Source organism: Nocardioides faecalis, from assembly GCF_018388425.1.
Lineage (GTDB): Bacteria > Actinomycetota > Actinomycetes > Propionibacteriales > Nocardioidaceae > Nocardioides > Nocardioides faecalis.
In genome coordinates this window covers 1,249,987-1,479,113 of record NZ_CP074406.1, presented here as the reverse complement: position 1 = coordinate 1,479,113, position 229,127 = coordinate 1,249,987, and the positions used below count along the sequence as shown (strand labels likewise).

The window sequence follows — 229,127 nt, the reverse complement described above, 5'->3', positions numbered from 1 at the left end:
GGCGGTGTCGTAGGAGGACATCCGCGTGAAGTGCATCCACAGGTGGTCGCGCGCGGACTGCTGGAGCGCGGCGTGCGTCTGCTCGTCGTAGGTCACCGGCTCATGGTCGCGCGCGACCTCCGCCAGAGCAAGTCCAGACGAGTGATTCAGTTGTCTGTTCACGAGATTGCAACGGATTTCGTTGCTCCGGCGCTGTCCGGGGCTCGGAATGCTGGCTAGGCTCCCGGAGCATGACCACGCTGCGCAACCTCATCGACGGCGAGCTCGTCGACGCCGCCGACGGAGCCACGTACGACGTCGTGAACCCCGCGACCGGCAAGGCTTACACCACCGCGCCCGCCAGCGGCGCCGAGGACGTCGACCGCGCCATGCGCGCCGCGGACCGGGCCTTCGCATCCTGGGGCGAGACCACACCCAAGGAGCGGCAGGAGGCGCTGCTGCGGATCGCGCAGGCACTGGAGGACCGCAGCGACGAGCTGGTCCGCGTCGAGTGCGAGAACACCGGAAAGCCGCTCGCGGTGACCGCCGAGGAGGAGCTGCCGCCGTGCGTGGACCAGCTGCGGTTCTTCGCCGGCGCGGCGCGGGTGCTGGAGGGGCGCGGCAGCGCCGAGTACCTCGCGGACCACACCTCCTGGATCCGGCGCGAGCCGATCGGGGTGGTGGCGCAGGTGACGCCGTGGAACTACCCCCTGATGATGGCGATCTGGAAGATCGCGCCCGCGCTGGCCGCCGGGAACACCGTGGTGCTCAAGCCCAGCGACACCACCCCGGCCAGCACCGTGCTGCTGGCCGAGCTCGCCAACGAGCACCTGCCCCCCGGCGTCCTCAATGTCGTGTGCGGCAACCGCGACACCGGACGCGCGCTGGTGCAGCACCCCACGCCCCGGCTGGTGGCGATCACCGGCTCGGTGCGGGCGGGCACCGAGGTCGCCACCGCGGCGGCCGCCGACGTCAAGCGGGTGCACCTCGAGCTCGGCGGCAAGGCGCCCGTGGTCGTCTTCGACGACGCCGACGTCGCCTCCGCCGCCGAGGCGATCGCCACCGGCGGGTACTTCAACGCCGGCCAGGACTGCACCGCCGCGACCCGGGTGCTGGTCGCCGACGGCATCCACGACGACTTCGTGGCCGCGCTGGCCGAGCAGGCCAAGGCCACCCGGACGGGCCTGCCTGAGGACGCCGGTGTGCTCTACGGCGCCCTCAACAACCCCGACCAGCTGGCGCGGGTGGCCGGGATGGTCGACCGGCTCCCCGACCACGCCACCATCCACGCCGGCGGGTCGACCGCCGAGGTCGCCGGCGGCGAGGGCGGCTACTTCTACGCCCCCACCGTGGTCTCCGGGCTGCGTCAGCCGGACGAGGCGTCGCAGGACGAGATCTTCGGGCCGGTGATCACCGTGCAGCGCTTCGCCGAGGAGGCCGAGGCGCTGCGCTGCGCCAACGACGTGCGCTACGGGCTCTCCGCCAGCGTGTGGACCAAGGACCATGCCCGTGCGATGCGGATGTCGAAGCGTCTGGACTTCGGGGTGGTGTGGATCAACACCCACATCCCGTTCGTCTCGGAGATGCCGCACGGCGGTTTCGGGCACTCCGGCTACGGCAAGGACCTGTCGATGTACGGCCTGGAGGACTACACCCGCATCAAGCACGTCATGTCCTACATCGGGGAGTGAGGCGGCCATGACCGCGATGCGGATCCTGCTCGTCGGCGCCGGCGGCGTGGGCGGCGCGTTCGCCGCGATCGCCGCACGCCGGGACTTCTTCGAGACGCTCGTGGTCGCCGACCACGACCTCGCCCGGGCCGAGCGGGCCGCCGGCATCGACGAGCGGTACGTCGCCGCACAGGTCGACGCCTCGAGCACCGACGCCGTGCTCGCCCTGTGCCGCGAGCACCGCATCACCCACGTGATGAACGCCGTCGACCCGGTCTTCGACATGCCCGTCTTCGACGCCGCGCTGGCCGCCGGCGCGGACTACGTCGACATGGCGATGTCGCTGTCCCGGCCGCACCCGGAGGCGCCGTACGAGCGCTGCGGGGTGAAGCTGGGCGACGAGCAGTTCGCCAAGGCCGGGCAGTGGGAGACGGCCGGCCGGCTCGCCCTGGTCGGCATGGGCGTCGAGCCGGGGCTCTCCGACGTGTTCGCCCGCTACGCCGCCGACCACCTGTTCTCCGAGATCGACGAGCTCGGCACCCGCGACGGCGCCGACCTGGTGGTCACCGACGAGCACGGCAACGAGGTCTTCGCACCGTCTTTCTCGATGTGGACCACCATCGAGGAGTGCCTGAACCCGCCGGTGATCTGGACCGGTGACGGATCCGGGGCGGGCACGTGGCACACCACCGCGCCGTTCAGCGAGCCGGAGCTCTTCGACTTCCCCGAGGGCATCGGGCCGGTCGAGTGCGTCAACGTCGAGCACGAGGAGGTGCTCCTGATGCCGCGCTGGATCGACTGCCGCCGAGCCACGTTCAAGTACGGGCTGGGCGAGGAGCTCATCACCATCCTCAAGGTGCTGCACACCCTCGGCCTCGACTCGACCGAGAAGGTCCGGGTCAAGGGCGTCGAGGTCAGCCCCCGCGACGTCGTCGCCGCCGTGCTGCCCGACCCCGCCGGCATCGGCCCCCGGATGCGGGGGAAGACGTGCGCCGGGCTGTGGGTCACCGGCACCGGCAAGGACGGCCGGCCGCGCTCGACGTACCTCTACCACGTCGTCGACAACGAGTGGTCCATGGCCGAGTACGGGCACCAGTGCGTGGTCTGGCAGACCGCGATCAACCCGGTCGTCGCCCTGGAGCTGCTCGCCACCGGCGTGTGGCAGGGCAGCGGCGTGCTCGGCCCGGAGGCCTTCGACGCGGTGCCGTTCCTCGACCTGCTCACCGCCTACGGCTCCCCGTGGGGCATCGAGGACCGGGAGCCGGCGGTCCTGGTGAGCACGCCGGTGCACGGCGCCGGGCGGATCGCCCCGGCCGACGCTCCCCCGCTGTCATGAGCCCGCAGGCCGCGCATGCGCTCGCCGACGCCGCCGCCCCGGCCGTGCTGTGGCTGGACACGCCCGACCGGCCCGCGCCGCGGCCCTCGCTGGCCGATCTGCCCGCCACGCAGCCGCGCACCGAACCGGTGGACCTGGTGGTCGTCGGCGGCGGCTTCACCGGGCTGTGGGCGGCGCTGCGGGCCGTGGAGCGCGAGCCGGGCCGCAGCGTGCTGCTGCTGGAGCGGGACCGGATCGCCGAGCACGCGACCGGGCGCAACGGCGGCTTCTGCGAGGCCAGCCTGACCCACGGCGAGGAGAACGGCCGGACCCGTTGGCCCGAGGAGCACGACGTCCTGCACCGCCTCGGGCTGGAGAACCTGGACGCGATCGAGGCGACGGTGGCCCGCTACGGCATCGAGTGCGGGTTCCGGCGCAGCGGCCAGCTGACGGTCGCCACCCGCCCGCACGAGGTGGCCGCGCTGGACCCCGCCGCGCCCGGCTTCCTCGACGCCGCCGCCGTCCGCGGGCTGGTCTACTCCCCCGGCTACCTGGCCGGCCGGCTCGACGCCGACGGCTGCGCGATGCTCGACCCGGCCCGGCTGGCGTGGGGCCTGGCACAGGCCGCGGAGTCCCTCGGTGTGCGGATCGCCGAGCACACCGGTGTCACCGGGATGCGCCGCAGCGGCGACCTGGTCGAGGTCGCGACGTCGTACGGCGTGCTGGCCGCGCGGCAGGTCGTGCTCGCCACGAACGCGTTCACCGCGCTGCTGCCCGCGGTCGCCCGGCGGGTGGTGCCGGTCTACGACCACGTGCTGGCCACCGAGCCGCTCACCGCCGCGCAGCTCGACTCGATCGGCTGGTCGCAGCGCTTCGGCATCGCCGACGCCGGCAACCTCTTCCACTACTACCGGCTCACCGACGACGACCGGATCCTGTGGGGCGGCTACGACGCCGTCTACCACTTCCGCCGCGGCATCGACCCCGCCCACGAGCAGCGCCCGGCGACGCACCGGCTGCTCGCCGAGCACTTCTACGCGACCTTCCCGCAGCTCGCCGACGTCGGGTTCAGCCACCGCTGGGGCGGGGTGATCGACACCTGCTCGCGGTTCTGCGCCTTCTTCGGCACCACCGGCCGGGTCGGATACGCCGCCGGGTTCACCGGGCTCGGGGTCGGCGCCTCCCGCTTCGCCGCGGACGTGGTGCTGGACCTGCTCGACGGCACCCCGACCGAACGCACCCGGCTGCGGATGGTGACCGAGCGGCCGTGGCCGTTCCCGCCCGAGCCGCTGGCCTGGACCGGCATCCAGCTGACCCGCTGGGCAGCAGCACGCGCCGACGCGACCGGGCGGCGCAACCTGTGGCTGCGCACCCTGGACCGCCTCGGCATGGGGTTCGACTCCTGAGGGCTGTCCCGCGCCGGCGCTACTGCGCGGCGAGGTGCATGGCGTGCTGTGCGTGGAACACCCGGCGGGCGTGCCAGCCCAGCACCCCGATCAGGGCGACCAGGTAGGCACCGACGCCGAGCAGCAGCGCCACCGGCGCCTCGTCGCGGTTCGCCGCCCCGAGCACCGTGACCAGCACGACGACCGCCTCCAACGTGAGCACGACCAGCGCGATCAGGTTGAGCCGGCCTGCGGCCAGGACGAAGCAGGCGACCGCGACGAACAGCACGTGCGGCAGCAGGGTGCCGAACGTGAGGTCCGTGGTGAGCGCGAGCAGCGCCAGCAGCGCCTCGATCGCCAGTCCCACCCCCACCGCGGCGGCGGTGACCCGGGACGACGCCGCGACCGGCGCCAGGTCGACGTACCGCGCTGCGGGATCGTCGGCCTGCCGCGCGCCGGCCGGGGCACCGTGGTCGTCCTGATCGTCGCGGTCGTCCAGGTCGTCGTGGTCGACGAGGTGGCCGCCGGGATGCGTCACCGCGCTCGGCGCGCCCATCAGCGCGTCGATGCCGCTTGCGTGCGCCGGCTCGACGGGGTCCGTCGCGGGGGCGTCCTCGTCACCCGGCAGCGTCCACGCCAGCTCCTGCAGCTCCAGGTGCATCCAGTCGTCGTCCAGCCGGAGGCCGGTCGCGCGCTCCAACACCGCCAGCACGCCGTCCTCGGCGAACGCCTCGCTCCCGAGCGCCTCCTCCTCGACCCAGGCCTCGCCGCCCTCGGAGACCGTCTCCGCGCCGTACAGCACCCGTTCCCGTGCCCGGGCGCCGTCACGGAAGCGCAGCACGTACACGTCGGCGGTGCTGCCCAGCGCCACCCCCGCCAGCGGAGCACCGGTCGTCGCGGCCGCCTCGTCCGCGACGTCCAGCAGTCGCGGGTCGGCGCAGACCAGCACCAGCCGGCCGTCGCGGAGCACCGCACACGGCTGCTCCTCACCCAGCGCCACGTCGCCGGTGACGACACGACCCGTGGGGTGCACGCCCAGCCGGGCCAGGTCCGCCACGTCGACTCCGGTCAGCACGGCCACCGCACAGTTCAGTCCCATGCGGCGACCCTGCCACGCCGACCGCCGGCGTCCCACGGCGGCGCGCGCGGCCGGGCAGATGGGTGGGGGACGCGCCACAATCGAGACATGCCGGAGCCGACCCTCGTACGAGGTGACATCACCACCCAGGTCGTGGACGCGATCGTCAACGCCGCCGACACCCGGATGCGGGGTGGCGGCGGCGTCGACGGCGCCATCCACGCCGCGGGCGGGCCGGCGGTGCTGGCCGACTGCATCGCCCGCTTCCCCGATGGCCTGGCCACCGGCGATGCCGGCTGGACCACCGCCGGCCGGCTGCCGGCGCGGTGGGTGATCCACACCGTGGGCCCGAACTACCGCGCCGGCCAGCGGGACCGTTCGCTGCTCACCTCCTGCTACCGGCGGTGCCTGGAGGTGGCCGGCGAGCTCGGGGCGCGCAGCATCGCCTTCCCGCTGATCAGCGCGGGCATCTTCGGCTGGCCCACCGACGACGCCGTGGCCGCCGCGGTGGAGACGTTGCGAGCCACCCCGAGCGAGGTGAGCGACGTGCGGCTGGTGGCGTTCGGCGCGGACGTGCACGACCTGATCGCCGCGGCGCTGGAGCACTGAGGGACTGAGGGACTGGTGCGGGCCGGGCGCTGGGCCTAGGCGGTGTCCGCTGCGGCGCTCTCGCCGCCGGCCACCCGGCGCAGCTGCGCGCCGAGCGAGCCGTCCGGGTCGGTCAGCTCGCCGGCGACCGTGCGCAACCAGCTCTCCTCGGTCCTGCGGACCAGCCACCCGCCCGCACCGAAGAACGCGCCGAGGAGCACGAGACCGAGAGCGTCCGGCTCGACGAGGAGGCAGAGCAGCCCGAAGCCGAGCAGGAGCGCGGCCACCATGGCCAACGGTGCCACGAGCACCACGTGGTTGAGCCGACCGGAGCGCAGCTCGCCCTCGATCCGCAGCCCGCCCCGGGGTCGCGGCGTCACGTCCAGGTCGCCGACGGCGCGGGCACCGCCGTACGGCGTCGCGTAGCCGGAGGACACCTTCAGCCGCTCCCGCCCCGGGACCTCGCCCGGCACCAGCTCGGCCTGCAGGACCGGCGGCGCCGCGGCCAGCGCCGCCCGCAGGCCTGCCACGTCACCGGGCAGGTCGGCCTGCAGGTGGAGCCGGGCGCGGCGCAGCAACCGCATCGTCTTGTCCTTGTCCTCAGGCCTCGAGGGTGACGTCGGTGATCGGGGTGATCCAGGACTGGTGGGTCCGGCTGTTCTTCGTGATCGCCAGCAGGTCGTCCATGTGCGGCTCCAGACCGGTCACCTTGTCCAGCGGGACGCCGATGATCAGCTGGAAGCCCAGACCCTTCCACGCCTGCACGGCCCGGCCGGCGAACTCGGAGTCGGCCTTGACGAACCCCTCGTCGAGGAAGACCGGCGCGAACCGGGGCCGCGAGCGCATCTCGTCGCCGAGCCGGAAGCGCAGTGCGGAGCCCACGATGAACGCCACCAGCTCCTGGCTCTCCCCACCGCTCTTCTCCCCCAGCGTGCGGTACGTCGCCCGCAGCTCGCCGGTGCCGAAGTCGTAGCGCTCGGCGCTGATCTCCACGTGCCGGCGCACGTCGAGGAGCCGGTCGCGGTCGGTGGTGGTGCCGTCGCCCGCCTGAGCGGGGCGGCGCAGCTGGTTCATGAACCGGCTCAGCTCGATGAACCGCTTCTCCAGGTCGGCCTCGGCCAGCTCCGCGGTGGAGCCGGACGACAACGCACGCAGGTCCTTGAGGAAGACCTGCACGTGCGCGGGCTGCAGCCGGCGCAGCCGGATCCGCAGCCGGTCGCCGGTGGCGCCGAACTCGAGGCGGCGCAGGATCGCGTTGATCGGCTCGAGCCGGTCCTCGATCTCCTCGATGGAGGCGGCCATCGCGCCCACCAGCGGCACCAGGTCCTGTCCGCTCCACTCGGTCAGGCGCCGACGCCACTCCCCGCGCCGCTCGGCCAGGCCCTTGCCGCGGATCTCCTCGAGGATGCGGGCGTAGTCGGGGTAGGAGTCGGCGCTGGCGCCGAGGTTCGGCGAGTCCCACTGGAACTTGTAGTGCTTGAAGATCAGGGACAGGTCGTCGTCACAGCGCTTGATCTCCCCCTCCGCCTCCGCCACGGCGCTGCGCAGCCGCTCGCCGAGGCGGTGCGCGTTGTCGGCGAACCGGTCCAGGTCCTCGGGGTCCGCCGGGGCTGCCGCGGCGGCGAAGTCCGCGGCCAGCGCGGCCTCCTGCTCCTCGGTCAGCTCGACGGTGCCGGCGGCCTCCATCGCCTCCAGCCGGTCCTTGACCAGGTCCTCGGACTCGACCAGCTCGCTGTGCTCGGAGTGCACGCTGCGCTGGCGCTGCTCGAGGGAGAAGCGCTCCTTGCGGGCGGCGTCGAGCCGCTCGGTGAGGTCGTCGATCTGCTCCTGCAGCACCTGCAGCTGGTTGTCGGCGGTGAGGATGTCGGCCCGCCGCTGCTCCAGCTCGGCGATCCGGCGGTCGGCTCCGGTGACGTCGACGTCGTCGAAGCGGACCATCGCGATGGCGTCGTACGCCTTGCGCTGCTGCTCGAGCACCCGCGAGCGTCGGTCCAGCTCGGCCAGCCGGGCGTCGAGCTCGGTGAGCTGCTGCTCGAGGCCGGCGAGCTGGGCGTCGATCTCGGCGATCGCGTCCTCGTTGGAGAAGCCGATGATGCTGCGGGTGTCGTTGCGTCCGTGCGCACCGCGACGCCCGTTGCGGGTCTGGCCGGCGATCGTGACCCGGAAGCCGGGGCCGTCCAGCCCGGCGGCGTCCTCCACACAGAGCGCGTTGCGCGAGGGGTCCTCGACGTGCTGCTGCACCCAGCCGGAGAACGGCGAGTCCTTGAACAGCAGCTTGCCGGCGATCCGCTCGGGGTCGCCCGGACCGCTCTCGGGCAGGTCGAGCTCGACGCCCTGGAAGGTGAGGCGCCCGGGCAGCCGCAGCCCGTCGATGGCCGCGGAGAACGACGAGAGCTTGTCCAGCGGCACCAGCATCAGCCGGGCGGTGCCACCGAGCACGGTCTCGATGGCGGTGCGCCAACGCGCCTCCTCGGGCGCGACGTCGATCAGCTCGGCGACGAACGGCAGCTCCTCGGGCGCCAGGCCGCTGGCCTGCGCCACGGCGGCACGCAGGTCGTTCAGGTAGGCGGGCACCCGGCCGGCGCGGCTCTCCAGCGACGCCCGCTCACGGCGCAGCATCGACTGCTCGTTCTTCAGCGGCACCAGGCCGTCGCGGACCACGTCACGCTCGCCGCGCAGCCGGGCCTGCTCGGCCTCGCCCTCGGCGAGCCGCTTGCGGGCCAGCACCTGCAGCTCGCCGAACGCCGCGACGCTGTCGAGGGCGGACTCCAGGTCCGGGGCGTCGGCGTCGGTGAGCCCCACCAACGGGTAGATCCGCTCCTCGAGCTCGGCGAGCCGGTTGCCGCGCTCCTCGCGCACCACCCGCTCGTGCTCGACCTGACCGGCGAGTGCCTGCAGGTCGGCTCCCCCGGCGGCACGGTGGGCGTCCTTGGCGGCCTCCAGGTCGCGAGCGAGGGCGGCCTCGCTGGCGCGGGCGCTGATCAGACCCTCGGCGGTGGCGTTGCGTGCGTCGCGGTTGGTGGCGGTCGCCTCCTCCAGCAGGCGCAGGTGGGTGCGCAGCAGCCACAGCCGCAGCGGCGTGTCCCCCGACAGCGTGACGCCGTAGGAGTCCAGCTCGCCGAGCCGGCGGGTGGCCTCCACCTTGCGCTCATGCAGCTCGGTGATCGGCTCGAGCAGCTCGAGCTTCTGCTCCTCGGTGCGCATCGCGGCGTAGGAGGCGTCGAGGTCGTCGAAGTGCTCGATGGCCCGGTCCGCGGCGGCGTACGTCGCCGGGCGCTCCAGCACCATCTCCTTGTACAGCTCATCCACGCTGCGCACCTGGTTGCCGGCCTGGATCCGGGCCAGCAGACGCAGCGCCTTGGCGCCGTCGCCGTTGGCGCCGATCCCGAGCCGGGCGTGCAGGACGGCCGAGAACTCGGCGTAGGTGCGGTGCACGCGGATGCCGGGATAGAGCTTCTTGAGCGTGTGGGCGTGGAAGCGGTCCGGTACGGCGACCTCGAGGGTCTCCAACGACAGCGCGCCGTCGTGGGTGACCAGCTGCATCTGCACGTCGGTGGAGCGGACGGCACGACGCGGCACGTAGTACGTGCGCAGCACCGTGAACCGACCGCCCTGGTCGTTGACGAAGGTCATCGCGACCGCGCCCCAGGTGTCGGCGCCCTTGCCGCGCAGCAGCTTCTCCACCGGCCGGCCGGTGGCCGGGTCGTCGACGACGTCGACGGCGCCGCGCAGGTAGGACAGCAGGTTGCGCTGCCCGGCGCTGCGGGCACGGCCGGCGACCGCGTCGTTGGAGGCGCCGTTGAACTTCGTGTCCGAGGGCATCATCAGCGCCGTGTAGGCGTCGAGGATGGTCGACTTCCCCACGCCCGAGGCGCCGGAGATCATGGTCGCGCCGCCGCGCAGCGGCACCGTGGTCAGGCCGCCGAAGCCACCCCAGTTCACCAGCTGCAGCAGCGAGGCGCGCCACTGCATGGTGTCGTCGGTGGGGGTGTCGACGAGCTCACGGTCGAACAGACCGTCGCTCGCCTCCTCCTCGGCCGCGTCGCTTCCCTGCGGGTCGAGCCCGTCCTGGGCGTCGACCTCCTCGGGGCGGTCGAGCTTGTCGAGATCCATGCCGTCGATGCTCACTGCGCGTCCTCCGCCTGGTCCTCGTCGTGGAACAGCTCGTCGTCGGGCGCCGCCGGCGGCGCCTCGTTGCCGTTGGCCCGCTGCAGCGCCTCCAGCAGCTCGCGCAGCAGCTCGAGCGGCAGCAGCGGCTCGACGGCCTCGCTGATCTCGAAGCGCTCGTCGGTCGGCGAGCCGATGAGCAGGCCGGACTTCACGATGGACAGCACCGCGTTGCGGGCGCGCTTCTCGTCACCGGACTCGTCGGTGGCGTGCAGGGGTCGGAAGCTGGCGACGTACTTCACCAGGTCCTCGCGGTCGATGAAGACCCGCGCGTCGCCGCCGGCCAGGCCGGCACGGAGACGGTCGCGCAGGTGCACCAGCACCAGCGTCTCCTCGCGCGACCAGGCGGTGTCGTGCAGCAGGGTCGGGAACCGGCCCCCGGTCTCGGAGGAGGCCTGCCGCTTCCAGGCGACCTCGCGGCCGCGGTCGATGGCGAGCTCGAGGAAGAGGTCGTTGAGCCGCGAGCGCAGCACGCGCTCGTTCTCCACCAGCACCCGCCAGTCGCGCGGATGGGTGCGGGCGCTGATGAACCGCTGCTTGAGCAGGGCCACCAGGGCGTGGCGCTGGGCGTACTCGAGCCCACCCTCGTCGCCCTCGAACAGCGAGACCGAACGCTCGTCGAGGTGGTCGAGGTCCTCGAGGTCCTGCACCGCCTGCTCGGCGTCCGTGGGGTCGGGCCTCTCCGTGTCCGGCAGCTCGCTGGTCGGGCCGTCGACGTCGACGCTCATGCGGGGCTCTCCTGGTGCTCGAGGTCAGGGTCGGGAAGCGGGGTGCGCGGTACGGCGAAGGTCCGGGTGCTGCCGTCGGGGCGCAGGGCCGCGAAGGTCTCCAGCACGTCCTCGGTGGTCCAGTCGCGGTCGGCGGCCAGGTGCAACAGGCCGAAGATCTCGACCGGTCGACGCAGCGCCGGCTCGAGGCCGTCGAACAGCTCGCCGAGGGTGTCCGCGGGCACGATGTCGCGCAGGGCGTCCTCGAGGCGCTGGCGCAGCGGGCCGAGCTGCGGCCCGCCCTGCGCCTTCAGCTCGCCCAGGCTGAGCCGGGGCGCCTCGTCGGGGTCCGCGACGCCGATCGGGTCGGGCAGCACGTCGTCGGCGGGGTCGTAGAACCGCTCGCGCAGGTGGTCCACGGACGCCCGCAGCGGCAGCAGCGGCACGTCGTGGGTGGCGCGGGGGCCGGTCGTGGCCATCCAGGTCATCAGCTCGGACTCGACCTGCCGCAGGGTGCGCTCGAGCTCCCGGTCGCGGGCGGCGTCATGGGAGACGATGTACTCCTTCAGCGTCGCGGTCACCCGCGAGCGCTGGGCGAGCACCCGGTCCAGCCCGTCGCGCACGAGGCGCACCGTGCCGCGCAGCTCGGCGCGGTCGGCGTCGGCGAGGATGGCCGCCGACAGCGGGTGGTCCAGGAGCGCGCCGAGGTCCTCACGCAGCCGGCCGACGAGCTCCTCGTCGCGCAGCAGCGCGAAGGCGCCCTCGAAGGCGCGCCCCTCCGGAGTGGCGGTCATCAGCGCGTCGGCGCGGGCGAGGTAGTCGTCGATCACCTCACCGGCGGGCCGGTCCTCGGCCCGGAACGCGGCCAGGATCTCGCCGCGGATCGTGGCGAAGCGCTCCTCGACGCGGGCGAAGTCGCTGGGCAGCGCGGAGACCAGGGACAGCAGCTCGGTGAACCCCTCGAGCATGTAGTCCTCGCTGGCGCTCGGCAGCTCGGCGCCCTCGACGAGACGGTCGCGCTCGGCGGTGAGCCGGGAGATCTCCTCGTCGAGCAGGGCGACGCGGGCACCGCGGTCGGGGTTGGCCTCGGCGTTGAACCTGCGCACCGTGCCCAAGATGGTGGCGATCCGGTGCTCGCTGAGGGTGGCCCGGTCGCGGGCGAGGTTCTTGACCAGCTCGAGCGCCTGCTGGGCGTGGGAGGTCAGCGAGTAGACCTCGTTGCCGAGCTCGTCGAGGGAGCGCACCAGCCACTGCCCGCGCATCCACCGGTGGCACAGGTCGCGGCCGCTGCCGGTGGGCACGTCCTCCTCGCTCACGGCGCGCATCCCGGCCAGGTGCTCCTCGACCTGCGAGTGCAACCGGGCGGTGGGGATCGGCTTGTTGTTGCGGCCGAACGCGGCGCGGAAGATCGTGATCACCACCGGCGCCTGCCGCTGGTGCAGCAGCGTCAGGGTCGGCTGTGCGAAGGCACCCTTCACCCGCGCCAGCTCGCTGGCGATCTCGCTCATCACTCCCCCAGATCCTCGTGCCCGACCGTCGTGCTCACCCGTCCCGGGCAAGGCGACAGTGTTTCAGAGGGGTACGACGCGCCCGGCGGGCAGGCCGGGGGGTGTGAAGGGTGGGGCGGGCGTGATGCCGTCGGTCTCCTCACAGCGGTGAACTACGACGACGTCGACTGGCTGCGTTAGTCCCAGGAATCCGGTTGGATCGAAGTCGTCCGCGAAGCCGAGGGCCTGCCGGTCCAGCTCGACGTCCGTACGGTGGTTCGCCGACGGACCGTAGGCTCGGGGCTGCCCGTCGGCCCGCCAGCAGGAGGCACCGTGTCCCGAACCACCGACCGGATCCGCACGATCCTGCCCACCTCGGGCCGCACCGCGGTCGGCGCGACCGTCGCCACCGGGCTGCTCACCGGCCTGGCGTCCGCACCGGACCGGGTGGGCCGGCTGTTCCGGCGCCGGTTCCCGACCGTGGCGGTCACCGGGATGACGGGGGTGGGCAAGACGCAGCTCGCGAACCGGCTCGCCCGCCGGACCGGAGGCGAGGACGTCGCGGACGTCGGCTCGGCGGTGATGGAGCGTCGTACCCGGCGCTCGGCGCGGCTCAAGGGGTTCCGCTTCCTGGTGGTGCCCGGCGACAACGCCGCGACCCGGCTCGGCGCGCTCGACGAGGTCTTCCACGACGAGCCGGTGGACGGTGTCATCCACGTGGTCGCGAACGGCTACGCCACCCCGCGTCGTACCGCCGGCACCACCGGCGCGGCCACCGCCACCCGCGAGGAGCTGCTCGCCGCCGAGCTGGAGGACTGGACGATCACCGCGCACCGGATCGCCTCCATGGCGGTACGGCGCGAACGCCCGGTCTGGCTCGTCATCGCCGTCACCAAGGCCGACCTGTACGCCGACGACCTGGACGAGGTCGTGCGGTACTACTCCCCGGGCAGCGGCTCCCCCTTCGCCGCCCGCCTCGACGAGCTGCGCGCCCTGGCCGGCGGCGCGAAGCTCTCCGTCGACGTGCTGCCCGTCTCCAGCCAGGGCGGCGACCGCAGCTCAGCGATCTCCGCGAAGAAGGCCTCCGCCATGGTCGACGCCCTGGCCGCCCGGCTCGCCCAGCTCAGCGGTCACGTCTGAGCTGCACCTCCGGGTGCCGCCCGAGCCGCTCGAGGGCGTCCCGGAAGGCGTGGTTCGGGTACGCGGCGGGCAGCGCGTCGCACACCCGCCGCAGCGCCTCGCCGACCGGCGCGCCCTGCAGCACGGCGTACGCGGCGCCGACCGTGGGCGTGCGGCTCTGGGCGGCGACGCAGTGCACGAGCACGGTGCGGCCCTCGGCGCGCAGCGCCTGCACGGTGCGTGCGGCGTCGAGCAGCACGAAGTCGAGGTTCGGGTTGTCACCGGCGTTGGTGACGTCGATCAACCGGTAGGTGACGTGCTCGACGTGCTCGGGCACCTGCGCGGTGCCGACCAGGCAGAGGCTGACGACGGCGTCGATGTCGGCGGGCAGGTCGGCCAGCACACCGGCGTCGCCGAGCCACACCCCGTCGTCGTACGGGTGCGGCACGAGGGTGCGCGGGATCCCGTAGTGCGCGTAGTCGATGCTCGCCACCGTCGGCCAGTCGTAGAGCCCGGGACCGCGGTTCGCCGCGAGGTGGGCGAGGTGCACGAGCTGCTCGCCTCGCAGGCCCGGGTAGCCGTGCAGCACGCGGCGCCACTGCGCCGGCACCGCGGAGGCGCCCCAGCGGGCACCGAGCAGGCCGCCGGCGATGGCCGCCACGGTGTCGGTGTCGTTGCCGATCGCGATCGCGGTGCGCAACGCCTGCACGAGGTGGTCGCAGCCGTCGGAGCCGGCGGGCACCCGCGTGTGGTGGATCGCCGACCACGCCGCCTGGAACGCCGTGACGACGTAGCCGTTCGGGTTGAACCGGCCAGGCTCGCTCTCCTCGGCCTCGGCGATCCGCTCCGCCCAGTACGACGCCGCCTCCGGCTCCAGGTACGCCAGCCCGACGCGCACGTCGATCTCGGCGTGCAGCACCGCGTGCCGGATGGCCAGCGACCACAACACGCACGCCTGGCCGGCGAGCGGGTCGTGGTGGGTCAGGGCGCTGATCCGCCACGCCGCCTCGGCGACCGCGTCGGGGTCGTCGAGGTGCGCCAGGGCCACGGGCGCGGTCCGCATCAGGGACCCGTTGCCGGCGGTGTGCCCGGTGCGCTCGTGCAGCGCCGCGGACGCTGCCGTCATCCGGGCCGCGGTGGGCAGCGGGCCGACGGCACGCAGCACGCTGGCGGTCTGGTTGCCGATGTCGGCGGGTCCGGTCTCGTACCACTCCCGGAACCGGCGGGCGACCTCGTCGAGCGCGGCCTCGGTGCGCAGGTCCGCACCGGTCGCGGCGACGTCGGCCACGCACCAGGCCATCGTGGTGTCGTCGGTCCACTCGCCGGGGGCGAAGTCGCCGAGGCCGCCGCCGATCATGGCGGGTCCCTCGGGGCCGAGCCGGGCGGAGCCGAACTCGTAGCCGGCGCCCAGGGCGTCGCCGGCGGCGGAGGCGAGCAGGGTGCCGCAGGCGCGGTCCATCTGGGCAGCTGTCAGTCGGGTCATCAGGCGGTCCTCCCGGCGACCCGGAGCACCAGGTCGTCTCGTGTCGTCGTCAGGACGTCGAGGTAGAGGTCGAGCATCCGGGCCAGGTGGTCCGGTGCGTAGGGGAACCCCGGGATCGCCAGGGTCTGCACCACGTCGCGGTCGCGGACGTCCCACTTCACCCACAGGTGGTCGCGGTTGAGGATGCTGGTCTCGACCGCGGCGCCGCGCCGCGAGCGCACGTCGTGCGCGACCCGGGCGAAGATCAGCACGCCGGGCTGGTCCTGCAGGACCCGGACGAAGACCGGCTGGCCCAGGTGGGCCAGCACGAAGTCGCCGTCGTCGTCCGTCTCGACCTTCGCCTGCGCGCGGCGGCTCAGGGTGCGCTCGACGAGGGCGAGCATCCTGGCCCGGGTCTTGGGCCGGTACGCCGTCTTCAGTGGACGTCCGTCCGGGTCACCCGGCGGCGGGAACGGCTCGCCCGCCTCCGGGGCCAGCTCGTCGTGGGCCAGCTCGTCGTGGGCTGCGGCGTCCTCGACGGGCACCTCGTCGGAGGGCCAGAGGCCGAGGGCCTCGGCCTGCTCCGCGCAGGGGCCCCAGGCCTGGTAGGTCAGCAGGTGCGGGTGCGCGATGCCGAAGACCTGGCGCAGCGCGAAGACGCACTGCTGGGCCAGCATCGCGACCCGCTCGGTCGGCTGCTCGCTCACCCAGTTCGTCGGCTCGCCGGCCTCGTCGAAGTCCAGGGTGAAGCCGGCGTCGGCCAGCCCCTGTGCGGCGTGGCCGAGCCGGTGCTGCGGGGCGAGGTAGCGGTCGCCGCTGATCTCGCCGTGCACGGTCACGCCGTCGCCGCATCCGGCGAACTGCGCGTACGGCGCCGTGCCCCCGGCGGACCCACCGGGCGGCTCCGGCAGCTCCACGATGAGGTGGTCGTCGACGTCGGTCATGGTGGCGAGGTGGACCGCGAGGAGCTCCTCGAACTCGGTCCACGCCGCGGCGCAGGTCTCCTCGGCGGGCGTTCCGCCGTGGCTGTCATAGGCCATCGCAGCCTCCTTTAGCATGTCATCGTCGCTAAACATTAGCACGGGAAACGCGCTAATGTGTGCGCTATGTCGATCTCGTCGGACCTGGACACCTATCCCCGCCCCGGCCTCACCGTCGACCTCGCAGTCCTGACCGTAGTGGGGACCTCCGACACAACCCCCGAGCTGCGCGTCCTGGTGCTCGACCGGGCACAACCGGCCGGACGGGCACTGCCGGGAGGGTTCATCCGCGAGCGGCAGACCGTGGCCCGCACGGTCGACGACGTGCTGCGGCGCAAGGTCGGCATCGACCCCGCCGACCTGCCCCGTCCGCACCTGCTGCGCCTGTTCGACGACCCGCAGCGCGACGACCGGACCTGGGCGATCTCCGCGGCGCACTCCGTGTCACTGCGGGAGGCCGACCTGGCCGGCGCGAGGGGCACCCTCGTCCCCGTGACGCCGCACGGACGGCTCGGCGACGGCCCTCCGCTGCTCTTCGACCACGACGAGATCGTCGAGGCCGCGGTCAGCGCCCTGCGCGAGCGCTACGAGATCCGGTTCCGCTACGTCGACGTGCACCCCGACCCGGACGGTTTCCTGTCCGAGCCGTTCACCCTGCACCAGCTGCGCAAGGTGCACGAGGCCGTCGTCGGCGCACCGCTGCACAAGGACAACTTCAACCGGCGGATGAAGCCCCTGCTCGAGCCCCTGCTGCGCGACGGCCGGCCGGTCCTGTCCGCGAACCTGCGCGGGCGACCGGCGACCCTCTACCGGCACCGCCGCGACGCCGACGACAGCCGCACCACCGACTGAGCCGGCGGGACCGTCGGCCCCGGGGCACGACGAGGTCATCCACCCATCGCGGGGGCCCGCTTCGTCAGGCGGGCTCGGCGGCGCCGTCGACGGGCCGGTAGCGCAGCGCGAGCGCCCCGGAGCCGAGCTCCCGACGATCGAGGAGCTCCAGCCGGATCCGCTCACGCAGTCCGGCGAGCAGCGTCGGCCCGCGACCGGCGAGCACGGGGTGCACCAGGAACTCGTACTCGTCGATGAGCCCCAGGTCCGCCAGCGCGGAGGGGAGCGTCACGCCGCCGACCCACAGGCCGGCTCCGGGCTCCTGCTTGAGTCGACGCACCGCGCTTCCCAGGTCGTCGTGCACCAGCTCGGCGTTCCAGTCCGCCTCGGCCAGGGTGCGCGACACGACATGCTTGCGCGCGCCGCCGATGACCTCGGCGAACTCGACCTCGCGCTCCCCCATCCACGCCGGCCATCGGCCGGTGGCCGGCCGGCGCCAGGCCGCCTCCATCATCTGGTAGGTCACCCGCCCCAGGAGCAGCGCGTCGGCGCGGGCCAGCTGGGCGGTCCAGTAGCGCATCGACTCCTCGTCCGGCGCCAGCCCTGCCTCGTGGTGGCAGCAGCCGTCGAGGGTCAGGTTGATCGAGTAGCGAAGCGGTCTCATCACGGATCTCCTCGGGTGCGGACACGGACCAGCCACGTGTTCCGACCATCGTCGCGGCTCCGTCTCATCGCGGCAGCCCTTCCGGCACCCAGCGCCGGGTCGCCGCTCGGCACAATGGCGCCCCTGCTCGACGGAAGGGGACGCGATGCACATCGTCTCGGTGAACGCCTGGGGCGGCGCCCGGTACGACGCCCTGGCCGCCTGGCTCACCGTCTGCGACGCCGACGTGATCTGCCTGCAGGAGGTCACCCGGGCTTCCGGCATGTCCAGTTGGACCTCCTTCACCGACGGCGAGCGTTCGCTTCCCCAGCGTGCGGACCTGTTCGACGACGTGGCCGCGCTGCTGCCGTCGTACGACGGGCGGTTCCTGGCCTACGACGCCGGCCCGGTCACCGACGGGGCCGGCGCCGTGCACCTCGAGCAGTTCGGCATCGCCACCTTCGCCGGCCCTCGCACCCCGGTCGCGCAGAGCGCGGAGCGGTTCGTGCACGGCGACTACACGGTGCACGAGGAGTGGCCGACCGGCGACCGGCCGCGCGCGGCGCTGGCGCTGCGGGTGCGCGACCCGGCGACCGGGCGCACGGTGTGCGTCGTGCAGCTGCACGGCCTGCGTGACCCCGCCGGCAAGGGCGACACCCCGGCGCGGCGCGCCCAGGCCGAGCGGCTGGCCGCGTTCGTCGAGGACACCCGCCGGGACGGGGACCTGGTCGTGGTGGCCGGCGACCTCAACCTGCTGCCGGACAGCAGCACGTTCCCGGTCCTGCGCGAGGTCGGCCTGGTGGACCTGGTCGGCACCGCCGACACCCGCACGGCCGACTACCCCAAGCCGGTGCGGCACGCGAACTACCTGCTGGTCTCCGAGCCGGGCGCGGTCCGTGACTTCCAGGTGCTCGACTCCCCCGTGGTCTCCGACCACCGGATCCTGTCGCTACGGGTGTGAGCCGGCCCGGCCGATCCCACCCGGGCCCACGACCGGCGGGCACCTAGGCTCGACGACGAGACGATCTCGAGGAGGATCCGGTGCCGACGTACACCGAAGCGGGCAAGGCCTTCGACCGCGACATGAACTACATCCCGGACCGGATCACCGCCGAGCCGGGCCGCAGTCGCGACACCTTCGCGGGCGCGGAGCTGGACGTGCCGACGTGGCCGGTCGAGCCGGGCCGCTACCGGTTGGTCGCGGCGGCCGCCTGCCCGTGGGCGAACCGGGCCATCATCGTGCGCAACCTGCTCGGCCTCCAGGACGTCATCTCGATGGGCCTGGCCGGCCCCACCCACGACGTGCGGTCGTGGACCTTCGACCTCGATCCCGGCGGCGTGGACCCGGTGCTGGGCTACGAGCGGCTGCAGCAGGCGTACTTCGCCCGCTACCCCGACTACCCGCGCGGCATCACGGTGCCGGCGATGGTCGACGTCGAGTCCAAGGCGGTCGTCACCAACGACTTCCCGTGGATCACCCACGACTTCTTCTTCGAGTGGCGCGAGCACCACCGCGCGGACGCCCCCGACCTGTGGCCGGCGGAGTGCCGCGAGGAGATGGAGGAGGTGATGCGCCGGATCTTCACCGAGGTCAACAACGGCGTCTACCGCTGCGGCTTCGCGGGCTCACAGAAGGCGTACGACGACGCCTACGACCGGCTCTGGACGGCGATGGACTGGCTGGAGGAGCGGCTGACGCACCGGCGCTACCTGATGGGCGAGTCGATCACCGAGGCCGATGTCCGGCTGTTCACCACCCTGGTCCGCTTCGACGCCGTCTACCACGGCCACTTCAAGTGCAACCGCAACAAGATCACCGAGATGCCGGCGCTGTGGGGCTATGCCCGCGACCTGTACCAGACGCCCGGGTTCGGCGAGACCATCGACTTCGAACAGATCAAGGCGCACTACTACGTGGTCCACGAGGACATCAACCCGACCGGGATCATCCCCAAGGGCCCGGACACGTCGGTGTGGACGACGCCCCACGGGCGCGACTCCCTCTGACGCCGCCACCCAGCGCCCCGGCGCCCGGGCGCTGCGGTACCCGGCTCAGACCGGGACCGGGGGCATGCCCTCGAGCGGCGCGCCGGCGACGGTCACCACCCCGACGAACCGGGCGGAGGTGCCCAGCAGCGACGCGCCGTGGTCGGTGCGCAGGGTGCTGCGCCCGAACTGCACCTCCAGCACCCCGATCTTCAGCCGGCCGCCCTCGCGGACCAGGGCGACCTCGCCGCGGCGCGGACGTCGTCCGGCACTGACGAGCAGCTCGGTCCCGGCCGGCCAGCCCCTCGAGGCGAGCGCGTCGTTGCGCAACCGGATCCGGGTGTCCCCCGACCCCGCCGGGCGTGCGCCGCGACCGGTCGTCCCCGCCGACGGGGTGGACGACCTCGGGGCGGCGGAGGGCGTCGGAGCGGCGCCCTCCTGTCCGACGTGGCGGGCGACGGTCTCCGGCAGCTCGAACGGCAGGCACTCCTGCCCCTCGGCCACCCTCCGCCCCGAACGCATGTTCGAATCATACCGCCGTGGGAGTGCTGGACAGCGCCGGTGACACGTCACGGACACCTCAGGGCAGATTTAGGAAGTGTCACCACGATCACACCGGCGCGGCCTCGTCGCCGACCGCGGTTCGCCCCCGCGGCGTGAGCGTGCGCACAATGAAGACATGGCGTCCCGGATCACCTGCCCCGTCCTGAGCACGAGGGTCACCTCGGCCGAGCACGCGGCGACCCTGATCGCGCACGGCGACAACGTCGGCATCAGCGGCTTCACCGGTGCCGGCTACCCCAAGGCGCTGCCCGCAGCGCTGCACGACCGGATGCAGGCCGCGCACGCTCGCGGGGAGGACTTCCGCATCGGCCTGTGGACGGGCGCCTCGACGGCTCCGGACGCCGACGGCGTGCTGGCGGAGGCGCGCGGGGTGTCCAGCCGGCTGCCGTACAACTCCGACCCGACCATGCGCAAGCTGATCAACTCCGGCGAGGTGGACTACATCGACGCCCACCTGAGCCACTCGGCGCAGCACATGTGGTTCGGCTTCTACGGCAACCTCGACGTCGCGGTCGTCGAGGTCACCGCGGTGCTGCCGGGCGGCCTGCTGGTGCCGAGCAGCTCGGTGGGCAACAACAAGACCTGGCTGGACCAGGCGGACCGGGTGATCCTCGAGGTCAACCACTGGCAGCCGCGTGAGCTCGAGGGCTTCCACGACATCTACTACGGCACCGCCCTGCCGCCGAACCGTCGCCCGATCGAGCTGACCGACCCGATGCAGCGCATCGGCGAGCCCTACCTGCGCGTCGACCCCGCCAAGGTGGTCGCCGTCGTCGAGACGAACCTGCCCGACCGCAACTCGCCGTTCACGCCGCCGGACGAGACCTCGGCGGCCATCGCCGAGCACGTGGTGGACTTCCTGCGTCACGAGGTCGCCGCCGGCCGGGTGCCCCCGGGCCTGCTGCCGCTGCAGTCCGGCGTCGGCAACGTCGCGAACGCCGTGCTCGCCGGGCTCGACGAGAGCGAGTTCAACGACCTGGTCGCCTTCACCGAGGTCATCCAGGACGGCATGCTCGACCTGATCGACTCGGGCACGCTGACCGCCGCCTCCGCGACCTCGTTCGGGCTCTCCGACGCGGGCGTGCGCCGGTTCATGGCGAACATCGACACCTACAAGGGCCGGATCCTGCTGCGCAGCGAGGAGATCTCCAACCATCCCGAGCTGGTGCGCCGCCTCGGCGTGATCGCGATGAACGGGCTGATCGAGGCCGACATCTACGGCAACGTGAACTCCACCCACGTCATGGGCAGCTCGATCATGAACGGCATCGGCGGCAGCGGCGACTTCACCCGCAACGCCTTCCTGAACTTCTTCGTCACGCCCTCGACCGCCAAGAACGGCGCGATCTCCACGATCGTTCCGATGGTCAGCCACGTCGACCACACCGAGCACGACGTTCAGGTGATCGTCACCGAGCACGGCCTGGCCGACCTGCGCGGCTCCTCGCCGCAGGACCGCGCGCCGCGGATCATCGAGCACTGCGCGCACCCGCGGTTCCGTGACGCGCTGCAGGACTACTTCGACCGCGCCTGGAACGCCCGGCCCACCGCACGCCACACGCCGCACCTGCTGAACGAGGCACTGAGCTGGCACCAGCGCTACCTGGACACCGGCAGCATGTGACCCCTCAGCGCCCGGCTAGCCTCGGGCGCGTGGAGGCGACCGTCCAGCACCCGGCACGGCGCGAGCCGGGCTCGGACCGGCCGCGCCGGCTGCTGCTCGCCGTCGACGCGCCCTCGCTGCTGCACCGCAACCACCACGCCCGCGCCCACACCCGGCTCACCGACCGCAGCGGCCGGCCCGCCTGGGCGCTGCACGGCATGCTGCGCCAGATCATCGAGTCGATCGACACCTTCGCCCCCGACGCGGTGATCTTCGGCCTCGACGACCGGCAGGCCTCGGTGCGCCGCGACCTCTACCCGGCCTACAAGGCGCACCGCGCCGACAAGGACCCTGACCTGGTCGACCAGCTCGAGCGTGCCGGCGCCCTGCTCGACGCCCTCGGCCTGGCCACGCTGACCCCGCCCGGCCTGGAGGCCGACGACGTCAATGCCTCCGCCGCAGCCTGGGCCGAGGAGCAGGACTGGGCGTGCGTGCTCATCACCTCCGACCGCGACGCGTTCGCCCACATCAGCGAGCACACCCAGGTGCTGCGCCTGATCGACGGCGGCATCAACGCCTCGCCACTGCTCAACCCCCAGCGCCTGCGGCTGATGTACGGCGTCGCCGCCGAGCACTACCTGGAGTACGCCGCCCTGCGCGGCGACGCCAGTGACAACCTGCCCGGCGTCAGCGGCATCGGCGAGAAGACCGCGGCGGTGCTGCTCTCGGCGATGGGCTCCATGCAGGCGGTGTGGGCCGACCTCGAGCACGACGAGGGCCGCACCCTGGCCGCCGCCCTGGACTCCTGGAGCGCCGAGCACGGCACCCGGCGGATCAGCGCCGGCGTGCTGCGCCGGCTGAGTGCGCCGGGAGCCCGGGAGCGCTTCGAGTTCAACCTGCAGCTGATGTCCGGGCGCCGCGACCTCGACCTGGGGCTGACCCCGGACATCCCGGGCACGCCCGGGCTCCTGCCCCTCGACATCTCCCGGGTGGAGCGGGTCGTGGGGCACCTGAACATGGAGGCCACCACCGCGCTGGCCCTGCGCGTGCTGACCGGCGACCCGGCCTCCGCCAGGCGCTAGCGCGCCTGTTCCACCCTCCCGCCCGCCGTCATCTCCCCCGCCGCGGACGACCACCACGCAGACGTCGGCGCCGAGCGTTCCGCGGGTATGTCATGGTTTCGCAGTGAGGTTGTCGGCATTGCAGGAAGGCTCTCGATGACGGACCACAGCTACGGGTTCCGGACCCGGGCGATCCATGCCGGCAACATCCCGGACGCCGTCAGCGGCGCCCGGGCGCTGCCGATCTACCAGTCGGCGTCGTTCGTCTTCGACGACACCTCCGATGCCGCGGCCCGGTTCATGCTGCAGAAGTACGGCAACATCTACTCCCGCCTCGCCAACCCGACCGTGGCGGCGTTCGAGGAGCGGGTGGCCAGCCTGGAGGGCGGGCTCGGCGCGGTCGCCACCGCGTCGGGACTGAGCGCGGAGTTCATCACCTTCACCGCGCTCGCCGGGGCCGGGGACCACATCGTCGCCTCCGCCCAGCTCTACGGCGGCTCGCTGACCCAGCTCGACCTGACGCTGCGCCGGTTCGGGGTCGAGACCACCTTCGTCACCGACACCGACCCCGCGGCGTACGCCGCCGCGATCACCGACCGCACCAAGCTGATCTTCGCCGAGACGATCGCCAACCCCTCCGGCGACATCGCCGACATCGAGGGCCTGGCCGAGGTGGCGCACGCCGCCGGGATCCCGCTGGTGATCGACTCGACCATCCCCACGCCGTACCTCAACCGGCCCTTCGAGTGGGGCGCCGACATCGTCATCCACTCCGCCACCAAGTTCCTCGGCGGGCACGGCACCACGCTCGGCGGGGTCGTCGTGGAGTCGGGCCGCTTCGACTGGTCGCAGCCGCGGTTCCCGCTGTTCACCGAGCCGATGCCGCACTACAACGGCCTCACCTGGTGGGGGAACTTCGGCGAGTACGCCTTCCTCACCCGACTGCGCTCCGAGCAGCTGCGCAACATCGGCCCGGCGCTGCCGGCGCAGTCGGCCTGGCAGCTGGCCCAGGGCGTGGAGACGCTGCCGCTGCGGATGGACCAGCACGTCGCCAACGCGCGCACGGTCGCGCAGTGGCTGGACGCCGACCCGCGCATCGAGAAGGTGAACTGGGCCGGGCTGCCCGACCACCGTCACCACGACCGGGCCCGCAAGTACCTGCCGGCGGGCGCCGGCAGCGTGTTCAGCTTCGTGATCAAGGGCGGTCGCGCCGTCGGCCAGCGTTTCATCGAGTCCCTCGACCTGGCCAGCCACCTGGCCAACATCGGCGACGCCAAGACGCTGGTGATCCACCCGGCCTCCACCACGCACTCCCAGCTCAGCGAGGAGAAGCTCGCCGCCGCCGGCGTCGAGCCGGGCCTGGTCCGGATCAGCGTGGGCATCGAGGACGTCGACGACATCCTCTTCGACCTCGACCAGGCCCTCACCGCCGCCCTGAAGGAGGAGTGATGGCCGCCCCGAGCAGCGTGACCATGCCCCGGCTGGACCACGAGCCGAGCGCGCGCGAGCGGCTGGCGATCCTGCGTGCGGCGAAGTCGGTCGCGATCGTCGGCTTCTCCCCCAAGCCGTCGCGGGCCAGCTACTTCGTGGCGACGTACCTGCTGCAGGACGCCGACTACCGGCTGCACTTCGTCAACCCGGTGGCCGCCGGCCAGGAGGTGCTGGGCCAGCCCGTGCACGCCTCGCTGGCCGACCTGCCCGAGGTGCCCGACGTCGTCGACGTCTTCCGCAAGGCCGACGACATCCCCGGGGTCGTCGACGAGACGGTCGCGATCGGCGCTCCGGCGCTGTGGATCCAGCTCGGCATCGTCAACGAGGAGGCGGCCGCCGACGCCCGGGCCCGTGGACTGACCGTGGTGATGGACCGCTGCATCAAGATCGAGCACGCCCGCTTCCACGGCGGGCTGCACATCGCCGGCTTCGACACCGGGCAGATCTCGGCGCGCAAGCAGTTCCGCTGAGCCACCCGCAGGGAGCGGCACTGGCGTCCAGCATCCGGGACCGCAAATCTCTACTGGATCACTCGTATTACTCTCCTCACGCACACTCCCTCTGACTCCAGGAGCACCACCATGAGCGAAACCTCCACCGCCAGCAACGGCGTCAACGTCGAGGCGCTGCTCGGCGCCCGCGGCGCCATCACCGAGAACCCCGACCTCGCCCAGTTCACCTGGCGTGCCACCAACACCTGGAAGAACGGCACGCACAGCGTCGCGGAGGTCGAGAACTTCTACGGCCTGGGTGCGGAGCAGTCGCACACCCGCAAGTTCACGTTCGAGGGCGACCACCCGCTGCAGTTCGCGGCCGAGGACAACGGCGCCACCCCGGTGGAGACCGTGCTCGTCGCCCTCGGCGGCTGCCTGACCGCCGGCGTCGCCTCGATCGCGCAGCAGCGCGGCATCCAGCTCCGCTCGGTCAAGGCGACCATCGAGGGCGACCACGACATCCGCGGCATCCTCGGCGCCGACCCGGAGGTCCGCAACGGCTTCAACGAGGTCCGCGTCAACTACGAGATCGACGCCGACGCCTCCCCCGAGGACCTCCAGGCCCTCGTCGCGCAGTCGCAGAAGCGCTCGGCCGTCTTCGACATCCTCACCAACCCGACGGCCGTGACCGTCAACGTCTCCTGAAGGAAACCATGACGCTGTCCTCGCGATCGACCACCGTCGTCGTGGTCGGCGCCGGGCACAGCGGCCTGGCGATGAGTCGCCGCCTGGCCGAACGCTCGATCGACCACGTCGTCCTCGAGCGCGGCCAGGTGGCGCACTCCTGGCGCACCCAGCGCTGGGACTCGCTGCGCCTGCTGACCCCGAACTGGATGACCCGGCTCCCGGGCCACACCCACACCGGGGACCCCGACGGCTACCTATCCGCCGGCGAGGTCGTCACCCTGCTCGATGACTACAGCGCCGGTGCGCCCGTGCAGACCAGCACCACCGTCACCGCGGTCCGCCCTGCCGACGACGGGTTCGTGGTGGAGACCGACCAGGGTCCGTGGCGCGCCCGCGCCGTCGTCCTGGCCGCGGGGATCACCACTGCTCCCCTGCCGAAGGTCGCCGAGGCCGTTCCGGCCGGCATCGCCTCGGTCACCTCCCTGGACTACAAGTCGCCGGCCCAGCTGCCCGAGGGCGGGGTGCTCGTCGTGGGCGCCGCCGCGAGCGGCATCCAGCTGGCCGACGAGATCCACCGCTCCGGCCGCCCGGTCACGCTGTCCACCGGCGAGCACGTGCGGGTGCCGCGACGCTACCGCGGCAAGGACATCCTCTACTGGCTCGACGCCAGCGGGATCCTGGACGACCGCTGGGACGAGGTCGACGACGTCGTCCGCGCCCGCAACCTGTCCTCCTTCCAGCTCGTCGGCGGTGACCGCACGCTCGACCTCAACGCGCTCCAGGCCGCCGGCGTGAACCTGGTCGGCAAGCTCGGCGGCATCCGCGACGGCGTCGCGCAGTTCTCCGGCTCGCTGCCCAACGTGATCTCGCTGGCCGACCTGAAGCTCAACCGGCTGCTCAACAGCATCGACGAGTTCGCGGGCGGCGAGAAGGGCGAGCGCCCCGAGCCGACCGTGGTGCCGAAGGCGCCGCTGATGCTCGACCTGCACAAGGCCGGCATCCGCTCGGTGGTGTGGGCCACCGGCATCAAGCCCGACTTCTCCTGGCTCGAGCTGCCCGTGCTGGACCACAAGGGCGGCATCCGCCACGAGGGCGGGGTCGTCGACTGGCCCGGCCTGTACGTCGTCGGCCTGCCGGTGCTGCGCCGGCGCCGCTCCACCTTCATCGACGGCGCCGCGGCCGACACCGCGGACCTGGCCGACCACCTGGTCGGCCACCTGTCGACGACCGTCGACGCCTGAGCGGACGCCCGGGCCGGTTCCTGCACCGGTCCGGGCATCCGGGCGCCTCACCAGGGTGAGGGCGCGTAGTCCTTCAGGAAGCAGCCGTACAGGTCCTCGCCGGCCTCGCCGCGCACGATCGGGTCGTAGACCCGGGCCGCGCCGTCGACCAGGTCCAGCGGGGCGTGCCAGCCCTCGGCGGCGATCCGCAGCTTCTCGTGGTGCGGCCGCTCGTCGGTGATCCAACCGGTGTCGACCGCGGTCATCAGGATCCGGTCGGTCTCGAACATCTCGCCCGCGCTGGTGCGGGTCATCATGTTCAGCGCCGCCTTGGCCATGTTGGTGTGCGGGTGCCCCGGGCCCTTGTAGCGCCGCGAGAACTGCCCCTCCATCGCGGAGACGTTCACGACGTAGGCGCGCCGGGCGCCGCCCTGCACCGCCGCGCGCATGGCCGGGCGCAGCCGCGAGTTGATCAGGAACGGTGCGATCGAGTTGCAGAACTGCACCTCCAGCAGCTCCAGCGGGTCGACCTCGTCGAGCACCTGGGTCCAGGAGTTGTTCTCCTGCACGTCGGGGATGAGGCCGCCGGCGTCGATCGCGGTGCCCGCCAGGTGCGCCTCGAGCGAGGCGCCGCCCGCCTTGAGCGCCAGCGCGGCCAGCGACGCGGCGTCGTGCGCCGCGAGCGCCACGTCCGTCGACTCGCCGTCGTGGTGCGCCACCGGGGCCGCCGACAGCGCCCCCGCGATCGCCGCAGGGTGCGCCTCGGAGATCCGGTCGAAGGTCACCATCTCCGGCAGCTCGCGACCGTCCGGGAGGCCCAGCAGCGGCGCCGACTCGCCCTCGATGAGGTGGGAGTAGGCGCCGGGCAGGCGTCGTACGGTCTGGCAGGCGTTGTTGATGATGATGTCGAGGGGGCCGGCCGCGGCGACGTCGTCGGTCAGCGCGATCACCTGGGTGGGGTCGCGCAGGTCGATGCCGACCACCTTGAGCCGGTGCAGCCAGTCCGCGGAGTCCTCCTGCGCGGCGAAGCGGCGTACGGCGTCCTTGGGGAACCGGGTCGTGATCGTGGTGTGCGCCCCGTCGCGCAGCAGCCGCAGCGCGATGTACATGCCGATCTTGGCCCGGCCGCCGGTGAGCAGCGCCCGCTTGCCGCGCAGGTCCGTGCGCTGGTCGCGCTTGGCGTGGCTCATCGCCGCGCACGAGGGGCACAGCCAGTGGTAGAAGGCGTCCACCAGGGTGAAGTCGGTCTTGCAGATGTAGCAGCCGCGGGCGGTGATCAGCTCGCCGGCGAACGCGCCCTGCGCGGTGGAGACCAGCGGGATCCCCGCGGTCTCGTCGTCGATGCGCATCGCCGAGCCCGTCGCGGTGCGCTCGATGATGTCCTGGTCGTGGCGCTGGCGCTGCTCGCGGATCTCCGCGCGGCGCGACTTCTTGATCGCCTTGTACATGTACGACGCCGCCCGCTTCACCGTGCGTACGTCGTCGTGGTCCGAGGGCAGGTGCTGCAGCTCGGCGAGGACCTTCAGGGTGGTCGCCAGCTCGGCGGGGTCGATCCCCTCAGGCCGGCCCGGCCGGTCGGTCTGGTCGATCTCACCCGTCACGGGCGTGTCCTCGGCGGTGGTGCTGCTCACCGGCGCATGGTACGTGGCCCCGCGTCGCCGACCTCCATCCCCGGCACGCGTCACCGCCGGTCACCGCGTCACTTGAGGCGTGTCGCGTCGTTGGGGTGACGCGGTAGTTGGGACCGCAGGCACTTCGACGGATGGGGAGCGTGGCGTGGTGGGACGCCCGGGGAAGGCTCTGTGGAGCGCGCTCGCCTACGCGGCGGTGTATGTGGTGTGCGTGCTCTCCGGCCGTGCCACGAAGGTCGACGACGCGACCCAGATCTCGCTGATCTGGCCCGCCGCGGCGGTCTCGGTCCTGTGGGGTCTGCACGCGCAGCGCCTCGGCGGGCGCGCCGGTGCGGCGCACTGGGCCGCGCTGACCCTGGTCACCGCCCTGACCTCCTGGGCGGTCGACGGCGTGTCGGCGATCTGGTTCACGCCGGTCGGCCTGACCTTCACGGGCGTGTCGGTGTGGCTGCTCACCCGCCGAGGGGGTGAGTCACGGGAGGCGTGCCTGCGTGAGCCGGTCGACCTCGCCCGGCTCGTGCTCGCGGTGGGTGTCGCCAGCGTGGTCTCCTCCGCACTGGCCGCCATGTACTTCGCCTGGGCCGGTGACGACCGGTTGCACATGAGCGCGCTGCACTACGCGGTGCGCAACGCGGTCACCGCGCTGGCGGTGGTCGCGGTCGGGCTGCGGCTGCGGGAGACGAGCTGGCCGCCACGGCTGCCCTCCCCTGCTCGACTGGCGGAGGCCGTGGCCAGCGCGGTGCTCGTCACGGCCGTGTTCGCTGCGGTGCTGTGGTTCAACAACGGCCTGCCGCTGGCCTTCCTGGCCCCGCTGCCCGCGATGTGGGTCGCCCTGCGGTACTCCACGACCAGCGGGTCGGTCTTCGTGCTGGTGGCCGGCGTGGCGATCGTGACGGCCGGGCTCGACGACCAGGGCGTCTTCGAGGGGTTCCCGCCGCGCACGCGGGCGCTCCTGGCGCAGGCGATGGTCGGCAGCCTGACCGTGATCGTGCTGACCCTGGCGCTGATGCGCGACTCCCGGACCGTGCTGATCACCCGGTTGCGCCACCTGGCCCAGCACGACCCGTTGACCGGGCTGGCCAACCGGGCCCTGCTCACCGAGCGCCTGCAGACCGCACTGGACCGGTGCCGACGCGAGGGCACCGCGGTCGGGGTGGTGTTCATCGACCTCAACGGCTTCAAGAAGGTCAACGACGGCTGGGGTCACGGGGAGGGGGACCTGTTGCTCGTCGAGATCGCCCGACGGCTGCGTCGGGTCGCGGGCCCGCGGGACACGGTCGCCCGCATCGGGGGCGACGAGTTCGTCCTGGTCCACCTCGACGCGCCCGACGAGGAGGCGCTGCGCGTGTTCGCCGATCGGGTGCGCGACGCGGTCGCCGCGCCGTACGGCGACGCGGCCGACGCGCCGTTCGACCGGATCACCGCGAGCGTCGGTCTTGCCATCTCCGACGGCGAGTGCACCGTCCGCTCGTTGCTGCACAACGCGGACCGGGCGATGTACGAGGTCAAGCACGGCGATCGCGGAATGACCCCCGCGCACTGGCTCAGCGATCTCTGAGCACAGGGCACAGGGCACAGGGGTGCAGGGGTGCACGACCCCGGTGCCCGACCCCGGTGTGCCCGCTCAGAGGCGGGGCAGGACCTGCTGCACGATCGCCAGCAGCGCCTCGCGCAGCAGCAGGTGAGCCTGCTCCCTGCTGAGCGCGCCCTCGCGCGAGAACTCCCGCAGCGCACCGCGGGCGAGCTCGCCGTAGGCCCGCACCGCCGCCCGCTGCGCAGGGTCGTCGACGCCACCGCCGACCATCTCCAGCACACGCCGCGCCGCCAGGTCGTGCGCCTCGTCGAGGATGGCGCGGACCTCCGCGTCCTCGCCGACACCCTCCGCGGCACGCACGGTCAGGTAGCTGGCGCGCTGCGGGGTGATCGACTCCAGGAACCAGTGCACCGCCACGTCGACCCGGGTGTCCAGCGGGCCGCTCGGCAGCGGGGTGTCGGCGATCTCGGGCAGCAGCGCGGCCCGGCGCACCACCTCCAGGTAGAGGCCGCGCTTGTCGCCGAAGTAGTGGTTGAGCAGCCCGCGAGCGACGCCCGCGGCGCGGGCGATCTCGGTGGCGGACACCGCCGAGTAGGGCCGCTCGGCGAAGAGCCTCTCCGCGGCCACCAGCAGCTGCTCACGGCGTACGTCGGGGTCGAGACGTCGACGTACGGGGTGCTCGGCGGCCGCAGGTCCCATGTCCACGACCCTACTATTGGCGCTGTGCCAATAGTAGGGTGGGCGCCGGCGCCGAGCCCGCCCGAGAGGAGATCCCCGTGACCAGTCAGGTGGAGCCGAGCAGCACCGCGGTCCTCCCGGCATCGCCGCCGCCGACCTCGCCGTCGGTGCGTGGGCGGCGCGACGTGCCGGTGCCCGCCGGCTTCGACATCCGTCCTCACCTCTCCGGCCTCGGCGCCAACCTCGCCGGCCCGGCGAACGTCATCATGCAGCTGGCGTGGCCCGGGGTCGGTCACGGAGTGATGAACAGCCGGGTGCACGACGGCTCCGCGATGAAGCGGCCGTTCAAGCGCGCCCGGACCACGTTCACCTACCTCGCGGTGGCGATGCTGGGGACCGAGGCCGAACACACCGCGTTCCGCAAGGCGGTCAACGGCCAGCACGCGCAGGTCTACTCCCGCGAGGGCGAGCCGGTGGAGTACCGCGCGATGGACCCGCGGCTGCAGACCTGGGTGGCTGCCTGCCTGTACTACGGCACCGTCGACATCATCGAGAAGATGCACGGGCCGCTCCCCGAGGCCGAGGCCGACGCCCTCTACGCGCACTGTGCCCGCTTCGGCACGACGCTGCAGATGCCTGCCGAGGCATGGCCCGCCGACCGGGACGCCTTCGCCCGCTACTGGGAGCAGTCGCTGGCCGAGGTCGCCATCGACCCCGACGTCGCCGCCTTCCTGATCACGCTGACCACGCTGCAGAACTTCCCGCGCCCTCTCCGCCTCGCGGCCCCCTTCGTGGTGTTCGTGACCACCGGGTTCCTGCCCCCGCTGTTCCGCGAGGCCCTCGACCTGCCGTGGAGCGCGCGCCAGCAGGCCCGCTTCGAGCGGTTGCTGCGGGCCCTCGGCGCCGTCGAGCGGCGCTGCCCGCGCGCCCTGCGCATCTTCCCGTTCAACCTGTGGCTGACCGACCTGCGGATCCGCCGCCGGCTCGGCCGGCCGCTGCTCTGAGCCGATCCTCGACCAACCTGGAGCCTCCATGGACTTCGACCTTCCCGACTCCGCCCTCGCCGTCGCCGAGGGTGTCGGCGCCGTCGCCGCCAAGTACGACCATGCCTACTGGTCGCGCTGCGAGGAGGAGCACCGCTTCCCGCAGGAGGTCTTCGACGACCTCGGCAGCGGCGGCTGGTTCGGCCTGTGCATCCCCGAGGAGTACGGCGGCGGCGGTCAGGGCCTGCTCGAGCTGGCCGTGGCGAACATGACCCTGTGCGCCTCCGGCGGTGTGGCGGGCACCTTCTTCTACGTCACCACCCCCGGGTTCGGTGCGATGACGCTGACCCGGCACGGCACCGAGGAGCAGAAGCAGCGGATCCTGCCCGGCCTGGCCGAGGGCCGGCTGCAGTTCTGTCTCGCGCTGACCGAGCCCGACGCCGGCAGCAACGCCATCGAGATCAAGACCGCGGCGCGCCCGGACCCGGAGCGACCGGGCGACTTCTTGGTCAAGGGCCAGAAGGTCTGGATCTCCAACGTGGAGAACGCGGACTGGATGGTCGCGGTCACCCGCACCATCGCCGCGGACGAGACCAAGGAGCGCGGCCTTCCCCGGACGGCGGGGTTCACCCTGTTCCTGATCGACGTGAAGGAGGCGCTCGCCGCGGGCACCCTCTCCTACACGCCGATCCCGAAGATGGGCAGCAACATCCTGCACTCCAGCCAGGTGTTCCTCGACGACGTCAGGGTGCCCGCCGGCAACGTCCTCGGCGAGGTCGACGCCGGCTTCGCGGTGCTGTGGGACGTGTTGAACCCGGAGCGCGTCCTGGCCGCCGCCGGCGGTGTCGGCACCGCCGACGCCGCGCTGCGCATCGCCGCGGACTACGCCAAGGAACGGGTGGTCTTCGGCCGTCCGATCGGCGCCAACCAGGCGCTGCAGTTCCCGCTGGCCCAGCTCAAGGCGAAGGCCGAGCTGGGAAGGCTGATGACCTACAAGGCCGCGTGGCTCTTCGACCAGGGCCGGCCGTGCGGCAACGAGGCCAACGTCGCGAAGCTCACCGGCGCGCAGGTCGGCTGGGAGGCGGCGAACCAGGCCTTCCAGACCTTCGGCGGCATGGCGTACTCCAAGGAGTACCCGATCGAACGCATCTTCCGCGACGCCCGTATCGCCAAGAACATCCCGGTCGCCGAGGAGCTGGTGCTCGCCCACATCGGCACCCAGATGCTCGGGCTGCCGAAGAGCTACTGAGGCCCCGCGCTCCTGGCCGGTGGCTCAGGTCCGGTGGCTCAGGTCCGGTGGCTCAGGTCCGGGGCCGCGGCCGGGTCGCTCAGGCCTGGTCGAGCCGCTTGGCCACCTCGACGACCGCGCGCAGCGGGACGCCGGGGCTGTAGCGGTAGCCCTGCACCTCGTCGCACCCCCGCTTGCGCAGGTAGCGCTCCTGGACCTCGGTCTCCACACCCTCCGCGACGACGCTCATCCCCAGGGCGTGGGCCATCACGATGATCGCGTCGACGATCGCGGCTGACTCCTCGACGGCGGTGATCGCCTGGACGAAGGACCGGTCGATCTTGATCTTGTCGATCGGGAACCGGGTCAGGTAGGCGAGGCTGCTGTAGCCGCGGCCGAAGTCGTCGACCACGATCGTGACGCCGAGGCGCCGCAGCGCGGTCAGCATCGCCACCGTGTCGACGTGGTCCTCGATGAGCATGCCCTCCGTGATCTCCACCTCGAGCTGCTCGGGAGCGATGCCGCTGTGCTCCAGCGCCTCCGCAATCTCCTCCAGCCAGGCCGTCCCCCGCATCTGGCGAGGTGAGACGTTGACCGCCAGGCGCAGCTTGCGGTCCAGCCGGTCCTGCATGAGGGCCAGGTCCGCGCACGCCGTGCGCAGCACCCAGCCGCCGAGGCGGGAGATCATGCCGCCGTCCTCTGCGACGGCGACGAAGGTGTCGGGCGGGACCTGGCCCATCGTGGTGCTGCGCCAGCGCGCCAACGCCTCGACGCCGACCATCTCTCCGGTGCGCAGGTCCAGCTGCGGCTGGTAGGCCACCGAGAGCTCGCCGAGGTCGGGGCGGTCCAGCGCCTGGCGCAACGCGGCGGAGAGGGCCAGCCGGTCGCGGTTCTCCTCCATCATGTGCGGCTCGAACCACTGCAGCTCGTTGCGGCCCGAGGCCTTGGCGCGGTACATCGCGATGTCGGCGTGCTTGAGCAGCTCACCGGCGTCCACGCCGTCGCGGGGGCACCGTGCGCCACCGACGCTGCCGGTCACGGCGAGCTCGTAGCCGTCGACCACCACGGGCGCGAGCAGGTCGGCCATGAGCTCGCGCAGCCGCGCGTCGAGCTCCTCGCCGAGCCGCACGCTCCGGAAGACCATGACGAACTCGTCGCCGCCGAGGCGGGCGACGAAGTCGTCGCGGCGGGTCCACGCACGCAACCGGTCGGCCACCGCGACGAGCAGCTCGTCGCCGACGTGATGCCCGAGCGAGTCGTTGATCCGCTTGAAGTGGTCGAGGTCGAAGAGGATGAGCACCAGCTCCCTGCCGTCGTCCGGCAGGTCCGTCAGGAGCGTCTCGAGGTGGCGCAGCAGCAGCGAACGGTTGGGCAGGTTCGTGAGCGCGTCGTGGGAGGCGAGGTGCTCGACGTGCTCGCGGGTCTCGATCCGGTGGGTGATGTCGTAGGAGACCACGAGGAACGCCTCGCCGCCGGTCGCGGCGGGATCCAACCGGACGATCGCCTGCTGCACCGGGACGAGCTCGCCGGAGCGGTGCCGGTAGACCCACTCGTAGTCCTCGACCTCGGCGCCGCTGGCCAGCAGCGACCCGTCGTCGTAGATGTCGCGGCCGACGCCGTCGATGTCGTTGAGCGACATCCCCACCAGCTCGTCGCGCTCGTAGCCGAGCAGGACCTGCGCGGCCGGGTTGGCGTTGAGGATCCGGCCGCGCTCGTCGGTGACCAGCGTGCTGACCGGGATGGTGTCGAGGACCGAGCGGCGGATGCCGTCACCGCGCGCATCCTCGGCCAGGCGTTGGGCCCGCAGCCGCTCGGTGATGTCGATGACCGAGGCGATCACGTGCTGCTCGCCGTCGATGACGATCGGGTTCAGCCCGATCTCCACCGGCAGCTCGCTGCCGTCCTTGCGGCGGGCGTAGAGCTCACGGCCGGTTCCCATCTGCCGGCGCGACGGCGCCAGGGCGAAGGCGGCCCGCAGGTCGGCGTGACCGAGGCGGAACCGCTCGGGGAGCAGGTTCTCCACCGTCAGTGAGAGGAGCTCGTCGTGCGTGTAGCCGAAGGAGCGCTCGGCCTCGGGGTTGGCCAGCACGATCCGGCCCGAGGCGTCCGTGACCAGGATCGCTCCGGGCACGGCGTCGACGACCATGCGCACCTGGTCGTAGCCGCGCACACCGACGTCGTGAGGAGCCGTCCCCTGCACTCGGGTGTCCATCGCTCCTCCGTCGTGTCTGCGGGATCCCCACCCCCGCGCACATTATGGCCACCAGACCATGAGCCTGGCAGGAGAACGTCTCAGCCCGGGACCTCCTCCCGACTTGGCTGCGATGGTCCCGAGAACGCGGGCCGGTCCCGGCTCAGCCGAGCAGGACCCGCACGCCGATACCGATCAGGATCAGCCCGCCCACGACGGTGGCCCCGCGACCCAACCGCTCCCCCACCCGGCTGCCGAGGAACACGGCACCGAGGGAGAGCACGAAGGTCACGACACCGATCAGCAGCACGGCCGGCGCCACGTCGACCTCGAGCACGCCGAACGTCACGCCGACGGCGGCGGCGTCGATGGAGGTGGCGATCGCCAGCGGCAGCACCGAACGCATCGTGACCACGCTCGGCACGTCCTCCTCCTCGTCCGCACCGAAGGACTCCCAGAGCATCTTGGCGCCGATCAGGGTCAGCATCGTGAAGGCGATCCAGGGAGTCACCGCGGAGACGGCGTCGGCGAACCAGAACGCGAGCACCCAGCCGAGCACCGGCATCAGGGCCTGGAAGAGACCGAACATCCCGGCCAGCAACAGCGCGTCGCGCCAACGCGGGCGACGCAGCTGCAGCCCTTCGGCGAGGGAGACCGCCACCGCGTCCATCGCCAACGCGAAGGCCAGCACCACCAGCTCGAACGAGGTCATGGGCAGTCATCCTCAGCCATGAGACCGGACCGCGACCTCTGGGGGGGTCGGTCGCGGCCCGGCGGCAGCATCCTCTCACAGGCGCTGGTGGCTGTTCGGCACGTCCACAGGGTGTCTCAGCCGTCGCCGGTCTCACTCCCAGAAGACGCGGTCCACGACGGCCCGGGCGTGGCGGGTGACCTTGAGGTAGTCGTCGAGGAGGCGGTCGGACTCCTCCGGTGGGTAGCCCATGATCCCGGCGACGGTACGACGCTCCAGGATCGAGCGCGGGAACTGGTCGGAGGCGCGTCCGCGCGCGAGCACCATGCCGTTGCGCACCCGGCTCGCCATCCGCCAGGAGGCGGTCAGCGTCTGCGCGTCGTCGGCGGTGATCAGGTCGGCCTCGGCGGCAGCGTCCAGCGCCGCGAGGGTCTGGGTGGTGCGCAGCCCCGGCACCTGGGCGCCGAAGCGCAGCTGGAGCAGCTGCACCGTCCACTCGATGTCGGCGAGCCCACCGCGGCCCAGCTTCAGGTGCAGGTTGGGGTCGGCACCGCGGGGCAGCCGTTCCTTGTCCACCCGGCCCTTGATCCGGCGGACCTCCACGATGTCGTCCTCGGCCAACCCCTCCGCCGGGTAGCGCAGCGGGTCGATCATGGTCGTGAACCGCTCGCGCAGCCCGGCGTCGCCGACCACCGCGTCGGCACGCAGCAGCGCCTGGGCCTCCCACACGTGCGACCACTTCGCGTAGTAGGCGGCGTAGGAGTCGAGGGTGCGCACGAGCGGACCCTGTCGGCCCTCCGGGCGCAGGTCGGCGTCGACCACCAGGGACGGGTCCGGTCCCGGCGCGGCCAGCGCGCGTCGTACCTCCTCGGCGACGGAGCGGGCGAACGTCGCGGCCTGCTGCGGGTCCGCCTCCGGCTCGGGCTCGTGGACGAACAGCACGTCGGCGTCGCTGCCGTAGGACAGCTCGAAGCCGCCGTAGCGGCCCATCGCCACGATCGCGATCCGGGTGGGGGCGGCGTCCAGGCCGCGTTGGGCGAGGACGGTGCGGGTGACGGCCTCGAGGGTGGCCTCCAAGGTGGCGTCGGTGAGCCGGGACAGCGCGAAGCCGACCTCGTCGACGCTGGTCAGCCCGAGCACGTCGCCGGCAGCGATGCGGAGCAGCTCGCGGCGCCGCACGGCGCGCAGCGCACGGACCGCCCGCTCCCCCTCCTCCTGGCGACGTGCGGTGGCGAGCATCTCCTCGGTCAGCGCCGCCGACCCGACGGGCGCCAGGTCGCCGGCGAGCAGCCGCACGCCGGCGGGCTCGCGCTCCAGCAGGTCGGTGCAGTAGCGCGAGGTGGCCAGCAGCCGGGCCAGCCGCTCGGCGACCTCGCCCTCGTCGCGCAGAGTGGCCAGGTACCACGGCGACGTCCCGAGCGCCTCGCTGAGCCGGCGGAAGCCGAAGAGCCCGGCATCGGGGTCCGGGCACTCCGCGAACCACTGCAGCATCGCCGGCAGCAGGGTGCGCTGGATCGAGGCGGCGCGGCTGACGCCGGCGGTGAGCGCCTCCAGGTTGCGCAGCGCGGCGCTGGGGTCGGCGTACCCGAGCGCGGCGAGCCGGGCGCCGGCCGCCTCGGAGGAGAGCCGGACCTCGTCGGAGCTGATCCGCGCGACGGCGGTCAGCAGCGGCCGGTAGAAGATCTTCTGGTGCAGCCGGCTGACCTCGCGCCGATGCCTCTGCCAGGTCTCCTCGAGCCGCTTCTGGGACTCCTTGAGGAAGCCCAGGCTGCGGCCCAGCCGGCGCAGCGACGCCTCGTCGGAGGGTACGACGTGGGTGCGCTGCAGGCGGTAGAGCTGGATGCGGTGCTCGAGCTGGCGCAGGAACGCGTAGGCGCGGTGCAACGCCTCCCCGTCCTCCTGGCCGACGTACCCGCCCTCGGTGAGGCGGGCCAGGGCGCTGAGCGTGGTCGCGGAGCGGATCGACTCGTCCGCGCGGCCGTGTACCAGCTGCAGCAGCTGCACCGCGAACTCGACGTCGCGCAGCCCGCCGGAGCCGAGCTTGAGCTGCCGCTCGGCCTCCTTGGCCGGCAGGTGGTCCAGCACCCGGCGCCGCATCGCACGGGCGGCCTCGACGAACCCCTCGCGCTCCACCGCCGACCACACCATCGGCGAGACCATCGCCACGAAGTCGCGGCCCAGGGCCAGGTCGCCGGCCACCGCGCGGGCCTTGAGCAGCGCCTGGAACTCCCACGGCTCGGCCCACCGCTCGTAGTAGGCCCGGTGGCTGCTCAGCGTGCGGCTCAGCGGGCCGGCCTTGCCCTCGGGGCGCAGCGCCGCGTCGACCGGCCAGATGGTGCCCGCGCCGGTGTGCGCGGAGCAGACCTGCATCATCGCCGCGGCCAGCTTGGCCGCGACCCGGCCCGCCGCGGCCGCGGCGGTGTCGTCGGCGTCGGCGTCGCGCGGGGCGTGCAGGAAGATCACGTCGACGTCGGAGACGTAGTTGAGCTCGTGCCCACCGCACTTGCCCATCGCGACCACCGCGAGCCGCACGCCGAGCGACTCCTCCCCCAGGCGCTGTCGCGCCACGGCCAGGGCGGCGTCCAGGGTGCCGGCGGCGAGGTCGGCGAGCTCGGCCGCGGCGTCGTCGACGCCGAGGTGGTGGGTGAGGTCCCGGGCGGCCAGCCGCAGCAGCTGGCGGCGGTACTCCACCCGCAGCGCGTCGACGGCCTGGGCGTGCGGCACGGTCGCGACCGGGACCGGGTCGGTGTGCTCCGCGCCGACGGCGGCCATCAGGCCCGCGCGCATCGCCCAGGCGGCGGGCCGGGTCGAGCCAAGGGTGGGGTCGCGCAGCTCCTGCCACTGCTCGGGGTGCGCACACAGGTGCTCGGCGAGCGCGGTGCTGGCGCCGAGCACGCCGAGCAGGCGCATCGCGGTGCCCTCGTCGTCGAGCAGCACCCGGCACAGCTCGGCGCGGTCGGGGACCCGCTCGCCCAGCCGTACCAGGGCGTTGAGCGCGGCGTCGGGGTCCGCGGTGTGCCCGAGGATCGGCAGCAGCGCCGCGGCGTCCGGGCCGAGCGCGTCGAGCTCGGCGAGGGCGCGGTCGATGTCCGCGATGCCGAGGCGCAGCAGGTCGCTGCGCGTGCGCTGCCTGCTGTCGCCGGGCGTCACCGTGCCCCCTCCTCCGAGGGGGCGCGGCGCCCGTGGTGGGACATGCTCGGCCCGCGGGTCACAGCACGGGCAGCATCCGGTCCCGCTCGAAGGCGGAGACCTGGCCTCGGTACTCGTCCCACTCCGCGCGCTTGTTGCGCAGGAAGAAGTCGAAGACCTGCTCGCCCATCGTCTCGGCCAGCAGCTCGGAGTGCTCGGCGACCTGGATCGCCTCGTGCAGGCTCTTGGGCAGCGGCTGGATGCCGAGGCTGTGCCGCTCCCGCTCGGTCAGCGCCCACACGTCGTCCTCGGCCTCGCGCGGCAGCTCGTAGCCGTTCTCGATCCCCTTCAGGCCCGCGGCCAGCACGGCGGCGTAGGCGAGGTAGGGGTTGCAGGCGGAGTCGATGGTGCGCAGCTCGATCCGGGTGGACTGGCCCTTGCTCGGCTTGTACATCGGCACCCGGACCATCGCGGAGCGGTTGTTGTGCCCCCAGCAGATGTACGACGGCGCCTCACCGCCGAACATCATCCGCTTGTAGGAGTTCACCCACTGGTTGGTCACCACGCTGATCTCGCTGGCGTGCTTGAGCACGCCGGCGATGAACTGCCGCCCGGTGGTCGAGAGCTGGTACTCCGCGCCCGCCTCGTAGAAGGCGTTCTGGTCGCCCTCGAACAGCGAGACGTGGGTGTGCATACCGGAGCCGGGGTGCTCGGTGAGCGGCTTGGGCATGAAGGAGGCCCAGATGCCCTGGCTCAGCGCGACCTCCCGGATGACGGCACGGAAGGTCATGATGTTGTCGGCGGTGCTGAGCGCGTCGGCGTAGCGCAGGTCGATCTCCTGCTGGCCGGGGCCGGCCTCGTGGTGGCTGAACTCCACCGAGATGCCCATGGCCTCCAGCATCGTGATCGCCTCGCGGCGGAAGTCCGAGCCGTAGGAGTGGGCGGTGTGGTCGAAGTAGCCGCTGGCGTCGATCGGCACCGGGACCTTGCCCGGCTCAGGTCCGTCCTTGAAGAGGTAGAACTCGATCTCGGGGTGGGTGTAGAAGGTGAACCCCTGCTCGGCGGCCCGGCCCAGGGTCCGCTTGAGCACGTTGCGCGGGTCGGCGAACGACGGCGAGCCGTCGGGCATCACGATGTCGCAGAACATGCGGGCCGTCGACGGCCCGTCCCCGGAGCGCCACGGCAGGATCTGGAAGGTGGTGGGGTCGGGCAGGGCGAGCATGTCGGCCTCGTAGACCCGGGCGAACCCCTCGACCGCGGAGCCGTCGAACCCGATGCCCTCGGAGAAGGCGCCCTCGAGCTCGGCCGGCGCGACCGCCACCGACTTGAGGAAGCCGAGCACGTCGGTGAACCACAGCCGCACGAAGCGGACGTCGCGCTCTTCGAGTGCGCGGAGTACGAAGTCTTCCTGCTTGCCCATGGCTTCAGCCTAGGGGGTGCGCAGTGTGTCGCCGCGCACGGTCCCGCCCTCAGGCACCGGGCGCTCGGTGGCTGCTCACCGGCTGCTCACCGGCTGCTCACCGGCGGGGGCGCGCGCCCCGGGCGGCCGTGCGCCGTGAGCGGCTCGGCACCGCCGGGACCGACGCCGCAGGGCTGCGGTGCCAGGTCCAGTCGGCCGGCATGGTGACCCCGTCGAGCCCCACGCCCTGGAAGATCAGCCGGTAGGCCTCGGGGTCCTGCTGGCGCTGCTGCTCGAAGATCCGGTGCAGGTTCGTCCACAACGGGGTGCTGTTGGCCGAGCCGAGGTACTCCCCCGTCCTGGTGCCGGGCAGCGCCTGCGTCTGCAGGCCGACCGCGGAGAGCAGGCGGCGGGCGCCGGCGTCCATGATCATCACGATGTAGTCGATGTCGTTGGCGAACGCGGCGCGCACGATGCCGTTGTAGAGCGCCGCCGCGCACAACCCGCCGCGCCCCGAGCCACGTCGTACGGCGATCGTGGCGATGTCCCAGGTACGGCCGACGTCGACGCCGGCCGCCCGCGCCGAGCGCAGGCCGTCGACCTCCCACGGCGGTCGGGAGAGGTCGTTCAGCGTCTTCAGCCCGGCGGGACCGGGGGCGATGAACCGGGTCATCGCGGCCGCCTCGCCGTTGTCCTCGAGCACGACCATGAAGCCGGTGTCGGCGGCGTAGGGGCCGTACTCGACCTCGAACTGCTCGGGGGTGTTGCCGTAGGTCTCCCAGAACACGTCGGCCTCGCAGCGCAGCGCGGCCTCGAGCTCCTCGCCCTGCGGGTCGAACACGAGGCGCAATGGAGCAGCGCTCATCACACCCTCCTCTCCTCAGCGCCAGCGCGCTGGGTCATCTTGCCGGTGTCGGCGTTCTCGTCGGAGGCGAGCACGGCGTTGCTGAACTTCCACTCGCGCACCCAGGTCGCGACCTCGCTCGGCGGCATCGGCCGGGCCAGGTGGTAGCCCTGCAGGGTGTCGATGCCCATCGCCACCAGGCAGGCCAGGTCGGCGGCGTTCTCGATGCCCTCGGCGACGATGCGCATGTCGAGGGCGTGGGCGAGCTGGATGGTGGAGGCCACGATCATCCGGCTGCGGTCGTCGGCGGCGACGTTGGCGATCAGGGAGCGGTCGATCTTGAGCTCCTGGATGGGCAGGTTCCGCAGATAGGTCAGCGAGGAGAACCCGGTGCCGTAGTCGTCGATCGACACCTGCACGCCGTGCTCGCGCAGGTCGAGCAGGATGTCGCGGGTGCGCTGCGGGTCCGCGATGAAGGAGTCCTCGGTGACTTCCAGCACGAGCCGGTCCGGCGGCAGCTCCCACTCCTCGATGGCGGAGTAGAGGGTCGGCAGGAAGCTCGGGCTGAGCAGCTCCGCCGGCGCGCAGTTGATCGCCACCCGCACGTCGCTCATCTCGATGAGCGCGTGCAGCTTCTCCACCGCCTGGCGCACGACCGCGTCGGAGAGCGCACCCATCAGTCCGGCACGGCGCGCGGCGGACAGGAAGGAGACCGGGGAGATCAGGCCCTGCGTGGGGTGTCGCCAGCGGACCAGCCCTTCGAGCCCCGAGACCTCCATCGTGGCGGCGTCGAGCTGTGGCTGGTACCAGACCTCGATCTGGCCCTCGTCGATGCCGCGGCGCAGCTCCTCGGCGAGCTGGAGCCGGGAGCGGGAGAACTCGTCGAGCTGGGCGTCGTACAGCGCGACGCCGGTGCCGGAGTTCTTCGCCTGGTACATGGCGACGTCCGCGCGGCGCAGGATCTCCCCACCGTCGGGATCCTCGGGTAGTGCCACGGTGACCCCGATCGAGCCGGAGGGGCGCAGCTCGATGCCGTCCACCGAGATCGGGCGGGCCAGCTCGGCCAGCACCCGCTGCGCGGTCTCCATGAGCTCGATCTCGTCGGTGCGGTGCAGCACGATCGCGAACTCGTCGCCGCCGAGGCGTGCCACCCGCACATCGGCGTCGACCGACTCACGGATCCGCACCGCCACCAGGCTGAGCACGGTGTCGCCGGCGCGGTGGCCCAGGGAGTCGTTGATCTCCTTGAAGCCGTCCAGGTCCAGCATCATCAGGGCCAGCGGCTTGCGCTCGGCGAGCCCGGCCCACAGCCAGGAGCGCACCGCCCGCCGGTTGGGCAGCTTGGTGAGGTCGTCGGTCTGCGACAGCGCAAAGGCCTCGGCGGCCTTGTTGGCCTCGCGCAGCGCCAGCACCATCCGGGCGATCACCGCAGTCATCGTCACCATGGCGGGGGGAACCGTGTAGTAGGCCAGCGTCTCGTCCGGGCGGATCGCCAGCACCGCCAGCGCCACGGTGCCGGAGCTCACCACGATCGCGTTGCCGCCCGGACGCGGCACCGCGCGCAGCACCGCGCGGTCGGGCCGGCTCGCGGCGGCGGTCAGCAGTGCGAACGCGCTGGCCCACAGCGCGATGCTGAGCGTGTTGAAGTCATAGGTGTTCGCGGTCTCCTGCAGCCCCAGGGCGGAGTCCGCGAGCGCCAGCGTCACGAACCCGCCGACGAGCAGCAGGGACTTGCGGGTGTCGCTGCGCACCTGCAGCAGCAGCTGACCGAGCACGGCCAGGGCCAGCGCCACGTCCGCCAGCGGATAGATCAGGGCCAGCAGCAGGGAGACGCCATCCTGGCCGGAGGCGAGCCGGATCGGCGTGACCAACAGCAGCGAGGCCACGCACGAGGTGCCGCCGCAGATCACCACGATGTCGAGCCAGCCGCGGGCGGCGCGGCGCTGCACGCGCTCGACGTCCAACATCAGGTACCCGGCCATGCCCAGGTAGGAGAGGAGGAACAGCCACTCCCCCGTCGCCGGGAAGTGCGCGCTCTCGCTGCGGCTGGCGTTCACGGACGCCGACCCGGCGGCCCAGGTCGCGATGCCGGCGAGCAGCAGGAACAGCGCCCTACGACGTCCCGGGTAGAGCTTGATCACCAGTCCCAGCCGCAGGGCCAGGAGCGCGAAGAACACCGAGAGCATCGTCAGCAGGATCTGCTGGTGCGTCTGCGGCGAAGCGGACTGGGCGAGGTGGTTGATCACCAGGCCGACGGCCAGGACCGCCCATGAGGTGCCTGTGAGCACGCGCTGGGCGAGGCGGAGCCTCTCTGCGCGCGTGGAGCGGGAGGTGTCACTGTGCGGCGGCATCGGATTCCAGGCTGTCGAGGACGAGGTCGACGTCGTCGGTCGAGGTGAGGGGGTTGACGAAGCAGAGGCGGAGCACCGGCTCCCCGGCGAAGGAGGTCGGGGTGACCAGGGCGAGACCACTCCGGCGGGCTCTCTCCGACCACGCAGCGTAGCGGTCCAGCGTCCAGCCCCGGCGCCGGAAGAGCACCACCGACAGGTGTCGCTCGCCGACGAGCTCGAGGTGGGCGCTGTCCTCGATGCGCTTGGCGGCGTGGTCCGCGGTGGCCAGGCACTGCTCGATGGCCCGGACGTAGGCCTCGGTGCCGTTGGCCATCAGCGAGGCCCACACCGGCAGCCCGCGTGCCCGCCGGGTCAGGTGGATGGCGTAGTCCGCGGGGTTGTCCACGCCCTCGTCGTTGACCGGCTCCAGGTAGTCGGCGTGCTGCCGGTGCGCCGCGCGGGCCAGCGTCGGGTCGCGGTAGAGCACCGCGCCGCAGTCGAACGGCGTGAACAACCACTTGTGCGGGTCGATCGTGATGGAGTCGGCACGGTCGAGACCCGTGAACGTGCTGCGCCAGGCCGGCACCAGGACCGCGGCGCCGCCGTACGCGGCGTCCACGTGCAACCAGGTGCCGTGCTCGGCACAGAGCGCGGCGATGTCGTCCAGGTCGTCCACGGCGCCGGTGTTGGTGGCACCGGCGCTCGCCACGACCGCCACCACGGTGGCGGGGTCCAGGTCGGCCAGCACGGTCCGGAGCTCGTCGGCGCGCAGCGGCAGGTCCGGGGAGCCGGCGGTGCGCACCGTGCACCCCATGATCGCGGCGGCGGATCGGATCGAGGAGTGCGCGGCCGCACCGGCCACGATCACGTGCGGCACGGCGGCGCCGGGCTCGGTGCGTGCGTGCCGGGCGGTCACCAGGGCGCTGAGGTTGGCGACCGTGCCGCCGCTCACGAAGGTGCCGTGGGCGGCCGCCGGGTAGCCCACCGCGTCGCACAGCCAGCGCAGCGCGGTCCGCTCGGCGGCGACGACGGCGCCGGCCTCCAGCTCACTGCCGCCGTAGACCGCGGCGGCCGAGAGCGCCGCGTCGGCGATGACGGACGCCGCCGTCGGCGCGCCGCCGACGAACGCGAGGTAGCGCGGGTGGTCGGCGGGGAAGGTGGTCGGGAGCAGCGTGTCGCGCAGCAGCGACCAGGCCGCGTCGATGCCGATGCCCTCACAGGTCAGCCCAGGCAGCTCGACGGGGCTGCCGGGCTCGAGCCGGCCCGGCTCCGTCAGACGCCCGGCGACCCAGGCAGAGACCTCATCGAGGACACGTCGCTCCTCCGTTGCGAACTGGTGCACGTGGGTCGTCCATCGTCGTAGAAAGAATGTGGAGAGCGCTTGCCACAAAGGCTACCCCGCGGTGGCTCGGCCGGGAACCGAACGACACGCAACCGGGACCGTCCCGGATTGCCTGTGGTCACAACCGCTCACCGCGGGCGTCCGGTCGGCGCCGGACCGCTCAGAAGGCGGGCACGTTCTCCAGCTCGGCCAGCCAGGCCGCCGCGCTGGCGTCTGAGGGCATCCGCCAGTCTCCTCGCGGCGACATCGTGCCGCCGGGGGTGACCTTCGGGCCGTTCGGCAACGCCGAGCGCTTGAACTGGTTGGCGAAGAACCGGCGCACGAAGACCTCCAGCCAGCGTCGGATCTCGTCCAGGTCGTAGTCCACGCGCCTCTCCTCGGGGAACCCGGAGGGCCACTCCCCCGCCGCCGCGTCCCGCCAGGCGTGCCAGGCCAGGAACGCGATCTTGCTGGGCCGGTAGCCGCGACGCAGCACGTGGTACAGCGTGAAGTCCTGCAGCGCGTAGGGCCCGACCGAGTCCTCGGTCGCCTGGGGCTTGGTGCCCTCCTCGGTCGGGATCAGCTCGGGGGTGATCTCCTGCTCCAGGATCTGGCGCAGCACCTGGTCGGCCTCGTCGTCGTACCCCTTGCCGTCGTGCAGCTGGTCGGAGTCGATCACCCAGCGGATCAGGTGCTGGATGAGGGTCTTGGGGACGCCGCCGTTGACGTTGTAGTGCGACATCTGGTCGCCGACGCCATAGGTGCACCAGCCGAGCGCGAGCTCGGAGAGGTCGCCGGTGCCCAGCACGATCCCGCCCCGGTGGTTCGCCAACCGGAACAGGTAATCGGTGCGCAGGCCGGCCTGGACGTTCTCGAAGGTGACGTCGTAGACCGACTCGCCCTCCGCGAACGGGTGGTCGAGGCCCTCGAGCATGGTGCGCGCCGCCGGCCTGATGTCGAGCTCGGCGAAGGTGCACCCCAGTGCCTGCGACAGCCGCGTCGCGTACGACTTCGTGGTCTCGCCGGTGGCGAAGCCCGGCATCGTGAAGGCGTGGATGTCGCTGCGGGGGCGGCCGAGCCGGTCCATCGCCTTGGCCGCGACGATCAGCGCATGCGTGGAGTCCAGCCCGCCGCTGACGCCGATCACGATCTTCGGCTCGCCGATCGCCTTGATCCGCTGCTCCAGCCCGGAGACCTGGATGTTGTAGGCCTCGTAACAGTCCTGCGCCAGCCGCGCGGGGTCGTCGGGGACGAACGGGAAGCGGTCCACCTTGCGCATCAGCCCGATGTCCCCGCTCGGCGGCTCCAGCTCGAACTCGACGACCGTGAACTCCTTCGACGAGGCCCACACCCGGTTGTCGTCGAAGGTGCCCTGACGCATCCGCTCCTGGCGCAGCCGCTCGAGGTCGACGTCGACGACCGTACGGCGCGGCCCCTCGGGGAAGCGCTCGGTCTCCCCCAGCAGGGTGCCGACCTCGTAGACCATCGTCTGCCCGTCCCACGACAGGTCGGTGGTGGACTCGCCCTGGCCGGCGGCGGCGTAGACGTAGGCCGCCGAGCACCGCGCGCTCTGGCTGCGGGCCAGCAGGTGGCGGTCCTCGGCACGCGCGATGGTGATCGGGCTGCCGGAGATGTTGGCGAGCACGGTCGCGCCCGCGAGCGCGGCCTCCGCGCTGGGCGGGATCGGCACCCACACGTCCTCGCAGACCTCGACGTGGAGCAGCAGTCCCGGCACGTCGGTGGCCGAGAAGATCAGGTCGGCACCGAACGGCACCTCGGCGCCGCCCAGCTCGATCGTGCCGCTCTGCGTGGCACCGGAGGCGAACCAACGGGCCTCGTAGAACTCGCGGTAGGTCGGCAGGTAGGACTTCGGCGCCACCCCCAGCACGCGACCGCCCTGGATCACGACCGCGCAGTTGTAGACCCGGTTCAGCACCCGCAGCGGGGCGCCGACGACGAGCACGGGCCGGATCTCGGCGGAGGCGACCGTGAGCTCCACGATGGCCTCGCGGACGGCCTCGAGCAGCGGGTCCTGCAGGAACAGGTCGTCGACGGCGTAGCCGGTCAGGCACAGCTCCGGGAAGACCGCCACCGCGACCCCGTCGTCGTGGCACAGCCGCGCCTGCTCCAGCACCCGGCCCGCGTTCGACGCCGGGTCGGCGAGGGCGATGGGCAGCGTGCAGGCCGCGATGCGGGCGAATCCGTGGTCATAGGCCGAGTAGAAGTCCACGTCCGGAGTCTAGGGACGTCCCGGGTGAGGCAACCCACAACGTCGTACGACGTGGGCGGGACTAGCCTCGGCGTTGTCCTTCACGAACGTGGACCCGCAGCTGCGGGCCGCGAGTCAGCGACGATGAGGAGCTCGACGATGAGCAGCACCCCCGAGGAGACCGCCCCCTACGGTGGCGGCCCGAGCGGCACCCCCACTCCCGCCGGCAACCCGTCCGGCACGACCGGGCCCGCGCCGATCAAGCGGATCCGCACCCACCACCTGCGCGAGATGAAGCAGCGCGGCGAGCGGATCTCGATGCTCACCAGCTATGACCAGCTGACGGCGCAGATCTTCGACGAGGCCGGCATCGAGCTGCTGCTCGTCGGCGACAGCGCCTCCAACAACGTGCTGGGCAACAGCACCTCGCTGCCGATCACCGTCGACGAGCTGATCCCGATGACCCGTGCGGTGAGCCGCTCGGTGAGTCGCGCGATGGTCGTGGGCGACCTGCCGTTCGGCTCCTACCAGGCCTCTCCGGAGCAGGGGTACCTCACGGCGGTGCGGTTCATGAAGGAGGGCGGCGCGCACTGCGTGAAGCTCGAGGGCGGCGTCGAGATGGCGCCGCAGATCGAGCGGATGACGCGCGGCGGCATCCCGGTGATGGCGCACATCGGCTTCACCCCGCAGTCCGAGCACGCCCTCGGCGGCTACCGGGTGCAGGGCCGTGGGGAGACCGCCGAGCGGGTGCTGCGCGACGCGCTCGCGGTGCAGGAGGCGGGCGCCTTCGCGGTGGTGATGGAGATGGTCCCCGGCGACGTGGCCGCCGAGGTCACCGCGGAGCTGGACATCCCCACCATCGGCATCGGTGCCGGCAACCGTTGCGACGGCCAGGTGCTGGTCTGGCAGGACGCCTTCGGCCTGCGCACCGGCCGGCTGCCCCGCTTCGTCAAGCAGTACGCCGACCTGCGCTCGGTGCTGCTCGACGCGGCGCGCACCTACGACGCCGAGGTCAAGGACGGCAGCTTCCCCGCTGCCGAGCACACGTTCTGAGCCGCCCGGCCTGACCCGGCCGGCTCGCCGACGCGGGGGCTCGCGCGGGCGGTGACCTGAGCGTCGCCGGGTACCGCCCGGGCATGGCTCGCCGTCTCGCCGTGCTCTGCTCGCTCGCCTGCTCGCTGGTGCTGCTCGCCGCCGCCCTGACCGCGCCACCGGCCTCGGGCGCGGCGCGCGGCGTGGCGCTGGACGTGGCGGTCGTCGCACGTGGCCTGGACCACCCGTGGGAGGTCGCGGAGCTGCCGGGCGGTCGCCTGCTGGTGACCGAGCGGGACCGGGCTGCGCTGGTGCTGGTCTCCCCCTCGGGCGACACGCGGCGTATCGGCTTCCCGAGCTCGCGGGTCTTCACCCGCGGCGAGACCGGGCTGCTCGGCCTGGCGGTGGACCCGTCGTTCGAGCGGAACCGGCGGATCTACACCTGCTCCGGCTGGCGGCGCGCCGGCGGCGGCCACGACATCCGGGTGATGGCGTGGACCCTGGACGCCGGGCTGCGCACCGCGACGCTGCGCAAGACGCTGCTGCGCGGCCTGCCCAGCAACGCCACCGGCCGGCACGGCGGGTGCCGGCTGCTGGTGGCCCGCAGCGGTGCGCTGATGGTCGGCACCGGGGACGCCACGAACCCGCGCAACCCGCAGAACCGCCGGTCCCTGGGCGGCAAGGTGCTGCGGTTGAGCCGGTTCACCGGCAAGCCGTGGCGCGGCAACCCGTGGGCCGGCGGGCAGGGCAAGCGCCGCTACGTGGTCAGCTACGGCCACCGCAACGTCCAGGGACTGGCCCAGCGCGCCGACGGCAGCATCTGGGCCGTCGAGCACGGCACCTACCGCGACGACGAGATCAACCGGATCCGTGCCCGCGGCAACTACGGCTGGCAGCCCGGCCCCGGGTACGACGAGTCGCGACCGATGACCGACAAGCGGCTGCCGGGCGCCCAGGTCTCGGCGCGGTGGCGCTCGGGCCGCCCGACGATCGCTCCCTCGGGTGCGGACTTCGTGCGCGGCACGCGGTGGGGTGGCTACCGGGGCGCGCTGGCCGTCGCCGTGCTCAAGGGCGAGCGACTGATGTTCGTCAAGCTGTCCCGCTCGGGCAAGGTGCGCTGGACCCGCTCGCCGAAGGCGTTGCGCGGCTTCGGGCGGCTGCGCGACGTCACGAGCACCGCGTCGGGCGACCTGCTCGTGACCACCGACAACGGCGGTGGCCGGGACGTGGTGCTGCGGATCCGGCCCCGGTCCTGACCCCGCGGCACCGCCCGGGAACCTGGCAGGAGGACAGCCCGGGCCCCGGTCGCCGACGATCCTGGGCGGGCACCTCGGTTGTGGCAGCATCACCGCATGTCCAGCACGCCCCAGCACGTCCGCTCCCGCAAGAACCTGCGTCACCACCGGGCGTCGCGGGTCGAGGTCGAGGGCCCGGTCTGGTTCATGTCCGCCACCGTCACGAAGATGCCGGTGCGGATCGGTGCGTTCAGCTACTTCGTCGGCGGCCTCCTCGACGGCTGCTCGGAGATCGGCCGGTACTGCTCGATCGCTGCCGGCGTGCGGATCGGCGACCCCGACCACCCCACGGACTGGCTCTCCACCTCCCCCTTCCAGTACGACGCTCGGCGGTTCGGCTGGCACCCCGACGGCGCCGAGGTCGGTGCGCTGCCGGGCTGGGCACCCACCCGCGAGCCGGCCCGGATCGGCAACGACGTGTGGATCGGGGCGGACGCGGTGATCCTGCGGGGCGTGAGCGTCGGCGACGGCGCGGTGATCGCGGCCGGGGCGGTGGTGACCAAGGACGTGGCGCCGTACGCCATCGTGGGTGGGGTGCCGGCGAAGGTGCTGCGGCACCGCTTCGACGACGACCTGGTGGCCGAGCTCCTCGAGCTGCAGTGGTGGCGCTTCTCACCGCGCCAGCTGGCCGGGCTGCGCTTCGACGAGCCCCGCGCGGCCCTCGCCGAGCTGCGCCGCCGGATCGAGGAGGACGGGCTGCGCCCCTGGCAAGGCGAGTGGCGCACCTACACCGCCGACGACGCCCAGCCCGCAGCCCAGCCCGCAACCCAGCCCGCAACCCAGCCCGCAACCCAGCCCGCAACCCAGCCCGCAACCGACCCCGCCGCCCGCCGTACCGCCGGGCCGTCGACGGTGCCCGCTGCGGCGAAGCGGATCGCGCCGCCGAACCTGCCGGAAGCGGAGCGTGCCGGCCGGCGCTCCCGGCTCCCCTGGCTCACCCGGGGACCCCGGCCCTGAGATGATGCGCCGGTGGCCGAGCTGACCTTCCGCACCGGGACGATGGATGCCGGCAAGTCGACGCTGGCACTGCAGACCAACCACAACCACGCGGCCCGCGGGCGCGCCGGCCGGCTGTTCACCTCCCACGACCGGGCCGGCTCCGCCCAGGTGTCCTCCCGGCTGGGGCTGCGCGCCGAGGCGATCGAGGTGGGCCCGGACCTCGACTTCTGGCGCTACACCGTCGACGCCCTCACCCAGGGGGCGCGCATCGACTACTTCATCTGCGACGAGGCGCAGTTCTACACCCCTGAGCAGGTCGACCAGCTTGCGAAGGTCGTCGACGAGCTGCAGATCGACGTGTTCTGCTTCGGCATCCTCACCGACTTCCGTACCCGGCTCTTCCCCGGTTCGGCGCGCCTGGTGGAGGTCGCCGACCGCACCGAGGTGCTGCAGGTCGAGGCGCTGTGCTGGTGCGGCAAGCGGGCCACCCACAACGCCCGCACCGAGAACGGCGTGATGGTCACCGAGGGTGACGTGATCGTGGTCGGCGACGTCGACGACGTCACCACCCCGCCCGACGTCCACGACGTCGAGGTGGCCTACGAGGTGCTCTGCCGCCAGCACCACCGGCGGCGGATGACCGCCGCCCGCGCCCGCGCGGTGAGCCTGTCCCCCGAGCCGCTGCCCTTCAGCTGAGCCCGGCGCGCCCCCGTCAGTCGAGCAGGACGGGGATCAGCATCTCGTCGGCGGTCAGCGAGCCGTGCATGCCGATGAGCCGGGCCTCGTAGGGGAAGCCTTCGGTCGACAACACCGCGAGGTCGCCGTGGCAGGCGACCACGACGTCGCCGATGCGCGGCAGCACGGACGGGTCCACCGGGCCGAACCAGCCGCGCCCGATGGCCTCGGCGCGGCTGAGCACCTCGGCGCGGGTGCCCAGCACCTCGCGCCAGGTGGACAGCACGTCGGGCACGGCGCCGCCGCTGCAGTACAGGTGCCGGAAACGCGCCTCGCCGCCGATCAGCGCCACGCCGGAGCGCAGGTCGTCGTGCTCGGCGAGGTCGATGCGGGAGGTGGCGGGCACGTCGACCATGCCGTGGTCGGCGATCACCAGCAGCCGCCGGTCGGCCGGCAGCGCCTCACGCAGCTGCTCGGCCTCGTGGTCGATCATCGAGAGCTGCTGCAGCCACTCGCTGGAGGCCACGCCCCAGCGGTGCCCGGTCCAGTCGAGGTCGCCGTCGTAGACGTAGGTCAGGGTCGGCTGCCCGGGACGTGGCCGGGAGGCGGCGACGACGGCGGCGATCCGCTCACCGACCCGGTCCGCGCCCACGTAGTCGGCACCGCGGTGGGCGGCGACGGTGAGCCCGCTGCCGAAGAACTCACGCTTGTTGACCACCGAGACCTTCACCCCGTTGGCCTGCAGCGAGGTGAACGTCGTGGGGTGCGGCTGCCACTCCAGCGGGTCGATGTCGTGGTCCCACACCAGCGCGTTGAGCAGCTCGGAGGTGCCGGGGATGCGGGTGGTGAACCCGACCAGGCCGTGCGCGCCCGGGTTCAGCCCGGTGCCCAGCGAGGTCAGCGACGTCGACGTGGTCGACGGCACGCTCGCGGTCGCCGGGGTGGAGGACGCCAGCAGCGAGGAGAGGTACGGCGCCGCGTGGGCGTAGCGCTGCAGGAGCCGGGCGCCGAGGCCGTCGATGAGGAAGAGCACGTAGGCCGAGGCGTCGGGCAGCTCGAGCCCGCTGGGCGGCGGGCCGAGCGGGCTGCCGAGGGCGCGGGCGGCGGCGGGGACGATGTCGCCGAGCGAGCGCACGCCGTACGCAGGCTCGCAGAAGTCGTCCGTCCCGGCCTCGCCGGGCACCGGCTCAGCCACGGGTCAGCGAGGACAGCGCGGCCCCGAAGGACAGCAGGCCGGCGACGGCCCCGGCGCCGTCGGCCGCGGCCGAGACCCGCAGCGAGAAGTCGTCCGAGGAGAGCATCCCGGTGTAGCCGTGGTCGGCGTCGCACTGGGGGTCGTCGCAGCCGGCGGGCTCGAGGTCCACCCGGCTGACCGCGCCCCAGCCGATGGTGAGCACGGCCTCGGCGGGCGGGCGGGAGCGGCCGGTGGGGTCGGTGCTCATCCGGGTGATCACGACCGAGGAGACCGCCGAGAGGCTGACCGCCTCCGTCGACGTCGAGGTGTAGGGCTCCGGCAGCAGGTCGTCCCCGGCGTGCTCGTCGGTGTGGGCCAGGATCAGCCGGGTCGGGGTGAGCACCACGACCGTCTGGTGGCGGCGCACCTCGTCGCGCTCGAACGTGGGCTCGTGGTGCACGTAGTACGACACCACCGGCTCTCCGCCCAGGGCGTCGGTCACCGCGTCGGACACCACGCCCGGGTAGTAGCCGGTGCGGTCGAGGGCGGTGTGCAGGTCGGCGATGCGGTCCTGGTCGTCACCGCCCCGCAGTCGAGGGTTGGGCATGCGCGCATCCTCCCACGCCCACCCGAGCCGCCGGCAGGAACGTCCGGGTTGGCCGCGGCGGCTCCTCAGTCGGCGGCTGTGGCGATCAGGTCGGGCATCCGGCGCACCGAGGAGTCGGGCCGCGGGTCCTTGACCGCGGCGACCCGGGCGGAGGCGGTCAGCACGGTCGCGCCGGCGGTCCCGGCCAGCGCCAGGGTCAGCTCCAGCGAGCTGACCGCGGGCTGGTCGTTCTTCAGCGCCGCGACCCGGGTGATCAGGTCCTCGACGGCTGCCACGTCCACGGCATCGGCGCCTCGGTAGCCGAACAGCAGCGGCGAGCTCTTCACCTCGCGGACCATCGAGGAGACCTCGTGCGCGCTCAGCGGCGGGATCCGGTAGGACCAGTCGCCGAGCAGCTCGATGACCGGACCGGAGATGCCGAACGAGACGACCGGCCCGAACAGCGGGTCCTCGAACGAGCGGACCGTGATCGGCACCCCGGGCGCGGCGTTGCGCTGCACCACGAAGCGCCCGACCACCGGGTCGATGGTCCGGGTCAGCGCGTCCCACGCTTCGCGCATGTCCCGCTCGTCGCCGATGTTGCGCCACACGTGGGTCTGGTCGGGACGCTCGCGCAGCGAGTCCAAGGTCGACTTGAGCACCACGTCCCAGCCGAGCTCGGCACCGGCGGCGACGGCCGCCTCGACATCGGCGACGGACCGGATCGGCCACAGCTCGATGCCGTAGAAGCCCAGCAGCCGGGTGAGCTGCTCCTGGTCGAGGACGACCTCACGGTCGTTGGCCGCGACCTCGGGGTCGCTGAGGATGCGCTCGACCATCCGGCGCGCCGAGCGTGCGTCGGCTCCCGCCGGCTCGGCCGGGGCGCCGTCGGGGCTGTGCAGCCAGACCGCGTACTCGACCACCCGGGCCAGCGCCCGCACCGCGGCCTCCACCGCCGGGTACGACGGCACCGAGCCGCGCCCCGCCGAGGAGCCGGCCACGTCGGGCACCCGCAGCAGCTCGGGCACACCCTCCGCGCCGAGGAAGGAGGAGACCAGCGGCTTGTCGGACTGCTCGCCGACCGCGGCCAGCACGTTGGCGACCTCCTCGCCGGAGACGTCGAGCGGCGGGATGTAGACCGCGATCACCGAGTCCACGTCCGGGTCGTCGATCGCGTCGTCGAGGGCGTCCTCGAAGTCCTCCGCGGTGGCCTCCGCGCCGAGCGCGACCGAGCGGTTCACGACCAGGCCCACCGCAGACGCGGCGTCGGCGGCCAGCAGCCCGATGGCGTCGGAGTTGCCGACGATCGCGACCCGGCGCCCGCGCGGCAGCGGCTGGTGGGCCAGCAGCTGGGCGACGTCGAACATGTCGTCGAGGGTGTCGACCTGGATCACCCCGGCCTGGCGGAACATGGCGTCCACGGCCGCCTGCGGGGCCCCGATACGTCGTACGGCGTGGCCCATCGGGACGCCCTGGGTGGTCCGGCCGGAACGGACCGCCACGATCGGCTTGCGCTTGGAGACCCGTCGGGCGATGCGGGAGAACTTGCGCGGGTTTCCGATCGACTCCAGGTACATCATGACGACCTCGGTGGCCTCGTCCTCCTCCCAGTACTGCAGGAGGTCGTTGCCGGAGACGTCGGCGCGGTTGCCGGCACTGACGAAGGTCGAGATGCCCAGGCCCCGGTTCTTGACCTTCTCCAGGATCGCCGAGCCCAGCGCACCGGACTGGCAGAAGAACCCGGCACGGCCCCGGGCGGGCATCACCGAGGACAGCGAGGCGTTGATCTGCACCCGCGGGTCGGTGTTGATGATGCCCAGGCAGTTCGGCCCGATCAGCCGCAGCCCGTAGGAGCGGCACAGCCCGGCGAGGTGCCGCTGGCGCTTGCGGCCCTCCTCGCCGGTCTCGGCGAAGCCCGAGGAGATCACGATCAGTCCGTGCACGCCCTTGTTGGCGCAGTCGAGCACCACGTCGGTGACCGCGTCCGCGGGCACCGCGACGATCGCCACGTCGACGTCGTCGGGGATCTCGTTGACGTTCTTGTAGGCCGGCATGCCGGAGACCGCCGGGGCGGACGGGTTCACCACGTAGACCCGGCCGCCGTAGTCGGCGGTGACCAGGTTGCGCACCAGCACCTGCCCGATCGTCTCCTGGCGCCGACTGGCGCCGATGATCGCGACCGACTTGGGATGGAAGAACCGGTGGATGGAGGCGGCCTCGGCGGCATGCTCGCGGTCGTGCATCACCCCGATCGCGGTCTCGGTCGGGTCGATCGGGAACTCCAGCGTGATCACGCCGTCGTGGTAGCCGCTGGCCACCCGGTAGCCGGCGTCGCGGAACGTCTGGATCATCCGCGAGTTGTCGGGCAGCACCTCGGCGGTGAACCGCTCGATGCCGCGCTCGCGGCCCGCCTGGGCGAGGTGCTCGAGCAGGAGCTGCGCGATGCCTCGGCCCTGGTGGTTGTCCTCGACGAGGAAGGCGACCTCGGCCTCCTTGTCCCCCACCGAGTCGTAACGGCCCACCGCGATCATCCGCTCGCCGAGCAGCACCACGAACGCCACCCGGGCCTTGTGGTCGACGTGGGTGAAGCGGCGCAGGTCGCGCTCGGAGAGCACCGGCATCGGCGAGAAGAAGCGGTAGTACTTCGACTCGTCGGAGACGCGGGCGTAGAACTCGACCATCAGCTCGGCGTCGTCGGGGCGGATCGGGCGCAGGTGCGCCGTACGGCCGTCGCGGAGCAGGACGTCGCCCTCCCAGTGCGCGGGAGGTGCCTGGACGTCGGGCTGGGCGGTGGGGTCCCCGGTGCTCACGGGAGAAATCTATCGGTCCTCGCGGCATCCGCCGACCCCCGCGGTGCGGCGGCCGTCACCAGTCGCCGCGACGACAGACCGACCACCTCCGCGGATCGCGCGGAGGTACCCGCGACAATGGCACCATGGCCCGTCGTACCAAGTCCGAACCCGTCCCGGAGGACTTCGAGGAGCACATCCTCGACACCGACATCCGGGACGAGATGCAGACCTCGTTCCTGGAGTACGCGTACTCCGTCATCTACTCCCGGGCGCTGCCGGACGCCCGCGACGGGTTGAAGCCGGTGCAGCGCCGGATCCTGTACACGATGAACGAGATGGGGCTGCGCCCCGATCGCGGCCACTCCAAGTGCGCCCGCATCGTCGGTGAGGTCATGGGTCGGCTGCACCCGCACGGCGACGGCGCGATCTACGACGCGCTGGTGCGCACCGCGCAGCCGTGGGCCATGCGGCTGCCGATGGTCGACGGGCACGGCAACTTCGGCTCGCCCGGCGGCGAGGACCCGCCGGCTGCGATGCGTTACACCGAGGCGCGGATGGCGCCGCCCGCGGTGGTGATGACGGACTCGATCGACGAGGACACCGTCGACTTCAAGCCGAACTACGACAGCCGCGAGTTCGAGCCCACCGTGCTGCCCTCGGCGATCCCGAACCTGGTGGTCAACGGCACCACGGGCATCGCGGTGGGCATGGCGACCAACATGGCGCCGCACAACCTGGTCGAGGTGGTCCAGGCGCTGCGCCACCTGATCAAGCACCCGAAGACCGACGTCGAGGGCCTGATGCGGTTCATCCCGGGCCCCGACCTGCCCACCGGCGGCAAGATCGTCGGTCTCGACGGGATCCGCGACGCCTACGAGACCGGCCGGGGCGTGTTCAAGATGCGCGCCACCACCCGGATCGAGACCATCGGGCGCCGCAAGGGCATCGTGGTCACCGAGCTGCCCTACGGGATCGGCACCGAGAAGGTGATGGAGCGGATCAAGACCCTGGTCCAGGCCAAGAAGATCCAGGGCATCGCCGACATGAAGGACCTCACCGACCGCGAGAACGGCCTGCGACTGGTGATCGAGATCAAGAACGGCTTCGTGCCCGAGGCGCTGCTCGAGCAGCTCTACAAGCTCACCCCGATGGAGGACTCCTTCGGGATCAACAACGTCGCGCTCGTCGACGGCCAGCCCCGCACCTTGGGCCTCAAGGAGCTGCTCGAGGTCTTCCTCACCCACCGCTACGAGGTGGTCCGCCGCCGCTCGCAGTTCCGGCGCAACAAGAAGGCCGACCGGCTGCACCTCGTCGACGGCCTGCTGCTCGCGCTGATCGACATCGACGAGGTCATCCAGGTCATCCGGACCAGCGACGACTCCGCCTCGGCGCGCGAGCGACTGATGAGCGTCTTCGAGCTCTCCCAGCTCCAGGCCGAGTACATCCTCGAGATGCAGCTGCGCCGGCTGACCCGGTTCTCCCGGATCGAGCTGGAGAAGGAGCAGGAGCAGCTGCGCCGCGAGATCGAGGAGCTCGACGCGATCCTGGCCGACGAGGGCCTGCTCAAGCAGGTCGTCTCCGACGAGCTGGGCGAGGTCGCCAAGACCTTCGGCACCCCGCGACGCACCGTGCTGCTGGAGTCCGCGGGCACCACCGCCGTGGCCGCCGCGACCGCGTCGCTGGAGGTCCCCGACGACCCGTGCTTCGCGCTGCTCTCCTCCTCGGGGCTGCTGGCGCGCACCACCTCGGACGAGCAGATCGGCACCGGCGGCGGCCGGGCCAACCACGACGTGGTGGTCTCCGCGGTGCGCACCACCGCCCGCGCCGACATCGGGGTGCTCACTTCCGCGGGCCGACTCCTGCGGCTCGCGGTGCTCGACCTGCCCGCCATCCCGCCGTCGGCCAACGAGCCGAACCTGCAGGGCGGCCTGCCGCTGACCGAGGTGCTCGAGCTGGCCGCCGGCGAGCGGGCGCTGGCGCTGACCTCGCTGAGCGACGAGGGGCCGGGCCTGGCCCTCGGCACCCGCCAGGGCGTGGTCAAGCGGGTCAACCCCGAGGTGCTCGGCAAGGACGAGTGGGAGGTGGTCCGGCTCGCCGACGGCGACGAGGTCGTGGGCGCCGTCGAGCTGCGCACCGGCACCGAGGAACTGTGCTTCATCTCCTCCGACGCCCAGCTGCTGCACTTCGGCGCCGCCAACGTGCGGCCTCAGGGTCGCTCCGGTGGCGGCATGGCGGGCATCAAGCTCGCTGCCGGGGCCAAGGCTGTCTGGTTCGGGGCCCTGGAGCCCGAGGGCGCGGTGGTGGTCACCTCCTCCGGCTCGGCCACCGCGCTGCCCGGCACCGAGCCGGGCTCGGTCAAGGTCACCGACTTCGCCGAGTACCCCGGCAAGGGCCGCGCCACCGGCGGCGTGCGCTGCCACCGCTTCCTCAAGGGCGAGGACACCCTCGTCTTCGCCTGGGCGGGCACCGGGCCCGCCCGGGCCGCGGCGGCCAGCGGGGCGCCGGTCGACCTGCCGCCCGCCGAGGGTCGTCGCGACGGCTCCGGCGTCCCGGTCAGCCAGCCGATCGCCGCCGTCGCCGGACCGCTGGCCACGGCGCTCGCCGACGCCGGACCGAGGACTGAACCCGGCGCCGAACCGACCGACGGTATGCCAGGGTGAGCCCCATGTTCTCGCGACGCCACCGAGCCGCCGCCGTGCTCCTGACCGGAACGTTCACCCTCACCGCCCTGTCCGCCTGCTCCGGCGACGACGGCGAGAAGGACACGAGCAGGGACTGGTCCGAGGCCGGCCCCAAGGCCGCCGACCTGCTGGACGAGACCAGCGGCGTGACGCTGCGGCTGAGCACCGACGACGACCCCGGGGTCGACTACCTGTCCTCGGCGACCGGCACCGTCATCGCCGAGCCGCCCGCCTTCGAGGGCACGGTGAACGGCTCGGTCTCCGGCATCCCGGTCACCGACGTTCCGGTGATCTCCGTCGACGACACGATGTGGATCAACTACGCACTGCTGGGCGGCTGGAGCGACCAGTTCAAGCCCGCCGACCTGTGCGCACCGGACCCGGCCCTGCTGCTCGACCCCGACGCCGGCATCTCCACCGTGCTCACCGGCACCGAGGACGTGAAGACCGGGAAGCGTGAGCGTGGCGGCAAGGACAACAAGGAGACCTTCCAGACCTACTCCGGCACCGCCACCGGTGACGCGGTCCGCTCGATCCTGCCCTGCGCCGAGGGTGACGCCTTCGACGCCACCTACACCGTCGACGACGACGGCCGGCTGCGCACCGCGCGGCTGACCGGCGTCTTCTTCCCCGACGCCGAGTCGGTGACCTACACCATCGACGTCACCGAGTACGGCGTCACCAAGGACATCACCGCACCGCGATGACCGGCCCCGACGCCGCGCTGCCCGACGGCCCCATCGCCCCGCAGGGTGGTGGGGCCGGTGTGGTCCCCCCTGCCTCCTCAGGCCCTGGCTCGTCGGGTCCTGGCTCGTCGGGTCCGGGCTCGTCGGGTCCGGGCGCCTCGGGTCCGGGCTCCCCCGCCACGGTCCGCGACCGGGTGCTGCTGACGTTCTGTGCCGTGGCGGTGGCCTTCGCGGCGATCGACACCTATGTGGTGGTGCTGGCCCTGCCCGACATGATGGGCGGCGTCGGCATCCCGATCGACGAGCTGCAGCGTGCGGCACCGATCGTCTCGGGCTTCCTGCTCGGCTACATAGCGATGCTGCCGCTCATCGGCCGCATCGCGGACCTGCGCGGCCAGGTGCCGGTGCTGGCGATGTCGCTGGCGCTCTTCGCGTTCGGCTCCCTGGTCACCGCGATCAGCTATGACTTGCCGAGCATGGTCGCCGGCCGCTTCGCCCAGGGCGTCGGCGGCGGCGGGCTGGTGCCGGCCACGATGTCGCTGGTCGCCGCGATCTATCCCGTCGAACGCCGCGGCCTGCCGCTGGGCCTGGTCTCGGCGGTGCAGGAGTTCGGCAGCGTCCTCGGCCCGCTCTTCGGTGCGCTCGTGCTCGGCTTCACGAGCTGGCGCGGCATCTTCGCGATCAACCTCGCCGGCGGCCTGCTGCTCCTGCTCGCCGTCGGTGTCCTCGCCCGCGGGCGCGGCGCTGGGGGCGCTGGGGGCGCTGCGGATGGGGCGGGCGGGGCCACGGGGGCTCGTCGGGACGGCGGACGGTTCACGCTCGTGGCGGCGCGGGGCGTCGTACTGCTGTTGGTCGGGGTGACGCTGGCCGCCGGGCTGCTCACGTTCCTCCAGCCCGCCTCGGTCCAGCGCGACCTGACCTGGGGGCAGCTGTTCATCCCGGTCACCGACGGCGGCGGCCGGTGGTTGACCCCGGTGGGCCTGGTCACGGTCGGCGCGTTCGTGCTGTTCCTGCTCGGCTGCTGGTGCTGGCCTCGCTCGCTGGTCGACCTGCGCAGCTGGTACCGCCACCTGCTCGACGCCGACCTGCTCGGCGCCCTGCTGCTGGCAGCCGCCCTGGGCGGGGTGGTGCTGGCCTTTGCGACCGCCGATCCCGAGGTGGCGGTGTTCTCCGAGCAGGGCCCGTGGTTCCTGGCCGGCTCGGGGATCGCCCTGGTCCTGCTGGTGGCGCACCTGCGCACCGCGCAGGCGCCGATCGTGCCGCGGGGCGCGCTGCGGCCCACCCCGGCCTGGGGTGCGCTGCTCGTCAGCTTCCTGGTCGGCTGGGCGCTCATCGCCGCCCTGGTCGACATCCCGCTCTTCGCCCGCACCACCACCGAGCCGGACTCCCAGCTGGGCGCTGCGCTGGTGCTGCTGCGGTTCCTGGCCGCGCTGCCGGTGGGCGCGATCCTCGGTGGCTGGCTGCTGCGGCTGCTGCCGCCCGGCGTGCTGACGGCGATCGGGATGACCGCAGCCGGGGTCGCGTTCCTGGGCATGGCGGCCTGGGACGCGACCAGCCTGGACACCTTCGCCGCCAACGGGCCGCTGCTGCTCGGCGGGCTCGGCTTCGGTCTGGCGCTGGCGCCGGTGAACGCAGCCATCCTGGCCGCGACCGACGACCACACCCACGGCGTGGCCAGCGCGCTCGTCGTGGTGGCGCGGATGATCGGCATGCTCGTCGGCATCTCGGCGCTGACCACGGTGGGCCTGCGCCGCCTCTACGCCGCCCAGGCCGAGGATCCCTCCCTCAGCCTGCGTGAGCTCGGCATGGTGCAGGAGCACGCCGTGTTCGTCGGCGCGGCCGTCGTCGCGTTCGCCGCGGCGGCCCTGGCGCTCGCGGTGCTGGGCCGGGACCGGACCCGCGCGGTGGGCACCGCCGAGCTGTTGCGGAGCGCCGGATAATCTGGCCGCCATGACCGATTTCGACGACCTCCTCAAGGCGAACCAGGAGTTCGCCGACCACTTCCAGCTCGGCGGATTCGACGGCAAGGCACACGCCGGTGTGGCGATCGTGACCTGCATGGACTCCCGCATCGACCCGCTGCGGATGGTCGGCCTCAAGCACGGTGACGCGAAGATCTTCCGCAACCCCGGTGGCCGGGTCACCGAGGCCGCGCTGGAGGCGCTCGTCCTCGGCGTGCACCTGCTGAACGTCGACCGGATCCTGGTGATCCCGCACACCCGCTGCGCGATGGCGGCGAGCACCGAGGACGAGATCCACGAGAAGATCGGCGCCTCCACCGGCCAGGACGTCACCTGGCACACCTTCCACGTCATCCCCAACCAGCGCCTCGCGCTCGACGAGGACGTCCGCAAGGTGCGCTCGCACCCGCTGATCCCCGACACCGTGAAGGTCGGCGGCTTCATCTACGACGTCGACAGCGGCCTCCTCACCCAGCACGCCTGACGCCCCTCGCCGAGTCGTGAGTTCCCGCGCGCCGACTCGTGACTTTCCGCTCGCCGACTCGTGAAATACCGGCTCCGAATCGTGAGGTTCGGACCGTCGAGTCGTGTCTTTCCGTCAGATCCGGAAGGTCACGACTCGGGTGACGAAAACTCACAACTCGGGGGACGGGAAGTCACGACTCGGGTGACGAAAACTCACAACTCGGGGGACGGGAAGTCACAACTCGGGGACGGGTCAGGGCTGGGTGGCGAGCAGGTCGCGCAGCTTGCGGTCCACGAGGGCGCCCGGCAGGTCTTCGAGGCGTACGGCGAGGGTGGGCAGGTCGCCGATGCTGCCGACCCGCGCCACGAGGTCGGCCACGGCACCGACCGGGTCGTCACCGACGGGCAGGTCGAGCAGCAGCGGGCAGTCGACGGCACCGCCGTCGGGCTCCGGCGGCAGCTGGGCGCTCCAGCAGCCGACCTCCAGGCGTAGCGCCGCGCGCTGACCGACGCCCTCGACGAGCGGGTCGACGTACCAGTGCAGCTCGCCGACGGTGAGCCGCAGGTGCCCGCGGCGCGCCTTCGCGCCATGCGCCTTGAGCGCCTTCACCACCGCCACTCGCTGCTGGGCCACCGTCATGCCGTCCTCCGTCCGTGCGCGGCCCGCCCCGCCTCGGGCAGGCACCTGCGGATCCTGCCACGCCACCCCTGCGGGCCCACGCGCCACCCGGCACCATCCCCGCGACGCCACGATGGTGGTCTCCTACAGCCGCAACCGCACCGACTTCGGCGAGGTGCTCGCTGACCCGCTGCAGTATCGGCCGCACTTTCTGCGGGTCCGCCTGCCGCGCGTGAACTGAGCAGCGACGACCTGCTCAGGCGTCCAGCGTCTCCAGGTCGACCTCGTAGGCCCCCTGGACGATGAACTCCTTGCGCGGCGCGACCTCGGAGCCCATGAGCAGCTCGAACACCTCGGAGGCGACCTGGGCGTCGTCCACGGTGAGCCGTCGCAGCGTACGACGCCGCGGGTCCATCGTGGTCTCGGCCAGCTGGTCGGCGTCCATCTCGCCGAGACCCTTGTAGCGCTGCACCGGGTCCTTCCAGCGCACGTTCTTCTTCTTCAGCTCCGCCAGCTTCCGCTGCAGCTCGGCGTCGGAGTAGGTGTAGACGTACTTCTCCTGGCCCTTGCGCGGGTTGGAGATCTCGATCCGGTGCAGCGGCGGCACCGCGGTGTAGACGCGGCCCTCGGCGACCAGCTCGGGCATGTACTTGAAGAACAGCGTGGCCAGCAGGCAGCGGATGTGCGCGCCGTCGGAGTCGGCGTCGGCCATGAAGATGATCCGGCCGTAGCGCCGGGCGTCGAGGTCGAAGGTGCGGCCCGAGCCGGCGCCGACGACCTGGATGATCGAGGCGCACTCGGCGTTCTTGAGCATGTCGCCGACGGAGGCCTTCTGCACGTTCAGGATCTTGCCGCGGATCGGCAGCAGCGCCTGGAACTCGGCGTTGCGGGCGAGCTTGGCGGTGCCGAGCGCGGAGTCACCCTCGACGATGAACAGCTCGGTGCGCTCGTTGTCGTTCGCGCGGCAGTCGGCCAGCTTCGCGGGCAGCGAGGAGGACTCCAGCGCGTTCTTGCGGCGCTGGGTCTCCTTGTGCTGACGGGCGGCGAGGCGGGTCTTGGAGGCCGCCACGACCTTCTCCATCAGCAGCTTGGCCTGCGCCTTCTCCGCCCGCTTGGTGGAGGTCAGGAACTCCTTGAGCTGAGCCGCGACGATCTTGCGCACCACGGTCCGCGCGGCCGGGGTGCCGAGGATCTCCTTGGTCTGGCCCTCGAACTGCGGCTCGGCCAGGCGCACGGTCACGACCGCGGTCATGCCCTCGAGGATGTCGTCCTTGACGACGTCGTCGTCGTTGACCTTGAGCGCCTTGGAGGCGCGCATCGCGTCGTTGAACGTCTTGGTGAGGGCTGCCTCGAACCCGGAGACGTGAGTGCCGCCCTTGGGAGTGGCGATCACGTTGACGAAGGAGCGCAGCTCGGAGTCGTAGCCGGTGCCCCAGCGCACGGCGACGTCGACCGTGAGCTCACGCTCGACGTCCTGGGGGGTCATGTGCCCCTTGTCGTCGAGCAGCGGCACGGTCTCGGTGAAGGTGTCGGCGCCCTGGAGCCGCAGCACGTCGGTGACCGGGTCGTCGGAGGCGAGGAAGTCGCAGAACTCCCCGATGCCGCCGTCGTGGCGGAACTTCTCCTCGACCGGCACCTCACCGCGCAGGTCGCGGATGACCAGCTCGAGGCCGGGCACGATGAACGAGGTCTGCCGGGCGCGGCCGATGAGGCCGTCCAGCACGAAGTCGGCGTCCTTGGTGAAGATCTGGCGGTCCGGCCAGAACCGGATCCGGGTGCCGGTGCGGCCCTTGGCGACCCGTCCGCCCTTGCGGGTCAGACCGGACTGCGGGGTGAAGGCCGCGGCGGGCCCCTCGCCGTCGAAGACGCCGGGCACGCCACGCTGGAAGCTCAGGCCCTGGCGCGCCGGGGAGCGGTCGACGTCGATGTCCATCCGGCTCGACAGCGCGTTCACCACGGACAGGCCGACACCGTGCAGACCGCCGGTGGCGTTGTAGGAGCCGCCACCGAACTTGCCGCCGGCGTGCAGCTTGGTGGCCACCACCTCGACGCCGGGGAGCCCGGTCTTGGGCTCCTTGTCGGTCGGGATGCCGCGGCCGTCGTCGTACACCTCGACGGAGTCGTCGGGGTGCAGGGTCACCTCGACGCGATGCGCGAAGCCACCGAGCGCCTCGTCCACGCCGTTGTCGATGATCTCCCACAGGCAGTGCATCAGCCCCCGGGTGTCGGTGGAGCCGATGTACATACCCGGACGCTTCCGCACGGCCTCGAGTCCCTCGAGGACCAGGAGGTGGGCTGCGTTGTAGGTGTTGTCGGCGATGACCGGCTCCTCTGGATGACGGGGGTGTGCGGGTCCGAATCTACCGGCGACACGCCGGAGCCCGATGCAGGCACACGGGCGGCAGCACGCAACGATGTGGCCACCGGCACGGTGACCGGTCGGATCGACCCCCCGAGGTGTACGACGAGGTGAAGCGTGGACGTCCCAGGCCGTGGAAACCGGGTGGCCCCGGTCACCGAGGTGGTTGGATGTGACTCCCACGGCAGCACGATCGACGTGGGATCGAACACACGCAGTCGGGAATCTTTGATCCAGTGGCTACGTTGAAACCGGCAGCACCCTCAATGGGTTGTTGAGATGAAAGAGAGGCCCGAGATGACGACTACCGTTGCTCCCAGTGCCCCGCTTACCGCGGAGGATCGCTGTGACCGTTGTGGTGCCCAGGCCTACCTCCGCGTAGAGCTCACCACCGGTGGCGAGCTTCTCTTCTGCGCTCACCACGCTCGCGAGCACGGTGACAAGCTCAAGGAGATCGCGGCCCATGTCCACGACGAGACCCACCGGCTCACCGAGAAGCCGACCCCCGTCGACTGACGCCACCGACCACGAACCTTCGAAGAGCCCCGGGCAGCCGCCCGGGGCTCTTCGCATCCGCGCACACCCGGTACGACGCCCCGACAACGACATACACCCGCGGCCGAAGCCGCGGGTGTATGTGGGAGCTGGGTCCGTGCGGACTCAGTCCAGGTAGTCGCGCAGGACCTGCGAGCGCGACGGGTGCCGCAGCTTCGACATGGTCTTGGACTCGATCTGCCGGATCCGCTCGCGGGTGACGCCGTACACCTTGCCGATCTCGTCGAGGGTCTTGGGCTGACCGTCGGTGAGGCCGAAGCGCATGGAGACCACACCGGCCTCACGCTCGGAGAGCGTGTCGAGGACCGCGTGCAGCTGCTCCTGCAGCAGGGTGAAGCTGACCGCGTCGGCAGGCACGATGGCCTCGGAGTCCTCGATGAGGTCACCGAACTCGGAGTCGCCGTCCTCGCCGAGCGGCGTGTGCAGCGAGATCGGCTCGCGGCCGTACTTCTGGACCTCGACGACCTTCTCCGGGGTCATGTCGAGCTCCTTGGCGAGCTCCTCCGGGGTGGGCTCGCGCCCCAGGTCCTGCAGCATCTGGCGCTGCACCCGGGCAAGCTTGTTGATGACCTCGACCATGTGCACCGGGATGCGGATGGTGCGGGCCTGGTCCGCCATGGCGCGGGTGATGGCCTGGCGGATCCACCACGTGGCGTAGGTGGAGAACTTGTAGCCCTTGGTGTAGTCGAACTTCTCCACCGCGCGGATCAGACCGAGGTTGCCCTCCTGGATCAGGTCCAGGAACAGCATCCCGCGGCCGGTGTAGCGCTTGGCGAGGGAGACGACCAGACGCAGGTTGGCCTCGAGCAGGTGGTTCTTGGCGCGGCGGCCGTCCTCGGCGATCCACTCCAGCTCCTCGTGGAGCTTCGGCGAGATCTTGCCGCCCTTGGCGAGCTTCTCCTCGGCGAAGAGGCCGGCCTCGATCCGCTTGGCGAGCTCGACCTCCATCTCCGCGTTGAGCAGCGGGACCTTGCCGATCTGCTTGAGGTAGTCCTTGACCGGGTCGGCGGTGGCACCGGCCACCATGACCTGCTGCGCGGGCTCGTCGGTCTCGTCCGCGGCGGACACGACGAACGACGAGGTGGCGGTGGCCTCCTCCTCGGCCTCCTTGATGGTGGGGTCGACGGCGACGGCCTTCTCGAACTCCTCGTCAGGGATGTCCGGCAGCACCTTCTTGCCGTCCGCGCCCACCACGGGCGCCGCGGGAGCGGCGGCACCGAGGTCGACGACCTCGGGCTTCGCCTTCGCGGCAGCCTTCTTCGCCGGGGCGGCAGCCTTCTTGGCGGCAGGCTTCTTCGCCGTCGAGGCGGTGGTCGCCGCCGACTTGCGCGCCGCAGCGGCCACGGCGCGCTGCTCGACGGGCGAGCCGAGCTCGACGGAGATGCCCTGGGCGGAGAGGTGAGCCATCAGGCCCTTGAGGTGGGCTGGGACGACCTCAGCGGCCGCACACGCCTGCCGTACCTCCTCCGCGGTGACTCGACCCGTGGGTGCACCACGCTCGAGGAGCGCGGCGATAGCGGGGTGCGTCAGCACGTCTGGTGGGACCGAACGGTTCGAGGACACGAACACCTCTCGATGCAACTGGATCTTGGGCACGGCCCAGCCCGGAGGCGTCAAGACCGCTTCGACATTCTGACATGCAGCCTGAAACCTGGCCGCATCTGGGGCTACCCCGCCTTCGCCTCCGCCTTCTTGGCCTTCTTGTAGTCACGCACCTTCTGCAGCGACGCCGGGTCGACGACGTCCGCGACGGAGCGGTACCCGTCCAGCGCGTAGTCACCAGCCACTTTCTCCCAGCCCGCAGGCCGGACGTCGCGCTGCTTGGCGAGCAGCGCGACGAAGATCTTCACCTTCTGCGCCCCGAAGCCCGGCAGCGCCTGGAGCCGCTTGGCCAGGTCCTTGGCGTCGGCGGCCTCGGTCCAGATACGGGACGCGTCACCGCCGTACTCCTCGGTGACGATGCGGGCCAGCTCCTGCAGCCGGGCGGCCATCGAGCCGGGGAACCGGTGGATGGCCGGCGTGGTGGAGCACAGCGCCGCGAACTTCTCGGGGTCCACGGCGGCGATCTCGGCGGGGTCGAAACCGCCGAGGCGGGTGGCGACCTTCTGCGGCCCGGCGAAGGCGTGCTCCATGGGGTACTGCTGGTCCAGCATCATCCCGACGAGCAGGGCGAAGGGGTTCGTCGTCAGCAGCTCGTCGGCCGCCGGGTCGTCGGTGATGTGGATCGCCATGCCTCCAAGGATGCCTCAGCGTCCGGTCCGTCCCAACGCCCGCCTCCGGCGCGGACACCGGATCCGGGGGCTACGACGGCCGGGCTCACCAGTCCAGCAGCACGCCGCCGGTGACGACCGCGACGAACCACCAGACGAAGGAGAGGACCCCGAGTGCGACCACCCGTTTGGGGTAAGGCCTCCACCAGACGAAGCACAGCGCGAACATCACCAGCCAGGTGAGCAGCAGCAGCACCACCGCCCAGACCGGCGCAAGCAGGCCCGAGGCGGCATAGAGGAAGAACGACGAGACGACCATGACGAGCCCGACGAAGGGCCACGGCGAGATGACCTCACCGGTGGCAGGGTCGACCGCGACGGCCCGCACCCGGCGGCGACGTGAGAGCAGCACGAGAGCGCGGACCTCAGGCGCCGCTGGGCCCCGACGGGCCACCCGCGTCGCCCGCGTCGCCCGCGTCGCCCGCGTCGCCCGCGTCGCCCGCGTCGCCCGCGTCGCCCGCGTCGTCGTTCCAGTCCGGGTCGTTGTCCCAGGCGGCCGTCCGCTCGGCGGCCCTCTCCAGCGCCCGCGCCGCCTCGGTCTCGGTGTCGTAGGGACCGAGCCGGTCCTTGTTGGGGCACCCCGCGGCGCCCTCGACGGTGCGGTGCGTGAGGCAGAACCAGTAGGCCATGAGGTGAAACTACCCCGCAGCGACGAAGCGTCACCGCCGGCAACACCGGCGTCACGTGGCGTCGGTAGGGTCCGCCCATGAGCACGATGTTCGAGGGCTACGGAACGTCCGGTCCGGCCTACGACGAGATGTTCGACGGCGACGCCCGCCTGCGTCCGCCGTACCTGCGGCTGCGGGACTCCCTGGACAAGATGAGCACCCCCGAGCTGATCAGCCGGGTGGAGGCGCTGCAGGCCAGCTACCTGGACCAGGGCATCACGTTCGACATCGGTGGCGAGGAGCGGGCGATGCCGCTCGACATCCTGCCGCGGGTGATCGAGATGGACACGTGGTCGGTGATCGAGCGGGGCCTGCAGCAGCGGGTGCAGGCGCTCGAGGCCCTCCTGGCCGACGTGTACGACGCCGGGCGCATCTTCGACGACGGCGTGCTGCCGCGCGCGGTGGTCACCACCAGCTCGCACTTCCACCGCGCGGCCGCGACGGTGCGCCCGGCCAACGGGGTGCGGGTGCACGTCTCGGGCATCGACCTGATCCGTGACAACAACGGCGAGTTTCGGGTGCTGGAGGACAACGTGCGGGTGCCCTCGGGCGTCTCGTACGTGATGACCAGCCGCCGGGCCATCTCCGCGGCGCTGCCGGAGACGATCACCCAGCACCGGATCCGGCCGGTGGCCAGCTATTCGCAGCGGCTGCTGGCGGCGCTGCGGGCCGCGGCGCCGGCCGGGGTGGCCGACCCGACGGTGGTCGTGCTGACGCCGGGGGTCTACAACGGCGCCTACTTCGAGCACACCCTGCTGGCCCGCACGATGGGCGTGGAGCTGGTCGAGGGCCGTGACCTGGTGTGTCGCCGCGGCGAGGTGATGATGCGCACCACCAAGGGCCTGGCGCCGGTGCACGTGATCTACCGCCGCGTCGACGACGAGTTCCTGGACCCGGTGCACTTCCGCGCCGACTCGATGCTGGGCTGCCCGGGGCTGATCGACGCAGCCCGTGCGGGCAACGTGACGATCGCCAACGCGGTCGGCAACGGCGTGGCCGACGACAAGCTGGTCTACACCTACATGCCCGACGTCATCCGGTACTACCTGGGTGAGGACCCGGTGATCCGCAACGTCGACACCTGGCGGTGCGGGGAGCCGCAGGCGCGCGAGGAGGTGCTGGACCGCCTCGACGAGCTGGTGGTCAAACCGGTCGACGGCTCCGGCGGCAAGGGCATCGTGATCGGCCCGCGCGCGACCCGGGCCGAGCTGGACGAGCTGCGCACCAAGGTGCTCCAAGACCCGCGCGCCTGGATCGCGCAGCCGGTGGTGCAGCTGTCCACGGTGCCCACGTTCGTCGACGGCGAGCTGGGTCCGCGCCACGTGGACCTGCGGCCGTTCGCGGTCAACGACGGCAACCGGGTCTGGGTGCTGCCCGGTGGGCTGACCCGGGTGGCGCTGGCCAAGGGCGAGCTGATCGTGAACTCCTCGCGCGGCGGCGGCACCAAGGACACCTGGGTGCTGGCCGGGCCCACCCAGGAGCAGCTGCAGAGCCAGGACCAGCCCCAGTCGCAGGTTCAGTCCAACGGCCAGTCCAACGGCCAGTCCAACGGCCAGTCCAACGGCCAGTCGCAGTCGCAGTCGCAGGTCACCGTCGGGGAGGTGGAGTGATGCTGAGCCGGATCGCGGAGTCGCTGTTCTGGATCGGCCGCTACATCGAGCGCGCCGACGACACCGCGCGCATCCTCGACGTGCAGACCCAGCTGCTGCTGGAGGACGGCTCGGTCGACGAGACGCAGACCTGCCGCGACCTGCTGTCCTCGATGGGCGTCGAGCCGGGCGAGGCCGCCGGGTTCGGCATCGACATGTCCGGGCCGGTCACGATCGAGCAGGTGCACCGGGTGCTTCTCTACGACCCGGCCAGCCCGAGCTCGATCGCCGCCGTGCTGGGCTCGGCCCGCGAGGCCGCGCGCGGTGCGCGGGAGACGTTGACCGTGCCGCTGTGGGAGGTCATCAACACCAGCTGGCGCCCGATCCCCTCGGGGCACTTCCTGACGCTGCGGCCGCCGTACGTCTTCCAGTGGGTGCGCGAGCGGGCGGCACTGATCACCGGCACCGCGGACGCCACCATGACCCGCGACGAGAGCTGGCAGTTCATCATGCTGGGCCGCACCATCGAGCGCGCCGACATGACGTCGCGGCTGGTGGCCACCACGGCGCTGTCGGGGGCTGCGGACCACTGGACCTCGGCGCTGCGGGCCTCGGGCTCCTACGACGCGTTCCTGCGCACCTACCGCGGGGTGGAGACCGACCGGGCGGCAGCGGAGTTCCTGCTGCTGGACCGGCTGTTCCCCCGCTCGGTGGTGTTCTCCCTGGACCGGGCCGAGCAGGCGCTGGACAACCTCAACGGCGATCCCCGCCGGGCCGGTTTCCAGGACGAGGCGCACCGGCTGCTGGGGCGGGTGCGTGCGGAGCTGGAGTACCGGGCACTGCCGGACCTGCTCGACGACCTGCCCGCGGAGATGGAGCGGCTGCAGCGCACCTGCGCGGCGGCCACGGACGCGATCAGCCGGCGCTACTTCGCCGGTGCCGAGGCCCTGGCCTGGAAGGGGGTCGGCGCGTGAGCCCGATGCAGCTGCGGATCGTGCACACCTCGGAGTACGCCTATGACGGGCGGGCCGTGGCGTCGTACAACCAGGCGCGGATGACGCCGGTGACCACGCCCGACCAGATCGTGGTGCACCACCGCCTCGACGTCAGCCCGAAGCCGTGGACCTCCACCTACACCGACTACTTCGGCAGCGTGGTGACCGCCTTCGAGGTGGTCGACCCGCACGACGCGATGACGGTGACCGCGACGTCGACGGTCCAGGTCGACCGCTCCCCCTTCCCGTCGCCGACCTCGAAGTGGGAGGCGTACGGCGAGCGCGAGGTCGCCGACCGCTGGACGGAGTACCTCGTGCTCGGCGACCTCGTGCTGCCGCCCGTGGACTTCGCCACCCACGTGGGGCGGCTGCGGGAGGAGACCGCGCTGCCCGGGGAGGCGGCGATCGAGATCTGCCGGCTGGTCGCGGCCGAGATCGAGTTCCTGCCCGGTGCCACGCACGTCGAGTCGCCCGCCGCCGACGCCTGGACCCAGCGCGCCGGCGTGGCCCAGGACCTGGTCCACCTGACGATCGGGGGGCTGCGCTCGCTCGGCATCCCCGCCCGCTACGTCTCCGGCTACGTGCACCCCGTGGCCGACCCGGTCATCGGCGAGACGGTGGCCGGCGACTCCCGGGCGTGGCTGGAGTGGTGGGACGACGGCTGGGTCGGGTTCGACCCCTGCACCGGCGCGGCCCCGGACAACCGCTACGTCGCGATCGGCCACGGCCGCGACTACCGCGACGTGCCGCCGCTGCGCGGGATCTACTCCGGCGCCGCGACCGCGGACCTGGACGTGCGGGTCGAGGTCACCCGGATCAGCTGAGCCTCCGCCGGTCGGGCCCGCCCGGTGCCGCCCGGTGCCGTCCGGTGTCAGGGTTCCGTCAGGGCGGGTGCCCGCACCGTCAAGGAACCGTCAACGACAGCCCCCGCGACCGGCCGCGACCCCTAGACCTGGGGCCGTGTCCGACCTCCTCTATGTCTCCCTGACCCTGGTCCTGTTCGCCCTGCTCGCGCTCGCCGCCGGCCTCCTCGACCGGAGGCTGTCGAAGTGAGCAGCCTCGGCCCCGCCCTCGGCCAGATCGCGCTGCTCGTCGCGGCGCTGGCACTTGCCGTGCCCCTCCTGGGGCGCTACCTGGCCCACACCTACACCTCCCCGAAACACCTGAGGGTGGAGCGCGGGCTCTACCGGGTGCTGCGCCTGGACCCCGACGCCGACCAGCACTGGAGGACCTACACCGGCTCCGTGCTGGGCTTCTCCCTGGTCGGCGTGCTGCTCCTCTTCGCGCTCGGCCGGCTGCAGGAGCACCTGCCCCTGAGCCTGGGCTACCTCGGCCTGCCCGCCGACGGTGCCTGGAACACCGCGGTCAGCTTCGTGACCAACACGAACTGGCAGTGGTACTCGGGTGAGTCCACCGCGGGCCATCTGCTGCAGATGTCCGGGCTGACGGTGCAGAACTTCGTTTCCGCCGCGGTCGGCATGGCCGTGGCTGCCGCCTTCGCCCGCGGCCTGGGCCGCTCCGGCGAGAGCGGCCGGGTGGGCAACTTCTGGGCCGACCTGGTCCGTGGCACCCTGCGGGTGCTGCTGCCGGTGGCGGTGGTCTCCACGGTGCTGCTGATCGCGTGCGGCGCGACGCAGAACCTGCTGTCCACCCGGGCGGTGACCACGCTGTCCGGCGACACCCAGCAGGTCACCGGCGGGCCGGTGGCCAGCCAGGAGGCGATCAAGCAGCTGGGCACCAACGGCGGCGGCTTCTACAACGTGAACGCCGCGCACCCGTTCGAGAACCCGACCCCGTTCACCGACCTGCTGCACATCTTCTTGATGCTGCTCATCCCGTTCGCGATGGCATGGGCCTTCGGCCTGATCGTGCGCGACCGGCGCCAGGGTGCGGCGGTGCTGTCGGTGATGGCGGTCCTGCTCACCACGGCCGTGGCGCTGCTGACCTGGGCCGAGCTCGCCGGGCCCGGCCTGGCGCCGGAAGCGGCCGGTGGAGCGCTCGAAGGCAAGGAGGTCCGGTTCGGCACCGCCGCCTCCGCGCTGTACGCCGCCGCGACCACCGGCACCTCGACCGGCGCCGTCAACGCCATGCACGACTCGCTGACCGCCCCGGGCGGCGGCGTGGCGCTGTTCAACATGATGCTGGGCGAGATCGCTCCGGGCGGGGTCGGCTCGGGCCTGTACGGCATGTTGATGCTGGCCATCGTCACCGTCTTCCTGGCCGGGCTGATGGTCGGGCGCACCCCGGAGTACCTCGGCAAGAAGATCGGCCAGCGCGAGGTCGTGCTCGTCGCGTGCTACGTGCTGGCCACCCCGGTGCTGGTGCTCGCCGGCATCGCGCTGGCGATCAGTGCCGACGCCGGCCTCGCCGGACTGCAGGAGGACGGCACGCACGGTCTCTCCGAGGCGCTGTACGCCGTGACGTCGGCGGCGAGCAACAACGGCTCCGCGTTCGGCGGGCTGACCTCCGGCACACCGTTCTGGAACACCCTGCTGGGCCTGCTGATGCTGCTCGGCCGGTTCGTGCCGATCGTGCTCGTGCTCGCCCTGGCCGGCCGCTTCGCCGCCCAGCGCCGGCTGCCCCCCAGCGCCGGCACCCTGCCCACCCACCGACCGCTGTTCGTCGCGCTGCTCACCGGCGTGGCGCTGGTGGTGGTCGGCCTCACCTACGTCCCCGTCCTTGCTCTCGGCCCGATCGCGGAGTCCCTGTCATGAACGTCTCGTCCACCATCGACCTGCCGGGCGCGCTGCCCGGCGCGCTCGCCAAGCTCGACCCGCGTGCCCTGCTGCAGACCCCGGTGCTGCTGGTCGTCGAGCTCGGCGCACTGACCACCACCGTGCTGGCGGTGCTCGACCCCAGCGTGCTCGGCTGGATCGTCACCGTCTGGCTCTGGCTGACCGTGCTGTTCGGCACCCTGGCCGAGTCGGTCGCCGAGGGCCGCGGCAAGGCGCAGGCAGCCAGCCTGCGTGCCCTGCAGACCGAGACCGTCGCCCACCGGGTGCGCGGTGCCCTCTCCCCCGCCGGCTCCGCGGCCCCGTCCTCCCCTGCGGCCCACGCATCCTCGGCGAGCGACATCAGGCTCGACGAGCTGCCGGTCGAGGACGTGCCCAGCGCGTCGCTGCGCGCCGGCGACCTCGTCGCGGTCGGCGTCGGCGAGCGCATCCCCGCCGACGGCGACGTGGTGGCGGGGATCGCCTCGGTCGACGAGTCCGCGGTGACGGGCGAGTCCGCGCCGGTGATCCGCGAGTCCGGCGGTGACCGCTGCGCCGTCACGGGTGGCACGGTCGTGCTCTCCGACGGGATCGTCGTACGGGTCACCAACGATCCGGGGCAGTCCTTCGTGGACCGGATGATCGCCCTGGTCGAGGGCTCCGAGCGGCAGCGCACGCCCAACGAGATCGCGCTCAACGTGCTGCTCTCCGCGCTCACCGCGATCTTCGTGGTGGTCGTGGGCTCGCTCGCCTTCGTCGCCGACTACAGCGACGCCCGGCAGTCGCCGATCGTGCTCACCGCGCTGCTGGTGTGCCTGATCCCGACCACGATCGGTGCGCTGCTCTCCGCGATCGGCATCGCCGGGATGGACCGGCTGGTGCGGCGCAACGTGCTGGCCATGTCCGGACGGGCGGTGGAGGCCGCCGGCGACATCGACGTGCTGCTGCTCGACAAGACCGGCACGATCACCTACGGCAACCGCCGCGCCGCCGAGCTGATGCCGGTGCCCGGGGTGGAGGCCGACGAGCTCGCGGAGGCGTGCCTGCTGTCCTCGCTGGCCGACGAGACACCGGAGGGCCGCAGCATCGTCGATCTCGTCGGGGGGCGCCGCGCGGTGCCCAGCGGCGCGGAGCTGGTCGCCTTCTCCGCCTCGACCCGGATGAGCGGCGTCGACGTCGACGGGGTCAGCATCCGCAAGGGCGCCGGCACCGCCGTGGCGGCCTGGGTGGCCGAGCACGGCGGCGCGCCGGACACCGAGGACCAGGGGCTGGACGAGCTGGTGGACAAGGTCAGCAGCAGCGGCGGCACGCCGCTGGTGGTGGCCGAGTGCCGCGGCGACGCCCCGGCCCGGGTGCTGGGCGTCATCCACCTCAAGGACGTCGTCAAGGAGGGCATCCGCGAGCGCTTCGCCGAGCTGCGCGCGATGGGCATCCGCACGGTGATGATCACCGGCGACAACCCGGTCACGGCGGCCGCGATCGCCGCCGAGGCCGGCGTCGACGACTTCCTCGCCGAGGCCACCCCGGAGGACAAGATGCGGTTGATCCGCCGTGAGCAGGAGGGCGGACGGATGGTCGCCATGTGCGGCGACGGCACCAACGACGCGCCCGCACTGGCCCAGGCCGACGTCGGTGTCGCGATGAACACGGGCACGAGCGCGGCCAAGGAGGCCGGCAACATGGTCGACCTCGACTCCGACCCGACCAAGCTCATCGAGATCGTCGAGATCGGCAAGCAGCTGCTCATCACCCGCGGAGCGCTGACCACGTTCTCCATCGCCAACGACGTGGCGAAGTACTTCGCGATCCTGCCCGCGATGTTCATGGTGGCGTTCCCAGGGCTCGCCGTGCTCAACGTGATGCGGCTGTCCAGCCCCGAGTCGGCGGTGATCTCGGCGGTGGTGTTCAACGCGCTGATCATCGTCCTGCTCATCCCGCTGGCGCTGCGCGGCGTGAAGTACCGGCCCGCGTCGGCCACCGCGCTGCTGCGCCGCAACCTGGCCGTCTACGGCCTCGGCGGCCTGGTGGCCCCGTTCGTCGGGATCAAGCTGATCGACCTCGTCGTCTCGCTCGTCCCCGGTCTGTGAGGAGAGAAGAACCATGAACGACCTCTACACCCTGTTCCGCCAGAGCCTGGCCGGCCTGCGACTGCTCGCCGTGCTGACACTGCTGCTCGGCGTCGCCTACCCGCTCACCCTCACCGGCATCGCCCAGGTCGCGCTGCCCTGGCAGGCGAACGGCTCCCTGGTCACCGCCAGCGGCGCGCACACCACCGACGCCGACGAGGCGGTCGGCTCGGTGCTCATCGGCCAGCCCAGCGACGACGAGGCGCTGTTCCTCAACCGGCCCTCCGCGGCCGGCGACGGCTACGACATGCTCGCCAGCTACGGCTCCAACCTCGGGCCGAGCAACACCGACCTGGTGGCGGCGATCCTCGAGCGTCGTACGGCGATCGCCGAGCTCGAGGACGTCGCCGCCGGCACCGTGCCGCCGGACGCGGTGACCGCGTCGGGCTCGGGGCTGGACCCCGACATCTCGCCGACCTACGCCGCCCTGCAGGTGCCGCGGGTGGCGCGGGCCAACGACCTCGCCGAGGTCGAGGTGGAGCGGCTGGTCGCCGAGCACACCAGTGGCCGCACGTGGGGGGTGCTGGGCGAACCGCGGGTCAATGTGCTGGAGCTCAACATCGCGGTGCGGAGGCTGGCAGGATCGTGACCGTGGAGGAGCCTCGCCGGGGTCGGCTGACCGTCTACCTCGGCGCCGCACCCGGCGTCGGGAAGACCTTCGCCATGCTCGACGAGGCCCGCCGCCGCTGCGAGCGCGGCACCGACGTGGTCGTCGGGTACGTCGAGACCCATGGCCGCGAGCAGACCGCGGCCAGGCTCGACGGTCTGGAGGTGGTCGCCCGCAGGGAGGTCACCCACCGCGGCTCGGTCTTCACAGAGATGGACACCGAGGCGATCCTGGCCCGCCGCCCCGCGGTGGTCTGCGTGGACGAGCTGGCGCACACCAACGTGCCCGGAAGCGCTCGGGAGAAGCGGGCCGAGGACGTCGAGCTGATCCGCCGCGCCGGGATCAACGTGGTCACCACGGTCAACATCCAGCACCTGGAGTCGCTCAACGACGAGGTGTACCGGATCACCGGGGTGCGCCAGCGCGAGACGGTGCCCGACGAGGTGGTGCGGACCGCCGAGCAGATCCAGCTCGTCGACATGCCCCCCGACGCGCTGCGCCGCCGGATGGCACACGGCAACATCTACAAGGGCGACCAGATCGACGCCTCGCTGGCGTCGTACTTCCGGGTGGGGAACCTGACCGCGCTGCGCGAGCTGGCGCTGCTGTGGCTGGCGGACCGGGTCGACGACGCGCTGGACGTGTACCGCCGCGAGCACCGCATCGACCAGCCGTGGCCGACCAAGGAGCGCATCGTCGTCGCGGTCACCGACGGCGCCGAGAGCGAGACCGTGCTGCGCCGCGGGGCGCGGCTGGCGCAGCGCGCGGCGGGCGCGGAGCTGCTGGCGCTGCACGTGCTCGTCAACGACGGCCTGGTGACCACGCCGCAGCAGGGCGGGGTGGAACGCGCCCAGCAGCTCAGCGCGGCGCTGGGCGGCACCTTCCACACCGTCGTCGGCGAGGACGTGGCCCAGGCGGTGGTCGACTTCGCCTCCGGTGCCAACGCCTCGATGATCGTCGTGGGCATCTCCCGGCACGGACGCCTGCGCCGGCTGCTGCGCGGTACGACGGGTGAGCGCATCGCCTCGCTCGCCGGGCCGGTCGACGTCCACCTCGTCACGCACGAGAAGGGCGCCGACGTCGCCCGGCCGCGCCCGTACGCCTCGCCGCTGAGCCGCAGCCGACAGGTGGCGGGGCTGATGCTGTCGGTGCTGCTGCCGTTGCTGCTGGCCGGGGTGCTGCGGCTGCCCCAGGACCCCGACCAGCTGCCGTTGGACGTGCTGCTGTTCCTCGCCGTCACCGTGCTGGTCGCGCTCGTCGGCGGGCTGTTGCCGGCGCTGGTGGCGGCGCTGGGCGGGTTCGTGCTGCTCAACTGGTTCTTCACTCCCCCGGTGAACGGGCTGAGGATCGGCGACCCGTTGAACCTGGTCGCGCTCGTCGTCTTCGTCGCCGTCGCCGTCGGTGTGGCCAGCGTGGTGGACCGGGCCTCGCGGCGCACCTCGGACGCCGCCCGCGCCCGCGCAGAGGCCGCCACGATGGCTTCCCTGTCCCGCTCGGTGCTCACCGGCCAGGACACCGCGGAGGCGGTGGTCACCCGGCTGCGGGAGACCTTCGGGCAGCGCTGCGCCTCCCTGCTCACCCGCGGCCCGGCGGGCTGGAGCGTGCTGGCCACGTCGGGGGCCGAGCCGGTGCTCACGCCGGAGGAGGCCGACACCCGGGTGCCGATCGACGACGACCACGTGATCGCGTTGTGCGGACCGCCGCTGCGCGCCGTGGACCGGCGGGTGCTGGAGGCGTTCGCGGTCCAGACCGGTCTGGTGCTGGAGTACCGCCGGCTGCGCGAGCGTGACGAGCGGGCGGCGACCCTGGAACGGGCCGAGGCGACGAGCACCGCGATCCTGCGCGCGGTCTCCCACGACCTGCGCACTCCGCTGGCCACGATGCGCACGGCGGTCGACGGCCTGAGCTCCGGCGGGCTGGCGCCCGAGGAGGTCAAGGAGCTCGTCGCGGTGACGGAGTCCGCCACCGACCAGCTGGAGCGGCTCATCGACAACCTGCTCGACCTGTCCCGGGTCGAGTCCGGGCTGCTGCACCCCACGCTGCGCGAGCGCAGCCTGGAGGAGGTGCTGCCGCTGGCGGTGGCCGGCCACCCGCCGGGTGCTGTGGTGCTCGACGTGGACGAGTCGTTGCCACTGGTGCGCACCGACGCCGGGCTGCTGGAGCGGGTGGTGGCCAACGTGGTGGGCAACGCGGTCCGGGTCTCACACGGCGAGCCGGTGCGGGTGCTGGCGCACGTGCTGCCCGAGGTCATCGAGATCCTCGTGGTCGACCGCGGGCCGGGAGTGCCACCGGGCCAGCGCGAGCAGATGTTCGACCCCTTCCAGCGCCTCGGGGACGGTTCCGAGGGCGGGCTGGGCCTCGGGTTGGCGGTGGCACGCGGGCTGAGCACCGCGCTGGGCGGCACGCTGAGCGCCGAGGACACCCCCGGCGGTGGACTGACCATGGTGCTCACCGTGCCGCGGGCGCACCCGGACACCCCGGGCGCTCTCGATGGGGCGGGGCCACCGGAGGGGGCGGGATGAGCAAGGTGCTGGTCGTCGACGACGAGCCGGCGCTGGCCCGGGCACTGGCGATCAACCTGCGCGCGCACGGCTGGGAGGTGGTCACGGCCGCCGACGGCCGCTCCGCGCTGGAGGCGGCGGCCGCGGAGCGACCCGACGTCGTCGTACTGGACCTGGGGCTGCCGGACCTGGACGGCACCGAGGTGATCGCCGGGCTGCGCGGCTGGACGTCGGTGCCGATCGTGGTGCTCTCGGCGCGCCAGCACGGTGAGGACAAGGTCGAGGCGCTCGACCTGGGTGCGGACGACTACGTGACCAAGCCGTTCGCGATGAACGAGCTGCTGGCGCGGCTGCGCGCCGCCGTACGACGGGGGCAGTCGGCCTCTCCCACCGACGCGGTGGTCACCGCGGGATCCCTGGAGGTCGACCTGGCCCGCAAGCGGGTGACGCGCGACGGGGCCGAGGTGCGGCTGACGCCGACGGAGTGGGCCTTCCTGGAGCTGCTGGCCCGCAACATGGGCCGCCTGGTGACCCGCGAGCAGGTGCTGCGGGAGGTGTGGGGCCCGGCGTACGAGCACGAGTCGCACTACCTGCGGGTCTACGCCGCCCAGCTGCGCCGCAAGCTGGAGGACGACCCGGCGCACCCGCGGCACCTGATCACCTCGCCGGGGCTGGGCTACACCCTCGAGCCGTGAGCCGAAGGGGCTCAGCGGCGGGACCGCTCAGCGGTCGATCATCCGCTGCATCGCCTCGGGGTACCGCTCGCCGCGCACCTCGATCGTGGCGGAGGCGTGGTCGAGCTCGGCCAGGTCGTCGGCGCTGAGCTCGACGGCGGCCGCGCCGAGGTTCTCCTCCAGCCGGGTCAGGCTGCGGGTGCCGGGGATGGGCACGAGCCAGGGTCGCTGCGCGAGCAGCCAGCTCAGCGCGACCTGGCCGACGGTGGCGTCGCAGCGTTCGGCGACGCGGCGTACCTCGTCGACCAGGGCGAGGTTGGCGGCCAGCGCCTCCTGCTGGAAGCGCGGCAGGGTGGCGCGGATGTCGCCGTCGCCGAACTCGGTCTGCGTGGTGACCTGCCCGGTCAGCGCGCCGCGGCCGAGCGGGCTGAACGGCACGAAGCCGATGCCGAGCTCGTCGAGCACGGGCAGGATCTGCTCCTCGGGCTCGCGCCAGAACAACGAGTACTCGCTCTGCAACGCGGTCACCGGCTGCACCGCGTGGGCGCGGCGGATCCGGTCGACGCCGGCCTCGGAGAGGCCGAAGTGGCGCACCTTGCCGGCCTCGATCAGCTCCTTGACGGTGCCGGCGACATCCTCGATCGGCACCTGCGGGTCGACCCGGTGCTGGTAGAGCAGGTCGATGACGTCGGTGCTCAGCCGGCGCAGGGAGCCGTCGACGGCCGCGCGGATGTGCTCGGGCCGGCTGGAGACGGTGCTCTGGTCGTCCTCGTCGAAGACGAACCCGAACTTGGTGGCGATGACGACCTGGTCGCGCACGGGAGCCAGCGCCTCGCCGACGAGCTCCTCGTTGTGGAACGGCCCGTAGACCTCGGCGGTGTCGAACAGGGTGACGCCCCGGTCGACCGCCGCGCGCAGGAAGTCGATCATCTCCGCCCGCGGTGGGCGCGGTCCGAAGCTCTGGCTCATGCCCATGCAGCCGAGGCCGAGCGGGGAGACCTCGAGTCCCTGGGTGCCGAGGATGCGTGGCTCCATCGCTTCTCTCCTTCACGTGCGGGCCCGGGCGGGCATTCAGTCGAGTCTAGGACTGTTTCCGCCCCCACCGCCGGGCCGTTCACCGCGCTCCGCCGCGGCCCGTGACGTCGGCTCAGCCGCCGACGTAGCCAGTCTGCGGATCGATCATCGCTAGGAAGTCCCGGATGTGCTCGCCGTGCTGCTCGACCGTCTCGGCGGCGGGACTGGAGCCGAAGCTGTAGCCGTCATTCGGTCCCGTGAGCCAGGTGTACGACGTCCCGCCGCGACCATCCGGCGCCACCAGGAACGTCTCCCCAACCACGTCGCCAGAAGCCTTGAGCCACTAACGGTCGAGGGCAGCGAGCTCGCGGGTCGTGTCTGGGACCTTCGTGCCGTCGATGAGGGAGACAACAGCGTCTTCGTCGGTGCCGGCTACGGCGTGGAGGACGCCGTCGGCGACTTCGTAGCGACCCTGCGCGCCACCGAGGACCCCGTACGTCCCATCCTCGCCGGGGCCCAACAACGCGAGGAAGTACTGGTGGCCCTTCTCGAACGGTGGCTGGCCTTCCAGCTGCAGGCGGTACGGCTCTTTGGTTCCCGCGGTGACGAGCCCACCGGTGAACTTGACCTTCACGGCCTTCTCGCCGGCGAGACCAGACAGCGCCTTGTCGACCGTGAACTCCTGGGTCGTCATCACGATGGTCGGATCCATGGCGAGCGGTTCCTCGACGGATTCCCCCGCCGTGGCGAGGACCGTTGCCTGCGCCGTGGAGACAAGCTCGGTGACCGTGCTGACGCCCGAAGCGAGGCTAGCCTGGGCTATCCGCACCGGGACCTCTGGCGACGACTCGCGATCAGCGGTCGGCGCCTGCGTGTCGACCCCGCAAGCGGAAAACCCCAGCAGTAGGGCGGGTGCAGCGATCCAGCAACGAGTGATTCTGGTGCGCATCGTGAATTCCCCCGACTTTCCGAAGTGACCCAGCCCTGCCAGATGCCTGGCGAAGTCGTGATGTAGATGTCTAGATAGTGGCACTCGTCCACGGCAGTCCGGGAAGGTCGACTTCGACGGATCCTGGCAACGGGGCAGCGCTCGCGGCTCGACCGCTCAGTAGATCTCCGCGACGTCATTCTTGTCGTAGGAAGTCGGGTTAGTGAGCCCCTTGACGTGACATCCTTGCCCGTGGTCTACGTTCATGACCTTGTTGCTCCCTGCGGACGTGTGAGCCAGGCCAATGACATGACCCATCTCGTGGACGACGACGCACTTCTTCTTTGCTGAGGTGTCCGCCGCATACGTGCACGTCGAGTGATCTGGGAGCAGGCAGTTGAAATGCCTCCTGTTCAGCCAGCCGGCGTTTATTTTGATTGACCCGTACGTATATGTGCCCGAAGAGTGGCTCGGGCCGGGCGTCCCAATCCCAAGCCAATCGGTCGGTCCGTAGTTGTTGACGGCCACGGAAACCGTGGCCGACGTAGCTGAAACCGCCGAGATGGTGAACCCGCCGAACTTGGTCCACCCCGCTGCTGCTGAGGTGACAGGGCTGTCGTAGCCGGAGTAGCCGTTGAGCTGGCTGAAGTAGGTGTAACTCGGGTTCCTCCACTTTCCACCTAGGGGATTGGCCTTTGACGGTTCTGGGGCCAGTGTGCCCGCCGCGACGGAGAAGGCGACGGCGGAAACGCACGCCACCATGACCCGGAGCTTGCGCTGCTTGGGGAGGGGCTCCTGCACAGTTTCGTTGATGTTAGGCATTCGGCGTGATCCTCCGGTTGTGCTTGCGCAAGATCGAACTGTGCTACCCGTGGCGAAAAACATACCCCCGTTTTCTGGAGGATTGCTCCTGCGCGGCTCAATCTTTACCGGAACGATCAGGGCTGAGGTACCGGCAGCCGTCGCATCGCGGTAACTCGGCTTCACCCGTGCATGATGCCGAGCCGACTGCTCATACCCGCACGCGGCAGGACCGCGGCATCTAGTGCATTCCGCCCAGAATGACGCGAGATCGCCGCCTCTTGCTCGGACCTAGCTCCCGCGTGTGATGTCGCCGCAACGCGGGCAGCACACTCGGCCGCCGTCCGATGTAGTGCTGATGAACTGCCCGGACAACGGCAGGGACTACCTACCGCCCGCGGGATTGCCTGTACCGGGATCGTTGTCGGCCCGCGTCGACTCCGACGGCGTCGGCGGTGAGGTCGTCGATGGCGACGACCGGGAACGGGCTCTCCGTCACCAGGGGCATGAGCAGCGGCTCGCTGGTCACGACGGCGCCGAGCACCCTAACGTGAGTGCTTGCGGGGAGGCCAAGGTCGGCAGTGACCATGACGATGTTGTCGTGGAGCCAGTCGATCCGTCGCGAGTGGAGTTCGACAGTCGATCTCTTGCCGTTCTTCCCGGTGAACAGCTTCTCGACCTCGTTGGCGATCTCGACCGGCGTACGGGCGATCTCGAAGTCCTTGGCTTCAACGGCGAGGAGGGTGTTGCTGACCTCGTGGAAGGCGAGTACGTCGATGTCGCCGATGTCGTTGCCGTCCGGGTCGGCTACTCGGTTCTTTCCGAACTTCTTCACCGAGAGTCTGATGGTGAAGCCGAGACGGTCGAGCTTACGGGCGACCTGTTGCGCGAATTGGTCGTTGATTCGGCGTCTTGCCTGGGAGATGAACTTGATCATCTCGTCGGTCTCGGCTCGTCCCTGGAGCCGACCGGAGAGGAGGTTTTCGACCCAGTACGGTCCGAGCCGGTAGAGGGTTCGGAAGCCGAAGACGAGGTCAGTTCCTTGCTGGACGACGGGTCTCCGGATGTACGACATGTCTCGGTTGAAGCGCCATGGCACGGCGTCGTATCCGATCGACATGAAAGACGCTCTGGGGACGAGTGTGATCTTGTCGAGAACCCGCTTCACGGTCCCTTGGGTCAGACCCCTGCTCCTCGCAATCTCCGCGATGGCACGCGTTCGGTCGACGCGATTCACTTGGTCTGCGGCCGCGAGATCCAGCAGACCCCCACATACCTCGCGCAGATCGTCGAAGGTGAATCGGAACTCTGCGCGCGTTGCTTCGGCACTCGTTGCAAGGAACTCGGCGAAGTCGAACCGATTCGATTCGTCAGCGGAGCCTTCGACCGAGTCGTCTGCTTGGGCCTCACGGAGCGATCGGGACCCAGAGTTCTCGGCGTACATCTGCATCGCTTGGTGGACCGGGTGACCCCGCTCTACTCCGAGGCGCCCCGACTCGAGGATGGACACCTCGAAGTCTGCTAGCCGGTGATGCAGGAAGTCTGAAGCTGTTCCTCGTTCGGCGATCTCGCTCGCGATGCTGAGCAGTCGATAGTAGTCGCGCGTCTGGACTTGTTCGGTGCCGGTCGGCGGACGCGCTGCCACGTACTCGATTAGGAAACGGTTGGCACGCTGTGCAGAAGCACTCGCTTTGCGCTCCTCAACGAGATCGGTGGCAGCCTCAGAGTTCTCTCCGAAGCACGCGATTCGCGACCGGAGCATGAGGCCGAGGAACTTGGCATCGTGGAGGAGCGATTCGTTCTGCGCGATCAGGTACGCGAGCAGGTCGTGAGGCTCATATTCAGCGATCTCGCTTTCGAGGCGCTTGAAGAGGTACTTGACGGCCGCGTTGAGGGCAGCGACGCGGTCGTTCCCGTCGAGACCGCCCGTCGGGAAGTTGCCGCCTGACGGCGAACGGAGCCAGTCGCCCAGGTCATCGAGCAGCTGCGCGACGACTTGGGAGTGTCCTGTCAGCGGGCGAGGCAGCCCCTTCGCCCACATGTCAGGTGCCTGGCTTTGATCGAAGGCGTTGAGCATGCGCTTGGAACCGCTCGGTGCGACCGGATCCAGGGTTCCTGGCAGATCGGCAACCACTACAGCGAACAGGCCTTCCAGCAAGGCCGACACCAGCTCGCGCTCGGCGACGTTGTCTCCTTCTTGCAGGAGGGCAACGAACGTCTCGGTGATCTCGAAGTCGAAGCCACCTGCGCGTGGGGAGACGCGCACCGCAGGATCGGACTGCGACCAGTCGCTTGACCTGCGCCACGACTCGGGCGAGGACAGTTTGAGCACGATTTCAACGGTCGGATCGGCCGGTAGGACACCGACGCGATTCGCGCATTCCCAGACCCAGTAGGCAGCGCATTCCACGAGGTTGGCCTCGACACCTATCGGTCCGTGTTCGTCTAGGTCAACGGTGATGAAGACGCTGCTGTCGGTCAGCTCGACCACGTAGCCTCGGAAGGGACTGCGTGGATCGACGATGTAGATGCCGTGGCCATCGCTTCGGTATCGGCGTTGAGCAGGGACGATGATTTGAGGTTCACGCGGCGGCACGACTCCGTGCAGGTCGACCTCGAGTTGGTATTTGGCACGAGGCGCAAGCGCCTCTCCGGTTTGAAACAGCGTGAAATTCGGCGGCGGCCCGTCCGAGACGTAGAACGACTTCTCGGACGCCTTGTAGACGCTGAACTCGTCGAGGATGTCGGTGACAAATGCTTCCCCGGGCCGCCTGTCCTGCGCTTCGGCGAAGAGGAGCAGGCCCAGAGCGCCATCAGGCTCGTGATGAAGCATGACCTCGAGATCGTCTGACCTGACGATGAGCATCGGGTCGGCGTCGTTGATGTTGGGGACGCCCCAGAATGCGGCGCCGCCCGGGTTGTCGCTGATGACGAGGTGCAGGAGCGTCGAGGCGCTGGAGTACGTGCGACGCTCCTCAGGCGCTATGAGGTGGGCAAGGCGCGCCAAGACCGCCTGGGTGTCGTGCAGGTGGCCCCAGACGTTGGTATCCCAGTTGGTCAGCGGGTCGGTTGCGAGCACGACGTGAAGGTCGCGTCTGTCGTCGATCGGCAACAGATACCTGGAGACCAGGTCGTCCTCTTCGAGAAGGATCGCGGTCCTGTCGCGGTCGAGCAGGCGCATGACGCGATAGAGAGCGGCGGTTCGCCACCTCCGTCCCAGTTCCTCGAGTTGGCCGGCCTGCTTCGCGAAACGCAAGAAGTGGAAGCGCATTGTCACGAGGAGATCGAGGGGGAGCACCACCCGATAGCCGTCGGCCAGTCGAAGGAATGGATACATATGCAGACGGTCATCTGTGATCTCGTCGCCACAAGGCTCTGTGAGGGTTCCCGGATCGAGCGCGAAGGTGTCGATGACCATACGGAACCACGGGCCATACGAGTCGAGGTCGTCGTTCGATATGAACGCAGCAGAAGCGAGTTCTCTCAGCCGGGCCGCTCCGGGAACGTCAACGGGCGTCCGCGCAGACCCCAGCGGCAGCGTCCCCCGCCGGAGGCCGGCGCGCCTCAGGACAAGGTCGCTGACGATGAGCAGAGTGTGAACCATTCGGAATGCCGGCTGGTAGAGGTCTATGTCCATCCAACGCTCACGGAGCATCGCGTCGATGAGGTTCTTGACGTCAGCCACCGTGTGGTCCCCGGAGCCCGACGAGACAAGGTATGGGCCTCCGGCGAAATCGATGCTCTGCACAAGGACGTCGGAGTAAGGGTCTTCTTCCCGGAGGACATCAGGACCGCCGATGTCGTCCCTCTTTAGCAGCGCGCGGACAGCGCTGGCACTGGCCGCGGAGATTTGCCGGTCCCCAAGCGCCATGCCGAGAGCCGCCATCCTGTGCAGGCGCAGGTGCCGCGACGCGTTCTCCGGGAGCAACATCAACGCGGACGCAGCAGCAACGACGGACGGCCCGTCGACGGTTCGCGGGACGTTATCGATGCTGATGCTGGTCACGGCGGGATCTTCGCAGGCGGTACCGACAAACCCCGGGGCATCTCGATGCCCCGAACGCGGGTCATATCGCCGCCTCTGCCCTTGCACTTGTCACGCGCCGATGGAACTCGACGCCTCCACCGTGAACCCTGACGTGCATGCGGAGCCGCTTCCGGGGAAGTACACACAGCCAGCTGCCATTGGACGCCGCCCGCCTGTCCGATTGACTTCGACCCTCGGTCAGCTGTCTCGGTCTGCCGGAGTCTCCTCGACGGTCGGGGTGCCGTTCCCAGCCGACGCCAGGACGAGCTCGTCGTTGATCTTGATCGTCAAGGCGATCATCAGCCGCAGTGCCCTGTAGTAGGTGTCCTGGTGCTGGGCCTCGCCTTCGCCCTTGGGTTGGACTCCGTGCTGGTACTTATTGCGGAGCTTGGGGCCGTTGCTGAAATCGACCGAGTTCAGGTTGTAGTTGAAGTACGCGGCCTCTGCCTCGGTCAGCAGGGATGAGCGTCGCACCAGCCACCCTGCGTCGACCATCGTGTCTACGTGGGCGCGGGCCGCCTGATCGAGGTGGTGGTAGGCCACTGCCTCGTGGTGACTGAGTGACCTCAGGACCGAGAAGAGCGGGAAGTTCGTCAACACGATGCGCTGCCCTGTGTTCTCTGCGAGCCCGATCTCGATGAGCTTGTCGATCATCGGCCGCTGGAAGGCGTGCAGTGCCTCGTAAGGGACCTGGTTTCGGACCAGGAGGTCGACGGCGTTGTCGCCGCTCAGGTTCTCGTCGACGTAGGTGAGGTGTGACTGGTCGGAGAACAGGACGTGGAGGATTGACTGGATCTCGGGGTGGTCGGTCGCGTAGGCGTACTTGCCCTCGAGCGAGCTAGGGATGGCTCGGTACCGGACCAGGTCTGCGCCGGCGGTGGCCACGTCGTGGTCGATCTCGCCGTCCTCGATGAAGAGGATGTACTGAGTGGCGATCGACTCCATCTCTGCAAAGAGGTTGCGGCACCGCTCCAGGTAGTTCGCGGTGGAGCTGCTGGGGGTGAAGGCGAACCCGGTGATGCCGAGCTCCGAAGGAAGGTGCTCCTCGAAGTACCAGCGGAGCACTTCCTCGAGGTCGATGCCCCTCGCTGCGAGGAAGCGTTGGCACATGACCGTCTGCGAGAGAGTTGCGAGGTCCTTGGCTGTGAAGGCGTGTCCGGTGAGGTAGTCGTGGGTGCCATCGAGACCGAAGACGGACTCGAGACCGCGGCGCTCGCTGTCGACGGCCGGCATCGTCAGCAGTCCGTCCTCGGGCGCGAACTCGAACAGGAACTGGAAGTTATTGAGGACCGAGGCGTAGTCCAGGGTGTCCTCGAGCCGGGCCTCGCTGAAGGTGTACTCGATGACGGCGTCATCCAGAGAGACAGTCATCGGCTCGATCTGCGTGGCAGACACGGAGACCGAGCATCCGGTCCTGATGCCGGTGTTGGTCGCGAAGAACTCCTTCACCTGAGCGTCATAGCAGCGCCTGGCGTTGACGATCAGCCGCTTGTCGACACCGGTCTTGGCGTCGATCGGGGCGTTCGCTACGAGCCTCAGGTAGTTGCCGTTCGGGTTGTCACTGTCGATGTACTTCTGAATCAGAGCACGCTGGTCGGCCGGAGTGAGGCTGGCAGGGAGGAAGGTCTCCTTCCTGACTTGGTCCTCGAGGTGGTGCCGGATGACGAGCTCGGCTCGGTCTGGGTCGGCGAGGAGGAGGTCGCGGACCTGCGTGTCGTAGTTCTCGACGAGGCGCTTGCTGGTGAGCAGGTCACCGAGGTGAATGCGGGCACGGTCGAGGGCGGCCAGCATGGAAGTCGCACTGCACCGCCCGAAGACACCGAGTCCGGCCAGGAGCTCGAGAAGTTGCTCGTGGTACTGCCAGTCAACGTCGCTGAGCTTGTCATCAAGATCCTCGTCCTCGAGCGCGTGGAACCACTGGGCGACGACTCGTCGGATGGGGCGGGCCGCCTCAGTGAGCGTGGCCTGCTCGGCCTCGGACAGGTCCTTCGGCGGGAAGCCTGCCTCCACGAACAGGCGTGCGTTGTGGATCTCCAGAACGCCGTTGACGTCGTCGGGTGGGGCGGACGGGTTGAACCGCTGAATGATGTCTGCCGCCTCCTGGATCTGCCAGTAGGTGGCGTAGTCGCCGGCGCCGTAGAAGCGCAGGCGCATAGTGACGTCGTCGTCGATGTCCGCGGTCATGTCGTTCCTCCCCTGAGCCAAGGCCAACGCCGACCGGTCAGGCAGCCGGATCGAAGTTGGTCGCCTCACCATTGAATCTCGCACCACCGACACCGACCGAATAGGTTTCCACGCGGCTCGAGTGCCGCCGCCAGATGCTGTCGTATAGCCCTTCAGCCCGCGACGGGACGCATGCCCGGACGCCACTGGTCACGCCCAGTGGCGCAGGGATGGCACCTGGGCAGATGCCTCCGCATTGGCCTGGCCAAGCGTGCTCGTCCTCGGCACCTGAGACTCCGGTCAAGCCGGTCTGACACTAGCCCAGCCGGTGCGTCACTCCGCCGCCTATCAGCGTGTGCTGGAAGCGCACTCTCATGCCGAGAGTCGGGTAACGGCATGAGGAACTTTTCGGTGGCGGGCCGTTAGCCTGCCGTCGTGGATCTCCGCTCGGTGCGCGACGCCTACTCGTCGAAATCGCAGCAGTACGTCGACCTGTTCGACGGGGACTGGGACGCGGACAAGGCCGACGCGACGTTCATCCGGCGGCACCTCGCCGGTAGCGAAGGCCCCGTGCTCGACCTCGGCTGCGGACCCGGGCACTGGACTGCCGATCTGCACCAGCGCGGCGTCCAAGTCACCGGCATTGACGTGGTGCCGGAGTTCATCAGCCATGCTCGCGCCAACCATCCCGGCCCGGAATTCCGACTGGACTCAATGACCGACCTGAACCTAGCGGCCAACTCCATAGCAGGCATCCTCAGTTGGTACTCAACGATCCACGTTCCCCCGGCAGACCTGGACGGCGTGCTCGCCGAGTTCCGCCGCCTCCTTGCCCCGTCCGGCACGCTGGTCCTCGGGTTCTTTGACAGTGACGACGAGGTCGCCTCGTTCGACCACGCTGTCCACACCGCGTACCGCTGGCCGTGTGACCTGATGGTGCGACGCGTTACCGAGGCTGGATTCGCCGAGGTGGAGCGCCTACAACGGGAGTTCGCGGAGCGCCCGGGTCGGAAGTACGCCGCCGTCGCCGCGCGGGCAGTTTGAAACCGGACGAACGTCGCCGCGAAGTGCTACTTCGCCAACGGAGTGATGCCCATGCCACCCTGCGGGCCCGCCCGCTCATGCCGCGGTGAGTGCGTCTTACCGCCGCAAGTGTGCGCGCTCCGCACGCATCCCGAGGTCCGATGCTCAGGCGAGGGCGGAGTCGGGGATCCAGTTCCCATGGAATCCCTGCGGCACGCGGGCCGGGAGGTGGACCGTGGCCACCGGATGCCCGAAGTCGTGGGCATCGATGATCACCAGGTCGCTGGCGCCGCGCGCCGCGTCGTACACGTAGCCCATGAGCCAGCCGTCGTCCTCGCCAGCCGTGCCGCCAGCCGGGACGAACACCATCTCGCTGGCGATGCGGCCGGGGCCCAGGTCCACCTCGACGCTGGTGCCGCCGACAAGGTCGTGCTTGCGCACGGCGGTCCGAGGATCATCGCCCAGGGAGCCCAGGTCGAGCACCGAGGATGCGCCGATCGTGTAGCCGTAGCGGTGGCGGCTGCCGGTGAGTCGTTCGTCCCCGCGTGGGAACTCCGTGCCGCGATCGTCGATCGTCTCGGTGAGGACCTTGCGTGTCCGCGGGTCGAGCGTCCAGCGCTCCAGACGGGGGCGATCCGACACCGGCTCGCCGTCCTCGGCGAAGGCGTGGTCGTGCACCACCAGGTCGATGATCACTCGATCACCGTCGTCGAAGGCGTTGAGGGGGTGGTAGACGAAGCACGGCTCGACGTCGATCCACACGACGTCGGACCCGGCGCCGGCCCGGGGCAGGAGCCCGACCCGGGCCCCGTTGTCGGGGCGCCAACGGAAGGGCAGGGCAGCGCCCTGCAGGGCGAGCTCCAGGTCGAAGAGCACAGGCAGGTCGAAGAGCACGACCCGGGAGGCGGTCAGGCCCATGTCGTGCAGCATGACCGGAGCCGGAAGGTCGATGTCGACGGTGCTGGCGAGCTCCCCGGCAGAGTCGATCACGTGGTAGCGCAACGCGGGGTTGTCGAAGCCGTAGCTCATCACGTGCATCTCGCCGCTGTGCGGGTCGAACTTGGGGTGGGCGTTGATCCCGGCAGGGAGAGGGCCGCCGAAGTTGCGCGTGGCGACCGTGTCCAGGTCGCCCGTCAGCTCATAAGGCAGCGACCCCTCCGTCACGGCCAGGATCCGGCCGGCGTGGGCGAACACGTTGGTGTTGCCCGAGCCCGAGTACCACCCGCCGTCCTCGTGGGGCACGGGGGACGCGCCGAGGTGCGCGCTGGCCTCGGGGCTGCGCACCCAGCGGTTGCGGTACCAGCGTGGCCGGCCGCCGTGCAGGTCGACGCCGTGCACCATCCCGTCGCCCGCGAACCAGTGGTACGTGTCGGCCTGCGCTGCGAAGGGGTTGGGGCCGGTGCGGATGTACCTTCCCGCCAGGCCCGACGGAACCGCGCCCGTGACCTCGAGATCCGTGGCGGTCACCTCGGTGGCCACCGGCGCAAAGTTGCCGTCGAGGTACGTCGCTGCAGTCATCGCCTGCTCCCTGGAATAGGCCGCCGAGCCGACCCCACCAATAGACACCCTCTCCGACAACGCGTCAATCCGCGGCGGACGAGGTCTGCCGATGAGCGGTAGATTCCGCGCTGGCGACTGGGAGACTTCCGTGATGGATGAGGTCGAGATCGTTCAGGTGGATGAGCGCGACAACAACTGGGAGAACAGCCACCCTCGCTTCCGGGTACCTCCACGGCAGCGGTGAGACGCCTCCCGGTGTGCCCGACCCCTACAACGACGGCACCCAGAACCGCTGAACCGACCGCTCCCGCCGCGATGAGCGCACGGCCCCCTGCGTGAACGGGTCCGTGCGGCAGACTTCAGACGTGTCCGACCCGCTGCGCCGCCTGCTCGCCGCACCGCCGGACCTCCCGGTCACCGCGGGCCTGCCGGCGCTCGACGAGGCGCTGCGCAGCACCGGGACCGCGGTGGTGCACGCTCCGCCCGGCACCGGCAAGACCACGCTGGTGCCGCCCGCGGTCGCCCAAAGCGTCGACGGGCGGGTGGTGGTCACCCAGCCCAGCCGGATCGCGGCCCGTGCCGCGGCCCGGCGGTTGGCGCAGCTGCTGGGCGAGCCGGTGGGTGAGACGGTCGGGTACGCCGTACGCGGGGACCGGAAGGTCGGCCGCGCCACGCGGGTCGAGGTGGTCACCACCGGGCTGCTGCTGCGACGGATCCAGCACGACCCCGAGCTGGCCGGCGTCGGCGCCGTCGTGCTCGACGAGGTGCACGAGCGGCACCTCGACGCCGACCTGACCCTGGCCCTGCTCGTCGACATCCGCGCCAACCTGCGCGACCTGTCCCTGGTGGCGATGTCGGCCACCATCGAGGCCGAGCGGACGGCGTCCCTGCTCGGCGGAGCTCCCGTGGTCACCGTCCCCGGTGCCCTGCACCCGGTGCAGACCGTCTGGTGCCCGCCGCCGCCGGGCGTGCGCCGTACCGACGACCGCGGCATCACCCCGGGCTTCCACGACCACGTCGCCGCCACCGTCCGCCGTGCGCTCGCCGAGCACACCGGCGACGTCCTGGTCTTCGTGCCGGGTGTCGCCGAGGTCGACGCCACCGTACGACGCCTCGCCGGCCTCGACGTCGACGTGCATCCTCTGCACGGCCGGCTGCCCGGCGCCGCGCAGGACCGGGCGCTGCAGGAGGGACCGCGGCGCCGGGTGGTCGTGTCCACGGCGGTCGCCGAGTCGTCGCTGACCGTGCCCGGGGTCCGCATCGTGGTCGACGCCGGGTTCTCCCGCGAGCCGCGCACCGACCACCGCCGCGGCCTGGCCTCCCTGGTCACCGTCGCGGTCAGCAAGGCCGCGGCCGAGCAGCGGGCCGGACGCGCCGGACGACTGGGGCCCGGCGCCGTGCTGCGCTGCTGGTCCGAGGCCGAGCACGCCCACCTCGCCGCGCACCCCGAGCCCGAGATCGCCACCGCCGACCTGACCGCGTTCGCACTGGAGGTGGCGTGCTGGGGCAGCACCGACGTGCGCGACCTGGCACTGCTCGACCAACCGCCGGCGCACGCCCTCGCCAGCGCCCGCGAAGTGCTCGTCGAGCTGGGTGCACTGACCGAGGACGGTCGGGCCACCGCACGCGGCCGCCTGATCGCGGGCGTGCCGACCGACCCGCGCCTGGCCCGCGCGCTCCTCGACGGCGCACCGCTCGTCGGCACCAAGCGCGCCGCCGAGGTGGTCGCGATGCTCAGCGAGGATGTCCGCGCCCCCGGCGCCGACCTGGTCGCCGCGCTCCGCGGGTTGCGTGCCGGGGAGCGCTCCGGCGCCTGGCGCAGCCAGGTCACCCGGCTTCAGAAGATCGCCGACGCGCAGGCCGCTCAAGAGTCCGACAAGGGCGCCGGTCACTCCCACCGCCTGACCGACGACGTCGCCGTCGGGCTGGTGGTCGCGCTGGCGCACCCGGACCGGATCGCGCGCAAGCGCGCCGGCTCCTCGAGCTACCTGATGGCCTCCGGCACCGGCGCCGCCCTCGACCCCCGCGACCCGGGGCCGCTGGCCGGCCTGGAGTGGCTCGCGGTCGGCGACGCCGAGCGCCGCGCCGGGCAGCGTGAGGCACGGATCCGCGCCGCTGCGCCGCTCACCGAGGACCTGGCGCTGGAGGCCGCGGGGTCGGTGTGGCGCGAGGTCGACGAGGTCACCTGGACCGGCGGGCGGGTGGTGGCGCGGCGTCGTACGTTGCTGGGCGCGATCGAGCTCAGCTCCGTCCCGCTCCCCGATCCGCCCACCGAGGCCGTGGCCGCGGCGATCCGTGAGGCGCTGGCCAGTGAGGGCATCGGCCTGCTGACCTGGACCGAGGCCGCCACCGCGCTGCGCGCCCGCCTCGACTTCCTGCACCGCGCCCTCGGCGACCCGTGGCCCGACGTCAGCGACACCGCGCTGACCGAGAACCTCGAGTCGTGGCTCGGCCCCCAGCTGGCGCGGGTGCGCTCCGCGGCCGACCTGCGCCGCATCGACGTCACCTCCGCGCTGCGGGCGCTGCTGCCCTGGCCGCAGGCCGGCCGGCTCGACGAGCTGGCCCCCGAGCGGGTGCAGGTGCCCAGCGGATCGACCGTGCGGATCGACTACACGGGCGAGCAGCCGGTGCTCGCCGTACGGCTGCAGGAGGTTTTCGGCTGGAGGGACGTGCCGGTGCTCGCCGACGGCCGGGTGCCGCTGCTGCTGCACCTGCTCTCCCCCGCCCGGCGTCCCGCCGCCGTCACCGCAGACCTCGACTCCTTCTGGGACAACGGCTATCCGGGGGTGCGCGCCGACCTGCGCGGGCGCTACCCCAAGCACTCCTGGCCCGAGGACCCGCGCACCGCCCCGGCCACCGCCCGCACGAACAATCCGCGGCCCCGGCGGTAGCGGCCGGCCTAGGATGCGCCAATGCCGGTGACGATCGCCCATCCCGCCGCCGTGCTGCCGCTGCGGCGCCTCGGGCTGCCGATGGTCGCCCTGGTGATCGGGTCCATGGCGCCCGACCTGCCGGTCTTCCTGGGTGCGTGGGGCGTGTACGGCGTCACCCACAGCGCGCTGGGGATCGTGAGCGTCGACCTGGTGGTCGCGCTCGCGGTGCTGCTGCTGTGGTTCACGGGAGTGCGCGACGCACTGGTCGACATGGCACCGCAACGGCTCCGGATCCGGTTGCGGCCGCGGGTCCGGCTGAGCGGGCGGGAGTGGCTGCTCGCGGTCCCGGCGGCGTGCCTCGGCGCGCTCACCCACGTCGGGTGGGACTCGTTCACCCACGCGGACCGCTGGGGCACGAGCCGCATCGCGTGGTTGCGCGAGGAGCACGCCGGCCTCCTCGGGGCGCAGTGGGCGCAGTACGGCTCCGGGGTCGTCGGCTCGGCGGTCCTCGGGTGGTACCTGGTGCACCTCGTGCGCTCCCGGAAGCCGCTGGCCGAACCGCGCGCGCCGCGGGTGCTGCCGGCACCGACGCTGCCCGTCGTGCTCGCCACAGCCGCCGCGACCGGGCTGCTCGCCGTCGTCCGGCACGCACCCGCCCCGCACGCCATGGCGTACTTCGCCGTCGTCGACGGCGTCATCGCCCTCGTGGTGGCGACGTTCGCGGCATGCGTCGCCTGGCACGTCGTACGCGCACGGAGGGTGTCCGTGTCGTCCTCGCCGGGCTGAGACACGGAGCGGGCAAGCGGCGTCGAGGACCGAGACGTGCGAGCCTGTCGACACCCGGGCGAGTGGCTCATAGAGTGCAACGATGGTGGCTGACGGCTTCGCCGAGGCGCGAGCGTTCCTGGACCGGTTCGAGGTCGGGATCGCTGCTCGGGACATGACCGCGCTGAGGACGATGTGCACCGACGACGTCGTCATCTTCGGTGCCTCACGGGCCAACTTCGGCCCCGATGAGGCCAGCGACTACCTGCAACGCGTCGTCGACGCCAACACCATCCGCTGGCACCTCGACCGCCACGCCGTCGTGGACGCGAGCGACACGCACCTGCTCGTCGCGACCGAGGGACAGGTGGAGTCCGACGACGGCACCGGGCCGCATCGCTTCGACTTCCGGCTGACGCTCTGGTTGGTGCGCGAGGATGGGGAGTGGAAGCTCAAGCACTTCCACGGCTCCCTCCCCGGGGCGCTGACCGCGGAGCCCGGTCGGTCGCGCTGAGCGCACCGCGGCCCGCGTGGATGTCGCGGTGGCACAGTGGAGGGATGGCTCGTCCCGAACGCATCACCGGTGACGGCGTGCGCCGCTCCCAGAGCGAGCGGCTGCGCCGCCGGCGGCGGTGGTACGTCGCCCTGATGGGCACGTGCGTCGTGCTGATCGTGCTGGCCTGGAACGTCGTGCGGCTGTGGTCGACGCCGGCGGCGGTGGCGATGTCGGCGGTCGCGGCGGTGCTGCCGCCGATCGCGGTGATCGTCGCCAACTGGGGCGAGGACCACTGAGCAGCGACGGCGCCGCCCGGGCTCACACCCCGTCGATCTCCACCCGGAAGGTGGCCGCGAACCCGGTGCCGGCGACGTCGAAGCGCCAACCGTCGTCGGCGTGCTCGGCGCGCTGCACCTGTGGCGAGGGCGCCTCCGCGTCCCTCACCACTCCCCGATCGTCGGTGCTGCTCAGGTCTGCCGCCTCCTGGCCCATGGCCTGCTCGGTGCGCGTCGCCGCGGGGCCCAGCCACCGCTCGTCGGTGTGCACGAACATCTGCATCGGGCTGCCCGGGAAGACCTGCACGTAGTACTGCTTGCGGAAGATCACGTTGTCGGAGAACCCCACGCCGTAGCTGTCCCGCTCCCCGACATACACGTCGAGGCGGAACACCATCTCCGGGCTGTCCGGGTCGGGCACCGCGTTCGCGTCGATCCAGCCGTCCCAGATCAGCCGGTCGGGACCGGCCCAGCAGGTGGTCTCGTCGCCGGTCTTGGCCAGGGGCCGGGCCAGCTCCTCGGCGAGGTCCTCCCGCCCGTCGCTGAGGTCCGCCTCGCGGAACGGGCCGTAGCAGTTCTGTGCCGCCCGGCTCTGGTGGAACAGCTCGAAGTCCACGCCGCGCGGCTTGATCGTGACACCGAAGTAGAACTCGGACTTGCCGAAGAAGTCGCGTCCGCGGCTGATCCGGGCCTCGTCCAGGTGCAGCCGCACCCGGTGGGTGCCGTGGAAGAACCGCATGGCGATCTCGTAGGCCTCCCGCGAGGTCACCAGCGAGTCGGGGCCGCCGTGGCACTTGTGCACGAACGTCCGCGGCGCACCGGGCAGCTGGGCCGCGGCCTGCTTGACCAGCCCGTCGCTCCGGTTGGTGGCCAGCGTGCCCTCGTCAGGAAGGGAGGTGAGCCGGTTCGCCAGTGAGGCGGCGGCGTTGTGGTAGGTGCGGAAGTCGGTGCCCACCACGGTGAGGATGTTCTCGGGCTCGAACCACTGCTTGACCCGGGCGGCGTCCTTGCGGTGCGGGCTGAACGCCGCGAGCTCGTCGCTGGTGTCGCGCACCCCCGGCAGCACCGCCGTGAGCCACCGCGGCAGCCCTTGGAACGCGATGCCCCGGTGCGGGGTGCCCAGCGTGACCACCTTGTGCACCAGACGCCTCGCCGAGTCCTTCTTCTCGCCGTGCAGCACCTTCAGCCCCTCGCGGACCACGAGCCCGCCCATGCTGTGCGCGACGATGTCGACACCCTCGAAGTCGTGCCCGTGCACCGCGGCGGCCTTCTCGATCAGGCGCACCAACCGGGCCAGCCCGGCGCCGTACGTCGCCAGGGCGCGGGGCCGCAGGTCGTAGTAGCGGTAGACCCAGATCGTGCCGGCGAGCCCGGAGGCCAGCACCAGCTCCGCCGTCGCGGGGTCGATCACCACACTGTTGCCGCCGATGTCGTCCGGCGCGAAACCGCCGAAGTAGCGGCTCGAGTCGGCGGGCTCGAGCGCCTCGGGGTAGTAGCCGACGACGTTGGTCGCGTCGGTGTAGCGGTAGCGGGCCGACTTCAGCGCGCGCAGCACGAAGCCCTCGTAGATGAAGTTCTGGCCGCGCCGCTCGGGATACACCGTGCCGTCGTTGAAGCCCTGGTAGGCGTTGCGCTGCTCCGCCTCCACGTCGAGGCCGCCGAACCCGCGGACCAGCAGCAACGGACGGGGGTGCACCCCCGGCACCGCCCCGTCATCGGCACGGCGTGCAGCGGTGGTCTCGCTCATGGCATCCCCCGAGGGTGGCGTCGTCGGACGGACACCACGTTCCTCGCGTGCTCCCCCGACGAGTGGAGGGGGAACGCGGAGATACCCAGATTTCGCTGCGCGGCCCGCTGGGGCTGCGGGGAGTCAGTGGGCGATGGCGCCGTGGTCCTCGGTCATGGCCTGCTCCACGCCGTACGTCGCCAGCCGCTTGCGCAGCAGCCGCAGCGTGTAGGCGTCGAACGGCGCGTGGAACCGGCCCTGGGTGGCCCGCAGCACCACCGTGAACCGGCCGAGGATGAAGGGGGCGGTCGCCGCGACGAGGGCGCGGTCGAGGCCGTTCAGCTCGACTCCCATCGCCGCCGCCTCTCGGGCCCGGCCGAAGGCGCGGGTGAAGAAGGTCTTGCTCCAGGCCTTCTCGACGCGGTCCGCGACGAGGTCGAAGGGCGTGCGGCCCGGGCGCAGGTAGGCGGCCAGGGTGGAGCGGACGAGCTCTCCGCAGGTGGCGTCGTCGAAGTCGTGGCGCAGCGTCGCGGCGCGGGTGTGGAACACCCGGACGATGCCCTCGGGGTCGCTGGGCAGCAGGTCCTCGGGCAGGCCCATCAGGAAGCAGCGGTACCGGACGAACTCGTGGATCGCGCGCTCCCGCGGCGTCCACTCGGTGCGGCCCTGGCGCAGCGCCGCCGAGGCGAGCAGGTAGACGTTGATCATGCCCGCCGGCATCTGGTCGACCTGCGGCACCGGCACGCCGTACACGTCCCGGTCCCACTTCGCCGACCGGCGCAGCGCGTTGAAGCGCACCACGGAGTGCATCAGCCGCACGTGCGCGGTGGTCTCGAAGCCGACGCCGTAGCGCTCCAGGGCGCCTGGCAGGGTCGTGATCGCGAAGAAGCTCGTGGTCTCGGTGACCCGGCGCGCGGCGCGTTTGTCGGACAGGGCGCCGGTCAGGGCCATCGGCAGCGCGGCGTAGGTGTTGATGAAGGTGGCCAGGAACGCGCCGCGGGTGAGGAACGGCGCGAGGAATGCGGTCGGCACCCGGATGTGGCGGGCGCCCTCCTCGACCAGCTCCATGTCCAGCCAGTCCGGCACCTGCTCCATCGAGGCGAGGAACGCGACCAGCTCCTCGGGGGCGTCCGGCACCGCGTCGATGCCCTCGCGGCAGGCGGTCGTGAGCATCTCGATCAGGCCCTTGACGCCGTAGCGGTCCTGGAGCGCGGCGTAGGGGTCGGCGACCACGTCGCCGAGCATCGTCGCGGTGCGCATCAGGTCGACGGTCTGCTCGTCGGCCAGCAGCGGGTCCCGGTCGGCCACCCATTCGGGCAGCGAGGAGCGCACGTCGGGGTCGACCGTGAACCGGTACGGGATCGCGGTCAGGTCGACGTCGCCGTACATGGCCGGTTGCAGGCGGGACTGGCTACGCACGCGGTCGGCGAGCTCGGGGTGGTGCACCGTCATCGAAGCCAACTTTCAGTCTGTTAGTTCCATCCGACATGCGCGGGACTAGGGTGTCAAGGGCCATGACCGCCACCACGGGCCGCAAGCGGATGACCGGCGAGGACCGGCGCGAGCAGATCCTCGACGTCCTGCTGGAGATCGTCGACGCCGACGGCTTCCCCGCCGCGACACCCCGCCGGGTCGCCGAGGCCGCAGGCGTGTCCCGCGCGGTGCTCTACCAGCAGTTCGGCGACATGGGCGGCCTGTGCGTGGCGCTGGTCGACCGCGAGTTCGCCCGGATGCGCGACCAGTTCGCCCACGGCGTGGCGGCGCTCGAGGTCACCGAGCCGTCCGCGGTCTTCCTCGGCGCCTTCCGTGTCGCGCTCGACGCCCTCGCCGCGGCGCCCGCCACCTGGCGGCTCTTCCTGTTCCCGCCCCAGGGCGCCCCACCGGCACTGCACGCCCGGCTCGAGGAGTCCGAGGCGATCATCCGCGCCTTCCTGCGCCACGGCCTGGAGCTGGCCTTCCCCGACACCCCCGACCCCGAGTACGTCGCCCGGCTCGTCCACGTCTCCGGGCGCGAGCTGCTCCGGATGCGACTGGAGGAGCCGGAGAACGCGACCGAGAAGCGGCTCCTCGCGCTGATCGACCACCTCGTCGCCCAGGCCTCGGCGCCGGAGGTGCGTGAGCGGTGAACGTCCTCCGCGCGTCCGCGCATTCTGCCGCAGCGACCGGCTGTCGCAGGCCATGATTCCCGGGTGCTCTCGGCAGAGGTCTCGTGGCGATGCGAACCAGGCATCAACCGCGCCTACGTCTGGCTCAGCGACGGCACTGTCGTCGGCTACCGGGACCTGGACACGTCGCGCGACCACGTGGCGGACCCGGCGTGCCGTGCGCCACGAACCCGTGCGAACCGGAGCCGCCCGACCTGACCACATCTGGCATGCGCGGTTGGTGGCGGCGTCGCCGAGCGAGACGGACCTATGAGCACGAGTCGCGGTCCTATAACCGTTGGCGGGCCGAGCACCCGTTGTGGCGGATTCCCACCGACCCTCCGCACGGCGGTTGGCGGGATCTTGTGCGCAACGACCCCGGTCAGTCCCTGTGGGAGCACCTCGGCGGGCTTCCGGTCCCACCTCGACACGCGCCCACCGCCATGCGCGAGGAGCGGGCGTGGAGCGTCGGAGCCAGCGGTGAGGAGACGGTGGCCACGGAGCTCGCTCGTATCGCACGAGGCAGCAGCTGGCGTTTCCTGCACTCGGTCCCCGTCGGCACGATGGGCTCAGACATCGATCACGTCCTCATCGGGCCCGGCGGCGTGTTCACGATCAACACGAAGGCACTCCGCAACGCCAAGATCTGGATCGCCTCGAACACGTTCATGGTGAACGGCCACAGGCAGCCGTACCTCCGCAACTCCCGCCACGAGGCCGACCGCGCTACGAAGCTGCTCTCCGCTGCGGTCGGTCGGGCGACGAGGGTGCACGCCGTCATCGCCGTGGTCGACCCCCGCGAGATCACTGTCCGGGAGCCACCCGCCGACGTCACGGTCCTCACCCGACGTGACCTGCCACGCTGGGCCCGCGACCTCCCACCTGTCCTGGACGCCGAGGCGGTCGAAGCCGTCTTCAACGTCGCCCGGCGGTCCACGACCTGGAGGTGAGGCCGGACGACGCCCCAGACGTCGGCCGCCAGGTTCCGTCGGACGCTCCTGCTTCCATGAGTCATGACCACCTCCCAGCTCCATTCCGACCAGGACGCGCTGCGTTCGATGTCGGCCGAGGAGCTTCTCGGGTTCGTGGAGTCCCAGCACGCAGCGCGGCTCGAGGCAGAGCGCATGCTGTTGCGTGCCGCGCGGCAGTGGGCGGTGCTGCACAGTCCCGACGCACTTCCTGTCGGTGATCGTCGTGGCCGTTCCCGGGCCCGGAGCGCGGGCGCCGAGGGCACGCCGAAGATCACCGAGTACGCCGCCGCGGCCTTCGGCGCCCGGATCCAGACCTCCCCGTACGGCGCCAGGAAGCTGATCGCCGACGCCGTCGACATCGAGCACCGCCTGCCGCAGCTGCACGCGGGCCTCGACTCGGGCGTGGTGCGGGTCCGGTGCGCCCGCCACGTCGCCGAGGCCACGCGGGAGCTGTCGGCCGAGGAGGCGGCGTGGGTGGACGGCGAGGTCGTCGATTCCGCGGACGGCCGGCTGCCGTGGGCCAGGTTCGAGGCGTTGGTGGACGGCAAGGTCGCCGCCGCGGCACCCCACCTGGCGAGGGCCCGCGAGGAGCTCGCGCAGACCGAGAAGCACGTCCGGATGTCCCGGGTGAACCGGCACGGCATGGCCACCTTGACGATCCGCGACAACGCCATCGTCATCATGACCGCCGAAGCAGCGATCACCCAGGTGGCGAAGAAGCTCGAAGACACCATTCCCGAGGCGAGCCGGGACGAGCGGCGCGTCGCCGCCTTCGCTGCGCTGGTGAACCCCGCGACCCACGTCGACCCCGAGATCCGGCAGATCAGGCCGAAGGTGAGCGCCCACCTGCACTTCGCCATCGGCACGCCGGTCGCTCGGCTCGAGGGACACGGTCCGGTGACCATGGACTGGGTGCGCCACACGTTCGCCACGGTCGCCGGGAGGATCAAGGTCACCCCGGTGCTCGACCTCGCCGGCCAGGCACCCGTGGACGCGTACGAGATCCCGCAGCAGCTGCGCGACGCGGTCCGGCTCATCCACCCGGCCGATGTGTTCCCGTACGCCGCCAGCCTCGCCCGCACCGGCGACATCGACCACACGATCCCCTACAGCGAAGGCGGACCGACCGCCATCGGGAACCTGGCGCCGATGACCCGCACCCACCACCGGGTCAAGACCCACGCAGGGTGGGAGGCCCGACAACCCTTCCCCGGGATCGTCGTCTGGCGAGATCCGTACGGGGCCTTCTACCTGGTTGATCCCAGCGGCACACGCAGGGTGTGGGGCACGGGGAGCAGGCCGGCGCTGACACGGGACGACGTGACGACGACCGCCATCGTGCTGGACGGGTTCGCGGCGTGACCGGCGGACGGTCCCGATACCGTCCACCGGTGGCCAGCCCCCGACGTTCCCGCACCCGCCGCCGCACGGCTCCACGACCGCTGCCGGTCGCCGGTCCGGGTGAACGGCTGTGGGTGCTCGACGTGCCCTACGGCACGCAGGTCGAGGACGCGTCGTGGCACCCGGCGGTCAAGACCCACCTGTACGTCGGGCGGGTGCTGCCGGCGCACCTGGCGCCGTACACGCCCGGGCCGCACACGCTGGGCCGGTTCCTCGAGAACCAGCTCAACCCGGACTCCCCGACACCGAACCCGACGCCGGCCCCCGAGGACACGCTCGAGCCGCGGCGGCTGCAGTTCGAGGCCGCCGACGCGATCGCGGCGCGGGCCGAGGCCGGCGGGCGGCTGTTCCTGCTCGCCGACGAGCCCGGCGTGGGCAAGACGATCTCCGCGGTCCTCGGCGCCTCGGCCGTGGCCGACCTGCGCGGCGCGCGCCGGGTGCTCGTCGTGGCCGACCGGCCCGCCGCGATCACCATCGGTCACTGGTGCCGCACCATCACCGCGCTCGGCGACGACGGCCTGGAGTGGGTCGTGATCACGTGGGACCGGCTGGAGAAGGTCAAGGACCACACCTGGGACGTGATCATCGCCGACGAGGCGCACGCCTTGCGTCGTACGACGACGAAGCGGTGGAAGCTCTGGGCGCGGATCTCAGGGCACGGCAAGGCGCACGACAAGGCACCGTTCGTCATCGCCACCACCGCGACACCCGGACACACGCCGCTCGAGCTGCCCTACCTCGCACCTGCCTATGCGCAGGTGCTCGAGGAGCCGATGAAGGAGTGGACGAACGCGACGCAGCCGGGCGCCGCGTTCGCGGCCGCGCTGGAGCGGCACGGCGTCGCGGTGGAGCACGGCCGGTACGGCGCCACCTGGACCACCGACGCCGCTCGCCGTGCGGCGGACCTGAAGCTGGTGCGCGGCTGGCTCGACGACGTTCGACCGGCCGCGATGCTGCACCGGGCGGCGCCGTGGGGACCGGTGCCGATCTCCGGCATGCCGGTGACGCTCACGCCGGCGGAGCGGACGGCGTACGAGGCCGAGTGGGGTGCGTTCTGCCGCGAGATGGACGTCGCCCGCCGCGGCCGCAACGTCGCCAAGGGCCGCGCCGCGCTGCTGCGCTTCCGGCAGAAGGCCGGCCTGATCCGCGTCGACGCCACCGTCGCCTGGATCGCCCAGCAGGTCGAGGCCGAGCGGCAGGTGGCGTGCTCGGTCGAGTTCGTCGCGACCGCTGCCGACCCGATCGTCGACCGGCTGCGGGACTCCGGCATCGAGGTGGCCACCATCTACGGCCGCGACCGGTTCGACGCCGAGGCCGAGCGGCTGCGGTTCCAGACGGGTGCGGCGAAGGTGTGCGTGTTCACCACCGTCGCCTCGATCAGCCTGCACGCCGGCGAGACCCTCGCCGACGGCCGCCAGGCCAGCACGGAGCCGCGGGTCGGCGTCTTCCACCAGGCCCGGTTCTCCGGCATCGCCGGCCGCCAGGTCACCGGCCGCACCCACCGCGACCACCAGGTCTCGCCGTGGCACATCGCCTACGCCGAGGGCACCGTCGAGGAGCAGGTCGCGAAGGTGATGGTGGAGCGGATCGCCGCCGCCTCCGACACCGTGGGCAGCGACACCGCGGGGCTGGCCGACGTCGCCGGCCTGCTCGGGGCGGACTGGCTACCCGCCGCGTCCTTGACCCACGACGGCAGCTGAACCTGACCGCCGGGCGCGACTCGACGGACCACAACGGGTGATTCGACGAGCCACACCGGGTGATTCGGCGGACCACAACGGGTGATTCGGCGGACCACGAGGGGTTATTCGGCGGCTACCCGGCGGGGGCGGCGTGCACCGCGTCGGGGCCGTGGCCGCGCCGCTCGATCTCGGCGAGGGCGCGGTCGATGCCGCCATGCTCGAGGGCGGCGCTGGTGGACTCGCCCTCCCACACGACCCGGCCGCGACGGCGGACGGTGACGTTCATGGTGGCGCCGAGGTGCTCGATGGCGCCGGGGATGTTGCGGCGCTCGGCGGGCAGCGGCACCGGCAGCACGTGGGCGCTGCCCAGGCTGCCCTGGCCCTCGACGTCGACCTGCCACTGCCGGCTGCGCCCACGCAGGGACCAGTGCTCGTCGCTGACCTCGGCGTGCACCGGGGTGACGACCGGGTCGCCCAGGCGGATCAGCTCACCGCTCGGCAGGAGCACGACGAGCCCGGTGACCGTCGTACGCAGCGGTCCCGCGGTCACCTCTCCTCCGGCGAACGCGACGCACGCCGACGGCTCGGCGAAGCCCTGCGCCTGGCCCCACCACCACGAGTCGGGGAAGCCGCCCTTGCCCCAGTTCTTCTCGCCGTAGACCGACCAGCCGTCGAGATCCCAGGTCTCGTCGCCGACCACGGCACGGCCGGAGGCGGAGCCGCCGAGCAGCCACGGGTGCCAGTACTGGTTGAGCGCGGGCACGGACTGGAACACGCTGGAGCCGCCGAAGCTGCGCCGCGACCACTCCACCCGGTCGCTGACCTTGACGTCGATCCGCGTCTGGGGGCCGAGGTCCACCAGCAGCCGGTCCGCGGTGCCGGCGAAGGCGTCGCCGGCGAACGCGCCCAGCGCGGTGTCGTCGGCGGAGCCGATCGGATGCGCGACCGTCGTCACGAAGCCGCTCGGGTGGGTGGCCACGCCGAGGGTGGCCCAGGTGCCGTCGGCGGCCCGGTTCACCCCGATCAGCGCGATCAGCACCCGGCCGGTGGCCGGGTCGGTGAACCGCCAGAAGTAGCCCTCCATCGCGACCCCGTGCGCCGGCAGCGGGTCACCGAAGGGGACGTCAGCGCCGCTGGCGCGGTATGCCTTGTGCAGCGAACCGATCGCGCTGCGCACGAGGGAGCTCATGGCAGCACTATGGCAGGCGGGCGGTGACGGCCCCCTCGAGCGATCACCGCGGCCACCCGGACCGTCGGCGAGACGCTCTTGGTCAGCGAGCGCAGGTAGATCACGTGCCCACCTTCGTCGTACGACGCCACTGCGGCAGGCTCGGCGGTGATGCCGAAGTCGTGCGCCTGTCGTCCTCGACCAGGAACGGGCCGTGGGCCCGCACCACCTGCAGCACCCCGGCCTGCTGCGCGGCCGGCGCGGTCCGGGTGCGGCTCAGCTCCCGCCCGCCGGCAGCTCCTCCAGCATGACGTCCGGGTTGTCGCGGGCGGTGACCATCGCGCGCCACTTGTCGACGAACAGCGCCATGTAGGTGCCGTCGCTGCGCTGGAGCACCTCCACGCCGCGGATGCCCGCGAGCGCGGCCGCGCCGGCGGCGTCGGTGCGCCGGGCGACCTGGTAGTCGAGGCGGGAGAACTTGATCGGTGAGTTGAACTCGTGGGTCATCCGGTCCTCGACGACCTCGAACTGCATCGGGCCGACCGCCGCCAGCACGGGGCTCTGGTCGCCGCGCAGGTCCGAGCGCAGCACCTGCACCACCCCCTCCTGGTCCAGCTGCTCGATGCCCTTGCGGAACTGCTTGTAGCGCCCGATGTCGCCGGCGGTGGCGGTGACGAAGTGCTCGGGGGCGAAGCTGGGCACCGGCGGGAACGCGATGGGCTCCCCGACGTACACGGTGTCGCCGACCCGCAGCAGCTGGGCGTTGACGAAGCCGATGATGTCGCCGGGCTGCGCGGTCTCCACCGAGGTGGTGTCGCGGCCGAAGACGGACTGGGCGAACTTGGTGGCGAAGGGCCGGCCGGTGGCGGCGTGGGTGACGACCATGCCGCGCTCGAAGGTGCCGGAGACGACCCGGGCGTAGGCGAGCCGGTCGCGGTGGGCGTTGTTCATGCCGGACTGCACCTTGAACACGAAGGCGCTGAACTCGTCGTCCACCTTGCGCACGCTGCCGTCGACGCCCTCGGTCGGGCTGGGGTCGGGCGCGATGTCGAGCAGCAGCTCGAGCAGCTGGGCGACACCGAAGTTCTGCAGGGCGGAGGCGAACATGACCGGCGTGGTCCGCCCGGCCAGGAACTCGCTCTGGTCGTGGTCGGCGTCGTCCAGGCTGAGCAGCTCGTGCTCCTCGACCGCGGCCGCCCACAGGTCGCGGTCGGCCTCCTCGACCTCCTCGGAGGTCATCCGGCGCTCGGGGGCGCGGGTGGCGCCGCCGGCGGTGCGGGTGTACTTCACGAACTCGCCGGTGCGCCGGTCCAGCACGCCGCGGAAGTCGCCGGCCTCGCCGACCGGCCAGGTCAGCGGGGTGGGCCGCAGCTTGATCTTCTCCTGGATCAGGTCCATCAGCCCGAGCGCGGACAGGCCGGGGCGGTCCCACTTGTTGATCACGGTGATCACCGGGATGCCGCGCAGCGCGCACACCTGGAACAGCTTGAGCGTCTGCGGCTCCAGCCCCTTTCCGGCGTCGACCAGCATCACCGCGGAGTCGACGGCGGAGAGCACCCGGTAGGTGTCCTCGGAGAAGTCGCTGTGCCCGGGGGTGTCGACCAGGTTGATCACGTGGTCGCGGTAGACGAACTGCAGCGCCGCGGAGGTGATCGAGATGCCGCGCGCCTTCTCCATCGCCATCCAGTCCGAGACCGTCGCGCGCCGGTCGCCCTTGCCGTGCACCGCACCGGCCTCGGTGATCACCCGCGCGTGCAGCGCGAGCGCCTCGGTGAGCGTCGACTTCCCCGCGTCCGGGTGGGAGATGACAGCGAACGTACGGCGGGGGCGGGTGTCGGGCACCGCACGACTTTACCGGCGCAGCGCCCCGGTTCCGGATTCGGCGAGCGCCCCGTGGATGCAGGAGCGCGTGCCGAGCGAGTGCGGAGGCGAGTGCAGACGGCCCGGCGGGGTAACGCCGGAGCCAGGACGTCGGCCGCCCCTCGGCCGGAGAGGAAGTGTGATGAAGCCACGCTGGGAGAGCGGACCGAAGAGCCTCGTGCTGGTGCGGCACGGCGAGAGCCGGGGCAACCAGGCCGACGACGCGGCGCGCTCGGCGGGCGCGGAGGTGCTCGACCTCAAGGAGCGCGACGCCGACGTGGAGCTCTCCGACACCGGCCGCGAGCAGGCCCACGCCCTGGGCTCCTGGATCGCCGAGCTCGACGCCGAGTCGCGTCCCACGGTGGTCCTCGCGTCGCCGTACCGCCGGGCCGCTGACACCGCCTCACTGGCCCTGGAAGCCCTCGCCGACGCCGGCCTGCAGGTCGTGTACGACGAGCGGCTGCGCGAGCGCGACTTCGGGGCCCTCGACCGGCTCACCGGCGCCGGGATCCGCGCCCGGCACCCGGAGGAGGCCGAGCGGCGCAAGCACGTCGGGAAGTTCTACTACCAGCCGCCGAGCGGGGAGAGCTGGGCGAACGTCGCCCAGCGCGCCCGCAACCTGCTCTCGGACCTGCGCCACGGCTTCGACGGCGAACGGGTGTGGATGTTCACCCACCAGGCGGTGATCATGACGTTCCGCTACATCCTGGAGGAGATCGAGGAGGCCGACCTGCTCGCCCTCGACCGCGAGGTGCGCATCGGCAACGCCTCGGTCACCACCTACCGGCGCGAGGGCGCATTCCTGGAGCTGGAGAGCTTCGCCGACACCACCGCGTTGGACCGCTCTCCGGCGCAGTCCACCCACGAGGCGCCGCAGGCGGAACGGACCGATCATGGCCACTGAGCCCCACGACACGACGCCCCACGACACGACACCCGGCACCACGGCGTCCGGCGACACTGCTCCCGGTACGACGACGGCCCCGGTCGTCACGCCCACGCTGCTGCGCACGATGCCGCTGCCCGGCCCCGGCGGCGACAAGGACGGCAACGGCCGGGTGCTGGTGCTCGGCGGGTCGCGCCGCTCCCCCGGCGCGGTGCGGCTGGCCGGCGAGGCGGTGCTGCGCGCCGGGGCCGGCCGGGTGACGCTGGCGACGATCGGCGACGTGGTGGCGGGGCTGTCCACGTTCGTGCCCGAGGCCGGGATGATCCCGCTGCGCAGCGACGACGACGGCGCGATCGCCCTCGACGCCGACGACGAGGCCTTCGACGAGCTGCTCGAGGAGGCGGACCGCGCCGACGTCGTGCTGCTCGGGCCAGGGCTCGTCGACGCCGGCCACGCCCGATCGCTGGTGGAGCTGATGCTGCCCCGGATCGGCGGCACCGTGGTGCTGGACGCTGTCGCCACCGCCTACCTCACCGACCGCCCCGACGCGCTGCACCCGCTGGCCGATCGGTGCGTGGTGACCGCGAACGTGAAGGAGCTGGGCCGCATGGCCGGCGTCGAGGAGGTCGGGAGCGACGAGCAGCTCGCCACGACCGCCGAGGTCGCTGCGCGGCTGCGCGCGGTCGTGGTGTGCGGCGGCGTCCTCAAGCACGTCGTTGACCCCGGCGGCGAGGCCTGGGTGATCGAGGGCGGCGGGCCCGGGCTCGGAGCGTCCGGGTCAGGCGACGTGCAGGCCGGCATCCTGGCCGGCTTCCTGGCCCGCGGCGCCAGCCCGGCGCACGCCGCGGTGTGGGGCGGCTACACGCATGCCCGCGCCGGCGAGCGTCTCGCCGCCGAGGTCGGCGGGCTGGGCTACCTGGCGCGCGAGCTACCTGCCCAGGTGCCGGCCGTGCTGAACGAGGTCGGCTGAAGAGCGGCACACCACGCAAGCACCGCTGCGCGGCCCGTCCTACGATCGCGGCATGGCAGCGCGCGCAGGGATCGTGGTCACCGGCACCGAGGTGCTCACCGGACGGGTGATGGACCGCAACGGGCCGTGGCTGGCCGAGCAGCTGCGCACTCTCGGGGTCGACGTCGGCCGCACCGTCGTGGTCGGTGACCGGCGCGAGGACCTGGCCGCGGCGCTGCGGTTCCAGCTCGCCGACCACGACCTCGTGCTCACCACCGGCGGGCTCGGCCCGACCGCCGACGACCTGACCGCCGAGGTCGTCGCGGAGGTGCAGGGCCGGGCGATGGCCCTCGACCCCGAGCTGGAGCAGCGGATCGGCGAGGTCGTGGGCAGGTTGAACCGGCACCGCGGGTGGAGCCCGTCGCCGGAGATCGTCGCCCGCAGCGTGCGCAAGCAGGCGATGGTGCCCGAGGCCGCCACCGTGCTCGGTCCGGTCGGGACGGCGCCGGGCCTCGTCGTGCCCGGGCCGGACGGTGCGCCGCCGGTGCTCGTGCTGCCCGGGCCGCCCTCGGAGCTGCAGGCGATGTGGCCCGAGGCCCTGGCCGCCGACCCGGTGCGGGCGGTCCTGGCCGCCGCGGTGCCGATCCACCAGGCCGAGGTCCGCATCTGGGGCCCGCCGGAGGCCGAGCTGGCCGACCTGCTGCGCGCCCACGAGCAGGTGCACGGCTCGCTGGAGTCCGCCGGGCTGGAGGTGACCACCTGCATCCGTGACGGCGAGCTCGAGGTGGTCACCCGGTTCGCCCCCGCCGCGGCCGGCGCGTACGACGCCCTGCTGGCCGCGTTGCGCGACGGCTTCGGCGACCAGCTCTACGCCGACGACGGCCGCGCCGTCGACGACGTCGTCGCCGAGCTGCTGCTCGCCCGGGGCGCCACCGTGGCGACTGCGGAGTCCTGCACCGCCGGGCTGCTGGCCGGCCGGATCGCCGACCGGCCGGGCGCCTCGGCCTACCTCGTCGGCGGGTTCGTCACCTACGCCGACACGGCGAAGACCACCGAGCTCGGCGTGCCGGCGTCGTTGATCGCCGAGGTCGGCGCCGTGAGCCGGGAGGTCGCCGAGGCCATGGCCACCGGCGCCCGGACCCGGCTCGGCACCACCGCCGGGATCGGCGTCACCGGCGTCGCCGGCCCCGGCGGCGGCACGGCCGACAAGCCGGTCGGCCTGGTGCACATCGCCGTCGACCTCGAGGGCCGGCTGTGGCACCAGCAGGTGCAGCTCGGTGGCGGGCGCGAGGTCGTACGACGCCGGACGGTGGCGACCGCGCTGCAGCTGCTGCGCACCGCACTCGCCGACTGAGCCGCTGCGCGCACCTGGGAGACTGAGGGCGTGTCCGCGCCTGCCAGCAACCCCACGATCGTCGTCGCCGCCGTCGCCCTGGTCCGCGACGGCGCGGTGCTGACCGTCCGCAAGCAGGGCACCGCGAGGTTCATGCTCGTCGGCGGCAAGCTGGAGCCGGGCGAGAGCGCCCGCGATGCCGCGATCCGGGAGACCCTGGAGGAGGTCGGGCTGCGCCTGCGCGAGGTGCAGCTGCTGGGCGAGTACGAGTCGGCGGCGGCCAACGAGCCCGACCACCGCCTGGTCTCGACGGTGTTCCTCGCCGAGGCCGACGGCGAGCCGACCGCGGCCGCCGAGATCGCCGAGGTGCGCTGGACGCCGCTGGACCCCGCCGGGCTCGACGACCTCGCGCCGATGCTGGAGCACAACGTGCTGCCCGAGCTGCGCCGCCTGGCCAGCGCCCCGCCCGCTCAGCAGCCGTAGCCGAGGCCGCGCAGCACGAGGCGCGCGATCGCGTCGTGGCCCGCGACCGACGGGTGCACCCGGTCGCCGGCCACCAGCCCGTGCGGGTCGCCGTCCGCCACCCCGGCCGCGGCGAACCACGGCGCCAGGTCGAGGAACAGCCGGCGCTCCGGGTCGGCCTGCGCGACGTGACGCATCGCGTCGCCGTACTCGCTCCACGGCGCGGTGCGCGGCCCCGCCGCCGGCGCCTGGTAGGCGCCGAGGAAGAGGTGCACGGTGGCCGTCGGGAACAGCCGTACGGCGGCCTCGAGCCCGGCCGCGTACCGGCGCGGCGCGATGCCGTTGGCGTAGTCGTTCGCGCCGACCATGTGGATCACCGCCACCGGCTCCTGCCCCATCAGTCGGGCGAGGGCGAGACCCACGGCGTGCACGACGCCGTAGTTCAGGGTCAGCGGCGCCAAGCCACCCGGGTTGAGCAGCGGCGCGGCGGCCGTCGCGCCCGGCGCCGCAGCGTTCACCAGCGTCAGCCGGGGCTGCGGCGTCAACGCCCGCACATCCAGCGGACCGACCGTCGTCGGCGCCACCGGGAGCCCACGCTCGGCCAGCCCGGCCACGAACCGGTCGGTCCAGCGCTGGGATCGCGACGCAGCACCGACCCCGGCCGTCGTGGACGAGCCGAGCGCCAGCACGTGGCCGCGGCCGGTCGCCACGACGCGACGCAGCGCGTCCAGCGCGGGGGTGGCCGGCAGGGGCGCCAACGTGCACACCGACGGCACGTCCCCCGCGGGCGGGCTGGCGGTGGTCGTCCTGGTCGGGGTGGCGGCGGTGGCTGGGAGCGGAGGCGCCAGGAGCAGCCCGCTGAGCAGGGCCGCGACCAACGGGAGCATGCGCATGGCCGGAGCGTAGTGACCGCTCACGCCGGCGAGGTCAGTCGAGCCCGAACAGCCGCACGGCGTTGTCGTGCAGCACCCCGCGCAGCCAGTCGTCGCCGAGGTCGAGGTCGACCACGGCACGCACGGACTCAAGATAGGGGTAGGGGATGTTGGGGAAGTCGCTGCCGAACAGCACCCGCTGCCCCAGGTCGCGCAGCCGCGGCAGCTCCGCACGCGGGAACGGCGCGGTCTCCTCGGTGAACCGGGTGAAGGCCATGGTGGTGTCCAGGTGCACGCCGTCGTGCTGCTCCACCAGGTCCAGGAATGCGCCGTAGTCGGGCAGCCCCATGTGCGCGACGACCAGCACCAGGCCCGGGTAGCGCTGCAGCAGCCTCACCATGCCCGCCGGGCCGGTGAAGGTGCCCGGCGCGGGGCCGTGGCCGGCGTGGATCACCACCGGCACCCGCCGCTCGGCCAGCACCTCCCACACCGGGTCCAGCAGCGGGTCGTTCGGGTCGTAGTCACCGACCTGCACGTGCGCCTTGAACACCTGCGCACCCGCGTCGATCGCCGCGGCGACGTACGCACCGGCACCGGGCTCGGGGTAGAAGGTCGCCGAGTGCAGGCACGCCTCGTACGACGCCGCGAACTCCGCGCTCCACTCGTTGAGCCACTGCGCCATGCCGGCACGGTGCGGGTAGTTCAGCGAGGTGAACCGGCGCACGCCGAGGTCGCGCAGGATCTCGATGCGGCGCTCCTCGTCGAAGCGGTACGTGATCGGCCAGGTCCGGCCGGTCAGCGGGCCGACCTGGTCGAAGTAGGCCCAGACCTTGCGCAGCACCCGGTCGGGCATGAAGTGCGTGTGCACGTCGACGATGCCGGGGATGCCCAGCGGCTCCCACAGCGCCCGCACGGCCGAAGCCTCCGCGGCCCCATCCGCCGTGCCGGCCGGCACCGTCGCCCCAGTCATGCGCCCGGCCGGCGCTCGACGAGGACGTTCTGGGCGACCCGGGCGACGGGGCCGTGGACGTCGTACAGGACGCCCACGCTCATCCCCACGCCGTCGGGGCCGGTGGTGTTCTCGGCACGGATGCCGAGCCACTCGCCGCGCGGCACGGTGTGCAGGTGCACCGTCATGTCGGTGTTCAGGAAGGTGAACGTCGCCGGGTCCAGCCGGGCGCCGACGCCGTTGACCGTATCGGCGAGGGTGAGCGTGCGCTGCAGCGCGGTGGTCTCCTCGCCGGCGACCAGCGGGCAGTCCAGCCGCAGCCATGCCGTGGTCGGGTGCCCCGGCTCTCCGCCGCGGTCGACCATGTTCCAGGTGACGGCGTCCACGAACCCGTCGAGCGCCCAGCCGTCCGGCAGGCCGAGCCAGGCCAGGCCGGGGACCCCGCCGGGGCCAGGGAACGGTAGGGGTCCGTCCGCCTGCCACACGACGTCGTCGGTGGGGCTGCTCGCGAGCCGCCAGGCCGAGGCCCGGGCGACCGGGCGGTGACCACCGGCACCGTCGGCGGCCTCCATCACCGCCGAGAGCAGCTCGATGCGGCGACCGGGGCGCTCCACCCGGGCGCTCACTCGGACCTCATCGATCGGTACGGCGCCGAGGATGTCCACGCCGACCTTCGAGATCCGGGCTCCCGGCCGGGCGCCGAGGCGCTCCATCGCGCGGGTGAGCAGGCCGGCCACCGGTCCGCCGTGCTGCATCGGCCCCCAGGCGCTGCCGGTGTGCTGGTGGCTGGCGAAGGTCTCGACCACCGTGCCGTCGGCGTCGGTCCGGCTCTCCAGCAGCGCGTAGCAGCTGCCGGTCCCCCTCCCCGCCGGGGCGCTCACCTGCGCGCTCGCCACCGGGGAGCTCGCCACCGGGGAGCTCACGTTCGCGTCCCGCTGGTCAGGGTGGTCGGCCGTGGTCGACGTCAAGGGTCCTCCTCGCTGCTCGGTACGACGACGAGGATCCCACCGCGGCACCCGGGGTGGAGCACCACCCGCCCGCGCCGCGCCGCCCGGGCACCGATGGCTAGCGTTGCGGCCATGTTGATCGCGCTCGATGACCGCTCCCCCGTCGTACCGGACTCGGCCTGGGTCGCTCCCAGCGCCACCCTGATCGGCTCGGTGCAGCTGGCCGAGGGCGCCTCCGTCTTCTACGGCGCGGTGCTGCGCGCCGACAACGAGCCCATCACCGTCGGTGCCGGCTCCAACGTGCAGGACAACTGCGTCTTCCACACCGACAAGGGCAAGCCGATCACCCTCGGCGAGGGCGTCTCGGTCGGGCACGGCGCGATCATTCACGGCGCCACCGTCGGCGACCACGTGCTCGTCGGCATGGGCGCCACGATCATGAACGACGCCGTCATCGGCGACGAGGTCCTCATCGCCGCCGGCGCGCTGATCACCGAGGGCATGCAGGTGCCGCCGCGCTCCCTGGTCGCCGGCGTCCCGGGCAAGGTACGACGCGAGCTGAGCGACGCCGAGGTCGAGCGACTGCACCTCAACGGCCGCCTCTACGAGACCCACCGCGAGATCCACCGAGGCGGCGTCGTCGTCGGCTGAGGTTCAGCGGGTCCGGGAGGCGCAGTCGATGCAGGTGCGCGCCACCGGCCGCGCCTCCAGCCGGCCCGCGGCGATCGGCCGGCCACAGGACTCGCAGACGCCGTACGTGCCGGCGGCGAGGCGCGCCTCGGCGGCGGCGACCTCGCGCAGGTGGGTACGGGCCTGACGGACGAGCGCGCCGACCTGGGAGCGTTCGAACGCGATGGTCGCGCCCTCCGGGTCGTGCTCGTCGTCGGCGTTGGTGTCGCGGGAGGCGGCGACCACGGCGTCGTAGTCGTCGGTCAGGTCGCCGAGGCGGCGCAGCGTCTGCTCGCGCTCGGCGGCCAGCCGGGCACGCACCTGCTCGATCTCGGTGGGGCTCACGCGCTGCGCAGCACCTTCTCGAGGGCCTTGCCCTTGGCCAGCTCGTCGACGAGCTTGTCGAGGTAGCGGATGTTGCGCATCAGCGGGTCCTCGACGTCCTCGACCCGCACCCCGCAGACGAGGCCGGTGATCAGCTCGGCGTCGGGGTTCACGGTGGCCTGGTCGAAGAACTCCGCCAGCGTCGTACCGGCCTCGAGGTGGGCGGCCACGGCGGCCTCGTCGAAGCCGGTCAGCCACTCGATGACCTGGTCCACCTCGGCCTTGGTGCGGCCCTTGCGCTCCGCCTTGGCCACATAGAGCGGGTAGACACTGGCGACGCTCATCGCGAACACGCGGCTCATGGAGCCGAGGGTAGTGCGCTCCCCCGCGCCTTCCGAGGCTTTCGCCCCGGGGTCAGCACACGCCCCAGATGCCCTTGCTGCGCACCTTGGACCACCGCTGCACGCCGCGGTAGTCGCGGGCCCGCTGGAACGGCTTGCCGCCGTAGACGTAGACCTCGGCCCAGCCGCGCTTGACCAGCAGCCGGCCCACGTCCGTGCCGCCCTTCTGCACGTAGCGCAGCAGCCGGCCGTAGCGGTCCTTGAGCTGCTGGGTGGGGTCGGAGGTCAGGGTGACGGTGGTGCCGCGCGGCAGCAGCCGCTTGGTGGCGCTCGAGGCCGACCGGCCGCCGCACTCGACGGTGCCGTGCACCTCGGGGGTGTCGATGCCGAGCAGGCGCACCTTGCGCACCGCGCCACCGCTGAGCCGGACCTCGATGGTGTCGCCGTCGACGACGCGGGTCACGCGCACCCGGTCGCGGTAGGTCTTCTTCGCCTTCGGCTTCGGCTTGGGCGTGGCCTTGGGCTTGTCGCTCTTCGGCTTGCTGCCGCCCGGCGTCGTGCTGGTGCTGCACGGGCACGGGTTGGACTCGCACGCGATGCCGTCACCCTCGCGGTCGAGGCCCTCGGGGTCGTACGACGGCCCGCCGTGGGCGAGGAAGTACGCCTGCGCCGCGGCCTGGGTGCTGAAGTCGGTGCAGTTGATCCCGGCTCGGGCCACCGACGGCGCCCCCGCCTGCGCGGTCGGCGCGACCAGGGCGGCACCGGTCAGGGACAGGGCGAGGGCAAGCAGCAGGAGAGAAGTACGTCGCAACACGCCGCGACGCTAGGCGGCGCCGGTGGTGGCGCGGGCCGGTTCAGCGAGAGTCGAACCGATCGACCCCACCGGGGTGGTCCGACCGGATGGTCACCGGGGGCCGGTCAGCGAGCCTGGTCATCGAGTGTCGGTCGGCGCCAGCCGAGGCGTCGTACTGCTCAGCCGTAGGCGGTGCCGGTGTGCGGGCGCCACGGCACCGGGGTCAGCCGTTCCCGCTCCACCCACTCGGTGACGAACTCGTGCCCGCGGCGGTAGGTCACCAGCGCCGACCACGTCCCGTCGGCGGCCTTGTCCCAGGTGATCACCAGGCCGGGCCAGCGCTCCGGGCCGTGCCGCTGACGCACCCACACATGCGCCACACCTCGCTGACCGACCATGGGTCCAATTTAGAACACATGTTCGAAGGATGGTGAAGGGGACGGGCTGGCCTGTAAGCCGGGTTCTGTAGTTGGCGACCATCCATCTAGGACTGCCGTTGCCGACAGCCTCCAGCGACCTACCCGCGCACTCGGGCGAGCAGCCCTCCCGGCCGGAGCCGATCGTGCGCTGTCTGGTCTTGCTCCGGGTGGGGTTTGCCTAGCTGCGCCGGTCACCCGGCACACTGGTGGGCTCTTGCCCCACCGTTTCACCCTTGCCTCCGCTCCGAGGAGCGGCGGCGGTCTGTTCTCTGTGGCACTTTCCCGCGGGTCACCCCGGGTGGGTGTTACCCACCACCCTGCTCTGTGGAGCCCGGACTTTCCTCGGGACCTGTCGCCTCGCGGCGGAGGTCACGCGGTCGCCCGGCCAGCCCGTCCACGGCACACCCTAGGGAACATCGGTCCCGCAGGGGTAGTTGATGAGGGCATGGACGACAGGCAGTTCCCGGTCACCGTCGGCCTTCCGAGTGCCACGGCGAGCCATGCGACGGCGTACCGCACCGCCGCACGACCTGCTCTCCCGGCGTGACCTGGCACGAACCAACCCGACGTGAACGCCCTGGCGTGAACGAACCAGGGGTGAAAAACAACGATCCCCGATGCCAGAGGCATCGGGGATCGTGCGCCGACCTTCAGGTCAGCAAGCTCTGATGAATCAGAGAGCGGTGACGTTCTCCGCCTGCGGGCCCTTGGGGCCCTGCGTGACGTCGAACTCGACCTGCTGGTTCTCGTCCAGCGACTTGTAGCCGTTGCCCTGGATGGCAGAGAAGTGGACGAAGACGTCCGGGGTGCCGTCGGCCGGGGCGATGAAGCCGAAGCCCTTCTCGCTGTTGAACCACTTAACGGTGCCCTGAGCCATGATTTTCTCCTTGGTGTTCCCGACACCGCATCGTGCAGGTGTCGTGTTGTGTTGCTGAACACATCTAGTTCGTGCCTGATGCCCAGCTGAACCGGAAGACCAAGTAACCAAACGATGAACTGAGCCCGTTTGGGGCCCAGGAGCTTCCCTCACGGGAAGACCCTTCAACAAGATGAACACTACCACCGATCCTGCTCACGTCTACTATTCACGCACGGTCGGATCTCAGACCGCCGGACGAGGGAGCCGTACCCGGCGCGCGACAAGACGGCCGTGAGGGGTGGTCATGGCCTGGTTGGTGCTCGTCGTCTCCGGCGGTCTCGAGGCGGTGTGGGCGGTCGCCTTGTCGAAGACCGAGGGGTTCAGCCGGCTGCTGCCCTCGGTGGTGTTCCTGGTCGCCGTCGTCGCCAGCATGGTCGGCCTCGGCTACGCCCTGCGCACCCTGCCCGTGGGCACCGCGTACGCGGTGTGGGTGGGCATCGGGGCCGCGCTCACCGTCGTCTACTCCATGGCGGTCGGCGACGAGCCGGTCAGCGTCGTACGGCTGCTGCTGATCTGCGGGCTGGTCGGCTGCGTGATCGGCCTCAAGCTGGTGCACTGAGCCGCGCGAGCGGCCAGCCGGCCAGCACCCGGCACTCCCCCTCGCCGTACCAGTGCAGCTCGAGCCGATCCGCACGGACGGCGACCGGGACCAGGTCGGCGAGGTCGCTGCGTACCTGGGCCACCGTGACACCGGTCGTCGCGCTGTCCAGCGTCAGGTGCGGTACGACGTCGCCGAACGCGCCGCCGTAGGGCGGGAACTGCGGGAACTGCGCGTGCAGCCGGGCGGTGAGCGCCATGAACGGCTCCAGCGGGTCGGGGCGCAGGTGGATGAGCCCGTCGGGGAACACGTCGACCTCGGCCAGCGTCGCGGTGAACGCCGGCGTGGCGGCGGCGACCCGGGCGAGGTCGGCGAGCATCGCCGCGTCCGGGTCGGGGTGGAAGGGCCCCAGGGCGGTGATGTGGGCGTGGGTGAACGCGGGGTCGGTGGAGACCCAGTCCGGCTCGTAGTGCTGCCACCGGGACCGGACATACGGTTCGAGCGCCGGGACCGGCACCACGAGGACGGAGTGACCCACCCGGGGAGGATAGGTTCTGGACTCATGAGCGAGCCCGTGGTCCCCCAGCCCGATCCCGCCGTGCAGACCGCCGCCGCGGAACGGTTGGCCGGTCTCGCCACGCCCGCCGGCGCGCTGGGCCGCCTGGGCGAGCTGGGCGTGTGGGTCTCCGCGGTCCAGGGCACCTGCCCGCCGCGGCCGCTGGACGACGTACGGCTGGTGATCTTCGCCGGCGACCACGGGGTCGCGCAGCACGGTGTCTCCGCCTATCCCCCGGCGATCACCGGCGCGATGGTGCGCAGCTTCGTCGCCGGCAAGGCGGGCGTGAGCGCGCTGGCCGCCGCCCACGACGTGGCGGTCCGGGTCCTCGACATCGCGGTCGACGACGACCTCGAGGGTGTGCCCACCGACGTCGGTGCGCACAAGGTCCGCCGCGGCAGCGGGGCGATCCACCTCGAGGACGCCCTCACCCCGGAGCAGACCGCCGCGGCGCTCGAGGTCGGCCGCACCGTGGCCCGCGAGGAGATCGCCGCCGGGGCGCAGCTGCTGATCTCCGGCGACATGGGCATCGGCAACACCACGCCGGCCTCGGCCATGGTCGCCGCGGCGCTGGGCCTGCCGGCCACCGAGGTGACCGGCCGCGGCACCGGCGTCGACGACGCCGCGCTGGCGCACAAGCTCTCCGTGGTGCAGCAGGCGCTGAACCGCGCCGGGGACCGGCTGGCCGACCCGGTGGAGACGCTGACCGCCGTCGCGAGCGCGGACCTCGCCGCCACCGTGGGCTTCCTGCTGGAGGCCGTCGAGTCCGGGGTCCCGGTGCTGCTCGACGGGCTGATGTCGGTGGCGTGCGCGCTGAGCGCCGAGCGGATCGCCCCCGGCGCCCGCGCCTGGTTCGCCGCCGGTCACCGCTCCACCGAGCCGGCGCAGTCCCTGGCGCTGGAGAAGCTCGGTCTGGAGCCGGTCCTCGACCTCGGCCTGCGGCTGGGTGAGGGCTCCGGCGCGGTGGCCGCGGTCCCCGTCCTGCGCTCCGCGGTCGCCCTGCTGCGCGACGTGGCGCTCCTCGCCGACCTGCTGCCGCCCGCCGAGGCGTGAGCCGCCCCGGGGGCGGTGACGCCGATCCGCTGCCGGGCGGCAACCTGCTGAGCCGCAGCCTGCCGGTCCGGGGCCTCTTGCTCGCGGTCGGCATGTTCACCTCGCTGCGGGTGCCGCCCGTGGTGAGGGTGACCCCGCGCACCGCCACGGCGGCGCTGCTGCTGGCACCGGTGGCCGTGCTTCCGCTGGGCGTGCTCGCCGCGGCGGTGGTCTGGGCGGGCGGGCAGCTGCAGCTGCCGCCGTTGGCGGTGGCGTTCGCCGCGCTCGCCGGGTTGGCGGTGGGCAGCCGGGCGCTGCACCTGGACGGCCTCTCCGACGTCGCCGACGGGCTGACGTCGTCCTACGACGCCGAGCGGGCGTTGGCGGTGATGAAGTCCGGCACCGCCGGACCCGCCGGGGTGGCCGCACTCGTGCTGGTGCTGGGCGCGCAGGCGGCGGCGCTGGCGAGCCTGGTGAACCTGGCGAGCCGCGGCAACGGACTGCGCGCGGCGCTCCTGGTCGGGGCGCTGGTGTGCGCCTCGCGCGCCGCGCTGTGGATCGTCGGCTGCGCGCTGGTGCCGCCGGCGCGCCGTGACGGTCTCGGTGTCACCTTCACCCAACGGGTGCCCGTCGTGGTCGCGGTCCTCGGCTGGCTGCTCCTGGCCGCCCTGGCCGCGCTCGTCGACCCGGTCCGAGGTCCGCTCACCGTCCTGGTCGCCGCCCTGGTCGTGGCGGCGTTGACCGCGCACACCGTCCGCCGCTTCGGCGGCGTGACCGGCGACGTGTTCGGCGCCGCGATCGAGGTGGCGCTGCTCGTGCTGCTGGTGGGGCTCGCCGGCGCCTGAGCCACTGCACCGCTTCCCAAGCGAATCTGTCGAGATTTCTCGGCCCGCCGTCGGCGCAGCGCTACAGCCGCAGCACCCGTCCCGCGACGACCAGGTGCACCTCGTCGCACACCGCGCCGACGCGTTGGTTGATGGTGCCGAGCAGGTCGCGGAACACCCGCGCCGAGCGGTGCTCCGGTACGACGCCGAGGCCGACCTCGTTCGTCACCAGCACCACCTGCCCGGCCTCCGCCGGGCGCTCCCGCAGCGCCGTGACCAGGGCGTCGACGTGACCGAGCACGTGGGTCTCGATCTCCCCGACCGGCGCCTCCCACAGCTCGGCGGCGTCAATGAGGCCGGTCAGCCAGGTGCCGAGACAGTCCACGAGCACCGGGCCCGGGGAGCCGGCGAGCACCCCCGCGACGTCCCTGGTCTCCGCGGTGCGCCAGCCGGCCGGGCGGCGCGCTCGGTGCGTGGCGATCCGCGCGGCCCAGTCCGCGTCGTCGTACGACGGCCCGGCGGCGACGTAGGTGACCGGCAGGCCGTGGGGAGAGTCCTCCTCCGCGGCGACGAGCAGCGCCTCGGCGTGCCGGGACTTCCCGGAGCGCACTCCCCCGGTGACCAGGACCGACGGTGCCGCGTGCGAGCTGCTCACGACTCCCCCAGCCGGAACGCGACCCGGCGGGCGGCCAGGTCGACCTCGGCGAGGGTGACGGTGACGTCGTCTCCGAGCGGCAGCGGGCGATCGGCGGTGACCAGCGCCTCGACGCCGAGCTCGCTCAGCACGACGACACCGGCCGTGGGGTCGTTGTCGCGCACGCTGGTGACCACGCCGGCGAAGTGCTCACCGACCCGGCCGGCCAGCACCGCGGCCTCGACGAGGTCCAGGACGGCACGCTCGTAGGCACCGGCCCGGCGGGCCGAGGACTGCAACGTCTTCGGCAGCTCGGGCAGGGCGGCGCGCACCCACGCCGGCAGGGGCTCGCCGGCACACAGCACGAGGCAGACCTCGCCGGCGTACCGGTCGCCGAGGCGGCGCAGCGGGGCGGTGACGTGGGCGTACTCCTCCGCGATCGCGGAGTGCCGGGTCTGGGCTGGCAGCTCGCCGTCGAAGGCGGCGTAGCCGCTGCCGCGCAGCAGCCGGGTGCAGGCGACGACCATCGCCTGGTGGGCGGGCTGGGCGGGGTCGAGGGAGGCCACGAACGCGGCGTAGTCCTGCTCGACGGGCCAGGCGATGCCCAGCCCGCGCGCGACCCGGCGCAGCCGCTGCACGTCGGCGGCCTCGGCCGGCGGCAGGGTGCGCAGCAGTCCGATCCGACCGCGCACCATCAGCGAGGCGGCGGCGATCCCGGTGAGCAGGGAGACCTGCGCGTTCCACTCCTCCACCGGCAGCGACTCGCGGAAGGTCAGGCGCAGCCCATCGCCGGACTCCTCGACCTCCTGCTCGGGCAGCGGCAGGGACACCCCGCCCCGGGCGCGCTCGGCGTCGTGGCGCAGCGTGCCGACCTCACGCAGCAGCCGCAGCACCTCGTCGGCGGTGCCGTCGTCGAGCGCGGCCTGCGCCTCGGCGTAGCTCCATCGCGCCGTGGACCGCACCCGCGCCCGCTCCACCCGGGTGCGCGCCAACGCGCCACCGGCGTCGAGCTCGTGGGTCCACAGCAGCGCCGGACGCACCTGGCCGGGCAGCAGCGAGGCCGCCCCCTCCGACAGCGTGGGCGGGTGCAGCGGGATCCGGTCGCCGACGCCGTACAGCGTCTCGCCGCGGCGGTGCGCCTCGACGTCGATCGGTCCGCCGGGCTCCACGAACGCGGCGACGTCGGCGATCGCGTAGTGCACGACGTAGCCACCACCAGCAACCCCGCCGCCCGGGGCCTCGGTGCGGGCGATGTGCAGCGCCTGGTCGAGGTCCATCGCGCCGGGCGGGTCGATGGTGACCAGCGGCAGGTCGGTGCGGTCGAGCTCCGGCAGCACGACCGAGGCGGCCGCCTGCTCCGCAGCCGCGAGGACCTCCGCGGGGAAATCGCCGGGCAGCTCCAGCTCGGTGGCGATGCGAGCCAGCCCCGCGGTCAGTGCGGGCGAGTCGGCGCGGAGGCGGACCACGACGTTGCTCGGCACGTCGCCGACCCTATCCTTTGCCCAGTGCTGATCCTGCTGCCGCCGAGCGAGGGCAAGGCCACCCCCACCCGGGGCCGGCCCCTCGACCTGGACACCCTCTCGCTGCCTGAGCTGACCGACGCCCGCCGCAAGGTCCTCGACGCCCTGGTCGCGCTGTGCCGCGAGGCACCCGAGGATGCGCGCACCGTGCTCGGCCTCTCCGCCGGGCAGGTCGACCTGGTCGTCCGCAACGCCGATCTGCCCGATGCGCCGACGGCTCGCGCCGACCGGATCTACACCGGCGTGCTGTACGACGCCCTGGACGTCGCCACGCTCTCCGCGGCCGCGAAGCGCCGCGCCACCGGCCGGGTCGCGGTGGCCTCCAGCCTGTTCGGCCTGGTCCGGCTCAGCGACCGCATCCCGTCGTACCGGCTCTCCGGCGACGTGACCCTGCCGCCGGTCGGCCCCGTCGCCGCGGTGTGGCGCGAGGCGCTCGCCGAGGTCGGCCCGGCCGCCGTCGGCAACGGCCTGCTCGTCGACCTGCGCTCGGGCATGTACGCCAACTTCTGGCGCCCCGGCCCGGAGCTGTCCGGCCGCGTGGCCACCGTCCGCGTGCTGCACGAGCACAACGGCGCCCGCAAGGTCGTCAGCCACTTCAACAAGGCCACCAAGGGCCGGATCGTCCGCGCCCTCCTCGAGGACGGCGCCGACCCCCGCACCCCCGCCGCCTTCGCCGCCGACCTGGAGCGCCTCGGCTGGACCGTCGAGATCGGCCCCGAGACCAAGACCGGCACCCAGCTCGACGTGGTGGTGACCGAGGTCTGACGGGGCCGTCTGCCGGGACGTCGCGGCGGCCTGGCTCCTAAGCCGCCGAGGCACACGGGGCGGCGGACCGAGGGCGCTGCACCCAAGACCGACGCCCCCAGCCAGACCCGCCCAGGCGGGCCAGAGTCACCAGCGCCCGGTGTCCCGCAGCGTCCGGCGCCCCGGTGCCAGGCTGTTGAAGAAGCGCAGCGACCCGCGCCGCTTCCCCGAGCTCGGGTCGGCGTAGAAGGAGATGACCGACACCGCGGCGGGTGCCAGCTCGAGGCGGAAGATGGCGTCGAGCGGCGCCTCCATCGCGTGCGCGACGAGCGTCTTGATGGGCGTGACGTGGCTGACCAGCACGACGGTGCGGCCCTCGTGCGCGCTCAGCAGTCGATCCAGCCCGGCGAGCACCCGCTCCTGCACCTGCAGGAACGACTCGCCGCCGGGCGGGGCGGCGGCCATGTCGGCGAACCATGCGTCGAGGCGCTCCTTGTCCCGCTCGGCGACCTCGACGAAGGAGAGCCCGTCCCACTCGCCGAACTCCATCTCGGCGAACCCGGCCTCCTCGGACACGGGCAGCCCCAGCTCGGCGGCGATGATGTCAGCGGTCTCGCGGGTGCGTCGTACGGGCGAGGCGACGACGGCGTCGACGCTCTCCTTCAGCTCGCCCAGCCAGCCCGCGACCTCGGCGGCCTGGGCACGGCCCTCCTCCGACAACGGCGGGTTGTCGCCGCCGAGCCCACCGGAGAACCGGCGGCCGGTGGTGTGCCGGGTGACGCCGTGGCGGACCAGGACGACGGTGGTCGGCTGCGCCATGTCGGGCGGGCCGCTAGCAGCCTTCGCGGCCGGCGAGCCGGCCTCCTCGGCGGCGGAGTCGGGGGCGTCGGGGACGCCGTCACCCGGGGCGTCTGCGGCGGTGACGCCGGAGCGGGTGCCGTCGAGGGCCTGGTTGACCAGGGCGTCGGCGTCGCCGTTGGCCGCCCGCGGCACCCAGGTGTACGACGTCCCGGCCGGTGCCAGCTCGCGGGCCTGCGCGGCGAGCCGCTGCATGTCGGGATGCTTGATCTTCCAGCGGCCCGACATCTGCTCGACGACGAGCTTGGAGTCCATCCGGACCTCGATGGTGGCGCCGGGCGTGAACCGTCGGGCCAGCCGCAGTCCGGCGACGAGCCCGGAGTACTCGGCGACGTTGTTGCTGGCGATGCCGATCGTGGCGCCGTCCTCGGCGATCACCGCACCGGTGGCGGCGTCCTTGAGGACGGCACCGTAGGCAGCCGGTCCGGGGTTGCCGCGCGAGCCACCGTCGGCCTCGACGACGACGCGCGCCGGACCGGCTGACGCCATCAGAGTCCGCTCTCGGCGCCGCGCACCAGGATCCGCATGCACTCCTGGCAGCGCACGACCGTGTCCTCCGGGGTGGAGCGCAGCACGTTGAGCTCGCCGGGGTCGAGGGTGATCCGGCAGCCGGTGCAGGCACGCACCCGCAGCTCGGCGGCGCCGACTCCGTCCTTGGCCGCGCGCAGCTTCTCGTAGAGGGCGAGGAGGTCCGCGGGCAGCTCGGCGACGATCGCGTCGCGGCCGGCGGCGACGGTGGCGATCTCCTGGTCGAGCTCAGCGGCCCGCTCGTCGCGGGCGGAGGTGAGCACGCCGAGGCGGGCGTCGATCTGCTCGAGGGCGGCGGTCAGCTCGGCCAGCGCGGAGCCGGCCTCCTCGACCTGCTCCATGACCTCGATCTCCTCGTCCTCCAGCACGGTGATCCGGCGCTCGAGGGTGGCGAGCTCGTGCTGCATCCGCTCCAGGTCCTTGGGGTTGCTGATCGCCCCGGAGTCCATGCGGTCCCGGTCGCGCTTGCGCCGCGCCTTGACCTGCTCCACGTCGGCGTCGGCCTTGGCCTGGGCGGCGCTGAGGTCGTCCACGACGATGCGCTGGTCGCGCAGCCGGCCGTCGACGTCGGCGCGCTTGCCGAGCAGCTCCTTGATCTCGGCGGCCTCGACGGGGTGGTTGCGCCGGTGCCGGAGGTGGTCGACCTGGGAGTCGAGGGCCTGCAGGTCGAGCAGCCGCAGCTGTGCGGACGGGTCTGCCTTCATCGAGGGCTCCGGCGGGTCGAGGGGATGCTCACGGGTGCGCTCACAGGTGCATTGTCCAAGGGTCGGTGACGATCTCGCTCACCCGGGTCTCCACCGCGTCGCCCAGCGCCTCGCGCAGCCGCTTCTCCACGACCGGCAGCCAGGTCCACTCGGCCGCCCAGTGGGCGACGTCGACCAGGGCGGGGCCGTTCTTCTCGGTGAACTCGGCGGCCGGGTGGTGGCGCAGGTCGCTGGTGACGTAGGCGTCGACGTCGAGCCGGGCGACGTGGTCGAGCAGGAAGTCGCCGGCGCCGCCGCAGACCGCGACGCGCTTGACCAGGCGCTCCGGGTCGCCGGCGACCCGCACCCCGTGGTGGGTGGTCGGCAGCACCGCGGCGACCTCCTCGGCGAACTCCGCGAGGCTCACGGCGCCCACGGTGCCGATGCGGCCGGTGCCGGTGGTGACGATGCCGGGGTCGGCGAGCTCGACGACGTCGTACGCGGGCTCCTCGTAGGGGTGCGCGGCGAGCACGGCGCGGACCACGGCCTCACGCAGGCTGCGGGCGAGGACGACCTCGAGGCGGACCTCCTCGGTGGTGGTGATCTCGCCGACGTTGCCGATCATCGGCGTCGAGCCGGCGAGCGGCCGGAAGCGGCCCTCGCCGGGGGCGCTGGTGAAGGAGGAGAAGTCGTAGTTGCCGATCTGGCCGGCGCCGGCCTCGGCGATCGCGGCGCGCACCGGTGCCGCGGCGTCGGCGGGCACGAAGACGGTGAGCTTGTCGATGGGGTCGCCGGAGGTGGGCAGGATCGGGCTGAGGTCGCTGAGCCCGAGCGCTTGGGCGAGCGCCTCGGAGACCCCGCCGTCGGCTTGGTCGGCGTTGGTGTGGGCAGCGAGCAGCGCGCAGCCGGCCTTGGCCAGGGTGTGCAGGGTGCGGCCCTTGGGCGTGGTGGCGGCGACGCCGTGCACGGGCTTGAGGAAGAGCGGGTGGTGCACGACGAGCAGGTCGGCCTTCCACTCCGCCGCCTCGGCGGCGACCGCCGGGGACGGGTCGACGGCGAAGAGGACCTTGCGCACGGGCTGCTCGGGGTCGCCGGCGACCAGCCCGACCGCGTCCCAGTCCTCCGCCGTCGCGGGCGGGTACCAGGAGTGGATCAGGTCGGTGACGTCGGAGAGCGTGGGCATGGCGCTCAGGCTAGCGGGGCAGACGGTGCCGGGGTCCTCGGCCGCCACCCGTCTGCGGGGTCCCGGTTCAGGGCACCACGCAGCCCATGACGACGATCGATGAGGACCACACCCGGCCCGAGGGTGTCGACGACCTGACGGTCGAGGCGCTGGGCAACATCTCCGAGGCGCTGGAGGCCATCGAGATCGCCCGCGGGCACCTCTACACCTTCCACCGGCTCAGCGGCACCGCCGACTTCACCCTGGGCAAGGGGGTCGACCAGCTGCGCGAGGCCGGGCACACCGAGCTGGCGGACCGCTTCGAGCGTGAGCTGGTCGGCCGCAACGTGCTGGAGGGCCGGTGGACCTTCCAGATCATGGAGGAGTACGACGACGGGTACTACGCCACGTTCAAGGAGCTGGACCGGCTGGCCCGCGAGCAGCTCGTGGCCGGCAAGCGGCACCTCTACGAGGCGGAGCTGAAGGAGGCGCGGCGCACGGCCGGCCGCGGCGGCCACGAGGCTGCGCCCGACGCGGAGGACTGAGCCGGCTACCCCTACGGTGGGGACGTGGTCTCTCCCCAGGCAACCGGCCTCCAGGTCTCCGTGCACGGTCACCCCAACGCGGACACGCTGCTGCTGTGGCACCCCGCTGCACGCACCGGCTCCGACGCCGAGGAGGTCGCCGCGCTGGCGAGCCGGATCGCGAACCGCAGCGGTGCGCGGGTGCTGGTGCCGCGGTGGAGCGACGGCCGCGACCTGCTGCGCTCGGTGCGCTACGCCCGCGAGTCCTCGGTGCACCCGCCGGACCAGCTCTCCGTCGTCGGGTACGGCGACGCCGGCATCGCGGCGCTGAGCCTGGCGCTGCACCAGGGCCGGCTCGGCATCGGCCTGACCCGGGTGACCTGCGTGGACGGCGGCGCCGACCTGCGCGACCCGATCAGCGGCCAGCCGCTGTCCGACCCCGCCCCAGGCGGCGAGCCCGACAGCACGGGGCCCGTGCCGGCCACGGCGGTCGACGTCGTCGAGGGCGACTCGCCGGCCGCCGCGGCGTGGGCGAGCGAGCGGGTCGAGGCGTGGCGCGACGCCGGATGGTCGGCCACGCTCGTCCCGGCGACTCAGTTCACCTGGCGGGTGCGGCCCTCCCAGTAGGGGGCGCGCAGCTTGAACTTCTGCAGCTTGCCGGTCGCGGTGCGGGCCAGCTCGTCGCGGAACTCCACCGAGGTCGGCGCCTTGTAGCCGGCGAGGCGGTCCTTGCACCAGCGGATCAGCTCGGCCTCCTTCTCGGGGCCCGCCTCGGCGCCGGCGCTGAGCACGACGAGCGCCTTGATGGTCTCGCCCCACTTCTCGCTGGGCACGCCGATGACGGCGACCTCGGCGACCTCGGGGTGGGAGAAGAGGGTGTCCTCGACCTCGATCGAGGTGACGTTCTCGCCGCCGGTGATGATGACGTCCTTCTTGCGGTCCGCGATCGTCAGGTAGCCGTCCTCGCCGAGGTAGCCGCCGTCGCCGGTGTGGAACCAGCCGTCGGCCAGGGCCGCCGCGGTCTCCTGCGGCTTCTCCCAGTAGCCCTCCAGCACGACGTTGGAGCGGGCGAGGACCTCGCCGGCCCCCTCCTCGGACTCGTCGATCTTGAGGGTGACGCCGATCGCCGGCGCCCCGGCACGGGTCAGCAGGCTCGCGCGCTCCTGCGCCGACAGGTCGTCCCACTCCGCCCGGGTGCGGTTGAAGGTGAGCAGCGGGGAGGTCTCGGTGAGGCCGTAGATCTGGATGAACTCCCAGCCGAGCTCCTCCTGGACCCGGATCACGGTCTTCGTGGGCGGCGGGGCGCCGGCCATGATGATCCGCACCCGGTCGCGGCCGGGGATCTCGCCGTCCCAGTCCTGGGCGGCCTCGAGCACGGCCGCGGCGACGGCGGGCGCCGCGCACATGACGGTGACGCCGTGGTCACGGACCCGGCGCAGGATCTCGGCGCCGTCGATCTTGCGGATCACGACGTGCTTGGCGCCGACGCCGGTGGCCACGAACGGCCAGCCCCAGCCGTTGGCGTGGAACATCGGCAGGGTGTGCAGGTAGACGTCGCGGTCGCCGGCCTGCGCGTGCAGGCCGAAGGTCATCGCGTTGGTCCAGATGTTGCGGTGGGTGATCTGCACGCCCTTGGGCCGGGCGGTGGTGCCGGAGGTGTAGTTGATGGTGGCGGTGGCGGACTCGTCGTGTTCCCACGGCTTCGGCTCGGTGCCGGGGGCGGCATAGAGGTCGTCGTCCTCGCCGATCACGAACTTGTGCTCACAGGTGACGCCGGCGAGGTGCTCGGCGACCTCCGGGTCGACGTACAGCACCCGGGCACCGGACTGCTCGACGATGTACTGCACCTCGTCGGGGCTGAGCCGGAAGTTGATCGGCACCAGCACGCGGCCCCAGCCGGCGACGCCGTAGAAGGAGGTCAGCAGCCGGCTGGAGTTGTGGCTGACCATGGCCACCCGCTCCCCCACCCCGATGCCGAGCTCGTCGAGCTTCGCGGCCTGGCGGCGCGCGAGGTCGCCCATCTGGGCGTAGGTGAGCTCGCCCTGGCTGGGCGCCGGCTGCGAGGGCTCGTCGACCACGCCCACCCGCTCGCCGTAGACCTGCACCGCGCGGTCGAGGAAGTCGTTGACGCTGAACGGGACGAACATGCTGCCTCCGGGAACTGCTGGTCGAACGTGACGGCAGACACCCTAGGAGACCCCTGGTCGGCCGGGCCGCCGGCGAAACGGCCGGTACGACGAACGGCCGCTCTGCTGCGCCGAGCGGTCAGCGAGCAGGCCGCCGATCCGCTAGCGTGCCGCGGACCGGGACCGGCCCACGGTCCGCGCAACGACTCCGGAGGCGCCTGGTGCGACCACGTCTGCTCGCCCTCGCCGGCGCCGTCCTGCTCTGCATCTTCGTCTGGCTCGCGATGGACAACCCGTCCATCGACCACGGCCGGCACGGCGAGGACACCTACGACTGCCTGGCGCCGTACGACACCGCGTTGAACGGCGCCGACAACATCCCCGGGGGCGAGCCGGACCCGGTGAACGACGACACCGTGGCCGCGTCGTGCCGCGAGGCCGGCCGGGAGCGGTTCCGGCTGGCCGCGGCCGCCGGGATCGCGGGCGTCGTCGTCCTGCTCGGCGCCGCCGGCACCGGGATCGCCGGGCACCGGCGCACCAGGCACGCCGGGCGCGACCGGCGTGCCGGACGCGTCTGATCGGTGGACGCAGAAGGGATTGAAGCCCCGACCACCTCGTTGCGAGGGAGACGGAACTAGCCACTGTGGCAACCTGCGGAAACACCGCGCCGGGCGCGCCGTTGTGGCGACAACTATGTGGTCGCGCTGAGCGGCCCTCGTCCCACCAGGACTCGCCCCCGTCGTCCCACTTGACATCGCCGTAGACCGCATCGGGGAAACAAGACTCCGCGGCATCGAGCCGGCGCTGGATCTCCATCCCCTCAGCCCTCGGTGACGGTCGGCACCCGGGCGTGGACCATCGCTTCGTCGACCCACAACACGGCGGGGAGCTCGGCGATGTCGTACGCCCAGGACCATGCCGTCGGTCAGGCGTCGAGGCTGATAAGTCGCTGCGCGGCGATCTTGTCGGGCACGTCGAGCTGTTCGAGCACGCAGCGGGCGATGTTGTCGGTGGTGCCGGCGGTGCCGGCGGTGCCGGGGGTGCCGGGGGTGCCGGGGGTGCCGGTGGAGCCAGCTACGCGGTTCGTCAAGCGCTGCGGCCCCGGATGGCGCGCATGGTGTCGACAAGGCGGGCGGCTACGACTTCTCGAGCAGCTTGTCGATCTGGCCGAAGTTCTTCGCGATCGTGCGTTTGATGCGCTCGCTGGACGCTGCTATCTCACACCCGATGGCCGGCAAGGTCGCCAGCGCTTGGCGCCGGGCGACGTCACCTAACCCGTACTAGGCGCACGACCGCCCCCGCCACCTTGCGAGGGTGGCGGGGCGGTGCGCGGCGGGACTGTCGTACGAAGTCGTGGAACTTGCCTCGAAAGTACTGTGAGGGGAACCATAAACTGCGAAAGCTCACCTCAACCGCGCGCGCCCTCCTCGGCGGCGCGCGTCAGTTCGTTGAAGGTGTAATCGGGCCATCCGCTCATAATTCCACCATCCTCAGTTTCTAAAGCGAAGGTTTGAGGGTGGCCTCCTCGAGCAACAGGTGCGGCGGGGTGTTTGAGAGACGACGGGGCAACGACCTCTCCCCTTGCGGGGGGCGCCCATTGCTCTCCCATCACAACGACCCGGGTACCCAGGGGCAACGCCTTGTCGAAGACGTTGACCGAGGTGATGGTCGAAGGTGCCCCTTCCGGACGTGCCGCCTCTCCATTTCGGTCGATTACCTCGACGCCTCGGGAGAGCGCAACATAGACGAAATCGGTCTCGGCGCCCTTCACGAGGTTCCGGTAGGTCGCGTCCACCTTAATTGGCTCATCCGAATCCAGGGTGTAGGCGCGGCCTGAAGCCACCGGTCTCCAGCAGGCTCCTGGCGATGTAGTTGGTGAGGTTGCGGAACCCGAGCGCGGATCCGCGGAGGTGCTCGAGCCTGCCGTTGATCGCCTCCGTTGGCCCGTTGCTGGTGCCCGGTCGGTCGAAGTAGGCCAGCACGTCGTCGGCACGCTTCTTCAGCGTCCGACCGAGGGTGACGACCTCGCTGAGGGCCTTGGGGACGCCTGCGCTGACCGCCTCGATGAGCTTGACCATCTGTGCCCGGCCACGGCCGCGGTCCTCGTCGCGGTAGGCGGCGATCATCTGCTGGTAGATGCCCCAGGTTGCCTCGACCTCAACATGCGCATCGACGGCGAAGAGCGCGGCGAGTCGGGCGGTCTGCTTGTCGGTGAGCAGCCCGGCGCCGGTGTGCAGGGTGCGCCGGGCCCCGTAGAGCGGGTCGCCCTTGTGTCCGCGGTGGCCGTGGATGGCCTGCTGGACCCGCGCGTCGGCACCGATCCAGCGCGTCGCCGGCCAGGCGCACCACGTGGAAGGGATCCATGACCGCGACCGCGTCGGGGAGTTCCTCGGTGGTGGCGGTCTTGAACCCGCTGAACCCGTCCATCGCGACGACCTCCACGCCCTGGCGCCAGGCGTCGGGGCGGGCGGCGAGCCAGGTCTTGAAGGCCTGCTTCGAGCGGCCCTCGACCATGTCCAGCAGCCGCGCGGGTCCGGTGCCGTCGCGGACCGGGGTGAGATCGATGATCACGGTGACGTACTTGTCGCCCTTCTTGGTGTGACGCCAGACGTGCTCATCGACGCCGACAACCTTCACGCCGTTGAAGCGGGCCGGGTCGTCGATCAGGGCCCGCTTGCCCTCGGCCAGGACTGCGTCGTTCGCGGTGCCCCAGGCGACCCCGAGTGCCTCGGCGACCCGGGCGACGGTGAGGTGGGCGACCACCACTCCTTCGAGTGCCCACCGCAGCCCACGGCGCGACAGCTTCGCGCGCGGCTCAGCCGCACGGCTGGTGTCTTGGCGCCACACGTGACCGCAGCCGCTGCACCGGTAGCGACGGATCGTGACGATCAGCGTCGTGGGCCGCCACCCGAGCGGTTCGTGGGCCAACTGTCGGGTCACGGTGTCGCGCGGTGCCCCTTCGCAGCCGCAGCGGCGGCACCACTGGTCGGGCTCAAGGACCCGGCATGCGAGGACCGCGCGACCGGGTTCGAGGCGCTGGCCGGTGACGACGAGGCCGAGCTCATCGAGTCGGCAGAAGGTGGACAGATCGGGGTGGGCGAACGCATGCGAGCGGTCGCCGACGGTAGCGTCGGGCACGTCGAGGTCTTTCGAGATGAGCGTGTAGGAGCCTTCATCTTCGGGAGACCTCGACGCCTATCCCGGGACCGCCACGCCAACCCGCGCTACACCCTCAACTGTGATGAGCCCCTTAATTCTGACCACAGCGAACCTCTCTCTCAGATCGGGATATCCCAAGCCCGACTCAGACTCGAGCACGGTCGGCCCATCCTCCACCCCGTCTATCGCGCCACTGACGGCGATTTCGACTTCGGGTCGCGAAAGCAACGCACTGGGCGAAGGGAAGACATAGGAGTCTCCCGCACCGATATCTAGAACGGTAAAATCGATTCGGGCCGACGCGTCAGACCGAGTGTGGGCAGAGCGCGCATCGACGGCATCGTCGCCACCTGAGCACGCAGTCACTAATCCGGCGGCGGCGACGATCGACGCCACCGCACCCAACAGGAACCGCTGGGAGCGTCCCGCATGCTTGCCGATAAGAGTCATCATGTTTGTTCCTCACCACCAGTCTTGAACGTGGTCGATGTGATGCGGACCGTATGTGCGCGTCCAGGCCTGCCCGCCACCAAAGTGGCCCGATCGGAGGCAACTGTTAGCGGGCGCGTCAGGTGAAGTCACATAAGGATCACCATTTCCGTAGTGCGCCATCCCTGCGGTGTGACCGATCTCGTGACATGTGATTTTTCGGACGGCGTAGTCGGTGTCACCGTCGCCGTTCCTCAGTTCCGAGAAGTTGATTCTCACTCGCCAACGGTCACAAGGGCCATTCTCATGTTGAACTGTGCACTGGGCGTAGCCGAGGTGCCCAATGCCGAGCCACTCTTGTCCGATGCGCACGTCGGTCCCAGCCTTGCACGGACCGTGGAACTCGACCGTCACGCCAGTCTGAACTCGGAAGTTGTACATCGAACTGGTGGCCTGGCCCTGCACGTGATTCGAGACTGCTTTCTTTCCGGGCACGGGATTCAGGCACGCCTACATCTGCTGGCTTCCGCCACTTACGCCTGGGGCGTGACCGTGGCGATCGGCCTCGCATCCGGCCTGATCGTTGCGATCACGAGCGCTGTGGCTAGGTCGGGTGTCAGCCGGGAGGTTGGCGATCCCGTAACGTTGTGGAAGCCCTTGTTGCTGCTGCTCGGGGGGAGTGCCTACGCAGTCCTACTTGGCTTTGCATTCGCGCTCATACTGGGTAGTCAGCGCTTCGCCGTTGTGGTGCACACGACGATGCTGGTTTTGTTGCCAACGGTCGCCGCGGCGTCTGACAGCATGATCGGACGGTTCCTGGCATGCGCACTTCCGGCTGCGCCTGTGTGGGGATGGCTGGGTGAGGGGGAGGTGGGCCCGATGGCGCTGGACATGACCGCGTCCGCGACGGTTATAAGCGCGGCGGTTTGGGCTGGAGCCTGCAGTTGCACCATGGGATTCTCTCTGCGACATCTCGGTGGATTGAGTATCGCTGCATGGGTGAGGGGCATGTGACCATTGGTTAGGGCCATTGGGTGTGCATTCGCCCGTAGGCACCTTGGGACTCGTCCAGCCGATGAGCAGGCGCCAGCGCTTTCGAGGGCTTGCTTCCCTCGACCGCGCCGACGCGCGCCCGGATCATCTCCTAGCTGTCGCCGATGTGGATCAATCGCGATGGAGTGGTTCGGTGCGGTCGGCGCCCGCGGCCGTTGCTCGGTTTCCGACATCGACTTGCCGGGACTGTCGCGAAGCCGTCGTTCTGAGAGTGACGTGACGCTGGAACTCCGTCGCGAGTAAGGGGGCAGTTTCAGGCGCCGTCGACGTTTTGGCCACTATGCTGCTGAGATGGATGACTGGGTGGAGCGGCCCGAGGACACATCGTCGGCGCGCGCAAAGTACCGGCTTGGACACCTGATTAACACCGCGTGGCTCGCGGACTCGGCCGCGTCGCGTCACGTCAGTGCTCTTGAGGCGGGGTGGGACGCTTTGGCCGAGGACCCGGAATGGCGTGCTTGGGTTCGCGAGCACCTCATCCCAGCTGATCCCTTTCTTTATCTAGCCATTAGAGACGATCTCGACCGCCGGCGAATGTTGAAAACGAAGAGCGGCGTTTCCGTGCACGTGCCTATCGCCGAGGTTCTCTCGGCGGAGGAGTCAGGAGAACTCGTCAGATTCTTCGCTGCGCTGATCGGCGCGATCTACGCCAAGTGGGCATCAGGCGCGGATTGTCCGGCGCCGCCGATGCTGCCTGAGCACCTCTAGGTGTGATGCCGAGCCAGGTTGTCCAACCTGGTGATGGGGGCGGCTTTCCCGATTGCTGAGTGGGGTCGGTAGTGGTTGTACTCGTGGACCCATGCTGGCAGGGCGGCGAGGCGGGCTGATTCGAAGTTGTAGAACGTCTTGAACGCCCAGCCTTCGGCCAGGGTGCGGTGGAAGCGGTCGATCTTGCCGTTGGTCTGGGGTCGGTAGGGGCGGGTCTTCTTCGCGGTGATCTCGAGGTCGGCGCAGGTGTCGCGCCACAGGTGGGACTTGTAGCAGCTGCCGTTGTCGGACAGCACTCGCTGCACGGTGACCCCGCGTTCGGCGAACCAGGCGACAGCGTTCTTGAGGATCTCGGTTGCGGTCTGGCTCGTCTCGTCGTCACGTGCTTCGATGTAGGCGACGCGGGAGTGGTCGTCGATGACGGTGTGCAGGTAGCAGGTACCGATGAGCGGGCCGCGGCACTTGTTGCGGGGTTTGCCCGGTGTCGCTGCGCGGTTCTTCTCGCCTTGCCGGCGTCCGACTTAGCGCCAGCCGCCGCCGTCGGGGACCTTGCCGAGCTTCTTGACGTTGACGTGGAGCAGGTCGCCGGGCCGCTGGTGCTCATAGCGACGGATCGGCTCACCGGTCGCGCGATTCGGCGAACGGCGCCGCCACCGCGGCCCGTTGCCGGCGGCGCTGCTCCCGCAGGCGCCGGAGCCGGCGTACGCCGAGCGGGTCGTAGGCTGTCGGCGGCGTGCCGGTCGATGAGCAGGTTCACCTTGCGGTGATAGAGCGTCGCGCTCAGTCCTAAGTACTCGCGGATCGCCGACTCCTTCGCGCCCGGGTACTTCCACAAGCCGCGCTCGAAGTCGAGGATGGCCTTCTCGGTGTCGGTCAACTGCATGTCGTGCGCGACGGAACACTCATCCGAGGTTGTCCATCGGCGACCGCCCCTGATAGGCCTCCCGAGCACGCCGCGCACGGTTCCCCGCGCCGTACCGCGCCAGCATCTGCCGCGAGCGCCACCCCGCCAGCTCCATCAGGTCCCCCTCGTTGCCGCCTGAGGCCAGCCAGGCGTCGGCGAAGCCGTGCCGGAACATGTGGGTGTGCAGCTCCGGCACCCCGGCGGCCGCGCCGCGGCGCTTCATCATCTGCTGCACCGCGTTCGTCGTCAGCGCCTTCCCGTCCTTCCCGGAGATCCACAGCCATGGACCCTCGGCGTACTTCGACCGGGCCCGCATCCGCAGGTATCGGTCGAACGCCCGCGCGGTGCGCGCCACGAACACCACGATCCGCTCCCGGTTGCCCTTCCCGACCACGAGCAGTTCGCGGGCCCGCTCATGCTCCTCGGCCGCCCAGGCGAAGAACGATCGGAGTCCGTTCCACCGGGTGCGGTCGGTGGAGGCCGACCTGGTGTCGACAAGCTCGACGATCCAGGTGCGCAGCAGCCGGGCGGTGATCTCGTCGGGGTCGACGGGGTGGTCGTTGTCCTCGAGCCAGCGGGCGAAGAGCTCGAGGGACGCGGTGTCGCCCTCGACGGTGCGGGGGCTCTTGTTGACGGCCTCCATGGCGAGGATCCAGGAGGGGAAGAGTGCGCGGAGTGCGCGGGCTTCGGTCATCGGGGGTGGTCTCCGGGTGGGCGGGATAGGTGGTCTGGCACCGCCGTGGCTTCGAACGCGTGTTCGATGCTACGGGAGGGGCCCGACAGTTTCCGCAGGTCAGCCCGGAGATATGGAGTTGGCGGTGGGCGCAGAGGGGATCGAACCCCCGACCACCTCGTTGTAAGCGAGGGGCTCTACCGCTGAGCTATACGCCCGTGAAGCGAGCGAAAGAGTACCCAAGCCCGCGCCCGCGGAGGAAACACGGACACCGCGGCGAGACCGCGGCATGACCTCGACGGGCCGGGACCGGCGCAGGTGCGGCAAAAAAGCGTCGAACCGCCGGCGTCTCGGGTCGCCAGCGGTTCGACGTGAGGAACTGTAGCCACCCCGCACATCGGATGCCAACGATTCGGGGAGATTTCGTTGAAATTGATCCGAAGTAACCAGGCGCCCAGGGACGAGGGACCTAGGCCTCGTGCAGCGCGGTGAGCAGCGCGGTGAGGTCCCGGGCCTCCGACTTGCGCTGGTGCACCGACCACACCAGCCGCCCGTCGCGGTCCACCACGTAGGAGGAGCGCTCGGGACAGCCGGCGACCTCGTCGAACACGCCGTACGCGCGGGCGACCTCGCCGTGCGGCCAGAAGTCGCTGAGCAGCCCGAAGTTGAGCCCGTCGGTGTCGCTGAACGCCCGCAGCGCGTAGACCGGGTCGCACGACAGCGCCAGCACCTCGGTGCCGAAGGTGAGGAAGTCGTCGAGGTGGTTGCGGATGAAGCTCATCTCGCCGGTGCACACGCCGCTGAACGCGAACGGGTAGAACACCAGCGCCACCGCCTTGTGCCCCCGGTACGACGACAGCGTGACGTCCTGGCCGAACTGGTCGCGCAGCGTGAAGTCGGGGGCGAGGCCACCCAGGGGGATCCCGGCCGCGGTGCCCGGAGCCCCTGGGGTCGTGGCCACCTCAGGCCTCACTCGGCCGGCTCGGTGGCAGGCAACTCCCGCTTGAGCACCTTCCCCGTCGCGTTGCGGGGCAGCTCGTCGAGGAAGACGATCTCGCGGGGCACCTTGTAACGGGCCAGCTTCTCCTTGACGTGACCCTTGAGCTGCTCGGCCAGCTCCTCGGAGCCGTCGGTCCCGGGTACCGGCACCACGAACGCCAGCAGCCGCTGGCCGAAGTCGTCGTCGTCGACGCCGATCGCCGCGACCTCGTCCACGCTCTCGTGGGAGGCGAGACAGTCCTCGACCTCCTTGGGGAAGACGTTCTCGCCGCCGGAGACGATCATCTCGTCGTCGCGGCCCTCGACGAAGAGGCGGCCCTCGGCGTCCATGCGGCCGACGTCTCCGGAGGCCATCAACCCGTCGACGACCTCCTTGCCGCCGCCGCCGGTGTAGCTCTCGATCTGCAGGTCGTTGCCGACGAAGATCCGCCCCGACTCCCCCGTCGGCACGTCGTTGCCGTCGGGGTCGAGGATCCGGATCACGGTCTTGTGCGGCAGCCGCCCGGCGGTGCCCGGTGCCTCCCGCAGGTCGGCGGGCGAGGCGATCGAGGCCCACGCGATCTCGGTGGAGCCGTAGACGGAGTACAGGTTGTCGCCGTACCGGTCCATCCACCGCGTCGGCAGGTCGCCGGGAAGGGCGGAACCGGACGAGGCGACCGCCTTCAGCTCGGGGAGCGGGTAGGCGTCGAGGACCTTCTCGTCCAGCGCCAGGATCCGCTGCAGCATCACCGGGATCACCGCGAAGGAGTCGCAGCGCTCCTCGTTCAGCAGCCGCAGCGCCCCCTCGGGGTCGAACTTGCGGCGCAGCACGACGGTGGTGCCGAGCATCATCATCAGCTGGTAGTGCGCGAAACCCCAGGTGTGGAACAGCGGCGCCGCGATGTAGCACTTCCAGCCGCTGCGCAGCGGCATCCGGGACAGGATGGAGATCGCCGCCGGGATCCCGCCCTGCGGGCGGGGGGCGCCCTTGGGGGTGCCGGTGGTGCCGGAGGTCAGGATGACCGTGCGGCCGCGGTGGCCCGGCGGGCGGAGGTCCTCGGTGCGGCCGGCCGCGACCTGCGCGGCGACGATGCCCTCGAGGCTGTCCTCGCTCGGCTCACCGTCGGTCCACGCCAGCACCCGGTGCTCGATGGGGGCGTCCGAGAGCAGCTTGGTGAACTCCTCGTCGTGCACCACCACCCGCGGCTGCTCGCGCTCCAGCACGTCGGCCAGCTGCGGGCCGGCGAAGGCGGTGTTGAGGTAGAGGACGTCGGCGCCGAGCTTGCTGATCGCGATCGAGGCCTCGATGAAGCCGCGGTGGTTGCGGCACATCAGCGCCACCCCGTCGCCGGGGCGCACCCCCCTCTCGCGCAGCCCGTGCGCCAGCGCGTTGCTGCGCTCGTGGAGCTCGCCGTAGGTGATCGAGCCGTGCTCGTCGATGATCGCGGTGCGGTCGGGAGCACGCAGCGCGATCGTCTTGAAGCCGCCGGCGGGCGTGGTGCTCCACTGCTTCAGCGCCTTGACCAGGCCCGCGAGCACCACCGGCGAGTACGGGCGCACGATGCCCGACTCGGCCAGGATCCGCAGACTGGTCCCAGCGTCCTTCACCCCAGTGACGATGGTCCCCATGCTCGTATTGTCAGCCGACGGTCTTGGGAGCGACGAGTCGGGTGGCGGCCCAGTCCTTGCTCACGGTCGCCGCCGTGGTCTGGGACAGGCCGGCGATGGGGGCCGCCTCCGCGATGTCGGCGGGGTCCACGGCGCCGGGCCGGCCCACCTTCGGGGTGAGCAGCCAGATGACGCCGCCACCGACCAGGTCGGTCAGGGAGTCGACCAGGCCGTCGACGAGGTCGCCGTCGTCGTCGCGCCACCACAGCACCACGGCGTCCACCACGTTGCCGTACTCGCCGTCGACCAGGTCCGCGTCGATGACGTTCTCCATGGCGACCCGGAGCTCGTCGTCGGTGTCGTTGTCCCAGCCGAGCTCCTGGACCACCATGCCGGGCTTGAGCCCCATCCGCTCGGCGGGTCCGGTCGGGTCAGATGAGCTGGAGCCGCCGGTGGCGGTCGATGTCACGGTGCTTCCTCCAAGTGGATCTTCGGGTTCGCTTCGGGCCGTACGACGTCTCCGCTGACGCGGGTCGAGGGACAGTCCAGCGGAGTCGGGTGGTGTGGCGCAACCCTGCGGGCCGCTTCGGGCCCGACCGTCCGATACTCGCGGGTAGATTTTCTGCTTGCTCCCAGGGTGGGACGATGGGTACGTGACCACCGACACCCCTACCTCAGGCCCCACCCCGGCCGCCTCCGTGGGTTCGTCCGCCACCGTGATCCACGAGGGCCTCCCGACCCAGCTTCCCGACATCGACCCGGACGAGACCCAGGACTGGATCGACTCGTTCAACGCCCTGATCGACGAGCGCGGGCGCGAGCGCGCCCGCTACGTCATGCTGCGGCTGTTGGAGCGGGCGCGCCAGAAGCAGGTCGGAGTGCCGGCCCTGCGCAGCACCGACTACATCAACACCATCCCCCCGGAGCGGGAGCCGTGGTTCCCCGGCGACGAGGAGACCGAGCGCCGCATCCGCTCCTACATCCGCTGGAACGCGGCCGTCACGGTCTCCAGCGCGAACCGCAAGGGCCTGGAGGTCGGCGGCCACATCGCCACCTACCAGTCCAGCGCGAGCCTCTACGAGGTCGGCTTCAACCACTTCTTCCGCGGCAAGGACCACCCCGGCGGCGGTGACCAGCTCTTCCTCCAGGGCCACGCCTCCCCCGGCATCTACGCCCGCGCCTTCCTCGAGGGCCGGCTGAGCGAGCAGCAGCTGCTCCGGTTCCGCCAGGAGGTGCAGCACGGTCCGGGCGCCGGCCTGTCGTCGTACCCGCACCCGCGGCTGATGCCGGAGTTCTGGGAGTTCCCGACGGTCTCGATGGGCCTGGCCGGGATCAACTCGATCTACCAGGCGCGGTTCAACCGCTACCTGGCCGGCCGCGGCATCAAGGACACCTCCGACCAGCGGGTCTGGGCGTTCCTCGGCGACGGCGAGATGGCCGAGCCCGAGTCGCTCGGTGCGATCCGGGTCGCCGCCCGCGAGGAGCTGGACAACCTCACCTGGGTGATCAACTGCAACCTGCAGCAGCTGGACGGCCCGGTGACCGGCAACGGCAAGATCATCCAGGAGCTGGAGGCCAACTTCCGTGGCGCCGGCTGGAACGTGATCAAGGTCGTGTGGGGCCGCGAGTGGGACGCGCTGCTGGCCCGCGACGTCGACGGCGTGCTGGTCAACAAGATGAACTCCACCCCCGACGGTGCGTTCCAGACCTTCTCGGTCGAGTCCGGTGCCTACAACCGTGAGCACTTCTTCGGCCCCGACCCGCGGCTGCGCGCGATGGTCGAGCACATGTCCGACCGGCAGATCGAGAAGCTGCCGCGCGGGGGCCACGACTACCGCAAGGTGTACGCGGCGTTCGACGCGGCGACCAAGACGGTCGGGCAGCCGACGGTGATCCTGGCGCACACCATCAAGGGCTGGACGATCGACGCCCTGGAGGGCAAGAACGCCACCCACCAGATGAAGAAGCTGACCAAGGACGACCTGAAGAAGTTCCGCGACCGGCTCTACCTGCCGATCAGCGACCGGGACCTGGAGAGCGCCTACGAGGCGAACGGCACCGCGCCGTTCTTCCACCCCGGGGCCGACTCCCCGGAGATCGAGTACATGCTCGAGCGGCGTCGCCAGCTCGGCGGCTCCCTGCCGAAGCGGGTCAACCGCTCGAAGATGCTGACCCTGCCGGGCGACTCCGTCTACGCGGAGCTGCGCAAGGGTGCGGGCAACCACAAGGTGGCCACCACGATGGCCGCGGTCCGCCTGCTCCGGGACTGGATGAAGGACCCGGAGATCGGCAAGCGGATCGTCCCGATCGCGCCCGACGAGTACCGCACGTTCGGCATGGACTCGATGTTCCCCTCGGCCAAGGTCTACGACCCGCTCGGACAGACCTTCGAGTCCGTCGACCGCAACATGCTGCTGCAGTACAAGATGTCGCCGCAGGGCCAGCTGCTCCACGAGGGCATCTCCGAGGCGGGCGCGATGGCCTCGGCGATCGCTGCCGGGTCGTCGTACACGACCCACGGCGAGCAGATGATCCCGTTCTACATCTTCTACTCGATGTTCGGTTTCCAGCGCACCGGCGACCAGATCTGGGCGATGGCCGACCAGCTCGCGCGCGGCTTCCTGGTCGGCGCGACCGCGGGCCGCACCACGCTGACCGGCGAGGGCCTGCAGCACGCGGACGGGCACTCCCCGCTGCTGGCGTCCACGAACCCCGCGGTCGTGCACTACGACCCGGCGTTCAGCTACGAGGTCGCGCACATCATGCGCTCGGGCCTGGAGCGGATGTACGGCTCCACCGAGGAGCACCCCCAGGGTGAGGACGTCATCTTCTACATGACCGTCTACAACGAGCCCGTCCCGCAGCCGGCCGAGCCGGCGGACCTCGACGTGGCGGGGCTGCTCAAGGGCATGTACCGGGTCACCGAGGTCGAGCAGGGCGAGGGCCCCCGCGTGCGGCTGCTCGCCTCGGGCGTCGGCTTCCCGTGGATCGACGAGGCGCGCCGCCTGCTCGCCGAGGACTGGGGCGTGCGCGCGGAGACCTGGTCGGTCACCTCGTGGAACGAGCTCGCCCGCGACGGCGTCGAGACCGGGAAGTGGAACCTGCTGCACCCCGACGAGGCGCCCCGTACGGCGTACGTCACCGAGGCGCTCGGCGACGACACCGCGCCCGTGGTGGCGGTCTCGGACTACATGGCCGCCGTGCCGCTGCAGATCTCGCCGTGGGTGCCGGCCGACTACCGGGTGCTCGGAGCGGACGGCTTCGGCTTCGCCGACACCCGCCCGGCCGCGCGCCGGTTCTTCCAGATCGACGCGGAGTCGGTGGTCGTGCAGGCGCTGTCCGCGCTCGCGGAGTCCGGGGAGATCGACCCCGCCCGCGTCGGTGAGGCGCTCGCGAAGTACCGGATCGACGACCCGACCGCGGTCGCCGACCGCAGCCAGGAGGGCGGCGCGGCCTGACCCGCCTCCCGCCACGACGACGGCGCCCGGTCACCCCGCGAGGGGTGGCCGGGCGCCGTCGCGTTCAGGCGGGAGCGCCGTCGGCCGCCTCGACGCTGACCAGCGGCGCGGGCCGGGCGGCCCCGCCCGCCTTGAGCATCCTGCGGAACCGCGCGCGGTTGTACGTCGCGGGCTCGGTGGTGGCGATGAACTCGTTGAGGATCGCCACGAACTGCTCGGGGTGGTCCTTGTGCGGGAAGTGCCCGGAGTCCGGGATGACCTCGACGTGGGCCTGCGGGGCCAGGAACGCCGCGATGCTGGCGTGCCGCACCGGGATCACCTGGTCGTCGCGGCCCCACACCACGGCGATCGGCATCACCTCGGTCAGGTAGGCGCGGTCGGCGATGGTCACGACCTGCCCTCGCCAGTCGATCACCGCCCGCACCAGGTGCCGGATCGCGTACCGGGTGCGCCGGTCCTTCCAGGAGTCGACGATCGCGGCCACCTCGCCGAGGTCGCGCACGTATTTGCGCGCCGGACCGGGCAGCTGGGCCGCGGTGCGCATCGCGGCGAGCTCCAGGTGCCGGATCCCGGGCAGGGTGAGGACGCCCATCGCAGCCGACCAGCCCGGCGCCTGGATCAGCTTGATGAACGGGGTGACCTCGGGGCCGAAGCCGCCGGTGGCCACCACGACGATCCGCTGCGTGCGCTCGGGGAACTGGTAGCCGAACTGCAGCGCGACACCGCCGCCGAAGCTGTGGCCCACCACCGTGGCCTTGTCGATGCCCAGCACGGTGAGCAGGTCCCGCATCCCGTTGGCGTAGCCCGCGACGGAGTAGTCGGCGCGCGGCTTGTCGGAGGCCCCGTGGCCGAGGAAGTCCGGCGCGATCACCGTGTAGCGCTTGGCGAGCTCGTCGATGACCGGCAGCCAGGTGGTGTGGTCACACCCCAGCCCGTGCAGCAGCAGGAGCGCCGGCCCCCGGCCCGCCTTGAGGTACGCACGGCGCTTGCCGTGCAGCACGACGTACTGCAGCTCGTGCTTGCCTGCCTGGTCCTGCGGCGCACTGTACGTGCTGGCGGCCATGGGCGTGCCTCTCACATGCGTGGGAGATGTGACGTTCGATTCAAGCACGCTGCGACCTGCCCCACACCCGGAGTGGGCCGAGTGTGACGCGTCCTACGCTGTCCCCATGTCCCCCACCGGGCCCGCGGAGCGGGCTGACGCCACCCGCCAGCTCCGTGCGGCATCCGGCTCGCTCGGCGCCGCGGCGATCGCCCGGATGGAGACCGACCTGGCGTGGTTCGGCGCGCTGAGCGCCGAGGACCGCTCCTGGGTCGGGATGATCGTTCACGCGGGCGTGAAGGGGTTCGTCGACTGGTTCGCCGACGGTGGCGGAAGCGACCCCGAGCAGGACGCGATGATCCACGTCTTCGGTGTCGCGCCGCGCGCGATGGCCCGCGTGATCGACCTGCGCCAGACGGTCGAGCTGATCCGGCTCACGATCGACGAGGTGGAGCGCAACATCGAGCGGCTCCTCGACGCCGAGGTGTTCGCCGACGTGCACGCCGGGGTGCTGCGCTACGGCCGGGAGATCGCCTTCGCGACCGCGGAGGTCTACGCCCGGGCGGCGGAGGTCCGCGGCCGCTGGGACGCCCGGCTGGAGGCGCTGGCCGTGGACGCCGTGCTGCGCGCGGAGACCGACGAGTCGGTGCTGTCGAGGGCCAGCGCAGTGGGCTGGTCCTCGCGCGGGCGGGTCGTGGTCGTCGCCGGCCCGGCTCCCGAGGAGGCCGCGGAGACCCAGACCGGCGTCTTCGACGAGGTACGACGCGCCGCCCGCGAGCGCGAGCTCGACGCGCTCAGCGCGGTGCAGGGCCACCTGCTGGTGGTGATCCTGGGCGGCGTGACCGACCCGGAGAAGGACGCCGCGGCCGTGGAGGGCTCGTTCGGCAAGGGCGCGGTCGTCGTCGGCCCGGTGGCCGGCGACCTCTCCCAGGCCCACGTCTCGGCGACGGTGGCGCTCGGTGCCCTGCGGGCCGCGGTCGGTTGGCCGGACGCGCCACGCCCGGTCTCCGCGCACGACCTGCTGCCGGAGCGGATCCTGGCCGGCGACGAGTCGGCCCGCATCGACGCCGTCGAGCAGGTCTACCGCCCGCTGGCCGAGGCCCGCGGCGAGCTGGTCGAGACGCTGGTGGCCTACTTCGCCAACGGCGCCGGCATCGAGGCGACCGCCCGCGGCCTGTTCGTGCACGCCAACACGGTGCGCTACCGGCTGGGCCAGATCGGCGACCTGACCGGCCTCACGCCGTCGGTGCCCCGCGACGCACTGGCGCTGCAGCTCGCCCTGATCCTGGGCCGGCAAGCGGCGTTGTAGGGATCTCACAACGCCGCGGCGTCAGATTCGTTCGTGGCGTAGCCACCGTTCGGGGCCAGATGACGGCAGGCTTGCACCGTGCTCGTCATCGTGGCCCCTGGGCAAGGGGCACAGACCCCCGGATTCCTGTCCCCCTGGCTGGAGGACCCCACCTTCGCCACCCGTCTGGAGTGGCTCTCCACGGTCGCCGGCATGGACCTCGCGCACTACGGCACCGAGGCGGACGCGGAGACGATCCGTGACACCGCGATCGCCCAGCCGCTGCTGGTCGGAGCCGGCCTGGTCACCTCGCTCGCCCTCTACCCGCACCCCGCCGACGCCTTCACCCGCCTGGGTGCGGTCGCCGGCCACAGCGTCGGTGAGATCACCGCCGCGGTGGGCGCGCGGGTGATCACCGCCGAGCAGGCGATGGTGCTGGTCCGCGAGCGCGGCAAGGCCATGGCGGACGCCTCCGCGGTCATGCCGACCGGGATGACCGCCGTGCTGGGCGGGGACCGCGACGAGGTGCTGGCCGCCATCGCCGCGCACGGCCTGACCGCCGCCAACGACAACGGGCCCGGCCAGATCGTCGCCGCCGGCACGATGGCGCAGCTCGAGGAGCTCGCCGCCAACGCCCCGGCGAAGGCGCGGGTGCGCCCGCTGCAGGTCGCCGGCGCCTTCCACTCCCCGCACATGGCGCCCGCGGCGGACCACGTCGCGCGGCTAGCCCGCTCGGTCTCGGTGCACGACCCGCGCACCCGCTTCATCTCCAACACCGACGGCACCGTCGTCCACGACGGCGCGGACGTGCTGCGCCGCATCGTCGGCCAGATCGCCCGTCCGGTCCGCTGGGACCTGTGCCTGGAGACGATGGCCGACATCGGGGTCACCGGGCTGCTGGAGATGCCGCCGGCCGGCACGCTGACCGGGATCGCCAAACGGTACTTCCGCGACCGCGGGATGAGCGTGGAGACGTTCTCCCTCAACACCCCCGACCAGATCGACGACGCACGCGCGTTCTGCCGCAGCCACGGCGAGGAGTCGATGATCGACGCCAGCCCCTCGTGGCGGATGGTTGTCTCCCCGGCCAAGGGCGTGTTCCACCGCTCCCCCGACGCCGCCGCCACCGAGATGCTCGAGCCGGGCGTCACCATCGGCGACGTGGCGAGCCTGCGCGACCGGTTCTCCGTGACGGCCGTCCACGGCGGCCAGGTGGTGGAGTGGCTCGTGGAGGACGGCGACCCCGTCGCCCCCGGCCAGCCGCTGCTGCGCCTGCACCCGACGGCCGTGCCCGCATGAGCGCAACGAAGACCATCCGCCAGGCCACCGGCCCCGCGGCGACCCGGCTGCTCGGCGTCGGGGCCTACCGGCCCGCCCGGGTGGTGCCGAACGCGGAGCTGGTCGAGGCGATCGACTCCAGCGACGAGTGGATCCAGCAGCGCTCCGGCATCCGCTCGCGCCGGATCGCCGACGAGTCCGAGACCCTGGTGTCGATGAGCGTCGCCGCCGCGACCGAGGCGCTCGCCTCCGCCGGCATCGCCGCCGGCCAGGTCGACTGCGTCATCGTGGCCACGGTCTCGCACATGCTCCAGACCCCCTCCGCGGCGACCGCGATCGCCCACGAGCTGGGCACCGAGCAGGCGGCCGCGTTCGACGTCTCCGCCGCCTGCGCCGGGTTCTGCCACGGCGTGGCGCTGGCCAGCGACATGGTCCGCGCCGGCAGCGCCGGCTACGCGCTGGTGATCGGCGTCGAGCGGCTCTCCGACGTCACCGACGTCACCGACCGCGGCACCGCGTTCCTGTTCGCCGACGGCGCCGGTGCGGTCGTGGTCGGGCCCTCCGAGACCCCCGGCATCGGTCCCGTCGTCTGGGGCTCCGACGGCGAGCACTACGACCACATCCGCTCGCGTGAGGACTGGCGCGACGTGGTGGCCTCGGACTCCCCCCGGATGCCGCACCTGGTCATGAAGGGCAACTCGGTCTTCCGCTGGGCGTCGTACTCGATGGCGAAGGTGGCCCAGCAGGCGCTCGACCGGGCCGGGATCACCGTGGACGAGCTCGACTGCTTCGTGCCGCACCAGGCCAACAACCGGATCACCGACACGATGGTGCGCACGATGGGCCTGCCGCCGTCGGTGCAGGTCGCCCGCGACATCGTCGACACCGGCAACACCTCGGCGGCCTCGATCCCGCTGGCGCTGCACCGCATGATCACCGAAGGGCAGGCACGCTCCGGCGACACCGCGCTGCTGGTCGCCTTCGGCGCCGGGCTGTCGTACGCCGCGCAGGTCGTCGTCGTCCCCTGATCGCTCCGCGATCCCCCCAGATTCTCGGCACCATCACGCAACCCTCAACAACACCATGGAGATGAAAATGAGCACCGAAGAGATCCGCGCCGCCCTCGCCGACATCGTCAACGAGGTCGCCGGTATCCCCGCCGACAGCGTGCAGCTCGACAAGTCCTTCAGCGACGACCTGGACGTCGACTCGCTGTCGATGGTCGAGGTCGTCGTCGAGGCCGAGGAGAAGTTCGGCGTCACCATCCCCGACGACCAGGTCAAGAACCTCAAGACGGTCGGCGACGCGGTCGCGTTCATCGAGCGCAACATCGCGGCCTGACGCGGACGTGACCGAAGCCATGTCGCGCACTCGCGTCGTCGTCACCGGGCTGGGCACCACGAGCCCGCTCGGTGGCGACACCGCCAGCACCTGGGAAGCGATGCTGGCTGGACGCTCCGGCGTCCGCCAGCTGGGCGAGATCGCCGACGGGCTGCCCGTGACCATCGGCGCCCCCGCGGCCGTCGACCCGACCGACGTCCTGGACCGGGTCGTGGCCCGGCGCCTGGACCGCACCTCGCAGCTGGCGCTCGTCGCCTCGCTCGAGGCCTGGGCGGACTCCGGGCTGGATGCGGCCAAGGAGGCCGGTGAGCTGGACGGCGACCGCTTCGGCGTCGCGTTCGCCTCCGGCATCGGCGGCGTGCACACGCTGCTGAGCAACCACTCGACGCTGCTCGAGAAGGGACCGCGGCGGGTCTCCCCGATCTCGATCCCGATGCTCATGCCCAACGCCCCCGCGGCGACCATCAGCCTGCGCCTCGGCGCCCGCGGACCGGTGAACACCCCGGTCTCGGCGTGCGCCTCGGGCAACGAGGCGATCGCCCTGGCGGCCGACCAGATCCGGCTCGGCCGGGTCGACGTCGCGCTCGCCGGCGGCACCGAGGCGGCCATCCACCCGCTGCCGATCTCGGCCTTCGCCAACATGATGGCGCTGTCGAAGAACGCCGGGGACCCGACGACGGTCTCCCGGCCCTTCGACACCGCGCGGGACGGCTTCGTCCTGGGCGAGGGGGCCGGCGCGCTGGTGCTGGAGTCGCTCGAGCACGCCCAGGCGCGCGGCGCCCGGATCTACGCCGAGCTGCTCGGCACCGGCATCACCGCGGACGCCCACGACATCGCCCAGCCTGACCCCGAGGGCCGCGGTGGGACGCGTGCCATCCGGGCCGCGCTGCGCGACTCGGGCATCGACCCCGCCGACCTCGTGCACGTCAACGCACACGCGACGTCCACGCCCCAGGGCGACGTCGCGGAGTCGCTGATGCTGCACGCCGTGCTCGGCTCCCGCGCCAACGACCTGGTCGTCACCAGCACCAAGTCGATGACCGGGCACCTGCTCGGCGGCGCCGGCGCCCTGGAGGGCGTCGCGACCGTGCTCGCCCTGCACCACCGGGTGGCGCCCCCGACGATCAACCTCGACGACCAGGACCCGCGGGTCGAGCTCGACGTGGCCACCAAGCCGCGGGACCTTCCGCAGGGCGACATCGCCGCCCTCAACAACTCGTTCGGCTTCGGCGGTGCCAACGTCGCCGTGCTCTTCGGGACGATGGGATGACCGTGACCACCAGCACCACTCCCCCCAGCACCACCTCCGGTGCCGTCAAGCCCGCGCGGGAGGACGACCCTCGTCACCCCGTCAAGCGGTTGACCGCACTCCTCGACTCGGGGTCACTGGAACTCCTCCCGTCCAGTGACCCCGACTGCGGCATGGTCGCCGCGACCGGCACGGTCGACGGCGCCCGCGTGGTGGCGTTCTGCTCGGACGCCACCGTCATGGGTGGCGCGATGGGCAACGACGGCTGCACCGTGGTCGTCGACGCCTACCATCGCGCGCTGACCGACCGCATCCCGATCATCGGGCTGTGGCACTCCGGCGGCGCGCGCCTCGCCGAGGGCGTGCTCTCCCTGCATGCCGTCGGCCGGATCTTCGAGGTGATGACCCGGGCCTCGGGCGTCGTGCCGCAGATCTCCGTGGTGCTCGGGCCCGCGGCGGGCGGTGCGGCCTACGGCCCGGCGCTGACCGATGTCGTCATCCTCGGCCCCGAGGGCCGGATCTTCGTCACCGGCCCCGACGTGGTCCGCTCGGTGACCGGCGAGGCGGTGGACATGCTCCGCCTCGGCGGACCCGAGCCGCACGGCCGGCGCTCCGGCGTCGTGCACGTGGTCTCCCCCACCGAGCAGGACGCGCTCGAGAAGGCCCGCAGCATCGCGGTCCTGATGGGCGCACAGGGCCGGGTGGACATCGCCAGCGTCGCGGACCGCGACCTCGCCGCGATCCTGCCGGAGAACCGCAAGCGGGCCTACGACGTGCACCCGCTGGTCGAGGGCATCCTCGACGAGGGCACCTCGGTGGAGCTGCACGCCGGCTGGGCGCCCAACATCGTCACCGCGCTGGGCCGCATGGGCGGGCGCACCGTGGGCGTGGTGGCCAACAACCCGCTGCGCCTCGGCGGCTGCCTGGACTCGCCCTCGGCGGAGAAGGCCTCCCGGTTCGTGCGTACCTGCGACGCGTTCGGCATCCCGCTGCTGGTCGTGGTCGACGTCCCCGGCTACCTGCCCGGCGTCGGGCAGGAGTGGGACGGCGTCGTACGACGCGGCGCGAAGCTGCTGCACGCGTTCGCCGAGTGCTCGGTGCCCCGGGTCACCCTGGTCACCCGCAAGTCCTACGGCGGCGCGTACATCGCGATGAACTCCCGCTCCCTGGGCGCCACCCGCGTGTTCGCGTGGCCCGGCGCGGAGATCGCGGTGATGGGTCCGCTGGCCGCGGTCCGGATCCTGCACCGCCGCCGCCTGGCGGAGGTCGCCCCCGAGCTGCGTGAGCAGGTCGAGGCGGAGCTGGCCGAGGAGCACGAGCGGATCGCCGGCGGCGTGGAGCGTGCCGTGGAGATCGGCGTGATCGACGAGATCGTGGAGCCCGCCCGGACCCGCACCGCGCTCGCGGCGGCCCTGGTCGCCGAGGTGCACCAGCACGGCGTACGACGCGGGGCGCACGGCAACATCCCGCTCTGAGCGGAGCGCCTCCTGGCCCCAGAACGCAGATCGGCCCGGCTCGTGGACACGAGCCGGGCCGATCTGTTTCTCGCCTACGGGGTCAGACCACCTGGTGGAGCCAGCGGACCGGTGCGCCCTCGCCGGCGTGCCGGAAGGTCTCCAGCTCGTCGTCCCAGGGCTTGCCGAGCAGCTTGTCGATCTCGTTCTCCAACGTCACCTCGCCGAGCGCTGCGCGTACGACGGCCGCCTTGAGCCGGTCCTCGGGGATCATGATGTCCCCGTGGAGGCCCGTGACGGCGTGGAAGACGCCGAGGTCCGGGGTGTACGAGTAGCGCGCGCCCTCCGTGGAGGACGTCGGTTCCTCGGTGATCTCGAACCGCAGGTGGTTCCAGCCCCGCAGGGCAGAGGCCATCTCCGCCGCCGCACCCGCCTTGCCGGTCCAGGAGAACTCGCACCGGTAGCTGCCGGGCTGTGCCGGCTGCGGTGTCCAGTGCGGGTTCACGGCGACGCCAAGTACACCGCCCACTGCCCACTCGATGTGAGGGCACAGCGCGGACGGCGCAGAGTGGACGTAGAAGACGCCCCTTGTTGCACTCATGCTTCCGGTCACCACGAACTCCTCGACTGCTTCCTACCTCCGGCGCGAGATACGCCTTCCCCAGCGGTCTCGGTCTCCTCGGTCGGATCGTCGTGAAACAGGTGGGTCACCATCGGATGAGTGACATCTGTGTAGTTATGACGCCCATTGTGGCCCATGAGACGGCCTGAGGCCAGGCTTTCGGGCCGTGTCCTGCGTACTCAGAGGCTCAGGTCGGCTGCCATCATCTCCTGCATCACCATCTGTCCGATCCCCAGACCGCCCAGGTGGCTCTCGCCGTCGATCGGGGTCAGCGTCGCCGACGGCAGACGAGACACGCAGTGCACGCCGTGCGCGAAGGGCACGATGTGGTCGTCATCGCCGTGCCACCAGCGCACCGGGACCGCGACATCGGCCAGGCGGAAGCCCCAGTCACGGGTGAAGAGCACCAGGTCGGCGACCGGCGCCGACGTCTGGAAACGGGAGCCGTTCAGCAGGTCGTCGAGGAACATCGCGCGGAACTCAGGGCGCGCGAGCAGCTTCCGGTCCCCGTCGGGCTGGAACGCGGCGTAGAGGTCGATCGCGGGCCCGGCGAGCGGTTTGACCACCCGGATCGCGTTGGTCAGCGCGAGCCCGACCGGAACCCGCGCCGCGGCCAGCAGCGGCGCCGCGTGCACCGCGATGCTGATCAGACCGCCCTCGGCGGCGTCGGGGCCGCGGGTGGGCGCGACGCCACCCAGCACGCCGACCCCGTCGATCCGGTGCGGCAACATCGCACCGGCGGCCAGGGCATAGGGCCCGCCACCGGAGAGGCCGATGACGCGGGCGCGCTCGATGCCCAGGGCATCCAGCAGGAGTGCCAGGTCCTCGGTCCAGTCGGCCACGTCCGGGTACAGGTGCGGGGTCGAGGAGCCGATGCCGGGGCGGTCGACGCCGATGATGCGCACCCCGGTCTCCTCGGCGTAGGAGCGCGCGTCGACGGGGATCTGCCGCCGGCCGCCGGGCGTGCCGTGCAGCCACACCAGCGCCGGTCCGCGCGGTGCGCCGTACTCGGCGAAGCTCAGGCGGCGCTTGCCGCGCACGGCCACGCTGCCCTCCAGCGTCGGGCGCCGGGGCTGCTGGGGAATGCGTAGGCCAAGCCTCATGGAGCGAGATTGTGACAGGTTCGTCACGTCCGCGGGGACGTTGTCCTATGGTTCGACCATGACCGTGGGGGATGACGCGCCGGCCAAGCCCGCGCCCGGACGCTGGCGGGTCCGGCGCCAGGAGCCGCACGAGCAGCCCCGAGAGCCCCGAGAGCCCCGGCAGCCCGGCGATCTCGCTCCGCACGTCCCCCGGCCGTCGTTCGCCTCCCGGCGGTGGCGCGTGGCGGTGTCCGTGCTGGCCCTGGCCGTGCTCGCCGGCTGGACCGTCTGGTACGCGACGACGCCGGCGGAGCTGGCCACCAGCGACCGCACCATCACCGCGGACGGCGTCGCAGGCACCCCGCTCTACATCGGCGTGTACGGCGCCCCGGACGGCCGCACCCTGCGACTGTCAGGGGTGAAGGTGCACGCCACCAGCAGCGCCGAGATGCGCATCTCGCCGCTGCTGTGCCGGCGCGGCACCGTCGGCGTGACCACCCGGCCGGAGCAGTTCTGTGCCGATCTCGTGGACACCGAGGGCGCCCGGATGGTGGGTGGCGACTCGATCGTGCTGCGGGTGGAGGCCGACCAGGCGACCATCGCGGTGATCGACCGGGTCAGCCTCGGCTACCGCGAGGACATCCGGTTCGGCACGCAGCCGGCCGGCTACCAGCAGGTCATCGTCACGATGAACGCGCGCCCCGACGCCGGCTGAGCCGGCACCGGGGCACGTCGACGACCGGCAAGCGCCGGACGCCCATTTCGTCAGTCGGTCACATCAGTCGCGCTCGACGCGCTTCTCGAGGTCCTCGGCACGCTCCGCGGCGTCGGTGAGCTCCTCGGCGTCGATCGCGTTGGTCTTGTGGAACCACGTCAGCGCGTCGTTGAGCCGGCCGGCCTGCTCGAGGGTGTCGGCGTAGGCGTAGCGCAGCCGGACGACCCAGGACTCCCGGCTCTTGTTGTTCAGCGGCGCGACCTCGAGCGTCCGCAAGGCGGCGTCGAGCTGCCCCATGTCACGACGGGCGCCGGCCTCGACGATGGTCATCTCGGCCTTGGCCTCGGGCGCGAACCGGGCGACCGACGGGCTCTTGGCCAGCTCCAGCGCACGGGTGGGGTTCCCCAGCGCGCGGTGGCAGTCCGCCATGATCGGCAGGTACGACGTCGCGCCGTTCATCCGCTTGGCGGCACGCAGCTCCGAGAGCGCCTCGGCGTAGTGGCCGGCGGCGTAGGCGGACTCGCCCACGGCCTCGCGCACCACCGCGATCCGCGGCGCGCGGGCCTTCGCGGCCAGCGTGTGCTTGTACGCCGTCTCCGGGTCCTCGTCGACGATGCGACCCGCGGCCGCGAGGTGGCGTGCCACGCGGGCGGCCAGCTTCTCGGGCAGGCCCTTGAGGTGTGCGCGCACCGACGGGCTCAGCTCGGCACCGGTGACGTCATCGGGGATCACGGGACCGTCGTAGGTCTCCTGGTCCACCGCACGCTCACGCTTCGGAGCTGCGTCGCGGGAGTCCATACGACGCGCACCGGCGCCCCGCTCCGGTCCACGGCCGGCCGAGGGGCCGCGCCGCTCGCCCTGCCGGCGGTCGTCCTGCCGGCGCTCACCGGGCTTCCGGTCGCGCTCGGTGCGGTCGGCCGGGCTCCGGTCGCCGGGCTTGCGATCCGACGTCCGGCGGTCCTGCCCGGCCTTGCCGCGGCCCTGTGCGCCGCGCTCGCTGCCGGCGCCGCGCGAGGGCGCGCCGGCCTTGCGGGGGCCGCCCCCTCGGGGGTCCGCCTTCTTGGGCGCGCCATCGCGCCGTCCACGCTGGTCTGCCACGGGAGTCTCCCTGAACGTCGTGTCGCTATTGAGTAAATGATGTCTGCAAAACAGAGTAGAGGCCACCCGAAGGTGGCCTCTACCTGAATGTTTGTCCGGCGGCGTCCTACTCTCCCACAGCCTCTCGGCTGCAGTACCATCGGCGCTGGCAGGCTTAACTTCCGGGTTCGGGATGGGACCGGGTGTTTCCCTGCCGCTATGGCCGCCGTAACTCTATGAACCCTCACTCCACCAGCCCACAGGGGTGTGGTGGTGTGGGGTTGAATCGTGGACGCGATGCGTGGTGCGCGGAATGTCATGTGTGTTCGTGTGTTGCCATGACCCGTGTGCACATCGGATTTGTTGGATGTGTTGGGGGTTTGTTGTGGCAAGTCTTCGGCCTATTAGTACCGGTCGGCTGGGCATTGCTGCTGTACACCTCCGGCCTATCAACCCAATAATCTGTTGGGGGCCTTAACCCACAAAGGGGTGGGAAACCTCATCTTGAAACGTGCTTCCCGCTTAGATGCGTTCAGCGGTTATCACTTCCGAACGTAGCCAACCAGCCATGCACCTGGCGGTACAACTGGCACACCAGAGGTTCGTCCATCCCGGTCCTCTCGTACTAGGGACAGCCTTTCTCAAGTTTCCTACGCGCGCGGCGGATAGGGACCGAACTGTCTCACGACGTTCTAAACCCAGCTCGCGTGCCGCTTTAATGGGCGAACAGCCCAACCCTTGGGACCTACTCCAGCCCCAGGATGCGACGAGCCGACATCGAGGTGCCAAACCATCCCGTCGATATGGACTCTTGGGGAAGATCAGCCTGTTATCCCCGGGGTACCTTTTATCCGTTGAGCGACAACGCTTCCACTCGCAGTTGCCGGATCACTAGTTCCGACTTTCGTCCCTGCTCGACATGTCTGTCTCACAGTCAAGCTCCCTTGTGCACTTACACTCAACACCTGATTGCCAACCAGGCTGAGGGAACCTTTGAGCGCCTCCGTTACTCTTTAGGAGGCAACCGCCCCAGTTAAACTACCCATCAGGCACTGTCCCTGAACCAGATCATGGCCCTAGGTTAGACATCTAGTACGACCAGAGTGGTATTTCAACGTTGACTCCACCCCCACTGGCGTGAAGGTTTCACAGTCTCCCACCTATCCTACACAAGCCGAACCAAACACCAATGCCAAACTATAGTAAAGGTCCCGGGGTCTTTCCGTCCTGCCGCGCGTAACGAGCATCTTTACTCGTAGTGCAATTTCGCCGAGTCCATGGTTGAGACAGCGCCCAAGTCGTTACTCCATTCGTGCAGGTCGGAACTTACCCGACAAGGAATTTCGCTACCTTAGGATGGTTATAGTTACCACCGCCGTTTACTGGGGCTTAAATTCTGAGCTTCGACTTGCGTCTAACCCGTCCTCTTAACCTTCCAGCACCGGGCAGGAGTCAGTCCGTATACATCGTCTTACAACTTCGCACGGACCTGTGTTTTTAGTAAACAGTCGCTTGGGCCTGGTCTCTGCGGCCCTTCACGCTCACCCAGCAAGTGGGGTCACGATCCGGGCCCCCCTTCTCCCGAAGTTACGGGGGCATTTTGCCGAGTTCCTTAACCATGGTTGTCTCGATCGCCTTGGTATTCTCTACCTGATCACCTGAGTCGGTTTGGGGTACGGGCGGCTCATGGCTCGCTAGAGGTTTTTCTAGGCAGCATAGGATCACCCACTTCCCCCCTACGGGGTCGGCATCACATCTCAGACTCACCCACCAAAGGGCTGCAACCCGGATTTGCCTAGGTCACGTCCTACATGCTTACCCGCCGTCTACCATCGCGGCGGTTGGGCTACCTTCCTGCGTCACCCCATCGCTTGACTACTACCGGATCGGGTCCCACGCTCCGCCCAGCCCTCTCACCCCGAAGGGATCAATAAGCTGGGTTTCGGGTGGTTAGCATCACCGGGCTCGTCATGGGCGCCATTTTGCCGGTACGGGAATATCAACCCGTTGTCCATCGACTACGCCTGTCGGCCTCGCCTTAGGTCCCGACTTACCCAGGGCAGATTAGCTTGACCCTGGAACCCTTGATCAATCGGCGCACGGGTTTCTCGCCCGTGATTCGCTACTCATGCCTGCATTCTCACTCGTGTCACGTCCACCCCTGGATCACTCCGGAGCTTCACCCGTGACACGACGCTCCCCTACCCAGCCACACCCCTGAACCACCATCAAGTGGGGCTTGGGTTACATGTGGCTGCCATGGCTTCGGCGGGCGGCTTGAGCCCCGCTACATTGTCGGCGCGGAATCACTTGACCAGTGAGCTATTACGCACTCTTTCAAGGGTGGCTGCTTCCAAGCCAACCTCCTGGTTGTCACTGCGACTCCACATCCTTTTCCACTTAGCCGCCTCTTAGGGGCCTTAGCCGATGGTCTGGGCTGTTTCCCTCTCGACTACGAACCTTATCGCCCGCAGTCTCACTGCCACGCTCACACTTACCGGCATTCGGAGTTTGGCTAACGTCAGTAACCTGGTCGGGCCCATCGGCTATCCAGTGCTCTACCTCCGGCAAGAAACACGCAACGCTGCACCTAAATGCATTTCGGGGAGAACCAGCTATCACGGAGTTTGATTGGCCTTTCACCCCTACCCACAGGTCATCCCCTCCATTTTCAACTGAAGTGGGTTCGGTCCTCCACGCCGTCTTACCGGCGCTTCAACCTGCCCATGGGTAGATCACTCCGCTTCGGGTCTAGAACACGCGACTCAAACGCCCTATTCAGACTCGCTTTCGCTACGGCTACCCCACACGGGTTAACCTTGCCACGTGCCGCTAACTCGCAGGCTCATTCTTCAAAAGGCACGCCATCACCCCAACACCACAAGTGGCAGCCGGGCTCTGACGGATTGTAGGCACATGGTTTCAGGTACTATTTCACTCCCCGCCAGGGGTACTTTTCACCTTTCCCTCACGGTACTTGTCCGCTATCGGTCATCGAGGAGTATTTAGGCTTAACGGGTGGTCCCGCCAGATTCACACACCATTCCAGGAGTGGCGTGTTACTTGGGAGATACCGAACACAGCCAGCCTCTATCGTCTACGGGGCTATCACCCGCTCCGGCACCGCTTTCCAACGGACTTCGACCTCAAGACTGGTTTCTGACTGTGCGCACCACCGGCAGATGGCACAACGACATTCCCACGACCCCCCACCTGCAACCCCTGCCGGGTATCACACAAGTGAGGTTTAGCCTCATCCGATTTCGCTCGCCACTACTCTCGGAATCACGGTTGTTTTCTCTTCCTGTGGGTACTGAGATGTTTCACTTCCCCACGTTCCCTCCACACACCCTATTTTATTCAGATGCGGGTAACTGGACATGACTCCAGCTGGGTTTCCCCATTCGGACATCCCCGGATCAACGCTCGGTTGCCAACTCCCCAGGGCATTTCGCAGGCTCCCAGTCCTTCATCGGCTCTCGATGCCAAGGCATCCACCATGTGCCCTTAACAACTTGCCCACAACAAACCCCAACACACACAACAACAAACAAACACGTCATGCACGAGATGGCCATATGGTTTCTCAAATCAGTTAAGAAACACCTTAACAATCACGAAACAACACAAACATTCACCACCCACAACCACACCCCACCACCAAGTTCCGAAGAACAAACTCCGAAGACTCAGGTGAGCTGCATGTGCGGGCGGATGCTCGCGTCCACTATCCAATAATCAAACAACCAGAAGCCCTACCAGCACCCACCACCCCAAACAGGTGATCGGCGTCTGATGCCTCAGACACCCAACAGCGTGCCATACACCCACAACCACACCAGCCCCCAGAAAGGAACCACCATGGCTGCAGAAGATCATTGTGTTCCACTAGTGAACACCCCAAAGAACAACCAGCACATTCGGCCGGCTGCGTGAGTGTGCTCCTTAGAAAGGAGGTGATCCAGCCGCACCTTCCGGTACGGCTACCTTGTTACGACTTCGTCCCAATCGCCAGCCCCACCTTCGACGGCTCCCCCCACAAGGGTTGGGCCACCGGCTTCGGGTGTTGCCGACTTTCGTGACGTGACGGGCGGTGTGTACAAGGCCCGGGAACGTATTCACCGCAGCGTTGCTGATCTGCGATTACTAGCGACTCCGACTTCATGGGGTCGAGTTGCAGACCCAATCCGAACTGAGACCGGCTTTTTGGGATTCGCTCCCCTCACGGGATCGCAGCCCTTTGTACCGGCCATTGTAGCATGCGTGAAGCCCTGGACATAAGGGGCATGATGACTTGACGTCATCCCCACCTTCCTCCGAGTTGACCCCGGCAGTCTCCCATGAGTCCCCGGCATTATCCGCTGGCAACATGGAACGAGGGTTGCGCTCGTTGCGGGACTTAACCCAACATCTCACGACACGAGCTGACGACAGCCATGCACCACCTGTACACCAGTATCAAAGAGACCTCTATCTCTAGAGGCTTCCGGTGTATGTCAAACCCAGGTAAGGTTCTTCGCGTTGCATCGAATTAATCCGCATGCTCCGCCGCTTGTGCGGGCCCCGTCAATTCCTTTGAGTTTTAGCCTTGCGGCCGTACTCCCCAGGCGGGGCGCTTAATGCGTTAGCTACGGCACGGAACCCATGGAATAGGTCCCACACCTAGCGCCCAACGTTTACGGTGTGGACTACCAGGGTATCTAATCCTGTTCGCTCCCCACACTTTCGCTCCTCAGCGTCAGGTAATGCCCAGAGAACCGCCTTCGCCACCGGTGTTCCTCCTGATATCTGCGCATTTCACCGCTACACCAGGAATTCCATTCTCCCCTGCATACCTCTAGTCTGCCCGTATCGAAAGCAAGCCATGAGTTAAGCCCATGGTTTTCACTCCCGACGTGACAAACCGCCTACGAGCCCTTTACGCCCAATAATTCCGGACAACGCTCGGACCCTACGTATTACCGCGGCTGCTGGCACGTAGTTGGCCGGTCCTTCTTCTGTACCTACCGTCACTTTCGCTTCGTCGGTACTGAAAGAGGTTTACAACCCGAAGGCCGTCATCCCTCACGCGGCGTTGCTGGATCAGGCTTCCGCCCATTGTCCAATATTCCCCACTGCTGCCTCCCGTAGGAGTCTGGGCCGTGTCTCAGTCCCAGTGTGACCGGTCACCCTCTCAGGCCGGTTACCCGTCAAAGCCTTGGTGAGCCATTACCTCACCAACAAGCTGATAGGCCGCGAGCACATCCTGGACCGAAAAAACTTTCCACCACCAACCCATGCGGGTAGTAGTCATATCCGGTATTAATCACCGTTTCCGGTGGCTATCCCAGAGTCCAGGGCAGATTACTCACGTGTTACTCACCCGTTCGCCGCTCGAGTACCCCGAAGGGCCTTTCCGCTCGACTTGCATGTGTTAAGCACGCCGCCAGCGTTCGTCCTGAGCCAGGATCAAACTCTCCATAAGAAAATTCAATACCTGACAACCAAACAAACCTGACAATGTTAATCGCCAGAATCATTTCATTGCCGAAAAACCCACACCAGCCATAAGCTGATGCATTAATTCACAACAATCATATGCATGACACACTGTTGAGTTCTCAAACATCACACGCACCGAGGTTCCCCGTTGCCGGATCTTCCTCGCGCTGATGGTTCCGTGCGCTCGGTATCGGTTCCGGTCTGTCCCAGGCCCACAAGGCCTGCTTTTCTGACCAGCGCCTGACTTCGCGCTCGGGATGTTCGCTGGGGCCGGAAGCCCTCCGCGGTGATCCGCGTCTTGCTTCCCGCCGCACCCGGCGACAGAGAGAACATTACGCACACGCCTCAGAACGCACAAATCGGGGTGGCGTGTCCCGGGCCACACCACCCCGACGCGTGCGTCGTACGTCTGAGATCAGCGCACCCGCACGCCCGCGAAGCGCTTCTTGCCGCGGCGCAGCACCAGCCACGACGAGGCGATGAGGTCGCCGGCAGCAGGCACGTGCTCGGGGTCCTCGACGCGGACGTTGTTGATGTAGGCGCCGCCCTCAGCGACCGTGCGCCGCGCCTCGCCCTTCGACTTGGCCAGCCCGGTGAGGGTCAGCAGCTCCACGACGTCAGGGATGCCCGCGCCCGCGTCGAGCTCCACGGTGCCCGCCTCTGCCAGCGCCGCCTCCAGCGTCGCCGCCGACAGGCCCGTGATGTCGCCGGTGCCGAACAGCGCCTGCGCGGCGGCCTTGGCGTTCTCCGTCTCGGCCTGCCCGTGCACGATCGTGGTGACCTCGTCGGCCAGCACCTTCTGCGCCTCGCGCAGGAAAGGCTTCTCCGCATGGCGCGCCTCGAGCGCCTCGATCTCCTCGCGGTCCAGGAAGGTGAAGACGCGCAGCAGCTCGCCGATCTTCTCGTCCTCGACGTTGAGCCAGAACTGGTGGAACGCGTACGGCGCCAGCAGCTCGGGGTCCAGCCAGAGGGCGCCCCCCTCGGTCTTGCCGTACTTGGTGCCGTCGCTCTTGGTGAGCAGGGGCGTGGCGAACGCGTGCGCCGTACCGCCGGCGGACCGGCGGATCAGCTCGACGCCGGCTGTCAGGTTCCCCCACTGGTCCGATCCGCCGAACTGCAGCGTGACACCGTGCTCGCGGAACAGGGTCAGGAAGTCATGGGACTGCAGCAGCACGTAGGAGAACTCGGTGAAGCTGATACCGGACTCCAGGCGCCGGCGCACCGTGTCCCGGGCGAGCATCCGGTTGACCGGGAAGTGCTTGCCGACCTCCCGCAGGAAGTCGATCGTGCTCAACGAGCCGGTCCAGTCGTAGTTGTTGACCATCCGCGCGGCGTTGTCGCCGTCGAAGGACAGGAACGGCTCGATCTGACCGCGCACCCGATCGGTCCACTCCTGGACGGTGTCCAGCGAGTTGAGCGTCCGCTCACCGGAGTCGCGCGGGTCACCGATCATCCCGGTGGCACCGCCGACCAGGGCATAGGGCTGATGCCCGGCGAGCTGCAGCCGCCGCGCGGTGAGGATCTGCACCAGGTGGCCCATGTGCAGGCTCGGAGCGGTCGGGTCGAAGCCGACGTAGTACCGCACGCTGCCCTCGGAGAGTGCGGCGCGCAGCGCATCGCGGTCGGTGGACTCGGCCAGCAGGCCGCGCCACTCGAGGTCGTCGAGGAGGGTGGGGTCGACGGACACGTCGGTCCTTTCCGTTTCGGGGGTTGCCAACGGATGTCGGCGAAAGGTTTGCTCAAGCGTGCCCCATTCTCCGCCTCCCGGCCCCCACCGGGTTCACCGCACCGGATTCACCACACCCTCTCTGGGTACCTGAGCAAGCCATGAGCATCACGACACACGTCGGGCAGCGCTACGCGCTCGAGCGGGAGCTCGGGAGCGGTGCCGGCGGCGCCGTCTGGCTGGCCCACGACGAGCTGCTCGACCGGGCCGTCGCCGTCAAGCGCCTCCCCCGCAGTCCCGGTGACACCGAGGTCTCGCTGCGGGCCGCACGGGAGGCCCGGCTCGCCGCCCGCGTCAGCCACCCCCACGTGGTGTCCGTCTTCGACCTCGTCGAGGACGACGACGAGCTCTGGTTGGTGATGGAGCACGTCGAGGGCCGCTCACTCTCCGAGCTCCTCCGGGCCGACGGTCCGCTGTCGCCCGACGAGGCGGCCGAGCTGCTCGCGCCGATCGCCGACGCCCTGGCCTCCGCCCACGACAACGGCGTGGTGCACCGCGACATCAAGCCCTCGAACATCCTGGTCACCTCCGAGGGGGTCGCCAAGCTCACCGACTTCGGCATCGCGCGCGGCGACGACGACGCCACCCTGACCCAGACCGGCATCGTGACCGGGTCACCGGCGTACCTGGCGCCCGAGGTCGCCTGCGGCGGCACCGCCGACAAGGCCAGCGACGTGTGGTCCTTCGGCGCCACCCTGGTGCACGCCCTCACCGGGCGACCGCCGTACCACCAGGAGGACGGGACGAACGGCGCCCTCGCCGTGGTCTACCGGGTGGTCCACGAGCCGCCGCCGCGGCCGAGCGAGGCCGGCTGGCTGGCTCCCCTGGTCGCGGCCACCCTGACTCCGGAGCCCGACGAGCGGCCCGACATGGCCACCGTGCGGGACCTGCTCGAACGACCGGACACGGAGACCGAGGCGACCGCCGCGCTCGACCTCACCGCGCTGGACCTCGCCCCTGTGCTGCCCGCCCCGCGGCCGTCCCAGCCGCCACAGTCCCAGGCGCCGCAGCTCCAGCTGCCGTCTCACCTGCCGCCGCCTCCCCTGGTCCCGCCGCCCCCGCCCGGCGCCGGGCCGGCCCGCCCGGGTGGACAGCGGCGCAGGCGTCGGTCGCGCCATGTGGGGGTGATCGCCGCCGTCGGCGCCACCGCCGTGCTCGCGGCGCTGGCGGTCGGAGTGGCCCTCACCCGTGACCACAGCGGGTCCCCGACGGCCGCCGTCACGGCCTCCGGGTCCCCCGACGCCGGCGCGAGCGACGCTGGGAAGGACGTCGGCGAGGACGCCGGCGCATCCGCCCCGAGCGCCGAGACCCTGGAGGCGTTCGCGGAGGACTACGTCCGCACCGCGCACCGCGACCCGGCGGCCGGGTTCGCGCTGCTCACCCCCGGCTACCAGGACGAGAGCCCGGCGTACACGGAGTTCTGGCGCTCGGTGCGCTCACCGAAGGTGCTGTCGGTCTCCGGCGACCCCGCCACGATGACGGTGACCTACACCTACTCCTACGCACTGCCCGGCGAGGGACGCCGGACCGAGCAGGTCACCCTCGACCTGGTCGAGTCCGGCGACCGGCTGCTGATCGCCGGGGCGTCGTCGGTGCCCGTGGAGCAATGAGCGATGACCGAGGCGCGGCGTCGGGCGGGAGCGGAGCCGCAGGGGCGTCCCCGGGTCTCCGGCCTGGTGCTCACCGCTGTCGGAGTCCTCTGCTTCGGCCTGCTCGGTGCCTACCTGATGTTCTTCGGCGGCCCGGGCTCCGACGACTCGACCGGGGACCGTTCCGTCGCCGAGGGTGGCGCTCCGGCTGCCGACGGCAAGGGCGCCGCTGAGGAGAAGCCGACCGCCACGGCGTCGGCGGAGCCGGTCGACGACAAGGCGCTGGAGAGGTTCGCGCGCGCCTACGTGCGCATCGCGAGCCGGAACCCGAAGCGGGGCCTGGCCCTGCTGACCGCCGACTACCGCGGGGCCAGCCCGCGGTACCTCGAGGTGTGGTCGAGGATCTCCGACCCGCGCATCCTCGAGGTCGAGGGCGACCCGGACACCCTCTCGGTGACCTACACCTACACCTACTCCTACTCCGGGCGGCCCCGCACCGAGGAGGTCACGCTGCGGCTGGTGAAGCGCGGCGACAGCTTCCTCATCGCTGGAGGGAAGGCGCGCCCGCATTGAGCGCCGCGGCGACCTTCTCCGCCGGTCCCGCGACGAACAGGTACTCGACGTTGCGCAGCCGCCCCACCTGGCCGACCCGCACGCCGTCGCGGTTGTGGATGCCGATCTTCGCGCCGACGTACCGCTTGGAGTCGAAGCCGAGGATCGCCACCTCCTCGTGGCCGGCCTGCCGCAGCGCCGCCGTCATCTCGTCCGCGCTCATCCAGGACTCGTCGTTGTAGGAGACGATCACGACCTCCGCCGAGATCCGGCCGAGGACGTCGGCGAGCGCCGCCGGCATGGTGCGGCGGCTGTTGAAGGCGCTGCGCTGCTCACGGGTGTCGACCCGCTTGCAGGCGACGCCGTAGTGCTCGGGAGCGTCCCAGCGGACCAGGGTCTCCCAGATGTGGTAGTTCGCGAAGTAGCGGTGCTGGTTGTACGGCGGGTCGACGTAGGCGAGGTCGACCGGCCCCACGCTGTCGACGGTGTCGAGCACGTCGCCGGCCACGGTGCGTCCGGCGCCGCTGAGCAGCACGGGACGGCGCAGCTCGAGATCGGCGTGGGACCGCGGCGACCACTGCTTGAGGTAGGCCATCTGGATGCCGGTGGTCGAGTCGACCCGGTCGGCGGCAAGCATCAGGCTGGTCAGCAGGATCGGTCGCAGCGGGCTGCCGGGCGGGTGGTCGCGCTCGATGGCGGCCCGCACGGCGTCGATCCGCAGCCCGTTCTTGGGCTGGAAGAAGCGCGCCTGCTCGCAGAAGGTCTCGGTGACGTAGCCGCGCTCGCCCGGCAGCGCGGCCAGCCGCTCCAGCTCGGCGTCCAGCGCAGCGAGGTCCACGCGGTCGGCATCGGTGGCGACGTAGCAGTCGCTGAGCACCTCCGAGTACGACGCCACGTCCGCCGCGGTGACGTGCAGGCCGCGCCGCTTGAGCTCCTGGGCCACCCGGGTGGTGCCGGTGAACAGGTCCACGGCGGTGCGGGCCCCGACGGCGACCGCCATCTCCCCCAGCATCGGCACCAGCGTGCGCTTGGAGCCGAGGTACTTGATCACGCGTGCAGCGTAGGGCGCCCCGGCCGTGCGCGGGCGCAGGTCCGTGCGGCGTGCCATGCTCGAACGATGAGCCCTGACCCGAGCCCGCTCGCCCCGCTCGACGAGGACTGGGAACGCGCGCTGTGCCTCGTGGCGCACCCCGACGACATGGAGTTCGGCGCGGCCGCCGCGGTGGCACGGTGGACCGGCCAGGGCAAGTCGGTCGTCTACTGCATGGTGACCAGCGGCGAGGCCGGCATCGACGGCCTCGACCCCGAGACCTGCCGGGAGGTCCGTGAGGCCGAGCAGGTGGAGTCCGCGCGGATCGTCGGGGTCGACGTCGTGGACTTCCTGCGCGAGCCGGACGGCATCCTCGAGTACGGCGTCGCGCTGCGTCGCCGGCTCGCGGCCGTCGTCCGCGCCCACCGGCCCGAGATCGTGATCACCGGCAACTTCCGCGACACCTGGGGCGGTCGCAACCTCAACCAGGCCGACCACATCGCCGTCGGGCGCGCCGTGCTGGACGCGGTCCGCGACGCCGGCAACCGGTGGGTGTTCCCCGAGCAGGTCGCCGAGGGCGCCGAGCCCTGGGGCGGGGTGCGGGCGGTGTGGGCGTTCGGCTCGCCGCAGGCCACCCACGCCGTCGACACCACCGACTCCTTCGACGCCGGCGTGGCCTCGCTGGAGGCCCACGCGGCCTACATCGAGGGTCTCGGCTGGGAGAACTGGGACCCGCGCGAGTTCCTGGAGGGGATGGCCCACAGCGCCGGGTCTCGCCTCGGCACCCGGTTCGCGGCGCCGTTCGAGGTGTTGCCCATGGGCTGGGGCGACTGAGCGCTGCTCTAGGGTGAGCCCGCACCTAGGGGCGGTAGCTCAGTCGGTCAGAGCAGAGGACTCATAATCCTTGGGTCGTGGGTTCGAGCCCCACCCGCCCTACGCACTCCCCCTCGCGGTCAGTCCGCCAGGCCCAGGGAGACCAGCAGGACGCACGCGCCGGCCATCAGGAAGATCACGCCGTGCAGGTAGATCGCCGGGCGCGGGATCTGGCTCTCGGCGACCCGGGCGTCCGCCGGGTCCTCGGACACGACGCCTTCGAGGATCGGCGGCTCCGCCAGCGTCTTCACCGCCATCGTCATGCCGCCGGCGGCGGTCAGCGCCAGCACCCCCAGCGTCGCCCAGGCGAAGGCGATGTCATGACCGGCCTGGTAGATCATCCACAGCGCCAGGGCGGCGAGCGCCGCCAGCAGGTGCAGCGCGGAGACCGGGTCCGAGATCCGGGTGGCCCGCGCGGTGGCGCGCGGCTGGCCCGCGCTCAGCAGGTAGGAGAAGAGGTAGCCCCCCAGCAGCACCTGCACGGCCAGCAGCCCGATGGCGAGTTTGGAGACCATGAGGAAGCGGTACCCGCACGACGCGGGCGCACCCGGCACGGCGGCGCGACTGCGATGATGCGGCCCATGGACACCGCGCGCTCCATCGCCCTCTTCCTCGCCGCCGCGCTCGCCGAGATCGGCGGCGCGTGGCTGGTGTGGCAGGGCGTGCGCGAGCACCGGGGTTGGTTGTGGATCGGGGCCGGTGTGATCGCGCTCGGGATCTACGGCTTCGTCGCGACGCTGCAGCCCGATGCGAACTTCGGTCGGATCCTGGCGGCGTACGGCGGGGTCTTCGTCGCCGGCTCGCTGCTGTGGGGCATGGCGCTGGACGGCTTCCGCCCCGACCGGTACGACGTCGCGGGCACCCTGTGCTGCCTGGTGGGCGTGGCGGTGATCATGTACGCGCCGCGGACCGGCTGAACCACGACACCCGCCCGGTCGCAGGCCGGTTACGGCCGCTCACGGGGAGGGCGGAGGTCCTCCCGGCTCCCCCGGTCCTCCGGTCCCACCGGTGCCTCCGGTGCCTCCGGTTCCGGTGGTGCCTCCGGGTGTCCGAGGCGGACCTGGATCCGGGTGTCGCCCGGGACGCTGGACAGCTCCACCGTGCCGCCATGGGCCGCGACGATGGCTTGCACCAGGGCGAGGCCGAGGCCGACGCCGTCGCCGCGCTGGCGTCCCGCGTCGCCGCGGGTGAACCGTTCGAAGGCGGTCTCGCGCAGGTCGGGTGGGAAGCCGGGGCCGTCGTCGTGCACGTCGAACCCGTCCGGGCGGACGGTGACGGTGACGGTGGTGCCGGCCGGGGTGTACTTGCGGGCGTTCCCCAGCAGGTTGGTCGCCACCTGGCGCAGCCGCTGCGGGTCGCCGACGACCTCGACCGGTTCGCCGTCCGCTGGCAGCTCGATCTGCCAGCGGTGGTCGGGGGCCACCACCCGGGCGTCGTCGACGACCTCCAGCAGCAGCCGGGACAGGTCGACCGGCTCGGCGGCGAGCGGGCGTCCGGAGTCGAGTCGGGCGAGCAGCAGCATGTCCTCCACCAGCGCGGTCATCCGCCCCGCCTCCTCCTCCACCTTGGCCAGGGCCAGGCCGACCGTCTGCGGGTCGCCGCGGTGCCGGGCCAGCTCGGTGTAGCCCACGATGGTGGTCAGCGGGGTGCGCAGCTCATGCGAGGCGTCGGCGACGAACCGACGGACCTGCTGCTCGCTGCGGTGCCTGGCCGAGAGCGAGGACTCGACGTGGGCGAGGAGCTGGTTGAGCGCGGCGCCGACCTGTCCGGCCTCCGTGCGGGGATCCGTCAGGCGCTCGGGGACCCGCTCGGCGATCGCGATCTCCCCCGATCCCAGCGGCAGCGCCGCCGCGGCGCGCGCGGTGGCGGCGACCTCCGTCAGCGGCCGCAGCTGGCGGCGCACCACGATCGTGCCGGCCACCGAGGCGGCAAGGACGCCGAGCAGGGTGAGCACCGCCTCCCACCGCACCAGCGAGGCCGTCGTGTCGTCGACGTCGCGGGTCGGCAGACCCACCACCACCGTCTGGCCGAAGCGGTCCTCACCGGCCAGGACTCGGTAGCGGCCGACGTCGGTCACCTCCAGGGTGTGGGCCTCGGTGGTGTCGGCCACCTCGGCCACCTCCTCGGAGGCCGCCGACTCCAGGCTGCGCAGCTCGCCGTCACCGTCGACGACGACGCCGGGGGTGCCGTCCTCGTCGGGGAAGACGATGAGCATCCCCACCTGGACCCCGAAGCCGCGGCGGTCCTCGGAGTCCCGGCCGGATTCAGGCGGGCCCAGCGGCGGGGTGCGCGGCCCCGTCATCCGCGACAGCGCAGCCGTGACGTCGCCGTCGAGGCGGTCGGTCAGCCACGCCCGCATGGCCAGCGTGGTCACCGTGCCGATCAGCAGCGAGACGACGGCGACCAGCGCGACCGCGGTCACCACCAGCCGCGAGGCCAGGGAGTGGGGCCAGCCGGGCCCGGGGGGACCGGCGGTGCGGCGCATCAGGTCGCCGGCTTCAGCACGTAGCCCACTCCGCGCATCGTGTGGATCATCGGCGCCCGCCCAGCGTCGATCTTCTTGCGCAGGTAGGAGATGTAGAGCTCGACCACGTTGGCCTGGCCGCCGAAGTCGTAGTTCCAGACCCGGTCGAGGATCTGCGCCTTGCTGAGCACCCGGCGCGGGTTGCGCATCAGGTAGCGCAACAGCTCGAACTCGGTCGCGGTCAGGGAGATGTCCTCACCGCCACGCGTCACCTCGCGGCTGTCCTCGTCGAGCACCAGGTCGCCGACCACGAGCACCGAGCGGCCCTGCTCGATCGCGGTGCCGGCGCGTCGTACCAGCGCGCGGAGCCGGGCGACCAGCTCCTCCAGCGAGAACGGCTTGGTCACGTAGTCGTCGCCGCCGGCGGTCAGCCCGGCGACCCGGTCCTCCACCGCGTCCCGCGCGGTGAGGAAGAGCACCGGCACATGGGGCGCCCCGGCACGGATCCGGCGCAGCACCTCCATGCCGTCCATGTCCGGCAGCATGATGTCGAGCACGACGACGTCCGGCGCGTGCTCGCGTGCGGAGGCGACCGCCTCCGCGCCGCTGCCCGCGGTGTCGACGACCCACCCCTCGTAACGCAGCGCCATGGCCACGAGCTCTGCGATGTTCACCTCGTCGTCCACGACGAGGGCACGCAGCGGGGTGCCGTCCGGACGGGTCTCGCTCATGCGTCCATGCTCACCCACGATCCTGTGTCGTTGCTATGCGATCTCTGTGGGAATCCGCTCATGCTCCGGTCACGGCACGAGCACAGCAAGGGCACAGAGACGCCGTCCACCGTGGAGCCATGACCGAGCAGAAGAACACCAACCCGAACAAGCCCGACGACAACCACGACCAGGCCCCCGAGAGCCAGGCCCCCGAGAGCCAGGCGCCGGGGTTCGCGTATCCCACGACCCCGCCCCCGGCGTACCCCGCTTCGGCGGTCCCGGCGCCCCGCGCCAAGGCGAAGGACCGTGTCTTCCGGTGGCGCGCGGTGACCGCGGTCGGCGTCGCCGGCCTGCTCCTCGGCGCCGGCGCCGGCACGGGGATCACCCTGGCCGCCGCCGACGGCGACTCGGCGCCCCGGCACGAGCAGGTCGGTCCCGCCGACGGGGACTTCCCCGGCTTCCCGGGCGGCCCGGGCTTCCGCGGCGGCCCCGGCGGTCCCGGCGGTCACGGCGGCGGTCAGGGCGGCTGGCACGGCGACCGCGACCAGGACGGCGACCAGCGCGGACCCGGCACCGCTCCCGACGGCGGCCAGCAGGACCAGCAGCAGGACCAGCAGCAGGGCCAGCAGCAGGGCCAGCAGCAGGACCAGCAGCAGGACCAGCAGCAGGACCAGCAGCAGGACCAGGGCCAGGCCCCTGGGACCGGGGGTGCGACGACCGGCTGAGCCACCGCGAATACGGGGCGCCACCTCGAAGGCGCCCTGACCCAGACGCCGCGACCGTGGGCGCCACCGCCCACGGTTGCGGCACTGCTGCTCGGGGCACCGAGCACGCATGAGCGGCGACCCCCTCGAGCGCTACCGCCGGATGCGCGACTTCGCGCGGACGCCCGAGCCCGAGGGCGAGGGCGCCCGGCCGGGCGCGGGGCGCCGCTTCGTGGTGCAGCGGCACCGGGCGAGCCGCCTGCACTACGACCTGCGCTTCGAGATCGACGGCGTGCTGGTGAGCTGGGCGGTGCCCAAGGGCCCCACGCTGGACCCGGACGTGCGCCGGCTCGCCGTGCACGTCGAGGACCACCCCGTGGAGTACCTGCACTTCGAGGGCATCATCCCCAGCGGCGAGTACGGCGGCGGTGACGTGGTCGTGTGGGACGCCGGCACCTGGGAGCCGGTGCACACCGACGACCCGGCGGCCGCCGTGGCCGCGGGCGAGCTGCACGCCGAGATGCACGGACGCAAGCTGCGCGGCCGGCTGGTGCTGGTGCGCACCGGCACGGACGGTGAGCGGGAGTCCTGGATGCTGCGGCACAAGCACGACGAGCACGCCGTACCGGGCTGGGAACCCGAGGCGCACCCGCGCTCGGTGCTGAGCGGACGCACCAACGCCGAGGTGGCCGAGGACCCCGACCGGGCCTGGCGCTCGGACGCCCCGGCCGCCGAGGCCGAGGTCTCGCTGCTGCCCGAGCCGCTGCCGGGCGAAGCCATCGACGCGCTCGCCGACCTCGGCGGATCCGGCACCTGGGCGGTCTTCGGCCGCCGGCTGAAGGTGACCAACCTGGACAAGGTGCTGTTCCCCGGCGCCGACGGAGAGCCACCGATCACCAAGCGCGAGCTGCTCGCCTACACGGCGCGGGTGGCACCTGTGGTGGTGCCCTACCTCGAGGGCCGCGCCGTGAACCTGCACCGCTACCCCGACGGCGTCGAGGGCAAGGGCTTCTGGCACAAGGCACGGCCCGACCACGCCCCGGACTGGGTCGGCGCGTGGGACAACCCCGACGCGGGCGCCGGCGAGACCACGACGTACGTCGTCGTCGACGAGCCGGCCACCCTGGTGTGGGCCGCCAACTTCGGCGGCCTGGAGTGGCACCCGTGGACCTCCCGGACGACGGCACCCGAGGAGCCGACGTACGCCCTCATCGACCTCGACCCCGGCGAGCGCACCAGCTGGGAGGAGCTGCTCACCCTCGCCCGGTTGCACCGCACCGCGCTGGAGCACCTCGGCGTCACGGCCCGGGCGAAGGTGACCGGCAGCCGCGGCATCCAGATCTGGGTGCCGGTGGTGGGTGGCTACACCTTCGACGACACCCGGGCCTGGGTGGAGCGCCTGTCGCGGACCGTCGGCAAGGTGGTGCCGGAGCTGGTGAGCTGGAAGTGGGAGGTCAAGCAGCGCGAGGGCCTGGCCCGGCTGGACTTCACCCAGAACGCGGTGAACAAGACGCTGGTGGCGCCCTACTCGCCCCGGCCCCGGCCCGGCGCGCCGGTGTCGGTGCCGATCTCGTGGAGCGAGCTCGACGACCCGGACCTGCGGCCCGACCGCTGGACAATCCGCACGGTGCTCGACCGGCTCGCCCGGCGGGGCGACCCGTTCCGGGCGCTGCTGGGCGCGGCGCAGGAGCTGCCCGAGATCACCTGAGGCGGGAACGACGAAGGCCCCCGACCGGACCGGTCGGAGGCCTTCTCCTGCTCCCCCGATTGGACTCGAACCAATAACCCTGCGATTAACAGTCGCATGCTCTGCCAGTTGAGCTACGGGGGATCACACGCGCCGACGCACCGGGGTGCGCGGCAGCGGGGAAACCCTAGCAAGCCGGCGCGGGGCCAGAAAATCGAGGCCGCCCTCCCGGTGCCGGCACCCGATCAGACGCCGACGTCCGCGCGGGCTGTGGCGAGAGCGCGGTCCACGACCTCGGCGACCGCCGGGTCGGCGGGGTCGAGGCCGTCGTCGTACTCCACGAACCAGGACAGCTCGGCCGCAGCGCCCAACGGACGGCGGGCGAGCACCCGCACCGACCGGTCGGCGACCGGCACGTGGCGCTGCAGGACGATGCTGGCGGTGACCCGCTCCCGGACGAGCTGCAGCAGCCGGCCGGCCTCGGCGAGCCGGCGCAGGTGCACGGGCGCCGGGACGCCGAAGTCGGCGACCTCGACCACCCGCAGGGTCGAGGTCTCCGCATCCCACTCCGCGGCGGCCACCTGCTCCCAGCCCAGCCGCTGCGGCAGGTAGAGGGCCTCCCGGCTCGCGCCCACAACGTCACCGCCCAGCTCCGCTTCGCTCGCCCAGGCGAGCAGGCGCTCGCCCGGTGCCAGCGGCAGCACCGGACGCGGACGACGCCGCGACGGTCGCCTCACGCGCTGGCGCTCACGATCTTCTCGCGCAGCATCCGCCGGTGCTGCTCGAGCGCGGCGAGCTCGCCGAACATCCGGTTGTACTCCGCGGCCTGGTCGACGGGGTTCGTGCGCTGCAGCCGCGACTTCACCTCGTCGATGCGCCGCAGCGCCGTCAGCTCCTGCAACCGGTGGATGTGGTGGGCCACGTAGCCGGCGTCGACGTCGCGGGTGAGCGGGATCGGCTCGACGGCCAGGGCGCTCAGCGCCGAGGAGACAGCCGGGTCGGTGGCCGCGTCACGCAACCGCGCGATCCAGCCGGGGTCGTTCTGGCCCGCGACCGTGCCACCTGCGGCGGCCACCAGTTCCCACACCGCGCGGTAGGTCGGGTGCGTGAAGTCACCCGCGTCGATCTCCGCGGTCGTGCGGCCGATCGCGATCGGGTGCTGCAGCACGAGCTTCAGCGTCTCCCGCTCGATCCCGAACCGCGGGTCGCGCAGGTCCGGCACCGCGGCGCGCGACGGGGCCTGCGGGGTGGACGCAGACGGCGCGTCGCCACGCTCTCGGCTGGCGAAGCCACGGTCGCGGGCCCCGCCGGACTCGTTGCCGCGGGCCGCCTCGCGGCGGACCATCGCCAGCACCTGGTTGGTGTCGATGTCGGCGCCGACCATCTTGGAGATCTCCTGCGCGAACGCCGTCACCTTCGACTGGTCGCGGATCGCGGCGACGAGCCTGGCCGCGGCGCGCACGGCGTCGATACGGCCGTCGGCGCGGTCCAGGTCGTAGCGGCCGATCACGTTCTCCAGCACGAAGCGGTACAGCGGGCGGCGGGTGGCGATCAGCTCGCGGACGGCGGCGTCGCCCTCCTTGATCCGCAGCTCGCAGGGGTCCATGCCCTCGGGAGCCACCGCGACGTACGTCTGCGCCACGAAGCGCTGGTCACCCTGGAAGGTCTTCAGCGCGGCCTTCTGCCCCGCCTCGTCGCCGTCGAAGGTGAACACCACCTCGCTGCGGAACTGCTCGTGGTCGTCGAGGAACCGGCGCAGCACGCGGGCGTGGTCGTCGCCGAACGCCGTGCCGCAGGTGGCCACCGCCGTCGTCACCCCGGCCAGGTGGCAGGCCATCACGTCGGTGTAGCCCTCCACGATGACAGCCTTGGAGCTGCGGGCGATCTCGCGGCGCGCCAGGTCGATCCCGTAGAGCACGTGGCTCTTCTTGTAGAGCGGGGTCTCGGGAGTGTTGAGGTACTTCGCCTCGATCCGGTCGTCGTCGAAGAGCCGGCGCGCACCGAAACCCAGGGTGTCGCCGGTGGCGTCACGGATCGGCCACAGCAGCCGGCCCCGGAACCGGTCGTAGGCCGAGCGTCCGATCGCGACCAGGCCCGCCGCGACCATCTCATCGGAGGTGAACTTCAGCCCGCGGAGGTGACGCAGCAGCGCCTCCCCGTCCCGGGGCGCGAAGCCGACCCCGAACGTCGTGGCCGCCTGCTGGTCGAAGCCACGCTGGTCGAGGAACTGCCGGGCGGCCAATGCGTCGGGCGTGCGGAGCTGGGCGGAGTAGAACTCCGCCGCGGCCGCGTTCGCCTCGATCAGCCGGCGCCGCTGCGGGCCCTTCGGACGGTCGTCGTTGCCGGACTCGTCGCGACGCAGCTGCACGCCGTACTTGTCCGCCATCCGTTCGACGGCCTCCCCGAAGCTGAGCCCGTCGATCTTCATCAGGAAGGTGAAGACGTCGCCGCCCTCCCCACAGCCGAAGCAGTGGAAGAACCCGCGGCTGGGCGTGACATGGAAGGAGGGCGACTTCTCGTCGTGGAAGGGACACAGCCCCTTCTGCGACCCGCCGCCGGCGTTGCGCAGGGTGACGTAGCTGGAGACGACCTCGTCGATGCGGACCCGTTCTCGGACGGCCGCGATGTCCTCGTCACGAATCAACCCGGCCATGCCCCGATCCTACTGAGCGCGGCGCCTGCGCGGGGCGCCGTCCCCATCCCGCTCCTCTCCCGCCCGCCCGATCGGACCCGCGCGTTCCCGGGGGACGACGCGCCCCGGCAGGTGTTGGGGATTGAAGCGTGACCAAACTCCCACCACTCTCGTTAGGGGTCCGGGAGCAAGGTCCGATTCAGGGGACGAGACATGACGATTCGGGGAGGGACCCGGGATGGAGCAGTCGTCGGCACGCTCGCGCGCCTCGTGGCCGATACCAGTCGTGGCGGCGTTGTTCGCGCTGTCGGCACTGGTGCTGGTGGTGACGGACGACAAGGGTCAGGCGGGGCCGGAGCCGCGGCCCGCCTCGGCGGAGACGACGGTCGACCTGGCGTCGCTGCCGGAGAGCACGACGCACACCAGGATCAAGGGTGCCCCGAAGGACCCGCGTCCGGGCAAGCTGCCCAAGGGCACCGTGGTGCACCCGAAGAAGGTCCTGCCCCTGTACGACGCCCCGGACGGCAAGCCGTTCGCCAAGATCGGTCCCCGGCAGTTCGGCGACACCTGGTTGCCGGTGATCACCCGCAACCGCGACTGGGTGCAGGTGCTGCTGCCGTCGAAGCCCAACGGCTCGACGGGGTGGCTGCGCTCCTCGCAGCTGGCGCAGGCGCACAGCCGGTTCCTGGTCCGCGTCGACCTCGGCGAGCGCTCCCTGGAGCTGCTGGAGGACAACCGGCCGCTCGGCCGATGGTCGGTCGCGATCGGTGCCTCCAAGACGCCCACCCCGACCGGTCGCACGTTCGTCCTGGGGCAGCTCGTGGACGACAAGCAGCCGTTCTCGCCGGTGATCCTGCCGCTGGGCACGCACAGCGCGACGCTCGACAGCTACGGCGGCGGCCCCGGAACGGTGGCCCTGCACGGCTGGACCGATCCGTCCGTCTTCGGCAAGGCGGTCAGCCACGGCTGTGTCCGCGTGCCCGACGACGCGCTGGAGGCACTGCGCCAAGTGCCGATCGGCACACCGGTCCTCGTCAAGGCCTAGACCACCCCAAGAACACCACTCGAACCGTCGACAAGTGATGATGATGAAGGGATCCACCCCCATGAAGAAGACACGGACCCTGGCCTCCGCGGCCGGAGCCCTCGCCCTGGTGACCGGCGTCGCTTCGCTGGCTCTGATCGGCGGTGGCGGCGCCGCCAGCGCAGCTGGCCAGCCGTCCTCCGCGTTCGGCATCCAGCTGACCGCGGCGGGCACCAACGCCATCGACGCCACCCCGCTGGTGACCTCGAACGACGGCGCGCCGATCACCGACTCCCTCGTCACGCTGCCCCCGAACCCGCTGCTGACCGGCGGCGTGATCAGCGTCGAGGCCAAGAACGGCTCCGCTCGCGCCAGCGTGGCCGACCTGAAGGTCGCCGGCGGCCTGCTCGAGCAGGCGCCGCAGCTGCAGCAGCTGTTCACGCAGCTGCAGCCGGTCTGCGACGGCCTGGACCTGATCCCGCTCGGCCAGGTCCTCGACCAGCTGCGCGACCCGGTCACCGGCACCTTGCTGCCTGCGGCGCTCGAGCAGCTCGTCGCGGGCGCCGGTCAGGCCGGTCTCGACCTGAGCCTGGTCACCGCGCTCGACCTGTCCGAGATCCTGCCGGAGACCCTCGGCGACCTGTGCGACGTCGTCGCCGGCGGTGCCCTGGTGGGCGCGACCGCCGTCGCGGCGGAGTGCACCGGCACCACCGGGACGACCACGATCACCGACCTCGGCATCCTCGGCGTCGACTCCCTGCTCGACACCAACAAGCCGAACTCCAAGGTCGAGGTGCCCGGGCTGCTCGAGGTGACCGTCAACCGGCAGACCACCAACGCCGACGGCACGTTCACGGTCGACGCGCTCTACGTGAACCTCTTCGGCCAGCTCGAGCTGACGGTGGGCTCGGCCACCTGCGGTGAGGTCACCAACCGCGTGGACAACCCGGAGACGCCGGACACCCCGGACGCTCCGGTCCCGACGCCGGTGGAGACGAACGTCCCGGTCACCGGCTGATCGCAGCACCATCTCGGCACCGCTCGTCGACACGACCGGCCGGTCGCGCACCCTGGACAGGGTCGCGGCCGGCCGGTCGTCGTTTGTCAGCCGTGTCAGCCGAGCAGGCGCCGGTGCCAGGCCAGCGCACCCGCATCGGTGAGCGAGGCGACCTGGTCGATCACCACCCGGGTCCGCGCCGCGTCGTCGGCGGCGGCGTCCCAGTCGGCGGCGAAGGTCTCGTCCAGGTCCTCACCCTCACGCTCGAGCAGCGCCGCGACCAGCTCGGCGAGCAGCTCGCGCTGACGCTCCTGCAGCCGTATCCGCGAGGCGTCCTGCATCACGTAGTGCGCGGCGATGCCCTTGAGCACCGTGATCTCGGCCCAGGTGTCCGCCGGCACGACCAGGTCCGCGCGGTAGCGCACGAACGGGGCCTCCCCCGCGGCGAACGTCGCCTCCTGCACGGCACCGCAGAACCTGCCGACGAGGTCGCTGGTCAGGTTCTTCAGCGCGGCGCGGCTGCCGCGGCGCCCGTCGTACGGTGTGCGCGGCCAGCTCCCGACCGCGCGCAGCCGGTCCAGCACGGCGTCCAGCTCGTCGTCGCCGGCGTCCGGCAGGTACCAGGCGCGCACGGTCTCCCAGGTCGCGGCGGTGTCGAGCCGGGTGAGGTCGATCTTGCCGGCGACCGTGCCGTCCTCGACGTCGTGCACGGAGTAGGCGACGTCGTCGGCCAGGTCCATCACCTGCGCCTCCATGCAGCGGCGTCGCGCCGGTGCGCCGGCGCGGACCCAGGCGAAGGCGGCCAGGTCGTCGTCGTACACCCCGAACTTGCCGGTCTCGGCGGCCGGACCGTCCGAGGCGTCGTCTCGCTGCCAGGGGTACTTGGCGCAGGCGTCCAGCGTCGCGCGGGTCAGGTTGAGCCCGACGGAGGTTCCCGCGGCGTCCGCGGTCTTCGCCTCCAGCCGGGTCAGCAGCCGCAGCGTCTGCGCGTTGCCCTCGAACCCGCCGCAGTCGGAGGCGAGCGCGTCCAGGGCCCGCTCCCCGTTGTGCCCGAACGGCGGGTGCCCGAGGTCGTGGGCCAGCGCCGCGGTCTCGGCCAGGTCCGGGTGGGTGCCCAACGCACGGGAGAGGTCCCGGGCGATCTGGGCGACCTCGAGGCTGTGGGTGAGCCGGTTGCGCACGAAGTCGTCGCTGCGCGGGTCGACCACCTGGGTCTTCGCCGCGAGCCGACGGAACGACGCCGCGTGCACCACCCGCGCCCGGTCGCGCTCGAACGCCAGCCGCTCGGGTGCCTCCACCCGCTTCGGCGGCTCGGCGACGATCCGCTCCCGGTCGGCGTCGCCGTAGAGCTGCTCGACCACGTCCACGGCACCGACCTTAGCGGCGCCGACCTGCTCGGCGCCGCCGGACTCAGTACGTCGTGACGTGCACGTGGTCGTAGTGGTTCGCCGTGGCCGAGCCGCGGTCCGACATCGGCCGCCAGCCCTCGCCGGCGCGCTCCACCGACCAGATCTTCTGCGCGTAGATCAGGTAGTTCACGCCAAGGGCCTGGTGGTTGGCGCGGACGAACTCCGCGACCTCCCAGCCGCGCTCGCCGGAGACCATGATGTCGACCGCGAGGCCCTGGGAGTGCTCGCCGTCACCGCGGAACGTGCCGTAGGTGCTGATCTCCGGGAAGTTCCCGCAGACGGCCTCGTGCACCTTCTTGACGTTGGCGCTCACGCCGGAGGCCACGGAGGTGCCGTTGGTGCAGGACGCGCCCAGCGCGGGCTTCTTGACCGGCTTCTCGTCGCTCAGGTAGCCCTCGGTGACCCAGCGAGCGGCGCCGTCGAGAACGATCTCGACGCGCTCTCCGTAGCTGCGGCCGGTGATGAGGACCTTCTCGCCGGCGTCGATCACGCCGACCTTCTTGGCCTTGGCGTCGGGCCGGGTCCACAGGTTGAGGTCCTCGGTGGTCCAGCGACGCTCGTCGGCGTTCTTCACCGCCGCGGCCACCGCCTTCTTGGCGAGCAGCCGGTCAACCGCGGAGACCTTGACCTTGACGGGCTCGGCCTTCTTGGCGGGCTTCTCCTTGGTCCGCGTGGCCTTGCGCGACAGGGTGGGCATCTTGCGCACCGCCCCGCTGACGCTGCCGGCGACGGCCGTGGGCTTGGTGGCGGTGCGATCGACGGCGACGACGCTGGTGTCGGACTCGGGACTGCTGGTGAGCACGCCCCCGGCCACGACCGCTCCGGTCGCCAAGGCCGCGAGCGAGCCGGCGAGTGCGGCTGCTCGGGGAGTACGTCGCGCGGTTTCCCGCTTGTGGCTGGTGGCCACGCGCTGGTCCTTTGCTTTCGACTACATGACAGCGCCTGACACCGTAGCCGGATCAAGCGCGCCAAATGAGTGAAACACAGAGCGTGAGAGGCCTCCGAAATAAGACCCCGGTACGCCGCTGTGGGTTCCCTCACCCCGGGGGTTCGGGGCGCGGCCCCGGCGCGCCCGCGGGGCGGGCGGTGCGCTAGTGCAGCCGGCGGTGCGTGGCTCAGCCGCCGGTGGCGGCGTCGACGTCCTCCAACGGCCGCACGCAGCCCTCGCCGAGCCCGTCGGTGTCGTCCAGCCAGCCCTCGGGGATGACCACCTTGTTTCGCGGCGATCCCTGGCGTCCGCGCGGTGCGCCGAGCTCGCCCACCGGGAACGGCTCGCTCGGGTCGAGCGCGCCCAGCAGCGTGTCGAGGGCGGCCAGCGAGTCGACCAGGCCGAGCGAGCGGCGCATCTCGCCGCCGGTGCGGAAACCCTTGAGGTACCAGGTGACGTGCTTGCGGAACTCCTTGCAGCCCCGCTCCTCCCCCATGTGCTCGCACAGCAGCTCGGCGTGGCGGCGCATCATGGCGGCGACCTCACCCAGGGTGGGCAGCGTGGTGGCCTGTGCCCCCGTGCCCTCGAAGGCCGCGGCGAGGTCACGGAACAGCCAGGGCCGGCCCAGGCAGCCGCGTCCGACGACCACGCCGGCTGCGCCGGTGTGCTCCATCATCCGCAGCGCGTCGGCGGCCTCCCAGATGTCGCCGTTGCCCAGCACCGGGATGTCGACGTGCTCGACCAGCTCGCCGATGGCGTCCCAGTCCGCCTCACCCGAGTAGGCCTGCACGACGGTGCGCCCGTGCAGCGCGATCGCCGCGCAGCCGGTGTCCTGCGCGATCCGGCCGGCGTCGAGGTAGGTCAGGTGGTCCTCGTCGATGCCCTTGCGGGTCTTGATCGTGACCGGGACGTCGTACGGCGTGGCGGCGGCGACCGCGGCCTCGAGGATCGCGCCCAGCAGGTTCCGCTTCCACGGCAGCGCACCGCCGCCGCCCTTGCGGGTCACCTTGGGCACCGGGCAGCCGAAGTTGAGGTCGACGTGGGCGACGCCGTACTCCTCACAGAGGATCTTGGTCGCCTGCCCGACGTAGGTCGGGTCGGTGCCGTAGAGCTGCACCGAGCGGACCTGCTCGGCCTCGTCGAAGACCAGCATCCGCCTGGTGGTCTCGTCGCCCTCGACGAGACCCCGGCTGGTGATCATCTCGCAGACGTAGAGCCCGGCGCCGTGCTCGGCGCAGAGCCGGCGGTAGGCGGCGTTGGTGATGCCGGCCATCGGGGCGAGCACGACCGGGGTCGCGACGTGCAACGAGCCGAGCTGCAGGCCCTGGGCGACGACGGTCATGTCGTCATTGTCCGGGCGCGGTCGTGGGCCACCCAAATCGGGTGCGGGCTCAGCCCTGCGACTTCTCGTCCTGCTTCTCGTCCTGCTTCTTGTCCCGCTTGTTCTTCTTGCCCGGCTTGGTGACCTTGCCGGGCTCGCCGCGCCAGGTCACCGCCTCCAGCCCGGCCGGGGGCTGGAAGCTGACCGACTCCAGCTGCCGGGCGGGCGCGATGAAGTACACCTGGCACAGCTCGGCGCTGGCCCCGGTGGCGAACGGCGTGGGCAGCGGACCGCCGGTGCAGGCCGGCAGCTGGGCGCGGGTGTAGTAGTTCGGCGCCTCCAGCGTGCTGCCGTCGTCGGCCCACAGCACGTTGTCCAGCAGCATGCCGCCGAGGTCGGTCTGCCCGACATTGGTGACCACGAGCCGCACGAAGTACGGCGTGCGCGCCGACGTCGCCTCGTCGACGTTCCAGCCGGCGAAGGACTCACCGAAGGAGGTCCGCTCCAGCCGCTGCACGGTGACCGACAGCGCGCCGACCTCCTTCTGCCGCCGCTCGAAGGCGATCACGCCGTCCTCCCCGAACGCCAGCTCGGTGCCGGGCTCGGTGAGGTCGACGTCGCCGGGGACCTCCAGGTACGCCGGCGCGGCGCTGCTTGCTCCCGAGGGAGCGTTCGACTCCTCGTCGCCGGCCGAGCCACCGCCGGACCCGCACCCGGCGAGCACGACGAGGCCGAGGCCGGCGACGAGGAGTCGGGTCAGCATCCGACGAACCGCTCGGCGAAGTAGCCCGTCAGCTTGTCCAGCGACACCCGCTCCTGGGACATGGTGTCCCGCTCGCGGACCGTCACCGCGTTGTCGTCGAGGGTCTCGAAGTCGACGGTGACGCAGTACGGCGTGCCGATCTCGTCCTGGCGACGGTACCGACGTCCGATGGCGCCGGAGTCGTCGAAGTCGACGCTCCAGTTGCGACGCAGCTCGGCGGCGAGGTCCTTGGCCTTGGGCGAGAGGTCGGCGTTGCGCGAGAGCGGCAGCACCGCCATCTTGACCGGCGCCAGGCGGGGGTCGAGGCGCAGCACGGTGCGCTTGTCGACGCCGCCCTTGGTGTTGGGCGCCTCGTCCTCGGTGTAGGCGTCCACGAGGAACGTCATCAGGCTGCGCGAGAGGCCGGCTGCCGGCTCGATCACGTACGGCACGTAGCGCTCGTTGTTGGCCTGGTCGAAGTACGACAGGTCGGCGCCGGAGTGCTGGCTGTGCGTGGACAGGTCGAAGTCGGTGCGGTTCGCGATGCCCTCGAGCTCACCCCACTCCGAGCCGGCGAAGCGGAAGCGGTACTCGATGTCGACGGTCCGCTTGGAGTAGTGGGAGAGCTTCTCCTTGGCGTGCTCGTAGTGCCGCAGGTTGTCCGGGTCGATGCCGAGGTCGGTGTACCAGGCGGTGCGGGTGTCGATCCAGTACTGGTGCCACTCCTCGTCCTCCCCGGGCTTGACGAAGAACTCCATCTCCATCTGCTCGAACTCGCGGGTGCGGAAGATGAAGTTGCCCGGGGTGATCTCGTTGCGGAAGCTCTTGCCGATCTGGGCGATGCCGAACGGGGGCTTCATCCGCTGCGAGGTGACCACGTTGGCGAAGTTGAGGAAGATGCCCTGGGCGGTCTCGGGGCGCAGGTAGTGCAGCCCGGACTCGTCCTCGGTCACACCGAGGGTGGTCTTGAGCATCCCGGAGAACTCACGGGGCTCGGTCCAGGCGCCGCGGGTGCCGCAGTTGGCGCATGCGACGTCCTTGAGGTCGACGTCGTCGGGGCTGGCGTACTTCGAGCTGCCCTTCTTCTCCGCCTTCTCGAACTCGGCCTCCTGCAGGTGGTCGTAGCGGAAGCGCTTGTGGCACGACATGCACTCGGTGAGCGGGTCGTTGAAGGTGGCGACGTGACCGGAGGCCTCCCAGGTCTGCCGCGGCAGGATGACGCTGGAGTCGAGACCGACGACGTCCTCGCGGGCCTGCACCATCGAGCGCCACCACTGGCGCTTGATGTTCTCCTTCAGCTCGACACCGAGCGGACCGTAGTCCCAGGCGGAGCGGGTGCCGCCGTAGATCTCCCCGCAGGGGTAGACGAAGCCACGACGCTTCGCGAGGGAGACGACCTGGTCGACGATGGACGGGGGCGGCTTTGCCACGGTGATTCCTTTGTGGGAACGAGCCCGGCTGGCTGCCGGGCGGTGTTGTGATGAGACTCCAGCAAGCTCCTCACGGGGAGCAACCCCCTAGGTTACGCGAGCCTGCGCCACGTTGAGCACGGCGTGCGGCTCGACCGTCTCGAACGCGCTCGGCTCGTCGAGCGCCCGGCTCAGCACCGGGACGCCGTGCAGCTTGACGTCGTACGACGACAGGGCGCGGCGGTAGGCGCCGACGCTCGCCCAGCGGGTGGCGAGCACCCACAGCGCGGGGTCGTCCAGGCTGCGGCCGAGCACCCCGTCGACGTAACCGGCCTGGTCGGCGAGCAGCACGTGCACGGCCTCGAGCTCGGCGCGCAGGTCCTCGGCCGGATCGGCACGGAAGCGGTTGACGACGAGCACGCAGCGCACTCTACGCGCGCGAGCGGCACCTGCTCGCCGGTTTGACTCCACCCCTCCTTCAATTGAGAATGATTCTCATGCGTTTCCTTCCGGCCCTCGCCGCGCTCGTCCTCCTCGGAGCCGGTTGCTCCGCACTCGACGACGATCCCGCGGGCGACGGAGAGGTCCGGGTCGCTGCCGCCACCTACCCGTTGGCCTGGGTCGCCGAGCGACTCAGCGAGGGCACCGGCACGAAGGTCGACCTCCTCACCCGGCCCGGCGGCGAGGCGCACGACCTCGAGCTCGGGGTGCAGGAGACCGCGCTGGTCGCCGACGCCGACCTGGTCGTGCTCCAGGGCGGGTTCCAGCCCGCGGTCGAGGAGACGGTGGCCCAGAACGCCACCGGCAGGGTCCTCGACGCGGCCGACGTCGTCGACCTCGTGGCGATCGACGAGAGCCACGAGGAGCACGCGGCCCACGACGGCCACGGCGACGAGCACGCCGAGGAGAGTCACGACCACCACGGCCACGGTGACACCGACCCGCACTTCTGGCTCGATCCGATCCGGATGGTCGCCCTCGGCGAGGAGGTCGCCGACCTGCTCGCCGCCGTGGACCCCGAGCACGCCGAGCGCTACCGCGAGAACCTCGAGACGCTGCGCACCGACCTCGTCGACCTCGACGAGACCTGGACCGCTGGCCTCGAGCGTTGCGCGCGTGACACGATCGTGGTCTCCCACGACGCCTTCGGCTACCTGGAGAAGTACGGCCTCGAGGTGGCCTCGATCGTCGGCCTCTCCCCCGACGCCGAGCCGACCGGCGCGGCACTCGGGGAGCTGCAGCAGCTGATCCGGAGGGAGGGCATCACCACGGTGTTCAGCGAGCCGCTCAAGCCGGCGCTCGGCAAGAACCTCGCCCGCGACCTCGGGCTGACCGAGGGTGTCCTCGACCCGATCGAGGGCCTGTCCAAGGACTCCTCCGACGAGGACTACCTCTCGCTGATGGAGGCCAACCTGGAGGCCATCCGGGCCGCGAACGGATGCCGGTGAGCGACCAACCGCCCCCGGAGCACCCGCGCCGCGACTCGACGGCGCCGGGCACGTCGGACTCCCCCTCCGTCGTGTCCGTCCACAACGCCGGCGTCGCCCTCGGCGGCCGGCCGGTGCTGCGCCGCATCGACCTGGAGGTCCGGGCCGGCGACTTCGTCGCCCTGATGGGAGCCAACGGGTCGGGCAAGTCCACCCTGGTCCGCGCCATCGTCGGCCTGCGCCCCCTGGTCAACGGCGAGATCCGGCTGTTCGGCACTCCCCTGGAGCACTTCTCGCAGTGGCGGCGGATCGGCTTCGTGCCGCAGCGCGCCAGCGCCGTCTCCGGCGTGCCCGCCTCGGTGTGGGAGGTCGTGGCCGCCGGCCGGCTCACCCGCCGGCGCCTGCTGCGGCCGCTGAACCGGGCGGACCGGGCCGCGATCGACGACGCGCTCGAGGTGGTCGGGCTCGCCGACCGGCGCCGCGACGCGGTCTCCAACCTGTCCGGTGGCCAGCAGCAGCGGGTGCTGATCGCCCGCGCGCTCGCCGGGGAGCCGGAGCTGTTCTTCCTCGACGAGCCGACCGCCGGCGTGGACCTGCCCAACCAGCAGGTGCTCGCGGAGACCCTGGGCCGGCTCAAGGAGCGCGGGTCCACGATCGTGCTGGTCGCCCACGAGCTCGGCCCCCTGGCCCCGCTGGTGGACCGCGCGGTCGTGCTGCGTGACGGCCGGGTCGCCTACGACGGCCCCGCGCTGAGCGACCACGAGGTGCACGAGCCGCGGTTCGCCGAGCCGCACACCCACCACCATCACCCGCACGAGTCCCGCGGCGTCGTACGGGACCACGTGCCGCACGTCGCCTCGCCGGTCGACCGGCACCCGGAGGAGCACGAGTGAGCCCCGTCGAGCTGTTCGCACAGCCGTTCATGCAGCGCGCCCTGATCGCCGCGCTGCTCACCGGGCTCGCCGCTCCCGCCATCGGCACGTTCCTGGTGCAGCGGCGACTGTCGCTGATGGGTGACGGCATCGGGCACGTCGCCGTCACCGGCGTCGCGCTCGGCCTGGTCACCGGCGCCTCGCCGCTGTGGACCGCCGTGCTCGTCGCCGTGCTGGGCGCGGTGCTGATCGAGATCATCCGAGAACGCGGGCAGACCAACGGCGACGTGGCCCTGGCGCTGCTCTTCTACGGCGGACTGGCAGGCGGCATCTTCATCAGCGGCCTGGGCGGGGACAGCGCCTCCGCGCTCAACCGCTACCTGTTCGGGTCGCTGACCACCATCTCGCCCGGCGACGTGCTGGTGACGATGGTGCTGGCGATCGCCGTCGTCGGGCTCTGCGTCGGACTGGCGCCCCAGCTGTTCGCCGTCGCCCAGGACCAGGAGTTCGCCCGGGTCGCCGGGCTGCGGGTGCGCGGCTACAACGTGCTCGTCGCCGTCCTCGCCGCGGTGAGCGTCACGGTGGCCATGCGCACCGTCGGCCTGCTGCTGGTCTCCGCGCTGATGGTCGTCCCGGTCGCGACCTCCCAGCAGCTCACCCGCTCCTTCCGCACCACCCTCGGCGCCGCGATGGCCCTCGGCACCCTGGCCTCGGTCGGCGGCCTGGTGATCGCGACCCTCGCCTCCTACCGCGCCACGGTCGCGCCCGGCCCGACCATCGTCCTGCTGGCGCTCGCCTGCTACATCGTCGCCTGGCCGGTCGGTAGCTGGCTGCGGCACCGGGCGCGGCTGCGCGAGCCCTTCTCCGACGCAGAGCCGGACGAGCACGAGGAGTGCGGCGAGCACCCCCACGCCCACGGCCCCGGCTGCGGCCACCTCGCCGTGGCGCACGACGACCACGTCGACTACGTCCACGACGGCCACCGCCACGCCGAGCACGGCAGCCACTACGACGAACACTGAGCACATGGCGCGAGCGCGTCATCGCTTCGCTCTGCCGGATGGGCCGGCGCTACTCGGCGACGGGGTTGGGCTCGGCGCCGCCGTAGCGCCGGTCGCGGCGGGCGTAGGTGTCGATGGCCTGCCACAGGTGGCGGCGGTCGACGTCGGGCCACAGCACGTCGGAGAAGACGAGCTCGGAGTAGGCGGCCTGGTAGAGCATGAAGTTGGACAGCCGCTGCTCACCGGAGGTGCGCCAGATGAGGTCGGCGTCGGGCAGCTCGGGCACGTAGAGGTAGCGCGCCAGCGTGCGCTCGTCGACCTTGTCCGGGTTCACCTTGCCGGCGGCGACGTCGCGGGCCAGCCCTCGGGCGGCGTCCCCGAGCTCGGAGCGACCGCCGTAGTTGACGCACATCGTCAGGGTCAGCACGTCGTTGTCGCGGGTCATCTCCTCGGCGACCCGCAGCTCGTTGATGACCGACTTCCACAGCTTCGGCGCCCGTCCGGCCCATCGCACCCGCACCCCGAGCTCGTGCATCTCGTCGCGCCGGCGCCGGATGACGTCGCGGTTGAACCCCATCAGGAACTTGACCTCCTCGGGGCTGCGCGACCAGTTCTCGGTGGAGAACGCGTACGCCGAGACGGCCTTCACCCCGATCTCGATCGCGCCCTCGACGACGTCGAAGAGGCTGGACTCGCCCTCCTCGTGCCCCCTGGTGCGCGGCAGGCCGCGCTCCTTGGCCCAGCGGCCGTTGCCGTCCATCACGATGGCGACGTGGTGCGGCACGAGCTCGGCGGGGATCTGCGGCGGGCGGGCGCCGGAGGGGTGCGGGCGCGGTGCCCGCACCTCGGTACGACGTGCGGCAGCCGCCGCAGCGGCACGGGATCGGCGGGAGGTGCGGCTCACGGGGTCAGTCTGTCAGCGCCCCGCTCAGCGCTCGACGTAGGCCAGTGAGCGCAGGCCGCGCTCGAGCTGCCACTGCACGAACGCGGCGACCAGTCCGCTGGCCTCGCGGACGTGACGGGGCTCGGCGGCCTCCACGACCGGCCAGTCACCGGCCAGCAGGCCGCCCAGCAGCACCAGCGTCTGCGGCGCCGGGCTGGCCGAGCCGGGGATGCGGCAGGTGGAGCAGAGCACGCCGCCCATGGACGGGTTGAACCAGCGGTGGTGACCCAGCTCGCCGGTCGCGGTCACCGGCGGGCGTCCGCAGTGCGCACAGTCCACGAAGGTCGGGGCGTAGCCGGCGATGGCCAGAGCACGGAGCAGGTAGGAGTCCAGCACGTGCCCGACGGCAAGCTGGCCGCCGGCCATCGCGGTCAGCGCACCGGCCAGCAGGTTGAACTGCTGACGCGCGGGCTGGCGCTCCTCGACCACGACCCGCTCCGCGGTCTCCAGCATCACCGTGCCTGCGGTGTAGCGGTCGTAGTCGTTGCCCAGCGTGGCGCCGTGGGCGGCCTTGGTCTCGGCCTGGGTGATCGTGTCGAGGTTGCGGCCCTCGGCGAGCTGCAGGTCGACGTGGGTGAACGGCTCGAGCCGGGAGCCCCAGCGCGAGGAGGTCTTGCGCACCCCCTTGGCCACCGCGCGGACCCGCCCGTGCTGGCGGGTCAGGAGCGTGATGATCCGGTCGGCCTCACCCAGCCTGTGGGTGCGCAGCACGATCGCTTCGTCACGGTAGAGCGGCACGGGACCAGTGTGCCTCCTTCGGCCCTCGCTCCCGCGCGCCACCCCGGCGCCCGACCCGACCTACGGCCCGACGTACGGCCCGACGTACGGCCCGATGCGCGGCGCGGTCCCCTACGGTGGGCGGCGTGCCGCTCCCCTCGCCCTCCCCGCGCACGCCCGCCGAGGTGCACCTGCACGTCGTGGTGATGGGGGTCTCCGGCACCGGCAAGTCGACGCTCGCCCGGGCGCTGGGCACCGAGCTCGGTCTCACGATGGGCGAGGGCGACGAGCACCACCCGCCGGCCAACGTCGCCAAGATGGCGGCCGGCCACCCGCTCGATGACGCCGACCGGACGCCGTGGCTGGCCGCGCTGGCCGACTGGACCGCACGGCGGCACGAGGCGGGCAAGGGCACCGTGCTGACCTGTTCGGCGCTGCGCCGCCCCTACCGCGACGTGCTGCGCGCGGCCGTGCCGGAGGAGACGCTCTTCGTGCACCTGACCGGCTCCGCGGACGTGCTGAGCAGCCGGATCACGGCACGGATGACGGGCCGCGAGCACTTCATGCCCCCCTCGCTGCTGGAGTCCCAGCTGCGCACGCTGGAGCCGCTGGAGGACGACGAGGTCGGCGGCATGGTCGACTGCGACCTGCCGCTCGACCTCGTCGTCACCGACGCGGTGACGCTGGTGCGCCGGCTCAGCCCCGGCGGATCTTCGGGGCCAGCCTGAGCGGGCGCTCCTTGTCGGCCTACGACGACCGGGTACGACGCCCCCGCAGCGCCGAGCGCAGGCACTCGCGTGCGAACCGGGTCACCACCATGTCGATCCGCTCCGGGTGGCGGCGCCACTCCAGCGGCATGGTCGCGCTCTCCAGCGTGGCAGCCGGCAGCTGGGCGGCCAGCATCCGGGCGTCGGAGGCGGGGTGGAGCGGGTCCCGCCCGCGGGCCAGGACCAGGGCGGGTGCGGTGATGGCCTCCCGCTGGGTCGCGGACGGCGCGATCCTGCCGAAGAGCACACCGTGGATCACCGCGGCGACGGCGCTGGGACGCTGGTCGATCGTGTCCCGGGCGAGCCGGACGACCTCGGGCAGCCAGCGGGTGGGCACCGGCCGCGAGGCCAGCCGCAGGGTCTGCAGCGCCAGCGGCGCGTACCGCGCGAGGTACATGCTGGGGGCGAGCACGGCGAGCTGCGGTGCGAGCGCGTTGTCGAGCACCGGAGCGTCGAGCACCAGGCCACACACCCGCTCCGGGGCGATCGCGGCCACCTCGAGGGCGATGTTGGCGCCGAAGGAGCTGCCCCCGACGACGGCCCGGGTCGCACCCACGTGGTCGAGCAGCGCGACGACCTGCTCGGCGAACGCGGTGACGGAGTAGACCAACGGGTCGGCCGGACGGTCGCTGCGGCCGTGGCCGAGCGGGTCCAGCACGAGCACGTGCAGGCCGGCCGCGGCCAGCGCCCGGGCGGTGTGGTCGTGCACCTGGCGTGGGACCAGCAGCGGCGGCAGCAGCACCACCCAGGCGTCGCCCGAGCCGTGCTCGGTGAACTCCAGCCGCTCGCGCCCGCGCCGGCACTCGATGAAGAACTGCCGATTCCCCTCGGAGGCCAGCGCGGGGCGGGCCACGTCAGTCGCCGATCAGCGGGGCGGGCGTGGCCGGGATCGTGATCGCCTGCGCCCGGTTGGCGGCGCAGACCACGGCTCGCAGCGAGGCGGTGACGATGTTGTGGTGGATGCCGATCCCCCACACGATCTCGCCCTCGATCTCGCACTCGACGTACGCCGCGGCCAGGGCGTCGCCGCCGGAGCTGAGCGCGTGCTCGGCGTAGTCGAGCACGCGGATGTCGGCGCCGGCCTGGCGCATCCCGTCCACGAACGCCGCGACGGGGCCGTTGCCCATCCCGGTGAACGTCTGCTCCTCGCCGCGTACGGCGAGCCGGACCTCCTGCCGGTCGTCGCCGTCGACGTCGGTGGTCGAGGAGAAGCTCACCAGGTCGTAGGGCTCCTCGCGGTCGAGGTACTCGCTGCGGAAGATCGCCCAGATCTCGTCGGGGGTGACCTCGCCGCCCTCGGCGTCGGTGCGCTGCTGGATCACGCGGCTGAACTCGATCTGCGCGCGGCGCGGCAGGTCCAGGCTGTGCTCGGCCTTCAGCACGTAGGCCACCCCGCCCTTACCGGACTGGCTGTTGACCCGGATGACCGCCTCGTAGGTGCGGCCGACGTCCTTGGGGTCGATCGGCAGGTAGGGCGCCTCCCACGGGATCTCGCCGACCGGCTTGCCCTGCTCGGCCGCGATCCGCTCCAGGTCCTCCAGGCCCTTCTTGATCGCGTCCTGGTGGGACCCGGAGAAGGCGGTGTAGACGAGGTCGCCGGCGTAGGGGTGGCGCGGGTGGACGGGCAGCTGGGTGCAGTACTCCACGGTGCGGCGCACCTCGTCGATGTCGGAGAGGTTCACCTGCGGGTCGATGCCCTGGCTGAACAGGTTCATCGCCAGCGTCACCAGGTCGACGTTGCCGGTGCGCTCGCCGTGCCCGAACAGGCAGCCCTCGACCCGGTCCGCGCCGGCCATCAGGCCCAGCTCGGAGGCGGCCACCGCGGTGCCGCGGTCGTTGTGCGGGTGCAGGCTGATCACGGAGTGCTCCCGGCGGGTCAGCGCGCGGGAGAAGTACTCGATCTGGTCGGCGTAGGTGTTGGGCGTGGACATCTCCACGGTCGCCGGCAGGTTCAGGATGATCTCGCGACCCGCCTGCGGCTGCCACACGTCGGAGACCCGCTCGCAGACCTCGACGGCGAAGTCGGTCGGGGTCTGGGTGAAGATCTCCGGGGAGTACTGGTAGCCGAAGTCGGCGTCGCCCAGCAGCTGCTCGGCGTACTTCATCACCCACTCGGTGCCGCGCACCGCGATCGCGATGCACTCCGCCTCGCTCACCTTGAACACCACGCGGCGGAACAGCGGCGCGGTGGCGTTGTAGAGGTGCACGGTGGAGCGGGGGGCGCCGGCCAGGGACTCCACGGTGCGCTCGATGAGGTCCTCGCGGGCCTGGGTCAGCACCGAGATCCGTACGTCGTCGGGGATCCGGTCCTCGACGATGAGCTGGCGCACGAAGTCGAAGTCCGTCTGGCTCGCGGCGGGGAAGCCGACCTCGATCTCCTTGTAGCCCATCTTGACCAGGAGCTCGAACATCGTCATCTTGCGCGAGGGACTCATCGGGTCGATGAGCGCCTGGTTGCCGTCGCGCAGGTCGGTGGAGAGCCAGCGCGGCGCACGCGTGATCTTCGCGTCGGGCCAGGTGCGGTCCGGCACGGTGACCGGCTCGAACGCCGTGTAGCGCTGGAACGGCATCCCGCTGGGCTGTTGGCTCGGGATGGTGACAGGGCGGGGCTGGATGGTCATGACTTCCTCGGCTGGAATTCGCGGTGGCTTCGAACGGTCGATCCGAAAGGGCGCCGGGCGCGCGACTCACTCCGCAGCGAGGGGTCCGGCTGGGTCAGACCTCGCTGCGGCCGCTAAGAAGCAGGGCTCGCATCATGACGCCGCCACCTTAGCAGCACGGTCGGGCGCGAAGCAGGCAGGTCGGGAGGTGACTCACCGCGACCTCGGGGGGTACCGCGCAGGACCCCGACCCACGAAGGAGCCTCGATGGACCCCAAGAAGGCAGCCAAGGACGTCGCCGACAAGGTGGCCGATGCCGCGGAGAGCGTGGTCGAGAAGGCCACCGATGCCCTCACCCCGCAGATCCCCGGCGCGCCGGGACCGGCGCCGGCGCCGTTGAAGGAGCCGACCGAGCCGGTGCCGCCGCTGCCCCCGAAGCCGGACCAGGCCGCGCCGCAGGCCCGCACCGCCACCGGTGCTGACACCGGCGCCGACCCGCACGTGCGCACCCAGCAGGGCGCCCACCTGACCACGGCCACGGGCGTGAAGCTGCGCGACACCGACCACTCGCTGAAGGCGGGCAGCCGCGGCCCGACGCTGCTGCAGGACCACCACCTGCGCGAGAAGATCACCCACTTCGACCACGAGCGGATCCCGGAGCGGGTGGTGCACGCCCGCGGCTCGGGAGCGCACGGCTACTTCGAGGCCTACGGCACCGCCGAGTCGATCTGCCACGCCGCGGTGTTCGAGAAGGGCGAGACGACGCCGGTGTTCGTCCGGTTCTCCACCGTGCTCGGCAACCGCGGCTCGATGGACACCGCCCGCGACACCCGCGGGTTCGCGACGAAGTTCTACACCCGTGAGGGCAACTGGGACCTGGTCGCCAACAACATCCCGGTCTTCTTCATCCAGGACGGCATCAAGTTCCCCGACATCATCCACGCCGGCAAGCCGCACCCGGACCGGGAGATCCCCCAGGCGCAGTCGGCGCACGACACCTTCTGGGACTTCGTCTCCCTGCACACCGAGGCGCAGCACCACACCATCTGGAACATGTCGGACCGCGGCATCCCGCGCTCCTACCGGATGATGGAGGGCTTCGGGGTGCACACCTTCCGGCTCGTCAACGCCGAGGGCGTGACCTCGCTGGTGAAGTTCCACTGGAAGCCCAAGCTGGGCGTGCACTCCCTGACCTGGGAGGAGGCGCAGATGCTGGGCGGCGTGGACCCCGACTTCCACCGCCGCGACCTGGCCGACGCGATCGAGTCCGGCGCCTTCCCCGAGTGGGAGCTGGGCGTGCAGGTGTTCGAGGACAACCCGGAGCAGGTCTTCGAGGGGATCGACCTGCTCGACCCCACGAAGATCGTGCCCGAGGAGCTGGCCCCGGTGCAGCCGATCGGCCGGCTGGTGCTGAACAAGAACACCACCAACTTCTTCGCCGAGACCGAGCAGATCGCCTTCCACGCCGGTCACCTGGTGCCGGGCATCGACGTCACCGACGACCCGCTGCTGCAGACCCGGCTGTTCTCCTACGTCGACACGCAGCTGTCCCGCCTCGGCGGCCCGAACTACAACCAGCTGCCGATCAACCGGCCGCACACCGAGGTCAACGACATGTTCCGCGACGGCTTCCACCAGCACGCGGTGCACTCCGGCGTGGCGCCGTACAAGCCGAACACGCTCGACGGCGGCTGCCCGTTCGCGGCCGGCGCCGACCTGAGCGAGGAGCAGACCAAGGCGTTCACCGACGCCGCGGTGCGGGTCGCCGAGTCGACCAAGGTGCGCGAGAACCCGGTCTCCTACGACGACCACTACAGCCAGACCCGCCAGTTCTGGCTGAGCATGTCGCCGGTGGAGAAGGAGCACATCATCCGGGCCTACACCTTCGAGCTCGGCAAGTGCTACGAGCAGGCGATCAAGGAGCGCCAGCTGCAGGCGCTGGCCAACATCGACCCGGTGCTGTGCGCCGAGGTGGCCACCGGGCTCGGGCTGCCGGCCCCGGAGCCGACCGTGCCGCTGACCGACCTGGCGCCCAGCCCGGCGCTGTCCCAGCTGACCGGCGGGCCGTGGCCGGGCGACGGTCGGATGGTGGGCATCGTGGTCGACCCCGACGGCGACCTGGACGGCGTCACCGAGGTGCGCACCGCGATCCTCGCCGCCGGCATGGTGCCGCTGATCTTCGCCCCGCACGGCGGCAAGGTCGGCGGGCTCGACGTGCAGCGCACCTTCGCCACCGGTCGCTCGGTGGAGGTCGACGCGGTGCTCGTGGCCGGCAGCCCCGTGCCGGCACCGGACGCGCGCCCGCTGCGTGAGGAGAAGGCCGGCGCCGCCGACACGCCCACCCTGGACCCGCGGGTCACGATGCTGCTCGAGGAGTGCTTCCGGCACGCCAAGGCCATCGGGGCCTGGGGCGCCGGGGTCGACGCCCTGGCCGCGGCCGGCATCGCGACGGACGCACCCGGCGTGGTGACCGGCTCCGCAGGGGCCGAGGTGCTCACCGAGGTGCAGACCCTGATGGGCACGCACCGCGCCTGGGAGCGGCTCGGCGCCCCCGTCGCCTGAGCGACATGAGCGACACGTGGGGCCCCGGTCCAGACGGACCGGGGCCCCACGTGCCTAGCCTGGTGTCGTGACCAGGCTGCTGATCGTGCACCACTCGCCCACCCGGTCGATGCGCTCGCTGCTCGACCGGGTGGTCGCGGGTGCGCACGACGAGGACGTGCAGGCCGGCGCCGGGGTCGAGGTCGTCGTACGCCCGGCGCTGGAGGCCGGTGCGGAGGACGTGCTGGACGCCGACGGCTACGTGCTCGGCACGACCGCGAACTTCGGCTACATGTCCGGGGCGCTCAAGCACTTCTTCGACACCACGTTCCTCGCCGTGGGCGGCGAGCTCGACCCCGGCGGCGCGCCCGGCTCCTCGGCGGGCGCCACCGCCGGGCGACCCTATGGGCTGTGGCTGCACGGCCGCTACGACCTCACCGGGGCCCAGCGCTCGGTGGAGTCCATCGTCGGCGCGCTCGGCTGGCGCCAGGGGTACGACGCCCTCGGCGTGCTCGGCGACGTGGACGACGCCGCGGAGCAGGAGGCGTACGCGCTGGGCGCTACCATCGCCGCACTGCTGGCCGGTTGAGGGGGCCACGGACCGTGTCGCCGAAGGGAGCCCGCACGATGTCGTACCGGCGTGGCCTCGCTCCGGCCCTGCTCGCCCTGCTGCTGCTCGCGGTGGGGTCGGCGTGCGGCGCCGAGGACCAGGGGCAGAACTCCGACCCGGACCTCGTCGATGCCGTCGAGGTGCCCACCACCGGCCTGTGCCGCGTGCTCACCCCCGACGACGTCCGGCTGCCCGCGAACGCGACGAAGCCGGTGCCGTGCACCCAGGAGCACACCGCTGAGACGTTCGCGGCCGGTGAGCTGCCTCCCGACCTGAGTGATCTCGACTACGACGACCCCGCGCTCGGGGCGTTCGCCTACAAGACGTGCTCGGCGGCCTTCGCGGACTTCGTCGGGGCCGACGAGAGCCTGGTGCTGCGGACCACGATCAGCTGGGCGTGGTTCCGGCCCTCGGAGAAGGCGTGGAACAAGGGCGCCCGCTGGTACCGCTGCGACGTGATCGGCGGCAACGCCGCCAGCGCGTCGTACCGGCCGCTGCCGCAGACCGCCAAGGGGATGCTGGCCGGACGCCCGAAGGACACCTGGCTCAGCTGCGCGCGCGGCCCGTCCGTGGCCCAGGGCGAGAAGGTGCCGTGCTCGGAGAAGCACGACTGGCGTGCGGTGACGACCGTCAAGATCGGCGACCCCGACGACAAGTACCCCGGGGACCGGGTGATGGAGAGCCGCACCCGCTCGTTCTGCTCCCAGTCGGTCAAGGCCTGGCTGAACTACCCCACCGAGTACGAGTTCGGCTTCACGTTCTTCCACGCCGCCGAGTGGAAGGCGGGCGTGCGCCGCTCCGTGTGCTGGGCACGGACGAGCGAATGAGCCCGCGCGCCGCGCGTCGCCTCGGCAGCCTCGCGGCCGCCGTGCTGGTCGCGGTCACCTCGGCGGGATGCTCCGGCTCGGACGAGCCCGACAAGGACCCCGGCCCGCGCGCGCAGCAGACCACGGCCGCCCCGCCGTCCGCCGGTCCCGCTGCCGGGGCGTGCTACCGCCTGCCGTTCGACGCCGCCGTCGCGCCCACCGCGGATGCCGACCCGGTTCCGTGCAAGCAGAAGCACACCAGCGAGACGGTCGCGGTCGGACGGATCGACGCCGTGGCCGACGGCCACCTGTTGGCGGTGGACTCCGCGCAGGTGCAGGCCCGGGTGGCGAGACAGTGCCCGAAGGCACTGGCCCGCTTCGTGGGCGGCAGCACCGATCGGCTGCGGTTGAGCATGATCCGGCCGGTCTGGTTCACCCCCACCGTCGCCGAGTCCGACGAGGGCGCCGAGTGGTACCGCTGCGACGCCGTGGTCCTGGCCGGTCCCTCGACGCTGGCCGAGCTCACCACGAGCATCAAGGGCGCGCTGCGCGGCTCCCGGGTGCCCGATGCCTACGCCATGTGCGGCACCGCGGCGCCGGACGCCAAGAACTTCGAGCGGGTGCCGTGCTCGGCCAAGCACAGCTGGCGCGCCATCGAGGTCGTCCCCTTCGACTCCGCCCGCTACCCCGGCACCGCGAAGGTGAAGGCCGCCGGCCGCGGCCGCTGCGAGGACGCCGCAGCCGACCGCGCCGAGGACCCGCTGGAGTTCCGCTGGGGCTACGAGTGGCCCACCCGCGCGCAGTGGCAGGCGGGCCAGACCTACGGCCGCTGCTGGGTGCCGGACCCGACCTGAGCCCTCAGAAGCCCAGCTTGCGCAGCTGGCGCGGGTCGCGCTGCCAGTCCTTGGCGACCTTGACGTGCAGGTCCAGGTAGACCGGCGTGCCGAGGAGCGCCTCGATCTGCTGACGCGCCACCGTGCCCACCTGACGCAGCCGCGCGCCCTTGCGGCCGATCATGATGCCCTTCTGGGAGTCCCGCTCGACGTAGACGTTGGCGTGGATGTCGAGCAGCGGCCTGTCCGCGGGCCGGTCCTCGCGCAGGCCCATCTCCTCGACCACCACCGCGATCGAGTGCGGCAGCTCATCACGCACGCCGTCGAGGGCGGCCTCGCGGATCAGCTCCGCGGCCAGCACCTCCTCAGGTGCGTCGGTGAGGTCACCGTCGGGGTAGAGCGCCGGCCCCTCCGGCATCAGGGCGACCAGCAGCTCGGCGAGGAGGTCGATCTGGTCGCCGGCCACCGAGGACACCGGCACGATCTCGGCCCACTCGGTGCCGGTGCTGCGGCCGAGCTCGACGATGTCGAGGAGGTGCTCGGCGATCCGCTCGGGCGTGGCCAGGTCGGTCTTGGTCACCACCGCGATCTTCGTGGTACGACGCACCTTGGCCAGCTCGTTGACCAGGAACGTGTCGCCGGGGCCGATCTTCTCGTCGGCGGGGAAGCAGACCGCGACCACGTCGACCTCGGCCCACGTGGTCTTCACCAGGTCGTTGAGCCGCTCCCCCAGCAGCGTGCGGGGACGGTGCAGCCCCGGGGTGTCGACGAGCACGAGCTGGCCGTCGGGGCGGTGCAGGATGCCGCGCACCACGGTCCGCGTGGTCTGCGGCTTGTCCGAGGTGATCACGATCTTCTGCCCGACCAGCGCGTTGGTCAGCGTGGACTTGCCGACGTTGGGCCGGCCCACGAAGCAGGCGAAGCCGCTGCGGTAGCCCTCGGGGACCTCCCCACCGAAGCCGCCGACCGCGGGCGCCGGGGGCGGCAGGGCACCGAACTCCTCGTCGAAGTCGTCGTCCTCGTCCTCGAAGTCGTCGTCGTCCTCGTCGGCGTCCTCGTCGGCGTCCTCGTCCTGGAGGTCGGGGGCGGCGTCCGGCGCGTCGGTCTCACGCGGTGCGTCGGGCTCGTTGCCCTCGCCCGGCGCGGGCTGCGCGGTGGGGTCGGAGGCCTCGGTGGTCTCGTTGGCCTCGGTCGGCTCGGTCACTGCTGTGCTCCCTGTGCTGCGTCGTAGTCGGCCCAGATCTCCTCGTCGGACTTCCCGGCGGCCTTGCCGGCCCGCCAGATCGGTCCCGGGTCCACCGCGCGGGGCTGTCGCTGGGTGACCGAGCGCCAGTAGCCCATCACGTCGTAGTGCGTGCTCGGCAGCTTCCGCTCCCGCATGAGGTGCTTGCGGATGGCGCGCATCTGCGCAGACTCCCCCGCCATCCAGAAGTAGCCCGGGCCCTCGGGCCAGTCCAGCTCGGCGACCACCTCGGCGAGCCGGCTCTCGCCGTCTCCCGGCAGCCAGGACACCTCGACCGTGTCGGGGAAGTAGCCGGCGACGCGGGAGTCGGCGGGCACCTCGGCCACGACCCGGGTGGGCAGCGCGGCGCCGTGCTCGACGGCGATGCGGGCCATCGCGGGCAGCGCGGTCAGGTCGCCGACCAGCAGCAGCCAGGAGGCGTCGGCGGGCGGGGCGAAGGAGCCCTTCGCCTCGGTGATCGTCACCTGCTGGCCGACGGGGTCGCCGAGCGCCCACTCGGTGACCAGCCCGACCTCGTGCACGACCACGTCGAGCACGATCCGCGACCCCTCGTGGGAGCGCACGGTGTAGTACCGGCTCTGGAACTGGCCGGGCACCACCAGGCCGACCCACTCATCAGCGATGCCGGTGCTGGTGAAGCCCGGCACCTCCAGCGTCAGCCGCACCAGGTGGGGGGTGACCTCGTCGCGGGCGACGACGGTGCCGGTGTGCTGCTGGGCCCTGGTGCTCACCGGCCAAGGCTACCGGTGGGGACTCAGAACTCGTGCCTCAGCGGGTAGCCGCTGACCCCGTCGACGGTCTTCGTGGCGAGCACGTGGTGCAGCTGGATCTCGTTGCGCTCGAAACCGATGCGTGAGCCCGCCATGTACAGGCCCCACACCCGCGCGGTGCCCTCGTTCGTCTCCGCCACGCAGGCGTCCCAGTTCTCGGCGAGGTTGCGGCACCAGCCCGCGAGGGTCTTGGCGTAGTGCTCGCGGAAGTTCTCGTGGTGCTGGACCTCGAGGCCGGCGTCCTCCACGGCACGCACGATGGTGCCGGACCCGGCCAGCTCCCCGTCGGGGAAGACGTAGCGGTCGATGAACGCACCGGCGTGGGCGCTGCCGCGGTTGTCGTGGCGGGTGATGCAGTGGTTGAGCATCCGCCCCTGCGGCTTGAGCTTGTCGTGGATGAAGGCGAAGTACGCCGGGTAGTTGGCCACGCCGATGTGCTCGGTGAGCCCGATCGAGCTGACCGCGTCGAAGTCGGTCTCGGCGACGTCGCGGTAGTCCAGGTGCCGGACCTCGGCGAGGTCGTCGAGCCCCTGGCGCTTGATCTCGTTCTGCGCCCAGGTGGCCTGCTCACGCGAGAGGGTCACGCCCAGGGCCTTCACGCCGTAGTGCCGGGCGGCGTGGCGCACCATGCCGCCCCACCCGCAGCCCAGGTCGAGCAGCCGCTGGCCGGGCTTGAGGTCCAGCTTGCGGCAGACCAGGTCGTACTTGTTCTCCTGCGCCTCCTCCAGCGAGGCCTGCGGCGTGGGGAACACCGCGCAGGTGTAGGTCATCGACTCCCCGAGGACGTGCTCGTAGAAGGTGTTCGAGACGTCGTAGTGGTGGTGGATCGCATCCGCGTCGCGCTGCTGGGAGTGCCGACCCCACGAGGTCAGCGCGCGCATCCCTTCCGCGCGGCGGCGCCACGCCGGCAGGTGCTCCTGGGCCGGCGGGTGCGGCGGCACCAGGTTCCCCACGCCGAGCGCGGCCACGAGGCCGGCGAGCTTCGCCGGGTTGGGGATCTTGAAGCCGGTGTGGCCCTTGAGCCGGGCGATGGCCTCGTACGGGTCGCCGGGGTGCACCCCGTGCAGCACCAGGTCGCCGGCGACGTAGGCGCGGGCCAGACCGAGGTCGCCCGGGGCCGTCATCATGTAGGCCAGACCGCGCCGGCTGGTGATCTCCAGGCCGTAGGGGACGCTCTCGTCGCCGGCCACCGAGCCGTCGTAGGCGCGCAGCCAGAGGGGGAGGCCGCCGGGGAACAGGGACGCGATCGTCGGTGCGATGAACGTGCTGCTCATCTGCTCTTCACCGCCTTGTCGTAGAGAGTCGTCAGTCGACCGTCGGGGTCGAAGCGTCGCTTCACCTGCGCCAGGTGCGCGGTGTTGTACAGGGCGTCGAACGTCTCGGCGTCGTAGAAGGCCTCCGAGTACAGCGACTTGTGCCCGCCCAGCTCGTGCACCTTCGCCTCGATGGCACGGTTGCGCGGCGCCTGTGACGCGTCGGGGCCGACGTGCACCGTGCCCCAGAAGCCGATGTTGACGTAGAGGCGTCGGGGCTCGAGCGGGTACGTCGGCCACTGGGCGCCCGAGACGGTGCCGGTGGAGACCAGGGGGCACAGCCACACCGGCCGCATCCCGACCTCCTCGTCGAACCAGCTCAGGAACTCCCCCAGTCGCTCGAGGGGCACCTCGACGTCCTGCACCACCCGCTCGCGCTGCGGGCGTCCGGCGCGCCGGTCGAGCCGGTCGGCGATGCCGAAGCGGCGGTCCAGCCCGAGCAGGCGCATGTAGACGTCCGAGCGGCGCAGCCGGCGCGGCCACAGCCGCCGGATCCGCGGGTCCTGGGCACCGAAGGCGCGTGAGCACCAGAACCAGTCGGTGTCCCAGCGCCACAGGTAGTCGTAGGTGGTGAGCCGGTCGGAGTCACGGGTGCGCAGGGAGCGGTAGTAGACGTCGTGGCCTGCGTAGTCGGAGGTGGCGCCGGGCTCGGCGGTCCACCGGGCCAGGGTCAGCACGTGCTCACCGGGGCCGAAGGAGACACCGTCGAGGCCGTCGACCCGTTGGCCGTCGTGCTCCTTGGCGGCGGTGATCTCCTCGATGGCCTTGGCGAGCAGGCCGGTGTCGTCGAAGCGGAGGTGGCGCAGCGCGACGTAGGGCGGGGCCTGCGCGAGACGGATCCGCAGCCGGGTGGCGTAGCCCAGCGAGCCGTAGGAGTTGGGGAAGGCGTCGAACAGCTCCTCGCCCGGGCGGGTGGTGACCACCTCGCCCGCACCCGTGAACACGTCCATCTCCAGCACCGACTCGTGTGGCAGCCCGAGCCGGAAGCTGGTGGCCTCGATGCCCATCCCGGTCACCGCACCGCCGAGGGTGATCGTGCGCAGCTGCGGCACCACGTAGGGCATCAGGCCGTGGGGCAGCGTCGCGTCGACCAGGTCCTCGTAGGTGCACATGCCCTGCACCTCGGCCACCGGACCGTCCGGACCGTCGGTGCGGACCTCGATCACGCCGTCCAGGCCGCTGACGTCGAGACCCGGCGCGTCGGTGGCGGCACGGGCCCGGAAGAGGTTCGTGGTGCGCTTGGCCAGCCGGACCGGCCGGCCCTCGGGCACCGCGTCGTACGACGCCCTCAGCCTGTCGACGGCGCTTCGGTGCTGCTGCCAGCCACGGTCTGCCACCGCTCGAATCTACCCCTGCCCACCCCTCGGCCGTCGAGAGCGAACACAGGAATTTCGTAGCCGGACTCGAGGTGGACGGCGGCCGAAACCGGCGGGTAACCCGGGCTTCACCACCCGGTCGATCACCGGCCCCGGCGGGCGGTGGCGGCCCGGATCGCTCAGAGAGCCGTGGAGCGCGCGATCGTGCCGCGCGGGTCCCCGGTGTGCACCAGCACCCCGCCCTCGGCCGCGAAGTCGGTGAGCACGGCGGCGTCGGGCTCGGTCAGCTCGCCGGCCTCGCCCAGCACCACGCAGGCGCTGACGCCGGTGGAGCCGGAGGCCACGGCCATGGCCACGACGGACTGCACGGCGCTCAGCTGCAGCGACGGCAGGTCGACGGTCGCGGCGGCGTAGGTCCGGCCGTCGGCGTCGCGCACCGCGGCGCCCTCGGCGGCGGAGATCCGGGCGCGGGTGGCGCGAGCGAGCGTGACGAGCTTCTGGTCCTCGGCGGACATCTCGGACATGGGGCCGATTATCGCCGACGCTCTCCCCCACGTGTGCGCCGAGGGGCACCAGCGGCCTGGGCCGGCGGCAGGTCCGGCAGGATGACGCCATGACTGCCTACTGGATCAGCAGCTACTCCGAGATCCTCGACGCGGACAAGATGGCCGCCTACGCCAAGCTCGCGCTGCCCGCCCTGACCGCGGCCGGCGGCACGTTCCTGGCCCGGGGCGTGGCCGAGGCGTGGTGGGAGCAGGGCATCGAGGAGCGTGTGGTGCTGATCGAGTTCGACAGCGTCGAGGCAGCCGTCGCCGCGCACGACTCCCCCGCCTACGCCGAGGCCCTCGCCGCCCTGGACGGCGGCGCGGTGCGCGACATCCGCATCGTCCCTGGAGCCTGAGACCCCGGAGCCTGAGACCCCGGAGCCTGAGACCCCGCAGGCGGAGGCCTCAGACCGCGGCCTCCTCCGGCTCCACCCGGGAGATCAGCACGGTGTCGATCTTCTTGCGGCGACCCCGGGTGCGCTCGGCCTCGAACCGCAGGCCGTGCGCCTCGACCACCGAGCCCGGGATCGGCACCTTGCCGAGGTGCTTGGCGAGCAGGCCGCCGACGGAGTCGACGTCCTCCTCCTCGATGGTGAAGCCGAAGAGCTCGTCGAGGTCGTCGACCGGGTAGCGCGAGGAGACCCGGACGAGGCTGTCCTCGAGGTGCTCGACCTCGACCTCCTCCTGGTCGTACTCGTCGGTGATCTCACCGACGATCTCCTCGAGCAGGTCCTCGATGGTGATCAGGCCCGCGGTGCCGCCGTACTCGTCGACCACGATCGCCACGTGCTGGCGCCGGGTCTGCATCTCGCGCAGCAGGTCGTCGACCGGCTTGGACTCCGGCACCCACAGCACCGGGCGCATGATCTCCTCCACGCGCTGGGTCAGCTCGACGTCGGGGTCCTCGAAGTCACGGCGGACGACGTCCTTGAGGTAGACCAGCCCGCGCACGTCGTCGAGGTTGTCACCGACCACGGGGATGCGGGAGAAGCCCGAGCGCAGGAACAGCGAGAGCGCCTGGCGCAGGTTCTTGTAGTTCTCGATGTAGAGCACGTCGCCGCGGGGCACCATCACCTCGCGCACCGTGGTGTCGCCGAAGTCGAAGACCGAGTGGATCATCCGCCGCTCCTCGGCCTCGATCAGCTCGGAGGCCTCGGCGATGTCGACCATCTCGCGCAGCTCGGTCTCGGTGGAGAACGGGCCCTCGCTGAAGCCGCGTCCCGGCGTGATCGCGTTGCCGATGAGGATCAGCAGCCGCGGCACGGGCCCGAGCACCGCGGTCAGCAGCGACAACGGCCACGCGGCCCACACGGCCACGGTGTCGGCGTGCTGGCGGCCCACCGTGCGCGGGGCGACGCCGATGACGACGAACGACACCACGAGCATGACGCCCAGGACGATCCCGCCGCGCACCCACCAGGCGGCGTCGACACGGTCGTCGACGTGCATCGCCACGATCACGGTCGCCGCGATCTCGCACAGCAGCTGCAGCAGCAGCGCGGTGTTGAGGTGGCGCGGGGCGTCGTCGAGCACGGCGACCAGCCGGGCCGCACCAGCCCGGCCCTCGGCCGCCATCTCCTGCGCGCGGGCGCGCGAGAACCCGGCGATGGCGGCGTCGGCGGCTGCGAAGAGCCCGGCCAGGACGACGAGGAGTGCGGCCGCTGCGAGCGGCCACAGACTGCCGGCGCTCATGCCTTCCAGCGCCCCTCGTCCGGCTGGACGACCGGCTGTACGACCGGCTGGGCGATCGGTTGCAGCACCGTCACGACGCCGCGAGGTGCTCGCGCCACTGGGCGAGCAGCTGGTCCTGGAGGCCGAACATCACCTTGTGCTCCTCGGGCTCCGCGTGGTCGTAGCCGAGCAGGTGCAGGATCCCGTGGGTGGTGAGCAGCTCGAGCTCGGCGAGCGTGCCGTGGCCCGCGGCCTCGCCCTGCTTCTCCGCGATCGCCGGGCACAGCACCAGGTCGCCCAGCACGCCCTCCTCGGGCTCCTCGTTGACCAGGCCGGGGCGCAGCTCGTCCATCGGGAAGGCGAGGACGTCGGTGGGCCCCTCCTTCTCCATCCACTTCTCGTTGAGCTCGGCGATGGTGTCCTCGTCGACCGCCTTGATGCACAGCTCCGCCAGCGGGTGCACGCGCATCCGGTCCATCACGAACCGGGCCAGCCGGGAGAAGTGCTTGACGTCGAGCCCGCTGCCGGACTCGTCGAGGATCTCGATGCTCACTCCGTGTCGCCCTTCCTGGCGTCGAACCGGCGGTCCTGGCGCAGCTCGGCCCGGGCCTCCTTCTGCGCGTCGAACTCGTCGTAGGCCGCGACGATGCGGGCCACCAGCTTGTGCCGTACGACGTCGTGGCTGGTCAGCCGCACGAAGGCCAGGTCCTCCACGCCCTCGAGGATGCTCTCCACCACGCGCAGGCCCGACTTGGTGCCCGAGGGCAGGTCGACCTGGGTGGTGTCGCCGGTGACGACGATCTTCGAGCCGAACCCGAGCCGGGTCAGGAACATCTTCATCTGCTCGGGCGTGGTGTTCTGCGCCTCGTCGAGGATGATGAAGGAGTCGTTGAGCGACCGGCCGCGCATGTAGGCCAGCGGCGCCACCTCGATGGTGCCGGCGGCCAGCAGCTTCGGGACCGACTCGGGGTCGAGCATGTCGTGCAGCGCGTCGTACAGCGGGCGCAGGTAGGGGTCGATCTTCTCGCTGAGCGTGCCGGGCAGGTAGCCGAGCCGCTCACCGGCCTCGACCGCCGGGCGGGTCAGGATGATCCGGTTGACCTGCTTGGCCTGCAGCGCCTGCACCGCCTTGGCCATCGCCAGGTACGTCTTGCCGGTGCCGGCGGGACCGATGCCGAAGGTGATGGTGTGAGCGTCGATGGTCTCGACGTAGCGCTTCTGGTTCAGCGTCTTGGGTCGGATGGAGCGCCCGCGGTTGCTCAGGATGTTGAGCGAGAGCACGTCGGCGGGCCGCTCGGAGGTGGCGGTCTCGGCGCGCAGCATCGCCTCGACCCGCTCGACGACCTCGGTGGTGATGCCCTGGCCGGTGCGCAGGATCGCGACGAGCTCGGAGATCAGCCGCTCGGCGAGCGCGATCTCGTCGGCAGAACCGGCCAGCGTCACCCGGTTGCCGCGGACGTGGACCTCCGCGCCGAAGCGCTTCTCGATCAGTCCCAGGTGCTCGTCGCCCGGTCCGAACAGGGTGACCATGTCGATGCTGTTCGGCACCACGACGGTGTGCCGGATGGGAGCAGCGGCGGCCGACGGCTCGGAGGCGATCGGAGTGGGGGTGGAGTCTGTCATGTAGGCCCGAGGACGGGCGGCCTTTCGATGGGACGACCTTGCGGCTCACATCCTACGCCGCGCACCGTCCCGGACCGCCTTCCGTTTGCCCCTGCCCGCCGGCGTGCGCCGGAGCGGGGCCCCGGCGGTGGGGCGGCGGTGGGGCGGCGGTGGGGTGACTCAGCCCGGGGGCCAGGTCAACGGCCGGCCGGCGAGCACGTGGCAGTGCGTGTGGAAGACGGTCTGGCCGACGCCGGCGCCGGTGTTGAACACCAGCCGGTAGTCGTCGTACCCCTCCGCGGTGGCGACGGCGCGCGCGGCGGTGGCGATCTCGGCGAACTGGGCCGGGTCCACCTCCGCCGACGCCGCGGCGTTCGGCGCGTGTGTGCGCGGCACGACGAGCACGTGCAGCGGGGCCTGGGGGTTGATGTCGCGGAAGGCGACGGTGCCCTCGGTGGCGTGGACGACCTCCGCCGGGACCTCGCCGGCGACGATCTTGCAGAACAGGCAGTCAGGGTCAGCACTCACCCTCCCACCCTCCCAGACGGCCCAGCGGCTGCGTGGAAGGATCGCGCCATGCCTCGCCTCGCCGTCTGCCGCCGGCTCACCGCCGGCCTCTCTGTCACCGCCCTCGCCCTCGCACTGGCCGGCTGTGGCGACGACGGGCCGGAGGCCCCCCGCTCCCCCGCGACCGCGGACTCCTCGGGGGTGGCACAGCCCTCCGGCTCGGCCTCCGCGCCGGCAGGGCCGCCGGTGAGCGTGTTCTACGTCGGCGACACCCCGCAGGGACCCCGACTCTTCCGCGACTCCGTGGCGGCCTCCGACACCGACGAGCTGCGCGCCGCGGCCGACGCGGTGACCGACGGCACCCCGAGCGACCCCGACTACCGCACGCTGTGGCCGGGCGGCACCTTCGCCGCCGTCGCCGCCGACGACCGGGCGATCACCGTCGAGCTGCCCGACGACTCCTGGCTCGAGCCCGGTGCGCTGAACCCGAAGCAGGCGGCGCTGGCCGTCCAGCAGCTCGTGCACACGCTGCACGGCGTGGTGGGCAAGGCGCTGCCGGTGCAGGTCGAGCTGGGCGGGAACCCCGCCACCCGGCTCCTCGGCGTCGACATCGCCGCCGGTCTGGAGGCCGCACCGGAGCTGGACGTGCTGGGGCTGGTGAACGTCACGGCGCCCGTCGAGGGCGGCGGCGTCAGCAAGACGTTCACCGCGACCGGGTGGGCGAGCTCGTTCGAGGGCACCGTGCCGTGGGCGATCGAGGACGAGGCGGGCACGGAGGTGCTGCAGGGCTTCTCGACCACCGAGGGCTGGATGGACCGGCTCTACCCGTGGCGTGCCGAGGTCGACGTCAGCAGCCTGACGCCCGGCACCTACACGTTCGTGGCCCGCACCGACGATCCCTCCGGCGGCGAGGGCGGCGGTCCCACCGAGGACACGAAGCGGATCACGATCGAGTGAGGCTCTCCCGGCTCCGCCTCAACCGCACCCTGCTGGCCCGACAGCACCTGCTGGAGCGGAGCCGGACCACGCCGGCCGCGATGGTGACCCACCTCGTGGGGCTGCAGGCCCAGGAGCCGTTGTCGCCGTACCTGTCGCTGGCGGCCCGGCTGGCCGAGCCGGACCCCTGGGTCGTCAGCGCCGCGCTCGAGGACCGCACCCTGGCCCGGGTGCTGAGCCTGCGCGACACCGTGCACCTGCACGTGCCCACCGACGCCCTCACGCTGCCGGTGTGGGCGGCACCGGTGCGCGAGCGCGAGCTGCGGGCCAGCCAGGCGATCGGCGACGCCCGGACGGTCGACCGGGCGGCCTTCGCCGCCGCCATGCGCGAGGTGCTCGCCGACGGGCCGCTGGGCCAGCGGGCGCTGGGCGCGGTGCTCGCCGAGCGGTTCGGTGAGCACACCGCGGCCCAGCTCGGCCAGGTCGCCCGGGTCACCGAGGTGCTGGTGCAGCTGCCACCGCGCGGCTGCTGGAAGCCGGCCGGCTCGACGGCGGTGACCTACGACTTCGCGCAGCGCTGGCTGGGCGCCCCGCTCGGCGAGCCCGACGTGCCGGGCATCGTGCGCCGCTACCTGCGCGCCTTCGGCCCAGCGAGCGCCGCCGACGTCACGACCTGGTCCGGCATCACCCGCCTCGCGCCCGTGCTGGCGGGCATGGAGGACCTGGTGCAGCACGAGGACGCCGACGGCCGGCGCCTCTACGACGTCGCCGACGCCCCGCTCGCCGAGGAGGACGTGCCCGCACCGGTGCGGCTGCTCGGCCTCTACGACAACCTGTGGCTCTCCCACGCCGCCCGTGACCGGGTGACCACGCCCGAGGCCCGGAAGGCCGGAGCGGGCCCGAACGGCGCCCAGCTGATGTCGGTGTACGTCGACGGCTGGCTCACCGGGTTCTGGCAGGTCCGTGACGGGCGGGTCGCCATCGAGCACCTGCTGCGCCGTCTCACCCGCACCGAGCGCACCGACCTCGACGCCGAGGTCGCCCGGACCGAGGCACTGCTCGCCCGGTAGCCCGGTCGGCCCGGTCGGCCCGGTGGGCCGGCGGAACGCCGAGTTCAGGCCCAGCGGGAGGTGCGGGACAGCAGCGCCGCGAGGGCCGCGACGCCGGCGGTGGAGGTGCGCAGCACCTCGGCGCCCAGGCCGACCGCGACGGCACCGGCCGCGGTGAGGTCGGCGACCTCCTCGGGGCTCAGCCCGCCCTCGGGCCCGACCACGACGAGCACCTCGCCCGTCGCCGGCACCGGCAGCGAGGCCAGGGAGGCGCTCGCCTCCTCGTGCAGCACGATCGCCAGGTCCGCGGCGGCGACCAGGTCGAGCACCTGCGCGGTGCGCGCCAGCGGCGGCACCTGCGGGTGCCAGGCGCGGCGGGACTGCTTCGCCGCCTCGCGGGCCGTGGCCTGCCACTTGGCGTGCGCCTTCGCGGCCCGCTCGCCCTTCCAGACCGCGACGCTGCGTGCGGCCGCCCACGGCACGATCCGGGCGGCGCCGATCTCGGTGAGCACCTCCACGGCGAGCTCGCCGCGCTCGCCCTTGGGCAGCGCCTGCACCACGGTGAACGACGGCGCCGGCTCCGGGTGGTCGACCACCTCGCGCACCGTCACGTCCAGCTGCCGCTTGCCGGTCTCGGAGACCTCGCCGGTGACCACCCGGCCGGCGCCGTCGCACAGCTGGACCGGCTCCCCCACCCGCAGGCGTCGTACGACGACGGCGTGGTGGGCCTCGTCGCCGGTGACCTCCACGACGTCCCCGGCCCGCACGTCGGCGAGGCTGGGGACGAGGTGCTGGGGCAGCGTCACCGGCTCAGTGCGCGGTGAAGGCGTCGCGCAGGCGCCCGAAGACCGACTTGTGGGCCGGGCGGACGTCGCCGTCGGGCTGCTCCTCGCCGCGGATCGCGGCCAGCTCGCGCAGCAGCTCCTCCTGGCGGGCGTCGAGCTTGGTGGGCGTCTCCACCGCGACCGAGACGACCAGGTCGCCCCGCCCGCCGCGCAGGCCGGGCACGCCGCGCCCGCGGAGCACCTCCTGGTGGCCCGACTGGGTGCCGGGCGGGATGACGAGCTCGAACTCGGTCTCCACGCCGGAGCCGGCGCCCTGCTCGAGGTCGGCCTCCAGGGTGGGCAGGGTGAAGGTGGTGCCGAGCGCGGCCGCCGCCATCGGCACCGTCACCGAGCAGTGCAGGTCGTTGCCGTGCCGGTCGAAGACCGGGTGGGCGGCGACGTGGATCTCGACGTACAGGTCGCCGGCGGGACCGCCGCCGGGGCCGACCTCGCCCTGCTCGCTGAGCTGGACCCGGGTGCCGGTGTCGACGCCGGCCGGGATCTTGACGGTCAGCGTGCGGCGCGAGCGCACCCGGCCGTCGCCGGAGCACTCCCGGCACGGGTCGGGGATGATCGTGCCGAAGCCGCGGCAGGCGGCGCAGGGACGCAGCGTCCGGATCTCGCCGAGGAAGGAGCGCTGCACCTGCGCGACCTCGCCGGCGCCGCGGCAGGTCTCGCACGGCACCGGGTGGCTGCCGGGCGCCGCGCCCTCCCCGTCGCAGGTGGTGCACCGCACCGCGGTGTCGACCTTGAGCTCGCGGGAGACGCCGAAGGCGGCCTCGGCGAGGTCGATCTCCAGGCGGATCAGCGCGTCCTGGCCGCGGCGCACGCGCGGACGCGGGCCGCGCCCGCCGCCCGGGCCGCCGGCCCCGCCGCCGAAGAAGGCATCCATGATGTCGGTGAAGGAGAACCCGGCTCCCTGGCCGGCACCGAAGCCGCCGCCGAAGGGGTCGCCGCCGCGGTCGTAGGCCGCCCGCTTCTGCGGGTCGGAGAGCACCTCGTAGGCGGCGGTCACCTGCTTGAACCGCTCCTGGCTCTCCGCGTCGGGGTTGACGTCGGGGTGCAGCTGGCGGGCGAGGCGCCGGTAGGCCTTCTTGATCTCGTCCGCAGAGGCGTCCCGCTGGACGCCGAGCAGCTCGTAGAGGTCGTTGCTCACTTCATATCTCCATAGGGGTGAGAGCCGAATCAGCTCTCGTCGAGGATGCGCGAGACGTAGCGTGCCACCGCGCGCACCGCCGCCATCGTTCCTGGGTAGTCCATACGGGTGGGGCCCACGATGCCCAGCGCGGAGAGCGCGTCGTCGGGGCCGTAGCCGGTGGTCACGACGCTGGTCGAGGCCAGCTCCTGGTAGGGGCCCTCGGCACCGATCCGGACGGTCACCGCGCCGCCGGCGGTGGCCTCGCCGAGCAGCTTGAGCAGCACGACCTGCTCCTCCAGCGCCTCGAGCAGCGGGCGGACCGAGGTGTCGAAGTCGTCACCGAAGCGCGCCAGGTTGGCCGTGCCGCCCACGACCACGCGCTCGTCGGAGCGGTGGTCGCTCATCGCCTCGACCAGGGCCTCCACGACGTCGACCATCACCGCGGACGGGGCGGGCATCCCCTCCTCCGGGTGGGCCAGCGCACCGAGCGCCTTGGCCGCCTCGGCGATCACCTCGCCGGTCGCGGCGCGGTTGACCCGGCTGCGCAGCGTGGTGAGGTCGTCCTCGCTCAGCTCGGCGTCGAGCTCGACCAGCCGCTGCTCCACCCGGCCCGAGCTGAGGATCAGCACCAGCAGCAGCCGGCGCGAGGTCAGCGCGACGATCTCGACGTGGCGCACCGTGGAGCGCGACAGCGAGGGGTACTGCACCACGGCCACCTGCCGGGTCAGCTGTGCGAGCAGACGCACCGAGCGTCGTACGACGTCGTCGAGGTCGACGGCGCCGTCGAGGAAGTTGGCGATGGCGCGGCGCTCGGCGGCGGTGGTCGGCTTCACCGTGGACAGGCGGTCCACGAAGAGCCGGTAGCCCTTGTCGGTGGGCACGCGCCCCGCGCTGGTGTGGGGCTGCGCCAGGTAGCCCTCCTCCTCCAGCGCCGCCATGTCGTTGCGGATCGTCGCCGGGGAGACGTTGAGCTGGTGCCGCTCGACCAGTGCCTTCGAGCCCACCGGGTCCTCGGTGGCGACGTAGTCCTCCACGATCGCGCGGAGGACGGCGAGCCTGCGCTCCTCCTGCATGCCCGACCTCCTTGCTCTCTACTCGCTGCTACAACTCGCTGCTTCAACTCGCTGCCGCTGCTCACCGCTACGGCCGAGAACCGGGGCACCGAGACGTACGCCGACAGGCGGCGTCGCTGGCACTCCGGCCCACTGAGTGCCAATCCTAGCGCCGAGACGCGCCAACACGGGATCGACGCGACGGCTTCCCGGGCCACAGCCAGATAGGTTAGGCTCACCTAAACGACCCAATGAGGAGGGAACGTGTCGCTCGACACCGGAGCCACTGATCGCGTCGACAGCCACCGCTTGGCCGCCGCCGCGCGCAGCATCCTGGCCTGCCCCGCCGACCTCACGCTCCGCCTCGACGGCGTGTCCGACCCCGCCTCGCTCGACGGCCAGGTCGAGCTGCAGGACCACGCCGGGCACCCGATCCTCTCCTGCGCCCCCGACTCGCCGCTGGCCCTCGCCGCGCACCGGAACGCGGCCGCGGTGCTGACCGTGCACTCCGGCCTGGGCCGACCGGGCACCGCCGACCGGGACGCGACCCTGACCCTCTCCGGCCACCTGGAGATCACCGGCCTGGAAGAGTGCTCGTGCTGCACCGCGGTCCGGCTGCGGGTCACGCTCCACCTCGACCTCGCGGTGCTGTCCCGTCCGGGCGCGGCGGCTGGCCCCGTGAGCGGGATCGGGGTCCCGCTCGCCGCGTTCACCTCTCCTGCCCACGACCTCAACCGCGGCCTGCTCCAGCGCTCGGCCGAGCACACCGACCTGTGCCACCAGGCCGAACTGCGCCGCGCGGTGTCCGCCCGCACCGCCACCCCGCTCCGCGACGTCATCGGCGTCCACGTGGCCGACCTGCGCCCCGACGGCCTGCTCCTGCGCTGGGTGGACCGCACGGGCGCCCACGAGAGCGTGGTGCCGTTCGGTCGCCGGGCAGCCGACGCCGCCGACCTCGGCGACCTGCTGCGCGACGCCCTGCACGCCGGCATCTGCTGAGCCGCCCTCCTCAGCCGGCCTGAGCCGCCCTCCTCAGCCGGCCTGAGCCAGCCTGAGCCAGCCTGAGACCGCCTGGCCCCACCCGGGGCGGACTACGGTGGGCCGGTGCCGTTCACCGAGATCGCCGACCGCGTCTGGGTCCTGCGCCATCCCTGGCTGGACCTGAACCTCACCGTCGTGGCCGGCGAGCGCGGCTTCGTGCTCGTCGACACCCACGGCTCGCACGCCGCGGCCCGGGAGGTGCTCGACGAGGTCGCCCGGCTCTCCCCCGGCCCGCTCGTGGCGGTGGTGAACACCCACGAGCACTTCGACCACACCCTCGGCAACGCCACCGTGCTGGACACCCTCGGCACGGTGCCGGTGCACGCCACCGAGGAGGCCGCCGCCCGCACCCCCCAGGCCGCCCAACGCGCGAAGGACGCCTACGCCGCCACGCCGCAGGACCCGCGCGCGGCGCAGGTGCTGGCCACGGAGGTCCGGCCCGCGGACCGCACGTTCTCCAGCGCCGCCTTCGTCGACCTCGGCGACCGGCTGCTCGAGCTCGTCCACCCCGGCCGCGGGCACACCGCCGGCGACCTGGTGGCGCGGGTGCCCGACGTGGACGTGCTGCTCGCCGGCGACCTCGTGGAGGAGTCCGCGCCCCCGGCGCTGGGCGACGACTCCTGGCCGATGGAGTGGCCCACCACCCTCGACCTCGTGCTCGCGCTGCTGACCCCCGCCTCGGTGGTGGTGCCCGGGCACGGCGCCGTCGTCGACCGCCGGTTCGTCGAGGAGCAGTGTGACGACCTGCGCGCCGTCGCCGAGACCATCCGCGAGCTCGCCCAGCGCGGCGTCCCGGTCACCGAGGCCCTGGCCGCGGCGTCGTGGCCCTACCCGGCCGAGGCCCTCGAGGACGCCGTACGACGGGGCTACGCCCACCTTCCCCCGCTCCGGCGCCAGCTGCCGCTCGCCTGAGCCTGGGAGGCGGTGGCTGTACCGCCGCCGTGCGGGTACTGCGCGGAGCATGAGCGAGCACCGGAGTGAGAACCCCTCGGACGACGACGCCACCGCGGTCGGCATCCCGGACGAGGCCCTGCCCGACGACCTCGTGCCGAGCGAGGACAACCCGCTGGCCGAGGGCCTGCCCGACGGCGAGACGGCCGAGGGGCTGCTCACCGAGGGCAAGCGCGGCGACCAGGACCCCGAGCCCGGCCAGGACACCGACCCCGACGCCGGCCGGAACACCGATCAGGACCCCGCCGCGGGCACCGACCCGGACGCCGAACCGGGCACGGCGTAACCCCTGACACAGCCGAGCGCGGCAGATCCCGGCTGAGCCCGGCTGAGCCCGGGCGGACCCGGCGCGGCTCCGCCGTCCGGCGGCGACGACGACCTACATTCTTCCCTCGTGGATCGCTATGGGACCGACGTGCTGGCCGGCGACTGGAAGGTCCCGAAGCGCGGGCGCGCCGTCGAGGCGCCCGCGGACCTCGGGCTGGTCGTCGAGGAGGTCACCGCCGACTGGTGCGGCGAGATCGTCGCGGTCGACCGCGACCTGGACACGCTGACGCTGGAGGACCGGCGCGGCAAGCGCCGTACGTTCCCCCTCGGCCCGGGCTTCCTGCTGGAGGGCAAGCCGGTCATCCTCACCGCTCCGGTCCGCCCCGGCGCCGCCCCGGCCCGGCCCACCCGCACCGCCAGCGGGTCGATCGCGGTGCCCGACGCCAAGGCGCGGGTCGCGCGGGCCAGCCGGATCTTCGTGGAGGGCCGCCACGACGCCGAGCTCGTGGAGAAGGTGTGGGGCGACGACCTGCGCATCGAGGGCGTGGTGGTGGAGTACCTCGGCGGCGTCGACGACCTGGCCGACCACCTGGTCTCGTTCAAGCCGGGCCCCGAGCGCCGGGTCGGCGTGCTCGTCGACCACCTGGTCCGCGGCTCGAAGGAGTCGCGGATCGCCGACGCGATCGCCCGCGGGCCGGTCGGCAAGCACGTGCGGATCGTCGGCCACCCGTTCGTGGACGTGTGGCAGGCCGTGAAGCCGGACCGGCTCGGGCTGCAGGAGTGGCCCACCATCCCCCGCTCGATCGAGTGGAAGAAGGGCGTGTGCCAGCACCTGGGCTGGCCGCACCGGGACCAGGCCGACATCGCCCGGGCCTGGAAGCACATCCTGTCGAAGGTGAGCTCCTACGCCGACCTCGAGCCCGCTCTGCTCGGGCGGGTCGAGGAGCTCATCGACTTCGTCACCGCCTGACGGTCGGCCGCGTCACCGCCCGGCGGGTCCTCGTCAGCGCTGAGGCTCAGAGCCCCTTGCGGTAGCGCTCCAGCACCTCGTCGACCCGCTTGGTGTCACGCTCCTCCAGCGGGATCAGCAGCTCGGCGACGACGTCGGTCAGCTCGGCGATGCGCCGGTTCAGCTGCCGGTTCTCCTGCACCTCGGCCTCCAGCGCACGCACGCGGGCGCGCAGACCGGCGCGCTCGGCGATCCCCTCGCGCAGACGGTCCTTCATCTCGCGGGCGTTCATCGGGTCTCCTTCGGTCGGGGCCAGTGGGCACGGATGCGGCACACGGCGGGGTCGGGCTCACCGAACATGTCCTCGCCGGGCTCGACGGCGAAGTGCTCCACGACCCCGCCGGCCTGCTCGATGGCGGCCCGCACCGCCTCGGGGTCGCTGCGGCGCAGGAGCCCGTTGGGGGCGCCAGGGGTGCCGGCGGGCTCCGTCACGCCGCGCACCGCGGCGGGGAACTCCAGGAACAGCCGGCCACCGGTCGGTCGCAGCGCCATCCGGGCCAGCACCCACAGCTGGGCCAGGGCGGCCTTGTCGAGGCAGCCCACGAGGTTGCGGGCGTAGAGGTGGTGCGGGTCGCGGGCCAGCTGGGTGCCGAGCGTCATCGTGGAGCGCAGCTCGCCGAGGATCAGCTGGGCGGTGCGCACCTCTCCGCGCCGGTGCTTGCGGTCGCGGCGCTGTGCGCGCAGCACCCGGCGGCGCAGCACCCGCAGCGCGGCGCGGGAGAAGTCCACGCCGAGCACCGCCCGGCCGTGCCGGGCGAGCCACACCGTGTCGACGCCGGCGCCGGCGCCGATGTCGAGCACGGGGCGCTCGTCGAGCTGGGGCGCCACCCAGCGCGCGAACGACGACGCCTTGCGCGGCAGGGTCGCCGCGAGCGGGCTGTTGTAGAACTCCGTCCACGAGCCCATCTCGGTGCGGAACCCGCGCAGCCAGCCGTCGAGGCGTCGTACGCCGGCGGGCGGGTCCTCGTAGCGGAACGAGGGGTCCGGGGTGCGCCAGTGGGGGCCGTAGAGGAAGCTCAGCATCGCCTCGGGGTCGGCCGGCGCGGGGAACTCGTGGCCGTGCAGCTCGATCGTCGAGAACGGCACGATCGCCTCGCGCGGCAGGGTGCCGCTGCGGTTGCCGAGCTGGAAGAAGGTGTCGCCGACGTGGAAGGCGACGAAGACGTCGATGTGGCAGGCGCGGCCGTCGGACAGCGGCAGCAGCAGCTTGATGTCGCCGCCCGACATCCGCAGCAGCTCCCAGCCGCGCTCGCGCATCACCCGGGTGATCCGGTAGGACTCCGCGATGATGTCGGCGGGCGAGGAGTGCTTCGAGAGGTAGCACAGGTCGGTGTCGGAGTCGTGGCCGAGCATCCGGCCCTCGCGGATCGCGCCGAGGAGGGCGCCGTAGTTCAGGTAGGGCTGCACGCCGGCGTAGGTGCGCAGGTCCTCGATCGCCCGCGCGGTGCCGGCGAGGATCTCCTCCCGCACCGTCTCCGCGACGTCGGCGAAGGAGCGCGACAGGTGGCCGACCTTGTCCACCGAGAGGCGGTGGCCGGCGGCGTCCACCACGGCCAGGGCACCCTCGCCGTCACCGAGCCGGACCTCGTCGTCGTACAGCACGTCGTCGCCGGAGAAGTCGGCGATCCGGATCCGGCCCCGTCCGGACAGGTAGGGACGCAGCACCTCGGGCCACGGAACCAGCACCCCGGCACCACTCGGCGCGCCGTCCCGGGACGGCGTCAGCGACCAGACGTAGTGCCCGTCGATCTCGACGACCAGCGGTCGGGTCTCGGCGGGAAGGAGCAGGCCGTCGTCAGAGACGACCGGGCTCACGAGACGCCGCGGTGCGCCAGGGCCTTCCGCAGCGCGGTAGAGGAGGTCTGCAGCGTGTAGGGGAAGTAGACGACCTCGACGCCCAGGGGCGCCATCTCTTCCTCGAGCCGCCGCCCCTTGGGGGTGCCCTGCCAGTCGTCACCCTTGAAGATGCGGTGGAAGCCGATGTCGCGCCAGGAGTCCACCTTGCTCGGCGTGCACTCGGCGTAGACCGCGTCCACGATGCCGATGGCCTCCACGATCTCCATCCGCTCGCTCAGCGGGACCGTGGGGGTGACTCCCTTGGTCTGCTCGCAGATCTCGTCCGCGACGACGCCGGCGATGAGCACGTCGCACCACTTGCGGGCCTGCCGCAACGCGTTCAGGTGACCGATGTGAAACAGGTCGAAAGCACCGGGCACGTAACCGATCACGTCTGCCACTGCCGCTGCACCTCCTCCGCACGAAGGCGCCGGAGATCGGCGCCTACCGATTTACCATACTGCATTGGTGGGCTTTGATCCTCCTTCCCAGACTTCGCGCGCCGCCCGCACGGGGTCGGCCGCGGGTCGCCTCAGGCGAGCAGCCGGTGCACCACGCCGTCGGCGAGCAGCCGCCCACGGCGGGTGAGCACGAGCACGTCCGGGCGGTCCTCCACCAGGCCGTCGGCGACCAGGTCGGCGATCAGGGCCGCGACGTCGGCGGGCTCGCCCGGCACCGCGGCCGGGTCCATGCCATCGGCCAGCCGGACCTCGAGCAGGACCCGCTCCACCTGCCGGGTCTGCGCGTCGAGCAACTCGCGGGCCTGGGCCGGGCTGTGTCCCGCCTGCAACCGGGCGGCGTAGGCGGCGGGGTGCTTGACGTTCCACCAGCGGACCCCGCCGACGTGGGAGTGCGCGCCGGGGCCCACGCCCCACCAGCTCGCCCCGCGCCAGTAGCCGAGGTTGTGCCGGCACCGGGCCGCGGTGTCCCGCGCCCAGTTCGACACCTCGTACCAGCCCAGGCCGGCCGCGGCGAACCGGTCGTCGGCCTGCACGTACTTGTCGGCGAGGTCGTCCTCGTCGGGCATCGGCAGCTCGCCGCGGCGCACACGGCGGGCCAGGGCGGTGCCGTCCTCGACGATGAGCGAGTACGCCGAGACGTGGTCGGGCTCGCACGCCAGGGCCGCCTCCAGGGTCCGGCCCCAGTCCTGCTCGCTCTCCCCCGGCGTGCCGTAGATGAGGTCGAGGCTGACCTGCTCGAACCCCGCGGCGCGGGCGGCATCGACCACCACCGGCACCCGCTCGGGGTCGTGGGTGCGGTCCAGGGTCGCGAGCACGTGGGGCACCGCGGACTGCATGCCGAAGGAGACCCGGGTGTAGCCGGCCTCCCGCAGGCGGCTGAGGTAGGCCAGGTCGACGGAGTCCGGGTTCGCCTCGGTGGTGACCTCCGCGTCCGGCGCCAGCGAGAACTCCTCACCGATCGCGCGCAGCATGCGGCCCAGGTCCTCGGCCGGCAGCAGCGTCGGGGTGCCGCCGCCGAGGAAGACCGTGGAGACGGGGACGTCGGCATCGCCCAGCACCCGCCGGGCCAGCCGCACCTCGGCCACCGCCTGGTCGGCGTACGACGCCCGGGAGGCGCCGGGCCCCAGCTCGGTGGCCGTGTAGGTGTTGAAGTCGCAGTAGCCGCAGCGCACCCGGCAGAACGGCACGTGCACGTAGAAGCCGAGGTCGTGGGTGCCCAGCTCGGCGAGCGCGGCGGGCGGCAGCGCTCCATCAGGCGGGGCGGGATCCCCCTCGGGCAACGCGGACGGCACCGTCCCATCCTCTCAGCCGAGGGCCCAGACCCCCACGTCGAGGGCGACCCCGGACCGGCGGCGAGGACGTCGGCGAGGGCGTCGAGACGACGCGAGGCCTGTGCGCACGCCGGGCGTGCACACAGGCCTCGTCAGGTCCTCGCGGGGTCATGACCCCCGCAACGGATCAGGCGTCGACGTAGAAGCTGTCGATGACGTCCTTGTTGTTGGCCTCGACGACGTTGCGCTTGACCTTCATGGACGGGGTCAGCTCACCGGACTCGATGCTGAGGTCGTGGTCGAGCAGCGTCCACTTCTTGACGGTCTCCCAGCGGTTGAGCTGGGCGTTGAGCTGGTCGACGTACTCCCCGACCATGGCCACGACCTGCGGGTCGCGGACCAGGTCGGTGTACGACGTGCCGCCCTTGCCGTTCTCCTCGGCCCAGCCGGCGATGCCGTCCGGGTCGAGGGTGATCAGCGCGGAGACGAAGTTGCGCTCGGCGCCGAAGACCATGAACTGGCTGACGTAGGGGCAGATCGCCTTGAACTTCGCCTCGATCGCGGGCGGGGCGATGTACTTGCCGCCGGAGGTCTTGAAGAGCTCCTTGATGCGGCCCGTGATCGTCAGGTAGCCGTCCTCGTCGATCTGGCCGCGGTCGCCGGTGCGCAGCCAGCCGTCGGCGGTGAGCGCCTCGGCGGTGGCCTCGGGACGGTTGTGGTAGCCGGCCATGATGTGCGGGCCCTTGAGCTGGACCTCGCCGTTGTCGCCGATGCGGACCTCGGTGCCGGGGAACGGCAGCCCGACGGTGCCCATCTTGTAGCGGTCGGGGTGGTTCACGGTGGCGCCCGCGGAGTTCTCCGTCATGCCGTAGCCCTCGAGGATGAGGACGCCGGCGGCGTGGAACCACCGGGCGATGTCGGCGTTGAGCGCGGCGGAGCCGGAGATGAAGAACTTCACCCGTCCGCCGAAGCGGTCGCGCACCTTGGAGAAGACCAGCTTGTCGAACAGGCCGTGCTGCAGCTTGAGGCCCAGCGGCACCGACTTGCCGGCGAGCTTGAGCTCGTCGACCTTGGCGCCCACGGCGAAGGCGCGCTTGAAGATCTTCTCCTTCAGCCCGCCCTCGGCGGCCTGCATGGTGACGATGCGCGAGTAGGCCTTCTCGAAGATCCGCGGCGCCGCGCCCATGAAGGTCGGCTTCACCACGCCCAGGTTGTCCACGATCTTGTCCACCCGGCCGTCGATCGCCGTCGCGAAGCCGCACGCCAGCTGGGTGGAGAGCAGGACCTTGCCGAAGGAGTGCGCCATCGGCAGCCACAGGAACTGCAGGTCGTCCTCGTTGAGGATGTCCTGGGCCTTGATCGCCTCGCCCTCGAAGACCCAGCCGCGGTGCAGGGTCCGCACGCCCTTGGGCTTCCCGGTGGTGCCGGAGGTGTAGATCAAGGTGGCGAGCTGGTCGCCGGCGATGTCCTTGGCGACGATCTCGATGCCCTCGGGGTGCTCGGCCAGGTACTCCTCGCCGATGCGGGCGAGGTCGTCCATCGAGATCACCCAGTCGCCGTCGGCCAGGGCGGCATCGAAGGAGACGACCTTCATCACCTCGGGCAGCTCGTCGCGGTGGTCGCGGAGCTTGGCCACCTGGACGTCGTCCTCGGCGAACACGACACGGCTGCCGGAGTCGCCGATGATGTACGCCGTGTCCTCACCGCCGGTCGTGGGGTAGACGGTGGTCGTGGCGCCGCCGGCGCACATGATCGCCAGGTCGGCGAGGATCCACTCGTAGCGGGTGGCCGCGGCGATCGCGACCCGGTCCTCGCGCTGCAGGCCGAGGCCGAGCAGGCCGGCGGCGATGCGCCGGACCTCGTCGCCGGTCTCCGCCCAGGTCACCGACTTCCAGGTCTCGCCGACGGGGAACCGGAACGCCTCGCGCGGTCCGCTGGCGGCCACACGGTCCCAGAACTGCACAGCGCAGTTCTGGGGCATGTGATCGAGGAAGCTGGTGTCTGTGTGGTTGGGCATGTCTCTCCCCTGCATGCTCGGCTGGCCGATGCGACTAGGGAGTAACCTAGATCACTCACCAACCTGGCGTCATCAACTACCCCCTACTGGCGAGGAAGTCCTCGGCCTTGCGGCGGGCCTTGGGGGTGAGCCCTTCGACGGCCAGCAGCTCGGGCAGCCTGCTCCGGTCGAGGTTCAGGGCGACGAACATGTCGCGGACGGTGATGCCGTGCGCGGGGCGCTGCACGACCTCGATCGCATCACCGGCGCCGACGGTGCCGACGGCGAGCACCCGGAAGTACGGCCCCGGTCGCAGCGCCTGCGCGAACCGCTTCACCCAGGCGGTCGCGTCGTACCCGGTCTCGCCCATCCAGCCCTTGAAGTCGTTGCACGGGGTGCGCACGTAGGAGACCTCCAGCAGCACCCCGTCGTCGCCGACCCGGAGCCGGGCGCCGATCTCGAGGGCGTTCAGGTCGATGCCGCGGGTGGTGAGGTTCTCGCCGAAGAGGCCGTCGCGGATCGGGCGGCCGAGCTCGGCCTCCCAGAAGTCGAGGTCCTCGCGCGCGTAGGCGTGCACGGCCTGCTCGCGGCCGCCGTGGTGCACGACGTCCCCGACCTCGTCGCCGGTCAGGCCGAGCTCGCCGACCCGCACGCGGCCGTCGGCGGCGCGCTTGTCGATGGCCGTGCGTCCCAACCCGGCCCACTCCTTGGCCTGGGGACGACCGACGCTGACGGTGAGGACGTGTGCCATGACCGGCATCCTCCCAGCCAGCGGCGGCGTCGGGTCAGTCCAGGTCATCGGCCGCGATCGACCGGGGACGGCCGTCCTCGTCGACGGCGAGCAGCACGTCCGCGCCCGCGACGAGGTGCTCGTCCGTGTCCAGCACCTCACCGGTCCGCGCTGAGAGCACCACCTGCTCGTCGAGGTCGTCGGGCCGTTGCAGGACCACCACCCCGGCGCCCACCTGCGGCTGGACGTCGTTGACCTCCTCGGGTGCCACCGGGGAGGTCCACCGGGTCTCGCCGGTCGCCAGGTCGAGACCGACGAAGCTGCCGCCGGCGGAGGCGAGCACGATCCCGGTGGACAGGTCGGCCACCTGGACGCCGACCACCACCGGCTGCGCGTCGGGCCGGCGCCACAGCACCTCGCCGTCGCGCAGGCGCACCAGCTCCATCGCCTCGACGGTGCGCAGCAGCACCCGCTCGGCGTCGACGAGTCCTGGGGCGCCCGTCAGCTCGACGCGGTGGCCGGGCAGTCGCAGCACCTCGCCCTCGATGGTGCTGACCAGGTCCCGGCCGAGCACCGTCATCGGCTGCTGCGCCTCGACGTCGGCGGGCCGGTCCGCGCCCTCGGCGACGGTCTCCCCGGACCTGGCGTCGACCAGCGTCCAGGCATCCAGGTCCTCGCCCTTGGTCAGGGCCTCGAGCAGGAACGCCCCCTGGCCGGTGTAGTCGCCGAACACCCGACCGTCCGCCTCCCGCACCCACAGCTGCTCCCCCGTCGGTGTGAACCCGGCGACCAGCTTGGGCGGAGCGGCGTCGAGGTCGGCGTACCGCTCCTGCGTCTCGACCACGACGACCGGACCGTCCTCGGTCGGCACGCAGCCACCCGAGGTCAGCCAGTCCTGCGCCGGCGCGAGCTCGGATCCGGGCGGTGCGGTGACCTGCGGGACGAGCACCCGCTCGGTGGCGACGTCGAGCACGTGCAGCGGCTCCTCGCCCACCGAGCTGCGCACCACCCACGTGCCGCACACGTCGGTGTCCGCGAGGGAGTCGTCGACGTTCCAGCGCAGGTCCGCCATCGAGGTCGGCACGCCCTCACGCCCGCCCCCACCGGTGTCGATGCCGTCCGGGTCGTCGCGGTCGTTGTCCGAGCACGCGACCATCGGCAGCAGGAGCAGCGGCGCCGCGAGCAACGCCGCACGGCGCCGGGAGCGGGTGGAGCGGCAGGGGACGTCGTACGGCGCGGGCACGGCGGCACCGTGCCCGAGGCGCCGGCGCCGAAACCGGCGCGGTCGCCGGGGCGTCGCTACTTCTTGGGCTTGTCCCCGGCAGGGCCGGTGCTGGACAGCGCAGCGACGAACGCCTCCTGGGGGACCTCGACGCGGCCGACCATCTTCATCCGCTTCTTGCCCTCCTTCTGCTTCTCCAGCAGCTTGCGCTTGCGGCTGATGTCGCCGCCGTAGCACTTGGCGAGCACGTCCTTGCGGATGGCGCGGATGTTCTCGCGGGCGATCACCCGGGCGCCGATGGCGGCCTGGATCGGCACCTCGAACTGCTGGCGCGGGATGAGCTCCTTGAGCTTGGAGGCCATCATCACGCCGTAGGCGTAGGCGGCGTCCTTGTGCACGATCGCGGAGAACGCGTCGACCGGCTCGCCCTGCAGCAGGATGTCGACCTTGACCAGGTCGGCGGCCTGGTCGCCGGCGAACTCGTAGTTGAGCGAGGCGTAGCCCTTGGTCTTCGACTTCAGCTGGTCGAAGAAGTCGAAGGCGATCTCACCCATGGGCAGGGTGTAGCGCATCTCCACGCGGTCCTCGGAGAGGTAGTCCATGCCCTGCAGCGTGCCGCGCTTGTTCTGGCACAGCTCCATGATCGTGCCGATGTAGTCGGACGGGCTGAGCACGGTGGCGTTGACGACCGGCTCGCGCACCTCCGCGACCTTGCCGTCGGGGTACTCGCTGGGGTTGGTGACGACCAGCTTCGAGCCGTCCTCCATGACGACCTCGTAGACCACGTTGGGCGCGGTGGAGATGAGGTCGAGGTTGAACTCGCGCTCCAGGCGCTCGCGGGTGATCTCCATGTGCAGCAGCCCGAGGAAGCCGCACCGGAAGCCGAAGCCGAGCGCGCCGGAGGTCTCCGGCTCGTACGTCAGCGACGCGTCGTTGAGCTGCAGGCGCTCCAGTGCGTCGCGCAGCTCGGGGTACTGGTCGCCGTCGATCGGGTAGAGGCCGGCGTAGACCATCGGGTTCGGGTGCTCGTAGCCGCCGAGTGCCTCGGTGGCGCCGTGGTGCTGCGAGGTGACGGTGTCACCGACCCGGGACTGGCGCACGTCCTTCACGCCGGTGATCAGGTAACCCGTCTCCCCCACGCCGAGCTCGCCGGCCTTGAGCGGCTCGGGGCTGATCACGCCCACCTCGAGCATCTCGTGCACCGCACCGGTCGACATCATCTTGATCCGGTCGCGGTGGGACAGCTTGCCGTCGAAGACTCGGACGTAGGTGACCACGCCGCGGTAGGTGTCGTAGACGGAGTCGAAGATCAGTGCCCGGGCCGGGGCGTCCGGGTCCCCCACGGGGGCGGGGGTCTGCTTGACGATCTCGTTGAGCAGGGCCTCGACGCCGACTCCCGTCTTGGCCGAGGTGAGCAGCACGTCCTCGGGCTCGCAGCCAACGAGGTTGGCCAGCTCGAGCGCGTACTTCTCGACGTTCGCGCTGGGCAGGTCGATCTTGTTGAGCACCGGGATGATGTGCAGGTCGGCGTTCATCGCCAGGTACAGGTTGGCCAGCGTCTGCGCCTCGATGCCCTGGGCGGCGTCGACGAGCAGCACCGCCGTCTCGCAGGCCTGCAGGGAGCGGGAGACCTCGTAGGTGAAGTCGACGTGGCCGGGCGTGTCGATCATGTTCAGCACGTAGGTGCCGGCGCCGGCTGCGATGTCGTGCTCGGCGGCGGCCGCCTCGGTCACCGTCCACGGCATCCGCACGGCCTGGCTCTTGATCGTGATGCCGCGCTCCCGCTCGATGTCCATCCGGTCGAGGTACTGCGCGCGAGCGGCGCGCTCGTCGACGACCCCGGTCAGCTGCAGCATCCGGTCGGCCAGCGTCGACTTGCCGTGGTCGATGTGCGCGATGATGCAGAAGTTGCGGATGATCGCCGGGTCGGTACGACCGGGCTGCGGGGCGACGGGTGCGGGCATGGTCCGGCCATTCTTCCAAAGGGCGACGGGTTCGAGAATTCGCGAGCGACCCCGCTGAGATGATGTGCCCCGTGCTGCCCTCCCGGATCCCCCACGGACGGACCGCGCGGCGGCTGGAATGGGTCCACCTGCCGCCGCGGCTGCGACGACAGGTCGAGGAGCGGCTCGGCTCCCCGGTCGAGGTCGCGGAGTCCGCCGGCGGCGGCTTCTCCCCCGGTTTCGCGTCCGTGCTCACCTGCGCCGACGGCACCAAGCACTTCGTGAAGGCCGCCTCGACGATCGCGCAGCGCGCGTTCGCCGAGTCCTACCGCGACGAGGCGGCCCGGCTCTCCGTGCTGCCCGCTAGCACGCCGACACCGCCTCTGCTCTGGAGCGCCGACGGTGGCGAGCACGCTGAGTGGGGCGACTGGGTGGTGCTCGAGACCGCGTACGTCGAGGCGCGGGCCCCGCAGCGTCCCTGGATCGAGGAGGACCTGGACGCCGCCGAGACGCTGGCCCTCCGCCTTGCCGAGGTGCTCACGCCCGCACCCGGTGACGGCTCCGGGGGCGGCTCCGGGGCAGCGCCGACGCCGGCGGCGGAGGAGATGGCGGCCTGGCCGGGGTTGTGGCGCCGCCTGGACCACCCGCACGCCGTGGAGGCCGCGGCACTCGCCCGTCGCCTGCCTGAGGTGGTCGTCGGGGACACGCTCTGCCACACCGAGATCCGCGACGACAACATCCTGATCACGCCCGGCGGCACGGCACTGGTGTGTGACTGGAACTGGCCCGTGGCCGGTCCCGCCTGGCTGGACTCGCTGCTGCTGCTCATCGGGCCGCGCGGGGACGGGCTGGATGTGGAGGCGCGGATCGCCCGGCATCCCCTGCTGGCCGACGTGCCGCCTGAGGACATCGACGTCGCGCTCGCGCTGGTGCTGGGCTGGTTCAGCACGTGCGCCGCGCAGCCGGTGCCGTCGAGCTCGCCGTACGTCCGGGCAGCGCAGGCGTGGCAGCGCGACGTCGTCGACGACTGGCTGGGCGAGCGGCGGGGCTGGCGCTGAGCACCGGGGACGCACCGCCTCCGGCGGGAGCCCGGTGGCGTTTTGGTGGGCGCTGGGGCCGCTGATAATCTTGCTGGTCGCGTCTCTGATGTCTCCGCCTGCCCTCGGGCACGGACCGTGGGACCCGGCCCTGGGCCGGTGGATGACGCACTCCGGACCTGATCAGCACCTTCACACGACAAGAGGCAGTCACCAGTGGCGAACATCAAGAGCCAGATCAAGCGCAACAAGCAGAACGAGAAGGCGCACGAGCGCAACAAGGCGGTCAAGAGCGGCCTGAAGACCGCCATCCGCAAGTTCCGCACGGCCGCCGAGGCCGGCGACAAGGACACCGCCACCGCGCTGGCCCGCGAGGCCACCAAGAAGCTGGACAAGGCTGCCTCCAAGGGCGTCATCCACAAGAACCAGGCCGCGAACCGCAAGTCGTCGATCGCGAAGCAGGCCGCTTCTCTCTGAGCCCCTGGCGTTCCGGAGTTGAACGAGCCCCCCGCAGCAGCGGGGGGCTCGTCTCCGTTTTGGCGACCCTCACCGGGTCGTCACCGCGTCACCAGGTGAGCTCGATCTCCAGCTCGTTCTCGGAGCCGATCTCGACCTCGACCTTCAGGTCGACCTCGTCGGGGATGCTGACGGTGATCCGCTTGCCGTCCTTGTCCAGCTCGACGGAGTTGTGCCGGGCCAGCGAGTCCGCCAGGGCGTGCAGCTTGGCGGCGGCCTCCTCCCGGGTCACGCGCTGGGTCCGGCCGGTCTCGAACAGGTCCATGGATTCTCCTCTGGGTCGGGGGACGCACACGCTACCGAGCCCGCTGTGTCCGGGACGCGTGAGGTCCGGGACGCGTGAGGTCCGGGGCCCGTGAGGTTCAGGCCCGGCGCAGCGCGGTGATGGTGAGCACCAGCCGCTCCAGCGCATAGGAGGCGTCGCTGGCCGCCCCCTTGATGTCGGCGTCGGCCTGGGCGACGGCGCGGATGGCGCCGCCGAGCCCGGCCTCGCTCCAGCCGCGTGCCTGATCGCGCAGCGTCCGCAGCTTCCACGGCGGCACCCCGACCTCCCGGGCCAGGTCCGCCTCGCGCATGCCTCGCGGAGCGCTGACCAGCCGGGCCAGGCCGCGGGCGCTGCCCGCGAAGGCGGAGGTGACCAGGACCGCCGGGGTGCCGGAGTCGAGCGCCCAGCGCAGCTCCTCCAGCGCCGCCCGGTCGCGGCCGGCGAACGCCGCGTCGGCGACCGCGAAGGACTTGGCCTCGGCCCGGCCACCGAAGTAGCGGCGCACCTGGGCCTCCCCGATCCGCTCACCGGGGAAGTCGTTGGCGAGCTGGTGGGCGGCGCCGGACAAGGAGCGCAGGTCGCGACCGACGGCCTCGATCAGGAAGTCGGCGGCCTCGCGCTCGATGGTGGCACCGAAGCGGCGTACCTCGTTGGCGACGAACGAAGCGAAGTCGGAGGCCCGCAGCTCCTCGGACTTGTGCTCGGTGACCGTCTTGAGCTTGCGCAGCTTGGTGAGCACGCCGCTGCCCTTCTGCCCGCCGCCGTGGACCAGCACCAGCGCGACGTCGTCGACCGGGGCCGCGGCGTAGGCCAGCAGGCCGGCGACCGACTCCTCCGGCAGGTTCTCCAGCCCGCGCACCACCACGCAGCGGATCGAGGAGAACAGCGACGGCGCCGCCATCTCCCCCAGGGAGGCGAGGGTGAGGTCGGCGGCGGGGCTGTCGGCGAGCTCGGCCTCCGGGTCGTAGCCGCGCACCGTCGCCTTGACGTCGTCGACCGTCCGCGCACCGAGGAACTCCTCCTTGCCGGTGACCAGCGTGACCCGGCCCAGCACGTCCTCCGCCCGCATGGGCTCAGCCTTCCACATCCCTCCGACCACGGCGGCACCCCTCCGGCCCTGGCAGGTGGCGGGGTGACGCGGTCGCACGGTGCGGTCGGGTGGCACCCGTGGCGGGCGTCATCCCGCAGGCTCACAGGACGACGCCGCCCGCCCGGAGCCACCGGACGCCGAAGGCCCGGCGGTGCAGGCGACCATCCCGTCCCGGTCGGTGCGCAGCACCCGGGCCCCGCACTCCTGCAGCCCCTGGGTCGTGGCCGGCGCAGGGTGCCCATAGTCGTTGTCCGCGCCCACCGAGGCGATGGCGACGGTGGGCGTCGTCGAGCACAGCCAGGCCAGGTCCTGGTGCCGGGAGCCGTGGTGCGGCACCTTGAGGACGTCGACGTCGAGGCCCGGGACGGCGTGGGCCACCCGAGCCTGGCCGGGCGGTTCGAGGTCGCCGGTGAGCAGCACCCGCATGCCGGCCACCTCGACGAGCAGCACCACGCTGGCGTCGTTGGCCGAGGTACCGTCGCCCGCGCCCGGCGCCGGGCGTCCCTCGCGGGGGTGCAGCACCTGCACCACGACCCCGCCGAAGCTCCGGGTGCTGCCGAACGGGGCGAGCGTGAGCGGCACCCCGGCCTCGTCGGCGCGCCGCTGCACCTCGAGGGCACCGGACGGGGGGTCGAGCACCGCGGTGGTCTCGATCGCGCTGACTCGGCGGCCGCGCAGCACCCCGGCCAGGCCGTCGACGTGGTCGGCGTGCAGGTGGGTGAGCACGACCAGCGGCACCTCCCGGACACCGAGGGTGGTCAGGCACCGGTCCACCGCCTCGGGGTCGGGTCCGGTGTCGACCACGATGCCCGCCCCGCGGCTTGTGGCCAGCACGAACGCGTCGCCCTGGCCCACGTCACAGGCGACCAGCGCCCAGTCCTCCGGCACGCTACCGGCACCGCCGGGCCACACCCGGCCGGGCACGCCGAGCAGGGTCACCACCAGCAGGCCGGCCAGCCCCATGCCCCAGGCGCGGCGGCGCAGCACCACGGGCAGCACCAGCGCGACGGCGGCGCACAGCAGCACCAGGGCGGCCACCGCGCCCGCCCCCGTGCCCCACCCGATGGCCGCTCCGGGCAGCGCCGCCCCACGCTCGGCGACCGTGACGATCCAGCCCACGCACCAGCCGGCCCCGGTGCCGAGCAGGCTCCCCGCGGGCGGCGCCAGCAGCCCGACGAGACCGCCGAGCAGCCCCAGCACGGTGGCCGGTCCTACCGCCGGGCCGGCGAGCAGGTTGGCCACGACCGCCACCAGGCTCACCTCCGCGGAGAGCACCGCCACGATCGGGGTGCAGGCGAGCTGCGCGGCGGTGGGCACGGCGATCGCCTCGGCCAGGCCGCGCGGCAGCCAGCGAGCCAGGGCCGCCGCCGACGGCGGACCGAGCAGGACGATGCCCGCGGTGGCCAGCACGGACAGCGCGAACCCCGGCGTGACGGCCAGCGCCGGCTGCAGGAGCAGCAGCGCGGTCACCGCCGCCCCCAGCGCCCGCAGCCCGCGGCGCCGCGGGTCGGGCCCGAACGCGAACAGGCCCACCGTGCCCATCGCGGCCGCGCGCAGCACGCTCGGCTCGGTGCGGGCCAGCAGGACGAAGCCGACGATGCCCGCGGCGCCGACGAGCGTGAGCCAGTGACGTCGTACGCCGAGGGTGCGGGCGAGGAGCAGCAGCGCACCGACCACCAGGGTCAGGTTGGTCCCACTGACGGCCGTGAGGTGGGTCAGCCCGGTGGTGCGGAAGTCCTCCTCGACCTCCGCCGGCAGGCCGGCGTCGTCTCCGTCGACCAGGGCCGGCACCAGGCCGGCCTGCGCCGGCGGGCGGTGTGCGACGGCGTCGCGGATCGAGGCCCGCAGCGCGGCCGACGCGCGCCACCACACATCCGGGCCTCGGAGCCGCTCCGGCGCTCGCGCACCGGTCAGCAGGGCAGCAACCGGCCCGTCGTCGGAGGGGGCGAGCCGCCCCCGGGTCCGCACCTGCTCCCCCAGCTGCGCGTCGGCCCAGGCCGGCTCCCCCAGCACCACCACGGTGCCGCCGAGGCGCCGACTGACACCGCGGGAGGTGACCGCCTCGACCCGCAGCCGTACGACGACCTGCGGACCCCACTGGCCCTCCACCCGCCGCGGGTCGGAGGCCACGGTGCCGACCAGCTCGGCGGTGGCCCGCTCGGCCGCCCAGCCGTGCAGCGGACTGCTCTGCACGGCGTGCTCGCGCAGCACGGTCCCGGCCGCCACGGCGGCCGCCAGCAGCAGGCACGCCCCGAGCAGCCGCAGCACCGCCGCCCGGGGCCCGTGCCGGCCGCGCGCCACCCATCCGGACGCCAGCGTGACGACGCCGGCGAGTGCCAGGGCGACCGCGAGCCCGCCGCGGACACCCTGCGAGCCGGCGTGGACCGCGGCCACGCCGCCGAGCCAGGCAGCCGCGCCCAGCAGCGGCAGCCTCAGGTCGTGCGGGCGGGACGGGCCACCGCTCGGCCCGGCCGCACGACCTGCACCTGCCGTCCGGTCGGCGCCGGCCTGGTCGCTGCGCTCGATGTGATCCCGCACGACGACCGGGCGGCGCACCGCCTCACACCGTGACCTGCGGGGCGAGCCTGGCCAGGGTCTTCTCGCCGATGCCGTCCACCTCGAGCAGCTCCTCGACGCTGGTGAACCCGCCGTTCTGCTCGCGCCAGGAGATGATCGCCTGCGCGGTGACCGGGCCGACGCCCGGCAGGGTCTCCAGCTCGACCTGGCCGGCCAGGTTGAGGTTGACCAGACCACCTCCCGGCAGTCCCGTCCCGCCCGGCGCGGGGCCGGTGCCCGCACCCCCGGCACCCATGCCGCCGGCACCCGGGGCTCCGGCGCCGGAGGACCCGGGGACGCCGACCACCACCTGCTCGCCGTCGACGAGCACCCGGGCCAGGTTGACCGAGGTCAGGTCGACGCCGCGGCGCGCGCCGCCGGCCTCCGCCAACGCATCAGCGACCCGGGCGCCCTGGGCGAGCACGACGATGCCGGGACGGCGGACCTTGCCCGCGACGTCCACCGTGACCGTGCCCGGTGCGGCACCGGTGCCCGGGGCGGTGCTCGCAGCCGCATCACCGGGTGTCGTGCCCGTCTCGGCAGCGAGCGCGCCGCCCGTGTGCAGGGGCGCGGCCGGCTGCCCGGCGGTGACCGCCGCCGGCACCACCTCCTGCGGCCGGTCGCGCACCACCCACCACGTGGTGACCGCCAGCCCGAGTGCCACCGCCAGCGCGATCACCGTGACGTGCGCCGGCCCCAGGGACGGCAACCGGGGCGCCGGAGCCACGACCGCCGGCCGCGGCAGGGCGGGGCGAGAGCGGCGGCGCCGCGCGGCGTGGCGGCCGGGGACGGGCAGGTCCGGCAACACCCCGGCCTGGGCCGGTGTCGTCCCCGCCCGGAGCGTGGGCTCCGTGGTCGGCGCGGGGGCTGGACCGGTCGCCGCGTCGCCTCCGAACACCCCGTCCGCCCCGTCCGCCCCGTCCGCCCCGTCCGGTGGCCCCGGGCTGCCGGCGACGCGGGTGTGGTCCGCCCACCAGGGCTCCTCCCCCGCGCTCGCCCACAGCGGCGCGGGGTCCGGTTCGGCCGGGGTCGGGCCGGACGGGGTCGGGCCGGGGCCGCGACCTGGACCGGCCCCGAGACCGGAGGCGATCTGGGCGAGACGCCGGGCGGCAGCGTCGCTGCGGATCGCCTCGGCTCGCTCGTCGGGTCCACGGCGGGAGTACATGTCCGGCACGTTAGGCCGAACAGGCGGCCGCCCGCCGAGCGCGCGGCGCGGCCTGTGGAGAACCCGCGGCACGGCTGGGACTGTGCACGATCCCCGGCCGGGCCGGCGACCCGTGCAGCGACGAGCCCGGCCAGGCCGGGTGATCAGGCCGGGCGGTGAGGCCGGGTGGTGAGGCCGGGTGGTGAGGCCGGGTGGTCAGGCCGGCTGGTCAGGCCGGGTCGGCGAGCGGTGCGACGCAGACGGCGAGCATCCCGGGCCCGACGTGGGCGCCGAGGACGCCCCCGACCTCCACGCACCGCACGTGCTCGCCGCCCGGGACGGCGGCGACCTGGTCGCCGAGCTGCTCGGAGAGGCGCTCGGCCAGGGCGGCGGCGCGGTCGTGGGCGGCCAGGTGGGCCACGCTCAGCTCGACCCTGCCCTCGCCGGCGGCCTCGACTGCGAGCGCCTCGAGCCGGGCGATGGCCTTGGCCGAGGTGCGCACCTTCGCCCGCGGCACGATGACCCCGTCCTCGATGCCCAGCAGCGGCTTGACGGCGAGCGCGCCGCCGAGCACGGCGCCGGCCCGGCCGACGCGGCCGCCGCGGCGCAGGTACTCCAGGGTGTCGACGTAGAACAGCGACGTGGCGGCGCCCGCCCTGCTCCGGGCGGCCTCGGCGGCCGCCTCCAGCGAACCGTCGGCGGCCAGCACCCGGGCCGCGGACTCCACCGCGTAGCCGGTCGCCATGCCGACCTGTCGGGTGTCCACGCAGGTGACCGGGACCGGCGCGTTGCGCGAGGCGACCAGCGCCGACTCGAAGGTGCCGCTGACCTCGGCGGAGAGGTGGACCGACAGGATCGCCTCGACGCCCTCGGCGGCGAGCCGCTCGTAGAGGGCGGCGAAGACCGCAGGGGCGGGACGCGACGTGCTGACCGCCCGCTTGTCCCGCAGCGCGGTCGCCACCTCTTCCGGGGTGGCCTCAGGGGTGCCCTCGTCGTAGGAGACGTCGTCGATGACGACCTGCAGCGGCACCACGGTGATGCCGCTCGCCGCGGCGGCCTCCGGCTCCAGGAGTGCCGTCGAGTCGGTGACGAGCGCTACTGACCCCACAGGTCAGATCACACCACGACGTTGACGAGCTTGGGAGCCCGGACGACCACCTTGCGGACTGCTCGGCCGTCGATCGCCTTCACGACCGCCTCGTCGGCCAGGGCGAGGGCCTCCAGCTCGGCCTCGGTGATGTCCGGGGAGACCTCCAGGCGCGCGCGGACCTTGCCCTGGATCTGCACGACCGCGGTGACCGTGTCCTCGACCAGGAGCGCCGGGTCCACCGTGGGCCAGGCGGCCTGCGCGACCGACGGCTCGTGGCCCAGGCGGGCCCACATCTCCTCGGCGGTGTACGGCGCCACCAGCGACAGCAGGATCGCGACGGTCTCGGTCGCCTCCCGCACCGCCGGGTCGGCCGGGCCGCAGCCGGAGTCGATGGCCTTGCGGGTGGCGTTGACCAGCTCCATGGTGCGTGCCACGACGACGTTGAAGCGGTAGGACTCCAGCAGCTGGGCGGCCTCGTGCACCGTCTTGTGGGTGACCTTGCGCAGGGCGACGTCGCCGGTGGCCGGGTCGGTGCCCGGGGCGGAGGCGACGTCTCCGGCGAGGCGCCAGGCGCGCTGCAGGAACTTGGCGGAGCCGGCCGGCGAGACGTCGGCCCAGTCGATGTTGTCCTCCGGCGGGCTGGCGAAGACCAGGGTGAGCCGGACCGCGTCGACGCCGTACTCCTCCAGCTGGGTTCCCAGGTTGATCCCGTTGCCCAGGGACTTGCTCATCTTGCGGCCGTTGTTGATGACCTTGCCCTGGGACAGGTACGCCGTGAACGGCTCGTCCCAGTCGATCAGGCCCAGGTCGCGCAGCACCTTGGTGAAGAACCGGGCGTAGAGCAGGTGCAGCACGGCGTGCTCGTCGCCGCCGATGTAGAGGTCGATCGGGCCCCACGCCTTGGCCAGGGCGGGGTCGAACGCCTGGGTGGCGTCGTTGGGCGAGAGGTAGCGGAAGAAGTACCACGACGAGTCGACGAAGGTGTCCATCGTGTCGGTGTCGCGCTTCGCGGGGCCGCCGCAGGTCGGGCAGGACACGTTGACCCAGTCGCTGGCCGCGCCCAGGGGCGAGGTGCCCTTGGGCTTCAGGTCCGCGCCGCGCAGCTCGGGCAGCTCGACGGGCAGCTGGTCCTGCGGCACCGGCACCTCGCCGCAGTCGGGGCAGTGGATGATCGGGATCGGCGCGCCCCAGTACCGCTGCCGCGACAGCAGCCAGTCCCGCAGCCGGAAGTTGACGGTGCCGGTGCCGCGGCCATCAGCCTCGAGCAGCTCGATGGCCCGCCGGATGCCCTCGGTCTTGTCGCTGAGCCCGTCGAGGGGTCCGGAGCTGACGTAGGTGCCGTTGCCGGTGGTGGCGACGCCGGAGACGGCCGGGTCGTCCTCGCCGGTGTCCACGACGCGTCGTACCGGCAGGTCCATCGCACGGGCGAAGTCGAGGTCACGCTGGTCGTGGGCGGGCACGGCCATGATCGCGCCGGTGCCGTAGTCGGCCAGCACGTAGTCGGCCGCCCACACCGGGATCTGCTCGCCGGTGACCGGGTTGGTGGCGTGCACGCCGAGGAAGACCCCGGTCTTGGGGCGGTCGGTGGCGAGCCGGTCGATGTCGGAGGCCTTGCGGACCTGCTCGCGGTAGTCCTCCAGCGCCGGGCGCTGCTCGTCGCTGACCAGCTCGGCGGCCAGCTTGGCGTCGGCGGCCACCACCATGAAGGTGGCGCCCCACAGCGTGTCGGGACGCGTGGTGAACACGGTCAGCGGCTCGTGGCCCTCGACCTCGAAGGTGACGTGCGCACCCTCGGAGCGGCCGATCCAGTTCCGCTGGGCGTTGACGACCTTGCCGATCCAGCTGTCCTGCAGGTCGTCGAGGCAGTCGTAGAGCTCCTGGGCGTACTGGGTGGTGCGGAAGTACCACTGGGTGAGCTCGCGCTTGGTGACCTCGGCGCCGCAGCGCTCGCAGGTGCCGTCGGCCAGCACCTGCTCGTTGGCCAGCACGGTCTGGTCCTTCGGGCACCAGTTCACCGGCGAGTTCTTGCGGTAGGCCAGGCCGGCCTCACGGAACTTCAGGAACAGCCACTGCGTCCAGCGGTAGTACTCCGGGTCGGAGGTGTGCAGCCGGCGCGACCAGTCGAAGCTGATGCCGTAGCGCTTCATCGAGTCGGCCTGGGTCTCGATGTTGGCGTAGGTGTACGTCGCCGGGTGCTCGTCGTTGCGGATCGCGGCGTTCTCGGCGGGCAGGCCGAAGGAGTCCCAGCCCATCGGGTTGAGCACCTCGTAGCCGCGGAAGCGCCAGTAGCGCGAGATCACGTCGTGGATCGCGAAGACCTCGGCGTGGCCCATGTGCAGGTCGCCGCTGGGGTAGGGGAACATCGTGAGCGCGTAGCGCTTCTCGCGCTCACCGGCCAGCACGACGGCGTCGTCGGCGCGGAACGGGTCGAGCTTCTCCCAGACCGGCAGCCACTTCTCCTCGATGGCACGGACGTCGAAGTGGACCTCAGTTTCGCTCACGGCCCAAGGATAGTCGTCGTACGCCTCGGTTCAGGCGACGGCCTCACCCGTCTGGACGCGCCACAGGGCGGCGTACAGGCCGTCGCGGGCGACCAGCTCGGCGTGGGTGCCGGCCTCGGCGATCCGGCCGGCGTCGAGCACCCAGATCCGGTCGGCGTGACGCACCGTGGAGAGGCGGTGGGCGACCACGATCGTGGTGCACCGCTCGCCCGCTCGGCGCAGCGACTCCTGGATCGCGGCCTCGGTCTCGTTGTCCACCGCGCTGGTGGCCTCGTCGAGCACGAGCACGCCGGGGTCGCGCAGCAGTGCGCGCGCCAGCGCGATCCGCTGCCGCTGGCCGCCGGACAGGGTGACGCCCCGCTCCCCCACCCAGGTGTCGTAGCCGGCGGGCAGGGCCTCGATGAAGGCCGCGGCGGCGGCCGCGGCGGCGGCCGCACGGACCTCCTCGGTGCTCGCGCCGGGGCGTCCGTAGGCGATGTTGTCGGCGATGGTGCCGGAGAACAGGAAGACGTCCTGGGCCACGTAGCCCATCGAGCCGCGCAGGGAGTCCCAGTCCAGGTCACGCACGTCGGTGCCGTCCAGCAGCACCTGGCCTGCGCGCGGGTCGTCGAAGCGCAGCACCAGGCGCAGCAGGCTGGACTTGCCGGCGCCGGTGGCGCCGACGATCGCGTGGGTCTGCCCGGCCGGCACCAGCAGGTCGATGTCGTGCAGCACGTCGGGACCGT

The 229,127-nt window shown here is 71.7% G+C and carries 200 protein-coding genes, 3 tRNA genes, 3 rRNA genes, 1 other RNA gene, 3 pseudogenes and 1 riboswitch (2 of these 211 only partly in view); of the genes and pseudogenes, 91 read left to right on the top strand and 119 right to left on the bottom strand.

Annotation, left to right across the window (positions count from 1 at the left end):
* Positions 1-96, bottom strand: the 5' portion of a protein-coding gene (locus tag KG111_RS06820) for an aspartate aminotransferase family protein (protein ID WP_205291504.1). The gene continues 1,302 nt to the left of window position 1, outside the view; 96 of the gene's 1,398 nt are visible here — the first part of the coding sequence; it begins with the start codon at positions 94-96; its stop codon lies beyond the left edge, outside the window.
* A 134-nt stretch (positions 97-230) separates the two neighbouring features.
* On the opposite strand from KG111_RS06820, the gene KG111_RS06815 reads away from it, so the two are divergent.
* Genes KG111_RS06815 through KG111_RS06805 form a run of 3 tightly spaced genes read left to right on the top strand, consistent with a single transcriptional unit; the run spans position 231 to position 4,370 of the window.
* Positions 231-1,670, top strand: a complete 1,440-nt coding sequence (locus KG111_RS06815; RefSeq protein ID WP_205291505.1) for a gamma-aminobutyraldehyde dehydrogenase — start codon at positions 231-233, stop codon at positions 1,668-1,670.
* Between the two features lie 7 nt (positions 1,671-1,677).
* On the top strand, positions 1,678-2,985 hold the full coding sequence (locus KG111_RS06810; protein ID WP_240195693.1) for a saccharopine dehydrogenase family protein: 1,308 nt from the start codon (positions 1,678-1,680) through the stop codon (positions 2,983-2,985).
* Positions 2,982-4,370, top strand: coding sequence for an NAD(P)/FAD-dependent oxidoreductase (locus tag KG111_RS06805; RefSeq protein ID WP_205291506.1), 1,389 nt, complete (start codon positions 2,982-2,984; stop codon positions 4,368-4,370). Before KG111_RS06810 ends, KG111_RS06805 begins: the two co-directional genes overlap by 4 nt.
* A gap of 19 nt (positions 4,371-4,389) precedes the next feature.
* Here KG111_RS06805 and KG111_RS06800 read toward each other — a convergent pair whose 3' ends face one another.
* Positions 4,390-5,448 (bottom strand): hypothetical protein, encoded by a 1,059-nt coding sequence (locus KG111_RS06800; RefSeq protein ID WP_205291507.1) that lies wholly within the window; start codon positions 5,446-5,448, stop codon positions 4,390-4,392.
* A gap of 87 nt (positions 5,449-5,535) precedes the next feature.
* Between KG111_RS06800 and KG111_RS06795 the strand changes: the two genes are divergently transcribed.
* Positions 5,536-6,036, top strand: coding sequence for an O-acetyl-ADP-ribose deacetylase (locus KG111_RS06795; RefSeq protein WP_205291508.1), 501 nt, complete (start codon positions 5,536-5,538; stop codon positions 6,034-6,036).
* A gap of 35 nt (positions 6,037-6,071) precedes the next feature.
* Here the strand turns inward: KG111_RS06795 and KG111_RS06790 are convergent, their stop codons facing one another.
* From KG111_RS06790 to KG111_RS06775, 4 genes are read right to left on the bottom strand one after another with little or no spacing between them, the layout of a single operon-like run.
* Complete coding sequence (locus KG111_RS06790) at positions 6,072-6,599, bottom strand: hypothetical protein (protein ID WP_205291509.1); 528 nt, start codon at positions 6,597-6,599, stop codon at positions 6,072-6,074.
* A gap of 16 nt (positions 6,600-6,615) precedes the next feature.
* Positions 6,616-10,128 carry an ATP-binding protein gene (locus tag KG111_RS06785; RefSeq protein ID WP_205291510.1) on the bottom strand — a complete coding sequence of 1,171 codons (3,513 nt, stop codon included), beginning with the start codon at positions 10,126-10,128 and terminating at the stop codon, positions 6,616-6,618.
* 11 nt (positions 10,129-10,139) lie between these two features.
* Positions 10,140-10,910, bottom strand: coding sequence for a DUF4194 domain-containing protein (locus KG111_RS06780; RefSeq protein ID WP_205291511.1), 771 nt, complete (start codon positions 10,908-10,910; stop codon positions 10,140-10,142).
* On the bottom strand, positions 10,907-12,397 hold the full coding sequence (locus KG111_RS06775; protein ID WP_205291512.1) for a DUF3375 domain-containing protein: 1,491 nt from the start codon (positions 12,395-12,397) through the stop codon (positions 10,907-10,909). Before KG111_RS06775 ends, KG111_RS06780 begins: the two co-directional genes overlap by 4 nt.
* Before the next feature lie 312 nt (positions 12,398-12,709).
* On the opposite strand from KG111_RS06775, the gene KG111_RS06770 reads away from it, so the two are divergent.
* On the top strand, positions 12,710-13,516 hold the full coding sequence (locus KG111_RS06770; protein ID WP_205291513.1) for a GTPase domain-containing protein: 807 nt from the start codon (positions 12,710-12,712) through the stop codon (positions 13,514-13,516).
* On the opposite strand, the gene KG111_RS06765 is transcribed toward KG111_RS06770, so the two are convergent.
* Together KG111_RS06765 and KG111_RS06760 are read right to left on the bottom strand one after the other, a co-directional pair.
* Complete coding sequence (locus KG111_RS06765; protein ID WP_205291514.1) at positions 13,500-14,978, bottom strand: ADP-ribosylglycohydrolase family protein; 1,479 nt, start codon at positions 14,976-14,978, stop codon at positions 13,500-13,502. The two genes, KG111_RS06770 and KG111_RS06765, sit on opposite strands and share 17 nt — an antisense overlap.
* A complete protein-coding gene (locus KG111_RS06760) occupies positions 14,978-15,997 on the bottom strand; it encodes a TY-Chap domain-containing protein (RefSeq protein ID WP_205291515.1) in 1,020 nt (339 codons plus the stop codon). The genes KG111_RS06765 and KG111_RS06760 overlap by 1 nt, the downstream gene beginning before the upstream one ends.
* A gap of 66 nt (positions 15,998-16,063) precedes the next feature.
* Here KG111_RS06760 and KG111_RS06755 point away from each other — a divergent pair, with 66 nt between their 5' ends.
* Positions 16,064-16,789, top strand: coding sequence for an NrtR DNA-binding winged helix domain-containing protein (locus tag KG111_RS06755; protein ID WP_205291516.1), 726 nt, complete (start codon positions 16,064-16,066; stop codon positions 16,787-16,789).
* Positions 16,790-16,853: 64 nt separating this feature from the next.
* Here KG111_RS06755 and KG111_RS06750 read toward each other — a convergent pair whose 3' ends face one another.
* Positions 16,854-17,432, bottom strand: a complete 579-nt coding sequence (locus KG111_RS06750; RefSeq protein ID WP_205291517.1) for a dihydrofolate reductase family protein — start codon at positions 17,430-17,432, stop codon at positions 16,854-16,856.
* A 145-nt stretch (positions 17,433-17,577) separates the two neighbouring features.
* On the opposite strand from KG111_RS06750, the gene KG111_RS06745 reads away from it, so the two are divergent.
* Positions 17,578-18,372, top strand: a complete 795-nt coding sequence (locus KG111_RS06745; protein WP_205291518.1) for an endonuclease/exonuclease/phosphatase family protein — start codon at positions 17,578-17,580, stop codon at positions 18,370-18,372.
* A gap of 122 nt (positions 18,373-18,494) precedes the next feature.
* Positions 18,495-19,418 carry a glutathione S-transferase family protein gene (locus KG111_RS06740; RefSeq protein WP_205291578.1) on the top strand — a complete coding sequence of 308 codons (924 nt, stop codon included), beginning with the start codon at positions 18,495-18,497 and terminating at the stop codon, positions 19,416-19,418.
* Between the two features lie 45 nt (positions 19,419-19,463).
* On the opposite strand, the gene KG111_RS06735 is transcribed toward KG111_RS06740, so the two are convergent.
* On the bottom strand, positions 19,464-19,919 hold the full coding sequence (locus KG111_RS06735) for a hypothetical protein (RefSeq protein ID WP_205291519.1): 456 nt from the start codon (positions 19,917-19,919) through the stop codon (positions 19,464-19,466).
* A 157-nt stretch (positions 19,920-20,076) separates the two neighbouring features.
* Between KG111_RS06735 and scpC the strand changes: the two genes are divergently transcribed.
* From scpC to KG111_RS06705, 6 genes are all read left to right on the top strand, one after another.
* Entirely contained in the window at positions 20,077-21,585 is a 1,509-nt protein-coding gene (gene scpC / locus KG111_RS06730) for a succinyl-CoA:acetate CoA-transferase ScpC (RefSeq protein ID WP_205291520.1), read from the top strand.
* A gap of 29 nt (positions 21,586-21,614) precedes the next feature.
* Positions 21,615-22,646 (top strand): 5'-3' exonuclease, encoded by a 1,032-nt coding sequence (locus KG111_RS06725; RefSeq protein WP_205291521.1) that lies wholly within the window; start codon positions 21,615-21,617, stop codon positions 22,644-22,646.
* A 135-nt stretch (positions 22,647-22,781) separates the two neighbouring features.
* Entirely contained in the window at positions 22,782-24,074 is a 1,293-nt protein-coding gene (locus tag KG111_RS06720; protein WP_205291522.1) for an O-acetylhomoserine aminocarboxypropyltransferase/cysteine synthase family protein, read from the top strand.
* Entirely contained in the window at positions 24,074-24,586 is a 513-nt protein-coding gene (locus KG111_RS06715; protein WP_205291523.1) for a CoA-binding protein, read from the top strand. The genes KG111_RS06720 and KG111_RS06715 overlap by 1 nt, the downstream gene beginning before the upstream one ends.
* 111 nt (positions 24,587-24,697) lie before the next feature.
* The gene (locus KG111_RS06710) at positions 24,698-25,255 is read left to right on the top strand and encodes an OsmC family protein (RefSeq protein WP_205291524.1); all 558 of its coding nucleotides are present in this window, start codon (positions 24,698-24,700) and stop codon (positions 25,253-25,255) included.
* Between the two features lie 8 nt (positions 25,256-25,263).
* Positions 25,264-26,478: an NAD(P)-binding domain-containing protein gene (locus tag KG111_RS06705; RefSeq protein ID WP_205291525.1), complete on the top strand. Its 1,215-nt coding sequence runs from the start codon at positions 25,264-25,266 to the stop codon at positions 26,476-26,478.
* Positions 26,479-26,525: 47 nt separating this feature from the next.
* Here KG111_RS06705 and KG111_RS06700 read toward each other — a convergent pair whose 3' ends face one another.
* Positions 26,526-28,088, bottom strand: a complete 1,563-nt coding sequence (locus KG111_RS06700) for an SDR family NAD(P)-dependent oxidoreductase (protein ID WP_249666334.1) — start codon at positions 28,086-28,088, stop codon at positions 26,526-26,528.
* 148 nt (positions 28,089-28,236) lie between these two features.
* Here KG111_RS06700 and KG111_RS06695 point away from each other — a divergent pair, with 148 nt between their 5' ends.
* A complete protein-coding gene (locus tag KG111_RS06695) occupies positions 28,237-29,646 on the top strand; it encodes a diguanylate cyclase domain-containing protein (RefSeq protein ID WP_205291526.1) in 1,410 nt (469 codons plus the stop codon).
* Positions 29,647-29,712: 66 nt separating this feature from the next.
* Here KG111_RS06695 and KG111_RS06690 read toward each other — a convergent pair whose 3' ends face one another.
* Positions 29,713-30,321, bottom strand: a complete 609-nt coding sequence (locus tag KG111_RS06690; RefSeq protein ID WP_205291527.1) for a TetR/AcrR family transcriptional regulator — start codon at positions 30,319-30,321, stop codon at positions 29,713-29,715.
* Positions 30,322-30,398: 77 nt separating this feature from the next.
* Between KG111_RS06690 and KG111_RS06685 the strand changes: the two genes are divergently transcribed.
* Together KG111_RS06685 and KG111_RS06680 are read left to right on the top strand one after the other, a co-directional pair.
* Positions 30,399-31,304, top strand: a complete 906-nt coding sequence (locus KG111_RS06685) for an oxygenase MpaB family protein (RefSeq protein WP_205291528.1) — start codon at positions 30,399-30,401, stop codon at positions 31,302-31,304.
* Between the two features lie 28 nt (positions 31,305-31,332).
* Entirely contained in the window at positions 31,333-32,532 is a 1,200-nt protein-coding gene (locus tag KG111_RS06680; RefSeq protein WP_205291529.1) for an acyl-CoA dehydrogenase family protein, read from the top strand.
* Positions 32,533-32,611: 79 nt separating this feature from the next.
* On the opposite strand, the gene KG111_RS06675 is transcribed toward KG111_RS06680, so the two are convergent.
* The 8 genes from KG111_RS06675 to KG111_RS06640 all read right to left on the bottom strand — a co-directional run bounded on the left by KG111_RS06675 (position 32,612) and on the right by KG111_RS06640 (position 46,646).
* Complete coding sequence (locus tag KG111_RS06675) at positions 32,612-34,723, bottom strand: putative bifunctional diguanylate cyclase/phosphodiesterase (protein ID WP_205291530.1); 2,112 nt, start codon at positions 34,721-34,723, stop codon at positions 32,612-32,614.
* Between the two features lie 142 nt (positions 34,724-34,865).
* On the bottom strand, positions 34,866-35,414 hold the full coding sequence (locus KG111_RS06670; RefSeq protein ID WP_205291531.1) for a manganese efflux pump MntP: 549 nt from the start codon (positions 35,412-35,414) through the stop codon (positions 34,866-34,868).
* A 132-nt stretch (positions 35,415-35,546) separates the two neighbouring features.
* Positions 35,547-38,543, bottom strand: a complete 2,997-nt coding sequence (locus KG111_RS06665; RefSeq protein ID WP_205291532.1) for a bifunctional [glutamine synthetase] adenylyltransferase/[glutamine synthetase]-adenylyl-L-tyrosine phosphorylase — start codon at positions 38,541-38,543, stop codon at positions 35,547-35,549.
* Between the two features lie 58 nt (positions 38,544-38,601).
* A complete protein-coding gene (locus tag KG111_RS06660) occupies positions 38,602-39,942 on the bottom strand; it encodes a glutamine synthetase family protein (RefSeq protein WP_205291533.1) in 1,341 nt (446 codons plus the stop codon).
* Between the two features lie 97 nt (positions 39,943-40,039).
* A complete protein-coding gene (locus KG111_RS06655) occupies positions 40,040-40,786 on the bottom strand; it encodes a hypothetical protein (RefSeq protein WP_205291534.1) in 747 nt (248 codons plus the stop codon).
* Positions 40,786-43,116, bottom strand: coding sequence for a putative bifunctional diguanylate cyclase/phosphodiesterase (locus KG111_RS06650; RefSeq protein ID WP_205291535.1), 2,331 nt, complete (start codon positions 43,114-43,116; stop codon positions 40,786-40,788). The genes KG111_RS06655 and KG111_RS06650 overlap by 1 nt, the downstream gene beginning before the upstream one ends.
* Positions 43,100-44,437: a pyridoxal phosphate-dependent decarboxylase family protein gene (locus tag KG111_RS06645; protein WP_205291536.1), complete on the bottom strand. Its 1,338-nt coding sequence runs from the start codon at positions 44,435-44,437 to the stop codon at positions 43,100-43,102. The genes KG111_RS06650 and KG111_RS06645 overlap by 17 nt, the downstream gene beginning before the upstream one ends.
* A gap of 160 nt (positions 44,438-44,597) precedes the next feature.
* Positions 44,598-46,646 (bottom strand): NAD(+) synthase, encoded by a 2,049-nt coding sequence (locus tag KG111_RS06640; RefSeq protein WP_205291537.1) that lies wholly within the window; start codon positions 46,644-46,646, stop codon positions 44,598-44,600.
* Positions 46,647-46,784: 138 nt separating this feature from the next.
* On the opposite strand from KG111_RS06640, the gene panB reads away from it, so the two are divergent.
* From panB to KG111_RS06620, 4 genes are all read left to right on the top strand, one after another.
* On the top strand, positions 46,785-47,678 hold the full coding sequence (panB, locus tag KG111_RS06635) for a 3-methyl-2-oxobutanoate hydroxymethyltransferase (RefSeq protein WP_213450027.1): 894 nt from the start codon (positions 46,785-46,787) through the stop codon (positions 47,676-47,678).
* Between the two features lie 83 nt (positions 47,679-47,761).
* Positions 47,762-48,913: a PQQ-dependent sugar dehydrogenase gene (locus tag KG111_RS06630; RefSeq protein WP_205291539.1), complete on the top strand. Its 1,152-nt coding sequence runs from the start codon at positions 47,762-47,764 to the stop codon at positions 48,911-48,913.
* Between the two features lie 96 nt (positions 48,914-49,009).
* Positions 49,010-49,909 (top strand): DapH/DapD/GlmU-related protein, encoded by a 900-nt coding sequence (locus KG111_RS18450; protein WP_205291540.1) that lies wholly within the window; start codon positions 49,010-49,012, stop codon positions 49,907-49,909.
* 12 nt (positions 49,910-49,921) lie between these two features.
* A complete protein-coding gene (locus KG111_RS06620) occupies positions 49,922-50,587 on the top strand; it encodes a thymidine kinase (RefSeq protein ID WP_205291541.1) in 666 nt (221 codons plus the stop codon).
* A gap of 16 nt (positions 50,588-50,603) precedes the next feature.
* Here KG111_RS06620 and KG111_RS06615 read toward each other — a convergent pair whose 3' ends face one another.
* The 3 genes from KG111_RS06615 to KG111_RS06605 form a co-directional block, all read right to left on the bottom strand.
* Positions 50,604-51,761 (bottom strand): alkaline phosphatase family protein, encoded by a 1,158-nt coding sequence (locus KG111_RS06615; protein ID WP_249666333.1) that lies wholly within the window; start codon positions 51,759-51,761, stop codon positions 50,604-50,606.
* Positions 51,754-52,347 (bottom strand): DUF5998 family protein, encoded by a 594-nt coding sequence (locus tag KG111_RS06610; protein ID WP_205291542.1) that lies wholly within the window; start codon positions 52,345-52,347, stop codon positions 51,754-51,756. Before KG111_RS06610 ends, KG111_RS06615 begins: the two co-directional genes overlap by 8 nt.
* Before the next feature lie 65 nt (positions 52,348-52,412).
* The gene (locus tag KG111_RS06605; RefSeq protein ID WP_249666332.1) at positions 52,413-55,136 is read right to left on the bottom strand and encodes a bifunctional acetate--CoA ligase family protein/GNAT family N-acetyltransferase; all 2,724 of its coding nucleotides are present in this window, start codon (positions 55,134-55,136) and stop codon (positions 52,413-52,415) included.
* A 125-nt stretch (positions 55,137-55,261) separates the two neighbouring features.
* Between KG111_RS06605 and KG111_RS06600 the strand changes: the two genes are divergently transcribed.
* The 4 genes from KG111_RS06600 to KG111_RS06585 all read left to right on the top strand — a co-directional run bounded on the left by KG111_RS06600 (position 55,262) and on the right by KG111_RS06585 (position 60,930).
* A complete protein-coding gene (locus KG111_RS06600; RefSeq protein WP_205291543.1) occupies positions 55,262-57,778 on the top strand; it encodes a DNA gyrase/topoisomerase IV subunit A in 2,517 nt (838 codons plus the stop codon).
* A 5-nt stretch (positions 57,779-57,783) separates the two neighbouring features.
* Entirely contained in the window at positions 57,784-58,506 is a 723-nt protein-coding gene (locus KG111_RS06595) for an LppX_LprAFG lipoprotein (protein ID WP_205291544.1), read from the top strand.
* A gap of 173 nt (positions 58,507-58,679) precedes the next feature.
* The gene (locus KG111_RS06590) at positions 58,680-60,425 is read left to right on the top strand and encodes an MFS transporter (RefSeq protein WP_249666331.1); all 1,746 of its coding nucleotides are present in this window, start codon (positions 58,680-58,682) and stop codon (positions 60,423-60,425) included.
* Between the two features lie 10 nt (positions 60,426-60,435).
* A complete protein-coding gene (locus KG111_RS06585; protein ID WP_205291546.1) occupies positions 60,436-60,930 on the top strand; it encodes a beta-class carbonic anhydrase in 495 nt (164 codons plus the stop codon).
* 234 nt (positions 60,931-61,164) lie between these two features.
* Here the strand turns inward: KG111_RS06585 and KG111_RS06580 are convergent, their stop codons facing one another.
* On the bottom strand, positions 61,165-61,596 hold the full coding sequence (locus KG111_RS06580) for a hypothetical protein (protein ID WP_205291547.1): 432 nt from the start codon (positions 61,594-61,596) through the stop codon (positions 61,165-61,167).
* A gap of 190 nt (positions 61,597-61,786) precedes the next feature.
* Positions 61,787-63,850, bottom strand: a complete 2,064-nt coding sequence (locus tag KG111_RS06575; RefSeq protein WP_205291582.1) for a DNA gyrase/topoisomerase IV subunit B — start codon at positions 63,848-63,850, stop codon at positions 61,787-61,789.
* A gap of 318 nt (positions 63,851-64,168) precedes the next feature.
* On the opposite strand from KG111_RS06575, the gene KG111_RS18230 reads away from it, so the two are divergent.
* Positions 64,169-64,405, top strand: a complete 237-nt coding sequence (locus KG111_RS18230) for a DUF7455 domain-containing protein (RefSeq protein ID WP_372440161.1) — start codon at positions 64,169-64,171, stop codon at positions 64,403-64,405.
* 144 nt (positions 64,406-64,549) lie between these two features.
* Here KG111_RS18230 and KG111_RS06565 read toward each other — a convergent pair whose 3' ends face one another.
* The 4 genes from KG111_RS06565 to KG111_RS06550 form a co-directional block, all read right to left on the bottom strand.
* The gene (locus KG111_RS06565) at positions 64,550-65,851 is read right to left on the bottom strand and encodes an RNA polymerase sigma factor (protein ID WP_240195696.1); all 1,302 of its coding nucleotides are present in this window, start codon (positions 65,849-65,851) and stop codon (positions 64,550-64,552) included.
* Between the two features lie 260 nt (positions 65,852-66,111).
* A complete protein-coding gene (locus KG111_RS06560; RefSeq protein ID WP_205291550.1) occupies positions 66,112-66,675 on the bottom strand; it encodes an HhH-GPD-type base excision DNA repair protein in 564 nt (187 codons plus the stop codon).
* Between the two features lie 85 nt (positions 66,676-66,760).
* Entirely contained in the window at positions 66,761-67,066 is a 306-nt protein-coding gene (locus tag KG111_RS06555) for a hypothetical protein (protein ID WP_205291551.1), read from the bottom strand.
* 13 nt (positions 67,067-67,079) lie between these two features.
* A complete protein-coding gene (locus KG111_RS06550; protein ID WP_240195697.1) occupies positions 67,080-67,343 on the bottom strand; it encodes a hypothetical protein in 264 nt (87 codons plus the stop codon).
* A gap of 77 nt (positions 67,344-67,420) precedes the next feature.
* Between KG111_RS06550 and KG111_RS06545 the strand changes: the two genes are divergently transcribed.
* The 8 genes from KG111_RS06545 to KG111_RS06510 all read left to right on the top strand — a co-directional run bounded on the left by KG111_RS06545 (position 67,421) and on the right by KG111_RS06510 (position 78,606).
* Positions 67,421-68,992 carry a circularly permuted type 2 ATP-grasp protein gene (locus KG111_RS06545; protein ID WP_205291552.1) on the top strand — a complete coding sequence of 524 codons (1,572 nt, stop codon included), beginning with the start codon at positions 67,421-67,423 and terminating at the stop codon, positions 68,990-68,992.
* On the top strand, positions 68,992-69,945 hold the full coding sequence (locus KG111_RS06540; RefSeq protein ID WP_205291553.1) for an alpha-E domain-containing protein: 954 nt from the start codon (positions 68,992-68,994) through the stop codon (positions 69,943-69,945). The genes KG111_RS06545 and KG111_RS06540 overlap by 1 nt, the downstream gene beginning before the upstream one ends.
* Positions 69,946-69,950: 5 nt before the next feature.
* The gene (locus KG111_RS06535; RefSeq protein ID WP_240195750.1) at positions 69,951-70,790 is read left to right on the top strand and encodes a transglutaminase family protein; all 840 of its coding nucleotides are present in this window, start codon (positions 69,951-69,953) and stop codon (positions 70,788-70,790) included.
* Positions 70,791-71,015: 225 nt separating this feature from the next.
* Positions 71,016-72,680, top strand: coding sequence for a potassium-transporting ATPase subunit KdpA (kdpA, locus tag KG111_RS06530; RefSeq protein ID WP_205291555.1), 1,665 nt, complete (start codon positions 71,016-71,018; stop codon positions 72,678-72,680).
* A gap of 86 nt (positions 72,681-72,766) precedes the next feature.
* Positions 72,767-74,764, top strand: a complete 1,998-nt coding sequence (gene kdpB / locus KG111_RS06525; RefSeq protein WP_213450043.1) for a potassium-transporting ATPase subunit KdpB — start codon at positions 72,767-72,769, stop codon at positions 74,762-74,764.
* 13 nt (positions 74,765-74,777) lie between these two features.
* Positions 74,778-75,392: a potassium-transporting ATPase subunit KdpC gene (gene kdpC / locus KG111_RS06520; protein WP_205291557.1), complete on the top strand. Its 615-nt coding sequence runs from the start codon at positions 74,778-74,780 to the stop codon at positions 75,390-75,392.
* A 2-nt stretch (positions 75,393-75,394) separates the two neighbouring features.
* Positions 75,395-77,932, top strand: a complete 2,538-nt coding sequence (locus KG111_RS06515) for a sensor histidine kinase (RefSeq protein WP_249666330.1) — start codon at positions 75,395-75,397, stop codon at positions 77,930-77,932.
* On the top strand, positions 77,929-78,606 hold the full coding sequence (locus KG111_RS06510; protein ID WP_205291558.1) for a response regulator: 678 nt from the start codon (positions 77,929-77,931) through the stop codon (positions 78,604-78,606). Before KG111_RS06515 ends, KG111_RS06510 begins: the two co-directional genes overlap by 4 nt.
* Before the next feature lie 27 nt (positions 78,607-78,633).
* On the opposite strand, the gene KG111_RS06505 is transcribed toward KG111_RS06510, so the two are convergent.
* The 6 genes from KG111_RS06505 to KG111_RS06480 form a co-directional block, all read right to left on the bottom strand.
* A complete protein-coding gene (locus tag KG111_RS06505) occupies positions 78,634-79,620 on the bottom strand; it encodes an aldo/keto reductase (RefSeq protein WP_205291559.1) in 987 nt (328 codons plus the stop codon).
* A gap of 112 nt (positions 79,621-79,732) precedes the next feature.
* A complete protein-coding gene (locus KG111_RS06500) occupies positions 79,733-79,921 on the bottom strand; it encodes a hypothetical protein (RefSeq protein ID WP_205291560.1) in 189 nt (62 codons plus the stop codon).
* Positions 79,922-79,942: 21 nt separating this feature from the next.
* Positions 79,943-80,548, bottom strand: a complete 606-nt coding sequence (locus tag KG111_RS06495; protein WP_205291561.1) for a hypothetical protein — start codon at positions 80,546-80,548, stop codon at positions 79,943-79,945.
* A 156-nt stretch (positions 80,549-80,704) separates the two neighbouring features.
* Complete coding sequence (locus tag KG111_RS06490; protein ID WP_205291562.1) at positions 80,705-81,349, bottom strand: zinc metalloprotease; 645 nt, start codon at positions 81,347-81,349, stop codon at positions 80,705-80,707.
* 367 nt (positions 81,350-81,716) lie between these two features.
* Entirely contained in the window at positions 81,717-85,334 is a 3,618-nt protein-coding gene (locus KG111_RS06485) for an anti-phage protein Upx-like protein (protein WP_205291563.1), read from the bottom strand.
* A 219-nt stretch (positions 85,335-85,553) separates the two neighbouring features.
* Positions 85,554-87,539, bottom strand: a complete 1,986-nt coding sequence (locus KG111_RS06480; protein WP_205291564.1) for a hypothetical protein — start codon at positions 87,537-87,539, stop codon at positions 85,554-85,556.
* Positions 87,540-87,953: 414 nt separating this feature from the next.
* On the opposite strand from KG111_RS06480, the gene KG111_RS06475 reads away from it, so the two are divergent.
* Positions 87,954-88,562 carry a class I SAM-dependent methyltransferase gene (locus KG111_RS06475; RefSeq protein ID WP_205293126.1) on the top strand — a complete coding sequence of 203 codons (609 nt, stop codon included), beginning with the start codon at positions 87,954-87,956 and terminating at the stop codon, positions 88,560-88,562.
* 144 nt (positions 88,563-88,706) lie between these two features.
* On the opposite strand, the gene KG111_RS06470 is transcribed toward KG111_RS06475, so the two are convergent.
* Positions 88,707-90,059: a carotenoid oxygenase family protein gene (locus tag KG111_RS06470; protein ID WP_205293002.1), complete on the bottom strand. Its 1,353-nt coding sequence runs from the start codon at positions 90,057-90,059 to the stop codon at positions 88,707-88,709.
* A gap of 347 nt (positions 90,060-90,406) precedes the next feature.
* Here KG111_RS06470 and hrpB point away from each other — a divergent pair, with 347 nt between their 5' ends.
* The 4 genes from hrpB (at position 90,407) to KG111_RS06450 (ending at position 94,471) form a co-directional block, all read left to right on the top strand.
* Positions 90,407-92,932 (top strand): ATP-dependent helicase HrpB, encoded by a 2,526-nt coding sequence (gene hrpB, locus KG111_RS06465; protein WP_249666329.1) that lies wholly within the window; start codon positions 90,407-90,409, stop codon positions 92,930-92,932.
* Positions 92,933-92,953: 21 nt separating this feature from the next.
* Positions 92,954-93,700 (top strand): DUF4184 family protein, encoded by a 747-nt coding sequence (locus KG111_RS06460; protein ID WP_205293000.1) that lies wholly within the window; start codon positions 92,954-92,956, stop codon positions 93,698-93,700.
* Positions 93,701-93,782: 82 nt separating this feature from the next.
* Positions 93,783-94,193 (top strand): nuclear transport factor 2 family protein, encoded by a 411-nt coding sequence (locus tag KG111_RS06455; RefSeq protein WP_205292999.1) that lies wholly within the window; start codon positions 93,783-93,785, stop codon positions 94,191-94,193.
* A 44-nt stretch (positions 94,194-94,237) separates the two neighbouring features.
* Positions 94,238-94,471 carry a DUF3099 domain-containing protein gene (locus KG111_RS06450; RefSeq protein ID WP_205292998.1) on the top strand — a complete coding sequence of 78 codons (234 nt, stop codon included), beginning with the start codon at positions 94,238-94,240 and terminating at the stop codon, positions 94,469-94,471.
* Positions 94,472-94,493: 22 nt separating this feature from the next.
* Here KG111_RS06450 and KG111_RS06445 read toward each other — a convergent pair whose 3' ends face one another.
* Positions 94,494-96,197, bottom strand: coding sequence for an esterase/lipase family protein (locus KG111_RS06445; protein ID WP_205292997.1), 1,704 nt, complete (start codon positions 96,195-96,197; stop codon positions 94,494-94,496).
* Positions 96,198-96,320: 123 nt separating this feature from the next.
* Positions 96,321-97,628, bottom strand: a complete 1,308-nt coding sequence (locus KG111_RS06440) for an oxygenase MpaB family protein (RefSeq protein ID WP_205292996.1) — start codon at positions 97,626-97,628, stop codon at positions 96,321-96,323.
* Between the two features lie 62 nt (positions 97,629-97,690).
* On the opposite strand from KG111_RS06440, the gene KG111_RS06435 reads away from it, so the two are divergent.
* The 4 genes from KG111_RS06435 (at position 97,691) to KG111_RS06420 (ending at position 102,392) form a co-directional block, all read left to right on the top strand.
* Positions 97,691-98,302 carry a TetR/AcrR family transcriptional regulator gene (locus tag KG111_RS06435; RefSeq protein WP_205292995.1) on the top strand — a complete coding sequence of 204 codons (612 nt, stop codon included), beginning with the start codon at positions 97,691-97,693 and terminating at the stop codon, positions 98,300-98,302.
* A 461-nt stretch (positions 98,303-98,763) separates the two neighbouring features.
* Entirely contained in the window at positions 98,764-99,270 is a 507-nt protein-coding gene (locus KG111_RS06430; protein ID WP_213450026.1) for a nuclease-related domain-containing protein, read from the top strand.
* A gap of 63 nt (positions 99,271-99,333) precedes the next feature.
* On the top strand, positions 99,334-100,653 hold the full coding sequence (locus KG111_RS06425; RefSeq protein WP_205292993.1) for an HNH endonuclease signature motif containing protein: 1,320 nt from the start codon (positions 99,334-99,336) through the stop codon (positions 100,651-100,653).
* A 29-nt stretch (positions 100,654-100,682) separates the two neighbouring features.
* The gene (locus tag KG111_RS06420; RefSeq protein WP_249666328.1) at positions 100,683-102,392 is read left to right on the top strand and encodes a DEAD/DEAH box helicase; all 1,710 of its coding nucleotides are present in this window, start codon (positions 100,683-100,685) and stop codon (positions 102,390-102,392) included.
* 115 nt (positions 102,393-102,507) lie between these two features.
* Here the strand turns inward: KG111_RS06420 and KG111_RS06415 are convergent, their stop codons facing one another.
* The gene (locus KG111_RS06415; protein ID WP_205292992.1) at positions 102,508-103,563 is read right to left on the bottom strand and encodes a tocopherol cyclase family protein; all 1,056 of its coding nucleotides are present in this window, start codon (positions 103,561-103,563) and stop codon (positions 102,508-102,510) included.
* Between the two features lie 255 nt (positions 103,564-103,818).
* Positions 103,819-105,384: a peptide chain release factor 3 gene (locus tag KG111_RS06410; RefSeq protein WP_205292991.1), complete on the bottom strand. Its 1,566-nt coding sequence runs from the start codon at positions 105,382-105,384 to the stop codon at positions 103,819-103,821.
* Positions 105,385-105,544: 160 nt separating this feature from the next.
* On the opposite strand from KG111_RS06410, the gene KG111_RS06405 reads away from it, so the two are divergent.
* From KG111_RS06405 to KG111_RS06390, 4 genes are read left to right on the top strand one after another with little or no spacing between them, the layout of a single operon-like run.
* A complete protein-coding gene (locus KG111_RS06405; protein ID WP_205292990.1) occupies positions 105,545-106,306 on the top strand; it encodes a histidine phosphatase family protein in 762 nt (253 codons plus the stop codon).
* Positions 106,296-107,258 carry an NAD(P)H-hydrate dehydratase gene (locus tag KG111_RS06400; protein ID WP_205292989.1) on the top strand — a complete coding sequence of 321 codons (963 nt, stop codon included), beginning with the start codon at positions 106,296-106,298 and terminating at the stop codon, positions 107,256-107,258. Before KG111_RS06405 ends, KG111_RS06400 begins: the two co-directional genes overlap by 11 nt.
* A gap of 52 nt (positions 107,259-107,310) precedes the next feature.
* Positions 107,311-108,591 (top strand): competence/damage-inducible protein A, encoded by a 1,281-nt coding sequence (locus KG111_RS06395; RefSeq protein WP_205292988.1) that lies wholly within the window; start codon positions 107,311-107,313, stop codon positions 108,589-108,591.
* Between the two features lie 30 nt (positions 108,592-108,621).
* Entirely contained in the window at positions 108,622-109,053 is a 432-nt protein-coding gene (locus KG111_RS06390; protein WP_205292987.1) for an NUDIX hydrolase, read from the top strand.
* Here KG111_RS06390 and KG111_RS06385 read toward each other — a convergent pair.
* The 3 genes from KG111_RS06385 to KG111_RS06375 are packed head-to-tail and all read right to left on the bottom strand — an operon-like array spanning position 109,041 to position 111,821.
* The gene (locus KG111_RS06385; RefSeq protein WP_205292986.1) at positions 109,041-109,925 is read right to left on the bottom strand and encodes an SGNH/GDSL hydrolase family protein; all 885 of its coding nucleotides are present in this window, start codon (positions 109,923-109,925) and stop codon (positions 109,041-109,043) included. The genes KG111_RS06390 and KG111_RS06385 overlap by 13 nt on opposite strands.
* Positions 109,926-109,959: 34 nt before the next feature.
* Positions 109,960-110,817: an amidohydrolase family protein gene (locus tag KG111_RS06380; RefSeq protein WP_249666327.1), complete on the bottom strand. Its 858-nt coding sequence runs from the start codon at positions 110,815-110,817 to the stop codon at positions 109,960-109,962.
* Positions 110,818-110,870: 53 nt separating this feature from the next.
* Positions 110,871-111,821 (bottom strand): thioesterase family protein, encoded by a 951-nt coding sequence (locus tag KG111_RS06375; protein WP_205292984.1) that lies wholly within the window; start codon positions 111,819-111,821, stop codon positions 110,871-110,873.
* Between the two features lie 111 nt (positions 111,822-111,932).
* Between KG111_RS06375 and KG111_RS06370 the strand changes: the two genes are divergently transcribed.
* Complete coding sequence (locus tag KG111_RS06370; protein WP_205292983.1) at positions 111,933-112,451, top strand: gamma carbonic anhydrase family protein; 519 nt, start codon at positions 111,933-111,935, stop codon at positions 112,449-112,451.
* A 3-nt stretch (positions 112,452-112,454) separates the two neighbouring features.
* Here the strand turns inward: KG111_RS06370 and KG111_RS06365 are convergent, their stop codons facing one another.
* From KG111_RS06365 to cspE, 6 genes are all read right to left on the bottom strand, one after another.
* Complete coding sequence (locus tag KG111_RS06365) at positions 112,455-112,814, bottom strand: TraR/DksA family transcriptional regulator (protein WP_249666326.1); 360 nt, start codon at positions 112,812-112,814, stop codon at positions 112,455-112,457.
* On the bottom strand, positions 112,811-113,155 hold the full coding sequence (locus KG111_RS06360; protein ID WP_205292982.1) for a DUF2200 domain-containing protein: 345 nt from the start codon (positions 113,153-113,155) through the stop codon (positions 112,811-112,813). The genes KG111_RS06365 and KG111_RS06360 overlap by 4 nt, the downstream gene beginning before the upstream one ends.
* A gap of 52 nt (positions 113,156-113,207) precedes the next feature.
* Positions 113,208-113,948, bottom strand: a complete 741-nt coding sequence (locus KG111_RS06355; protein WP_205292981.1) for a thermonuclease family protein — start codon at positions 113,946-113,948, stop codon at positions 113,208-113,210.
* Between the two features lie 158 nt (positions 113,949-114,106).
* Positions 114,107-114,325, bottom strand: coding sequence for a hypothetical protein (locus tag KG111_RS06350; protein WP_205292980.1), 219 nt, complete (start codon positions 114,323-114,325; stop codon positions 114,107-114,109).
* A gap of 38 nt (positions 114,326-114,363) precedes the next feature.
* Positions 114,364-114,739, bottom strand: an RNA gene (gene rnpB, locus KG111_RS06345) — RNase P RNA component class A.
* Positions 114,740-115,019: 280 nt separating this feature from the next.
* Positions 115,020-115,223: a transcription antiterminator/RNA stability regulator CspE gene (gene cspE / locus KG111_RS06340; protein WP_205292979.1), complete on the bottom strand. Its 204-nt coding sequence runs from the start codon at positions 115,221-115,223 to the stop codon at positions 115,020-115,022.
* Positions 115,224-115,435: 212 nt separating this feature from the next.
* A riboswitch (guanidine-III (ykkC-III) riboswitch) is annotated at positions 115,436-115,499 on the top strand.
* 10 nt (positions 115,500-115,509) lie between these two features.
* Between cspE and KG111_RS06335 the strand changes: the two genes are divergently transcribed.
* On the top strand, positions 115,510-115,824 hold the full coding sequence (locus KG111_RS06335; protein ID WP_205292978.1) for a DMT family transporter: 315 nt from the start codon (positions 115,510-115,512) through the stop codon (positions 115,822-115,824).
* On the opposite strand, the gene KG111_RS06330 is transcribed toward KG111_RS06335, so the two are convergent.
* Positions 115,808-116,341: a 2'-5' RNA ligase family protein gene (locus tag KG111_RS06330; protein ID WP_205292977.1), complete on the bottom strand. Its 534-nt coding sequence runs from the start codon at positions 116,339-116,341 to the stop codon at positions 115,808-115,810. The two genes, KG111_RS06335 and KG111_RS06330, sit on opposite strands and share 17 nt — an antisense overlap.
* 24 nt (positions 116,342-116,365) lie before the next feature.
* Here KG111_RS06330 and cobT point away from each other — a divergent pair, with 24 nt between their 5' ends.
* Both cobT and KG111_RS06320 read left to right on the top strand, forming a co-directional pair.
* Positions 116,366-117,412 carry a nicotinate-nucleotide--dimethylbenzimidazole phosphoribosyltransferase gene (gene cobT / locus KG111_RS06325; protein ID WP_205292976.1) on the top strand — a complete coding sequence of 349 codons (1,047 nt, stop codon included), beginning with the start codon at positions 116,366-116,368 and terminating at the stop codon, positions 117,410-117,412.
* Positions 117,409-118,236, top strand: a complete 828-nt coding sequence (locus KG111_RS06320; protein WP_249666325.1) for an adenosylcobinamide-GDP ribazoletransferase — start codon at positions 117,409-117,411, stop codon at positions 118,234-118,236. Before cobT ends, KG111_RS06320 begins: the two co-directional genes overlap by 4 nt.
* A 61-nt stretch (positions 118,237-118,297) precedes the next feature.
* On the opposite strand, the gene KG111_RS06315 is transcribed toward KG111_RS06320, so the two are convergent.
* Together KG111_RS06315 and KG111_RS06310 are read right to left on the bottom strand one after the other, a co-directional pair.
* The gene (locus tag KG111_RS06315; protein WP_205292975.1) at positions 118,298-118,870 is read right to left on the bottom strand and encodes a bifunctional adenosylcobinamide kinase/adenosylcobinamide-phosphate guanylyltransferase; all 573 of its coding nucleotides are present in this window, start codon (positions 118,868-118,870) and stop codon (positions 118,298-118,300) included.
* Entirely contained in the window at positions 118,867-120,330 is a 1,464-nt protein-coding gene (locus KG111_RS06310) for an RNB domain-containing ribonuclease (protein WP_249666324.1), read from the bottom strand. Before KG111_RS06310 ends, KG111_RS06315 begins: the two co-directional genes overlap by 4 nt.
* A gap of 24 nt (positions 120,331-120,354) precedes the next feature.
* On the opposite strand from KG111_RS06310, the gene yaaA reads away from it, so the two are divergent.
* On the top strand, positions 120,355-121,134 hold the full coding sequence (yaaA, locus tag KG111_RS06305; RefSeq protein ID WP_205292974.1) for a peroxide stress protein YaaA: 780 nt from the start codon (positions 120,355-120,357) through the stop codon (positions 121,132-121,134).
* A gap of 126 nt (positions 121,135-121,260) precedes the next feature.
* Here yaaA and KG111_RS06300 read toward each other — a convergent pair whose 3' ends face one another.
* The 3 genes from KG111_RS06300 to KG111_RS06290 are packed head-to-tail and all read right to left on the bottom strand — an operon-like array spanning position 121,261 to position 124,365.
* Entirely contained in the window at positions 121,261-122,460 is a 1,200-nt protein-coding gene (locus KG111_RS06300; RefSeq protein WP_205292973.1) for a bifunctional RNase H/acid phosphatase, read from the bottom strand.
* Positions 122,460-123,203, bottom strand: coding sequence for a zinc ribbon domain-containing protein (locus tag KG111_RS06295; RefSeq protein ID WP_240196164.1), 744 nt, complete (start codon positions 123,201-123,203; stop codon positions 122,460-122,462). The genes KG111_RS06300 and KG111_RS06295 overlap by 1 nt, the downstream gene beginning before the upstream one ends.
* Before the next feature lie 40 nt (positions 123,204-123,243).
* On the bottom strand, positions 123,244-124,365 hold the full coding sequence (locus KG111_RS06290; protein ID WP_205292972.1) for a Nif3-like dinuclear metal center hexameric protein: 1,122 nt from the start codon (positions 124,363-124,365) through the stop codon (positions 123,244-123,246).
* Between the two features lie 86 nt (positions 124,366-124,451).
* Between KG111_RS06290 and KG111_RS06285 the strand changes: the two genes are divergently transcribed.
* Positions 124,452-124,889 (top strand): hypothetical protein, encoded by a 438-nt coding sequence (locus KG111_RS06285; RefSeq protein WP_205292971.1) that lies wholly within the window; start codon positions 124,452-124,454, stop codon positions 124,887-124,889.
* 24 nt (positions 124,890-124,913) lie between these two features.
* Positions 124,914-125,495 (top strand): hypothetical protein, encoded by a 582-nt coding sequence (locus KG111_RS06280; RefSeq protein ID WP_205292970.1) that lies wholly within the window; start codon positions 124,914-124,916, stop codon positions 125,493-125,495.
* On the opposite strand, the gene KG111_RS06275 is transcribed toward KG111_RS06280, so the two are convergent.
* A complete protein-coding gene (locus KG111_RS06275; protein WP_205292969.1) occupies positions 125,462-127,015 on the bottom strand; it encodes an AMP-binding protein in 1,554 nt (517 codons plus the stop codon). The two genes, KG111_RS06280 and KG111_RS06275, sit on opposite strands and share 34 nt — an antisense overlap.
* Before the next feature lie 200 nt (positions 127,016-127,215).
* Here KG111_RS06275 and KG111_RS06270 point away from each other — a divergent pair, with 200 nt between their 5' ends.
* Positions 127,216-127,572: a hypothetical protein gene (locus KG111_RS06270; protein WP_205292968.1), complete on the top strand. Its 357-nt coding sequence runs from the start codon at positions 127,216-127,218 to the stop codon at positions 127,570-127,572.
* A 347-nt stretch (positions 127,573-127,919) separates the two neighbouring features.
* Here the strand turns inward: KG111_RS06270 and KG111_RS06265 are convergent, their stop codons facing one another.
* The 4 genes and pseudogenes from KG111_RS06265 to KG111_RS18440 all read right to left on the bottom strand — a co-directional run.
* Positions 127,920-128,084 (bottom strand): hypothetical protein, encoded by a 165-nt coding sequence (locus KG111_RS06265; protein ID WP_205292967.1) that lies wholly within the window; start codon positions 128,082-128,084, stop codon positions 127,920-127,922.
* Between the two features lie 318 nt (positions 128,085-128,402).
* Entirely contained in the window at positions 128,403-128,789 is a 387-nt protein-coding gene (locus KG111_RS06260) for a hypothetical protein (RefSeq protein ID WP_205292966.1), read from the bottom strand.
* 10 nt (positions 128,790-128,799) lie between these two features.
* Positions 128,800-129,285 carry a transposase gene (locus KG111_RS18445; protein ID WP_283770613.1) on the bottom strand — a complete coding sequence of 162 codons (486 nt, stop codon included), beginning with the start codon at positions 129,283-129,285 and terminating at the stop codon, positions 128,800-128,802.
* Positions 129,275-130,132, bottom strand: a pseudogene (locus tag KG111_RS18440) (ISL3 family transposase); the annotation flags it as partial. The pseudogene KG111_RS18440 and the gene KG111_RS18445, both read right to left, overlap by 11 nt.
* Before the next feature lie 642 nt (positions 130,133-130,774).
* Between KG111_RS18440 and KG111_RS06250 the strand changes: the two are divergent.
* A complete protein-coding gene (locus tag KG111_RS06250; protein ID WP_205293041.1) occupies positions 130,775-131,596 on the top strand; it encodes a hypothetical protein in 822 nt (273 codons plus the stop codon).
* Between the two features lie 330 nt (positions 131,597-131,926).
* Positions 131,927-132,343 carry a hypothetical protein gene (locus KG111_RS06245; protein WP_205293042.1) on the top strand — a complete coding sequence of 139 codons (417 nt, stop codon included), beginning with the start codon at positions 131,927-131,929 and terminating at the stop codon, positions 132,341-132,343.
* Here the strand turns inward: KG111_RS06245 and KG111_RS06240 are convergent.
* From KG111_RS06240 to KG111_RS06210, 7 genes and pseudogenes are all read right to left on the bottom strand, one after another.
* Positions 132,340-132,978 (bottom strand): annotated as a pseudogene (locus tag KG111_RS06240) (DDE-type integrase/transposase/recombinase); the annotation flags it as partial. The gene KG111_RS06245 and the pseudogene KG111_RS06240 overlap by 4 nt on opposite strands.
* 137 nt (positions 132,979-133,115) lie before the next feature.
* A pseudogene (locus tag KG111_RS18225) lies at positions 133,116-133,226 on the bottom strand (DUF3263 domain-containing protein); the annotation flags it as partial.
* 19 nt (positions 133,227-133,245) lie between these two features.
* The gene (locus KG111_RS06230; RefSeq protein ID WP_205293043.1) at positions 133,246-133,941 is read right to left on the bottom strand and encodes a tyrosine-type recombinase/integrase; all 696 of its coding nucleotides are present in this window, start codon (positions 133,939-133,941) and stop codon (positions 133,246-133,248) included.
* A gap of 125 nt (positions 133,942-134,066) precedes the next feature.
* Positions 134,067-134,138, bottom strand: a tRNA-Val gene (locus KG111_RS06225).
* Between the two features lie 251 nt (positions 134,139-134,389).
* Entirely contained in the window at positions 134,390-134,881 is a 492-nt protein-coding gene (locus KG111_RS06220; protein ID WP_205293044.1) for a peroxiredoxin, read from the bottom strand.
* 8 nt (positions 134,882-134,889) lie between these two features.
* A complete protein-coding gene (locus KG111_RS06215) occupies positions 134,890-136,527 on the bottom strand; it encodes an AMP-binding protein (RefSeq protein WP_205293045.1) in 1,638 nt (545 codons plus the stop codon).
* Between the two features lie 10 nt (positions 136,528-136,537).
* Positions 136,538-136,915: a DUF3052 domain-containing protein gene (locus KG111_RS06210; RefSeq protein WP_205293058.1), complete on the bottom strand. Its 378-nt coding sequence runs from the start codon at positions 136,913-136,915 to the stop codon at positions 136,538-136,540.
* A gap of 244 nt (positions 136,916-137,159) precedes the next feature.
* On the opposite strand from KG111_RS06210, the gene aceE reads away from it, so the two are divergent.
* Entirely contained in the window at positions 137,160-139,964 is a 2,805-nt protein-coding gene (gene aceE / locus KG111_RS06205) for a pyruvate dehydrogenase (acetyl-transferring), homodimeric type (RefSeq protein ID WP_205293046.1), read from the top strand.
* Positions 139,965-140,028: 64 nt separating this feature from the next.
* Here the strand turns inward: aceE and KG111_RS06200 are convergent, their stop codons facing one another.
* The gene (locus KG111_RS06200; RefSeq protein ID WP_205293047.1) at positions 140,029-141,027 is read right to left on the bottom strand and encodes an alpha/beta fold hydrolase; all 999 of its coding nucleotides are present in this window, start codon (positions 141,025-141,027) and stop codon (positions 140,029-140,031) included.
* A 106-nt stretch (positions 141,028-141,133) separates the two neighbouring features.
* On the opposite strand from KG111_RS06200, the gene KG111_RS06195 reads away from it, so the two are divergent.
* From KG111_RS06195 to KG111_RS06170, 6 genes are all read left to right on the top strand, one after another.
* The gene (locus tag KG111_RS06195) at positions 141,134-142,315 is read left to right on the top strand and encodes a PucR family transcriptional regulator (protein ID WP_205293048.1); all 1,182 of its coding nucleotides are present in this window, start codon (positions 141,134-141,136) and stop codon (positions 142,313-142,315) included.
* A 78-nt stretch (positions 142,316-142,393) separates the two neighbouring features.
* A complete protein-coding gene (locus tag KG111_RS06190) occupies positions 142,394-143,593 on the top strand; it encodes an acyltransferase domain-containing protein (RefSeq protein ID WP_205293049.1) in 1,200 nt (399 codons plus the stop codon).
* A complete protein-coding gene (locus tag KG111_RS06185) occupies positions 143,590-144,600 on the top strand; it encodes a beta-ketoacyl-ACP synthase III (RefSeq protein ID WP_205293050.1) in 1,011 nt (336 codons plus the stop codon). The genes KG111_RS06190 and KG111_RS06185 overlap by 4 nt, the downstream gene beginning before the upstream one ends.
* Before the next feature lie 67 nt (positions 144,601-144,667).
* Positions 144,668-144,913, top strand: coding sequence for an acyl carrier protein (locus KG111_RS06180; protein WP_432806877.1), 246 nt, complete (start codon positions 144,668-144,670; stop codon positions 144,911-144,913).
* Positions 144,914-144,932: 19 nt separating this feature from the next.
* Positions 144,933-146,183, top strand: a complete 1,251-nt coding sequence (locus KG111_RS06175) for a beta-ketoacyl-[acyl-carrier-protein] synthase family protein (RefSeq protein ID WP_205293052.1) — start codon at positions 144,933-144,935, stop codon at positions 146,181-146,183.
* The gene (locus KG111_RS06170) at positions 146,180-147,637 is read left to right on the top strand and encodes an acyl-CoA carboxylase subunit beta (protein ID WP_205293053.1); all 1,458 of its coding nucleotides are present in this window, start codon (positions 146,180-146,182) and stop codon (positions 147,635-147,637) included. The genes KG111_RS06175 and KG111_RS06170 overlap by 4 nt, the downstream gene beginning before the upstream one ends.
* 82 nt (positions 147,638-147,719) lie before the next feature.
* Here the strand turns inward: KG111_RS06170 and KG111_RS06165 are convergent, their stop codons facing one another.
* Together KG111_RS06165 and KG111_RS06160 are read right to left on the bottom strand one after the other, a co-directional pair.
* Positions 147,720-148,217: a DUF3145 domain-containing protein gene (locus tag KG111_RS06165; protein ID WP_205293059.1), complete on the bottom strand. Its 498-nt coding sequence runs from the start codon at positions 148,215-148,217 to the stop codon at positions 147,720-147,722.
* A 200-nt stretch (positions 148,218-148,417) separates the two neighbouring features.
* The gene (locus tag KG111_RS06160; protein ID WP_205293054.1) at positions 148,418-149,341 is read right to left on the bottom strand and encodes an alpha/beta fold hydrolase; all 924 of its coding nucleotides are present in this window, start codon (positions 149,339-149,341) and stop codon (positions 148,418-148,420) included.
* Between the two features lie 58 nt (positions 149,342-149,399).
* Here KG111_RS06160 and KG111_RS06155 point away from each other — a divergent pair, with 58 nt between their 5' ends.
* The gene (locus KG111_RS06155; RefSeq protein WP_205293055.1) at positions 149,400-150,035 is read left to right on the top strand and encodes a hypothetical protein; all 636 of its coding nucleotides are present in this window, start codon (positions 149,400-149,402) and stop codon (positions 150,033-150,035) included.
* A 63-nt stretch (positions 150,036-150,098) separates the two neighbouring features.
* Here KG111_RS06155 and KG111_RS06150 read toward each other — a convergent pair whose 3' ends face one another.
* The 5 genes from KG111_RS06150 to tyrS all read right to left on the bottom strand — a co-directional run bounded on the left by KG111_RS06150 (position 150,099) and on the right by tyrS (position 158,280).
* Positions 150,099-151,133, bottom strand: coding sequence for a tetratricopeptide repeat protein (locus KG111_RS06150; protein WP_205293056.1), 1,035 nt, complete (start codon positions 151,131-151,133; stop codon positions 150,099-150,101).
* A gap of 93 nt (positions 151,134-151,226) precedes the next feature.
* Positions 151,227-151,343, bottom strand: a 5S ribosomal RNA gene (rrf, locus tag KG111_RS06145).
* Positions 151,344-151,496: 153 nt separating this feature from the next.
* Positions 151,497-154,633: ribosomal RNA gene (locus KG111_RS06140) — 23S ribosomal RNA — on the bottom strand.
* Positions 154,634-155,061: 428 nt separating this feature from the next.
* Positions 155,062-156,576 (bottom strand): 16S ribosomal RNA (locus KG111_RS06135).
* The 16S, 23S and 5S rRNA genes sit together here, the layout of an rRNA operon.
* Positions 156,577-157,008: 432 nt before the next feature.
* A complete protein-coding gene (tyrS, locus tag KG111_RS06130) occupies positions 157,009-158,280 on the bottom strand; it encodes a tyrosine--tRNA ligase (protein ID WP_205291583.1) in 1,272 nt (423 codons plus the stop codon).
* A gap of 140 nt (positions 158,281-158,420) precedes the next feature.
* On the opposite strand from tyrS, the gene KG111_RS06125 reads away from it, so the two are divergent.
* Both KG111_RS06125 and KG111_RS06120 read left to right on the top strand, forming a co-directional pair.
* Positions 158,421-159,929: a serine/threonine-protein kinase gene (locus tag KG111_RS06125; RefSeq protein WP_205291584.1), complete on the top strand. Its 1,509-nt coding sequence runs from the start codon at positions 158,421-158,423 to the stop codon at positions 159,927-159,929.
* Positions 159,930-159,932: 3 nt separating this feature from the next.
* Entirely contained in the window at positions 159,933-160,481 is a 549-nt protein-coding gene (locus KG111_RS06120; RefSeq protein ID WP_205291585.1) for a hypothetical protein, read from the top strand.
* Here KG111_RS06120 and KG111_RS06115 read toward each other — a convergent pair.
* Positions 160,450-161,568, bottom strand: a complete 1,119-nt coding sequence (locus KG111_RS06115; RefSeq protein WP_205291586.1) for a DNA adenine methylase — start codon at positions 161,566-161,568, stop codon at positions 160,450-160,452. The genes KG111_RS06120 and KG111_RS06115 overlap by 32 nt on opposite strands.
* A 9-nt stretch (positions 161,569-161,577) precedes the next feature.
* On the opposite strand from KG111_RS06115, the gene KG111_RS06110 reads away from it, so the two are divergent.
* Together KG111_RS06110 and KG111_RS06105 are read left to right on the top strand one after the other, a co-directional pair.
* Positions 161,578-162,324 (top strand): PIG-L deacetylase family protein, encoded by a 747-nt coding sequence (locus KG111_RS06110; RefSeq protein WP_205291587.1) that lies wholly within the window; start codon positions 161,578-161,580, stop codon positions 162,322-162,324.
* Between the two features lie 28 nt (positions 162,325-162,352).
* Positions 162,353-162,426, top strand: a tRNA-Ile gene (locus tag KG111_RS06105).
* Positions 162,427-162,443: 17 nt separating this feature from the next.
* Here the strand turns inward: KG111_RS06105 and KG111_RS06100 are convergent.
* Positions 162,444-162,878 (bottom strand): hypothetical protein, encoded by a 435-nt coding sequence (locus tag KG111_RS06100; RefSeq protein WP_205291588.1) that lies wholly within the window; start codon positions 162,876-162,878, stop codon positions 162,444-162,446.
* A gap of 66 nt (positions 162,879-162,944) precedes the next feature.
* Between KG111_RS06100 and KG111_RS06095 the strand changes: the two genes are divergently transcribed.
* A complete protein-coding gene (locus KG111_RS06095) occupies positions 162,945-163,280 on the top strand; it encodes a YnfA family protein (RefSeq protein WP_205291589.1) in 336 nt (111 codons plus the stop codon).
* 29 nt (positions 163,281-163,309) lie between these two features.
* Here KG111_RS06095 and KG111_RS06090 read toward each other — a convergent pair whose 3' ends face one another.
* Together KG111_RS06090 and KG111_RS06085 are read right to left on the bottom strand one after the other, a co-directional pair.
* Complete coding sequence (locus KG111_RS06090) at positions 163,310-164,848, bottom strand: sensor histidine kinase (RefSeq protein WP_205291590.1); 1,539 nt, start codon at positions 164,846-164,848, stop codon at positions 163,310-163,312.
* Positions 164,848-165,558, bottom strand: coding sequence for a response regulator transcription factor (locus KG111_RS06085; protein WP_205291591.1), 711 nt, complete (start codon positions 165,556-165,558; stop codon positions 164,848-164,850). The genes KG111_RS06090 and KG111_RS06085 overlap by 1 nt, the downstream gene beginning before the upstream one ends.
* Before the next feature lie 119 nt (positions 165,559-165,677).
* Here KG111_RS06085 and KG111_RS06080 point away from each other — a divergent pair, with 119 nt between their 5' ends.
* Both KG111_RS06080 and KG111_RS06075 read left to right on the top strand, forming a co-directional pair.
* On the top strand, positions 165,678-166,265 hold the full coding sequence (locus KG111_RS06080; protein WP_205291592.1) for a hypothetical protein: 588 nt from the start codon (positions 165,678-165,680) through the stop codon (positions 166,263-166,265).
* A gap of 109 nt (positions 166,266-166,374) precedes the next feature.
* Positions 166,375-167,952 (top strand): non-homologous end-joining DNA ligase LigD, encoded by a 1,578-nt coding sequence (locus KG111_RS06075; protein WP_205291593.1) that lies wholly within the window; start codon positions 166,375-166,377, stop codon positions 167,950-167,952.
* 50 nt (positions 167,953-168,002) lie between these two features.
* On the opposite strand, the gene KG111_RS06070 is transcribed toward KG111_RS06075, so the two are convergent.
* The 3 genes from KG111_RS06070 to dnaG all read right to left on the bottom strand — a co-directional run bounded on the left by KG111_RS06070 (position 168,003) and on the right by dnaG (position 170,584).
* Positions 168,003-168,075: transfer RNA gene (locus KG111_RS06070), tRNA-Asn, on the bottom strand.
* A gap of 101 nt (positions 168,076-168,176) precedes the next feature.
* Positions 168,177-168,668, bottom strand: a complete 492-nt coding sequence (locus KG111_RS06065; protein ID WP_205291594.1) for a hypothetical protein — start codon at positions 168,666-168,668, stop codon at positions 168,177-168,179.
* Positions 168,665-170,584, bottom strand: coding sequence for a DNA primase (gene dnaG / locus KG111_RS06060; RefSeq protein ID WP_205291595.1), 1,920 nt, complete (start codon positions 170,582-170,584; stop codon positions 168,665-168,667). The genes KG111_RS06065 and dnaG overlap by 4 nt, the downstream gene beginning before the upstream one ends.
* Positions 170,585-170,801: 217 nt before the next feature.
* On the opposite strand from dnaG, the gene KG111_RS06055 reads away from it, so the two are divergent.
* Complete coding sequence (locus KG111_RS06055) at positions 170,802-171,608, top strand: L,D-transpeptidase (RefSeq protein WP_205291596.1); 807 nt, start codon at positions 170,802-170,804, stop codon at positions 171,606-171,608.
* A 61-nt stretch (positions 171,609-171,669) separates the two neighbouring features.
* On the top strand, positions 171,670-172,605 hold the full coding sequence (locus KG111_RS06050; protein WP_205291597.1) for a choice-of-anchor P family protein: 936 nt from the start codon (positions 171,670-171,672) through the stop codon (positions 172,603-172,605).
* 95 nt (positions 172,606-172,700) lie between these two features.
* Here KG111_RS06050 and KG111_RS06045 read toward each other — a convergent pair whose 3' ends face one another.
* From KG111_RS06045 to KG111_RS06020, 6 genes are all read right to left on the bottom strand, one after another.
* Positions 172,701-173,951 (bottom strand): deoxyguanosinetriphosphate triphosphohydrolase, encoded by a 1,251-nt coding sequence (locus KG111_RS06045; protein ID WP_249666323.1) that lies wholly within the window; start codon positions 173,949-173,951, stop codon positions 172,701-172,703.
* Positions 173,952-173,994: 43 nt separating this feature from the next.
* Entirely contained in the window at positions 173,995-174,900 is a 906-nt protein-coding gene (locus KG111_RS06040; RefSeq protein ID WP_205291598.1) for a VldE C-terminal domain-containing protein, read from the bottom strand.
* 208 nt (positions 174,901-175,108) lie between these two features.
* Positions 175,109-176,263, bottom strand: coding sequence for a tRNA dihydrouridine synthase DusB (gene dusB, locus KG111_RS06035; protein WP_205291599.1), 1,155 nt, complete (start codon positions 176,261-176,263; stop codon positions 175,109-175,111).
* A 49-nt stretch (positions 176,264-176,312) separates the two neighbouring features.
* The gene (locus KG111_RS06030; RefSeq protein ID WP_205291600.1) at positions 176,313-177,005 is read right to left on the bottom strand and encodes a hypothetical protein; all 693 of its coding nucleotides are present in this window, start codon (positions 177,003-177,005) and stop codon (positions 176,313-176,315) included.
* Positions 176,999-178,414 carry a glycine--tRNA ligase gene (locus KG111_RS06025; protein ID WP_205291601.1) on the bottom strand — a complete coding sequence of 472 codons (1,416 nt, stop codon included), beginning with the start codon at positions 178,412-178,414 and terminating at the stop codon, positions 176,999-177,001. The genes KG111_RS06030 and KG111_RS06025 overlap by 7 nt, the downstream gene beginning before the upstream one ends.
* Positions 178,415-178,501: 87 nt before the next feature.
* Positions 178,502-178,813, bottom strand: coding sequence for an antibiotic biosynthesis monooxygenase family protein (locus tag KG111_RS06020; RefSeq protein WP_205291602.1), 312 nt, complete (start codon positions 178,811-178,813; stop codon positions 178,502-178,504).
* A 77-nt stretch (positions 178,814-178,890) separates the two neighbouring features.
* Between KG111_RS06020 and KG111_RS06015 the strand changes: the two genes are divergently transcribed.
* From KG111_RS06015 to KG111_RS06005, 3 genes are read left to right on the top strand one after another with little or no spacing between them, the layout of a single operon-like run.
* A complete protein-coding gene (locus tag KG111_RS06015; protein ID WP_205291603.1) occupies positions 178,891-179,841 on the top strand; it encodes a metal ABC transporter substrate-binding protein in 951 nt (316 codons plus the stop codon).
* Positions 179,838-180,713, top strand: a complete 876-nt coding sequence (locus tag KG111_RS06010; protein WP_249666322.1) for a metal ABC transporter ATP-binding protein — start codon at positions 179,838-179,840, stop codon at positions 180,711-180,713. Before KG111_RS06015 ends, KG111_RS06010 begins: the two co-directional genes overlap by 4 nt.
* Positions 180,710-181,714: a metal ABC transporter permease gene (locus tag KG111_RS06005; RefSeq protein ID WP_249666321.1), complete on the top strand. Its 1,005-nt coding sequence runs from the start codon at positions 180,710-180,712 to the stop codon at positions 181,712-181,714. Before KG111_RS06010 ends, KG111_RS06005 begins: the two co-directional genes overlap by 4 nt.
* Before the next feature lie 49 nt (positions 181,715-181,763).
* Here KG111_RS06005 and KG111_RS06000 read toward each other — a convergent pair whose 3' ends face one another.
* Both KG111_RS06000 and recO read right to left on the bottom strand, forming a co-directional pair.
* Positions 181,764-182,537 (bottom strand): isoprenyl transferase, encoded by a 774-nt coding sequence (locus KG111_RS06000; RefSeq protein WP_205291765.1) that lies wholly within the window; start codon positions 182,535-182,537, stop codon positions 181,764-181,766.
* An 84-nt stretch (positions 182,538-182,621) separates the two neighbouring features.
* Positions 182,622-183,374, bottom strand: coding sequence for a DNA repair protein RecO (gene recO, locus KG111_RS05995; protein ID WP_205291605.1), 753 nt, complete (start codon positions 183,372-183,374; stop codon positions 182,622-182,624).
* Positions 183,375-183,499: 125 nt separating this feature from the next.
* Here recO and KG111_RS05990 point away from each other — a divergent pair, with 125 nt between their 5' ends.
* Positions 183,500-184,081, top strand: a complete 582-nt coding sequence (locus KG111_RS05990) for a gluconokinase (RefSeq protein ID WP_249666320.1) — start codon at positions 183,500-183,502, stop codon at positions 184,079-184,081.
* A 19-nt stretch (positions 184,082-184,100) separates the two neighbouring features.
* On the opposite strand, the gene KG111_RS05985 is transcribed toward KG111_RS05990, so the two are convergent.
* Both KG111_RS05985 and leuA read right to left on the bottom strand, forming a co-directional pair.
* Positions 184,101-184,973: an alpha/beta fold hydrolase gene (locus tag KG111_RS05985; RefSeq protein ID WP_205291606.1), complete on the bottom strand. Its 873-nt coding sequence runs from the start codon at positions 184,971-184,973 to the stop codon at positions 184,101-184,103.
* Between the two features lies 1 nt (position 184,974).
* Positions 184,975-186,741: a 2-isopropylmalate synthase gene (gene leuA / locus KG111_RS05980; RefSeq protein ID WP_205291607.1), complete on the bottom strand. Its 1,767-nt coding sequence runs from the start codon at positions 186,739-186,741 to the stop codon at positions 184,975-184,977.
* 246 nt (positions 186,742-186,987) lie between these two features.
* Here leuA and KG111_RS05975 point away from each other — a divergent pair, with 246 nt between their 5' ends.
* From KG111_RS05975 to KG111_RS05960, 4 genes are all read left to right on the top strand, one after another.
* Entirely contained in the window at positions 186,988-189,282 is a 2,295-nt protein-coding gene (locus KG111_RS05975; RefSeq protein WP_205291608.1) for a catalase, read from the top strand.
* A 67-nt stretch (positions 189,283-189,349) separates the two neighbouring features.
* Positions 189,350-189,850, top strand: a complete 501-nt coding sequence (locus KG111_RS05970) for a flavodoxin family protein (protein WP_205291609.1) — start codon at positions 189,350-189,352, stop codon at positions 189,848-189,850.
* Positions 189,851-189,864: 14 nt separating this feature from the next.
* Positions 189,865-190,698 carry a septum formation family protein gene (locus tag KG111_RS05965; protein ID WP_249666319.1) on the top strand — a complete coding sequence of 278 codons (834 nt, stop codon included), beginning with the start codon at positions 189,865-189,867 and terminating at the stop codon, positions 190,696-190,698.
* Complete coding sequence (locus KG111_RS05960) at positions 190,695-191,531, top strand: septum formation family protein (protein ID WP_205291610.1); 837 nt, start codon at positions 190,695-190,697, stop codon at positions 191,529-191,531. Before KG111_RS05965 ends, KG111_RS05960 begins: the two co-directional genes overlap by 4 nt.
* Positions 191,532-191,535: 4 nt before the next feature.
* Here KG111_RS05960 and era read toward each other — a convergent pair whose 3' ends face one another.
* From era to KG111_RS05935, 5 genes are all read right to left on the bottom strand, one after another.
* Positions 191,536-192,498 (bottom strand): GTPase Era, encoded by a 963-nt coding sequence (gene era / locus KG111_RS05955; protein ID WP_205291768.1) that lies wholly within the window; start codon positions 192,496-192,498, stop codon positions 191,536-191,538.
* Positions 192,499-192,710: 212 nt separating this feature from the next.
* Positions 192,711-193,484, bottom strand: coding sequence for a siderophore-interacting protein (locus tag KG111_RS05950; protein WP_205291611.1), 774 nt, complete (start codon positions 193,482-193,484; stop codon positions 192,711-192,713).
* Between the two features lie 23 nt (positions 193,485-193,507).
* Positions 193,508-194,797, bottom strand: a complete 1,290-nt coding sequence (locus KG111_RS05945; protein WP_205291612.1) for an SAM-dependent methyltransferase — start codon at positions 194,795-194,797, stop codon at positions 193,508-193,510.
* On the bottom strand, positions 194,794-196,173 hold the full coding sequence (locus KG111_RS05940; RefSeq protein ID WP_307820540.1) for an FAD-binding oxidoreductase: 1,380 nt from the start codon (positions 196,171-196,173) through the stop codon (positions 194,794-194,796). The genes KG111_RS05945 and KG111_RS05940 overlap by 4 nt, the downstream gene beginning before the upstream one ends.
* A 158-nt stretch (positions 196,174-196,331) precedes the next feature.
* Complete coding sequence (locus KG111_RS05935) at positions 196,332-196,676, bottom strand: cytidine deaminase (protein ID WP_205291613.1); 345 nt, start codon at positions 196,674-196,676, stop codon at positions 196,332-196,334.
* 89 nt (positions 196,677-196,765) lie between these two features.
* On the opposite strand from KG111_RS05935, the gene KG111_RS05930 reads away from it, so the two are divergent.
* Entirely contained in the window at positions 196,766-197,053 is a 288-nt protein-coding gene (locus KG111_RS05930; protein WP_205291614.1) for a DUF1330 domain-containing protein, read from the top strand.
* A gap of 49 nt (positions 197,054-197,102) precedes the next feature.
* Here the strand turns inward: KG111_RS05930 and KG111_RS05925 are convergent, their stop codons facing one another.
* From KG111_RS05925 to KG111_RS05910, 4 genes are all read right to left on the bottom strand, one after another.
* A complete protein-coding gene (locus tag KG111_RS05925; protein ID WP_205291615.1) occupies positions 197,103-198,389 on the bottom strand; it encodes a hemolysin family protein in 1,287 nt (428 codons plus the stop codon).
* Positions 198,390-198,459: 70 nt separating this feature from the next.
* Positions 198,460-198,921, bottom strand: coding sequence for an rRNA maturation RNase YbeY (gene ybeY / locus KG111_RS05920; RefSeq protein ID WP_205291616.1), 462 nt, complete (start codon positions 198,919-198,921; stop codon positions 198,460-198,462).
* Positions 198,918-199,991, bottom strand: coding sequence for a PhoH family protein (locus tag KG111_RS05915; RefSeq protein ID WP_205291617.1), 1,074 nt, complete (start codon positions 199,989-199,991; stop codon positions 198,918-198,920). The genes ybeY and KG111_RS05915 overlap by 4 nt, the downstream gene beginning before the upstream one ends.
* Positions 199,992-200,150: 159 nt before the next feature.
* Positions 200,151-200,498 (bottom strand): HIT domain-containing protein, encoded by a 348-nt coding sequence (locus tag KG111_RS05910; protein WP_205291618.1) that lies wholly within the window; start codon positions 200,496-200,498, stop codon positions 200,151-200,153.
* A gap of 48 nt (positions 200,499-200,546) precedes the next feature.
* Between KG111_RS05910 and KG111_RS05905 the strand changes: the two genes are divergently transcribed.
* Entirely contained in the window at positions 200,547-201,434 is an 888-nt protein-coding gene (locus KG111_RS05905) for a Gmad2 immunoglobulin-like domain-containing protein (protein ID WP_205291619.1), read from the top strand.
* Complete coding sequence (locus tag KG111_RS05900) at positions 201,431-202,483, top strand: winged helix DNA-binding domain-containing protein (protein ID WP_205291620.1); 1,053 nt, start codon at positions 201,431-201,433, stop codon at positions 202,481-202,483. The genes KG111_RS05905 and KG111_RS05900 overlap by 4 nt, the downstream gene beginning before the upstream one ends.
* 44 nt (positions 202,484-202,527) lie before the next feature.
* Here the strand turns inward: KG111_RS05900 and KG111_RS05895 are convergent, their stop codons facing one another.
* The 3 genes from KG111_RS05895 to hrcA are packed head-to-tail and all read right to left on the bottom strand — an operon-like array spanning position 202,528 to position 205,497.
* Complete coding sequence (locus KG111_RS05895; protein WP_205291621.1) at positions 202,528-203,268, bottom strand: 16S rRNA (uracil(1498)-N(3))-methyltransferase; 741 nt, start codon at positions 203,266-203,268, stop codon at positions 202,528-202,530.
* Positions 203,269-203,272: 4 nt separating this feature from the next.
* Positions 203,273-204,442 (bottom strand): molecular chaperone DnaJ, encoded by a 1,170-nt coding sequence (gene dnaJ / locus KG111_RS05890; protein WP_205291622.1) that lies wholly within the window; start codon positions 204,440-204,442, stop codon positions 203,273-203,275.
* A 29-nt stretch (positions 204,443-204,471) separates the two neighbouring features.
* Positions 204,472-205,497 carry a heat-inducible transcriptional repressor HrcA gene (hrcA, locus tag KG111_RS05885; protein WP_205291623.1) on the bottom strand — a complete coding sequence of 342 codons (1,026 nt, stop codon included), beginning with the start codon at positions 205,495-205,497 and terminating at the stop codon, positions 204,472-204,474.
* 243 nt (positions 205,498-205,740) lie between these two features.
* Here hrcA and KG111_RS05880 point away from each other — a divergent pair, with 243 nt between their 5' ends.
* From KG111_RS05880 to KG111_RS05865, 4 genes are all read left to right on the top strand, one after another.
* The gene (locus KG111_RS05880) at positions 205,741-206,475 is read left to right on the top strand and encodes a hypothetical protein (protein WP_205291624.1); all 735 of its coding nucleotides are present in this window, start codon (positions 205,741-205,743) and stop codon (positions 206,473-206,475) included.
* 105 nt (positions 206,476-206,580) lie between these two features.
* The gene (locus KG111_RS05875; RefSeq protein ID WP_205291625.1) at positions 206,581-207,429 is read left to right on the top strand and encodes an MBL fold metallo-hydrolase; all 849 of its coding nucleotides are present in this window, start codon (positions 206,581-206,583) and stop codon (positions 207,427-207,429) included.
* A gap of 49 nt (positions 207,430-207,478) precedes the next feature.
* A complete protein-coding gene (locus KG111_RS05870) occupies positions 207,479-207,754 on the top strand; it encodes a hypothetical protein (RefSeq protein ID WP_205291626.1) in 276 nt (91 codons plus the stop codon).
* 108 nt (positions 207,755-207,862) lie between these two features.
* On the top strand, positions 207,863-208,705 hold the full coding sequence (locus KG111_RS05865; RefSeq protein WP_249666318.1) for a DUF3097 domain-containing protein: 843 nt from the start codon (positions 207,863-207,865) through the stop codon (positions 208,703-208,705).
* 46 nt (positions 208,706-208,751) lie between these two features.
* Here KG111_RS05865 and KG111_RS05860 read toward each other — a convergent pair whose 3' ends face one another.
* The 8 genes from KG111_RS05860 to lepA form a co-directional block, all read right to left on the bottom strand.
* Entirely contained in the window at positions 208,752-208,976 is a 225-nt protein-coding gene (locus tag KG111_RS05860; protein WP_240195753.1) for a DUF6752 domain-containing protein, read from the bottom strand.
* Positions 208,973-210,559: a LicD family protein gene (locus KG111_RS05855; protein WP_205291627.1), complete on the bottom strand. Its 1,587-nt coding sequence runs from the start codon at positions 210,557-210,559 to the stop codon at positions 208,973-208,975. Before KG111_RS05855 ends, KG111_RS05860 begins: the two co-directional genes overlap by 4 nt.
* The gene (locus KG111_RS05850; protein WP_205291628.1) at positions 210,556-210,981 is read right to left on the bottom strand and encodes an FAD synthase family protein; all 426 of its coding nucleotides are present in this window, start codon (positions 210,979-210,981) and stop codon (positions 210,556-210,558) included. The genes KG111_RS05855 and KG111_RS05850 overlap by 4 nt, the downstream gene beginning before the upstream one ends.
* 131 nt (positions 210,982-211,112) lie before the next feature.
* Positions 211,113-212,333 carry a radical SAM family heme chaperone HemW gene (gene hemW / locus KG111_RS05845; protein WP_205291629.1) on the bottom strand — a complete coding sequence of 407 codons (1,221 nt, stop codon included), beginning with the start codon at positions 212,331-212,333 and terminating at the stop codon, positions 211,113-211,115.
* Between the two features lie 166 nt (positions 212,334-212,499).
* A complete protein-coding gene (locus KG111_RS05840; RefSeq protein ID WP_205291630.1) occupies positions 212,500-214,329 on the bottom strand; it encodes an AMP-dependent synthetase/ligase in 1,830 nt (609 codons plus the stop codon).
* 76 nt (positions 214,330-214,405) lie between these two features.
* Positions 214,406-215,059, bottom strand: coding sequence for an MOSC domain-containing protein (locus KG111_RS05835; protein WP_240195754.1), 654 nt, complete (start codon positions 215,057-215,059; stop codon positions 214,406-214,408).
* Positions 215,060-215,093: 34 nt separating this feature from the next.
* Positions 215,094-216,281: an outer membrane protein assembly factor BamB family protein gene (locus KG111_RS05830; RefSeq protein ID WP_205291632.1), complete on the bottom strand. Its 1,188-nt coding sequence runs from the start codon at positions 216,279-216,281 to the stop codon at positions 215,094-215,096.
* A gap of 56 nt (positions 216,282-216,337) precedes the next feature.
* Entirely contained in the window at positions 216,338-218,224 is a 1,887-nt protein-coding gene (gene lepA / locus KG111_RS05825) for a translation elongation factor 4 (protein ID WP_205291633.1), read from the bottom strand.
* Positions 218,225-218,295: 71 nt separating this feature from the next.
* Here lepA and KG111_RS05820 point away from each other — a divergent pair, with 71 nt between their 5' ends.
* Both KG111_RS05820 and rpsT read left to right on the top strand, forming a co-directional pair.
* Positions 218,296-219,261, top strand: coding sequence for a phosphotransferase family protein (locus KG111_RS05820; RefSeq protein WP_249666317.1), 966 nt, complete (start codon positions 218,296-218,298; stop codon positions 219,259-219,261).
* A gap of 195 nt (positions 219,262-219,456) precedes the next feature.
* The gene (gene rpsT / locus KG111_RS05815) at positions 219,457-219,717 is read left to right on the top strand and encodes a 30S ribosomal protein S20 (RefSeq protein ID WP_205291634.1); all 261 of its coding nucleotides are present in this window, start codon (positions 219,457-219,459) and stop codon (positions 219,715-219,717) included.
* A gap of 88 nt (positions 219,718-219,805) precedes the next feature.
* On the opposite strand, the gene KG111_RS05810 is transcribed toward rpsT, so the two are convergent.
* The 7 genes from KG111_RS05810 to KG111_RS05780 form a co-directional block, all read right to left on the bottom strand.
* A complete protein-coding gene (locus KG111_RS05810) occupies positions 219,806-220,021 on the bottom strand; it encodes an amphi-Trp domain-containing protein (RefSeq protein WP_205291635.1) in 216 nt (71 codons plus the stop codon).
* Between the two features lie 97 nt (positions 220,022-220,118).
* Positions 220,119-221,090 (bottom strand): DNA polymerase III subunit delta, encoded by a 972-nt coding sequence (holA, locus tag KG111_RS05805; protein WP_240195755.1) that lies wholly within the window; start codon positions 221,088-221,090, stop codon positions 220,119-220,121.
* 108 nt (positions 221,091-221,198) lie between these two features.
* Positions 221,199-223,667: a ComEC/Rec2 family competence protein gene (locus tag KG111_RS05800; protein ID WP_249666316.1), complete on the bottom strand. Its 2,469-nt coding sequence runs from the start codon at positions 223,665-223,667 to the stop codon at positions 221,199-221,201.
* 4 nt (positions 223,668-223,671) lie between these two features.
* A complete protein-coding gene (locus tag KG111_RS05795) occupies positions 223,672-224,832 on the bottom strand; it encodes a ComEA family DNA-binding protein (RefSeq protein ID WP_205291636.1) in 1,161 nt (386 codons plus the stop codon).
* Between the two features lie 208 nt (positions 224,833-225,040).
* Positions 225,041-225,919 (bottom strand): DegV family protein, encoded by an 879-nt coding sequence (locus KG111_RS05790; protein WP_205291637.1) that lies wholly within the window; start codon positions 225,917-225,919, stop codon positions 225,041-225,043.
* 8 nt (positions 225,920-225,927) lie between these two features.
* Positions 225,928-228,402, bottom strand: a complete 2,475-nt coding sequence (leuS, locus tag KG111_RS05785; RefSeq protein WP_205291638.1) for a leucine--tRNA ligase — start codon at positions 228,400-228,402, stop codon at positions 225,928-225,930.
* A gap of 30 nt (positions 228,403-228,432) precedes the next feature.
* On the bottom strand, positions 228,433-229,127 hold the 3' end of the coding sequence (locus tag KG111_RS05780; RefSeq protein ID WP_205291639.1) for an ABC transporter ATP-binding protein. It continues 1,060 nt past the right edge of the window; 695 of the gene's 1,755 nt are visible here — the last part of the coding sequence; its start codon lies off the right edge, out of view; its stop codon occupies positions 228,433-228,435.

Bases quoted from the DNA above. Each gene is read 5' to 3' on its own strand.
- KG111_RS06030 (WP_205291600.1), bottom strand. From the start codon at position 177,005: ATGCTGACCCGACTCCTCGTCGCCGGCCTCGGCCTCGTCGTGCTCGCC.
- KG111_RS18450 (WP_205291540.1), top strand. From the start codon at position 49,010: ATGTCCAGCACGCCCCAGCACGTCCGCTCCCGCAAGAACCTGCGTCAC.
- KG111_RS06195 (WP_205293048.1), top strand. From the start codon at position 141,134: ATGTCCCCCACCGGGCCCGCGGAGCGGGCTGACGCCACCCGCCAGCTC.
- KG111_RS06610 (WP_205291542.1), bottom strand. From the start codon at position 52,347: ATGCCCAACCCTCGACTGCGGGGCGGTGACGACCAGGACCGCATCGCC.
- KG111_RS06750 (WP_205291517.1), bottom strand. From the start codon at position 17,432: ATGAGACCGCTTCGCTACTCGATCAACCTGACCCTCGACGGCTGCTGC.
- KG111_RS06295 (WP_240196164.1), bottom strand. From the start codon at position 123,203: ATGAAGGCAGACCCGTCCGCACAGCTGCGGCTGCTCGACCTGCAGGCC.
- KG111_RS06680 (WP_205291529.1), top strand. From the start codon at position 31,333: ATGGACTTCGACCTTCCCGACTCCGCCCTCGCCGTCGCCGAGGGTGTC.
- KG111_RS06425 (WP_205292993.1), top strand. From the start codon at position 99,334: ATGACCACCTCCCAGCTCCATTCCGACCAGGACGCGCTGCGTTCGATG.
- KG111_RS06055 (WP_205291596.1), top strand. From the start codon at position 170,802: ATGGAGCAGTCGTCGGCACGCTCGCGCGCCTCGTGGCCGATACCAGTC.
- KG111_RS06400 (WP_205292989.1), top strand. From the start codon at position 106,296: ATGGCCACTGAGCCCCACGACACGACGCCCCACGACACGACACCCGGC.
- hrcA (WP_205291623.1), bottom strand. From the start codon at position 205,497: ATGCAGGAGGAGCGCAGGCTCGCCGTCCTCCGCGCGATCGTGGAGGAC.
- KG111_RS06125 (WP_205291584.1), top strand. From the start codon at position 158,421: ATGAGCATCACGACACACGTCGGGCAGCGCTACGCGCTCGAGCGGGAG.
- KG111_RS06595 (WP_205291544.1), top strand. From the start codon at position 57,784: ATGTTCTCGCGACGCCACCGAGCCGCCGCCGTGCTCCTGACCGGAACG.
- KG111_RS06745 (WP_205291518.1), top strand. From the start codon at position 17,578: ATGCACATCGTCTCGGTGAACGCCTGGGGCGGCGCCCGGTACGACGCC.
- KG111_RS06095 (WP_205291589.1), top strand. From the start codon at position 162,945: ATGGACACCGCGCGCTCCATCGCCCTCTTCCTCGCCGCCGCGCTCGCC.
- KG111_RS05810 (WP_205291635.1), bottom strand. From the start codon at position 220,021: ATGGACCTGTTCGAGACCGGCCGGACCCAGCGCGTGACCCGGGAGGAG.
- KG111_RS06120 (WP_205291585.1), top strand. From the start codon at position 159,933: ATGACCGAGGCGCGGCGTCGGGCGGGAGCGGAGCCGCAGGGGCGTCCC.
- KG111_RS06660 (WP_205291533.1), bottom strand. From the start codon at position 39,942: ATGGGCAAGCAGGAAGACTTCGTACTCCGCGCACTCGAAGAGCGCGAC.
- leuA (WP_205291607.1), bottom strand. From the start codon at position 186,741: ATGACCATCCAGCCCCGCCCTGTCACCATCCCGAGCCAACAGCCCAGC.
- KG111_RS06395 (WP_205292988.1), top strand. From the start codon at position 107,311: ATGGCAGCGCGCGCAGGGATCGTGGTCACCGGCACCGAGGTGCTCACC.
- KG111_RS06450 (WP_205292998.1), top strand. From the start codon at position 94,238: ATGGCTCGTCCCGAACGCATCACCGGTGACGGCGTGCGCCGCTCCCAG.
- KG111_RS06760 (WP_205291515.1), bottom strand. From the start codon at position 15,997: ATGGCCTATGACAGCCACGGCGGAACGCCCGCCGAGGAGACCTGCGCC.
- KG111_RS06795 (WP_205291508.1), top strand. From the start codon at position 5,536: ATGCCGGAGCCGACCCTCGTACGAGGTGACATCACCACCCAGGTCGTG.
- KG111_RS06360 (WP_205292982.1), bottom strand. From the start codon at position 113,155: ATGAGCCGCGTGTTCGCGATGAGCGTCGCCAGTGTCTACCCGCTCTAT.
- KG111_RS06090 (WP_205291590.1), bottom strand. From the start codon at position 164,848: ATGCGCCGCACCGCCGGTCCCCCCGGGCCCGGCTGGCCCCACTCCCTG.
- KG111_RS06550 (WP_240195697.1), bottom strand. From the start codon at position 67,343: ATGGCCTACTGGTTCTGCCTCACGCACCGCACCGTCGAGGGCGCCGCG.
- KG111_RS06775 (WP_205291512.1), bottom strand. From the start codon at position 12,397: ATGAGCGAGATCGCCAGCGAGCTGGCGCGGGTGAAGGGTGCCTTCGCA.
- KG111_RS06655 (WP_205291534.1), bottom strand. From the start codon at position 40,786: ATGAGCGCTGCTCCATTGCGCCTCGTGTTCGACCCGCAGGGCGAGGAG.
- KG111_RS05960 (WP_205291610.1), top strand. From the start codon at position 190,695: ATGAGCCCGCGCGCCGCGCGTCGCCTCGGCAGCCTCGCGGCCGCCGTG.
- KG111_RS05860 (WP_240195753.1), bottom strand. From the start codon at position 208,976: ATGAACGCCCGCGAGATGAAGGACCGTCTGCGCGAGGGGATCGCCGAG.
- kdpC (WP_205291557.1), top strand. From the start codon at position 74,778: ATGAACGACCTCTACACCCTGTTCCGCCAGAGCCTGGCCGGCCTGCGA.
- KG111_RS06050 (WP_205291597.1), top strand. From the start codon at position 171,670: ATGAAGAAGACACGGACCCTGGCCTCCGCGGCCGGAGCCCTCGCCCTG.
- KG111_RS06535 (WP_240195750.1), top strand. From the start codon at position 69,951: ATGCAGCTGCGGATCGTGCACACCTCGGAGTACGCCTATGACGGGCGG.
- KG111_RS06405 (WP_205292990.1), top strand. From the start codon at position 105,545: ATGAAGCCACGCTGGGAGAGCGGACCGAAGAGCCTCGTGCTGGTGCGG.
- KG111_RS06720 (WP_205291522.1), top strand. From the start codon at position 22,782: ATGACGGACCACAGCTACGGGTTCCGGACCCGGGCGATCCATGCCGGC.
- KG111_RS06650 (WP_205291535.1), bottom strand. From the start codon at position 43,116: ATGCCGCCGCACAGTGACACCTCCCGCTCCACGCGCGCAGAGAGGCTC.
- dnaG (WP_205291595.1), bottom strand. From the start codon at position 170,584: ATGGCCGGGTTGATTCGTGACGAGGACATCGCGGCCGTCCGAGAACGG.
- KG111_RS05795 (WP_205291636.1), bottom strand. From the start codon at position 224,832: ATGTACTCCCGCCGTGGACCCGACGAGCGAGCCGAGGCGATCCGCAGC.
- KG111_RS06245 (WP_205293042.1), top strand. From the start codon at position 131,927: ATGGATGACTGGGTGGAGCGGCCCGAGGACACATCGTCGGCGCGCGCA.
- KG111_RS06690 (WP_205291527.1), bottom strand. From the start codon at position 30,321: ATGGGACCTGCGGCCGCCGAGCACCCCGTACGTCGACGTCTCGACCCC.
- KG111_RS06175 (WP_205293052.1), top strand. From the start codon at position 144,933: ATGTCGCGCACTCGCGTCGTCGTCACCGGGCTGGGCACCACGAGCCCG.
- scpC (WP_205291520.1), top strand. From the start codon at position 20,077: ATGGCGTCCCGGATCACCTGCCCCGTCCTGAGCACGAGGGTCACCTCG.
- KG111_RS06115 (WP_205291586.1), bottom strand. From the start codon at position 161,568: ATGGCACGCCGCACGGACCTGCGCCCGCGCACGGCCGGGGCGCCCTAC.
- KG111_RS06435 (WP_205292995.1), top strand. From the start codon at position 97,691: ATGACCGCCACCACGGGCCGCAAGCGGATGACCGGCGAGGACCGGCGC.
- KG111_RS06110 (WP_205291587.1), top strand. From the start codon at position 161,578: ATGAGCCCTGACCCGAGCCCGCTCGCCCCGCTCGACGAGGACTGGGAA.
- KG111_RS06815 (WP_205291505.1), top strand. From the start codon at position 231: ATGACCACGCTGCGCAACCTCATCGACGGCGAGCTCGTCGACGCCGCC.
- KG111_RS06480 (WP_205291564.1), bottom strand. From the start codon at position 87,539: ATGACCGCGGACATCGACGACGACGTCACTATGCGCCTGCGCTTCTAC.
- KG111_RS06735 (WP_205291519.1), bottom strand. From the start codon at position 19,919: ATGCGTTCGGGGCGGAGGGTGGCCGAGGGGCAGGAGTGCCTGCCGTTC.
- KG111_RS06755 (WP_205291516.1), top strand. From the start codon at position 16,064: ATGTCGATCTCGTCGGACCTGGACACCTATCCCCGCCCCGGCCTCACC.
- KG111_RS06170 (WP_205293053.1), top strand. From the start codon at position 146,180: ATGACCGTGACCACCAGCACCACTCCCCCCAGCACCACCTCCGGTGCC.
- KG111_RS05930 (WP_205291614.1), top strand. From the start codon at position 196,766: ATGACTGCCTACTGGATCAGCAGCTACTCCGAGATCCTCGACGCGGAC.
- cspE (WP_205292979.1), bottom strand. From the start codon at position 115,223: ATGGCTCAGGGCACCGTTAAGTGGTTCAACAGCGAGAAGGGCTTCGGC.
- KG111_RS06670 (WP_205291531.1), bottom strand. From the start codon at position 35,414: ATGACCTCGTTCGAGCTGGTGGTGCTGGCCTTCGCGTTGGCGATGGAC.
- KG111_RS06275 (WP_205292969.1), bottom strand. From the start codon at position 127,015: ATGTTCGTCCCGTTCAGCGTCAACGACTTCCTCGACCGCGCGGTGCAG.
- KG111_RS05835 (WP_240195754.1), bottom strand. From the start codon at position 215,059: ATGGCACACGTCCTCACCGTCAGCGTCGGTCGTCCCCAGGCCAAGGAG.
- KG111_RS06300 (WP_205292973.1), bottom strand. From the start codon at position 122,460: ATGGCGTCAGCCGGTCCGGCGCGCGTCGTCGTCGAGGCCGACGGTGGC.
- KG111_RS06440 (WP_205292996.1), bottom strand. From the start codon at position 97,628: ATGACGGTGCACCACCCCGAGCTCGCCGACCGCGTGCGTAGCCAGTCC.
- KG111_RS06600 (WP_205291543.1), top strand. From the start codon at position 55,262: ATGGCCCGTCGTACCAAGTCCGAACCCGTCCCGGAGGACTTCGAGGAG.
- holA (WP_240195755.1), bottom strand. From the start codon at position 221,090: ATGCGGGCGGAGGACGTGCTGGGCCGGGTCACGCTGGTCACCGGCAAG.
- KG111_RS06710 (WP_205291524.1), top strand. From the start codon at position 24,698: ATGAGCGAAACCTCCACCGCCAGCAACGGCGTCAACGTCGAGGCGCTG.
- KG111_RS06495 (WP_205291561.1), bottom strand. From the start codon at position 80,548: ATGCGCACCAGAATCACTCGTTGCTGGATCGCTGCACCCGCCCTACTG.
- KG111_RS06460 (WP_205293000.1), top strand. From the start codon at position 92,954: ATGCCGGTGACGATCGCCCATCCCGCCGCCGTGCTGCCGCTGCGGCGC.
- KG111_RS06075 (WP_205291593.1), top strand. From the start codon at position 166,375: ATGAGCGGCGACCCCCTCGAGCGCTACCGCCGGATGCGCGACTTCGCG.
- KG111_RS06705 (WP_205291525.1), top strand. From the start codon at position 25,264: ATGACGCTGTCCTCGCGATCGACCACCGTCGTCGTGGTCGGCGCCGGG.
- KG111_RS05840 (WP_205291630.1), bottom strand. From the start codon at position 214,329: ATGCCCAACCACACAGACACCAGCTTCCTCGATCACATGCCCCAGAAC.
- KG111_RS06540 (WP_205291553.1), top strand. From the start codon at position 68,992: ATGCTGAGCCGGATCGCGGAGTCGCTGTTCTGGATCGGCCGCTACATC.
- KG111_RS18230 (WP_372440161.1), top strand. From the start codon at position 64,169: ATGAAAGAGAGGCCCGAGATGACGACTACCGTTGCTCCCAGTGCCCCG.
- KG111_RS06470 (WP_205293002.1), bottom strand. From the start codon at position 90,059: ATGACTGCAGCGACGTACCTCGACGGCAACTTTGCGCCGGTGGCCACC.
- KG111_RS06215 (WP_205293045.1), bottom strand. From the start codon at position 136,527: ATGGGGACCATCGTCACTGGGGTGAAGGACGCTGGGACCAGTCTGCGG.
- KG111_RS06765 (WP_205291514.1), bottom strand. From the start codon at position 14,978: ATGACCCGACTGACAGCTGCCCAGATGGACCGCGCCTGCGGCACCCTG.
- KG111_RS06290 (WP_205292972.1), bottom strand. From the start codon at position 124,365: ATGCCCACGCTCTCCGACGTCACCGACCTGATCCACTCCTGGTACCCG.
- KG111_RS05915 (WP_205291617.1), bottom strand. From the start codon at position 199,991: ATGACAGACTCCACCCCCACTCCGATCGCCTCCGAGCCGTCGGCCGCC.
- KG111_RS06335 (WP_205292978.1), top strand. From the start codon at position 115,510: ATGGCCTGGTTGGTGCTCGTCGTCTCCGGCGGTCTCGAGGCGGTGTGG.
- KG111_RS06370 (WP_205292983.1), top strand. From the start codon at position 111,933: ATGTTGATCGCGCTCGATGACCGCTCCCCCGTCGTACCGGACTCGGCC.
- KG111_RS05905 (WP_205291619.1), top strand. From the start codon at position 200,547: ATGCCTCGCCTCGCCGTCTGCCGCCGGCTCACCGCCGGCCTCTCTGTC.
- KG111_RS06630 (WP_205291539.1), top strand. From the start codon at position 47,762: ATGGCTCGCCGTCTCGCCGTGCTCTGCTCGCTCGCCTGCTCGCTGGTG.
- KG111_RS06210 (WP_205293058.1), bottom strand. From the start codon at position 136,915: ATGGGGCTCAAGCCCGGCATGGTGGTCCAGGAGCTCGGCTGGGACAAC.
- KG111_RS06385 (WP_205292986.1), bottom strand. From the start codon at position 109,925: ATGCGCATGCTCCCGTTGGTCGCGGCCCTGCTCAGCGGGCTGCTCCTG.
- KG111_RS06185 (WP_205293050.1), top strand. From the start codon at position 143,590: ATGAGCGCAACGAAGACCATCCGCCAGGCCACCGGCCCCGCGGCGACC.
- KG111_RS06780 (WP_205291511.1), bottom strand. From the start codon at position 10,910: ATGAGCGTCGACGTCGACGGCCCGACCAGCGAGCTGCCGGACACGGAG.
- KG111_RS05945 (WP_205291612.1), bottom strand. From the start codon at position 194,797: ATGAGCAGCACGTTCATCGCACCGACGATCGCGTCCCTGTTCCCCGGC.
- KG111_RS06800 (WP_205291507.1), bottom strand. From the start codon at position 5,448: ATGGGACTGAACTGTGCGGTGGCCGTGCTGACCGGAGTCGACGTGGCG.
- dusB (WP_205291599.1), bottom strand. From the start codon at position 176,263: ATGACCGTCGTCGCCCAGGGCCTGCAGCTCGGCTCGTTGCACGTCGCG.
- KG111_RS06285 (WP_205292971.1), top strand. From the start codon at position 124,452: ATGACGACGATCGATGAGGACCACACCCGGCCCGAGGGTGTCGACGAC.
- panB (WP_213450027.1), top strand. From the start codon at position 46,785: ATGAGCAGCACCCCCGAGGAGACCGCCCCCTACGGTGGCGGCCCGAGC.
- KG111_RS06155 (WP_205293055.1), top strand. From the start codon at position 149,400: ATGACCGTGGGGGATGACGCGCCGGCCAAGCCCGCGCCCGGACGCTGG.
- KG111_RS06805 (WP_205291506.1), top strand. From the start codon at position 2,982: ATGAGCCCGCAGGCCGCGCATGCGCTCGCCGACGCCGCCGCCCCGGCC.
- KG111_RS06715 (WP_205291523.1), top strand. From the start codon at position 24,074: ATGGCCGCCCCGAGCAGCGTGACCATGCCCCGGCTGGACCACGAGCCG.
- KG111_RS06160 (WP_205293054.1), bottom strand. From the start codon at position 149,341: ATGAGGCTTGGCCTACGCATTCCCCAGCAGCCCCGGCGCCCGACGCTG.
- KG111_RS06790 (WP_205291509.1), bottom strand. From the start codon at position 6,599: ATGCGGTTGCTGCGCCGCGCCCGGCTCCACCTGCAGGCCGACCTGCCC.
- KG111_RS06455 (WP_205292999.1), top strand. From the start codon at position 93,783: ATGGTGGCTGACGGCTTCGCCGAGGCGCGAGCGTTCCTGGACCGGTTC.
- KG111_RS06085 (WP_205291591.1), bottom strand. From the start codon at position 165,558: ATGAGCGAGACCCGTCCGGACGGCACCCCGCTGCGTGCCCTCGTCGTG.
- KG111_RS06585 (WP_205291546.1), top strand. From the start codon at position 60,436: ATGACCGATTTCGACGACCTCCTCAAGGCGAACCAGGAGTTCGCCGAC.
- KG111_RS06505 (WP_205291559.1), bottom strand. From the start codon at position 79,620: ATGGAGCCACGCATCCTCGGCACCCAGGGACTCGAGGTCTCCCCGCTC.
- KG111_RS06785 (WP_205291510.1), bottom strand. From the start codon at position 10,128: ATGGATCTCGACAAGCTCGACCGCCCCGAGGAGGTCGACGCCCAGGAC.
- KG111_RS05870 (WP_205291626.1), top strand. From the start codon at position 207,479: ATGAGCGAGCACCGGAGTGAGAACCCCTCGGACGACGACGCCACCGCG.
- lepA (WP_205291633.1), bottom strand. From the start codon at position 218,224: ATGCCCGCACCCGTCGCCCCGCAGCCCGGTCGTACCGACCCGGCGATC.
- KG111_RS06560 (WP_205291550.1), bottom strand. From the start codon at position 66,675: ATGGCGATCCACATCACCGACGACCCGGCGGCCGACGAGCTGCTGACG.
- KG111_RS06490 (WP_205291562.1), bottom strand. From the start codon at position 81,349: ATGCCTAACATCAACGAAACTGTGCAGGAGCCCCTCCCCAAGCAGCGC.
- KG111_RS06230 (WP_205293043.1), bottom strand. From the start codon at position 133,941: ATGACCGAAGCCCGCGCACTCCGCGCACTCTTCCCCTCCTGGATCCTC.
- KG111_RS06165 (WP_205293059.1), bottom strand. From the start codon at position 148,217: ATGAGTGCAACAAGGGGCGTCTTCTACGTCCACTCTGCGCCGTCCGCG.
- KG111_RS06415 (WP_205292992.1), bottom strand. From the start codon at position 103,563: ATGAGCTCCCTCGTGCGCAGCGCGATCGGTTCGCTGCACAAGGCATAC.
- KG111_RS06080 (WP_205291592.1), top strand. From the start codon at position 165,678: ATGACCGAGCAGAAGAACACCAACCCGAACAAGCCCGACGACAACCAC.
- KG111_RS06810 (WP_240195693.1), top strand. From the start codon at position 1,678: ATGACCGCGATGCGGATCCTGCTCGTCGGCGCCGGCGGCGTGGGCGGC.
- cobT (WP_205292976.1), top strand. From the start codon at position 116,366: ATGAGCGAGCCCGTGGTCCCCCAGCCCGATCCCGCCGTGCAGACCGCC.
- KG111_RS06675 (WP_205291530.1), bottom strand. From the start codon at position 34,723: ATGGACACCCGAGTGCAGGGGACGGCTCCTCACGACGTCGGTGTGCGC.
- KG111_RS05925 (WP_205291615.1), bottom strand. From the start codon at position 198,389: ATGAGCGCCGGCAGTCTGTGGCCGCTCGCAGCGGCCGCACTCCTCGTC.
- KG111_RS05935 (WP_205291613.1), bottom strand. From the start codon at position 196,676: ATGTCCGAGATGTCCGCCGAGGACCAGAAGCTCGTCACGCTCGCTCGC.
- KG111_RS06180 (WP_432806877.1), top strand. From the start codon at position 144,668: ATGAGCACCGAAGAGATCCGCGCCGCCCTCGCCGACATCGTCAACGAG.
- KG111_RS06445 (WP_205292997.1), bottom strand. From the start codon at position 96,197: ATGAGCGAGACCACCGCTGCACGCCGTGCCGATGACGGGGCGGTGCCG.
- KG111_RS06350 (WP_205292980.1), bottom strand. From the start codon at position 114,325: ATGGTCGGTCAGCGAGGTGTGGCGCATGTGTGGGTGCGTCAGCGGCAC.
- KG111_RS06100 (WP_205291588.1), bottom strand. From the start codon at position 162,878: ATGGTCTCCAAACTCGCCATCGGGCTGCTGGCCGTGCAGGTGCTGCTG.
- KG111_RS06015 (WP_205291603.1), top strand. From the start codon at position 178,891: ATGCGTTTCCTTCCGGCCCTCGCCGCGCTCGTCCTCCTCGGAGCCGGT.
- KG111_RS06510 (WP_205291558.1), top strand. From the start codon at position 77,929: ATGAGCAAGGTGCTGGTCGTCGACGACGAGCCGGCGCTGGCCCGGGCA.
- KG111_RS06545 (WP_205291552.1), top strand. From the start codon at position 67,421: ATGAGCACGATGTTCGAGGGCTACGGAACGTCCGGTCCGGCCTACGAC.
- KG111_RS06740 (WP_205291578.1), top strand. From the start codon at position 18,495: ATGAACTACATCCCGGACCGGATCACCGCCGAGCCGGGCCGCAGTCGC.
- KG111_RS05975 (WP_205291608.1), top strand. From the start codon at position 186,988: ATGGACCCCAAGAAGGCAGCCAAGGACGTCGCCGACAAGGTGGCCGAT.
- KG111_RS06430 (WP_213450026.1), top strand. From the start codon at position 98,764: ATGCGCGAGGAGCGGGCGTGGAGCGTCGGAGCCAGCGGTGAGGAGACG.
- KG111_RS06565 (WP_240195696.1), bottom strand. From the start codon at position 65,851: ATGGCTCACCTCTCCGCCCAGGGCATCTCCGTCGAGCTCGGCTCGCCC.
- KG111_RS06200 (WP_205293047.1), bottom strand. From the start codon at position 141,027: ATGGCCGCCAGCACGTACAGTGCGCCGCAGGACCAGGCAGGCAAGCAC.